This is a genomic window from Methanomassiliicoccales archaeon (assembly GCA_013415865.1).
Classification (GTDB): Archaea; Thermoplasmatota; Thermoplasmata; order Methanomassiliicoccales; family UBA472; genus MVRC01.
Window position 1 is genome coordinate 1,601,884 of sequence record CP058896.1, and the last position, 216,197, is coordinate 1,818,080.

Annotated in this window: 199 protein-coding genes, 7 tRNA genes, 1 rRNA gene, 1 pseudogene and 1 CRISPR repeat array (1 of these 209 running past the window's edge); of the genes and pseudogenes, 118 read left to right on the top strand and 90 right to left on the bottom strand. The window is 50.7% G+C overall.

Annotation, left to right across the window (positions count from 1 at the left end; all coding sequences use genetic code 11):
• From ilvD to HPY73_08175, 3 genes are all read left to right on the top strand, one after another.
• Positions 1-930, top strand: partial view of a dihydroxy-acid dehydratase gene (gene ilvD / locus HPY73_08165; GenBank protein ID QLH75737.1) — the 3' portion only. The gene continues 717 nt to the left of window position 1, outside the view; only the last 930 of its 1,647 coding nucleotides appear in the window; its start codon lies off the left edge, out of view; its stop codon occupies positions 928-930.
• 368 nt (positions 931-1,298) lie between these two features.
• Positions 1,299-1,375, top strand: a tRNA-Ala gene (locus HPY73_08170).
• Positions 1,376-1,979: 604 nt separating this feature from the next.
• Positions 1,980-3,623: a M28 family peptidase gene (locus HPY73_08175; GenBank protein ID QLH75409.1), complete on the top strand. Its 1,644-nt coding sequence runs from the start codon at positions 1,980-1,982 to the stop codon at positions 3,621-3,623.
• Positions 3,624-3,654: 31 nt separating this feature from the next.
• On the opposite strand, the gene HPY73_08180 is transcribed toward HPY73_08175, so the two are convergent.
• From HPY73_08180 to HPY73_08200, 5 genes are all read right to left on the bottom strand, one after another.
• Entirely contained in the window at positions 3,655-4,758 is a 1,104-nt protein-coding gene (locus HPY73_08180) for an SPFH/Band 7/PHB domain protein (protein QLH75410.1), read from the bottom strand.
• Positions 4,759-4,780: 22 nt separating this feature from the next.
• Positions 4,781-5,230, bottom strand: a complete 450-nt coding sequence (locus HPY73_08185) for an NfeD family protein (GenBank protein ID QLH75411.1) — start codon at positions 5,228-5,230, stop codon at positions 4,781-4,783.
• 112 nt (positions 5,231-5,342) lie between these two features.
• The gene (locus HPY73_08190) at positions 5,343-6,650 is read right to left on the bottom strand and encodes a hypothetical protein (protein QLH75412.1); all 1,308 of its coding nucleotides are present in this window, start codon (positions 6,648-6,650) and stop codon (positions 5,343-5,345) included.
• Positions 6,651-6,707: 57 nt separating this feature from the next.
• Positions 6,708-7,148 carry an Lrp/AsnC family transcriptional regulator gene (locus HPY73_08195; GenBank protein QLH75413.1) on the bottom strand — a complete coding sequence of 147 codons (441 nt, stop codon included), beginning with the start codon at positions 7,146-7,148 and terminating at the stop codon, positions 6,708-6,710.
• A gap of 4 nt (positions 7,149-7,152) precedes the next feature.
• Positions 7,153-7,761, bottom strand: coding sequence for an NUDIX hydrolase (locus HPY73_08200; GenBank protein QLH75738.1), 609 nt, complete (start codon positions 7,759-7,761; stop codon positions 7,153-7,155).
• Positions 7,762-7,950: 189 nt separating this feature from the next.
• Here HPY73_08200 and HPY73_08205 point away from each other — a divergent pair, with 189 nt between their 5' ends.
• The 3 genes from HPY73_08205 to HPY73_08215 all read left to right on the top strand — a co-directional run bounded on the left by HPY73_08205 (position 7,951) and on the right by HPY73_08215 (position 15,522).
• The gene (locus HPY73_08205; protein ID QLH75414.1) at positions 7,951-8,973 is read left to right on the top strand and encodes a 50S ribosome-binding GTPase; all 1,023 of its coding nucleotides are present in this window, start codon (positions 7,951-7,953) and stop codon (positions 8,971-8,973) included.
• A 16-nt stretch (positions 8,974-8,989) separates the two neighbouring features.
• On the top strand, positions 8,990-12,517 hold the full coding sequence (locus HPY73_08210) for a DNA polymerase II large subunit (protein QLH75415.1): 3,528 nt from the start codon (positions 8,990-8,992) through the stop codon (positions 12,515-12,517).
• A 785-nt stretch (positions 12,518-13,302) separates the two neighbouring features.
• Positions 13,303-15,522: a PAS domain S-box protein gene (locus HPY73_08215; protein QLH75416.1), complete on the top strand. Its 2,220-nt coding sequence runs from the start codon at positions 13,303-13,305 to the stop codon at positions 15,520-15,522.
• Positions 15,523-15,560: 38 nt separating this feature from the next.
• On the opposite strand, the gene HPY73_08220 is transcribed toward HPY73_08215, so the two are convergent.
• From HPY73_08220 to nifB, 7 genes and pseudogenes are all read right to left on the bottom strand, one after another.
• Positions 15,561-16,406 (bottom strand): DNA-directed RNA polymerase subunit D, encoded by an 846-nt coding sequence (locus HPY73_08220; GenBank protein ID QLH75417.1) that lies wholly within the window; start codon positions 16,404-16,406, stop codon positions 15,561-15,563.
• 10 nt (positions 16,407-16,416) lie between these two features.
• Positions 16,417-16,800: a 30S ribosomal protein S11 gene (locus tag HPY73_08225; GenBank protein QLH75418.1), complete on the bottom strand. Its 384-nt coding sequence runs from the start codon at positions 16,798-16,800 to the stop codon at positions 16,417-16,419.
• The gene (locus HPY73_08230) at positions 16,800-17,507 is read right to left on the bottom strand and encodes a 30S ribosomal protein S4 (protein ID QLH75419.1); all 708 of its coding nucleotides are present in this window, start codon (positions 17,505-17,507) and stop codon (positions 16,800-16,802) included. Before HPY73_08230 ends, HPY73_08225 begins: the two co-directional genes overlap by 1 nt.
• A gap of 10 nt (positions 17,508-17,517) precedes the next feature.
• On the bottom strand, positions 17,518-18,237 hold the full coding sequence (locus tag HPY73_08235) for a 30S ribosomal protein S13 (GenBank protein QLH75420.1): 720 nt from the start codon (positions 18,235-18,237) through the stop codon (positions 17,518-17,520).
• 417 nt (positions 18,238-18,654) lie between these two features.
• A complete protein-coding gene (locus tag HPY73_08240) occupies positions 18,655-21,333 on the bottom strand; it encodes an alanine--tRNA ligase (protein QLH75421.1) in 2,679 nt (892 codons plus the stop codon).
• 57 nt (positions 21,334-21,390) lie between these two features.
• Positions 21,391-22,989, bottom strand: a complete 1,599-nt coding sequence (locus HPY73_08245; GenBank protein ID QLH75422.1) for an acetolactate synthase large subunit — start codon at positions 22,987-22,989, stop codon at positions 21,391-21,393.
• Between the two features lie 10 nt (positions 22,990-22,999).
• Positions 23,000-24,253, bottom strand: a pseudogene (gene nifB / locus HPY73_08250) (nitrogenase cofactor biosynthesis protein NifB).
• Between the two features lie 150 nt (positions 24,254-24,403).
• On the opposite strand from nifB, the gene HPY73_08255 reads away from it, so the two are divergent.
• On the top strand, positions 24,404-24,802 hold the full coding sequence (locus HPY73_08255) for a DUF61 family protein (protein QLH75423.1): 399 nt from the start codon (positions 24,404-24,406) through the stop codon (positions 24,800-24,802).
• Between the two features lie 215 nt (positions 24,803-25,017).
• Here the strand turns inward: HPY73_08255 and HPY73_08260 are convergent.
• The 3 genes from HPY73_08260 to HPY73_08270 all read right to left on the bottom strand — a co-directional run bounded on the left by HPY73_08260 (position 25,018) and on the right by HPY73_08270 (position 30,296).
• A 23S ribosomal RNA gene (locus HPY73_08260) occupies positions 25,018-27,869 on the bottom strand.
• Positions 27,870-28,302: 433 nt separating this feature from the next.
• Complete coding sequence (locus tag HPY73_08265; GenBank protein ID QLH75424.1) at positions 28,303-29,163, bottom strand: succinate--CoA ligase subunit alpha; 861 nt, start codon at positions 29,161-29,163, stop codon at positions 28,303-28,305.
• Positions 29,163-30,296, bottom strand: coding sequence for an acetate--CoA ligase family protein (locus HPY73_08270; protein QLH75425.1), 1,134 nt, complete (start codon positions 30,294-30,296; stop codon positions 29,163-29,165). Before HPY73_08270 ends, HPY73_08265 begins: the two co-directional genes overlap by 1 nt.
• 122 nt (positions 30,297-30,418) lie before the next feature.
• On the opposite strand from HPY73_08270, the gene HPY73_08275 reads away from it, so the two are divergent.
• The 6 genes from HPY73_08275 to mvk all read left to right on the top strand — a co-directional run bounded on the left by HPY73_08275 (position 30,419) and on the right by mvk (position 34,495).
• Positions 30,419-31,060: an MBL fold metallo-hydrolase gene (locus HPY73_08275; protein ID QLH75426.1), complete on the top strand. Its 642-nt coding sequence runs from the start codon at positions 30,419-30,421 to the stop codon at positions 31,058-31,060.
• Positions 31,060-31,701, top strand: coding sequence for a threonylcarbamoyl-AMP synthase (locus HPY73_08280; GenBank protein ID QLH75427.1), 642 nt, complete (start codon positions 31,060-31,062; stop codon positions 31,699-31,701). The genes HPY73_08275 and HPY73_08280 overlap by 1 nt, the downstream gene beginning before the upstream one ends.
• Positions 31,694-32,587 carry a type II methionyl aminopeptidase gene (locus tag HPY73_08285; protein ID QLH75428.1) on the top strand — a complete coding sequence of 298 codons (894 nt, stop codon included), beginning with the start codon at positions 31,694-31,696 and terminating at the stop codon, positions 32,585-32,587. Before HPY73_08280 ends, HPY73_08285 begins: the two co-directional genes overlap by 8 nt.
• Before the next feature lie 81 nt (positions 32,588-32,668).
• Positions 32,669-32,756, top strand: a tRNA-Leu gene (locus tag HPY73_08290).
• Between the two features lie 180 nt (positions 32,757-32,936).
• Positions 32,937-33,530: a hypothetical protein gene (locus HPY73_08295; GenBank protein QLH75429.1), complete on the top strand. Its 594-nt coding sequence runs from the start codon at positions 32,937-32,939 to the stop codon at positions 33,528-33,530.
• Between the two features lie 35 nt (positions 33,531-33,565).
• Positions 33,566-34,495, top strand: coding sequence for a mevalonate kinase (gene mvk / locus HPY73_08300; GenBank protein QLH75739.1), 930 nt, complete (start codon positions 33,566-33,568; stop codon positions 34,493-34,495).
• 17 nt (positions 34,496-34,512) lie between these two features.
• On the opposite strand, the gene HPY73_08305 is transcribed toward mvk, so the two are convergent.
• Genes HPY73_08305 through HPY73_08315 form a run of 3 tightly spaced genes read right to left on the bottom strand, consistent with a single transcriptional unit; the run spans position 34,513 to position 37,439 of the window.
• The gene (locus tag HPY73_08305) at positions 34,513-35,703 is read right to left on the bottom strand and encodes an NAD(P)/FAD-dependent oxidoreductase (GenBank protein ID QLH75430.1); all 1,191 of its coding nucleotides are present in this window, start codon (positions 35,701-35,703) and stop codon (positions 34,513-34,515) included.
• Positions 35,700-35,873 carry a 4Fe-4S binding protein gene (locus tag HPY73_08310; GenBank protein QLH75431.1) on the bottom strand — a complete coding sequence of 58 codons (174 nt, stop codon included), beginning with the start codon at positions 35,871-35,873 and terminating at the stop codon, positions 35,700-35,702. Before HPY73_08310 ends, HPY73_08305 begins: the two co-directional genes overlap by 4 nt.
• 12 nt (positions 35,874-35,885) lie before the next feature.
• Positions 35,886-37,439, bottom strand: coding sequence for a radical SAM protein (locus HPY73_08315; protein ID QLH75432.1), 1,554 nt, complete (start codon positions 37,437-37,439; stop codon positions 35,886-35,888).
• 75 nt (positions 37,440-37,514) lie between these two features.
• Between HPY73_08315 and HPY73_08320 the strand changes: the two genes are divergently transcribed.
• From HPY73_08320 to HPY73_08330, 3 genes are read left to right on the top strand one after another with little or no spacing between them, the layout of a single operon-like run.
• Entirely contained in the window at positions 37,515-38,261 is a 747-nt protein-coding gene (locus HPY73_08320; GenBank protein ID QLH75433.1) for a TrmB family transcriptional regulator, read from the top strand.
• Positions 38,262-38,306: 45 nt separating this feature from the next.
• Positions 38,307-42,476, top strand: coding sequence for a lamin tail domain-containing protein (locus HPY73_08325; GenBank protein QLH75434.1), 4,170 nt, complete (start codon positions 38,307-38,309; stop codon positions 42,474-42,476).
• A 46-nt stretch (positions 42,477-42,522) separates the two neighbouring features.
• Complete coding sequence (locus HPY73_08330; protein ID QLH75435.1) at positions 42,523-43,851, top strand: mechanosensitive ion channel family protein; 1,329 nt, start codon at positions 42,523-42,525, stop codon at positions 43,849-43,851.
• On the opposite strand, the gene HPY73_08335 is transcribed toward HPY73_08330, so the two are convergent.
• Positions 43,848-44,405 carry a class I SAM-dependent methyltransferase gene (locus tag HPY73_08335; GenBank protein ID QLH75436.1) on the bottom strand — a complete coding sequence of 186 codons (558 nt, stop codon included), beginning with the start codon at positions 44,403-44,405 and terminating at the stop codon, positions 43,848-43,850. The genes HPY73_08330 and HPY73_08335 overlap by 4 nt on opposite strands.
• Positions 44,406-44,505: 100 nt before the next feature.
• Between HPY73_08335 and HPY73_08340 the strand changes: the two genes are divergently transcribed.
• Together HPY73_08340 and HPY73_08345 are read left to right on the top strand one after the other, a co-directional pair.
• On the top strand, positions 44,506-44,799 hold the full coding sequence (locus tag HPY73_08340) for a hypothetical protein (protein QLH75437.1): 294 nt from the start codon (positions 44,506-44,508) through the stop codon (positions 44,797-44,799).
• Positions 44,800-44,871: 72 nt separating this feature from the next.
• A complete protein-coding gene (locus tag HPY73_08345; protein QLH75438.1) occupies positions 44,872-45,360 on the top strand; it encodes a GNAT family N-acetyltransferase in 489 nt (162 codons plus the stop codon).
• Here HPY73_08345 and serS read toward each other — a convergent pair.
• The 3 genes from serS to HPY73_08360 are packed head-to-tail and all read right to left on the bottom strand — an operon-like array spanning position 45,350 to position 47,174.
• Positions 45,350-46,612 (bottom strand): serine--tRNA ligase, encoded by a 1,263-nt coding sequence (gene serS / locus HPY73_08350; GenBank protein QLH75439.1) that lies wholly within the window; start codon positions 46,610-46,612, stop codon positions 45,350-45,352. The genes HPY73_08345 and serS overlap by 11 nt on opposite strands.
• Before the next feature lie 26 nt (positions 46,613-46,638).
• On the bottom strand, positions 46,639-46,911 hold the full coding sequence (locus HPY73_08355) for a YhbY family RNA-binding protein (protein ID QLH75440.1): 273 nt from the start codon (positions 46,909-46,911) through the stop codon (positions 46,639-46,641).
• Positions 46,887-47,174 (bottom strand): ribonuclease P protein component 4, encoded by a 288-nt coding sequence (locus HPY73_08360; protein QLH75441.1) that lies wholly within the window; start codon positions 47,172-47,174, stop codon positions 46,887-46,889. Before HPY73_08360 ends, HPY73_08355 begins: the two co-directional genes overlap by 25 nt.
• 574 nt (positions 47,175-47,748) lie before the next feature.
• Between HPY73_08360 and HPY73_08365 the strand changes: the two genes are divergently transcribed.
• From HPY73_08365 to HPY73_08410, 10 genes are all read left to right on the top strand, one after another.
• Positions 47,749-48,267: a 50S ribosomal protein L16 gene (locus tag HPY73_08365; protein QLH75442.1), complete on the top strand. Its 519-nt coding sequence runs from the start codon at positions 47,749-47,751 to the stop codon at positions 48,265-48,267.
• Positions 48,268-48,313: 46 nt separating this feature from the next.
• Positions 48,314-49,300, top strand: coding sequence for a diphthamide biosynthesis enzyme Dph2 (gene dph2 / locus HPY73_08370; GenBank protein QLH75443.1), 987 nt, complete (start codon positions 48,314-48,316; stop codon positions 49,298-49,300).
• Between the two features lie 132 nt (positions 49,301-49,432).
• Entirely contained in the window at positions 49,433-50,206 is a 774-nt protein-coding gene (gene mtxX, locus HPY73_08375; protein QLH75444.1) for a methanogenesis marker protein Mmp4/MtxX, read from the top strand.
• A gap of 65 nt (positions 50,207-50,271) precedes the next feature.
• The gene (locus tag HPY73_08380; protein ID QLH75445.1) at positions 50,272-50,754 is read left to right on the top strand and encodes a 6-pyruvoyl tetrahydropterin synthase family protein; all 483 of its coding nucleotides are present in this window, start codon (positions 50,272-50,274) and stop codon (positions 50,752-50,754) included.
• Between the two features lie 4 nt (positions 50,755-50,758).
• Entirely contained in the window at positions 50,759-51,439 is a 681-nt protein-coding gene (gene queC / locus HPY73_08385) for a 7-cyano-7-deazaguanine synthase QueC (GenBank protein ID QLH75446.1), read from the top strand.
• The gene (locus HPY73_08390) at positions 51,436-52,065 is read left to right on the top strand and encodes a radical SAM protein (protein QLH75447.1); all 630 of its coding nucleotides are present in this window, start codon (positions 51,436-51,438) and stop codon (positions 52,063-52,065) included. Before queC ends, HPY73_08390 begins: the two co-directional genes overlap by 4 nt.
• Positions 52,066-52,304: 239 nt before the next feature.
• On the top strand, positions 52,305-53,909 hold the full coding sequence (locus tag HPY73_08395; protein ID QLH75448.1) for a 2-isopropylmalate synthase: 1,605 nt from the start codon (positions 52,305-52,307) through the stop codon (positions 53,907-53,909).
• A gap of 12 nt (positions 53,910-53,921) precedes the next feature.
• Positions 53,922-55,181: a 3-isopropylmalate dehydratase large subunit gene (locus tag HPY73_08400; GenBank protein ID QLH75449.1), complete on the top strand. Its 1,260-nt coding sequence runs from the start codon at positions 53,922-53,924 to the stop codon at positions 55,179-55,181.
• A 3-nt stretch (positions 55,182-55,184) separates the two neighbouring features.
• Positions 55,185-55,679 carry a 3-isopropylmalate dehydratase gene (locus HPY73_08405; protein ID QLH75450.1) on the top strand — a complete coding sequence of 165 codons (495 nt, stop codon included), beginning with the start codon at positions 55,185-55,187 and terminating at the stop codon, positions 55,677-55,679.
• Positions 55,667-56,779, top strand: a complete 1,113-nt coding sequence (locus HPY73_08410) for an isocitrate/isopropylmalate dehydrogenase family protein (protein QLH75451.1) — start codon at positions 55,667-55,669, stop codon at positions 56,777-56,779. Before HPY73_08405 ends, HPY73_08410 begins: the two co-directional genes overlap by 13 nt.
• An 80-nt stretch (positions 56,780-56,859) precedes the next feature.
• Here HPY73_08410 and HPY73_08415 read toward each other — a convergent pair whose 3' ends face one another.
• A complete protein-coding gene (locus HPY73_08415; GenBank protein QLH75452.1) occupies positions 56,860-58,698 on the bottom strand; it encodes a threonine--tRNA ligase in 1,839 nt (612 codons plus the stop codon).
• Positions 58,699-58,825: 127 nt separating this feature from the next.
• Here HPY73_08415 and HPY73_08420 point away from each other — a divergent pair, with 127 nt between their 5' ends.
• The gene (locus tag HPY73_08420) at positions 58,826-59,728 is read left to right on the top strand and encodes an FKBP-type peptidyl-prolyl cis-trans isomerase (protein QLH75453.1); all 903 of its coding nucleotides are present in this window, start codon (positions 58,826-58,828) and stop codon (positions 59,726-59,728) included.
• A gap of 8 nt (positions 59,729-59,736) precedes the next feature.
• Here the strand turns inward: HPY73_08420 and HPY73_08425 are convergent, their stop codons facing one another.
• The 3 genes from HPY73_08425 to thiD all read right to left on the bottom strand — a co-directional run bounded on the left by HPY73_08425 (position 59,737) and on the right by thiD (position 62,846).
• Positions 59,737-60,267 carry a hypothetical protein gene (locus HPY73_08425; protein QLH75454.1) on the bottom strand — a complete coding sequence of 177 codons (531 nt, stop codon included), beginning with the start codon at positions 60,265-60,267 and terminating at the stop codon, positions 59,737-59,739.
• Between the two features lie 94 nt (positions 60,268-60,361).
• Positions 60,362-61,513, bottom strand: a complete 1,152-nt coding sequence (locus tag HPY73_08430) for a glycosyltransferase (GenBank protein QLH75740.1) — start codon at positions 61,511-61,513, stop codon at positions 60,362-60,364.
• 22 nt (positions 61,514-61,535) lie between these two features.
• Positions 61,536-62,846 (bottom strand): bifunctional hydroxymethylpyrimidine kinase/phosphomethylpyrimidine kinase, encoded by a 1,311-nt coding sequence (gene thiD / locus HPY73_08435; protein ID QLH75455.1) that lies wholly within the window; start codon positions 62,844-62,846, stop codon positions 61,536-61,538.
• Positions 62,847-62,986: 140 nt separating this feature from the next.
• Between thiD and HPY73_08440 the strand changes: the two genes are divergently transcribed.
• Positions 62,987-63,355 carry a hypothetical protein gene (locus HPY73_08440; protein QLH75456.1) on the top strand — a complete coding sequence of 123 codons (369 nt, stop codon included), beginning with the start codon at positions 62,987-62,989 and terminating at the stop codon, positions 63,353-63,355.
• A gap of 2 nt (positions 63,356-63,357) precedes the next feature.
• Here the strand turns inward: HPY73_08440 and argH are convergent, their stop codons facing one another.
• Entirely contained in the window at positions 63,358-64,809 is a 1,452-nt protein-coding gene (gene argH, locus HPY73_08445; GenBank protein QLH75457.1) for an argininosuccinate lyase, read from the bottom strand.
• Positions 64,810-64,817: 8 nt separating this feature from the next.
• Complete coding sequence (locus HPY73_08450) at positions 64,818-66,053, bottom strand: argininosuccinate synthase (GenBank protein QLH75458.1); 1,236 nt, start codon at positions 66,051-66,053, stop codon at positions 64,818-64,820.
• A gap of 499 nt (positions 66,054-66,552) precedes the next feature.
• Between HPY73_08450 and HPY73_08455 the strand changes: the two genes are divergently transcribed.
• From HPY73_08455 to HPY73_08485, 7 genes are all read left to right on the top strand, one after another.
• Entirely contained in the window at positions 66,553-67,569 is a 1,017-nt protein-coding gene (locus HPY73_08455; GenBank protein ID QLH75459.1) for an N-acetyl-gamma-glutamyl-phosphate reductase, read from the top strand.
• A gap of 4 nt (positions 67,570-67,573) precedes the next feature.
• Entirely contained in the window at positions 67,574-68,806 is a 1,233-nt protein-coding gene (argJ, locus tag HPY73_08460) for a bifunctional ornithine acetyltransferase/N-acetylglutamate synthase (GenBank protein ID QLH75460.1), read from the top strand.
• A gap of 9 nt (positions 68,807-68,815) precedes the next feature.
• On the top strand, positions 68,816-69,682 hold the full coding sequence (gene argB / locus HPY73_08465) for an acetylglutamate kinase (protein QLH75461.1): 867 nt from the start codon (positions 68,816-68,818) through the stop codon (positions 69,680-69,682).
• An 8-nt stretch (positions 69,683-69,690) separates the two neighbouring features.
• On the top strand, positions 69,691-70,872 hold the full coding sequence (locus tag HPY73_08470; protein QLH75462.1) for an acetylornithine transaminase: 1,182 nt from the start codon (positions 69,691-69,693) through the stop codon (positions 70,870-70,872).
• A gap of 46 nt (positions 70,873-70,918) precedes the next feature.
• Positions 70,919-71,605, top strand: a complete 687-nt coding sequence (locus tag HPY73_08475; GenBank protein ID QLH75463.1) for an ACT domain-containing protein — start codon at positions 70,919-70,921, stop codon at positions 71,603-71,605.
• 103 nt (positions 71,606-71,708) lie between these two features.
• Entirely contained in the window at positions 71,709-73,049 is a 1,341-nt protein-coding gene (locus HPY73_08480; GenBank protein ID QLH75741.1) for an acetyl ornithine aminotransferase family protein, read from the top strand.
• Positions 73,046-73,393, top strand: coding sequence for a cupin domain-containing protein (locus tag HPY73_08485; GenBank protein QLH75464.1), 348 nt, complete (start codon positions 73,046-73,048; stop codon positions 73,391-73,393). The genes HPY73_08480 and HPY73_08485 overlap by 4 nt, the downstream gene beginning before the upstream one ends.
• A 20-nt stretch (positions 73,394-73,413) precedes the next feature.
• Here HPY73_08485 and HPY73_08490 read toward each other — a convergent pair.
• Positions 73,414-73,490, bottom strand: a tRNA-Thr gene (locus HPY73_08490).
• Positions 73,491-73,974: 484 nt separating this feature from the next.
• Here HPY73_08490 and HPY73_08495 point away from each other — a divergent pair.
• Together HPY73_08495 and HPY73_08500 are read left to right on the top strand one after the other, a co-directional pair.
• Positions 73,975-74,718 carry an FKBP-type peptidyl-prolyl cis-trans isomerase gene (locus HPY73_08495; protein ID QLH75465.1) on the top strand — a complete coding sequence of 248 codons (744 nt, stop codon included), beginning with the start codon at positions 73,975-73,977 and terminating at the stop codon, positions 74,716-74,718.
• A gap of 48 nt (positions 74,719-74,766) precedes the next feature.
• Positions 74,767-74,844 (top strand) — tRNA-Arg (locus HPY73_08500).
• A gap of 6 nt (positions 74,845-74,850) precedes the next feature.
• Here HPY73_08500 and HPY73_08505 read toward each other — a convergent pair.
• From HPY73_08505 to HPY73_08520, 4 genes are all read right to left on the bottom strand, one after another.
• Positions 74,851-75,582, bottom strand: coding sequence for a DNA alkylation repair protein (locus HPY73_08505; protein QLH75466.1), 732 nt, complete (start codon positions 75,580-75,582; stop codon positions 74,851-74,853).
• 68 nt (positions 75,583-75,650) lie between these two features.
• Positions 75,651-75,983 carry a P-II family nitrogen regulator gene (locus tag HPY73_08510; GenBank protein QLH75467.1) on the bottom strand — a complete coding sequence of 111 codons (333 nt, stop codon included), beginning with the start codon at positions 75,981-75,983 and terminating at the stop codon, positions 75,651-75,653.
• A 10-nt stretch (positions 75,984-75,993) separates the two neighbouring features.
• The gene (locus tag HPY73_08515; protein QLH75742.1) at positions 75,994-77,235 is read right to left on the bottom strand and encodes an ammonium transporter; all 1,242 of its coding nucleotides are present in this window, start codon (positions 77,233-77,235) and stop codon (positions 75,994-75,996) included.
• A 448-nt stretch (positions 77,236-77,683) separates the two neighbouring features.
• Positions 77,684-78,070, bottom strand: a complete 387-nt coding sequence (locus tag HPY73_08520; protein ID QLH75468.1) for a putative zinc-binding protein — start codon at positions 78,068-78,070, stop codon at positions 77,684-77,686.
• 119 nt (positions 78,071-78,189) lie between these two features.
• Here HPY73_08520 and HPY73_08525 point away from each other — a divergent pair, with 119 nt between their 5' ends.
• Entirely contained in the window at positions 78,190-79,578 is a 1,389-nt protein-coding gene (locus tag HPY73_08525) for a dihydrolipoyl dehydrogenase (protein ID QLH75743.1), read from the top strand.
• Here HPY73_08525 and HPY73_08530 read toward each other — a convergent pair.
• The 4 genes from HPY73_08530 to HPY73_08545 all read right to left on the bottom strand — a co-directional run bounded on the left by HPY73_08530 (position 79,569) and on the right by HPY73_08545 (position 83,730).
• Positions 79,569-80,531, bottom strand: a complete 963-nt coding sequence (locus HPY73_08530; protein ID QLH75469.1) for a PHP domain-containing protein — start codon at positions 80,529-80,531, stop codon at positions 79,569-79,571. The genes HPY73_08525 and HPY73_08530 overlap by 10 nt on opposite strands.
• A 51-nt stretch (positions 80,532-80,582) precedes the next feature.
• Positions 80,583-80,696, bottom strand: a complete 114-nt coding sequence (locus HPY73_08535) for a desulfoferrodoxin FeS4 iron-binding domain-containing protein (protein ID QLH75744.1) — start codon at positions 80,694-80,696, stop codon at positions 80,583-80,585.
• A 20-nt stretch (positions 80,697-80,716) separates the two neighbouring features.
• Positions 80,717-81,889, bottom strand: a complete 1,173-nt coding sequence (locus tag HPY73_08540) for an FprA family A-type flavoprotein (protein ID QLH75470.1) — start codon at positions 81,887-81,889, stop codon at positions 80,717-80,719.
• A gap of 71 nt (positions 81,890-81,960) precedes the next feature.
• Positions 81,961-83,730, bottom strand: a complete 1,770-nt coding sequence (locus HPY73_08545) for a ribosome biogenesis/translation initiation ATPase RLI (GenBank protein QLH75471.1) — start codon at positions 83,728-83,730, stop codon at positions 81,961-81,963.
• A 128-nt stretch (positions 83,731-83,858) separates the two neighbouring features.
• On the opposite strand from HPY73_08545, the gene metG reads away from it, so the two are divergent.
• Positions 83,859-86,078 (top strand): methionine--tRNA ligase, encoded by a 2,220-nt coding sequence (gene metG, locus HPY73_08550; GenBank protein ID QLH75472.1) that lies wholly within the window; start codon positions 83,859-83,861, stop codon positions 86,076-86,078.
• The gene (locus tag HPY73_08555) at positions 86,075-86,737 is read left to right on the top strand and encodes a PHP domain-containing protein (GenBank protein QLH75473.1); all 663 of its coding nucleotides are present in this window, start codon (positions 86,075-86,077) and stop codon (positions 86,735-86,737) included. The genes metG and HPY73_08555 overlap by 4 nt, the downstream gene beginning before the upstream one ends.
• On the opposite strand, the gene HPY73_08560 is transcribed toward HPY73_08555, so the two are convergent.
• Positions 86,738-87,112: a roadblock/LC7 domain-containing protein gene (locus tag HPY73_08560; protein ID QLH75474.1), complete on the bottom strand. Its 375-nt coding sequence runs from the start codon at positions 87,110-87,112 to the stop codon at positions 86,738-86,740.
• 126 nt (positions 87,113-87,238) lie between these two features.
• Between HPY73_08560 and HPY73_08565 the strand changes: the two genes are divergently transcribed.
• Positions 87,239-88,402 carry a class I tRNA ligase family protein gene (locus HPY73_08565; GenBank protein QLH75475.1) on the top strand — a complete coding sequence of 388 codons (1,164 nt, stop codon included), beginning with the start codon at positions 87,239-87,241 and terminating at the stop codon, positions 88,400-88,402.
• A gap of 257 nt (positions 88,403-88,659) precedes the next feature.
• Positions 88,660-89,850, top strand: a complete 1,191-nt coding sequence (gene ftsZ, locus HPY73_08570) for a cell division protein FtsZ (GenBank protein QLH75745.1) — start codon at positions 88,660-88,662, stop codon at positions 89,848-89,850.
• A gap of 66 nt (positions 89,851-89,916) precedes the next feature.
• Here ftsZ and HPY73_08575 read toward each other — a convergent pair whose 3' ends face one another.
• Positions 89,917-91,848, bottom strand: a complete 1,932-nt coding sequence (locus HPY73_08575; protein QLH75476.1) for a phosphoadenosine phosphosulfate reductase family protein — start codon at positions 91,846-91,848, stop codon at positions 89,917-89,919.
• A gap of 136 nt (positions 91,849-91,984) precedes the next feature.
• Between HPY73_08575 and HPY73_08580 the strand changes: the two genes are divergently transcribed.
• Positions 91,985-93,175 (top strand): aminotransferase class I/II-fold pyridoxal phosphate-dependent enzyme, encoded by a 1,191-nt coding sequence (locus HPY73_08580; protein QLH75477.1) that lies wholly within the window; start codon positions 91,985-91,987, stop codon positions 93,173-93,175.
• A 55-nt stretch (positions 93,176-93,230) separates the two neighbouring features.
• On the opposite strand, the gene HPY73_08585 is transcribed toward HPY73_08580, so the two are convergent.
• Genes HPY73_08585 through ribB form a run of 4 tightly spaced genes read right to left on the bottom strand, consistent with a single transcriptional unit; the run spans position 93,231 to position 95,265 of the window.
• The gene (locus tag HPY73_08585; GenBank protein QLH75478.1) at positions 93,231-93,644 is read right to left on the bottom strand and encodes a 6,7-dimethyl-8-ribityllumazine synthase; all 414 of its coding nucleotides are present in this window, start codon (positions 93,642-93,644) and stop codon (positions 93,231-93,233) included.
• Between the two features lie 6 nt (positions 93,645-93,650).
• The gene (locus HPY73_08590; protein ID QLH75746.1) at positions 93,651-94,121 is read right to left on the bottom strand and encodes a riboflavin synthase; all 471 of its coding nucleotides are present in this window, start codon (positions 94,119-94,121) and stop codon (positions 93,651-93,653) included.
• Complete coding sequence (locus HPY73_08595; GenBank protein ID QLH75747.1) at positions 94,118-94,561, bottom strand: FAD synthase; 444 nt, start codon at positions 94,559-94,561, stop codon at positions 94,118-94,120. The genes HPY73_08590 and HPY73_08595 overlap by 4 nt, the downstream gene beginning before the upstream one ends.
• A complete protein-coding gene (ribB, locus tag HPY73_08600) occupies positions 94,558-95,265 on the bottom strand; it encodes a 3,4-dihydroxy-2-butanone-4-phosphate synthase (GenBank protein ID QLH75479.1) in 708 nt (235 codons plus the stop codon). Before ribB ends, HPY73_08595 begins: the two co-directional genes overlap by 4 nt.
• 132 nt (positions 95,266-95,397) lie before the next feature.
• On the opposite strand from ribB, the gene HPY73_08605 reads away from it, so the two are divergent.
• Positions 95,398-96,435 carry a bifunctional phosphoglucose/phosphomannose isomerase gene (locus HPY73_08605; protein ID QLH75480.1) on the top strand — a complete coding sequence of 346 codons (1,038 nt, stop codon included), beginning with the start codon at positions 95,398-95,400 and terminating at the stop codon, positions 96,433-96,435.
• 68 nt (positions 96,436-96,503) lie between these two features.
• Entirely contained in the window at positions 96,504-97,781 is a 1,278-nt protein-coding gene (locus HPY73_08610) for a serine hydroxymethyltransferase (protein ID QLH75481.1), read from the top strand.
• A gap of 9 nt (positions 97,782-97,790) precedes the next feature.
• Here HPY73_08610 and HPY73_08615 read toward each other — a convergent pair whose 3' ends face one another.
• A complete protein-coding gene (locus HPY73_08615) occupies positions 97,791-98,714 on the bottom strand; it encodes a TIGR00269 family protein (GenBank protein QLH75482.1) in 924 nt (307 codons plus the stop codon).
• A gap of 159 nt (positions 98,715-98,873) precedes the next feature.
• Between HPY73_08615 and HPY73_08620 the strand changes: the two genes are divergently transcribed.
• The 10 genes from HPY73_08620 to HPY73_08665 all read left to right on the top strand — a co-directional run bounded on the left by HPY73_08620 (position 98,874) and on the right by HPY73_08665 (position 106,523).
• On the top strand, positions 98,874-99,827 hold the full coding sequence (locus HPY73_08620) for a replication factor C small subunit (protein QLH75483.1): 954 nt from the start codon (positions 98,874-98,876) through the stop codon (positions 99,825-99,827).
• A 77-nt stretch (positions 99,828-99,904) separates the two neighbouring features.
• Positions 99,905-100,054, top strand: a complete 150-nt coding sequence (locus tag HPY73_08625) for a 50S ribosomal protein L40e (protein QLH75484.1) — start codon at positions 99,905-99,907, stop codon at positions 100,052-100,054.
• Between the two features lie 133 nt (positions 100,055-100,187).
• Positions 100,188-101,189, top strand: coding sequence for a DUF835 domain-containing protein (locus tag HPY73_08630; GenBank protein QLH75485.1), 1,002 nt, complete (start codon positions 100,188-100,190; stop codon positions 101,187-101,189).
• Positions 101,190-101,236: 47 nt separating this feature from the next.
• The gene (eno, locus tag HPY73_08635) at positions 101,237-102,517 is read left to right on the top strand and encodes a phosphopyruvate hydratase (GenBank protein QLH75486.1); all 1,281 of its coding nucleotides are present in this window, start codon (positions 101,237-101,239) and stop codon (positions 102,515-102,517) included.
• 123 nt (positions 102,518-102,640) lie between these two features.
• Positions 102,641-103,840, top strand: a complete 1,200-nt coding sequence (locus tag HPY73_08640; protein ID QLH75748.1) for a nicotinate phosphoribosyltransferase — start codon at positions 102,641-102,643, stop codon at positions 103,838-103,840.
• Positions 103,837-104,289 (top strand): OsmC family protein, encoded by a 453-nt coding sequence (locus HPY73_08645; GenBank protein ID QLH75487.1) that lies wholly within the window; start codon positions 103,837-103,839, stop codon positions 104,287-104,289. Before HPY73_08640 ends, HPY73_08645 begins: the two co-directional genes overlap by 4 nt.
• Positions 104,286-104,735, top strand: coding sequence for an Lrp/AsnC family transcriptional regulator (locus tag HPY73_08650; GenBank protein QLH75488.1), 450 nt, complete (start codon positions 104,286-104,288; stop codon positions 104,733-104,735). The genes HPY73_08645 and HPY73_08650 overlap by 4 nt, the downstream gene beginning before the upstream one ends.
• A 433-nt stretch (positions 104,736-105,168) precedes the next feature.
• Positions 105,169-105,417 (top strand): hypothetical protein, encoded by a 249-nt coding sequence (locus HPY73_08655; GenBank protein ID QLH75489.1) that lies wholly within the window; start codon positions 105,169-105,171, stop codon positions 105,415-105,417.
• A gap of 79 nt (positions 105,418-105,496) precedes the next feature.
• Positions 105,497-106,105 carry a cobalamin biosynthesis protein P47K gene (locus HPY73_08660; GenBank protein QLH75490.1) on the top strand — a complete coding sequence of 203 codons (609 nt, stop codon included), beginning with the start codon at positions 105,497-105,499 and terminating at the stop codon, positions 106,103-106,105.
• Positions 106,092-106,523, top strand: a complete 432-nt coding sequence (locus tag HPY73_08665) for a hypothetical protein (GenBank protein ID QLH75491.1) — start codon at positions 106,092-106,094, stop codon at positions 106,521-106,523. Before HPY73_08660 ends, HPY73_08665 begins: the two co-directional genes overlap by 14 nt.
• A gap of 11 nt (positions 106,524-106,534) precedes the next feature.
• Here HPY73_08665 and HPY73_08670 read toward each other — a convergent pair whose 3' ends face one another.
• A complete protein-coding gene (locus HPY73_08670; protein QLH75492.1) occupies positions 106,535-108,982 on the bottom strand; it encodes a DNA topoisomerase I in 2,448 nt (815 codons plus the stop codon).
• Between the two features lie 43 nt (positions 108,983-109,025).
• A complete protein-coding gene (gene nikR, locus HPY73_08675; GenBank protein QLH75493.1) occupies positions 109,026-109,499 on the bottom strand; it encodes a nickel-responsive transcriptional regulator NikR in 474 nt (157 codons plus the stop codon).
• Between the two features lie 101 nt (positions 109,500-109,600).
• Between nikR and HPY73_08680 the strand changes: the two genes are divergently transcribed.
• The 3 genes from HPY73_08680 (at position 109,601) to HPY73_08690 (ending at position 112,330) form a co-directional block, all read left to right on the top strand.
• A complete protein-coding gene (locus tag HPY73_08680) occupies positions 109,601-110,386 on the top strand; it encodes an asparagine synthase (protein QLH75494.1) in 786 nt (261 codons plus the stop codon).
• Between the two features lie 4 nt (positions 110,387-110,390).
• Positions 110,391-111,680 (top strand): bifunctional folylpolyglutamate synthase/dihydrofolate synthase, encoded by a 1,290-nt coding sequence (locus tag HPY73_08685; GenBank protein QLH75495.1) that lies wholly within the window; start codon positions 110,391-110,393, stop codon positions 111,678-111,680.
• Between the two features lie 83 nt (positions 111,681-111,763).
• Positions 111,764-112,330: an endonuclease III gene (locus HPY73_08690; protein ID QLH75749.1), complete on the top strand. Its 567-nt coding sequence runs from the start codon at positions 111,764-111,766 to the stop codon at positions 112,328-112,330.
• Here the strand turns inward: HPY73_08690 and HPY73_08695 are convergent.
• Positions 112,327-112,617 carry a hypothetical protein gene (locus HPY73_08695; GenBank protein ID QLH75496.1) on the bottom strand — a complete coding sequence of 97 codons (291 nt, stop codon included), beginning with the start codon at positions 112,615-112,617 and terminating at the stop codon, positions 112,327-112,329. The two genes, HPY73_08690 and HPY73_08695, sit on opposite strands and share 4 nt — an antisense overlap.
• 123 nt (positions 112,618-112,740) lie before the next feature.
• Here HPY73_08695 and hypA point away from each other — a divergent pair, with 123 nt between their 5' ends.
• The 8 genes from hypA (at position 112,741) to HPY73_08735 (ending at position 119,747) form a co-directional block, all read left to right on the top strand.
• Positions 112,741-113,115 carry a hydrogenase maturation nickel metallochaperone HypA gene (hypA, locus tag HPY73_08700; protein QLH75497.1) on the top strand — a complete coding sequence of 125 codons (375 nt, stop codon included), beginning with the start codon at positions 112,741-112,743 and terminating at the stop codon, positions 113,113-113,115.
• Positions 113,115-114,182, top strand: coding sequence for a hydrogenase formation protein HypD (gene hypD / locus HPY73_08705; protein ID QLH75498.1), 1,068 nt, complete (start codon positions 113,115-113,117; stop codon positions 114,180-114,182). The genes hypA and hypD overlap by 1 nt, the downstream gene beginning before the upstream one ends.
• Positions 114,183-114,283: 101 nt before the next feature.
• Positions 114,284-115,420: a magnesium transporter CorA gene (locus tag HPY73_08710; GenBank protein QLH75499.1), complete on the top strand. Its 1,137-nt coding sequence runs from the start codon at positions 114,284-114,286 to the stop codon at positions 115,418-115,420.
• A gap of 15 nt (positions 115,421-115,435) precedes the next feature.
• Positions 115,436-116,563 carry a hypothetical protein gene (locus HPY73_08715; protein QLH75500.1) on the top strand — a complete coding sequence of 376 codons (1,128 nt, stop codon included), beginning with the start codon at positions 115,436-115,438 and terminating at the stop codon, positions 116,561-116,563.
• A 79-nt stretch (positions 116,564-116,642) separates the two neighbouring features.
• Positions 116,643-117,077: a ferritin-like domain-containing protein gene (locus HPY73_08720; protein ID QLH75750.1), complete on the top strand. Its 435-nt coding sequence runs from the start codon at positions 116,643-116,645 to the stop codon at positions 117,075-117,077.
• An 85-nt stretch (positions 117,078-117,162) separates the two neighbouring features.
• Entirely contained in the window at positions 117,163-117,642 is a 480-nt protein-coding gene (locus HPY73_08725; GenBank protein QLH75501.1) for a hypothetical protein, read from the top strand.
• 93 nt (positions 117,643-117,735) lie between these two features.
• Complete coding sequence (locus tag HPY73_08730) at positions 117,736-118,452, top strand: ABC transporter ATP-binding protein (protein QLH75751.1); 717 nt, start codon at positions 117,736-117,738, stop codon at positions 118,450-118,452.
• A complete protein-coding gene (locus tag HPY73_08735; GenBank protein QLH75502.1) occupies positions 118,449-119,747 on the top strand; it encodes an ABC transporter permease in 1,299 nt (432 codons plus the stop codon). Before HPY73_08730 ends, HPY73_08735 begins: the two co-directional genes overlap by 4 nt.
• 31 nt (positions 119,748-119,778) lie before the next feature.
• Here the strand turns inward: HPY73_08735 and HPY73_08740 are convergent, their stop codons facing one another.
• Positions 119,779-121,200, bottom strand: coding sequence for a DEAD/DEAH box helicase (locus HPY73_08740; GenBank protein QLH75503.1), 1,422 nt, complete (start codon positions 121,198-121,200; stop codon positions 119,779-119,781).
• 136 nt (positions 121,201-121,336) lie between these two features.
• Positions 121,337-122,770: a polyphosphate:AMP phosphotransferase gene (gene pap / locus HPY73_08745; GenBank protein QLH75504.1), complete on the bottom strand. Its 1,434-nt coding sequence runs from the start codon at positions 122,768-122,770 to the stop codon at positions 121,337-121,339.
• Positions 122,771-122,931: 161 nt separating this feature from the next.
• Here pap and HPY73_08750 point away from each other — a divergent pair, with 161 nt between their 5' ends.
• From HPY73_08750 to HPY73_08765, 4 genes are all read left to right on the top strand, one after another.
• Positions 122,932-123,894, top strand: a complete 963-nt coding sequence (locus HPY73_08750) for an elongation factor Tu (protein QLH75752.1) — start codon at positions 122,932-122,934, stop codon at positions 123,892-123,894.
• A gap of 132 nt (positions 123,895-124,026) precedes the next feature.
• Positions 124,027-124,368 carry a hypothetical protein gene (locus tag HPY73_08755; protein ID QLH75505.1) on the top strand — a complete coding sequence of 114 codons (342 nt, stop codon included), beginning with the start codon at positions 124,027-124,029 and terminating at the stop codon, positions 124,366-124,368.
• A 74-nt stretch (positions 124,369-124,442) separates the two neighbouring features.
• Entirely contained in the window at positions 124,443-125,252 is an 810-nt protein-coding gene (locus tag HPY73_08760; protein ID QLH75506.1) for an epoxyqueuosine reductase, read from the top strand.
• Between the two features lie 572 nt (positions 125,253-125,824).
• Complete coding sequence (locus HPY73_08765) at positions 125,825-126,427, top strand: hypothetical protein (protein ID QLH75507.1); 603 nt, start codon at positions 125,825-125,827, stop codon at positions 126,425-126,427.
• A gap of 49 nt (positions 126,428-126,476) precedes the next feature.
• Here the strand turns inward: HPY73_08765 and HPY73_08770 are convergent, their stop codons facing one another.
• From HPY73_08770 to HPY73_08805, 8 genes are all read right to left on the bottom strand, one after another.
• Positions 126,477-127,841 (bottom strand): PAS domain-containing protein, encoded by a 1,365-nt coding sequence (locus HPY73_08770; protein ID QLH75508.1) that lies wholly within the window; start codon positions 127,839-127,841, stop codon positions 126,477-126,479.
• Positions 127,842-127,969: 128 nt separating this feature from the next.
• Positions 127,970-128,045, bottom strand: a tRNA-Gly gene (locus HPY73_08775).
• Between the two features lie 596 nt (positions 128,046-128,641).
• Entirely contained in the window at positions 128,642-131,260 is a 2,619-nt protein-coding gene (locus HPY73_08780; GenBank protein QLH75753.1) for a valine--tRNA ligase, read from the bottom strand.
• Between the two features lie 73 nt (positions 131,261-131,333).
• A complete protein-coding gene (locus HPY73_08785; protein QLH75509.1) occupies positions 131,334-132,524 on the bottom strand; it encodes a CBS domain-containing protein in 1,191 nt (396 codons plus the stop codon).
• 132 nt (positions 132,525-132,656) lie between these two features.
• Positions 132,657-134,345, bottom strand: coding sequence for a glycine--tRNA ligase (gene glyS, locus HPY73_08790; protein QLH75754.1), 1,689 nt, complete (start codon positions 134,343-134,345; stop codon positions 132,657-132,659).
• Between the two features lie 8 nt (positions 134,346-134,353).
• Positions 134,354-135,208: a CBS domain-containing protein gene (locus HPY73_08795; protein ID QLH75510.1), complete on the bottom strand. Its 855-nt coding sequence runs from the start codon at positions 135,206-135,208 to the stop codon at positions 134,354-134,356.
• On the bottom strand, positions 135,208-135,651 hold the full coding sequence (locus HPY73_08800; GenBank protein ID QLH75511.1) for a universal stress protein: 444 nt from the start codon (positions 135,649-135,651) through the stop codon (positions 135,208-135,210). The genes HPY73_08795 and HPY73_08800 overlap by 1 nt, the downstream gene beginning before the upstream one ends.
• Positions 135,648-136,721 (bottom strand): amidohydrolase family protein, encoded by a 1,074-nt coding sequence (locus HPY73_08805; protein ID QLH75512.1) that lies wholly within the window; start codon positions 136,719-136,721, stop codon positions 135,648-135,650. Before HPY73_08805 ends, HPY73_08800 begins: the two co-directional genes overlap by 4 nt.
• A gap of 84 nt (positions 136,722-136,805) precedes the next feature.
• On the opposite strand from HPY73_08805, the gene HPY73_08810 reads away from it, so the two are divergent.
• From HPY73_08810 to thpR, 5 genes are all read left to right on the top strand, one after another.
• Complete coding sequence (locus HPY73_08810; GenBank protein QLH75513.1) at positions 136,806-137,918, top strand: cation:proton antiporter; 1,113 nt, start codon at positions 136,806-136,808, stop codon at positions 137,916-137,918.
• A gap of 4 nt (positions 137,919-137,922) precedes the next feature.
• Positions 137,923-138,363 (top strand): universal stress protein, encoded by a 441-nt coding sequence (locus HPY73_08815; GenBank protein ID QLH75514.1) that lies wholly within the window; start codon positions 137,923-137,925, stop codon positions 138,361-138,363.
• A 76-nt stretch (positions 138,364-138,439) separates the two neighbouring features.
• Entirely contained in the window at positions 138,440-138,607 is a 168-nt protein-coding gene (locus tag HPY73_08820) for a 4Fe-4S binding protein (protein QLH75515.1), read from the top strand.
• 152 nt (positions 138,608-138,759) lie between these two features.
• Entirely contained in the window at positions 138,760-139,347 is a 588-nt protein-coding gene (locus HPY73_08825) for a flavodoxin family protein (protein ID QLH75516.1), read from the top strand.
• Between the two features lie 16 nt (positions 139,348-139,363).
• Positions 139,364-139,918, top strand: coding sequence for an RNA 2',3'-cyclic phosphodiesterase (thpR, locus tag HPY73_08830; protein QLH75517.1), 555 nt, complete (start codon positions 139,364-139,366; stop codon positions 139,916-139,918).
• Here thpR and HPY73_08835 read toward each other — a convergent pair.
• Positions 139,912-141,303 (bottom strand): ATP-grasp domain-containing protein, encoded by a 1,392-nt coding sequence (locus HPY73_08835; protein QLH75518.1) that lies wholly within the window; start codon positions 141,301-141,303, stop codon positions 139,912-139,914. The two genes, thpR and HPY73_08835, sit on opposite strands and share 7 nt — an antisense overlap.
• A gap of 261 nt (positions 141,304-141,564) precedes the next feature.
• Between HPY73_08835 and HPY73_08840 the strand changes: the two genes are divergently transcribed.
• Genes HPY73_08840 through HPY73_08850 form a run of 3 tightly spaced genes read left to right on the top strand, consistent with a single transcriptional unit; the run spans position 141,565 to position 143,002 of the window.
• Positions 141,565-142,059, top strand: coding sequence for an Ig-like domain-containing protein (locus tag HPY73_08840; protein ID QLH75519.1), 495 nt, complete (start codon positions 141,565-141,567; stop codon positions 142,057-142,059).
• Positions 142,056-142,517, top strand: coding sequence for a hypothetical protein (locus tag HPY73_08845; GenBank protein QLH75520.1), 462 nt, complete (start codon positions 142,056-142,058; stop codon positions 142,515-142,517). The genes HPY73_08840 and HPY73_08845 overlap by 4 nt, the downstream gene beginning before the upstream one ends.
• Positions 142,514-143,002, top strand: coding sequence for a hypothetical protein (locus HPY73_08850; GenBank protein QLH75521.1), 489 nt, complete (start codon positions 142,514-142,516; stop codon positions 143,000-143,002). Before HPY73_08845 ends, HPY73_08850 begins: the two co-directional genes overlap by 4 nt.
• Here HPY73_08850 and HPY73_08855 read toward each other — a convergent pair.
• Positions 142,930-144,138, bottom strand: a complete 1,209-nt coding sequence (locus HPY73_08855; GenBank protein ID QLH75755.1) for a cysteine desulfurase — start codon at positions 144,136-144,138, stop codon at positions 142,930-142,932. The genes HPY73_08850 and HPY73_08855 overlap by 73 nt on opposite strands.
• A 423-nt stretch (positions 144,139-144,561) precedes the next feature.
• Here HPY73_08855 and HPY73_08860 point away from each other — a divergent pair, with 423 nt between their 5' ends.
• The 3 genes from HPY73_08860 to HPY73_08870 are packed head-to-tail and all read left to right on the top strand — an operon-like array spanning position 144,562 to position 147,442.
• Positions 144,562-145,704, top strand: a complete 1,143-nt coding sequence (locus HPY73_08860; protein ID QLH75522.1) for a cysteine desulfurase — start codon at positions 144,562-144,564, stop codon at positions 145,702-145,704.
• Between the two features lie 60 nt (positions 145,705-145,764).
• Positions 145,765-146,679, top strand: a complete 915-nt coding sequence (locus HPY73_08865) for a dihydroorotate dehydrogenase (GenBank protein QLH75523.1) — start codon at positions 145,765-145,767, stop codon at positions 146,677-146,679.
• Entirely contained in the window at positions 146,666-147,442 is a 777-nt protein-coding gene (locus HPY73_08870) for a dihydroorotate dehydrogenase electron transfer subunit (protein QLH75524.1), read from the top strand. The genes HPY73_08865 and HPY73_08870 overlap by 14 nt, the downstream gene beginning before the upstream one ends.
• Here the strand turns inward: HPY73_08870 and aksA are convergent.
• Positions 147,437-148,606 (bottom strand): homoaconitate hydratase, encoded by a 1,170-nt coding sequence (aksA, locus tag HPY73_08875; protein QLH75756.1) that lies wholly within the window; start codon positions 148,604-148,606, stop codon positions 147,437-147,439. The two genes, HPY73_08870 and aksA, sit on opposite strands and share 6 nt — an antisense overlap.
• Before the next feature lie 81 nt (positions 148,607-148,687).
• Here aksA and HPY73_08880 point away from each other — a divergent pair, with 81 nt between their 5' ends.
• Positions 148,688-149,128, top strand: coding sequence for a hypothetical protein (locus tag HPY73_08880; GenBank protein QLH75525.1), 441 nt, complete (start codon positions 148,688-148,690; stop codon positions 149,126-149,128).
• Between the two features lie 5 nt (positions 149,129-149,133).
• Here the strand turns inward: HPY73_08880 and HPY73_08885 are convergent, their stop codons facing one another.
• Positions 149,134-149,976: a hypothetical protein gene (locus HPY73_08885; protein ID QLH75526.1), complete on the bottom strand. Its 843-nt coding sequence runs from the start codon at positions 149,974-149,976 to the stop codon at positions 149,134-149,136.
• Positions 149,977-150,086: 110 nt separating this feature from the next.
• Between HPY73_08885 and HPY73_08890 the strand changes: the two genes are divergently transcribed.
• From HPY73_08890 to HPY73_08900, 3 genes are all read left to right on the top strand, one after another.
• On the top strand, positions 150,087-151,007 hold the full coding sequence (locus HPY73_08890) for a hypothetical protein (GenBank protein QLH75527.1): 921 nt from the start codon (positions 150,087-150,089) through the stop codon (positions 151,005-151,007).
• A gap of 60 nt (positions 151,008-151,067) precedes the next feature.
• Entirely contained in the window at positions 151,068-151,955 is an 888-nt protein-coding gene (locus tag HPY73_08895) for a cation transporter (GenBank protein ID QLH75528.1), read from the top strand.
• A gap of 59 nt (positions 151,956-152,014) precedes the next feature.
• Positions 152,015-152,102: transfer RNA gene (locus HPY73_08900), tRNA-Cys, on the top strand.
• A 16-nt stretch (positions 152,103-152,118) separates the two neighbouring features.
• Here the strand turns inward: HPY73_08900 and HPY73_08905 are convergent.
• Positions 152,119-153,165: a hypothetical protein gene (locus tag HPY73_08905; GenBank protein QLH75529.1), complete on the bottom strand. Its 1,047-nt coding sequence runs from the start codon at positions 153,163-153,165 to the stop codon at positions 152,119-152,121.
• A gap of 153 nt (positions 153,166-153,318) precedes the next feature.
• On the opposite strand from HPY73_08905, the gene cysK reads away from it, so the two are divergent.
• The 7 genes from cysK to HPY73_08940 all read left to right on the top strand — a co-directional run bounded on the left by cysK (position 153,319) and on the right by HPY73_08940 (position 160,789).
• The gene (gene cysK, locus HPY73_08910) at positions 153,319-154,230 is read left to right on the top strand and encodes a cysteine synthase A (protein ID QLH75530.1); all 912 of its coding nucleotides are present in this window, start codon (positions 153,319-153,321) and stop codon (positions 154,228-154,230) included.
• A gap of 5 nt (positions 154,231-154,235) precedes the next feature.
• Positions 154,236-154,883 (top strand): serine O-acetyltransferase, encoded by a 648-nt coding sequence (gene cysE, locus HPY73_08915; GenBank protein ID QLH75531.1) that lies wholly within the window; start codon positions 154,236-154,238, stop codon positions 154,881-154,883.
• Between the two features lie 30 nt (positions 154,884-154,913).
• A complete protein-coding gene (locus tag HPY73_08920; GenBank protein QLH75532.1) occupies positions 154,914-156,311 on the top strand; it encodes a cysteine--tRNA ligase in 1,398 nt (465 codons plus the stop codon).
• Positions 156,296-157,333 carry a radical SAM protein gene (locus HPY73_08925; protein QLH75533.1) on the top strand — a complete coding sequence of 346 codons (1,038 nt, stop codon included), beginning with the start codon at positions 156,296-156,298 and terminating at the stop codon, positions 157,331-157,333. The genes HPY73_08920 and HPY73_08925 overlap by 16 nt, the downstream gene beginning before the upstream one ends.
• 152 nt (positions 157,334-157,485) lie before the next feature.
• On the top strand, positions 157,486-158,172 hold the full coding sequence (locus HPY73_08930; protein QLH75534.1) for a metal-dependent transcriptional regulator: 687 nt from the start codon (positions 157,486-157,488) through the stop codon (positions 158,170-158,172).
• A 10-nt stretch (positions 158,173-158,182) separates the two neighbouring features.
• Entirely contained in the window at positions 158,183-160,105 is a 1,923-nt protein-coding gene (feoB, locus tag HPY73_08935) for a ferrous iron transport protein B (GenBank protein QLH75535.1), read from the top strand.
• A gap of 63 nt (positions 160,106-160,168) precedes the next feature.
• Positions 160,169-160,789: a LysE family transporter gene (locus HPY73_08940; protein QLH75536.1), complete on the top strand. Its 621-nt coding sequence runs from the start codon at positions 160,169-160,171 to the stop codon at positions 160,787-160,789.
• 218 nt (positions 160,790-161,007) lie between these two features.
• On the opposite strand, the gene HPY73_08945 is transcribed toward HPY73_08940, so the two are convergent.
• Positions 161,008-162,702, bottom strand: coding sequence for a glutamate--tRNA ligase (locus HPY73_08945; GenBank protein QLH75537.1), 1,695 nt, complete (start codon positions 162,700-162,702; stop codon positions 161,008-161,010).
• Between the two features lie 109 nt (positions 162,703-162,811).
• On the opposite strand from HPY73_08945, the gene HPY73_08950 reads away from it, so the two are divergent.
• Positions 162,812-164,083, top strand: a complete 1,272-nt coding sequence (locus tag HPY73_08950) for a UbiD family decarboxylase (protein QLH75538.1) — start codon at positions 162,812-162,814, stop codon at positions 164,081-164,083.
• Positions 164,084-165,028: 945 nt separating this feature from the next.
• Positions 165,029-168,919, top strand: coding sequence for a DUF11 domain-containing protein (locus tag HPY73_08955; protein QLH75539.1), 3,891 nt, complete (start codon positions 165,029-165,031; stop codon positions 168,917-168,919).
• Between the two features lie 36 nt (positions 168,920-168,955).
• On the opposite strand, the gene HPY73_08960 is transcribed toward HPY73_08955, so the two are convergent.
• The 4 genes from HPY73_08960 to HPY73_08975 form a co-directional block, all read right to left on the bottom strand.
• Positions 168,956-170,263, bottom strand: a complete 1,308-nt coding sequence (locus HPY73_08960; protein QLH75757.1) for an adenylosuccinate synthase — start codon at positions 170,261-170,263, stop codon at positions 168,956-168,958.
• A gap of 48 nt (positions 170,264-170,311) precedes the next feature.
• Positions 170,312-171,418: a N2,N2-dimethylguanosine tRNA methyltransferase gene (locus HPY73_08965; GenBank protein ID QLH75540.1), complete on the bottom strand. Its 1,107-nt coding sequence runs from the start codon at positions 171,416-171,418 to the stop codon at positions 170,312-170,314.
• A complete protein-coding gene (locus tag HPY73_08970; GenBank protein QLH75541.1) occupies positions 171,415-171,957 on the bottom strand; it encodes an NTPase in 543 nt (180 codons plus the stop codon). The genes HPY73_08965 and HPY73_08970 overlap by 4 nt, the downstream gene beginning before the upstream one ends.
• Positions 171,958-172,065: 108 nt before the next feature.
• Positions 172,066-172,455, bottom strand: a complete 390-nt coding sequence (locus HPY73_08975; GenBank protein ID QLH75542.1) for a dihydroneopterin aldolase family protein — start codon at positions 172,453-172,455, stop codon at positions 172,066-172,068.
• Positions 172,456-172,885: 430 nt separating this feature from the next.
• Here HPY73_08975 and HPY73_08980 point away from each other — a divergent pair, with 430 nt between their 5' ends.
• The 3 genes from HPY73_08980 (at position 172,886) to HPY73_08990 (ending at position 175,288) form a co-directional block, all read left to right on the top strand.
• On the top strand, positions 172,886-173,503 hold the full coding sequence (locus HPY73_08980; protein QLH75543.1) for a superoxide dismutase: 618 nt from the start codon (positions 172,886-172,888) through the stop codon (positions 173,501-173,503).
• Between the two features lie 115 nt (positions 173,504-173,618).
• The gene (locus HPY73_08985) at positions 173,619-174,254 is read left to right on the top strand and encodes a cobalamin B12-binding domain-containing protein (GenBank protein QLH75544.1); all 636 of its coding nucleotides are present in this window, start codon (positions 173,619-173,621) and stop codon (positions 174,252-174,254) included.
• The gene (locus HPY73_08990; GenBank protein ID QLH75545.1) at positions 174,251-175,288 is read left to right on the top strand and encodes a uroporphyrinogen decarboxylase family protein; all 1,038 of its coding nucleotides are present in this window, start codon (positions 174,251-174,253) and stop codon (positions 175,286-175,288) included. Before HPY73_08985 ends, HPY73_08990 begins: the two co-directional genes overlap by 4 nt.
• 20 nt (positions 175,289-175,308) lie before the next feature.
• Here HPY73_08990 and HPY73_08995 read toward each other — a convergent pair whose 3' ends face one another.
• On the bottom strand, positions 175,309-176,043 hold the full coding sequence (locus HPY73_08995) for an ArsR family transcriptional regulator (GenBank protein ID QLH75546.1): 735 nt from the start codon (positions 176,041-176,043) through the stop codon (positions 175,309-175,311).
• A gap of 103 nt (positions 176,044-176,146) precedes the next feature.
• Between HPY73_08995 and HPY73_09000 the strand changes: the two genes are divergently transcribed.
• Positions 176,147-176,548: a pyridoxamine 5'-phosphate oxidase family protein gene (locus tag HPY73_09000; GenBank protein QLH75758.1), complete on the top strand. Its 402-nt coding sequence runs from the start codon at positions 176,147-176,149 to the stop codon at positions 176,546-176,548.
• A gap of 63 nt (positions 176,549-176,611) precedes the next feature.
• Here the strand turns inward: HPY73_09000 and HPY73_09005 are convergent, their stop codons facing one another.
• Positions 176,612-177,055 carry a DNA-binding protein gene (locus tag HPY73_09005; protein QLH75547.1) on the bottom strand — a complete coding sequence of 148 codons (444 nt, stop codon included), beginning with the start codon at positions 177,053-177,055 and terminating at the stop codon, positions 176,612-176,614.
• 165 nt (positions 177,056-177,220) lie between these two features.
• On the opposite strand from HPY73_09005, the gene HPY73_09010 reads away from it, so the two are divergent.
• Both HPY73_09010 and nadA read left to right on the top strand, forming a co-directional pair.
• Complete coding sequence (locus HPY73_09010; protein QLH75548.1) at positions 177,221-177,643, top strand: DUF2299 family protein; 423 nt, start codon at positions 177,221-177,223, stop codon at positions 177,641-177,643.
• Between the two features lie 52 nt (positions 177,644-177,695).
• Complete coding sequence (gene nadA, locus HPY73_09015; protein QLH75549.1) at positions 177,696-178,604, top strand: quinolinate synthase NadA; 909 nt, start codon at positions 177,696-177,698, stop codon at positions 178,602-178,604.
• 1 nt (position 178,605) lies between these two features.
• On the opposite strand, the gene HPY73_09020 is transcribed toward nadA, so the two are convergent.
• Positions 178,606-180,216, bottom strand: coding sequence for a TCP-1/cpn60 chaperonin family protein (locus tag HPY73_09020; GenBank protein ID QLH75550.1), 1,611 nt, complete (start codon positions 180,214-180,216; stop codon positions 178,606-178,608).
• 250 nt (positions 180,217-180,466) lie between these two features.
• On the opposite strand from HPY73_09020, the gene HPY73_09025 reads away from it, so the two are divergent.
• Together HPY73_09025 and HPY73_09030 are read left to right on the top strand one after the other, a co-directional pair.
• A complete protein-coding gene (locus HPY73_09025; protein ID QLH75551.1) occupies positions 180,467-180,886 on the top strand; it encodes a hypothetical protein in 420 nt (139 codons plus the stop codon).
• A 111-nt stretch (positions 180,887-180,997) separates the two neighbouring features.
• On the top strand, positions 180,998-182,557 hold the full coding sequence (locus HPY73_09030) for a ribonuclease J (GenBank protein ID QLH75552.1): 1,560 nt from the start codon (positions 180,998-181,000) through the stop codon (positions 182,555-182,557).
• Positions 182,558-182,728: 171 nt separating this feature from the next.
• Here the strand turns inward: HPY73_09030 and HPY73_09035 are convergent, their stop codons facing one another.
• The 10 genes from HPY73_09035 to aspS all read right to left on the bottom strand — a co-directional run bounded on the left by HPY73_09035 (position 182,729) and on the right by aspS (position 188,099).
• Positions 182,729-183,112: a Rieske 2Fe-2S domain-containing protein gene (locus tag HPY73_09035; protein ID QLH75553.1), complete on the bottom strand. Its 384-nt coding sequence runs from the start codon at positions 183,110-183,112 to the stop codon at positions 182,729-182,731.
• A 1-nt stretch (position 183,113) separates the two neighbouring features.
• Positions 183,114-183,446, bottom strand: coding sequence for a ferredoxin:thioredoxin reductase (locus tag HPY73_09040; protein QLH75759.1), 333 nt, complete (start codon positions 183,444-183,446; stop codon positions 183,114-183,116).
• A 10-nt stretch (positions 183,447-183,456) separates the two neighbouring features.
• Positions 183,457-183,693 carry a glutaredoxin family protein gene (locus tag HPY73_09045; GenBank protein ID QLH75760.1) on the bottom strand — a complete coding sequence of 79 codons (237 nt, stop codon included), beginning with the start codon at positions 183,691-183,693 and terminating at the stop codon, positions 183,457-183,459.
• A gap of 19 nt (positions 183,694-183,712) precedes the next feature.
• Positions 183,713-184,033: a Rieske (2Fe-2S) protein gene (locus HPY73_09050; protein QLH75761.1), complete on the bottom strand. Its 321-nt coding sequence runs from the start codon at positions 184,031-184,033 to the stop codon at positions 183,713-183,715.
• A 63-nt stretch (positions 184,034-184,096) separates the two neighbouring features.
• Entirely contained in the window at positions 184,097-184,723 is a 627-nt protein-coding gene (locus HPY73_09055; GenBank protein ID QLH75554.1) for a LysE family transporter, read from the bottom strand.
• A gap of 56 nt (positions 184,724-184,779) precedes the next feature.
• Positions 184,780-185,442: a hypothetical protein gene (locus HPY73_09060; GenBank protein QLH75555.1), complete on the bottom strand. Its 663-nt coding sequence runs from the start codon at positions 185,440-185,442 to the stop codon at positions 184,780-184,782.
• 18 nt (positions 185,443-185,460) lie between these two features.
• Positions 185,461-185,706, bottom strand: coding sequence for an Lrp/AsnC ligand binding domain-containing protein (locus HPY73_09065; protein QLH75556.1), 246 nt, complete (start codon positions 185,704-185,706; stop codon positions 185,461-185,463).
• 70 nt (positions 185,707-185,776) lie between these two features.
• Positions 185,777-185,935: a hypothetical protein gene (locus tag HPY73_09070; protein ID QLH75557.1), complete on the bottom strand. Its 159-nt coding sequence runs from the start codon at positions 185,933-185,935 to the stop codon at positions 185,777-185,779.
• A gap of 275 nt (positions 185,936-186,210) precedes the next feature.
• Positions 186,211-186,729, bottom strand: coding sequence for a RusA family crossover junction endodeoxyribonuclease (locus HPY73_09075; protein QLH75558.1), 519 nt, complete (start codon positions 186,727-186,729; stop codon positions 186,211-186,213).
• Positions 186,730-186,782: 53 nt separating this feature from the next.
• Positions 186,783-188,099: an aspartate--tRNA(Asn) ligase gene (aspS, locus tag HPY73_09080; protein QLH75559.1), complete on the bottom strand. Its 1,317-nt coding sequence runs from the start codon at positions 188,097-188,099 to the stop codon at positions 186,783-186,785.
• Between the two features lie 136 nt (positions 188,100-188,235).
• Here aspS and HPY73_09085 point away from each other — a divergent pair, with 136 nt between their 5' ends.
• The 5 genes from HPY73_09085 to rimI all read left to right on the top strand — a co-directional run bounded on the left by HPY73_09085 (position 188,236) and on the right by rimI (position 192,966).
• Positions 188,236-188,457, top strand: coding sequence for a ferredoxin (locus HPY73_09085; GenBank protein ID QLH75560.1), 222 nt, complete (start codon positions 188,236-188,238; stop codon positions 188,455-188,457).
• 201 nt (positions 188,458-188,658) lie between these two features.
• Positions 188,659-189,801, top strand: a complete 1,143-nt coding sequence (locus HPY73_09090; protein QLH75561.1) for a fructose 1,6-bisphosphatase — start codon at positions 188,659-188,661, stop codon at positions 189,799-189,801.
• Positions 189,794-190,468, top strand: coding sequence for a triose-phosphate isomerase (gene tpiA, locus HPY73_09095; GenBank protein ID QLH75562.1), 675 nt, complete (start codon positions 189,794-189,796; stop codon positions 190,466-190,468). Before HPY73_09090 ends, tpiA begins: the two co-directional genes overlap by 8 nt.
• Before the next feature lie 78 nt (positions 190,469-190,546).
• On the top strand, positions 190,547-192,517 hold the full coding sequence (locus tag HPY73_09100; GenBank protein QLH75563.1) for a hypothetical protein: 1,971 nt from the start codon (positions 190,547-190,549) through the stop codon (positions 192,515-192,517).
• Between the two features lie 5 nt (positions 192,518-192,522).
• Positions 192,523-192,966, top strand: coding sequence for a ribosomal protein S18-alanine N-acetyltransferase (gene rimI, locus HPY73_09105; protein ID QLH75564.1), 444 nt, complete (start codon positions 192,523-192,525; stop codon positions 192,964-192,966).
• Here rimI and HPY73_09110 read toward each other — a convergent pair whose 3' ends face one another.
• Positions 192,967-194,496 carry an ATP-binding protein gene (locus HPY73_09110; protein QLH75565.1) on the bottom strand — a complete coding sequence of 510 codons (1,530 nt, stop codon included), beginning with the start codon at positions 194,494-194,496 and terminating at the stop codon, positions 192,967-192,969.
• Positions 194,497-194,498: 2 nt separating this feature from the next.
• Positions 194,499-195,944, bottom strand: coding sequence for a DNA primase (locus tag HPY73_09115; protein ID QLH75566.1), 1,446 nt, complete (start codon positions 195,942-195,944; stop codon positions 194,499-194,501).
• Positions 195,945-196,331: 387 nt separating this feature from the next.
• Here HPY73_09115 and HPY73_09120 point away from each other — a divergent pair, with 387 nt between their 5' ends.
• The gene (locus tag HPY73_09120; GenBank protein ID QLH75567.1) at positions 196,332-198,140 is read left to right on the top strand and encodes a cobyric acid synthase; all 1,809 of its coding nucleotides are present in this window, start codon (positions 196,332-196,334) and stop codon (positions 198,138-198,140) included.
• Between the two features lie 11 nt (positions 198,141-198,151).
• A complete protein-coding gene (locus tag HPY73_09125; GenBank protein QLH75762.1) occupies positions 198,152-198,985 on the top strand; it encodes a cobyric acid synthase in 834 nt (277 codons plus the stop codon).
• A 5-nt stretch (positions 198,986-198,990) separates the two neighbouring features.
• Here HPY73_09125 and HPY73_09130 read toward each other — a convergent pair whose 3' ends face one another.
• Together HPY73_09130 and HPY73_09135 are read right to left on the bottom strand one after the other, a co-directional pair.
• On the bottom strand, positions 198,991-199,185 hold the full coding sequence (locus tag HPY73_09130; protein QLH75763.1) for a hypothetical protein: 195 nt from the start codon (positions 199,183-199,185) through the stop codon (positions 198,991-198,993).
• A 112-nt stretch (positions 199,186-199,297) separates the two neighbouring features.
• The gene (locus HPY73_09135) at positions 199,298-199,681 is read right to left on the bottom strand and encodes a hypothetical protein (GenBank protein QLH75568.1); all 384 of its coding nucleotides are present in this window, start codon (positions 199,679-199,681) and stop codon (positions 199,298-199,300) included.
• Between the two features lie 119 nt (positions 199,682-199,800).
• On the opposite strand from HPY73_09135, the gene HPY73_09140 reads away from it, so the two are divergent.
• Positions 199,801-199,887, top strand: a tRNA-Ser gene (locus HPY73_09140).
• 2 nt (positions 199,888-199,889) lie between these two features.
• Here HPY73_09140 and HPY73_09145 read toward each other — a convergent pair.
• On the bottom strand, positions 199,890-200,444 hold the full coding sequence (locus HPY73_09145) for a hemerythrin domain-containing protein (protein QLH75569.1): 555 nt from the start codon (positions 200,442-200,444) through the stop codon (positions 199,890-199,892).
• 88 nt (positions 200,445-200,532) lie between these two features.
• A complete protein-coding gene (gene larE / locus HPY73_09150; protein ID QLH75570.1) occupies positions 200,533-201,327 on the bottom strand; it encodes an ATP-dependent sacrificial sulfur transferase LarE in 795 nt (264 codons plus the stop codon).
• Positions 201,328-201,426: 99 nt separating this feature from the next.
• On the opposite strand from larE, the gene larB reads away from it, so the two are divergent.
• The 4 genes from larB to HPY73_09170 all read left to right on the top strand — a co-directional run bounded on the left by larB (position 201,427) and on the right by HPY73_09170 (position 205,320).
• Positions 201,427-202,191, top strand: a complete 765-nt coding sequence (gene larB, locus HPY73_09155; protein QLH75571.1) for a nickel pincer cofactor biosynthesis protein LarB — start codon at positions 201,427-201,429, stop codon at positions 202,189-202,191.
• A 7-nt stretch (positions 202,192-202,198) separates the two neighbouring features.
• Positions 202,199-203,143: a GNAT family N-acetyltransferase gene (locus tag HPY73_09160; GenBank protein ID QLH75572.1), complete on the top strand. Its 945-nt coding sequence runs from the start codon at positions 202,199-202,201 to the stop codon at positions 203,141-203,143.
• 67 nt (positions 203,144-203,210) lie between these two features.
• Positions 203,211-204,500, top strand: coding sequence for a hypothetical protein (locus HPY73_09165; GenBank protein QLH75573.1), 1,290 nt, complete (start codon positions 203,211-203,213; stop codon positions 204,498-204,500).
• On the top strand, positions 204,487-205,320 hold the full coding sequence (locus tag HPY73_09170; protein QLH75574.1) for a radical SAM protein: 834 nt from the start codon (positions 204,487-204,489) through the stop codon (positions 205,318-205,320). The genes HPY73_09165 and HPY73_09170 overlap by 14 nt, the downstream gene beginning before the upstream one ends.
• 3 nt (positions 205,321-205,323) lie before the next feature.
• On the opposite strand, the gene cas5u6u is transcribed toward HPY73_09170, so the two are convergent.
• The 4 genes from cas5u6u to cas3 are packed head-to-tail and all read right to left on the bottom strand — an operon-like array spanning position 205,324 to position 212,751.
• Positions 205,324-206,733 carry a type I-U CRISPR-associated protein Cas5/Cas6 gene (gene cas5u6u / locus HPY73_09175; GenBank protein QLH75575.1) on the bottom strand — a complete coding sequence of 470 codons (1,410 nt, stop codon included), beginning with the start codon at positions 206,731-206,733 and terminating at the stop codon, positions 205,324-205,326.
• Positions 206,734-206,785: 52 nt separating this feature from the next.
• Positions 206,786-207,745: a type I-U CRISPR-associated protein Cas7 gene (gene cas7u, locus HPY73_09180; protein ID QLH75764.1), complete on the bottom strand. Its 960-nt coding sequence runs from the start codon at positions 207,743-207,745 to the stop codon at positions 206,786-206,788.
• A gap of 30 nt (positions 207,746-207,775) precedes the next feature.
• Entirely contained in the window at positions 207,776-210,199 is a 2,424-nt protein-coding gene (gene csx17 / locus HPY73_09185) for a type I-U CRISPR-associated protein Csx17 (GenBank protein ID QLH75576.1), read from the bottom strand.
• On the bottom strand, positions 210,199-212,751 hold the full coding sequence (gene cas3 / locus HPY73_09190; protein QLH75577.1) for a CRISPR-associated helicase Cas3': 2,553 nt from the start codon (positions 212,749-212,751) through the stop codon (positions 210,199-210,201). The genes csx17 and cas3 overlap by 1 nt, the downstream gene beginning before the upstream one ends.
• Before the next feature lie 150 nt (positions 212,752-212,901).
• Between cas3 and cas1 the strand changes: the two genes are divergently transcribed.
• Together cas1 and cas2 are read left to right on the top strand one after the other, a co-directional pair.
• Entirely contained in the window at positions 212,902-214,509 is a 1,608-nt protein-coding gene (cas1, locus tag HPY73_09195) for a CRISPR-associated endonuclease Cas1 (GenBank protein ID QLH75765.1), read from the top strand.
• 4 nt (positions 214,510-214,513) lie between these two features.
• Positions 214,514-214,810 (top strand): CRISPR-associated endonuclease Cas2, encoded by a 297-nt coding sequence (gene cas2 / locus HPY73_09200; GenBank protein QLH75766.1) that lies wholly within the window; start codon positions 214,514-214,516, stop codon positions 214,808-214,810.
• A gap of 173 nt (positions 214,811-214,983) precedes the next feature.
• Positions 214,984-216,174: a CRISPR direct-repeat array (repeat unit 36 nt; unit sequence GTAACCAGGTTTAATACGACCTGGCCCAATTGAAGC).
• Positions 216,175-216,197: the final 23 nt, after the last annotated feature.

The window sequence follows — 216,197 nt, forward strand, 5'->3', positions numbered from 1 at the left end:
AGGACCGAAAAAGGACCGAGGTCTATCGCGACAAGGCGTTCCTTCCTCAATGCGATAATGGTCGATATGGCCATCGGAGGATCGACAAACACAGCCTTGCACTTGCCTGCCATTGCCAAAGAGTTCGAGGTGGATATATCGCTCAAGGACTTTGATGAGATATCAAGGAAGATCCCCCACCTTACAAGCATCAGGCCCTCTGGACCTTATTCAATGGGAGACCTTGATAGAGCGGGAGGCATTCCTGGAATAATGCATCGTCTAAGGGACCTATTGTACGATGAGGCGACCGTGACCGGGCCGAGCGTCAAGAAAATCGCCTTTTCTGCAAGGGTCCACGATGATGAGATAATCAGGCCGATCAGTGACCCGTTCCATAAGGAAGGCGGAATTGCGGTGCTGTATGGCAATCTTGCTCCAAAAGGGTCTGTCATCAAGCAGGCCGCGGTCAGCGATAAAATGATGAGGTTCACGGGAAAGGCAAGGGTGTTCGATTCGGAGGACGATGCGACCTCAGCCATCATGAAAAAGGAGATAGAGGCGGGAGATGTGATCGTCATAAGGTACGAGGGGCCAAAAGGCGGGCCAGGAATGCCAGAGATGTTAGGTCCGACGAGCCTGACATCTGGCATGGGCCTCTCCGACTCTGTGGCGCTCATAACTGATGGGAGGTTCTCGGGGGCGACAAGAGGACCTTGCGTGGGCCATGTCTGTCCAGAGGCCTTTGACAAGGGACCTATTGCCGCGGTCAAGGATGGCGATAAAATATCAATAGACATACCAGGAAGGAGATTGGAACTTCTCATATCCGATGCAGAGCTGAAGCAGAGGCTTGATTCAATAGAACCGGTCGACAGACATCCCAGAGGCGTCCTTGGTAAGTATAGAAAGCTCGTTGGCAGTGCTGACGAAGGGGCGATTTCAAGATAATATGATACAGAGGATTTGACCAATTGCCATTCAGTATGGAAAGGCCATCAATCCCCCTCCAAAATTGACAAAACGGACCACCATAACTACGCCCAGCGCTCCTATTATTTTTTATTAATGAAATCATAAAATTATATTGAAAAGACATGTCCCAGCCTCCACATTCATCTGCGGGGGACCTTATGAGCAAATTGGCGTTGAGCATACTAAAATGACTGAATGACGAGGTCGTTTGGAAAGGCATCCGAGCTGATGAGCAGAGATTTTTCACAAGACCCATTTTAAACTACTTGGCAGAACCTATAACCCATCATCATCAGGTCAAATGGGAAATCCTTAAATCCATTATGGCATTACGAGTCTCAAACGGGCGGATAGATCAGACTGGAAGATCGTCTGATTTGCAATCAGAAGGTCTCGGGTTCAAATCCCGATCCGTCCACCATTCATCCCAATTTTGAGTTATATAAGGCGCATTTGGATCTTCCGATGGACCTTCCAATCTGAGGAATCATATTATTATATTATTATATTAAATATATTAAAATAATAAAATATGCAATGACCATCTATCTCAATATTTATCGGTTCGTCGGTGAAATCTGCCGATGAGAGAATAAGGCCATGATCATCTCTATTTGAGAGCACATCGATGAAAGTATTGAGATCCGCTCTCCTTTATGACAAACAAGGATGGATTGACGGATCACCCGATGGCGGTCGAGGACGCCTGAAGCCCGGTCCGCCAGATCCGTTCAAAAGATACGACAGCGGGCACCCCACCATCTACGAGTCCATGGCCATCGACACCTACTTTCAGAGGGTCTTTTGATCATATCGATCAAGACCGGTCTACAGGAACTGGAGTATTGTCATTGCGATGAAAATTTCACAACGTGAGATCGATCACCTTAGTGTCAGATCCATTGTCGAAGCAGATCATACGCTCGAAGAGAGCATCGATGCACCCATATCCCGACGGATGCATGTTCATATAGCGGTGAATGACTACATCAAAAGATATCATGCCGAAAAGGGCCATCGCACTAATGATGTTAGCTGTATACATGATGGCTTCGACGATAGCCCCATTGGCATCATCTCTCAAAACGCCCATTCCCGCCTCCAACGAAGGGGTAGATGTCAAGGACCTGATAAACAAAGACCATCTGAACGCGTTCGCAGAGGACATAGCGAACATATCGGAAAACTACCCAGCATACCGGGTCGCAGGCTCGATGGGAAGCAATATGACGGCCAATTACATCCTTGACCAATTCCTACAGGCTGGCCTGGATGCCTGGAAGGAGGAGTTCATCTTTACGAACTGGGACCTAAAGAACGCTCCTTCTCTGACGGTCGACATTGACGGAGATTGGACAACAGATCCCGACAAGGTGGCGGTCGGCTCCTTTTCGTGTGATAGCTATAGCTGGCCATCCGACCAGAGCAGGCCCGTGGCCGAACTGGTCTATCTGCCCATGCCCCCGGCGGTCTCATATGAAGAGCTGCTTGCCTTCCGAGATATTCCATACAAGTTCTGGGACAGCTATAATATCACCGGTCGCGTGGCGATAATCCCTCAGGAGGCACGTTGGAACGTTAACGTCGAGTCGGTCCTCATGGAAAAGCTGAAAGAGGGAAGGCCTCTGGCGGTCATCAGCGCGTATTGGTATTCATGGAACTCATTTGCTTCAGCGATGTCAATGGCGTCGACAGGAGGTAGGCCGCTCTCACCCAATGGAGATTACTTCTGGGACCTTAAGGTCCCAACGGGGACCGTCAATTATAGTGATGGCGTATTCCTGAGGGAGATCGTGGACCAGGGGGGCGGTCTGGCTGATATGAGGGTCGACTCGATCATATATCAAGGAGCTCAAGAGAACATAGTGGCTAAGATCGAAGGAACAAAGGATAGGGTCGGTCAGGTGCTGATCACTGCGCATTATGACAGCGTGATGTGCACTGGCTATATTGACAATGCTGCAGGGGTTGCTGCATTGATAGAGATGGCGCATATCATGAAACGAGCCTATGATGAGAACATTTGGAGACCCGACATCACATTGATGTTCATAGCCTTCTCTGGAGAGGAGCTCGGTTATGTCGGCTCGACAAGATATGCCACTTCGCACGAGCTTGGCAATATCAAGAGCGTGATCAACCTGGACAGTATAGGCGGGAAGGTCATGAGGCTATCAGGGGCATACCCAGATGCTAGGATGGGTATAGATAAGAAGTTCATCGAGGTCGCTGAGGAAGAAGGAGTGACATTACTCGACGGAGGGAGCATCAAATCGGACCACATGTCGTTCGCCGTGCCAGGATATACGGTAGGTCTTATTTGGGACAATTGGAGGAGGAGCTTCAGCCTCACGACCTCAAAGTCAGTTCCTAACTCGTACACCGTCTTCTCTTCACCTCTCACCATTTATGAAAATGAGGATGGACAGATCGGGCTGATACATACCATCTTTGACACACCTGATCCTAAAGATCATGATTATTGGCATTCCACGGAGAGACTTTATTCTCAAGTCAGGGTGATCACAGGAGTAACTGTCTGGTTGGCCTCTGGAGGATATAATAATAATATAACAGACCCTACATGGCAGCCTTATGTTTTCGCGTTGACGATGTTGACCGCGACCGTCCTTGTTGCATATGTTTTCAGAAAAAAGATAAAGAATTGAGAAAATGATGAGAAATGGTTTGATGGTATGTTTACCTGACAACGTCCTCAGGCACTCTCTTCTTAGATACCAGCTCGCGGACCTGCTCGGCCATTATCTGCTCCTTTTGCATGTCCGCCTCGACCGCTTTGAGGTCGCGCCTCAGCTCGTCAGGAGTGGGTATTCTGCCCAGGATATCATCGGGGGATCCCACCATCGCAGTGATCTCCTCCTTGGTGGTCACATGCTTCTCAGGCATCTTGGCAGATACGCCTAGATACTCTGACACACCTTCCAAGAGCTTTGTGACCTCAAATGGAAGTATCCACTTGGTGGACGCCCCCTGGCCCAATGCCTTCATGGTGTCGAGCGATAGAACGGTCAGAGCCCTTGAGTCTAAGGAGTACGCGCCAACTGAAAGTATCCTTAGGCGCTGAGCCTCACCTTGGCTCTGCAATATGATCGCCAGCCTCTCGCCTTCTGCCTCAAGCACCTTCGACTGCCTAATGCCCTCGGCCTGCAATATCCTGGCCCTCTTCTCACCTTCAGCATTTAAGATCGCAGCGGTCTTGGAACCATCCGCCTTCAAGATCGCCGCACGTCTGAGCCTCTCGGCCGAGGTCTGCTCCTCCATAGCCTGCTTGACCTTCGGGGCGGGGTCGACCTCCCTGATCTCGACCGCATCGACCTTCACACCCCACTTGTCGGTGGCCTCATCAAGTATATCCCTCAGGCGGAGGTTTATCTTCTCCCTGTTCGAAAGTATCTCATCCAGGTCCATGTCACCTATGATGGACTTCAGGGTAGTCTGTGCCAGATAAACCGTGGCTGCCCTATAGTCAGTGACCTCGAAGAAGGCCTTGCCCGGGTCGATGACCTTGATATAAATGATCGCGTCAACATTGACTGGTGAATTGTCTTTTGTAATGACCTCTTGCCTGGGGACATCCAGCACCTGCGTTCTCAGGTCGATCTTGACCACTTCGTTGATGAGGGGCGTGACAAAGTTGAACCCTTGGTTCAATGTCCTAACATATCTCCCCAGCCTCATGTAGACAGCCTGTTCATATGGCCTTACGATCTTGATCCCATTGACCGCTATCAGCAATGCGGCAACGATCACAAGGACCAGCAATGCGATTATCAATACGTCCATTCTTCAGACCTCCTCCTTGACCTCACTTCTTCTCCCCTACCGTCACATGGACCCCCTCGCTTTTCAAAACGACCACCTTGGTCCCCTTCGCTATGGGATGGTCCGCGGTCGCGCTCCAGGTCTCGTTCTTGATCTTCACCTTTCCTGACAAGGTATTTGGCCTTACCTCCTGGGTGACGATACCTTCCTGACCGACCAGAGATGTCGCGACGGTCGTTTCTGGGGGCGCAGGTGGTGCTAACCTTTGATATAGTTTTATCGTCACGTATGTCAAAGGCACGATCACCACAACGGTCACTATCGGGGAATAGATGGAGAACAGAAAATCAGGTGCCAGCATTCCGATGAAACCAAGCACGATCAATACCGTACCAGGCACTAGAAGGAACGCACCCGGGGATGACAGTTCCGCTATTAGCAGCAATACCCCGATGATGACGAACGCGAGCGAGATCCCGAATTCTAGTTCCATGGCCGTTCACATCAGATTGAGAGTATTTAGCACTTATTGCCTATAAAGGAAATTACTATCCTATTTAGGTCAATTCACATGCTCCATCGTACGTTCGTACATCCTCTCCAGGTCACAGACCTAGGAAAAGGACCGATATCATGAGCGTCAGGAAAGTTATCGGTACTCCAGCTCTCATGAAGTCCTTCAGACCGATCTCAACGCCCTCTGCATTTGCCTTTTCGACCACTATCACATTGGCCGCTGCACCAAGGATGGTCGCATTACCAGCTAGCGTCGAGCTGGCCGCAAGGGCAAGCCAAAGGTCCCCGCTTGAAAGGTTGGAAACGAACGGTGAGAGCAACATTACGGCCGGCACGTTACTGACAAGGTTCGACAGCAGGGCAGAAAAGATGGTAAGGCCAACAATATCGTCCAGTCCATCGCCGGTGAGGCATTGGAACAAGGACATCATCTCATCGAGAAGGCCCGACTCCGATACTCCCCTCAAGAGAACGAAGAGACCAATGAAAAATAACAGAAGGGTCCAATCGACCTTTCGTACGATCGTACCAGCCGTGACCTCGTGATTGAAAAGGGGAAGGAGGAACAACACTGCCGAGCCACCGACGATGGCGATGACCGACAGAGGAAGACCGATCTCGCTCGAGAGCACAAATCCCACTAAGACCAAGGTCAGTATGCTCAGGACCACATAGACTGTCTTGTTCATCTTTTTGCCACAAAGATCTTTCAAAGCCATTTGGCAATCGATCAATTTGCCATCCCTTAGACCGATGCCGCAACATCCCGCATTGACGAACTCCTTTCGAAAGAGAAGGAAGACGATCAAGATCGCGATGATCAATGAGACGACCGCGACAGGCGCCAGTTCAACGAAGAACGTGTTGAACGTCAATCCTGAGCGTACGGCGATAAAGGCATTCTGTGGATTGCCTACAGGGGTCGCCACGCTCCCAATGTTCGCAGCAACGGCCTCACCGATCAAATAAGGCACCGGATCGGATCTTATGGCCAAGCAGGTCTTTACCACGATGGGGGTGAACAGAAGGACGACGGTGTCATTCAATATCAGGGCGGAGAGGACGGCGGTGACCCCCATCTCGATGGCAAGAAGTCTGATCCTTGTCCGAGAACGCTTTATCATCTGAATTGCGACCTGGTCAAAGAAACCACATAGCTCGAGCCCTACCACCATGAGCATCATTCCAAGGAGCAGAGCAAGCGTATCAATATCAACCGCTTCCAGGGCGTCCATGGCCGTAACCACACCGAGCAGGACCATCATCGCCGCCCCGAATAGCACCACCGCATACCTTTCAAGGACGATGAACTTAAGATTCCTGACCGATATCAATAAGTAAGTAGGTACGAAGACCAACATCGCCAAGAGCGCGGCCGACTCCATCGGGAGGCCCATCGCCGAGGAACGATAATAATTTGACCTCAGTACAATCCTAGATTATTGAAAGCCATCTCAGATTCCTGGGTTCCTTATGACATGGTCGAGGACCCTCATTATCTCCAGGTTCTCGAAACCGAGCGGTCTTATTTTTCTATCGACCAAGGACAAGAGCTCCGAGTCGTTCTCGGCCATCACTCGGAACATGAACCTCCTTTCCCCTGTAGTATGGATGACCTCGGTCACATTCTCGATGTCCAGCAATCCGCTCATCGCGTTCATTTCTTTCTCAGGGGGCAGATCGGCTAGTATGTAAGCATCAGCCCCTATACCTACCCTGGCCTCGTCGACGACCGCTGAATAACCAATGATCGTGCGGTCCTCCTCCATCCTCTTGATCCTGTCCCGTATGGTGGACGGGGATCGACCTAGAAGCTTTCCAATCTCCTCATTGGTCAGCTTCCCATTCTTTTGCAGGATCTCAAGGATCTTTTGATCTAGGTCGTCCTGGGACATTGCCCTATAATATCTTTCCGGACTTCTTTAAGTGTTTTCCTCGAGACAGGTGGCCCCTCTGCCTCAGTGCATCCTCGATGATCTCTCTATGGTCAGCTGCCATATCTGGAAGTGATAGCGGGTCATGCAGACCTACTCCAGCTGCATCGTCTCCTGCCCTTAGGTCTCCGCCCGTCACCTCCAGATTGAACGCGATGGTGACAAAGTGTCCCCTGGGGTCCCTTTCAGGATCAGAATAGACACCACTGATGCCCAATACTCTGGTTTGCAGTCCGGTCTCCTCTCTCACCTCACGGACGACACAGTCCTCGACCCTCTCACCATATTCCACGATGCCTCCTGGAAGAGCCCAAAGCCCCTTGAAAGGCTCTTTCCCCCTTTTTATTAGGACGACCTTTTCATCTTTGAGGATGACCCCGTCCGTTGTCAGCCAAGGCTTCTTCCACAGATGTTCCACCTGTGCCCGCAGCACTTTTTCCCGAATATGGTAGACCGAGAGCAGCTCATCCCCCACCTCTGTCAAATAGACAGCATCCCCCTCGAGTCGTATAAGCTGCCCTTCCTGAGATCCATTGAGAGAGCCTATTATGCCTACCAGTTCTCCCTCGCCCATCCCCATCCTTTTTGCCATCCCAGACAAGGTGCCGATTCTTCTGACCAGATCTAAGATCTTTGCACCTCCGAGGTCCAATATCTTATTACCATTTTTGCCCAGGACAAGTTCAAAGGACACTTCATACATTGGCCAAAGGTAGCGTTTGATGGGATTTATTATTACCCCCCTGCGCTTAACCTTCTTCCCGTGTTGAACTTTAGAAAGAGGCTTCCGACAATAATGATGCCACAGGAGATACTAGACAAAGCGTTCCTCCGAGTTTCAAAGATTGATGCCACCGGTGATTCAAAGTTCGACATGATCAAGAACAAATCCACGGCAAGGGTCAATGCGGCGGGGGACATAGTGCATTCTATCCTCCTTAATTACAACAGGGCCTTTCCAAGCGTGAACAAGAGGGAGGGATTCACGGTCGAACTAATGTGCGTCCTCATCGACATGGACCAGTTGAAGAGGTCGCTGTCTAAGCTTGAATGGGGGGCGGAAAAGGTCCAGGAACTTAGGAAGGAGTATGACAGGAGGATCAAGGCCGCGAGGGACCTCGACGAGCTAGATTCTGCCAGAAAAGAATTCTATGGGCGCACTTCTTCGATAGTTTGGAGGATGGAACCCCATCTAAAGACTCTGGCCAAGGCGAGAGAGGAGCTCCGAAAGATCCCATTGGTCGACGAGGAGATCCCGACCATGGTCATCGCGGGATTCCCTAACGTCGGGAAGAGCCAGCTTGTTGAGAGGATATCTACAGCCAAGCCGAAGATAGCCCCATATCCATTCACCACCCAAGGTATATGCATCGGACACAAGACCGTTGGATGGAGGAAATTCCAGGTGATCGATACCCCTGGGCTCTTGGACCGTCCGCTCGAAGAACGGAATTCAATAGAGCTCCAAGCGATCCTTGCCTTGAAATATCTGGCCGATCTGATAGTGTTCGTTATCGACCCTACTGGGACAGCAGGATACACCTTGGAGCAGCAGGAAAGATTGCTCGCCTCCGTAAAGCAAAATTTTCCTGATGTGCACCTGTTGGTGGTAGAGAACAAAGCGGACATCCTCAGGACCGATAGCGACAGGAGAAAAATATCAGCCTTGTCGGGAGAAGGAATTCCTGAGCTGCTTGAGGAGATCATGGTATTCTTCAAGGAGAATGAAAAGGATTCCTTATTGTCCGAGCCGATCGATCGAATTTCAAATAGTCGGCCCTTATGAATGGCAGGGGAATTGAATGAGAGAGCTGGCCTGCAGCGATGATATGAGGAGGTACTTCCAGAGGTTGTTCACGGAGACCGACAGGTGCTACGAGATCGCTACAAGGGCGAGGGAGGTGGGGCACGATCCGGAGACCTTTGTGGAGATCCCAAGAGCAGAGGACCTGGCAGCCCGGGTAGAGGAACAGCTTTCACAATGGCAGGTGGATGGTGTTGCAGACATCATCCGTGAACTGAGCGCAAGGCATGAAAGCAGGGAAGAGGTCTCCTTATTGGTGGCCAAGGAGGTGGCCAAATGGCCCTCTAAGACAAGGGAGGAAGCGATCGACCGAGCGATAAGGGTCGGACTGTCAGTTTTGACCGAGGGGATATTGGTGGCCCCTATAGTCGGCATAGGCGGCGTCAAGATCGGGAAGAACGCGGACGGCTCCGAATACGTCTCACTCTTTTTCAATGGTCCCATAAGGGCGGCCGGAGGCACAGGCCAGGCCATGAGCGTCCTCATCGCCGATATCGTTCGAAGGGAGTTCGATCTGGGCGTCTACAGACCTGAGCATGGCGAGGTGGAACGGCTAAAGGAAGAGATACCTCTCTATAAAAGGTGCCAGCATCTACAGTATCTTCCGACCAATGAAGAGATCGAGCTGATATACAAGAACTGTCCCGTGTGCATCGATGGGGAGAAGACGGAGGACGTGGAGATAACTGGTTTCAGGAACCTTCCACGCATTAAGACAAATTTCGTAAGGGGAGGGGTGTGCCTGGTCATCGCGGAGGGCCTCTGCCAGAAGGCACCAAAGCTCGAGAAGCATGTCAAGAAGCTCGGCATCGATGGCTGGGAGTTCATATCTGAATACCTTAGAAAGAAAAAAGGTACTGGCGAGAAAGACCCAAAAAAGGTCGCTCCAAGTTACAAGTATCTAGAGGACATCGTGGCCGGGCGTCCAGCTTTCAGCCATCCTTCGAGACCAGGAGGATTCAGGCTCCGTTATGGCAGGGGCCGGACAACAGGGCTCGCTGCCCTGGCCATCAACCCAGCGACAATGTATGCGTTGGATTCATTCTTGGCGATCGGGACACAGATAAAGATCGAGAGGCCAGGGAAGGCCGGGGCGGTCACTCCATGCACCGAGATCGAGGGTCCAATTCTCCTGTTGGAAGATGGCTCGCTCGTCCAGACCAACTCTGTGCAGGATGTGCTCGCTGTAAAAGAAAGGATAAAGGAGATCGTGGACCTGGGGGAGGTCCTGCTCCCCTTTGGGGAGTTCGTTGAGAACAACCATGTCCTTGTCCAGGGCGCTTATGCGTTAGAATGGTATAAGCAGGAGCTTCTAGAAGCGACCAAAGGCGAGCTCCCTGTCGATTGGAGGGAGCCATCCTATGAGAGGGCGAAGGAACTGTCCCGGACATACGGCGTCCCGCTCCATCCAAGATACAACCTGTTCTGGCATGACATTCCACTTCCAGAGCTCATAACCTTGAGGGATGATATGGTCATCAACGGCTCGTTCTTGAACGGGAAGCTCTTTCTGAGGCCAGGGCAGGATGCTAAGAGGACGCTTGAGAATCTTGGTGCCCTTCATTATTGGAAAGATGGGTCGTTCGTCCTTGACCATTATGCAATGCCTCTGGTGGAGGGGCTCGGTCTTAAGGTCGTCGATGGCAGACTGGTAAGGTCTGCACCGTTGGAGGGGACCTCCTCAATAGCCGCAGTATCTGGTGCTTTGGGCCTGACGGTCCGTCCAAAGGCGGTCACCAGGATAGGGTCAAGGATGGCCCGGCCGGAGAAGGCGAAGGAAAGACGCATGAAACCTCCGCCCCACGTATTATTCCCGGTTGGTAAGAATGGAGGGCCGCAAAGGCTCCTAGATAAGGCCGTGGAGAGCAGAACGATCAAGGTCCAGATCGGTGTCAGGACGTGTCCGGAATGTGAGAACTCTAACACGATCGCCTGCCGATGCGAATGCGGGCGTCATACTCTGGTAAGGGACCAACCAGATGTGATTTCGGTCCCTATTGCCAAGATGTTCCAAGAGGCGCTCGATAATCTAGGGGAGAACACGCCCCCGTCCAAGATAAAGTGCGTCGAGGGATTGATATCAAAGAACAAGACGCCAGAACCCTTGGAGAAGGGCATATTGCGTAGGAAGTACGACATCTTTGTCAACAAGGACGGGACAATAAGGTTCGACCTCACAGACGTGCCCCTCACACATTTCAGACCTATGGAGATAGGCCTCTCGGTCGAGAAGGCACGCGAGCTTGGCTATGAGAAGGATGTTCACGACAATCCTCTTGTCAGTGGTGATCAGGTCTGTGAGCTCAAGGTTCAGGATATAGTGCCATCGACCTCCTGTGGGGACTTCCTGGTCAAAGTCTCTAGGTTCATCGACGACCTTCTTGTCAAATTTTATCATATGGAAAGGTTCTATAATGCTCGGACGAGGGAGGACCTGATAGGTCATCTGGCGATAGGTCTTGCCCCCCATACCTCTGGAGGTATCCTGTGCCGGATAATCGGGTTCACCAGCTCAAGCGTGTGTTATGGACATCCCTTCTTCCACGCGGCCAAAAGAAGGAACGCCGATGGGGACGAGGACAGCGTCATGCTCCTAATGGACGGACTGTTGAACTTTTCTAGGTCCTATCTTCCAGATTCCAGAGGAGGATTGATGGACGCCCCGTTGGTATTGGCAATAAGGCTGGACCCCAATGAGATAGACAAGGAGGCTCACAATATAGACCTCCTTTGGGAGTACCCTCTTGAATTCTACAGGGCAACGATGGAAATGAAACATCCGAAAGATATACAGAGCTCAATGGACCTGGTGGCTGACAGGGTCAGGTCGCTCCTTCAGTATGAGGGATTCGGTTTCACGCATGATACCAAGGATATCTCAGAGGGTCCTGTCGAGTCGGCCTACAAGACCCTCGGCTCGATGACCATGAAAATGCGGTCCCAGCTAAAGCTGGCCAAGATGATCAGGGCGGTAGATGAAAGGGACGTGGCAAAAAGGATCATATCAAAGCATCTTCTACCCGACCTCATCGGCAACCTCGGAAGCTTTTCAAGTCAATCGGTCCGATGTACAAAGTGTGGGGCAAAATATAGACGCGTGCCCTTGAGCGGCCATTGCTATTGTGGGAACAACCTTACGCTCACTGTGCATGAGGCCAGCGTAAAGAAGTATTTGGCCGTGGCAAAGAAAATAGGTGCAGATTTTGACATTTCAAATTACATACAGCAAAGAGTAGGTATAATTGAGGAGAGCATAAGATCGGTCTTTGGGAATGCAGAGACAAATGTGGAGATCGACCTCGATTCTCTCGGGGACGATGAGGAAACGGCAGATGTATATGAGCAGCCGTCGAAGCCGTCAGGAACAACATTGGACCTGTTCACATCAGATACTTATGAGATCTCTAATGAAGGGACCGGACCCAGCATGGAAAATGGTCCAGGACCATTTTCAAATTCATCTAAGGACCCTACGATAAAGAAGAAGAAAAATTGCAATCTCGATGACTTTATTGATACAGATTAAAATTGCACGGTCTTTATCTTCATTATTCTATGGGTCAGACCGCCCCTATCTTCCTATTGTTTGCAGATCATTGAAGGTAGCATTCTTGCCAGAGAAGGGGAATTGATCGATCAAGGGTTAGATCTAACAAGTAAATATCATAGAACTCAGAGACGCATTTTGAACACCTTTCAGATATTGCATATCCAATTATCATGTGAAAAAGTGAAGATCTGCTGGCTCGCGGTCAATAAAAAGGACTTTGTAGCCCTAAGATCAAAAACCTATGGGTGATCCCCAGATCAAGTTCCAACGCTCACCAGGGTTCTAATCATTGCATCATATCTGAATTGATAGAATTTTGCTTTGAAACGTATTACCCTCATATTCTGGAAAATAGAACAAATGATTTTTGTTGCCTTCCTTATCATCGGAAACATATCAGTTATAACATCAATCTCTTTACTATTGCGACTTACGATCAAGTTATGATAAAGATCTCGACCATACAGCGATCCATTTGGATGTTTTCAACAAGACCGCTTCCGATCTAAAATAGTTCTAATCATATTTTGGAGACAACCTCGTTATTCATTTCGCGAATGCTCCTCAAGCCTCCTCTATCAATCTCCAAAGGGGTAGGATCACCAATGATTGAAACAAGGTCCTTGATTCTCAAAAATTAAAAATGTCACAATATTCATTTAAATATAATTTTTTTATTCGTTTTTTGTTATGGGTCTGAAGATCCCACGGTCACAGATATGATGTAATAATTGACAACAAAGATTGTAAGAGTTGAATCGATGCGAGTGCTCTATGTAGATGATGAAGAAGCCCTATTAGACCTGGCGAGGGAATTTTTAAAGGAGGCAGGTGATATTGACCTCCTGACAGCAAAGAACGCTTCTGAAGGGCTATCGTTGTTGGCCTCATCGGAAATCGATGTGGTGGTCTCGGATTATTTAATGCCTCAAATGGACGGGATAGAGTTCTTAAAAACCATCAGAAATGAAGGAAACCACGTCCCATTCATCTTATTCACTGGAAAAGGAAGAGAAGAAGTGATCATACAGGCATTGAACGAAGGGGCTGATTTTTACCTTCAAAAGGGTATGGACCTTGGGCCCCAGTTCCATGAACTAGTTCACATGATACGTCGTGCGTATGAAGGGCATAGAACTATTGTCGCATTGGAACAAAAGGAAGAGAGATTGAGGAAGGCTGAGGAAAAAGCAAAGATGGGGCATTTCGAGATAAATCTACTCAGCAATACTGTGGCTTTGTCCCGAGGAGCATCGACGATCATTGGTACGCCATCATTTGAGATCCCATTAACTAATAGCGATGGCTGTCCTTGGTTGCAATATTTTGTTAATCTAACAGAGAGCGTCAAAGGACCAGATACCAAACCGACACGCGTCATATCCGACTTTAGGACCATCAGGATGAATGATAATGCCGAGATCGACGTCCATCTTGAGGCAGAGTATGACGACGATAAGAAAACGATCTTTGGCATCATCCAAGACATCTCTGAAAGGGTCAGGAGCGAGGAGAGACTTCGGTTTGCTTTGAAGATGGCCGAGAAAAATCAAAAAAAGCTCAAGCTCAGCGAACTTCGGTTCAGAGGGATCTTTGAGATGATCCCTATCGGTCTGTGGTTGGCCGATAAAGATGGACGGTTGATCTCCGGAAATCCCGCAGGAAAGGCGATCTGGGCTGCGGAACCTCATGTCGGACCAGAGAATTATGGTATCTTCAAGGCTTGGAAATTGCCATCCAGAGAACCAATAAAGGAAAAGGATTGGGCATTATATCACGCTGTCACAGAAGGAAGGGTGACAGAATTTGAGGAGATAGAGATCGAGGCATTCGACGGAAAGCACAAGATAATATTGAATTGGGCATCCCCCATAAAAGACGAACACGGAGACATAATCGGTGCGTTTGTCATCAACCAGGACATAACAGAAAGGCGGAGGATGGAACAGGCCTTACAGCAGAGCGAAGAGGCGCATCGCGCAGTCCTCGAGCATGCTGGCATGGGTGTGGAATATTATGATCCCGACGGTAAGCTGGTCATGATCAATAATAAAGCAGCGATGAACATAGGCTATGAAATAGACAAAATGATAGGCAGGTCTATAGATGAGATCTATGGGAACGAGACATCAAAACTATATCATGAAAGGTTAAGGATGACAATATCATCCCAGAGGCCCCTTGAATTCGAAGATCTTGTCGACCTCCCTCGAGGGAAGACCTGGCTCCTTTCAGTCTATTCAAAGGTATACGGCAATGACGGCCGGCTCCTTGGCGTACAGGTAATTACTCACGACATCACCAAGAGGAAATCAATTGAAGAAGAGCTGTTGAACGCCAATAAAAAGCTCAACCTCCTTGGGAGCATCAGCAGACATGATATCATGAATCATCTGACAACCCTGCAAGGGTATCTTGACATCCTTTCTCTTACAAAGCCAGATCTAAGGCAGTCTGAGGCCATAGATGCGATGAGGAGATCGATTGCATCCATAGCCAAGATATCCAACTTTATGAAAATTTACCAAGAGGTCGGTCAATTTTCACCAATTTGGCACAACATCGCAGAGACGGTTTCCAAGGCCAGCTCATCATTGGATATGACAAATGTCAAACAGACCGTCAATGTGGGGAATGTATGGGTATTAGCCGATCCGATGTTCGAAATGGTGATACACAATCTGATCAGGAATTCATTGATGCACGGAGAGAGGGTAGCTCATATCAACATCTCTTTCATCCAAGAGGATGGGCATGGAACATTGGTCTATGAGGACGATGGCGTCGGGGTCTCTAACGATGTCCGCTCACGTCTTTTCACTCCCGGGTTCGGAAAAAACTCCGGATTCGGACTTTTCTTGAGCCGAGAGATCCTTGGGATCACTGAGATGTCGATCGAGGAAAAAGGGACTTATGGGAAAGGTGCAAGATTTGAGATCATGGTCCCCGATAAGCATATAAGGTACGAAGATCCACACTAAATTTTTTTTTAAATAAAATATAAAATAAAAAAAATGGTTTACGCCTCGAGCGAAGAGACCATCTCTTTGAAGTCATCAAACTTCTTTTGAAGGATCTCCAGCCCCTTCAAAAGGGTGTCCTTTGCGCTCAATGAGCCATCGGTCTCGAACTCGAAGATGAACTTCGTTGGATCGCCAACTACCTTTATAGCGCCTGTCTTGCAGACATCTGGATTGACGCAGGCCATGCATAATATGCATGCTTTCTCATCGACCACCTTGACCTTGTCACCCTCTTTCGCAAAGACATGCTTTGGGCAAACGGGTATGCATCTTCCACCGTCATCACACTTTGAAGGGTCTATCTTCACAGTAGGGAGATATTTGTACCCAACACCACTGGTGACCTGCCATTTGGCATGCTTTTTTCCCGTGCCTAGCTCTGCAAAGGCATAGACAAGGATCGCCTGCCCCTCGCCAAGTCTGACGATCGGTATCATATCGTCCTTTACGCGCACAGAGGAGTCGCCTTCAGTCAACGGAAGCAGGTCGCCAGAATATACATCGCAAGGTCCGGTCTTGAAGAGAGAGTAACCGATCATGCAAGAGGGGCAACCCTCTCCACCACATTCGCATTTGTCCCTCTCCTTCATAGAAAGGTCCGTCGGGATCGGGACCAGTCCGAGGCGATGGGCGACTATCTCATCGAACAAAGGAGAGACCGACTCGTACTCCCTGCCCTCAGCGTCCTTTATGGGACCAAGATGGAACTCGACTACATCTATGGCCATTTTAGGTATTTCCGACAGTAACACCCTCCTCAGGGCGTTCACAACCTCTGGGCTCGAGTTCACGACCTTGAACTTCGCCGAGGTCTCCGTCATCTCTAAGATTTCGATGTCCATGGAAGGCGCCTCAGACTCTCCTTCCCCTTCTCCCGCCCTTTTTCTTGGTTCCATCGTGCGGGATCGGGGTAACGTCCTCTATCCTACCGATCTTCATCCCTGCGCGGGCGAGCCCTCGGATCGCAGCCTGGGCACCGGGTCCTGGCGAGGCGGACTTGTTCCCACCTGGTGCGCGGACCTTGATGTGTATGCTGTCGATACCCTTCTCCTTCGCGATCTCGGCGACCTTCTCGGCAGCACGCATCGCAGCATATGGAGAGGACTCGTCCTTGGCCTGCTTCACGACCATCCCACCGGTCGCTTTTGTGATCGTCTCGGCGCCGGTAATGTCGGTCAATGTGATGATTATGTTGTTATAGCTTGCGAAAATGTTCGCTATGCCCCATTTGCTCATTACTGTCCCTCCTCGGGCAGGTCGACCGGGATGTTCGCATCGGCCGGGTTCGTGTCAACGATCGCCTTTGGGACCTTCTTCACGAACTTCTTTGCGGCCTTCAGTCCACCGCGCTGGTCTTCCCTTTCTTTCCTTGCCTGATAGGCTGCTTCCTTTTTTGCCCTTGCCTCGAGGGCACCCTTCTGAGCGATCCGGATCGGATGCATCTCATCTGCCACAGGGGACAGCGGGTTCAGAGCTATGTTATCCTCCTCTCCCCTGGTCACAATGTATCCTGGGATGGTGACCTTACGTCCATTGATGGTGACATGGCCATGTACTATGAACTGTCTTGCCTGTCCCATGGAGCATGCAAAACCTTTGCGGAACACGATCGTCTGTAGGCGCCTGCCCAACATGGCCTCGGCCTGAAGACCAAGGACATCATCCAGTGTAGCGCCCTCCATAGGTAACAGACCGATCCTGGCGCAGCTCTTCAGAAGGTTCTCCTTTTCTATTTTGGCCTGTTCCTCCCCGGTCCTGATCCTGGCCTGGAGGTCCCTTGATTGCTTCCTCAGGTTCCTGACCATGGTCTTGGCCTTCCATAGCTCATGCTTGTTTTTCAGACCGTACTGCTTGACGATCTCGGCCTCTTCCTTGATACGCTCTCCCTGCCATGGATGGGAGGGGGTGTTGAACGATCTTCGTGGGAATTTTGGGTCGCCCATTCATACCACCTTATTTCTTCTCCTCGGCCGGCTTGGATGCCGCCTGGGCCGCCTTCTGTCTCATTACACCGAGCGTCAGGCCGGTCCTTCCATTGGACCTCGTCCTCTGACCACGCACCTTTTGACCGGTCTCATGGCGGACGCCCTTGTAAGAACGGATCATCTTCATACGGTTGATGTCATCCTTACGCATGACCTCCAGGTCCACCCCGACCAAATGCGCATCGGCACCGGTCTCGAAATCGTTCTGCCTGTTCACCGCCCAGGTGGGAACATACTCAGCATACGTGTTGATGAGCTTCTCCATCTCCTCGATCTTGGTGTCAGGGAGGGAGCCGATCTTTGCGGTGCGGTCCACATTGGCCTTCTTGATGACAATATCCGCGACCCTCATGCCGACCCCCTTGACGCCCTGGATGGCGATGAAAACAGGCTTGGTCCCATCCAGATCGCTGTTGACCATACGGACGATGTATTTGAAGTCCTTACCATAATCGACCTTTGCAGGGGCCTTCTGCGTGGCCTCTTTAGCCGCCTTCTCTTTCTTTTCAGCCTTCTCCTTCGGCTGCTTCTCTTCCTTGGGTTCCTTAACTTCCTTCTCCGCCAAGTGTATCACTCCGATACTATCAAACCCTGAACTTGCCCAGGATTCCCTTTTTGGAGTGCTCAGCACGCTCAAGCGCGTGTTCCGCAGTTCCCATCTCTGGATAGGGGCCAGTCCGGGAACCATTCGCCCTAAGGGTCGAACGCTCCGAGCGACCTTGGTCGCTCAGTCTTTGGTAAGGCAAATTATATTCTATATTTAAACGTTTGTCAGATCACCTGTAAAAGCCAGCATTAAGAAGGGGCATATATTGGAACCTTGCCACCTTGGCCCATGCGATACCTTTCTAAGTATTGTGCGACGGATGGTAGGGACTTGAATGAATGAACATGAAAGGTCTCAAGGTCACTTGCTGACATGCCTGCATCGACGCTCAGGAGATATTTGATCGTAGGGTCTCAGCCCTAAAATTCGACATCCATCAAGGACACCCGATGGTGACATTAACTGGATCATAGGATGACCAATGGTATGTCTTAGCGAGGTGATATCCGACCCTTTCAATCTCAGGTCCTGAGAAGGGTCCTCTCACATCCAGACATTTCAAGGTCTGCACATGGTCGCTAAGATCTCTGGTACCTTTGAGAACGCCTCTGGAATCTTTGATGGGTCTCCTCCACCTCCTTGGGCGAACTCCTTCTTGCCTCCGCCCCCTCCCCCTATGATCGACATCACTTCTTTCAATAGGAGCTTGCAATCGATGTCGACGTCATGGGACCTCGAAACAAGTACCTTGGGGCTCGTTCCAGGTATACCGATGACCGATACAACCTTTGGTTCCGTCGACAGCAACCTGGACATCTCTTCAGCATTCTCACCTTCCTCTGAAAGATGTACCACGATCCTGATGTCACCCATCTTCCTTGCGGACCCGAGAAGGGACCTAACTTTTACCTCAGCAAAAGCCTGGCTGAAAGATTCCAACCGTTTCCTTTGTTCCCTGTTCTCAAGGATGAGCCTCTCCGTTGCGTCACCGACATCTTCCAATGGGACATTCAACTTTTCAGAGAGAGTTTCGAGCATGGACTTGTCCCTTTGCATCTCCGCCACCGCTGCCATTCCCGCGGTGTATTCCACACGAACGATCCCGTCCTGGATGCGCTTGGTCCTCCGTATCCTGATAGGCCCTACATACCCAGTGTGTGGGCAATGGATGCCACCACAGGCCTCAGCGTCGAACCCCTCGATGTCAACGACCCTGATGATCTTACCCGGCACCGCACCGCCTTGATATAACCTGTAGCCGTGGATACGCTCCGCCTCATCTCTCTGCATGAATGTGATGTTCACTTTAATGTCCTCGAGGACGACCCTGTTGCACTCACGTTCAAGCCGGTCCCTTTGCTGGGGAGAGAGGTTCTCATAATGCGTGATGTCAAGTCGGGCCTCGTCGACCGCCTTGTGCGCCCCTGCCTGCCAGACATGATTTCCGAAAAGCCTTCTGGCACAACCGTTTATTATGTGCGCGGCCGTGTGGTGTCTCATGAGCTGTACCCTTCTCTCACGGTCCAGCCTTCCATGTACAATCTCACCGACCTTCGGGAGCGGTCCATCGAGGTAATGAAGAATGCAGGTCTTCACCTTGATGACCTTTGTGACCTTGCGACCAGCGAGAAGACCAAGGTCCCACTCCTGACCTCCCCCCTCCGGGTAAAAGGCTGTCTGGTCGAGTGCGACAGCGCCGTTCACCACAGCCACCACCTTGGCATCGAACTCTGAGATCTCCGGGTCCTCATAATACAACATCCTAGTCTCTGGGAGGTCATCAGGGAACTTTTCTTTGTCCTCTGCCACGACCTCAGGCCTCTCGTGTCGTTTGGCAACCTCCATGTAGAAGTGGTCAGGTACATCTACAAGATCAGGAGCGTATTCCTTGACTATCTCTGGATTTAGGCCATGAGAGTCATAAAGGTCGATCAACCGGTCCAATGAGAGCTTCTCACCCTTCTTCAGGTCCTTTGTGAGCTTGGTGACAAGCTGCTTTCCCCTTGACAACGTCTCGAAATATCTCTGCTCCTCGACGTTCACCAGGTTAAGAATATCCTCACGATTGTCCTTCAGTTCCGGGACAACGCCCAAGAAGTAGTCGATCTGCTTGTCGACGACCTCTGAGAGCCTGATATCGACGCCTAGGTTCCTGAGGGACCTTAGAGCGCGTCTCACCAGCATCCTGGCAAAATAACCCTCCCTGACATTGGACGGCACAACACCGTCGTTCAAGAGGAGCATCAATGCCCTTGAGTGGTCGCAGATGACGTAAATATCCTCAAGCGGGGCCACGATCTTCATCAGTTCCTCATAGCTTATTCCGATCCTCTCAGCGGTAAGCTCTCGGAGCTTCCTAACATCGGCCGCTGTCTTCATGTTCATCGCACCAGCGATCTTGCTGTACTCGGTGAGGACCTTTTCATCCACAGAGACCCCGCACAGGTCCTTCAGATATTGGACAACAGGACCGAACACAGCCTCATAGGCCGAGGTCTTCCCCTGCGACACCCAACAGATCCTTTCAAGACCGTAGCCTGTATCTACCACGGTCATGTCCATCATCTTTCTTCCCTCAGGCGTCTCCCTATACATCATGAAGACCAGCGTAGCGACCTCGACCCCTTCGAGGATGACCTCGACGCATGGCCCCGAGTTGCCACCGCCCTCCCACCATTCCTCGACATATCGGAGCTTTGTACCCTCTATGCCCAACTTTTCCGTAAAGAACCTGTGGCATAGCTCAACGGTCCTGTCCTTGAAATATATCTCCTTACCAGGTTTATTGAATGCGTGGTGCGCCAGCATCTCGAAGAAAGTAAAATGCCTTCCTGTCTTACCGACATTGTCTATATCGTTGAAACGCACACAGGTCTGAGAAATGGTGAGCGGGTTGGCTGGCGGGTCGATGACACCATTAAGGACCCATGGCTGAAAATCATAGATCGAAGCTTGGGTGAAGAAGACATCGTCCCTCCACCTGGCCACTATCGGATACCTTTTTACTCGACCGTGACCGTTCTGTTCGAAAAAGCTGAGATAAGCTTCTCTGGTCTCATGAAGGTCGAGCTTTTTTCTCACTGGCGAGTTACCGATGAAAGTGTACTCCTCGCACGGAGGTTCACCGCAGGTCGTCCAATCACCTAAGGTCCAATAGTACCTTTGACATTTGGGGCACTGCCTACGATGGAAACCGTTTTCCAGGAAGAACTTTAATTGGAAGTCCGACTCCGCCATGGCCCCGAGTATTAAAAGGAGCATATTAGTAACTTTTTCAAATGACCAGGAACGCACTTATGTGATCAGACGCTGATTCTCTGAATAATCTACCTGGACATCGATCACCGCCAACGCCCCCCTCTCAAGACAATCGGATAGCACTGAGTCAAGCTCGTCGCTCGTTGTGACGCGGTGACCTTCTGCCCCGAAAGATCTGGCCAGTCCGACAAAATCAGGGTTGTTCAGAGTGCAGGCGATCGACCTTCCATATGCCGCCTCCATCTTGAGCCTTATCAGACCATACCCTCCATCGTTGAAGATCAGGGTGGTGAACCCGATCTTCCGCTCTTTAGCGGTTGCAAGCTCGGCCATTGTCATCATGAACCCCCCGTCCCCGCAGACCGCTGCGACCTTTTTCTCAGGGAACTCCATCTTGGCCCCGATGGCCCCAGGCACGGCCACTCCCATCGGGATAAGGCCATTGTCCAGGATCAGGGTGTTCTCCTTGTAGACAGGATAATATTTCGCAAGCCAGATCAGGTGCGCTCCCACGTCGCTCACGACAATGTCCTGCTTCCCCATCTTTGCCCTCAGTATCTTGACCACATTCTGAGGTTTTATGTATTTAGCGTCATGAACGTCAGCCTCCATAATGCACATGGACCTTCTCCTGATCTCCTCTGCCCAAGGGTCCTTGAGCTTGGCCAACTCAGCTAATACCTTAAGGATGTGTTTCAATCCTCCGATGACCTGAACATCGGGCAAGACATGCTCGGAGAACCCCATCGGGCTTTCTCCAAGGTAGAGTATCTCTTTTTTCTCACCGATGTTCCAATACTTTGCCTGGAATTCGATCATATCAAATCCGATCAGGACGATCAGGTCAGCTTTTTCATACGCCTGCCTGGCATTATCGCTCGCCCTGACCCCGATAGTGTTCAGACTGTTCTTGTCATCATAGGGGACGCTTCCAGCCCCAAACCACGTATGTATGACCGGTATGTTCCATCTTGAGCAGAGGTCTCTCAGCTCTCTCGAGGCACCAGCTCTGATCACCCCTTGACCGGCGATGATCAAAGGTCTTGATGATTCGGCGATCATCTCCACTATCTGTGCCATTGACCTCTTATCGGGCCTGACGTGCTCGGTCTCGCTCTTTTCCATTGGCCTTCCGACCGCCTCAGCCTTCATGACATCCTCGGGCAGCTCGATGTGGACCGGTCCAGGCCTCTCTTTCTTAGCTATATCGAAAGCCCTTCTCACGGCCATCGGCACCTGGGATGGTGATCTGACCGAAAAACTCTCTTTGACAACAGGCCTCATCATCGCCTGGACATCGATAACCTGCTTTTGCGGTGGGAAACATCTTTCTGCCCCCGCTTGACCCGTTATCGCTATGAGCGGTGCATTGCTGAGATAAGCGTCCGCAACCCCTGTAACAAGGTTGGTGGCACCTGGCCCAAGCGTGGAGAGACAGACCCGAGGTTTGAACGTCATCCTTGCCTGGATGCCGGCCATGAAAGCCGCCGACTGTTCATGTCTTGTAAGGATGAATTCTATATTAGAATCGTTGAGGCTGTCCATCAGGTCTATGTTCTCCTCACCAGGAATGCCGAATATCCTTTCCACCCCTTCGGCTTCAAGGCATTTCACCACAAGGTCCGACGATCTCAACGTCTCTACCTCACTCGAACACCTTGGACCTCTCGTCATAGACCGCCTCGACGGCCGCCCTCACCGCTTTGTTCACCTCGCAATTGCTGACGACCGGTAAGATCTTCTCCTGTCTTAAGAACTCCTTTGCAGGCTCACCGAAGCTCTTGGCCACCACAGCATCGAAACCTTTCAAGGCAGATGTCATCGTCTCGAGCTTTCCCCTGTGCGGCTCTCCGAACACTGCAATGTTAGGCGCTATCGCCACCTCGATCGGGGGGAGCTCTCTCACATTTTCTCCTTCTACCTCGAAGGCCAGGAATCTTTTTGCATGACCGAAGTGGGCATCAACATTGACACCATCGCTCGAAGCAACTGCCACCCTGTGCTTGGACCCCCCCTCTATCGTTACCGTGAACGCTCCTCTCTCTGGCATCTTACCAGCCCTGCAGGTGACATTTGCGAACTCTGCAGACCGGTCCTCTCCAAGCAGTCCTATCGCATCCGCCCTGCAAAAGCGACAATGTCTCATCTGCCTTATCTCCGGTTCACAGAGGTCCTGTAGTTTCTTCCTTTCCTCGGCGGTCGGGGCACGAACATTCTCGAACTTCGCTCCTGGTACTGGGATCATAGGGATGATATTGACGATATATGCCCCCCTCTCCTTCACTGCCTTGGCAATCTCAGGTATGTGGTCCGCATTGACCCCCGGCACCATCACCACATTGGCCTTGACAAGCATCCCTGCCTTCACCGACATCTCGATGCCCTTCAGCTGGTTCTCGATCATCCTTTCCCCAGCAGCTCTACCTCTCAAGGTCTTTCCTTCATAGATGACAAAATCATAAAGTCTAGCGGCAATATCAGGATCGATCGCATTTATCGTGACCGTGATGAACTTCACCCCTAAGGATCTTAACCGCTCCACCGAAGAAGGAAGGTTCAGTCCGTTCGTGCTCAAGCACAATGTCAGCTCTGGAAACTCCTTCCTGACAAGTTCAAGTGTACGGAATGTCTCATCATTGGCCAATGGGTCACCCGGGCCAGCTATCCCTATCACTGAGAGATAGGGGATCTTTTCTTTAACGATCCTTATCTTTTCCACGGCCTCTTCTGCCGAAAGGACCTCACTTGTTACCCCTGGCCTGCTCTCATTTGTGCAATCATACTTCCGGTTACAATAATTACATTGGACATTGCATTTTGGCGCTACTGGCAGATGCATCCTGGCAAACCGTGTGTGAGCCTTCTCGTTGTAACAGGGATGGCTCTCTAACAGTTTCTCTGCATTTTCTGGGACATTTGAGACCAATCGATCACTCCAACATCCGTTGACAGATTCCAGCAGGAGGTATAATAGGATGTCCCTCCATTTTACGTTCTCTGGTTATGCCAGTGAAAAAAAATTTATAATTTTGTTGATGGTGTTTTGATAGTGTTCGATGAGAAAACCTTAGAAAAGATGTTCAAATCGATGAATGTCCACGTTCCAGCTGTCCGCCCCTCGTTAGAAGAGATGTTGAGCATGGAAGAACCATCATATTCAGATAAGAGCGGTAGGACATATAAGGTCGATAAGAAGGAACTCTTAGAATTGGCGGAGCTGGTTGATATTTGGGACAGGGGTAAGCTCAAGATACCTATCCTTTTGATGACCGACACAAATTATGAACAGAGCTGTTGGAAGGTCATAGGCAAGACCGAGACGGCGCTCATGTCCAAATTATTGTCCAGAGAGCCTGAGAAGGAGAATGAGATATTGATATTCTATCCACAGATGGTCGAAATACGACGTAGGTTCCCTACTTCTACAAATGTGATGTATATGCCATGACGTCTCAACATCTCTTCCTGATTTCAAGCGATATGACCAAGAAAATCAAAGAATCTAGAACAGACTGTTTTTGAAAATTTAATTTTCGGAAGAGTACACACGCAACCTGTTTAACGGTTAAGCCAAAGCCTACCGGCAATGGTAAGCCAAATATAGCATAGGACGGCGAGAACGGACTTTAGTAATCGCGGACTGAATACCTCGGCGAACCTCGGTACTTACATCCCGATCCTATCAAACTCGTCATTTACGAGCGTCCTAAGATGTCTCTTTTCCAGGGTAGCTTCGAGCTTAGATGCTTTCAGCTCTTATCCACTAGGGCGTGGCTGCTCAGCAATGCCTTGTCAGACAACTGATAAACTAGAGGCCCCGGACCCCCGTTCCTCTCGTACTAAAGGGTCCTTCCCGTCAGACATCAAAACACTTCCACCAAAAAGCAACAAACCTGTCTCACGACGGTCTAAACCCAGCTCACGATCCCTTTTAATGGGCGAACAACCCCACCCTTGGCAGCTGCTGCACCGCCAGGATAGGGAGAGCCGACAGCGAAGTAGCAAGCCGCCAGGTCGATATGAACTCTTGCTGGCGACGACTCAGTTATCCCCAGGGTAACTTTTCTGTCATCAATCGCCCCCAATTAGAAGGCTGATTGGTTCGCTAGGCCCTACTTTCGTATCGCCGATTCTTGTTGGCCGAACCGGCGTCAAGCTAGCTTTTACCCTTACATTCACCGGCAGATTTCTGACCTGCCTGAGCTAACCTTTGGGCGCGCTTGTTACCTTTGTGAGCGCGTGGCGCCCCACCCAAACTGCCCACCTATCGGTGTCCTTCTCACGAAGTTAGTGATACAAATTCAAAAGGGCGGTGTTTCATCGTCGGCTCGGAGTCAACCTAGCGGCTGATCCTGGGTAACGCCTCCCGCCTACCCTACACATTCAAGTTCATACCACAACAACAGGCTGCAGTAAAGCTCCATGGGGTCTTCGCTTTCAGGTGGAAGATACTGGACTGTGCGCCAGTAATGTTGGTTTCACCGGCTTCAACGCGGGGACAGTAGAGCTCTCGTTGGGCCTTCATGCAAGTCGCCAATTAAGCGACAAGGTATTACGCTACCTTAAGAGGGTCATAGTTACCCCCGCCGTTTAACGGTCCTTCGTTCGGTTGAACCCGAGTTTCAGATACCGTCACTGGGCAGGCTTCAGCCACAATACACATCCTTTCGGACTTGCTGTGACCTGTGTTTTTATTAAACAGTCGGAGCTCCCTTGTTACTGAGACCAGCCATCTTCATGGCTGGCACCCCTTCTACCGAAGGTACGGGGCTAATTTGCCGAATTCCCTCGCGTTGATTTTCGCCGACACGCCTTAGACTTCTCATCTAGGGGCACCTGTGTCAGATCTAGGTACGATCGAAGAAGCTGACTCCAAAAACTTTTTCATGGACACCAGGAATCGACCGAAGCGGGCTTACACCCGCCTACTCGTGCTTTCCCAAGGTTCTCACCATTACGGTTCTTCCCAAGGTTATACACTTGAACAGCCAGACGAGACTGCTCAGTTTATCCCGATGTGTCAGTAATTGGACAGAGACTTCTTCGGCACAGGAATATTAACCTGTTTCCCTTTCATCACTTCCGATTAAGTAGTGATTTAGGATCGGCTAACCCTCGGCTGACGAACATTGCCGAGGAACCCTGGCCCCTACGGCGGAACGGATTCTCACCGTTCTTTGCTGCTACTCCCACCATGATCCTTATAAGAACGCGGTCCACAAGATCTCACGACCTTGCTTCTACCCACGCCCTTCACCTCTTTACCAGATCACCTTTCGGTGCTCTACAATATCGGTATCCGGTTTAGCCCCGTCCATTTTCGGGGCCCGCAATCTCGACTGGTGAGCTGTTACGCTATCTTTAAAGGATGGCTGCTTCTAAGCTCACCTCCCAGTTGTCTTGGACTGCGGACGCCCTTTTAGTATTACACTTAACCGAAATTTAGGGACCTTAATTGCAGGCAGGGTTGCATTCCCTGATGGACCCCAAGTTTACCCCGGAGGCCCTCACTCCCGGCTTCTACGATGGTTACAAGTTCGGAGTTTGACAGGCGACCGACCGATTTCTCGGCCTAAGTCCCCAATCGGTGCTCTACCCCATAACCGATCTCCACCGAGGTCTAACTGCGATTAGTTTCAAGAGGAACCAGCTATTCCCAGCTTTGATTGACCTTTCATCCCTAGGCCCAGGTCATCCGAAAGATTTGCACATCATTATCGGTTCAGTCCTCCACCTTCCTTTCGAAAGGCTTCAACTTACCCAGGCTTAGATCAACTGGCTTCGGGTATCCCTCCAATGACTCCAGGCGAGCACACCTCGTCCCTCGCCCTTGCGGGTTGCGGACTTGTTGGTTTCCCTCCGGCTCCGAGTTTCAAACTCTTAGCCTCGCCATTGAACAGAACTCCATGGCTCGTTATTCGAAACGAACGACAGAACACTGGTACGTCTTACGACATCATCCCTTTCATGCCCTGTCAAAATATAGCCAACTGGTTTCAGGCTCTTTTAACCTCCCGTCAAGGGTACTTTTCAGCTTTCACTCACGCTACTACTGCGCTATCGGTCTCGAGACGTATTTAGGGTTGGAGATAATTGTTCCCCAGCTTCACGCGCGATATCCAACGCACGATACTCAGGGACACCGGAACTCATCTTTCCAGATTGTCCTTACGGGACTATCACCCTCTATGGTACTGCGTTCCAGCAGATTTCTGGTTGTCTGATGAAGATGTAACCAGGCCCTCAACACCACATCTCCACTTCATTTCTAAAGCGGATTCAGTTTGCCCTGTGCCGCGTTCGATCGCCTTTACTGACGGCATCTCGATTGATTTCTTTTCCTGCGGGTACTAGGATGTTTCGATCCCCCGCGTTCCCGACCATTACTGGTCATTCCGAAGAATGTGAAGTCACATTAGGTAATCATCGGATCATAGGCTTCTTGCACCTACCCGACGCTTATCGCAGCTTGACACGACCTTCCTCGGCGCTCGAGCCGAGCCATCCCCCAATTGGCGTAGCAATTCGCCGTTGACTATACTATATATGTCGGCTTAACACACGTCCAGGTTGCGTATGATTGGTATTCACCGAAAGATCGGGACCTCTTCCGTGCCCCGACCCCCTCTACCACTTCCCCGGAGAACCGTGTTCCCGGGTGCATTTAGCACAATCATCACAGCCACATATCCATATGGCCGCGGTGAGTCCCCCAATAATTGAGGGTATATTTATACGTTGTTCCCGCATGTTTTTCGCATGCAGACAACGCGTTTCTCGCCCATTTCCGGCGAGCGGAACGGGCTACCACCGAACCCTTATATAAGGTTTCTCCATGCTAACTGGTAGCATATATTTGAACCCTCAAATATAGGGGTTTATAATTACGATCTCCCTTGATTAATATTTTATCCTTCGTCCTTCGTCAATGGTCGTTCGCTCAGCGTCTCAATATAAAGCGTCTCTAACAACGATGGGCACTAAAGAAAGCCGGTCGCAAACAATACTACCGACATCCTTCAAAGCATTGGTCTTATCAATATATGTATCTGAAATATCCCCAATAAGAGCTCCTGCATGCCCCATCCTTTTACCCTCGGGAGCGGTCTTTCCTGCTATATATGCTATCGAAATGGAGCCGATATCTGATATGGCCTTGGCAGCCTCAACCTCTTCTCTTCCTCCAATCTCTCCGATAATGACATACCCCTTCGGGCCATATTGTTCGTTCACCAAAATGGCCAATCTTGCCATGCTCGTCCCGATGATCCGGTCTCCACCAACTCCTGCAACGAAGCACTGTCCTATACCATGCTCAGTAAGTGACATGACGACCTCATAGGTCAGGGTGCCGCTCCTAGATAATACGGCAACATCGCCATGTAAGAAAATATCGTTCGGTATTATGCCTAGCTTGATGGCCGAGGGGACCACGATGCCAGGAGAATTTGGACCGATCACTATAGAATCAGTTCTTTCAGCAATTCTTTTTATCTTCATCGTGTCGTGTACTGGAACATGTTCAGTGACGACCACTAACATTCGGATTCCAGCATCCATCGCCTCGATGGCCGCATCCATGCAATTCCTGGCTGGAACGAAGATAACAGAACACTCAGCCCCCGTCTTACTTATGGCATCGGACACAGTATTGAAGACTGGGAGCCCGCTAACCTTCTCACCGGACTTACCCGGCGTCACCCCACCCACTATGTTCGTGCCGAATCTTAACATCAGGTCCGTGTGGATGGAACCTTGGTGGCCAGTGATCCCTTGAACAAGCACTTTGGTCCTTGGTCCCAGTCTCATTAGGTCCCACCTCTTATCACAGACCTCAGGGCCAAACAGGCCTCCTCCAGGTCAAGATACGCGTCAAGGCCAGATCCCCTAAGCTTAGATCTTCCTTGGAGCTCATTGACGCCACGCAGCCTGACGATCATCGGAATGTTCGACGGCCCGTTCGGGAGCGAACTTATGATTCCATCGGCCACAACCTCACATCTTGTGATGCCGCCGAAAACGCATATCAATATACCTTTGATATTGGGAACCCATCGACCACCCCTCATCATTGAGATCGCATCCGCTATACGAGCGGGATCATCGGTCCCTCCGAGATCGATGAAGGCCGCCCCCTTAAGACCTATCCGTTCCAGCTCATCTAAGACCGCCATGGTCAGTCCTGCCCCGTTGGCTATAACCCCGATCTCTCCTGCGAGCTCGACCCCGGTAAGGTCCCTTTTTCCACACTCGATCTCAAACGGGCTCTTATCTCTCCCTTTTAGATAAGAAAGTTCAGGATGTCGAAAAAGTGAATCATCATCAATCACAACCTTTGCATCAAGGCACACAAAACCATCATGTTGAAGGACTAGGGGGTTCACCTCTACTAGTTCGCAGTCATAGTTTGAGTAGAAGGACCAAAGTTTTGAGATGAGGGCAGATAGCATTTCAAGATGGGCATTGGTCAGACCAAGATCTAACATCACCTTCTCCGTTAATCCGTCATCAGGACCTTCCAAAGGGTCTATTGGATATTGTTTAATATGCCCATGGCCAATAACTTCGACCTCCATTCCTCCTTTTTTTCCACATATAAGGTTAGGCATTCCTGCTGCACGGTCAATTGAGATGGCCAAGTACATCTCTTCATCATGCGGTGCGAATTCTTCGATGAGGACAGAGTCGACCTTAAAGCCTCTTACGTTCATTCCTTTCAAATTTGAAAGACCATCAATGGCCTGTTGCCGATCCATTATCTTGATGACAGCCCCTGCCTTGCCTCGTCCCCCTACAGGGACCTGAGCCTTCATCATCAAAGGGAACATCATATGAGATAACGCTTTTTCTAGTTCTGCCCCATCTTTCACCAGGTACCCCTTTGGCACCCGGATCCCCGAATGGGACAACATCTTTTTAGCCTCATTTTCAAGGAGGTTCATAGGACAATATCATAGCCGCACACACAGTATATGATTTATTGCGATCATGAGCCAGCAGGAATATGGACATCTTTTTTTAAGACATTAAAAGTATAAATAAGCGTAGGAACTTCGCATTTTTAATGCCAGCATTGATGATCCCAGGGGCGGGCTATGATTCAAATATAGTGGTCGTCCCAGGAAGGGACCCGTTCATAGTCGATACCGGCACAGGTATCCATTCAAAGGAGGTTATCCGTTCTATAGAGAGGATATTAGGGGGGAATTCACCTTCCAAGATCATTTTGACACATATGCACTTTGATCATGTCGGCGGTGCATCTGAGCTTTCGGAGAAATTCTCAGCCGACGTCTTCATCCATGAGGTCGACGCCGCGAGCGTGGAATCCGGGGACAGCCTCACTACGGCGGCCAAGATGTTCGGAAGGATGCTGAAGAAGGTCGGAGTGAAGAGGCTCAAAGACGGCGATATAATTTCAAATGGAAGCTCCGATTTCACAGTGATACATACTCCAGGCCACACAGCAGGAAGCATTTGCCTTTTTGAACCTGAGAGCAGGACTTTGATATCTGGAGATACAGTTTTCGTTGGCGGGGTGGGCCGTTGGGACCTTCCGACGGGCAATCGCAACGATCTCGGTAATTCCGTCAAAAACCTTTTATCTAAGAAACCTAAAGACCTCTACCCGGGCCACGGGCCGGCCGGTGAGGGGTTGGCGACTGAGGCGTTGATGGAAGCCCTAGAGATATTGGGGGACAACTGATGCAGGTATTCAAGTGCAAAGAACCGGACTGCCAAAAATGTGGATTCTCTGACGAGGACTTTGACTTCATCATCTCCGAGCTGCGCTCCGGCAGGTTGGTGGTGTACCCCACAGACACCCTTTATGGGCTAGGGGCTGATCCATTCGATGAAATGGCGGTAAAAAGGGTCTTCATAGCAAAAAAGCGACCATTTGATATGCCCCTCACAATCGCGGTCAGCAACGTCAGGATGATGGCGGAGATCGCCAATCTCGATGACAGGGCGAGAAAGCTGGCCGAAGCTTTTCTTCCAGGTCCATTGACACTATTATTGCACAAGAAGTCCATTATACCTGATATCGTCACATCCTCTTCCTCGGAGGTAGGTATAAGGATACCAGACCATCCAATTGCCCTAAGGATCATCGAAGAATTCGGCCCCATCATAGCTACCAGCGCAAATCTTCATTCACACCCGAACCCTTACGATGCCCAGATCGCCCTCAGAGACCTCGGGGACAGTGTCAGCGCCTATATTGACTGCGGGCCGACAAAGTATGGTAAACCATCGACCATCGTCCAGTTGATGGACGGGGAGGTCGAGGTCATCCGACCTGGTGCGATCCCTATCGAAAAGATAGAGGCTGTTCTGCATGGATGAGCATGCTCTCGAGTGTGTAAGGAAGGCCGGCGCTATCGCAGGGGAGGCCAGAGAGCTAGGCCTGGGCATGGTCGACCAGAATGTAAAGCTTGTTGATGTGGCGATGGAGGTCGAGGCCCTCATAGTCCGAAGGGGGGCCTTGCCCGCCTTTCCTGTTAATATAAGCATCAATGAGGTGGCCGCCCATTTCACCCCTAATTCTGATGACCAGACGGTCTTCAACGTGGGCGATGTTGTGAAGATCGATGTCGGGGCTCACGTCGATGGGTATATAGGCGACACAGCGGCGACAATTGAGGTAAGGACCAAAAACTGGCAGGGATTGATAGAGTCATCGAACCGGGCGCTTCGGATGGCGATAGAGATGGTTGGTGACGGTACCCCGGTAGGGGCGGTCGGAGCGACGATAAGGTCGAGCATAATCGAGTCGGGGTATAGGCCAGTGGCCAACCTCAATGGCCATGAGATGAAAAGGTACAATCTCCATGCGGGCCTATCGGTCCCAAACATCGACGATGGGAACCAGACAAAGATACGCAGCGATATGATCGTGGCCATAGAACCATTCTCGACAAATGGACATGGCCATGTCAGCAGCTCAAAACCGGGCAACATCTATAGGTTCATTAGGGATAGGCCATTACGTGATGAGAGGGCGGCGAGTTTTTTTGAGCGGATCAAGCAGGAGTTCAAGAGCCTCCCATTCTGCGAACGTTGGTGCGACAGGTTCGATCCAATGGCCAACCATCAGTTGAAGATCCTTCTCAGACATGGTCTTATCTCATCATATCCAACTCTGAAAGAGATCAACAGCTCGGTGGTGAGCCAGAGCGAACACACGGTGATCATTGTCAATGGACGGGCAGAGGTAACGACAAAACCTTGATCGTCCCACCCAGTCTGAACATGGAGAGCAATAAAACCGCAACAGTTAATAAGAGCACCGCATTATCGTTCTCGGCCAAATGCGAGGGTAGCCAAGCCAGGTCAAAGGCGACAGACTCAAGATCTGTTCCTGTAGAGGTTCGCCGGTTCAAATCCGGCCCTTCGCACCATATTTTAATCCACATTATTGACTAAGACCATGTGGACCAGGTCGTTAAGGAATGAAAATTAAAATATTTTATTAATATATTTAAAATTATTTTTAATCGCTCAGCAACAATCTTTATAGTATCCGTTACAATGGGTGGATGACCAAATCATCGTTATTGATCTCACGAGGGGGTCAGTGAATGGCCGCAACGAAGTCAAAGAAGAAGACTACCGACGTTCCAAGCAAGAAGAAGACCGCATCACCCAAGAAGACTGCCAACAAGCCATCAAAAAAGGAGGTCCCGGTGATGGAAGAGGTCAATGAGGAGCATGAGCACTCCTGTGGTTGCGGCTGCGAGGCCGACCCGATCGAGAAAAATCCTGCAAGGGCATATGTTCTGAGGGACATTTGGTTCGACAGCCTTAACAAGGTCATTGAGGAAGAGAACGTCCCCGAGGGAAATAAAATGGAGATGCTCTTCCTTACCTTGAGCAATGCGCTGCTAGACATGATCATCGACATATTGCCAGCGGACCTCGGAGAGCTGGTCGCAGAGAACATGGACGACTTCCTTGCCGTGACCTTGGTCAACAAAGAGTATAATGTCGACCTCCTTCAGAAATTCAAAGAAGACTTTGTCAACGAAAATGGTGATACCTTCGAGGACGAAGAGGAGCTGAATGACGCACTGAGCGCCTTTGAGGACAATTGGTGGAACTCCGCAAGGGACGATCTTGAAGGCAAGTCACCGAACGAAGCGCTCGAGGAGATGGCACAAAAGTATAATCTCTGAGAGAGATGAAATGCCCATCTTTGAAGAGGTACCCGATGGTCACGGCATCCGCGCCAGGTAAGGTGATCCTGCTCGGAGAGCATGCCGTGGTCTTTGGACAGACGGCGATCTCTGTCGCAGTGGACCTGAGGCTCAGATGCAAGGTCCAAGTCTCCGATAATTATTCGCTCAATGGGCATCTTCTGTCCCAAAGACCACACCCATACATATGTCAGGCCATCAGGTTGCATTGGAACGGAAAGCCATTGGAAATAACGACCGATTCGGATTTTCCATCAGGTTCAGGCCTCGGGTCATCGGCGGCCGTTACGACCGCATTCCTTGCCTCAATAAGGCACTTGAAAGGCATTGAACCAAATGAGGAATGGGTGGCCAGGAACGCCTTCGAGATCGAATCGTTGGCTCAAGGAAGGGCGAGCCCCATTGATACTTCCACTTCCGCGCATGGTGAGGCTATTATTATAGATTCAAAAAGAAGGGAGAACCTTCTATGGCATATCGCACGGGACACGAGGGAATGGTATATCCATCATTGTCAGGCCCCAGGATTGACGTTGGTCATCGGTTTCACAGGGATCTCAGCTCCTACAGGACCCTTGGTGGCCAAGGTGAAAAGGTATGTTGACAAGAGCACCTTTGCCAGGGAGATAATCTCAGAGATCGGCGATATCGCAAGGGAGGGGATCGACCGGCTCCGTAAGAATGATAAAGAAGGATTAGGAAGGCTAATGCTCCGAGACCACAAGCTGTTAGCGATCCTCGGTGTTTCGTGCAAAGAGCTCGACAAGCTGGTGAATGCAGTACTACCATTTTCCTATGGGGCAAAGTTGACGGGGGCCGGAGGTGGAGGGAGCATGATAGCCCTGACGGACAGTCCAGATCAGGTCGTAACAATTATAAAGGAAAAAGGAGGGACACCGTTCATCGTCAGGACAGGTGTTCCTGGTGCAAGGATAGGAGATTGAAAGGGTTTACCGGTCCGTTATAGCAGGTCCTCGAACTCCTTTACAAGCTCGGGATGCCTGTCCTTTATGGCAACCAGCAGGTTGTAGACGGTCACCTTCTCAACGCCTACCTCGGCTATTGTCTCCATCACGCTGTCCAGCGTCTTGTCGGAAAGCGTCAAGAACTTTTCTTTGGCCATCCAATTTCTGTAAAGCTTGTCTTCGAGGTCCTCTCTCCAAAGATCCTCATACTCCTGAAGGCTCTCCTCCGAGTAGTCCTTCGACTGATAACATTTGGCAAGTACATTACCGGCATGCTTGCCTGTAAGAAGACCATTGATGATCCCCCCACCAGTAATAGGGTCGATCACACGGGCAGCATCACCAACTATCACCAGCCCGTCCGCGATGGTCTTCTCCAATGGGGGTGAAACAGAAACGGCCCCTGCAATGGCCTCAAGGGGCTGACCACAACTGAACCTTGGGTCTGATTTTATCCATTTATCAAGATACATCTTGACCTCTCCAGGCTTCTTCAATTTGGAGAGAAGGACCCCTATACCGACGTTCGCAGTGTCATCTCCTTTCGGGAACACCCAAATATACCCTCCAGGGGCCGCAGAACCTATGACGAACTCACAGAACTCCCTCTCATGCTTTATGTTCGTGAGACGGTATTGGAAACATGTCGTGATGTCCGAGGTCTTCAGCGCCGTATCGATCCCTGCCCATCTTGCCACCTGGGACTCATAACCGTCTGCGGCGACAACACAACCGGCTTTGATCGTGATGGGTTCACCATAGGATATGGCCTTTACTCCTTTCACGATGCCATCCTCCTTGATGACGTCGACCGCCGACGTCTTCAACATTATCTCAGCCCCGGCCCGGGCAGCGTCTGCAGCGACCGCCTTATCAAAAAGATGGCGTTCAAGGACCATTCCGACCTCATTTCCTGCGTTCTTCTCATCGATTTTTAGGACCTTCCCACCTGGTGATACGATCTTTGCTCCAGACACATCAGTGGATACCCATCTTTTGTCTGGCTTTATTCCCACCTTTTCCAGACCCGCGTTAGAGACCCCTTCTGCGCAACGAAGCGATGCCCCGATCTCCTGCCTCTTCTCGATGAGCAGTACTCTCGCGCCGCCCTTCGCGGCGTTCCTGGCCGTCATGCTCCCGGCTGGACCGGCACCAACGACCACTATGTCGTATTCGAGCGTCCTCATTTCCTAGCCTCCAGGGTCAACGCTCCGACAGGACAGGCCTTCACACACCGACCACATCTATTACACTTTTCATTGAAGACAAGCATCACATCCGTCAGATAGATGGCATTCTGTGGGCAAGTACCCACGCACGCCCCGCAATGCATGCACTTTTCGACTGAAACTATCATATTTGGCCCCTCTCAAGTGTACTGCTCCCCGTGTTTCTTTCTCCATTCGTTTATGGGCACTGAATACTTTTTCTCGACCTCGGTCCTGTAGGTAGGTCCTCCATTATAAGCACAGAACGGAATGATCCTACCGTCTGGAACTGCATAGTGGATGCAGCATCTTTTGACCCTCTCGATGTCGTAGTTATAGGAGTCTTGGAAGTGCATCCCACCGATGAACATCATGTTCCAAGAGAACTTTGCTAAGGATTTTTTCGAGGAATCGCCGAGCACAGATTGCAAAAGCTGAAGGAACATCTTTAGGTCAAGACCATCAGGCATCTTGTCCTCATCAATGTGCTTCTTCAGTGCATTGTATGCCTTCAATTTCGATGGGAACTTGACCTTTGCCTTCTCTGCCTTAACAGAGATGTCATAGAGGTCCCTGAACAATCCCTCAGCATCAACGAAATGCGTTAGAGGGACAATCTCACCTTTCTCGCTTACGAACAGATATGTCGCAAGACCACAATGCGGATGCGCTGTGAAGGTCACCTTGCTCTCTCCCAGAAGGGCAGATGCCAAGGTAGAGACAGGGACAACGGATGGCACAGGATACCAGTCAGATCTCTTTATCTGACCCTTGGTCTGCATCTCAAGCTCAGAGACGAGGTCCGGAAGGGTGAACCTTTGAGCTGCCCTCTCTTCTTGATTTATCCTACCAGTAAAGGCCACAGGTTGGAAATTGATCCCCCTCACAACATCACGATTGTCCAAGGCGAACCGGAATATATCCCCGATATACTGGCTGTTTATCCCCCTGACAATGGTCGGAACAAGGACTATTGAAGGCCTTGGGCTCAGACTTCTGACGTTCTCGATGACCTTTTGTTTTACAGCCAATAGCTTCTTTCCACGTGACATTAGATAGATATCATCATTCAGTCCGTCGAACTGAAGATATATGGTGTTCAGACCCGACTCCGTCGCCTGTTTAAGAAACTCCTTCTCCTCTGCGAACCTTATCCCATTGGTGGCGACCTGGATCTGGGAGATGCCTATCTCTTTGGCCTTTTTCAGAACATCCAGGAACTGGGGGTATATTGTTGGCTCTCCGCCAGAGAACTGGACGGCGGGGCATGGGACGGGTCTTTCTGCCCTCAGCGTCTCCAACATCTTGACCACCTCATCGAAGGACGGCTCATACACGTATCCAGCCTGGTTGGCATTAGCGAAGCAGATCGGGCATTTCAGGTTACATCTGTTGGTGAGATCGATGTTTGCCAAAGAGGTATGGCTCAAGTGTATCTGACATAGACCACACTCGTTCGGGCAGACCTTAGCATTAGGTATCTTCGGGTTCTCGACCCCTACTCCATCATATGCAAACTTTTCAGCCTTCAGATATAGCTCGACATCGGACCAATAGACATCTAGGGTCTCACCATGTTCAGGGCAATTTTTTTTGATCATGACCTTCCCATCTTGTTCGAAGATGGTCGCCGGAATTATTTTTTTACATTCCGGGCATAGAGAATCGGTCTTCTTTGGAAGACCTTTTGGGAGCGCACTGTCCTTTGCAATCATGAATATCACTTTGATGCGCGTAGTTTCGATGGAGAATTTAATACTATTGTAGTTCTTTCAGCTACAAATGTTATCATGAACATCCTTGAGGTATTGAATCTGGACCTTGGTGAGATAGAACGTGAGTATCGTAAGATTGCATCGGTCCTTAGGAACATCGGTATGACAGAATATGAAGCAAGATTGTTAGTCGCAACGGTCGCAAAGACACACGGCTCGGCCGATGAGCTCGCGGAACTTTCCATGGTCCCCAGAACATCCGCATATAAGGCATTGCAGGCCTTAGAAAAAAAAGGTCTGGTCTTCTCCACCAAAGGAAGGCCCACGATATATCACGCTGTCGACATCGAGGAGATGAGAAGGAAATATCTATCGGAGCTGAACGAGACATTTAACAAGCTCAACTCAATTAAAGGTCTATTATCGGAGAAGGGGACACCAGAACTGGTATATACTATTGCAGGCAAGGCCAGGGTTATGACCAAAATAGGGGAGATGATTGATACAGCGATGAAGAGGATCGTTATCTCCTCCCCAATGATGAAAGAGATCAGGATCGAGCATGGGAAAAGATTTTCTGAAGCGATAAAAAGGGGCGTTGAGATCATAATCATATCAGAGCCCATGGTCAAATTGCCAGAGGCCACAAGGGTTTATCGAAAGAACGACCTACTGGCAACGGACATAATCATCGACGTCAGCATGGCCATCATCGCATCACCAGGCCTAGACCTCTGTGGTTTTTCAGACAATCCTTTCATTGCAAAGCATCTGGAGACCTTTATTCTCAATTCCTTACCAAAAAATGGTCCTGAAGTTTGAATGTAGCGTTCACGGATATTAATAACTCAGACGGTACTTGGTCGGATGACCAAGAGGAAACCATCAACATCTTGCAATATAGAACGTAAGAGGGGACTGAAAGAGCGCAGGGACGGACAGATGGCCTTCTCTATGGTGGCCATCATATTACTTCTTATTTCGTCCGTGGCAGTCGCAACTATATCATCTCATACCAATGGACCATCTAATAGAGGCGATTCGATCTCAGAAAGTGTCGAGGTTGAGATAAATGAGATCCAGGAACTGGTCAATTCTCTTGCCTTCTCTTCTGCTATGAATGCGTTGAACATATCGGCCAATGATGATACAAAACTCCAGGCCAATTTCCAAAGGACGATTGATGAACAACTTGGACGTACTTTCCCTCTTATCGATGGTAATTATGAGGTCACTCTCAGGTCAGAGAACATAATGATCACGGAAATGCCAGGGGCAAAGGTCGGCATTGGTAATGGAGATGTCGGGTCGAACATGCTGGCATTTTTCAGAGTTGTCGGAAAAGCAGAGATCTGCATACTGTCCTCATCTGTAATATCAGTACGGAACATCACGGTCGATGCCCCGATCTATTGTCCTCTTCCCATGCTCAGAGAGGCATGGAAATGCTTTGAGATTTTGATCTCCAACAGCGACTCGATGTTATGGCAGATCGTGAGATACGAGATCACAGCTCTAGTACAGCTCAGGACCTATCAATGGTCGTTCTCTTCCCTTGGATCAATGATCATTGATCAGTTATTGTCCGAAGAGGACATATGGAATGCTATAGTACTTGCCACCATCCTCTTGCAACGGTCGACGTTCAGTCAGTATGACCATGGACTCCTTGGGTCTTTCAAGAAGGCTCCAGGGTCCAGCTTCGACAAAAGCGTGCTGCCCGATCTCATCACCGGCGAAGGCCCTGTCGACCCTGCTGATATATTCCTTCGGCTCTATGGCAACAACGAGATAGATGCAAGGATCCTGATCGCCCAATCCTTTTTTGCCTCCACGGACCTCTTGGCCCTTAGAATTTTAGAATATCTCGATGTGGTCGACATAATCGGGACGATCGACCGGACGATAGAATCAGGAGAGTTCTTTCTGAAAGATGTGGTCTCATTTGTCCTCGGAAAGGACATGGAGGCTCAGAATGTGAAGAACTGGGTCAAACACAAGTTCGAATATGCCGGGATTGAAGAAACAGCTTATAGATATCTTTGGACCGAGGAGGACGACTGGTATGTACGATTGAATTCTTCAACAATCGCCCTGCTCAACTCATCATATTGCTATCAATTGGTAACACTGCCAGATGGTGTCGGCGTCGATTTAGGTGTGAGGGACATCCTTGCATCGGACGAGTGGAAGGAGTTGATGAGGAATTATATTCTTTCAACTAACGAGCTCATAGACAGCATCACGGCACTGGTCAAGGAGATCTCAACCATCATTGCCTCTACCTCGTCGATATCTTCAATAAGATTACAGCTCGATCCGTACGATGAAAAAGGATTCTTCGAGGAGGTAGAACAAGCGGTCATAACGACCTTAGATTCGTCGGATGGTTATTTCTCAAACTCCGCCGAAAAACTCGTGATAAAGGACGACCGCGACCCCATGGGGCTATCGATGATCAGTTCGATCAAGGATAACAAGGGAGTATTCTTCCAACGCGAGAGGACGTTGCAAGAAGCGATAGACTCTCTGTCTGAGGCAATCTATAACGATGTTCTATCACGAGAAGCATCTTTTGCCAACGCACCTCATGATTATAATGTAGGGACCATTCGTGGGTATATCGAGCAAAGTAAAATACAGAATATCATCCCACAGATAGAGGCGTTCTTTGAGAAGGATGTGGATGAAAGGATCTCGGTCTTAGAGGTAGGACTTATTAGACCATCGCCCGAGGCCCCCTCATTTTGGGGGAATGTAGTCCAAGTCTTGTTAGAGGGCGGATCGGTGGACAAGCTGGGAATGGAGAAATGGGTAGAAGATAACGTGATCGAGATGATCGAGGACATGGTAGCATCGAATGACCTGAAGGGTGGAAAAATTATCATCAACCTCCCACCAGAGTATTCGATGAGCGCATCAAACCTTGAAGGAAAGTACTTAACGATCAATTTGAGGATCGAGACCGACCTGGACAATGGCCTTTTCATCGACGTCAAAGACCCAAAAGAGAACATGGACGGTAGGATCAATCCGAACAGTCACATCACGGACCTGAAAGAAGGAAGCATGTCCCCCTTCATCAACTGCTGGAGCTTTAGCGTAGAGGGCCTTTTCAAGATGCGGTTATCTTTGGTCCAAGGGACCTCGTTCATAGCTCAAAGTTATGAAGGGTTCACTTTTTTTGGGGCGAACAGCGACATCATCGTTTCCTCCGGGTGGCCCCTACCGGAGGTCGATTATCAACCAACAAATACGCTTACTGGTGACATGCTCGACCTCTTCGATCAGATCTATAAAGCATTCAAGGACAGACTACGGACAATAGGGGGAGCCATCTATGATGTTTATCAACTGGTACAATCAATGAGGTCAAGGTCACTTGAGCTGATCTCCAGTTCGTTGCAGGTCGCATCAGATGCGGTCAAGTACACACTCGAGACACTACAGAGCAGCCTAAGAAACATGATCTCAGAGGGCATATGCTCGATCATTGAATCTTTGACGTATGGAAGAAGACTAGACCCGATTGAAATCATGGTACTCGGGGTCACTCTTTCTGTGGAGCTGAATCCCAAAGATAATTGCCTCGCAGGATCAAGAACGATTGTGAAGGTGACATTTGGGTATTTCGCTGGCGATTCAAAGATCAGCGCATCAAGCCGATTATTCAAGGACCCCTCTGGGAATTATAACTTCTTATTGAATGCTTCTATTATATCAGAGAATGTCCGGTTATCTATGGTCATAGATCCGTTCCTTGCATCTTTTCCTCACATCTTAGAGGTCAGAGGATGGGTACAAGGGCTTTATGTCGATCTTTGCATGCCAGAGATCGTTAGATGCAAGCAAATAGGGTTCAGCCTTGCAGATATACCAGGAATCGGTGAGATGCTTTCAAACATCCCCCTCCCGATACCAGGGGCGAAGGGACAGGTCAATGCAGGAATCTCGATCAAATTGGCGACCGCATCTCAATCAGGTCCTGTGATAAACGAGTTTGAATTAAACCCAAAGGGAAAGGACGGAGGGAAAGAATGGGTCGAGATATTCAACCCTTCAAAACAGGTGGTCAGCCTCAGTGGGTGGACGATAGAGACCATGCACGGTAAAAAAATCGTGGACGAACTCGGTGATGTATTGCTTCTTCCATATTCAAGGATGGTATATGAGTTCCAGGCCCAGGCACTAGACAATGGTGGTACTGGCCTCCTTCCTGATGGGGATAGTCTCGTTCTCCGGGACGCTTCTGGAAAGCGTGTGGACACTGCTCCGTTCGTTCCAGACACAAAAAATGATGGAAGAACTTGGCAGCGAGATCATGACGGGTCTGAAAATTGGGTCTTCAGAGAGGGTACGAAAGGATCTCCCAATTCTGAGTCTGTCAGTAGATGGCTCGATCCTGGTGATGCCATGCTCACCCTTGAAGGCATAGTCAGGGAATCTTTGGACATACTAGAGGCATCTGGAGGTTCATTATTTTCCTTGGGGAAGGCAATGGAGATCTCAATGAGGAATGCTTTGACCACCATCATTGAGGATCTTTCAGGCGCCATTATCGAGGTAGGTCTGTTCCTCGAGCTATCATTAGTGGATGAGACCGGGTCGGTCGGATTTACGACACGTTACTCGGTATGCGTTGACAGCTCAATATTGGAAGAGGCCTGGTCTATCGTGTGTAGGACGATGAGGGACATGACAACAGAACCATCATCCTCCATGAGGTCATTGAGCACTTTCGCCTCAGAGGACTTGCTTGCGGAGAATATTTGGTTCGGGCTTTCTGCAGGAGTGAAGATGAAATCTTTAAAATTGCAGGGGAGCAAACAAGCTCTCGCTTGTAAGGCGACCACCGTGGTAAAGGTCAACCTAGCAGCCACCGGGGTGTTCCTTGGAGAGGAGATAGGTGCTCCTAAAATGATCTTCGGAATACTTGTATCAGGCGTTCTGTCTGACAACGTTCCCCTGTTGGGAATGCAGGTAAGTGAGGCCTTGGATCTTTGGCTTATAAAAGGCAGCCTCGTTGCTCCTGAATGAAGCTGGGTTACCGAAATTTATTATCCCTGGAAGTGATTTCCCAAGCATGGTCGGCCTGCCATCGATGATCTTTTTAGATATCGGGGATGAACAATGGATGGGCGAAGTAGGTTGGCCCCTATTGTTCGTCGTTTTCCTGCTCGTGGCCAATCTGTATGCATGGTCGTACATATCCAGGAACATCGAGAAGATCCGTTCGGCCGAGGGCAGGTTCATGGACCGTGAGCTTGTAAATTATCTTGAAAAAATGATAAAAACATTGATTTTGATATTCTCGGTCTTTCTCATCATTTATTCCATCTCGCTTGTGTGGGAGGATTTCCGTGAAAATGTTTGGGAACCCTCTCTTCAGTACTTCGTGGATATTGCCATCATCATTATGGTCTTCATGGTGGCGGTCTTATTGGTCCAGATACTTCGACGTGCTGCCCTATCGAGAGGAAGACAAACAGACCCCGAGGGCGCTTCTGTGAGAGGGACCGCACAGGTCATCCTTCTCATAATCGGATATTTGATCTATGTTGGAGCGGCGATGATATCACTTGTCATCATCGTATCAGCACTTTATCCCGACATGGACCTTTTTAAGGAAATTGGCACCTTTTTGAGCGATCATGGTAATGTGCTGGTCTCTGTCATAGCGATTTTCATAGCGATACACTTTGCGACCAAATTGATCGATGAGATCCTCGAGGATTATAAGTTCAAGACTAAAAAATTCAACCCTCAAGTCATCGATCTTTTCAAAAGGTCGGCCAAGTACGTTCTGTGGGCCATCGCATTGATGACCGTTATGTACAGTATCTTCGCAATGTTCAACCTTCAGGACATTGGCTTCCTGTTGATCGGATTGTTCATAGTATTGTTGTTGGTCGCCTCATTCATCTCATATCATGCTCTACGCAACATCTCTTGTGGAATGGCTTTAATGGGACCCAGCATCTATGATCTGAATGAGAGGATAGTCATCGATGGCACGCTGGAAGGAGATGTTGTACAAAAAAATCTGATGTTCACTGAGCTGAAATTATTGGACGGTACATTTGTCAATGTACCGAACACAAAGATGATAGATTCAGAGATATTCAACGTATCCAGATCCGGAGGGAAGGACATATGTGTATCCATAGCCATGTCCTTTTCCACTCCACACTCAGAGGTGGAAGGCCTTATTGAAAAGGCTCTTGAGAAGGTAGGAGGGCTTTCCAAGGACATCCCCCCTTTGATAATGGTGACGGACATTGACGGAGACAAGATGGTGTATAAGGTCAAGGTACATACAGATGACATCTCCATCGCTGACAAGGTAAGGTCAGATCTTTTAATCTGTATACAGGAGGCATTCCATCAGGCGGGATTTGAAGACCTTTATTAAGGTCCCTTTCTAAATACATACTGATAAAACTCATCAAAAGAGTAATGTCTCACCAATTGAAAACCCATAAAGATAGATGGGACATCACTCTCTTCGATTCTCTCATTTAATGGTGGGCCTTTTTTTGTGAACTTCTTCTGAAAGTCGACCACCGTGGCCCCCCCACCATTTCTAAGGACCCGATGGACCTCTTTGACCATCGATACCTTTTCGTCTATCTCATGCAACATGTTGACAATGAAAATGTGGTCTGCACTCTCATCTCTCAATGGTATCGCCGGAAGCTCTGCCAACACCGGTCTGATATTAAAGGCACGGTCAGCAGATCTCTTGAGCAGATTTTCGAGCATTTCTTTCTGGGCATCCAATGCGATGACCTTCTCAACGACATGTGACAAAGGTATTGTAAGAAATCCGTTACCACAGCCAAGGTCTGCCACGATACCTCCGTCAATCATCGATCTGTCTATGATGTCCTCTGGAGGTTGGGACCTTTTTCTATCCTCGCTCACAAGGTCATCTTTGTTGCTATGCTCGAATCTATGTGGCTTCACGTGGTTACAATCGCAACCAGAAGGATATAATCGTTCTCAAAGGCGCGTTCAGGCCAATTGCTTATAATACTTGTACCATATTCAGAATCGGTGAGTTTTAATGGTGACCCTAGGCGAACTGTTCGACGAGCTCGATTATGAATTAGAGGATATGCTGGATGCCCTTTCTCAGGCAATCGATCTCATAGAGGACGGCAAGGTTAAGGAAGGAGTCGAGGTCTTAAAAGCGCTCGAGGAGGACATGTTCGACTTCTTGGATTACGTTGACGTTGAGGAAGAGGAATGTGATGAGATAGAGGTGGAGGAAGAGGAGGCTCCGAAAAAGAAAACAGCCCCGCCAAAACCTGCCACCAAACCAACCACCAAACCCTCGTCGAAAAAAGGGAAGAAGTAAAGATGTGTAAATTCTTTAAAACCCTTTTTCATAATTTTAATACGTGAGAAGATGCTGGGCCCTGATAAATTGATGCTAGAGAAGGTCAACAATGATAATTTTGATGACTTTTTCAATCTGATCGTCGAACTTGCCAGGTTCGAACATCTTGATCCCCCGGATAATGCTGGCAAGGCGAGGCTCCGAGAGCACGCTCTTTCTAATACACCATTTTATGAGGCGTATATCGGCAGGCTGGGCGGAAGGCCGATCGCATATCTCATCTATTTCTTCACATACTCGTCATTTTTGGCCAAACCGACCTTATATCTTGAAGATATATTCATCCTCGAGGAACAAAGGGGAAAAGGGTTTGGGAAGGAACTTTTCCTCTTCTGCGTCCAAAGGGCAAAAGATATGGGCTGTGGAAGGGTGGAGTGGAGCGCTCTGAACTGGAATGAAAGGGCCATAAGGTTCTATAGATCGATGGGAGCTGAACCTCTTTCTGAATGGACGTATTTTCGATTGACCGAAGGTGCGATCGAATCTCTCCTTGAGAGGAATGGCCGGCTCACTCGATAAGCTCTTGTCCCTGCATGTACGGACGAAGGACCTTTGGAACGACGATCTTACCATCCTTGGTCTGATAGTTCTCCATCACGGAGACCATTGTTCTGGGGAGAGCGACCCCCGACCCGTTGAGAGTATGCACGAACTCAGACTTAAGGTGCGCCTCTGGCCTGAACTTGATACGGGCCCTCCTTGCTTGGAAATCGGTAAAGCAACTACATGAAGAACATTCGAGCCATTTATCCGTTCCTGGGGCAAAAGCCTCGATGTCATAGGTTTTTGCCGAAGCGAAACCCATATCCCCCGTGCATAACAAGAGCACCCTGTATGGGAGCTCTAAACCTTTGAAGACATCCTCGGCGTCGTTCCTCAGCCTTTCCAGCTCTTCCCACGACGTGTCTGGATGAACAAATTTCACGAGCTCGACCTTATTGAACTCATGAACGCGGATTATCCCTTTCATCTCTGCGTGACGACCAGCTTCTCTTCTGAATGACGGTAGATATGCTGTAAGATATATGGGCAGATGCTTCTTATCCAGGATCTCATCTTGGAACATATTGGTGACCGGCACCTCAGCAGTAGGATTCAACCAGAGGTCGTCCCTTTCACACCAATACATATCGTCCTTCATCTTGGGGTACTGCCCAGTGCCGATGACGGCATTCCTGTTGATCACTACTGGGGGGAAAACCTCCTTGTAACCTTGTACTCTATGAAGGTCTAGCATATAGTTTATCATAGCCCTTTCAAGCCTGGCCCCATCGCCTTTCAAGATATAGAACCCGCTCCCAGCGATCTTGGCCCCTCTCGTGAAATCGATGATGTCCAGGGACTCCCCCAATTCGATATGGTCCTTCGGTCTGAAGTCGAATTTTCTCAAGTTATATGCTTGCACGGTACAGACATTGTTGTCATAGCAGGAACCAACCGGTACGGTCTCATGCGGTATGTTCGGGAACTGTAACAAAAGCTCATCCCTGATGGTCTCTATCTCAGATACCCTTTTTTCGATATCAGATATCCTGGCCGCCACGGTCTTCATTTCAGCAAGTACCCTCTGCTTATCCTCTCCTTTCAATTTAGGGACCTCGACAGATGCTTCGTTCCTTCTTTTCCTAAGCTGATTGCCCTCTTCTATGAGCTGCCTCCATTCGGAATCCAAAGAAAGGAACTGGTCCAATATTTCCACACCATAGTTACGGTTGAGGAGCATGTTCCTTATCTTCCCGGGGTCCCTCCTGATGACATTGATGTCCAACATTGTATCCGTCTCAGCGGTCACGGATGTCAATGACCGGCAAAATACTTTCTCTCGCACAACGTGACAACAGAACCCCTGGCGTCTACCAAGAGCGCTCCGGCCTCTGAAGCGAGCTGTTCGGCGATCGATCTCTTATCCTCCCCAGCCGAAGGAAGCAATCTGACCTTGACCACTTTATTAGACTTCAATTGCAACTTTATCTCGCTCACCAGGCCCTCTGTTATACCATCCTTGCCCACATGGACCGTTGGCCTGAGATCGTTCGTATCTCGCATTATGTCCTTTTTTGTCCTTGGCATCGCGATTTCCTCCTCTTTTCCTTTAGGTAAGGGATCCGCCTGTAAGAACCGCACTGAGTACATTGTACTATCACTCTCTGGGGACCAATCCTTACCCGACATGTCCTTCCCGGCACCAATGATACATGACATTCCTTACACACATCCAGATTATATGGCATACTGATCTGGCATCTCATAGCTATGCGACGTGCTAGATCGTTATACCTCCGAGACCTTTCAAGGGCACCATCGTAGGCCTCGGTCCAAGCCAGTGACTTCAAGATAGATATCCTTTGGGAGGCAATAGTCTTGATGTCTAATTCACTAATCCTTTTCTTACTCACGGTGCTGACCGAACAACTCTAACATAAAGTAAGACAAATAGGTTTCTTCATGAGGAAGATAGGCCGGTCAGGGAGATCTGTAATTGTAATAGCATTTTGCTATTGTCGAAAGGAACATAAGGAAGCGACCTCGATGTTATTTAACGATCTATCGGTACACTCCACCTACCGAAGGCAAAGCCCTATCGTGCAGTTGTCCTCAGACCACGCATCAGATCGATCCCTACAACATCTTCACGATCTGATATTGGTAATGTTCTGAAGAACACGATATCTGGATCCAATGATGTGTACTATTTCCTTATCCATCTATATCATTATCATCAAGATCCTACCTATCAGTTCGGTAATATCATTTTAAAAGACCACGGCCCTTTTATATAGACCAGGTCACATTATAGGATCGCTCAGATGATGTGGATTGAGAACTTGGTCCAATCCATCAGACTTATATAGGAAAATATTAATGTAGCCACCCCATCAGCTTAGATGTAATGTTTGGTGATCGATTATGGCAAGGAAGCCAGGAAGGATGTACCGTCAAATCAGGGGACAGGCATACTGCCGCAGGGAGTACATGGGTGGAGTGCCCGCCTCTCGTATCAGCACTTTTGATCTTGGAGTCCCGAATGGAGACTTCGCCGTCACCCTCTCGCTCAAAGTAAAGGAGCCGTGTCAGATAAGGCATACTGCACTGGAGGCAGCCCGTATCGCCTGCAACCGGATACTCACGAACAAGGCAGGCGGTGCGAACTACCACATGAAGATCAGGGTCTATCCTCACCATGTTCTACGCGAGAACAAGCTCGCCACGGGGGCCGGAGCCGACCGTGTATCGAGCGGAATGAGGGCGGCGTTCGGAAAGGCCGTCGGTACGGCCGCCAGGGTCGAGCCTGGACAGACCGTGATCACTGTACGTGTCCCGGTCCAGTATGTGCCAGCGGCAAAGGAGGCCCTCTGGAGCGCTTCTTTGAAATTGCCCACTCCATGCTTTACCGAGATAGAGAAAGGTGCAGAGCTGGTCCATTAAACTTTATTAACCTGGCGTCGTCTCACATCTTTAGAGGTCGGCGCCATTGTACGATTTCCACATCGATTCCATCGTTTCATTCATAGAACGCAGGAATGCAAGGACGGTCGCGCTCCAACTTCCAGAAGGACTGAAGACGTATGCCCTCAACCTAGCGGACCAGATAGGGTCGCGCACTGGTGCGAGATGTCTCATCCTCGGTGACCCTTGTTATGGAGCATGTGATATCAACAGGGATTTCAGAAGATACGCCGAAGCACTGGTCCATATCGGGCATGCTGAGATACCATCCATGCAGAACGATGCCGATGTGGTCCACATCGAAGTGCAGATCGATTTCGACCCAGAGGCCTTATTGGAAAAGGCATTGCCCTTGCTCCGTGGAACGGTGGGGGTCGTCACCACCGTGCAGCATACAGAGTTTATTGATAAGGCGCTGACATTCCTAAGGTCGAAAGGGGTGAAATGCGTCGTCGGAAGAGGCGACCAAAGAATCAAACATCCAGGTCAATTGCTCGGGTGCAACATATCCGCAGCAACATCCGTGGACGCTGAGGTCGATTCTTATCTCTTCATAGGGAGCGGCAATTTCCATCCTCTTTCGGTAGCTATCGAGACCTCTAAAGAGGTCATTGTCATGGACCCGGTGATGAACGAGGTACGAGAGATAGGCGAGCTGAAAGAGAGGATCATGAGGCAGAGACATGCGGCCATCGCAAGGTCTGCCGATGTAGAGGACTTCGGGATAATCGTTTCATCCAAGACCGGCCAGGACAGATTCCCTCTGGCGATGGACCTTCTTGAAAGGATCGAGCGCAAAGGGAAGAAGGCAACGGTCATCATCTTGGAAGAGATCAGCCCAGAAAGATTGCTTCCATTTCAATGCGGGGCGTTCGTTTCAACTGCATGCCCACGTCTGGCGATCGATGACCAGTTGAGGTATCCAAAACCCATGCTCACCCCGATCGAGCTCGAGATAGTTCTAGGTGACAGAGAATGGGCCGACTATCATTTGGACATGATAATGGGCTGATGTCTTTTCCTGAGGTCGCTGGTATATCGGACCGACGGTCGGACCTGCCCTCACCCATCTTATTTATATTGTTCAGGCATTCATAATTATCTGAGTATCTGATGCTGGTCACATCGATGGAGGTATTATGATATGTTGACGCCTGAGCACATTTTCAAGATGGCAAAATCCAAGGAGAGAAGGATCGGGATAGGGTCCCTCCCTGAATCTGAAAAGGTCCTGACGAGCGTCAAGCTAGCGGATGCAGTGGGATATGGTAAGACCGAAGTCTACTATGACAGTCTGGAGCTCGTCATGGCGCTCAAAGAAGGTCGTATCGACGCTGCGGTGAGAGGGGACCTCGACTCCAACATATCGATGCGCTCCATCAAAGACGTCTTTGGTCTTGACAGGATACTTAGGATCGCAATGGTCCAGCCTCGTGGTGGAAATATTTTCTTTTTAGCGCCAGTGGGGATCGATGAGGGTACGAACTCAATTGAAAAGATCGAGATGGTCGAGCTCGCGATGCCTTTGCTGAGCAAGCTCGGCATAGAGCCGAAGATAGGTATAATGTCTGGCGGCAGGAACTCGGACCTTGGAAGGAGCGCCCAGGTAGATAAGACGATCGAAGAGGCAGAAGAAATAGTTGCGGCATTAAAGGCCAAAGGGTACGATGCGGAAGATGTACAAATCCTCATCGAGAACGCTGTGCAAAGTAAGAACCTCATCATCGCCCCTGATGGGATCTCTGGTAACCTCATTTTCAGATGTTTGCATCTGGTTGATGGTGGGAGGTCCATGGGGGCGCCCGTTCTAAACCTGAAGAAGGTCTTCATAGACACTTCAAGGGCGAAACCCAGCTATGTCGACTCGATCGCATTGGCATCAGCTTTGGTAGGGAAAAATCATTCATTAATAAAATGATGATCCGTGAGCGTCTTCTCGCTAACATTAAGTCACATGTGCACATATTGCGGGATCAGAGAGATATGTTGAGATTAGAGGTAGACGGTGAGCATGCGAACATCAAATTCTCAGCATGCCATTTCATTGCTGGTCACGATAAATGTGGTAGATTGCATGGTCATAGCTACATAATCAGCCTCAAGCTATACGGAGAAACCACGGAGGGCGGGATGATCATGGATTTTGTTGCAGTGAAGAAGGCCCTTAGGGACATCGCGGATGAACTTGACCATCGCGTGCTGATACCATCCAACTCGAACAAGATAACCGTGTCGGTCAGCGATGAGGTCGTTGTGTTGTCCGGATGTAAGAAATACATCTTTCCGGTAGATGATGTGGTCCTGCTCGATACCAAGGAGTCCAGCGCAGAGGAGCTCGCTAGCTGCCTTCTTGGAAGGTTTATTCAAATGGTCAAACTTCCGCCCAATATCATAAGGGTCGAGCTTGGCATCCATGAGGAGCTCGGTCAGAGCGCATGGGCCGGAATGGACCTTGCTCCGAGGTGATCAAATGAGGGCCGTCGCACTTTTGTCAGGAGGATTGGACTCGACCGTCTCCCTTGCATATGCCATCTCTAGAGGATATGAGGTGATCCCGTTGAGCTTCAATTACGGTCAGAGGCATGCCAGGGAGCTGGATAGTGCAAAGGCCGTGGTCAGACATTATGGCCTGAGAAAACACATCGTCATCGACATCGACCTGAGCTCTTATCGGACGAGCGCTCTGACCTCAGAAGAGGTCGCAGTACCGCAGGAGAGAGAGGATGAGATCGGCAAGGACATACCCGTCACCTATGTGCCGGCCAGGAACATCATCTTTCTATCTGTCGCTGCCGGTCTCTGTGAGAGCGAGTCAGCGTCCGTCGTTTTCATAGGGGCCAACGCTATAGATTACTCCGGTTATCCTGACTGCAGGCCAGAGTTCTTCCGCGCTTTTGAGGAGGTGCTACGGGTAGGCACGAAGGCCGGTGTGGAAGGTCGGGCGGTCAAGATAGAGGCCCCCTTGCTAAAGCTGACAAAGGCCGAGATAGTCCGTCTAGGAAAAAGATTGGGGGCACCTATGCACCTCACCTGGTCCTGCTACAGCGGCGGGCGAAAGGCATGTGGGCGATGCGACTCATGCGTTCTCCGATTGAAAGGGTTCAGGGAAGCTGGATATGAGGACGATATAGACTATGAGGTGATCGATTGAAGATCTGCGAGATATTCCGGTCGCTTCAGGGCGAAGGCGTTATGATCGGGACCCCCACCACCTTCGTACGTCTCACAGGTTGCAATCTCGATTGCACCTGGTGCGATACCAGATATGCCCGTAAAGAGGGAAATGAGATGACCATAGAGGAGGTCATCGAGAAGGTCAAGGAGCTCGATACGAAGTTCGTATGCATCACCGGGGGAGAGCCTTTGATGCAGAGGTCGACCATCAAGCTCATCGAGAGATTGCTGGACCTTGGTTACCACATCACGTTGGAGACGAACGGCTCGTACTCCCTGGAGGAACTTCCCTGCTCGATGAACATGATCGTCAGCATGGATATCAAATGCCCCTCATCCGGTATGGAGGAGAAGATGGACCTCTCGAACCTCGAGCTTCTGTCGCCTGTAGATCAACTGAAGTTCGTGGTCGCTGACCGTGGTGACATGGTCTATGCATCCCGGTTGCTGAAAGAGCATCCTGTAGAATGCAACGTGATCTTCACACCCGTGGGTGGCATCGATCTAGAAGAGGTGGCCGAATTCATTCTTAAGAAAAAGATCAATGCCAGGGTCCTTCCCCAGCTCCATAAGATCATATGGGGCGATGAGAGATGCCGTTGACCGTACCTTTCTGGCCCTGCAGAGATAAGAGTTGCTCATGATCATATGAGATCTCTGACATGATGCTGGTCAGGACAGATCGACATGGGCAGTTTGTTCAGCAACCGTTATATATGGTCATCATCATTTTCGCATCTGACACCGAGGGCAGCAAATGAGGCACAACAAGATGATTTGCCTATTGCTTTTGCTTCACTGATAATGCTCATTGCTAGAACTCGGTGAATTTGGGTGGTTCCATGAACGGCCTGGAAAATTCAGATAGAGCGGGCTCGAAGGCCCTGGAAAAGGCGTGTGTACAGGACAAGATATTTACCAGCAAGTACAACCGCTTGGTGCTCAGGCCGACGACCTCTGAAAGGATCATGATATTTGATACGACCCTCAGGGACGGAGAGCAGACCCCAGGCATCGCCCTTTCGGTCGACGACAAAGTGAGGATCGCCACCGCACTGTCGGAGCTTGGAGTGGATGTGATCGAGGCAGGGTTTCCCATTTCCTCCGCCGGTGAGAGGGAATCGATAAGGAAGATAAAGGAAGCAGGCCTGGAGGCAAAGATATGTGGTCTGGCCAGATCGAGCAAATCAGACATCGATGCGGCACTTGAATGCGGCCTTGACTACGTCCATACGTTCATCGCCACATCCGATCTGCACCTGAAGCATAAGCTGAACATGACAAGAGAGCAGGTAAAGGCGAGGGCGGTCGGAGCGATCGAGTATGCTAAGGCACACGGGATGACGGTCGAGTTCAGCTGCGAGGATGCGACGAGGACCGACCTAGATTTTCTCAAGGAGATGCATATCGCTGTTCAAGAGGCCAAGGTCGATAAGATCAACCTCCCAGATACAGTAGGGACGATGTCCCCTCCGGCCATGGAATATCTTGTCTCCGAGCTGATGGAGGTCACAACCGTCCCTTTGAGCGTCCATTGTCATAACGACTTCGGGCTGGCGGTCGCAAACTCATTGGCAGCTGTCAGGTGCGGTGCGAGACAGGTCCATGTCTGCATGAACGGTCTTGGTGAGAGGTGCGGGAACGCAGCCCTTGAGGAGACGGTGATGGGGATCACGGCCTTCTTTGGATCCTCCACCAACATCAGGACCGAGAGGATAGGTTACACATCAAAACTTGTCTCTAGGCTGACAGGGGTCCCCATCCCCGATAACAAACCTATCGTAGGTAACAATGCCTTTGCCCACGAGTCTGGCATCCATGTCCACGGTGTACTAAAGAATCCCGCCACATATGAGGCATTCTGTCCTGAGCTGGTGGGCATGACGCGCAATATCGTTGTGGGAAAGCATACCGGTGCGCACTCGGTCAAAGAGAAGCTCGGCCAGTATGGCGTCAGTCTTACGGATGAGCAGGTGGCCGAGGTCGTGGACAAGGTAAAAAAATTGGCGGCGAGCGGCAAGGAGGTCGATGACGCCGAGCTCGTGGCCCTGGCTTCGCATGTCTTCGGCAAAGGCATACGCGAGCAAAAGAAGATACGTCTGAAGGAGTTCACCGTCTTCACCGGTCTGAACATAACCCCAACGTCGACCGTGGCAATCGAGATCGACGGAGAGGTCCATAGGAGCTCGAACATCGGTATCGGGCCAGTGGATGCTGCTTTGAATGCCATCAGGGCGGCCGTCAGCGACAAGATATCGCTCGTCGAGTATAGGCTCAACGCCATAACTGGGGGAAGTGACGCATTGTGCGAGGTCTCTGTCAAGCTGAAGATGAACGGAACTGACATAATGTCTGTGGGAAAGAGCATCGGTTCGGACATCGTGCTGACGAGCGTCGACGCGACGGTGGAGGCGGTCGACAGACTTTATACAAGGAAGAACGCTTGAAGAGGTTGGTCAATGAGAGCAAAGGACCCGAAAACGATCTCAGAAAAGATCTTGAGCGTGAAGTCCGGCATAGATGCCCACGCTGGAGACATAGTCGATGCGAACGTCGATTATGTCATGGTGAACGACGTCACGGGACCGTTGGCGTTCGAGGAGTTCGAGGCCATAGGATGTGAACCGGTCAGGGAAAAGATAGTACTGGTCCCTGATCACTATGTCCCCAACAAGGACATCGCATCCGCCCAACAGGCCAAGGAGATGAGGGATTTTGCGAGGAAGTGGAAGATCGAGAATTATTTTGAGGTCGGAAGGGGAGGGGTGTGCCATCAGGTAATGGTCGACGAAGGGTTTGCGGCCCCAGGACGTCTTATCGTCGGGGCTGACAGCCATACCTGCACCTATGGCGGGGTGAACGCCTTCAGCACGGGGGTCGGATCGAGCGAGGCCGCGGCGGTGTTCGCGACAGGAAGGCTCTGGTTCAAGGTTCCAGAGTCTATCAGGGTCCTTTTGAAGGGCAGATTGAAAAGATACGTCTCTGGGAAGGACCTGATCCTTAAGATCATCACGGATATAGGTGTCGACGGGGCCAACTATAAGGCATTGGAGTTCGCTGGTACCGGTATATCGGGCCTCAGCGTCTCAGAAAGGCTGACGATCGCGAACATGGCCATCGAAGCGGGAGGAAAGGCAGGTATATTCCCATGCGATGCGGCCACGGTGGCCCACATGAAGACGGTGAATGCGGGAAGCTGGTCGGCCGTGACCGCCGACGAGGGCGCAAGTTACTGCAGGACGCTCGAATACGACCTTGGAAAGCTGGAGAGCATGGTGTCAATGCCTCACCTTCCTTCGAACGGAAGACCGGTCAGCGAGGTCGATGTCGAGATAGACCAGGCCTTCCTAGGCTCTTGCACCAATGGCAGGATCGAGGACCTCAGGATAGCGGCGGACATAATCCGAGGTAAAAAGGTGCATCCCAATGTGAGGATGATCGTGGTGCCCGCCAGCACGAAGGTCTATTCTCAGGCATTATCGGAAGGTCTGATCGCGGAGTTCATCAAGGCTGGCGCATTTGTCTCGGGGCCTACCTGCGCCGCGTGCCTCGGGGGGCACATGGGAGTGCTGGCAAATGGTGAAAGATGTGTGAGCACGACCAATCGGAACTTCATAGGCAGGATGGGGCATAAGGGATCAGAGGTCTACCTCGCATCCCCGGCCGTCGTCGCAGCGAGCGCCATAGCGGGAAAGATCACCGCCCCGAAGGAGGATTGAAATATGAACGACCTGAGGGGAAAGGCATGGAGGTTCGGCGACCACGTCGATACCGACCAGATAATTCCAGCTGAGAGATTGACCAGTGACAACAATCACAGGCTAGGGACCTTCATCTTTGAAAAGGTAAGGCCGGACATGGCCCAGCACGTCAGCAAGGGAGACATCATCATTGCAGGAAGAAATTTCGGTTGCGGGTCGAGCAGGGAGCACGCACCGAGGGCGTTGCTCCAGGCAGGTATCACCTGCGTGGTCGCGGAGAGCTTTGCCAGGATATTTTACAGGAACTCGATCAATGTCGGTCTGCTGCCGATAGAATGTAGGATTGAGGCAGAGGAAGGGGACATCATATACATAGACCTGCAGAACGGCAGGATCACGAATGAGACCACCAAAAGAGAATGGAAATTCGTACCGTTCCCTTCGTTCGTCAAGGACCTGATGGAAAAGGGAGGCCTATTGGCCAAGATCAAGGAGGAGAAGAGATGCACAAAGTAGCTGTATTGCCGGGCGACGGGATAGGACCAGAGGTCGTTAACGAGGCCATGAAGGTGCTTCATGCGCTGGAGGAGAACTACAGCGTGAGGTTCTCGTTCACCGAGATGGACATCAACTCAGAGAGGTACCTTAGGACCGGCAAGCTCCTCACCCAGGAGGACATTGATGAGCTCAGGAAGTTCGATGCAATATTCCTGGGGGCCATCGGGGACGACCGCGTTGCACCGGGCGTTCTTGAAAAAGGCATCCTATTGGCAGCAAGGTTCGCCTTCGACCAGTACATCAACCACAGACCAGCGCAGCTCTGGCGACCATTCGGTCGATTGAAGCGGGACGTCGACTTCAAGATAGACGTCTTCAGAGAGAACACCGAGGATTTCTACATCGGGATCGGTGGAAGGTTCAACGGGGGCAAAGGTAGCTTGGAGATGGACCTGAAAAGGCAGCTCTATGACCTGCACTTGGACGTCAAAGGGACATCAACGGTAGTTGACGACTTCGCGATCGAGATCGGTGTGATGTCCAGGAAGAACATCGAAAGGTTCGCTGATTATGTAATATCCCAGGCGAAGCTCATAGGCACCAAGGAAATAACGGTCGTCGACAAGGCGAACGTGCTGAGCAACATATACCATCTCTGGAGGGATGTATGGAACGAGAAGTGCAGACAGGCAGGGATGAATGTCGGTTACATGTATGTCGATGCCATGTCAATGGCCCTTGTCAAGAACCCTGACAAGTTCCGAGTCATCGCCACTCCGAACATGTTCGGGGACATTCTGACGGACCTGTTGGCAGAGGTCACGGGAGGACTTGGGCTCGCACCTGGCGGGAACATCAATCCGAAGGGCATAAGCATGTACGAACCTGTCCACGGCTCTGCCCCTAAGTACAAGGGCATGAACACAATAAATCCAGTGGCGACGATCCTTGCGGCAAAACTGATGCTCGACAACCTGGGGCATAGGGACCTCGGCTCCAAGGTCGAGACCGCCGTCAGGAACGCTTTCGACAAGGGGATCTGCACAAGGGACCTGGGCGGAAACGCCTCAACATCTCAGATGGGGGACGCGGTCGTCGCTGAGCTAAGAGATCTCTGATCCAGGTAATGGAACAGATAAAACATTTTAAAATTTATATATTATATTAAAATATATTATTTTAAATTGTTTGACCCCGGTCAGCTGAAGTCGACCTGCCTGGACATCTCTCGAGGGAGGTACATCGGCCTGTTCGGCATTCCGGCGGTCTCTGCACGTATCTTGTCCGCCAGCTGCTCCAATGTCATTTCCACGTTCTTGTTGAGCGCCCTGTCATACACGCTCAATTTATCTGAGGTCATCTCCTTATCCCCGACGACCACCACATATGCCACCCAGTCCTGCTTGGCCTCGCGGACCTTCTTGCCCACTGTCTCGCCGCGGTCATCGAGCCCGACACGGACACCCTTTGCTTGTAGCGCATCAGCCATCTCTCTGGCCTTTCCGAGATGGGACTCGCCTACGGTCAACAACCTGACCTGTTCTGGGTTTACCCATACCGGCAAAGTTCCAAGCTTCCCCTGGGATTCCATCATGACCGCCGTGTCGAAGAGGGTGTAAAGATAACGTTCGATGGTGCCGATGACAGCCGTGTGAAGGATGACAGGATATTGTTTCTTGCCGTTCTCGTCCGTATAGGTTATACCAAAACGTTTTGCATTTCCCACATCGATCTGTACTGTGCCTATCTCCCTTGCCCGCTTCATATCGTCCAGTATATGATATTCGATGTTGACCGTCCAATAGTAATTGATCCCCTCAGGGTAGAAATGCAACAATGCTGGTCTGTTGTGTTTTCTGAGTATCTTCATCAGCATGTCCTTGTGCTGAGCATAGGCCTCTTTTGAGGAGAAATTGACCAGCATCTCATAGTCCCTGCCAAGCTTCTCAGCTTCCTTGTATATCCGCTCGTCGAGCTTCAGGAACCATTCCTCTGACTCCGGGATGTCCCTGCAAACTACGTGGAGGTCAGGCATGTTAAGGCGCCTTGTCCTGAAGCAGAGCATGGTCTCTCCGGACTGCTCGAGCCTATAGGAATCGGCAACCTCGAACGCTCCATATGGGAGCGCCTTATAGCTGATGTTCCAGTTCTTCATCATTGCGAATTGCTGATGACAGGCTGCATACCTCATGACGAAACGGCGCTTCTCCGTCTCGACGGTGTAAAGCCGGTCGCCAAAGAGCTTTGCGTGCTCGGCTACTGGACCCTCGTCCAAAGAGAACATGTTGGTGCCCTTCACCGTATAGACCGGAAGACCCATCGAGTTCACGATCTGATTAGAATAGTCCGCACACAGGTCGAACATGAGCGCCCCCTTTGGGGTGAAGCACATGTGGCCGACGTCGCTCATCGACTCCCATTGGATACCGAACTTCTTGCAGAGGCGCAGATACTTCACCTCCCCAGAAAGTGGCCACTCCTTTTTGAGGGCCTCCTTCTGCATCATGATCATGAAGCATTCACTGCCGCCCTTGTACTCATTTGGTGAAAGCTCTGTACCGTCAGGCAGGAGCACAAGGAAGCTCTCCTCACCCTTTCTCTCCTTCTCTTCCACCGCTCCCTCGAAGTCCCTTGAGAGCTCAGATAATGGGTGTCCCTTGCAACTTATCTTGAAAGATTTATACCATCCAAAGGGGGCCCTCATCACCTCGATCTCCATCTCCTTAAGGGCTTGTTCAAGCTTCGCAAGAACATCCTTACCGGTCTTTGGGTCGGAAAGGTCAGGGCTCAGATGGGCATAGGGATAAAGCATGACCCTTAGGGCGCCTACCTTCTCGACCACCTCTCTAAGGTCAAGCGCCGCCTCTCGCACAACGGCATCGACCTTGCCCTCGTCCTTCTTTTCCACTGTGATAAAGGCCACGAGCACCTCCTCCGCTCTGCCGCTGGTGCGACCATCGACAATCTCCTCAGCGACCGGAGTTGGCTTTTTGGTCTCGTACTCCATGAAATCAGCGTGAATGTAAAGGGTCTTCATCTGAACACCATAACTGAATGATGGCATTGTAACATGAGCCGCGTATAAAAAGGATATCCGGACCAGGGCATCTAGTGGAGCAAGCAAACTTTAAATGGTGCCATACGGTTGCCTGCTCAGTATCACTATGAGGCTCAAGGACCTGAAAAATGACACGATGGCAATTTCCAAGACGATATTGGCGCTCTTGATCATCGTGCTCCTATTGGCATCGACCTCCACGGCATACGTGATAGTTTTTGATAACGATAGTTCGACCGTCGGCAATGGGGATTCGATCACTGTTAACTATTATGGCACAGTAAATATCCAAGGGGTCGAAAAGGTCTTTGACACATCCATGTGGGAAGTGGCCTTGGACAATGAGACCTATCCTAAGACAGCATGGTTCACCATGAGGTCCCAGTCCGCTTACTCAGGATTCACCTTCACGGTGGGAAGAGGACAGACCATAACTGGCTTTGACCTAGGAGTGAGAGGCATGAAGGAAGGTCAGACGAAGGTAATAGTGATCCCTCCTGAGCAAGGATATGGTCTGATGGACCTTAGCAAGGTGAAGTCCTTTGACCTTCATCAGACGGCCCCGGTATTCGTAGAGACGACGATATCAGGTTTCAACAGCACCTTTGGGTCGATCCCGGTGACCGGCCTCACGCTGACACATCCCACCTATAAATGGCCTGTCACAGTGCTCAATGTTGATTCGGGAAATGACCGGGTATTATACCAGAATGCTGCGGTGCAAGGATCTGAATATAAAGTGTACGCAAATAATAACCCTGCCATATCGTCAGGCTGGAACATCAGGATCGACTCGGTCGACTCGACCGTCAACAACGGCGAGGGGCTGATTGAATTCACCCACCTTGTTACTGAAGAGGACTCATGGAACATAAGAGGTTATACTGGGAACAACATGTTCGTCCTCATTGACGTCGATCTTGAGACCGGCAAGGCGGCGATGAACTATAACAGTCCATTGATGGGCCTTACATTGACCTTCCATGTGACCGTGGAAAAGATTAAATGAAGAGGATCTTAACCAGGGCGGGATGTCTTGGGCACATCCTTCTTTTTGATATAGGACAGGACCAGGCTGACCGCTATCACCCCGATCACAAGGGCCATCGTCACCAATGTCGCAGCCCCGCTGGAAAGATATGCGTAGAACAACGCACTGAGAGCGAGGACCGTCCCGTATTTCGTCATGCCTCCGATAATTGTATATGCGACCGATCTTCGCAGGTCCCAACCGCACATCGCGACAAAGGCTCCCATGAATGGAAGGACTGGTGCGATCCTGTTTAGCAAAATGATCTTCTCGTTCTTGACCACCAGCATACCAGAATACCTTTTTACCGCCTCGGATATCTTCTTTGGGACCTTCAATCTCTTGACGATGATATAGAGCGTGAGGAGGCCAAGGACCTCAGCGATAGCTATTGTGATCAGGACCTCCGCTGCGAATCCTATCGTCGGGTCGACCGAGAAGATGATGATCGTGAAGAGCTCTGGAAGGGTCGGAAAGACTATGGCATCGATGTAGAACAGAAGAAAAACGCACAACAAGAGTCCCAGCGTGCCCATAGGACTTAATAATTCATAGAATAACTGCCCTATGTCCGCCATATGGATATAATCATGAACCATATATTAATATGAATCAGCGCGAGACCCTTGTCCTCTTCGAGACAATAGAACTCTCGTATATCTTGACGAGGCTCTCCACACCTTTCTTGATGCTGAACTGCTCCGCCGTCCTTCTCGCATTTCTTCTGACCTCGTCAGATGCGTACAGGGCTGCCTTGGTGGCCCGGGCCCAATCTTCAGGGTCGTCCTTGAACTTGAAACCGTTCTTACCATCAACAATGAGCTCGCCCACCGCCCGATAGTCAATTCCCGATATCGGCTTCGCGGTCGCCATGGCCTCTAGCAAGACCAGTCCTTGCGTCTCGAACTTCGACGCGATGGTGAAGGCGTCGCAGGCCGCGTACAGCTTAGGAAGGTCCTTATCATCGACAAATCCTGGAAATCTTGTGTGGTCAGAGATACCAAGTTCTTTGGCAAGTTGAACACAATGACCCATGGCCGGACCATTCCCGGCCACGACCAGCTTAGTATGCGGTTCATCTTTGTGCAGGCAAGCAAACCCTTTCAGGACAAGATCCAAGTTCTTTTCCCAGGCCACCCTTCCCAATGCCAGGACCATCTTCTCATTGTCCTTCACACCCATACGTTCCCTCATGGACCGCCCGTCCTGATGACAATTGAACCTTTCAGTATCGATGCCTGTGGGCACTACCTCTATCCTTCTCATCCTCGGTGCATATCCTCTGAGCTCGGCCTCGATGGCGTGCGTAGGCGCGACGACGCACTCCGCTCTTGTGAGGAGCGTGCGAAGATATATCCACATCATCTTGTCGACGAACCATTCTGGCAACATGGTGAAATTGTAGTATTTCACCGCATCGGTCACCATAGTGTGCCATGTCAGGACCACTGGAAGTCTAAGCTCCTTTCCCGCAAGCATGCTCCTGAGGCCCTGGAAGAAGAGACCGTGGGTGTGTATCACATCAACACCAAGGCCCCTTAAGATGCTGCATTTCTCCGTGGGGAACATTGCCACTGTATAACCATCATAGCTCCGGAAGGCCTTGGCCTTAAAATAGAAAACATCGGGGTCCCTGCTGACCCGGTCATAAGGCTCCGGTGCGAAGATGAAGACCTCATGGCCTTGGGCCTCCAATTCCCTTTTCGTGTTCAGGATCGATGTGACCACCCCATCCCTTGTAGGCAGGTAGGTATCCGTGAACATCGCGATCTTCAATTCATCACCTTCAATGGAGCACAGGGCCAATCTTCCTTAGAACATCCGATGGTGACCTTCCATTGACCAATATCATAGGTTCCGTGCCCATCCCGTCCCTTTCAAATATGATATCAGGTACAAAACCTGTTTGTTCGATCCCCCGACCGACGGTCTCGGCTATGGCACTACAGTCCCTTGACCTTATCTGGAGATCATAATCGGCCCACATCATTCCAGATCTCTTCATGACCTTGATGTTCCTCTCGCTTCCTCTCAATGCCAGGACGGTCGTTCTTGCCAGATCATGGATCGACAGTCCGATCGCCACGGATGCCAGCTCTCTTGATGCATCGAACCGTACATCCCCAATTCTTCTGGGCCGCCCTCCTTTGATGACGAGACCTCCTTCGATTCCACAGACCTCTGAGAAACCCTGAGGCGCCGGCAGGGAGTATACCACATCACCGCCTGAGGTGGGAACCCATGATGCTGGGAGCCCCTCTTCTAGCCTTTCCACCATCCATCGGAGAGATTCGATCCTTTCACCCCTCATCGCCTCCTTCTGTTTGCTGGCCATCGGATTGATGGCGTTCATCCCCTCCCCTATGGGATAGCTCAGCGCTATGGCATCCGTGACCCTCCTTTTGGCATCCATCACGGCGGAACGTACCTCCATCCCCCTGGAAATATTACCAGCTATGTAGGAGGCCAGTGTGCAACCTGCGCCATGGACCTTTACGGGCCATCTTGGAGCTTTCAGCTCTATCATCTTGCCATCAACGTAAAGAAGGTCGATAACACCATTGCCTTCCAGATGTCCTCCCTTGATGAGCACTGCCCTTGGTCCCATTTCTTTGATCGCGACAGCTGCGGCCACGGCATCATCTAGTGAGCATATCCTTTTCCCTGAGAGAGACTCCGCCTCCTCCTTGTTAGGGGTCACAACAGTCGCCAAAGGGAGCATTGACCGTCTCAACGAGGTCAATAGCCCATCCGAACACAGCCTATCACCTACTCCGGCGATCATGACGGGGTCCACAACTATCGGGATATCCAGCCCCTTTAGCCTATTGCTCACCGCCTCCGCGATCTCGGCAGAAAATAGCATGCCGGTCTTGATCGCCGAAACATCTGAATCGTCCATGACGGCATCTATCTGGGCGATGACATCGCTAACATCGAGCGGTAAGATCCTCTCTACCCTTTTGGTGTTCTGTGCGGTCACTGCGGTCAGGGCGGAAGCTCCATGCAGGTCCAGGGAGGCGATGGCCTTGAGGTCCGCTTGCACTCCAGCCCCACCTATTGAATCGGAGCCGGCTATTGTCAGGACCGTTCTCATGTCCAAGCTAAATGCCTGAGGGGTTAATATTGATTGAGTGCCGAGCACTTCCCTTGAGCGATCGAATCTATGTCGATCTTACGAGGGAGACCCTCCAACTTCGGGAAATTATTAATATGCCGGTCCATATCAAAAAAACAATGAAAGCGAGCAGTGGCCACTTCGTCCTGAAGGACGGTTTTGAATATAAGGACATGGCAAAGGTCTTCCCCGAAGTGCTCACGACGTTCCTTGAAGAGACTGAACAGGTCCCTGAGGACGAGGACATCATGCAGATGTTCATCTACCTGAACATGTGCGAGCTGCAAAAGAACAGCAAGCCTGAGGGTTACAATCGCAAGGGAAGGATGCGTATGGTGTTCCCCCTGGGCAAAAAAGAGTTCTATATTAGGGGCTCTGCAAAGAGCGGAGAGGTCGTCAGGGTCGCCGAGAAATTGAGCAAGATACTCAATAAAGGAGGCATCAAGCACGACCTGGAGTGGAACACCCTCTCGATGCTTGAAGAGTGAGGTCATAGACCGTACATGAGCCCATTCCAGACCTGGACAGAGCGCTCTCTTTCTTTTTTTATGAAGAAGAGATGGTCCTCTTTCTTGCTGGTGACAGTCTTTATCTGATTCTCGACCTGGACCGGGGAAGTTCCTCCGAAGGACGTCCTCCTCTTCACACATTCCTCGATATCGAGCACCTTCTGGACATCTGGACCGATCAGGTCAGAGAACGTCCTCATCTCATTCAGGTCCAGATCCTCTAACGACCTCGACGTCTTTACACAATGGCGCACCATCTTCCCAACGACCTCATGCGCTTGACGGAAAGGCATGCCCTTCTTAACAAGGTAATCGGCCAGGTCCGTGGCGTTCAGGAGACCGTTCTTAGCGGCCTCCCGCATCCTTGCGCCATTGAATTTTGCTTCCGCAAGCATACCGGCCATCATCCTGAGGCAAGCGATATAGTTGTCCGCGGTCCTGAACACCGCCTCCTTGTCCTCTTGGAGGTCCCTGTTGTATGACATCGGGAGACCCTTGATAAGTGTGAGCATCGACATCAATGAACCGGTCCCCCGTGCGGTCCTTCCCCGTACAAGTTCTGCCACGTCCGGGTTCTTCTTCTGAGGCATGATGGAGCTCCCAGTGCTGAAAGAATCGCTGATCTCCACGAATCCAAACTCCGGACTGCTCCAGATGACCATCTCTTCGGCAAGCGAACTTAAATGGCACATGCCTAAAGATGATATGAAGCAATACTCCACTGCAAAATCGCGATCGCTGACCGAGTCCATTCCGTTGTCGGTGGGGCGGTCGAATCCCAACAGATGGCTTGTCATATGGCGGTCTATCGGGTATGTGGTCCCTGCCAGTGCAGCGGACCCAAGGGGACAGACGTTCAACCTCTTGTAAGAGTCGATGAGGCGGTCAGCATCCCTCTGGACCTTGAACGCATGGGCCATCAGATGATAGCCCAAGGTCACAGGTTGGGCGTGTTGTAGGTGTGTGAAACCCGGCATGACGGTGTCGATGTGCCTTTTGGCCTGTTCCAGCAAGGATTCTTGAAGGGCCACGGTCGCCTCTATCGTCATCAGGGTGACGTCCCTCATATACATGCGGAAATCCGTGATCACCTGGTCGTTCCTGCTACGGGCCGTATGTAATCTGGCCCCAGCTTCACCTATTCTTTTTGTCAGAAGACCTTCAACGCCCGAATGGACATCCTCGCTGGACATGTCAAGCTCGATATGACCGCTCTCGATCTCCCTGAGCATCTGTTTAAGCCCGGTGATTATTTTGTCGCCGTCCTCCTCTGTGATGATCTTCTGCTTCGCTAGCATTTTAGCGTGAGCGATCGAACCAACGACATCGTACCATGCCAACCTGATATCCACAGGTAGTGAGGTGGTGAACGCGATCATCTCGCTCGTCGGGGCCTTGTCGAACCTACCTGACCAAAGGACCTTCTCAGACATATTGCAGATCACTTCTTTTGCTTCTTCGCAACACTGCGCAATGGCAATCCCCAGACGTAGATGAACCCTTTGGCGCTGGTGTGGTCGAACTGATCACCTTCGGCGTAGGTCGCAAGGCCAGTGTCGTAAAGCGAGTATGGGGACCTGCGGCCGACGACGCTGCACGAACCTTTGAACAGCTTCAGCCTGACCTCTCCGGTGACGAACTCCTGGGTCTTGTCCATGAAAGCATCCAGCGCTTCCTTCAGCGGGCTGAACCAAAGACCATCGTAACAAAGCTCGGCGTAGCGCTGTTCCACGAGCCTCTTGTAGTTCGCGACGTCCTTGGTCAGGACCATCTTCTCTAGGTCCCTGTGCGCGGTTATCAGTGTTATTGCCGCTGGGGCCTCATAAATCTCACGGGACTTGATGCCTACTAGGCGGTCTTCTATCTGATCGATGCGGCCAACGCCATGTTTTCCCGCGATCTCGTTCATCTTCTTGATGAGCGCCACAGCCGACAACTTCTTGCCATCTATGGCCACCGGTACCCCCTTTTCGAACTTTACGGTGACATATTGAGGGGTGTCTGGGGCCTTATCAGGGCTGACCGTCCATTCGAAAGCATCTTCAGGAGGTTCTGCCCAAGCATCTTCCAATATGCCACATTCGCAGCTCCTTCCCCAAAGATTCTCATCTGTGCTGTAAGGACATGCCTTCTTCACATTGATCGGGATGTTATGCTCTTTTGCATATTCGATCTCGTCCTCTCTGGTCATGACCCACTCCCTCATCGGGGCGATGATCTTCAGTGAGGGGTCGAGTGCATTGATCGACACGTCGAAGCGGACCTGGTCGTTGCCCTTCGCGGTGCAACCATGGGCGATGTACTTGGCACCCTCTTTCTTGGCGATGTCGACGAGGAGCTTTGCGATCAAAGGCCTCGCGACCGATGTTGCCATCGGGTAGGTCTGCATGTACATGGCATTCGCCTTCAGGCACGGCCAGACATAGTCCTCGGCGAACTCCTTCTGGGCGTCGATGGCATAGGCGTTGGTAGCGCCGATTATCTTAGCCCTCTCGATGTTCTTGTTCATATCTCCAGGCTGTCCTACATCTACAGAGACCGCGATGACTTCCAGGTCGTATTTCTCCTGGAGCCAGCGGATGGCGACCGACGTGTCGAGACCGCCTGAATAAGCGAGGACGACCTTGTCCTTCTTTGATGACCTTGCAGTGGATGCCTTCTTGCCCTTTGCAACCATGTGAATCGAGTTCGGCGATGAAATGAGAGTATATAAGACTCACACGCCAACGAATGGACATTTAGTACAAACGCAGTCCTCTATTGGACATCACTTAACAAACAATAATCACGGTCTTTCATGCCTGATGTGGATGAATTTTATCATTCATGCGATATTTCGTGGAACGGAACCATTCAATGACAGTCATCATGGTTGGGCCTATCGTCCTCATGAGCAAGCTGAACCATGTGGTCTCGCATTTCTAAGAAGGCATCTTCACCAGGCTCGCAAACGGTCTACTATTTGACAGGACCATACCTGGAACCGTGCCCGTGGTCCTGACCCCGATCTCCTCAATTGTCTTAGAATCAGGTACTCGAGGGATTAGGTTTTTTGCATTAGTATAATTGGAGAGAGCCCCCTAATTACATCTTAAATACCGATTGTCCTATTTCGGTCATCATTCTTAATAATCAAACCGAGGAATTCGCCAGAATCTGAAAAGAGGATTACCGGAATGATCAAAGCTGCGGTTGTTGGTGGTTCAGGTTACACGGGCGGGGAGTTGGCGCGTCTCCTATGCCGTCATCCCAGGATAGAACTTGTCGCGATGACCTCACGTCAGCTGGCGGGGACCAGGGTCGATAAGGCCCATTCCTTCCTAAAGGGATTCGTTGACATTTTTTTCACTGACAAGCTTGATGGCATCGATTGTGACGTTGTCTTCACCGCCACCCCACATGGGGCATCGATGGACATCGTGCCTGATTTGTTAAGTTCAGGTGTCAAGGTCATTGATCTCAGCGGGGATTACCGTCTCAAAGATGTCAGCGTCTACAAACAGTGGTATGGGACAGAACATCGGGATATTACGAATCTGGGCAAGGCAGTTTATGGTATTCCTGAGCTTTTCGCTGATGAGATAAAGAAGGCGGATTTTATATCGAATCCAGGCTGCTACCCGACTTGCTCGATCCTTGCGCTAGCCCCTCTCTTTGCAGAGGATGTGATAGAAGAAAGGGTCATAATCGATGCGAAGAGCAGCACCTCAGGGGCCGGAGCAGAACCGACAAAGGCCACCCACCATCCGACCTGCGGGGCAAGCATAACCCCATACAAGGTCGGCTCACACCGTCATTCCCCTGAGATCCAGATGGCCCTTGAAAAGGTCGCAGGGCACGATGTGGAGGTCATCTTCACACCACACCTTCTACCGGTCGTCAGAGGAATGCTCTGCACATGTTACGCTCGCTTAAAAGAGGATTTGGAAAAAGAAGAGCTACAAAATATTTACCAAGGCTTCTACTCAGGCAAAAAGTTCATAAGGATGACCACAGTGCCCTCGATGGCGTCCGTCAATGGTTCAAACTTCTGTGAGCTGGGCGTTGAAAAGGCTGGTAAGAGGAACGCAGTTGTTATGAGCGCGATAGACAATCTTGTAAAGGGAGCATCAGGGCAGGCCATCCAGAACTGCAACCTGATGTTCGGCATCGAAGAGGCCGCGGGCCTTGACTTCCCCGGTCTGGGGGTATAAGCGAATGGCATACACTGTCATCGATGGCGGCATTACAAGCCCTAAAGGGTACAGGGCCACAGGCATACACTGCGGCATAAAAAAGCAGAACCTGGACCTTGCAATAATCGCATCTGACGTTCCGGCAAAGTGTGCGATTGCGTACACACAGAACAGGATGAGGGCGGCACCGATAGAGGTCATGATGGAGAAGGACCCGAAAATGCTGCAGGCCATAGTCATCAACAGTGGCAATGCAAATGCGATCACCGGGGCCAAAGGCATCTACGATGCCAGAGACATGTGCGCGATCGCCGCGGAGGCACTTCATATCAATGAGAGCCTTGTCGGTGTGGCGTCAACAGGGGTGATCGCACGGTTCCTACCCATGCCAAAGGTTGCAGCAGGGATACCCAAGGCGGTGGCTCAATTATCCAGGGGCAGAGAGGCCGATCTTTTGGCCGCGAGAGCGATCATGACGACAGATACAAAACATAAGGAAGCGGCCTGCCAGGTCACCCTAAAGGACGGGACTGTGGTCACGATCGGGGGGATAACCAAAGGGTCTGGGATGATAGCACCTTCCATGAAGGTGGCGCACGCAACGACCTTAAGCTTCATCACCACGGACGCGGTCCTTAACAAGAACGCTAACGGAAAATGGCAGGACATAATGGACAACAGTTTCAATGTCATATCTGTTGACGGTGACCAGAGCACCAACGACGTCTCGATGTTCTTGGCGAATGGAATGGCAGGCGGCGCTCCAGCCGATAATGACCTATCATTCTGGGAGGGGGTCAAGTATGTCGCCCAGTCATTGGCGAAACAGGTTGTCATTGATGGCGAGGGGGCGACCAAGCTCATAGAGGTCCGGGTGTTGGATGCTAAGACCAGCAAGGAGGCAAGAAGCGCGGCCAGAGCTATCATCTCCTCCAATCTTGTCAAGACCGCTATATTCGGGGCAGACCCCAACTTCGGCCGTATCTTGGCGGCGCTTGGTAACTCAGGCGCAGCTTTCCAGCTCGACCAGGTCAAGCTCGACATCAGCGATGACAGTACCACGGTGACCCTTTTTGAAAAAGGCTCTCCAACCATGGTACCAGGTTCTCAATCTGAACTTGATGCCAGAAAAATATTGTCCGGGAAAAAGATCATCATCGACCTTTACTTAGGCGTGGGGCACTCGTTTGGAGAGGCATGGGGATGCGATCTCACATATGATTATATCAAGATCAATGCGGACTATACCACTTGAGGGAAAGGAATGGAGAGCTCAACGATCGAGGGATTTCCCCGCGCGCCTTCGCTCCGTGGAAAGTTCGTCGTCATAAAATTTGGTGGCAGTTCTATCGACAGTGCAGGATTGGAACGCTTTGGCAATGACATCAGGTTGTTGGTCGGTCTAGGCATATCGCCAGTTATCGTTCATGGAGGCGGTCCAGAGATAACCGACGAAATGAAGAGGCGCAACCTGCCCGTTAAGAAGGTCATGGGCCTGAGGATAACCGATGACAGCACCCTCGAGGTGGCCAAGGGTGTGCTATCAAGGATAAACGGTGAAATAGTACGGTCCATGCAGGCCAAAGGAATCAGCTCGATGGGCATGGCCGGGTCTGAATGCAACACCATCATATGTAGGAAAATGCCCCCTGTCAAGATAAAGGACGAAAACGGCCAAGAGATGCTGGCGGACCTGGGCTGGGTCGGAGAGGTCGACCATGTGGACCCAAAGGCGATCTTGGTCCTGGCGAAGAGGTCCACGGTCCCAGTGATCTATCCAATATGTGCCGATATGGATGGCCACTTCATGAACGTCAACGCCGATACGGCCGCGGCCCACATTGCGATCGCCCTTAAGGCCGAAGAACTTGTACTGGTCACTGATGTTCCAGGTCTGATGCGCGTCTTTGGCGACCCAAGCTCAGTGATAGGAAATGTAAGGGAGTCCGAGTTCGAAGACCTTGTCAAGGATGGAGTTGTCAAGGAAGGGATGATCCCAAAGCTGGAGGCCTGTGTGATGGCTATAAGGTCGGGAGTTAGCGCGGCGAACATGATAGACGGCAAAGACCCTGAAGCGTTGATCGGTCAGCTGCTCATTGGAAGGAACCATGGCACAAGGATAACGAAGTAGGTGTGAAGATGGAACTCAATGACATCAAGACCCTTTACAGCGCTTATCTATTTCAGAACTATGGCCGTGAGGATATTTGCATAACCCATGGAAAAAAGGAATTCGTCTACGATATCGACGGAAAAGAGTACATAGACTTCGTCGCGGGGATTGCGGTGAACTGCCTGGGCCATGGCCATCCCGAACTTGTTAAGGCCATATGTGAACAGGCATCGAAGATGATCCACATCTCGAACCTATACTATTCCAAAGAACAGGCCGACCTCGGCGAGGCCATCGCCTCCATCGTACCATTTCCTCTGGAGGTCTCCATGTTCTGCAACAGTGGGACCGAGGCCAACGAGGCCGCGCTGAAGCTCGCATCGAAGCATACCAGGCGCGTCAAGTTCATCGCGTGTGCCAATTCTTTTCATGGCAGGACATCTGCAGCACTGTCTGCTACTGGACAGCCAAAGTACAAAGAAGGTTATGGGCCTTTGCTATCCAACGCGTTCCATCATATACCGTTCAATGATGTGGAAGCATTGAAATCGGTGGTCGACACATCGACGGCCGGGGTCTTGCTGGAAGTGGTCCAGGGGGAGGGAGGGGTCATCCCGGCCACGATGGAGTTCATAAAGACCGCGAGGGATCTCTGCGATGAGACGGGCGCGTTGATGATCGTCGACGAGGTCCAGACAGGGATGGGGCGTACCGGCAGATGGTTCGGTTTCGAGCACTATGGTGTCGTCCCTGACATAATATCCTTGGCCAAAGGTCTTGGCGGAGGGGTACCGATCGGCGCCATCGTGGCCAGAAGGGACATCGCTATGACGTTTACCCCTGGAAGCCATGGTACGACGTTCGGAGGGAACCCATTGGCCTGTGCCGCAGGTTGCGCGGTCATAAACACGATCAAGAAAGAAGATCTCGTAAGAAGGGCCGGGCTGGTCGGGGAAGTCTGGCGCTCTGAGCTCAAGAAGATGACCAAGGATTCTTCGCTCATCAAGGAAATAAGGGGGATCGGCCTCATGACAGGCCTGGAGATGGGGGACGGGGCAAAGGAGTTCCAAAGATACGGCCTCGCTAAAGGTATACTGTTGAACGTGACAGCTGGGAAGACAATAAGGCTGGTCCCGCCGCTCATCATTAGCGATTCAAGCATAACAAAATTCAATGTTTGCTTGAAGGAATTCTTGTCTAGACATTGATGTCTAAAATAAAACATTCAAATACTCTGTTTCTATTTGATTTTTTATGAAAGAGGCGCCACAGAAAGAGAGCATTGCTGAGAAGACAAGGGTTTACATCGATTCACATCCTAGCATCAAAGATTGCATATCTAAGGATTTGATCAATTACTCATCATTGGCCAGGCAGATAATGAAGGACCTTGACATTAAGAACGAGGAGGCTGTGATGATCGCTTGTCGGCGTTATGCTCAGAAATTATCCAAGAAGGATCATGAAAAGGATATATTGAAGATACTGGGCAACAGCAGGTTGGAGGTCAAGACAAAAATATGCTCGGTCACAGTGAAGAATGACTGGACCGTCCTTCACAAACTAGAGCTCGTGTTCGTGAAGCTGATCAATGAGAAGGCGATAATGCAGATCATCCAAGGGGCGCAAGCGATCACTGTGATCGCGGACGAGAAGCTGAAGAACGAAATAATCAGTACCGTCGGGAAGGAGAACGTTCTCAGGGTACGCTCAGACCTCGTTGAGATAACGGTGAAATCCCCTGAGAAGATCACGGACACCTCTGGCGTCTTTGCATATCTAGCTGACAATCTTGCCGAGAACAACGTAAATGTGGCAGAGACGGTATCATGTTACACAGATACGATCTTCATAGTTGATGATAAGGACATGATCCATGCCTATTCCATCCTGACAAGAGTGATAGAGAGCGCAGAGTCTTCTATAGGAGAAGCGCTCTGAGCAAGAGAGTTCTCAGAGGTCAAATAAAAGAAAACCTCATCGTTCCGTCCAGCAAACCTATAATATTTTCCAGTACGTAGTGAAAGGATGGATGGCGATCAATATGGTCAAGGTCCCTGACATAAAGGTCGAGCCTCCGGGCCCGAAGGCAAGGGAGATAATCGAGGTCGACAAGGAATATCTCGCGACTTCAACCAAGACATCCCCGATAGCAGTAGAAAAGGCTAAAGGGGCTATAGTCCAGGATGTCGATGGAAACATACTTATCGATTTCTCATCGGGCGTTTCCGTTCTTAACATAGGTCACTGCCATCCTAAGGTCGTTAAGGCTGTCCAATCGCAGGCCGAAAAGGTAATGCATTTCGCTGGGACAGATTACTATTATAAGGTCCAAAGCGACCTGGTCAAGAGGCTGTCCCATCTCGCACCTGGGGACCGGTCCAAAAAGGTGTTCCTTAGCAACTCCGGTGCAGAGACCATCGAATGCGCGATGAAATTGGCCCGTTGGCACTTTAAGGACCGTAAGCAGTTCATCGCATTTACTGGCGCCTTCCATGGAAGAACAATGGGCGCGCTATCGCTGACGGCGAGCAAGAAAGTGCAAAGGGAGAGATATTTTCCGTTGGTCCCAGGAACGACACACATCCCATACCCCTATTGCTACAGATGTCCCTATAGGATGGAATACCCTTCTTGCGACCTCTGGTGCGCTAAGATACTTAAGGAACATTATTTCGAGACGGTGCTCCCACCGCAAGAAGTGGCGGCGTTGTTCATGGAGCCTGTCCAAGGAGAAGGTGGTTACATCGTGCCCCCTAAAGATTGGGCCTCGACCATGATAAAGATCGTGAGAGACCATGGCATATTGGTCGTGGACGATGAGGTCCAGGCCGGGATGGGCAGGACAGGAAGGATGTGGGCCATCGAGCATTTCGACGTCATTCCGGATATCTTATGCGCAGCGAAATCCCTCGGGTCAGGTATTCCCATAGGAGCAACCATTTTCCCTAAAGAGCTGGATTTTGGTGTGCAGGGGGCTCATTCCAACACGTTCGGAGGGAACTGCCTGGCATGTGTCTCGGCGTTGGCGACCCTTGATGTCATGGAGGAGGAAGGGTTGATCGGACAGGCGGAAAGAAAGGGCAAGATCATGTCAAAACGCCTCATGGAGATGTATGAAAGCAACGAATATATCGGGGACGTCAGAGGATTGGGGATGATGCAGGCCATCGAGTTCGTGATGGACAGAAAGACAAAGGAGCCTGCTAAGCATCTGAGGGACGACATCGTCTCGTTGGCCTCAAAAAGAGGAGTGATAACATTGGGGTGTGGTCGGTCTTCATTGAGATTGATACCTCCATTGGTCATAGAGGATGAACATTTGAACGCCGGTCTTGACATCATAGAAAGTTGCATAAGGGATGCGGCAAGGGCTTGCAGATGAGAATATTTCGTTACGCTGACGCAAAAAAGGTCCAAGGAAGGGGCTACAGTAAAAAGGTGTTGGTCCCTGAAGAAGAACTGGGCATTCGAGGAAGCTTCATCCAAGAGGTCTCATTTAAAAAAGGGGACACAGTACAATTGCATCATCATAAGGTTCAAACTGAAGTGTTCATTGCCCTTTCGGAAGGAACTTTCATGATCAACGGGGAATTAATTAAACTCGGTCCTGGCGATGCGCTTCTATGCGAACCGATGGATGTACATGGAAACCCGGTGATAGAGAAGGACTTCAAGATATTGGTCCTTAAGATAAACCATGTAGAGGATGATATAGAGTGGGACTAGGATAGAAGAGATCTAAAGGGTGGAGCCACCAGAGGGATTTGAACCCTCGACCTGCTGATTACAAGTCAGCTGCTCTACCGGTCTAGGCTATGGTGGCGCCGGCCTCGTAATGGACATCTACCATATAATTCTAATCTTCAAGAAAGAATCCAAATGAGGTAACTTGTAAGATCAAAGCTCATTCATTGGTTGGATCGAAAGGCAAGGACCATCTGCAATCATACATTCATGATTCAGCGATGATCAAGAAGTATAGTTCGATCATTGATGGCGACAAATCGGAGTATTTCACTTTTTCCTTTATAATAGGGGAAATTTTGATTGTGTCAGTGAATGAACATCCATTAAAAAAATTTTTTAGAAAAGCCCCAAACAAGAAGATCCGACATTGGTAAAAGGGAGTGCTCGAGAGCTGATATAATTTATCGCCTTGCGCATGACCGAGGACAGGATGACCCTCCTATCAAAAGCTGATGCCCAAAGGATGAATGCCAGCAGGCATCAGGGAGAGAGGGTCGTCTATGCACAAAGTTTAAGAACGGTCAATATATCCACTGCTTCGCACATTTAAGGGCAAATCGGTGAAGTTCATGTCAACTGGCAAGAAGGTTTCCAAGGGAGACATAATCAAGTTCGACTTTGATGGGTACATTGCTGAATCCGGCGAGATGTTCGATACAACAAATCCTGAGAACGCCAAGGCGAATGGCATATTCAATGAGAAATATAAGTATGCGCCAATGCCCCTTCTGGTCGGTGGAGGTCGTGTTTTTGAGGGTCTTGAAGAGGCCCTCACCGGTGCGACCGTCGGAGAAGAGATCGAGGTCATAATACCTCCAGAAAAAGCTGCCGGAGCAAGGGACCCAAAGCTTATCCAGACGCACTCTGTCCGTGAGTTCTTAAAGCAGGACATCGAGCCAAGGCCAGGGATGGAGGTCAACATGAACAACAAGGTGGGCGTCATCACCTCCGTCACTGCTGGTCGTGTCAGGGTCGATTTCAATCGCCGTTTCGCGGGCGTAGCTCTAAAGTATAAGTTCAAGGTCCTTGAGATCATCGATGCTGATGAGGACAAGGTCAAGGCCATAATCGAGATGGACTATGGCACAAGCGAGGGTTTCAAGGTCAAGGTTGATGGCAAGAAGGTCACGATCACCCTCCCGGACGTATGCAAATACGATCAGAAATGGATGCTCTCGAAGTACAAGGTCGTGGCCGACCTTCGGGAGGCCATGCAGGCCAACCCGATCGAGTATGTCGAGGAGTACGTCAAGCACGAGGAAAAGGCCCCGGAGGAGCTCGGTTCTGAAGAGGACAAGAGCTAAACCATTTTTCTTCTTAATATCATTGGATAGAATAAGAGCGACAACAACGGACGAGTGGCCTAGCATGGATATGGCAGCAGCCTCCTAAGCTGCAGGTCAGGGGTTCGAATCCCCTCTCGTCCGCCATAATTCTCACTCCGTCATCATTTTCCTCTTCCTGAGCAATTTTTCACGGATGTCAGGGGACATCAGATCCCTTAGGGCATCCTTCCCGACCCATCTCGCAGATGGGTCCTTGCTTGATGCCAATTTTTTCGCAACGAGGATGGCCATCTCGAGGCCCTTGATATCACGTTTCCCTATCTGCCTCAAGGCCCAGCTGACCGCTTTTTTAACATTGTTGCGTTCATCCATTGAGCCTTGAATGACAAGGTCGAGGTATGGGGCAAAGCTTGACGATGGTGAACTTTTCTCTCTCACTGCGAGCACTGCTATCATCACGAACCCTGCCCTTCTAACGAACTCCCTGTCTGAGGAGCACCAGGGCTCCACAAACTCCCTGGCATATGGCGTTCTCGAAAATAGGTTGCTGCAACATTGGTCGCAAAGGTCCCAAGAATCGAAATCATCGCACCATTTGAACGCCATTTCCTTTTCGAAGGTCTTTGGGACCGCAACGATAGTTGCCATTATCATCGCCTCATGAATCCTTGTTGACCAAAGCTCAATGGCAAGGCGATTGTCCCTGGGCAAAGACCTTGCTCTGGCCCTTAACCATCTCACCGGGATCCCAAGGGCGTTCTCGACCTTGATTCCATACCGGGCCATTCCGATAAGATTTTCCTCATTCCTTAAGTTCTTCATCTCCTTCAGGATCATATCTGAGGTGAAATGAGGGTCGGTCTTACCATCTACGTCCTTCACATTTTTTATTAGGGAATAAAAAAAGAAAAATGTTTTTTAAGATGTTTTGCAGAGGAGAGAATGATCTTTCAATTCTTTATCGTCTCGCCAGTACGGATGCGTATGACCCTTTCGACCGTTGTTACAAAGATCTTGCCATCACCTATCTCACCGGTCTTGGCCGACTCAATGATCTTATTGATTACAACATCTGCCTTGCCATCTTCAACGATGATCTCGATCTTTTTCTTCGATAAGAGGTCCACACGGTATTTTCCTGCTCTGTGGGTGAACTCTAGACCCTTTTGTTCACCGCGTCCTTTCACATCATAGACGGTCATCCCCATGATGCCGATCTCCTCTAATGCAGACTTTATGCTGTTCAGCTTCTCAGGTCTCACTATGGCTTCAATCTTCTTCATAGGTCCCACCTCATAGTTCATACGCATTCTCACCGTGCTGGATTATATCAGCACCAACACGCTCTTCTTCCTTTGTCATCCTGATGGTCATGACCTTCTTCATGATGGTCATCAGTACATACGTGATGGTGAAGGCGAAAGCAGCGACCGCGGCAACTGCTATCAGTTGCTTTAGAAGCAGATCGGTCCCTCCGCCATAGAACAGGCCATCTGCACCGACAGGATTTACGCTGGATGTCGCAAAAAGCCCAGTTGCTATGGCACCGAACATACCGCCCACACCGTGAACGCCGAACACATCGAGCGCATCATCGTATTTGAATCTCTTCCGCAATTGGATGCCACCATAACATATGACCCCGGCAGCGAGACCAATTATCAACGCCCCAGTGGTGTCAACGAAACCGGCAGCAGGGGTGATCGCGACAAGTCCGGCCACAGCACCTGAGGCAAGACCAAGGACGCCAGGACGACCTAATTGCAACCAGCTCATCAATCCCCACGTGATGGCGGCCATTGCTCCTGCTATTTCCGTGTTCACGACAGCCTGTACAGCAAGGCCGTTCGAACCAAGGGCGCTACCACCGTTAAATCCGAACCAACCGATGAACAACAGGGCTGTACCGAGCACGACCATGGGAATGTTATGTGGGTGTTCTCCATCTCCATTTTGAGCGCTCAGCCTTTTGCCAAGCACAAGGACCGCGGCCAAGGTGGTGACGCCAGCTGATATATGAACTACCGTACCCCCGGCGAAATCAAGCGCCCCAAGCTCAAATATCCATCCACCGCCCCACACCCAGTGCGCCACAGGTATGTACACTATAAAGGTCCAGACGGCCAGGAAAAGCACCAAGGCCTTGAGCTTCATCCTTTCAGCGATACCACCTATGATCAGGCTGACCGTTATTATGGCAAAGGTCATCTGGAAGAACATATAGAGAAGGTGTGGTACGGTCTGTGGCATGTACGCTAAGCTTGCAGGTCCCGGGTCTTGTCCTACATCACTCATCATCAGGAAATCAAAGTTACCGATGATGCCATCCCCGCTGGCGTCAGGACCAAAGGCCAAGGTGTAACCGAACGTTACCCAGATCAAGGTCACGAATCCGATGATTATGATCGTCTGACCAAGGACAGAGAGGAAGCTCTCCTTTCTCAACATCCCTCCATAGAAGAACCCCACAGCAGGGGTCATAAGGAACACAAGTGCGGCCGAGATTAATATCCAGGCCGTGTCCCCCGAATCTATGCTCGATCCGTCAGCTGCTGAGGCGTTCATCGCCAACGCTGGGAATAGGATCATCATCATCCCAAAGATGAGTCCGAATCTTATTGCTCTCGACATTCTAGACATCTCTCCTTTTTTAAGGACCGGGAGACCCCCGATCTTCGAGGGCATTGACCATCGGACTCGTCATCCGATGGTTAAAGCGATAACCTATCGCTTTTTCATACCCTACAGAACGCACGATAGACAAATTGATATTAAAAATCTTTTATCATATACATATGTAGATGATTATGAGATAATATTAGATATATGTATAGCAAGAATCAAAAAATAATCATTTTTAATATTTATTTATCTAAAAATAAAAAATGTTATTTTCAAAATGCCATTCCAGCATAAATTTTAATAATAATATATTATATAAATATATTTATTATTATGATTCCTAAAGGAATCGACTAAGCATTTACTTTACGGAACGAAGTTTTTCGAGGGTATATTCGAACATCTTGTCCATCTCTTCCTTGGAATACGACAATGTATCTGTTTTTTTCATGCCGATGTCGGTCACGATGACTTGAAGAGTTGGAGCTATTCCATTCCTTTCAAGTATCTTTCTTGCGCATCCAACAGGGCATCCATCGACCACAAGGATGACCTTTGCCCCTTTTGCTGCATTGATTGCCATCATACCCCCTCCGCCAACTGCAGCAATACAGGCCATCTTACCTATCCCTCTGTTCGTCATTTCTTTTGTAAGATCATTGGCCAACTGCCCCACATTACATGCTCCTGCACATGGGAACAGCATCAGCTCGCCCGGATTACAATTGCACTCTTCATCAATGTACATGTTAGCCCTAAAATAAGAACGGTCCCTTGATTATGTAATCATATCGCGGCTTCAAAATCAGAGGACCGGTAAAGTTATTATCCATCGGGCTCAGATAGCATTCCCAGATGGGTGTGGAGATGAAGGAATACGATCTCATCGTTGTCGGCTCAGGTGCAGGGTTGTCCCTCGCGAGCCGCGCCAGGCAGAAAGATATGAAGGTCGCATTGGTCGAGAACGGTCCCCTTGGTGGGACCTGTCTTAACAGAGGTTGCATCCCGAGCAAGATCTTGACATACCCAGCAGAGATTGTCAGGACCATTCAGAATGCTTGGAGCATAGGTGTCAATGCGAGGGTCGAAAGTACTGACTTTAATCTTGTCAAGAAAAGGATGTGGGACCTCATACTTCCGGATAGGAAAGGGATCGAAGAAGGCATCAAGAGAGATCATGGGATTGCCCTTTACCACACCACAGGGACCTTCGTAGGCCCATTCACTATGAAGGTGGATGATGAGACCATAAAGGCCCCTAGGATCGTGATCGCTTGTGGCGTCAGGAGCCAAATACCCGAGATTCCAGGTCTTAAGGAAAACGGATTCCTCCTCTCTGAGACTATATTTGATATTGTCAAGCTCCCAAAAAGCATGGTGATCCTTGGAGGGGGATACAAAGCCTGTGAGTTTGGGCATTTCCTTTCGGCGTTCGGCGTCGATGTGACCATAATCGGTCATAATCCTTTCCTGCTCCCCAGGGAGGAACCTGAGGTAAGCGAAATGATGTTGGCCAAGGCCATGGGATATATGAAGGTCCATGTGAACAAAGAGGTGACCGAGGTAAGGAAGGGCCCGAACGGCAAGATGGTCATATTCCGTGATCGTTCGACAAAGGAGTTTGGGGAGGCGACAGCAGAAGAGATACTGGTGACGACAGGCGTTGTCAGCAATGCAGATACCTTGAACCTGCCATCTACAGGTGTTCAGCTAGACACCAAAGGATATGTTGTCGTTGACCAGTATCTTGAGACAACACAGCCAGGCATATGGGCCATGGGGGACGTAATAGGAAGGACAATGTTCAGACATACCGCCAACTACCATGTGGATGTTGTCTGGAGGAACATGTTCTCGAAGAACAAGACGCCCGTCGATGAGCACGCCGTTCCGCACGCGGTGTTCGCTTATCCAGAGGTAGCCTCGGTTGGCATGACCTTGGAAGATGCAAGAAGAAAAGGCATCAAGGTGCTGGTTGGAAGGGCAGACTATTTTGACACGGCCAAAGGTTATGCGATGAACGAAAAGGACGGGTTTGTCAAGGTCATCGTCGAGGCCAATACCTATAAGATTCTGGGGGCCAGCATAATCGGCCCTCATGCATCGATATTGCTCCAATCATTGGTATATCTGATGAACGCAGGAGACCAGACCTTCATCCCGATAGCTAAAAGTCAGACGATCCATCCCGCATTGTCCGAGGTCGTGGTCAACGCATTTGGAAATCTTGAAGATCCAGATCACGTTCATGGATGAGGGCCGGTCTTCCCCTTTATCCTGCGCTGCTGCATCTTCTCAAGCTTGTGCTTCCTCTCTTCCTTCTTTCTCATGACCGCTTTACTGGCGACCGCTGCCAAGAATGGCACGGGGGGAGTGAAAAATATCAAGGAACCAAAAAGAGCGACGACCTTTTCGTCAACGGTCATCTTATTGACCTTCGATGCTATGGGATCATCCTCTGAACCGCTGAGGACCCCGAATAACGATTCCAGCATCAACTTGTCAGAGGCCAGTACGATCCCTATGCTCCATGAGACACCCAACCTCAGAGGGAAGGGCTGACCTCGTACCTCCGTTCTTTTGGCGATGATGGATTTTCTGAAATCCTCAGGACCTTCCCCTTCGAACAAGGTGTATGCGCATCCTATCTGCTGGAGAGAGTGAGCGTCGGAGCCAGCTACCTTCGCCCACTTTCCGCATTTTGAACGCTCCATGGCCCTCACGTTCGATGGACCATCGATATGCCCTCCGTTGATGACCTCGATGCCGTCAACGCATAGTTCGTCGATCATCCTCCCGATAGCTGGTACATGATAGCTGAAAGGATGGGGAGCGATGACGAGCCCGTCCTGGGCCTTGATCCTGTCGACGGTCTCCTCTGCGGTCAGACCAAGCGGTATTTCCTCATTGAGGAATAGGCCTATGACCTCTCCTTGTAGGGTACTGATCTCTTCCCCGATGACCACATGGACGTCATCATAACGTCTGGCGAACTTACTTGCCCTGAGGGCCCCTTGTATGCTGTTGTGATCCGTGATGCAGACAACATCTATGCCTCCTTGACGGGCTATCTTCACCACATCTTCAGGGTTCGAGATGGACTCTGGGAACCTAAGGACCCCATACTCCCCGATCCCCGAATATTTCGTGTGGACGTGAACATCTGCTCTGCTCAATGTTCTTTTCACGTCCTTCCCATCCCTGCCCATAGCACCACCGAGTTTCTTGAGACCTTAAGAGGAGGTTCTTAACTGATAAGTTCAGACCCTCCTCATTGGCTGGCCACAGCATACAAGCGTGCCAAGACCTGACCTTTTTACCTCGACCGTGTTACCACATATATCGCATACATAGGTCTCTCCAACCTTGGTCATGGACAACCCCGAGGCACTTCTCACGACATAACCTTTTTCGCTACGTCCTTGCCGAATTCATAACATCTTTTTCTTCCATCGTCCAATGGGTTGAATCGTATGTCGATGTCCTCGAAAACGAATTCGAGACCGCTGCCGGCCAACGCATCTTTCACAGCTTTTGTTCCTGCTGGGACCCACCCGTATGATCCAAATACGCCCGCATATCTGTTCCTCGGTCGAAGCCCTTTGAGATAGGTGATGATATCGGCCACCGACGGGAACATCCCCATGTTCAAGGTCGGGGTACCGAACAATACAGCTTTCGAATCTAGGACCTCTCGGACGATCTGGCTTCTTTCCATTGCGCTGATCTTGCACAATTGCACCTCAACACATTCTGAAGCTATCCCTTCGGCTATCGAGTGGGCCATGACCTCTGTCGATCCCCACATCGTGTCATATATGATCGAGACCTTCTTCTTCGTCTCATGCCTTGACCAAGAGCCATACTTCTCAAGTATCTTGGATATGTTGGACCTCCAGATCACTCCATGGGCCGTGGCCAACATCTTGACGTCCAGGTCCTTGACCTTCTCAAGGGCCGACTGGTATTGCTGTCCAAAGGGCATCAAGATGTTCGCATAGTACTTGGCCGCCTCCTCAAAAAGCGTCGTGGCATCGACCTCATCATCGAACCTTTTGCTCGAAGCATAATGTTGTCCGAAACCGTCCATGGAGAACAATATTGACGCCTCTTTGCAATAGGTCATCATCGAATCAGGCCAATGGAGCATTGGTGTCTCGATGAACCTCAACGTCCTTTCTCCTATGGACATTTCCTCTCCGTCAGACACTTTTACGACGTTCAAAGGTCCGAAGTTGAGTGAAAGGTTCTCCTTCCCCTTTCGAGATGCATATATCGGCGCTCCTGTCAGCTGTTGGAGCAGTGGGAGGCCGCTGGAATGATCGTTCTCACTGTGATTAGAGATTATAATATCGATATCTTTCGGGTCGATGATGGACCTGACCCTATCGAGCATCTGACTAAAAAATGGGGCCTTGACAGCGTCGATGATCGTGATCTTCTTGTCCAATATCAAATAAGAATTGTAGGACGTACCGCGGGGCGTCGCATAGCCATGGAAATTACGCGTGTTCCAATCGATCGCCCCGACCCAGTATATGCCATCGGAGACCTTCACGGCATTCAATCATCATCACCCGCTGTCATAATGCCAGCAGGTAATATCTATCATTTGTGTAAATGGCCAGTCTAAACGATTCATTGTGAATAATAGAACTCTCCCTTGCCTTTCTGCTCCCTATCCAGCCTAGAGCCCGGTTTGTTTATCCTTGGTCTGTTGGTGTCATTATCACGTCTGAACGTGATATCGACCCGTTGCAGGAACATGTTCATTCCTTGACGCATATCGAAAGGACCTTTCCCGCGCCCTTCGAAGCCAGGCCTTCCATCGAAGACCATTATTGAGTCTGATACCATATCCAGGAAATAGATGTCATGGTCAACGACCATCGCGCTGCGTCCACGCTTCTCCATCGTCCTCCTTATTGTCTTTGCCCCCTCCATCCTCTGGTTGGAATCTAGATAGGCCGATGGTTCATCAAGGAGGTAGATGTCTGCATCCCTGGAAAGACACAATGCTATCGCGACCCTCTGCAGCTCACCCCCTGACAAGGTCTTGACATTCTTCTCCAATAACGGTTTGAGGTTCAGAGGATGTGCTATCTCGGTCTGGAAGAATCCTGACTCGAAGAAATCCTTAACATATGAGTTGAAAAGATCTATAACAGTACCATCAAAATCAGCCGATATATACTGAGGCTTATAGCTGACCTTGACCACCCGATCCAGCTTTCCCCTTGTAGGCACTAAAACCCCTGCGAGCATCTTGACGAAGGTCGTCTTTCCTATGGCGTTTGGTCCCACGACCCCGACCGTCTCTCCTATCTTGATCGAACCTGGTTCAACTGTTAGCTTGAAGGCTGGAAAATCACACCCCAGTTCTCCATATTCTAAAAGGTCTATCTGCTGCCAGTTGTCTCTTGGTGGATGGCTCTCGAACCTTATCGGGTAATCCCGGAATCTTATGTTCTCCTCCTTTGCATAGCCGTCGAGATATACGTTGATCGCCGTTCTCACCTGCCTCGGCTGAGAGAAGACACCATAGGCCCCCTCTGACCCGAAGACCAGATAGACATTCTCGGCCAAGAAGTCCAGGATCGCCAGGTCATGCTCGATGACCACCACGTTCTTTTCCTTTGCCATAGATTCGATCATCTTAGCGACCTTTATCCTCTGGTAAATATCCAGATAGGAGGATGGTTCGTCAAAGAAATATATGTCAGCATCTTTCATTATGGTGGCTGCCATGGCCACCCTCTGCAGCTCCCCTCCAGACAGGTCTGTCATATTGCGTCTAACAGCCTCTTCCAGATCTAAAAGTGAGACCGCCTCCTCCAGCGACATTCTCTCCTCGACCTTTTTCAAAAGGTCAGAGACAGGCCCCTTGAAGACCATGGGCAGCCTATCGACGTACTGGGGCTTCAAGGACGTCCGATATCTTTTTTCATAGACCGCCTTAAGGTAATCATGGACCTCTGACCCTGAGAAATGGTCAAGCACCTCATCCTTCGTCGGAGGGGAATCGAATCTTCCTAGATTCGGGACCAATTCTCCGGACAACATCTTGAACGACGTCGATTTTCCTATACCATTGGGGCCCAAGATACCTGTGACCACCCCTTTTTTCGGAACAGGTAACCGATAAAGCCTGAAAGAGTTCTCACCATATTGGTGGACCAAATCATCTAGCAGCTCATCTGGGAGACCAATGATCTTGATGGCCTCGAACGGGCACTTATGTGTGCAGATGCCGCACCCTGCACAGAGCTCTTCCGAGATCTGGGGCTTGCCGTTCTCGCCCATAAGGACCGCCTCTACACCAGTCCTCACCTTTGGGCAATATCTCTGGCATTCCGCATTGCATTTCTTCGGTTGACAGCGGTCCTTTAGCAGGACGGCGATTCGCATGGGGGAGCAATAAGCAACTCCGATAAAAAACTGCTTGTCCCCTCATTCCGTAATATTTCATCCACACGAACCTGCTGGCATTTGTTGTTACCTTTAAATGCTTAATGCTCGATTCGGAACTGATCCAAATGGCAAAGATATTGGTATGTGTGGCTTGGCCCTATTCAAACAGTGCGATCCACCTCGGGCATGTGGCTGGTTCTCTCCTGCCCCCCGACATTTTTTCAAAATATCATCGATTGAGAGGTGACGACGTGCTGATGGTATCTGGGTCCGACCAGCATGGAACCCCTGTCACCGTCACGGCCGAGATGGAGGGCACCACCCCTGAGGTCGTGGCCGAAAGATATCATGAGATCAACAAAAAGGCGATCGAGGACCTAAGGATCGGCTTCAGCTTGTTCACCAAGACCCACACTCAGAACCATTTCGAGGTCGTGCATGATGTTTTCTTACGTCTTCTGGAGAAGGGCTATCTTTACAAAAAGGCAACAATGCAGTACTATTGTCCCAAGTGCGCGAAGTTCCTTCCGGACAGATATGTCGAGGGCACATGTAAGAAATGCAGAAATGAAAGATCAAGAGGAGATCAATGTGAGAGCTGTGGCACGACCTTTGAACCAGGGGAGCTCAGCAACGCAAAGTGCACGAACTGTGGGACCGAGCCTGAGCTCAGGGAATCTGAGCACTTCTTCCTGAGGCTCAGTGAATTCCAACAGCCACTTTTAGAGTATGTCAAGGACAAGGACCATTGGAGGGCGAACACCCAGCTCTTCACGCATAATTGGTTGGAAGCAGGCCTTAAGGACAGAGCGATCACAAGGGACATGTCTTGGGGGGTCAGCGTCCCGGTCCAAGGATATGAGGGCAAGGTCATCTACGTCTGGTTCGAGGCGGTGATAGGGTATTTGAGCGCCTCAAAGGAGTGGGCCCAAAAAATTGGGGACCCAGATGCCTGGAAGGCGTATTGGACCGACCCTGATGTCAGAAGTTATTATTTCCTTGGTAAGGACAACATTCCTTTCCATACGATAATTTGGCCAGCTATCTTAATGGGATATGACGGCCTGAACCTCCCTTACGATGTTCCAGCGAACGAATATCTGACATTCAAAGGAGAAAAGTTCTCGAAGAGCAGGGGGGTAGGCATAGATGTCCCGAGCATCCTCAAGAAGTTCGATGCCGACCTTGTCAGGTATTATCTCGCTGCCAATATGCCTGAGGGCAAGGACACCGATTTCTCTTGGGATGATTTCGACACAAAGATCAATAATGAGCTCGTGGCCACATTGGGAAATTACTACCATCGGGTGCTCAGTTTCACACACAAGAATTTTGGAAAGGTCCCCCCGATGACCGCAGAAGTAAAGGTCAAAGAAGCGATGGAGGTGAGGGCGACGATTGACCAATGTAAGAACGACGTCGAAAGCCTCCTTTCCACCTGCCAGTTCAAGAAAGCCCTAAAGGCCATAATGGACCTTGCCCAATTTGGTAATAGATTCTTTGATTCCGTTGCCCCTTGGGGCCTGATAAAGACCGATAGGGAAAAATGCGGGGCGCTCCTGAACTTGAACCTGGTCATTGTCAAGGCATTGACCATCATGAGCTATCCGTTCCTTCCACGCTCCGCAGATGAGGCCTGGTCTATGTTAGGGGAAAAGGGTCAGATTGGAAAGGGGTCTTGGAATGAGATAGGGTCTGAGATGAAAGAGGGTCAGAGCCTTGAATTACCACACCCCCTATTCACCAAGATCGTCGTGGAGAAAGAATCGAACATATTCCAGGAGTTTTCGAGATTGAACCTGCGCGTGGCAGAGATAAAGCAGGTTTCCGACCATCCGAACGCCGAGAAGCTATACGTATTAAAGCTGGATGCTGGGAAAGAGGTACAGCTCGTTGCTGGAATAAAGGCCTACTATAGGCCAGAGGAGCTCATAGGGAAAAAGATAGTCTACGTCTCGAACCTGCAACCGGCCAAGCTGCGAGGGATCGAATCCCAAGGGATGATTCTTGCCGCCGAGGCGGGAGATAAAGTATATGTGCTGACACCTTCCGGCGATGCTGCGCCTGGGGACCCAGTGAACAGTGGTATGGTCCAGTCAGAGAAACTTCTCAGCTTCTCGGATTTCCAGAAATTGATATTGAGGACCGGACACGTCACATCGGATGGGGATGTCGATATAGGAAGGTCGCTGAGGGTCAAGTTCCCTGACCAAGGGAAGATCCCACCACAGGTTGCGGTGTTCTTACCCAGCGAGGGCTCGAACGAGGGTCTTCCGTTGTATACGGATAAAGGGGTATTGATAACCGTGGATGGTGAGCTTCAAAACGGGGCAAAGGTAAGATGAGGTTCGATTTGCACGTCCATACCGACCACTCCTCTGACAGCGAGAACTCGGTCAGGGACATAGTCAGGATACTCAAGGCCAAGGGTTTCTCGGGTGCGGTGTTCCTAGACCACAATAGCTCCGAGGGCGGAAAGGAGGCGCTATCAATAGGGGACAAAGAATTCGTCGTTATACCAGGCATAGAGGTGAGCTCATCAGAGGGACATATACTGGCTTTGAACATCATCGAACCTGTCCCAAGAGACATGGGGGTCGCTGAGACAATCGATAAGATCCATGAGCTGGGTGGTATCGCGGTTGCACCTCATCCATATCGGTATTGGTCTGGTCTGGGTGAGGAGAACGTCCTTCGAAATGATTTTGATGCGATCGAAGGGATCAATGCAAGGTCGAGCCCTGGATCAAACAAAAAAGCAATGAGACTTGCGAAAAAAATGAATTTACCTGCCGTGGCAGGCTCTGATTCACATAACAATGAATCATTGGGAGATGCTTACACGGTTTTCCCAGAAGGGACCGACTCTGCCGAAAAGGCCATCGAGGCGATAGTCGCTGGGAGCATCGAGGTCTATGGCAACAGCAGGACAAAGAGACGCACAGTGGCATATGTCAGTAAATCTGTGACCGAATGGCTTGGTCGCGGGATGAAGAAGATGTGATCATTGCCCGTTCGCGATCATCTCTTTCACCTTCATCAGGACAGCTCTAACATCCTGCCCCTGCTGAACCTCGAGGCCGATGATATGCTTTGGTCCCGCTCCTATGATCAGCATATTGGACTTCTTGAGCTCTAGGAGAACATGATCGAGGTCATCCCCCATCTCTCTCCCCAACTGCTCAGCCGCCCCAAGCATCATTGAAGCAATGGCTGAGAACATCGCTCGATCGGTCATGTTGGGGGTAGATCCTGTAGTGAAGACGCCCGCCCTCGAAGCAGCAAAGACCGATTCGACCTTGTCCAGCCTCGAGATCTGCGTCACAATTTCGTTGAGCTTTGCGACCTCCGACGTCTTGCTCCCCCCGTTATATTCCAAACAAATGAGGAGCGTCATAAAAATAACTATCGACGGCATTTAATGTCCAAAGAATGCTGGAACGAGACCTTCGTTCCCGTTTCTTATATGAAAAGAATTTTATGTCCAGCCCCTCATAATACCTTGATGGCCCCTCTGTCGCTGAAGTTGGGATGGCCCCATCAAAGGTCGGAGACCGCCAAGATAGAGTTGATATTGGTGGATTCTTTAGGTTCGCCCTTGGCTTTGGAACGAAGAAGGATGGAGAACAAGGTCATCAATCTGGCCAAAAAGGAGAACCTTGCCGTCGTGCAGATGCTGTTAAGGCACTATGACTCCGATATCGAGCGTGTTAGGGAGAGCATCAACACCTGCCTCATCGAGATAGCGAAACGTTTCGAAGGCAAGGAATCCATCATAGAATCGTTATCAGACCCAGATAAAAATGTGAGGAAGGGGGCAAAATTGATAATTCCTGATATCTGGGGCCCACCGTCCACCCCTTATCCGACCCTGTTCGAACAGACCTATCAGTTGATGTTGATGGCGAAGGAGAAGGAGATGCCCGTCGAAGACATCGAGATGCTGATGGACCTGTCCAAGCAGACGTTCCTCGATGGGGAGATAATGAAAGCGATCAATGACATCGGGACCTGTCTGGAGTTTGTGAAGAGGAGATATAAGAACACGGAGTCGCTCAAGGAGTATATCTCGGACATGTTGAAGCTTGCTCCTGAACTTCAAAAGAGAGGGGTCTCGATGGTGAACTTTGAGGAATCTCTAAAGACAGCGATGAGGGTCAGCAAGTCCCGGTCGTTCGACTATACTCAAGAGATCATCGACCAACGTATTATGGAGATGGAGGTCAAGGACCAACTTAGAAGCTTAGGTCAGCTGATCAAAGAATCCATTAAGTCCAGGCCGGTCATCGAAATGTCAGCCCTCAGTGTAAAGGATGAGAAGATGATCGTCAAGATGGCACAGGTCATAGAGACTGTAAATACAAAGAACTTGGCCGGTAATCCTGTCAAATCCATAGAATGTATGCATGAATTTCTTTTCAAGGACTTCGAGTGGTACTATGACGAGGACGTCATCAGAAGATTGACAGATGGGGACAGGTCCGCTCTTCTGACCATCTATATGATCGGCATCTCGTTCTTGAAGGTCGCATCATCCATTCTGCCAACGGTCTCAGAGGAGATCTATCAGAAGTATTATAAGGAATTGGAAGGTTCGACAAGCATATATACGGTCATGTGGCCAGAGCTTGCAATGGAGCTGGCGAAAGGTATAATCACTTCAAAATAATTTCATTTTTTTACCTGCTCGTCAGACATCATATTGTTCGTGTTCCTTAGCTATTCCAGATTTCATTTTTATTCGTAAATTTTATATTTGATTATATCAATACACCGAAATGGGATGCACTCATGCCGAGCTCTTTAGTTAAGAATGCTTTAGCTGGTAGCAAATACCAGAATCAGAGCAATGCCGCGGCCCCTGCACAACAGGCCCAGCCGCAACCGACCTACGCCGCTCCGGAACCACAGCCGGTACAGCCGCCAATGCCACAGTATGCGCAACCTGCACCGAACTTCGGTGCCCCCCAGACGCCTTCCACAACAGATGAAGAGCTTCTGAGGATCGCCGCTCAGCTGGATGTCTGTATAAAGATAATAGGGTGTGGAGGCGGTGGTTGCAACACGATCAATCGATGTGTCGATGCCGGTATCCAAGGGGCCCAACTTTGCGCCATCAACACTGACGCGAAGCACCTTCTCACAGTCCGAGCCCCCCGCAAGATCCTCATTGGCAAGTCCAGGACCCGTGGTCTTGGGGCAGGTGCGAAGCCTGAGGTAGGAGAGGAGTCGGCCCGTGAGAACGATATGGAGATTCGTGACTTCTTGACCAATGCAAACATCGTCTTTGTGACGGCTGGTATGGGCGGGGGCACAGGTACTGGGTCCGCTCACTATGTTGCCAACATCGCCAAGACGCAGATCCGTGCACTGACGATAGGGGTTGTGACCATGCCCTTCAAGGCAGAGGGAACAGTTCGAATGGAGAATGCCTTGGCCGGGCTGAACAAGCTCCGTCAGGTGTGTGATACCACCATAGTCATTCCGAACGACAAGCTTCTAGAACTCGTTCCAAAGCTTCCAGTGGATGCCGCGTTCAAGGTCGCCGATGAGGTGCTCATGCAGACAATAAAGGGGCTCACCGAAATCATAACGAAGCCTGGTCTCGTGAACCTGGATTATGCGGATATCATGACCGTGATGAACGAAGGTGGAGTGGCCTTTGTTGGAATCGGCGAGGCCAACACAGAAGCGGACGACCGGGTGAAAGCGGCCGTTCATGAGGCGTTAACATCTCCGATGCTAGGAGAGGTTGACCTTAAAGAGGCCAGAGGTGCGCTCATCCGCGTGGTCGGCGGTCCAGACATGACCGTGGGCGAGGCTCAAAAGGCGGCCGAGATAGTCACCAACAGCGTCTCTCCGCGAGCCAGGATAATATGGGGATGCAGCATCGAGCCAGAGCTGGAGGGCACGATAAAGATACTGCTCATAGTCACAGGCGCCAAGTCACAATACATAATGTCATCGCGCGGACCGACGATACAACCCGCTCAGGCCCAGAAACAGCAATACGCCGCCCAACCTCAATATCAGCAGACACCAGGTCGACAACAATATCAGCAACCAAGGCCACAGCCTCAACAGAGAGACGATGACGACATAGACTTCGTGCGCTGAAGCGCGGGGGCAAACGAGCTGCGTCGGCAGCTTCTAACCTTTCTATTTATGCTGACTATGAAAGGCTCAGAAGTCAAAGGTGGTGTCGCCGAAGCTGATCGCAGGACACGGCTCTATGCATCTTCTACAATGGATGCATCTAGCCTCGTCTATCGAGATCCTGTCCTGGACCAGAACGAGTGCACCCTCTTTACATCTGGCGACGCACACCCCGCATCCGACGCATTCCTCGGCCTTGACCACGACTCTGCGCACGGTCTCAACCTTTTCCTTGATGGTTTCCTGCTCTTTTCCCCGGGCTATGATGGCGCCCTCTTGAAAGACCGTTATATTGCAGACGGTGCACCAACCCTCTGAAATGTTCTTCTCGACCTTTCCCACCATATTCAATATATTCGCTGCCCTTTCAATATCCAACTCCCTGTTAAAGGCGCCTTCGATGCTGAAACCTAACATGCAGGGAGAGAATCCTTCTTCCATCCTGAGCCTCAATTTTTTAACCGAGTCTCCGGCCGGAAGAACTTTCCTCTGCCTAAGGTCATCTGGTGAAAAACCGATCTTGACCAGCTCATCCAATATCGATGGCGGCACCCGCCTCCATCTCCAGAGTCCGAGGTCCACCCAACCTTCTGAAATACCATGACTTTTCGCATATTCTCTGAGCTTAGAATCCCAATCTCGCAATGGACCTTCATTTGCGAGCACCATCTCGATCTCGGCCAGATTGGACGCTGGGCACAGATAACATCCGATCCTGTCTAGCCCTCTCTCATACCAAGGATTGTAAGGTGCCCTTTTCATGAATATGTAAAGCCAGACATGTAGGGATGTCCAATTCTGTATCGGTGAAGCGCCTATCTGTCCGGGCGTCCATGGATTTTTCCATACCCTTGGCTTGTCGGCCCTCTGTTCTGATTCATAACGTCTTTGCCCTATGAACGATAGTACCCCGTCAGGGAAATGCTCCATGATGGCCCTTACCGTAGGCCCGAGCTTGTTCGTCTTGCAGCACCATCGGAAATCCCTGCCGGGCGGCCCGAAGTAATCAAAATTCCCGAAGAAAGCATTCTTTGGCGCCTTCTCTTCTATGAGATCGAGGTCATATTTTTCTTTCATCATATGGACATATTCGACCGTCTCAGGAAATTCTAGTCCAGTGTTAAGGAAGAGCACCGGCAATCTCAGACCTGCATCGATGGCGAGGAGGAGACAGGCGAGGCTGTCCTTTCCACCTGAGAAAGAGACTATCGCAGGCACCTTGTTCTTGGCAATGGTCTCTTTCATGAACCTGATGGCCTCTGAGATATGTTCTTCCATCGTAGTGGCATTGGCCTTGATCACATCATTCCAGGTCTGTCCAGTTGGTGATGGAAAGTCGATCTTCTGTTCGGATGCCCATCTTGTCTTGACTGCCACGCCCTTTCCTCGAAGGAGCATCTCCTCAGTTGTCATCCTTGCCGTACCAGTGCTTATGGCCATCAGATCTTTGTCGACAACAATGACCTCATCACCTTTTCTAATGCCTTCATAAGCATCCACGACACCTGGGGCCATCAGATTGTTATTGTTCAAAAGTGGTGCGATGGCACCATCATCGGCCACCACCATGCCCTTCCTCATCACCCGCTGCAATTTTCTCGCAGCGGACATTCTGCAAACAAAAGTCCATCCCTTCCCCAGATCGTATCTGAGGGAGCCGATGACCTCACCATCGATTATGACCTCGTCCATGCGGTCCAGCCCAGGGACCTTGCTGAGCACAACGATCTTGCCTTCGGGCACGACAACCTTTCCAGAACCTTCTCCGAACTGTGAGTCGATGACCCTCCTTATCAGTTCCATGTCATGTTGGAAAGCTGGCCTGGCATCCCCGGGTGGCGTCATGTCAACCTGAACGGTGGATGTCCCGCAATTACCACACTTCTCCGACGCTAGGATGGGGACGTTACACCTTTTGCACCACCGAAGATGCATCTTGCCTAGCCTGACGATGCCCATGTCCGAGCGACTAAATGAGGATGTATTAAACCATTGTCATACTTACCAAACTTAGGACCTTCCCCGGACGTTTGGGCACGTAACACAAAAAGTGCATGACTAATATACCAGAATATTCATTCAAGGCCGGATTTATATGAAAGCCACGAAGCGTACGATGGGCATCAGTTACGCCATACGCGATGTGCTTCTGCCAGCGAGAGAGCTGGAGAAGAAGGGCGTTGACGTAATAAAACTGCACATCGGGGACCCGAACAAATATGACTTCAAGACCCCGAAACATGTCCGTGACGCCCTCTGCAAGGCCGTTGAGAAATGCGACAATGGCTATGAAGAGTCAGAGGGCAATTTTGAGCTTCGTGCAGCAATCGTTCAGAAAGAGAAGCAGAAGAACAGGATAGACATCGAATTAGAGGACGTCATCGTGACCAATGGGGTAACAGAATCTATCCAGATGATAACAGCTGCGACAATTGAACCGGGTGATGAAATCCTTGCCCCAGGACCATCCTATCCTTCATATATGGAGTATACCAGGTTCTTCGGCGGGGTACCTGTCACATATCGTACGATCGAGGAAGAGAATTGGCAACCAGATATTGACGACCTAAGGAAGAAGATAAACCCACGGACAAAGTACATGGTCATCATCAATCCGAACAACCCGACTGGAGCGGTCTATAGCGACAAGGTTCTCAAACAGATGACGGACCTTGCTGCCGAGTATAATCTTTTCATCATATCTGATGAGATCTACGACCTAATGACGTTCGAGGGGGAACATCATTCACCATCGACCTTGGCAAAGGATGTTCCAATGATATTGACGAACGGTTTCTCAAAGATAGACCTGCTGCCGGGGTGGAGGCTTGGGTACTCTGTATTCAGAGACCCTACGGGCCAGCTCGATGAGATCAAGGAGGGCGTGCAGAGGCAGCTCAGGCTGAGACTGTCTGCCAACGCACCATGTCAGATGGCGGTCATAGAGGCGATGAGACACCCAAAGGACCATCTAAGGCAGATGTTGGTCAAGCTAAAGGACCGAAGGGATTTCGCTTGCAAAAGAATAAACGAGATACCAGGTCTCAGCGTTCAGAAGCCTCAGGCGGCATTCTATATGTTCCCGAAGTGGGAGGGAAGACGATGGAAGACTGACAAAGAATTCGTCATAGACATGCTTCAGAAGGCACATGTGCTGACGGTCCCAGGGGACGGTTTCTGTCCGATCTATGGTAAGAGACACTTCAGGGCTGTGTACCTGCCAGATAAGGAGACGCTCGGACGCGCTTTTGACCAGATCGAGTCGTTCATGAGACAAAGCTCATGATTTTTTAATAAGGATGTTTGTTGAGGGGAGGCAACGACCCTCCCCCAGCGTATTTTCATCGGTCTAGCTTCTTCAACATCTTGACGACGCTCTCGACCGCATCGCGACCCTTCTCGATCCTGTCCTCGGCCTGCAACCTTGTCATCCCAGGTCCTGTGATACCTAGCGACACAGGTTTATCATATTCGACAGCTAGGTCTGCTATCTTCCTTGCGGCATTGGTTATCACTATGTCATCGTGCTCGGTCTCGCCCTCGATGACACATCCTAGCGTGACCACGCCATCGATGCTCTTATCCTCGCACATCTTCTTCACGGCAAGGGGCATGTCGAACACACCTGGTACATGAATTACCTTGCTTATGTTCACCTCTAGGAATGCCGCATGGGCCTTTGCCCTCTCGAGCATCATCGATGTTATGTCAAAATTGAATTCCGAAACCACAATTCCGATATTGTACTTTTTCATCTCTCATCACTTCTCCTTTATCGTACCGACGTCCTCGTATCCCTGTCTAAGTCCTTTGCCCGCCTTCTTAACCAGCTCCTCTGGCCGGAACAGCAGATTATAGGCGTTAATGGCATGCTCCCTTGATCTACGTTCCATCAGCCAGGCAAGTTCTTTCTCATCCTGTGCCTCATCCTCATGGACGAACACCTCGATGATATGACGGTTCGTCATCAACTGTGCCTTGATGAGACCCGTAGAGGCCTCATGTGCGCAGGTCTTATCTACGGCCTTGGACCCAGGCATTCCAAGGGCTATTACAATGTCACAACCTTCCTCTTCGATCAGCTTCTTTGATGCGACAGGCAGGTCCTTTATCCCAGGGACGGTCCTCCTTATAATCTTGAACCCCGTACCAGTCTTTTTCAGCTCATCGATCGCGGCCGCTCCCATATCTATTCGGGCGAACGTCGTGTCTACGACCCCTATCGTCCTCACATCGAACCCCCCCGGACCTGTTTGCTGTGCCATTCAATTATCTTTGTTATTATCTTCCTTGTCCCGTTTAGGTCATCCTCGAACTTCGGTAGGCGGACCACCTCGGTCTTCAATCCTCTCATCTCGAGCTCTTTCTTGATGCGGTCTTCGTCGAAATTCTGGTCATAACCTATTGCGATTATGTCCGGTCTTATTTCAAGGACGATATCTAACATATCCCCCTCCTTTCCAAGCACAGCCTTGTCGACCGGTTTAAGACCTCTGACGAGGTCCAACCTCATCTTTTCAGGCATGATCGGTTCATGCTTCCTCTTCCGGACCGTCGCATCTGTGGCCACCACAACAACGAGCTCGTCCCCCAGGGCCTTGGCCTCTTCAAGATAATGCAGATGTCCCGAATGCAATATGTCGAAGACCCCCGAGGCCATCACGCGCTTCATCTTTCCCTTCCCCATCTTGCCCAAGCCTCGATCACCTGCTTACCTTCTAGGAAGCAGAGGCCTTTCTCTTTGGCATAATCCTTTGCCTTATCTTTGGACAAGGCCCTACCATCATCACCCATCATCTCGCATATCGTGGCAGATGGAACTACACCTGCCATGACCATAAGGGCTGTCGTCAGCTCGGTATGACCGAACCTCTTTGTGAGCAGGTTCTTGGAAGCGTTCAAAAGATGCACATGGCCAGGCGCCCTGAAGTGATGCCCGAACTCCTCTCTGAGGTCTTCAGGTCTTTTATGATCTACATTTTTCACGAACTTAGCGAACTCACTGATGGTCATCGCCCGGTCGATGTCAGTGATGCCTGTGAAGGTCTTCCTATGGTTTATCGTTACGCCGAATGCCGACTTGGTATCATAAGGAAGATCGTTCGGAGTTAGTCCGTTTAAGACAGGATGGTCTTTTGAGGCACAGTTGAAGATATCAGCGAGGAATGGAAGGTCCAGGGCTTCGACTATATCATTGTGGGCGGTGGTACATATCAGACCCCCCGCATTCTTCCTCATCTCCCTTATGACCTCAGGTGTGACGAATTCGGACGCGATCGTCATATCCGTCTCTCTTTCCCTCTCATCAAAATCATAGACAAAGACCATCTTGCCTTCTCTTATATCATTGATGGCCTCCTCCACGCTCTGCTTCATCGATCCACCTGAACGTCCGAATAATCTACGGATAATATCTTTTAGGTAGTAACAAATATATTAGTAGAATAGACATTCTGGATTGAGCATTCTGATTGAAAAACATATTTATGCGTACCAGGATTTGGATTCATGCCATCGGACCTTGATGACATAGAGCAGATGCGGCTCATCGACGCCTCAGGCTCAGCAGAGCAGATCGCAGGTTTCATATCAAACCTTGTTGAGGCGAGCGGTTATGATATTCCTAGGTTGAGAGGCGCATCTTCGGTCTGTATGAGCGGTATTGGAGGGTCTGCGATGGCGGCGGAAGTGCTCCATGACTATCTCATCTCAAGGTCCAAAATTCCAGTGTTCATAAATAGGAACGTAGACCTCCCAAAATGGGCAGGAGTTGACACATTATCATTGATCACAAGCTATTCAGGCAACACCCAAGAGGCCTTAGATGTCTTGGGTAGGAGCATCGAAGCAGGATGCATCGTTTGTTGCATCACCTCAGGGGGCAAGCTCCTCGAAAGAGCCATATCTGCAGGGGTCCCACATGTCAAGGTCCCGGAAGGAGTTCAGCCCAGGGCGGCGTTGGGCTATTTGCTCGGCTCAGCATCGTCCATTCTCGAATCGGTAGGTGCCGATTCCCCTGTAAAGGATATCAGACAGGCCGCTGAGAACACCCGCTCCTCCGTGGAACGCATGTCCCCTACCTCTCCCACCGAGAAAAATTTGGCAAAAAAATTGGCAAAGAGAATATTTGGATCGGTCCCAGTCATATATGCACCCAAGAACATAAGGTCCGTTGCTATCAGATGGCAGAACCAGATCAATGAGAACTCAAAGATGGTGGCGTTCAGCGGGGAGATCCCTGAGATGAACCATAATCAGATGGTAGGGTGGCTTCAAGGCTCAAAATGTATGACATGTAAGCCCATATTCATCTTGCCAAGCAAGATGGACCCAACGATAGAGAAGATGACGATGGTGACGATACAGATGTTCACAGAGTCGGGTCTAGACCCGTTGGTGATACCTCTCCATGGCATGACGCATGCAGAAAATCTGATAGCGGGGATAGTCTTAGGGGACCATGTAAGTTATTACCTGGCCATTCTGAACGGTGTGGACCCTGGACCGGTACCTGTCATACAGGAGTTCAAGGCCCGTATCGCCTGAAGGTTCTTCGGAAATAGTGGGCCAATAGGATTTAAATGGAGGATCCATATGTCCCATTGGCTGATTCAATGATGGAAGACGCCCTCTGGATTAAGGAACAGGTAAAGGAGCACAACAAATGGTTCGAAGAGTCGATACCTCTGATCGCCTCAGAGAACCTCATGAGCCCCCTGGCAAAGGAAATGATGATCTCGGACTTCCACGACCGCTACGCTGAGGGACTTCCCGGAAAGCGCTACTACCGAGGTAATATCTACGTTGACAAGGTAGAATTGAAGTGCATTGAACTGGCACAAAGGATCTTCAGATGCAGGTTTGCAGACGTCAGACCCATATCTGGAACCGTGGCGAACATGGCCGCACTGTTCGCCCTTACCCAGCCGGGAGAGACCATCACCTGCACCTCATTGGACCATGGGGCCCACATATCGACAGCAAAGTTCGGGGCCGTCGGTTTCCGCGGGGTCAATACTGTGACGTACCCTTTCAACACAAAGGACATGGTCATCGACGTGGACGGGGCCAGAAAACTGCTACTTGAGCAGAGGCCAAAGGTCGCCCAGTTCGGGCTCTCAGTATTCCTTTTCCCTGCCCCGCTCAAGGAGCTTCAGGACACATTCCAGGAGATTGGTTGCACCGTCTGGTATGATGGGGCCCATGTCCTCGGTCTTATTGCTGGCGGTCAATTCCAGGACCCTCTGCACGAAGGGGCGAATATCCTAACGGCCTCCACCCATAAGACCTTCCCAGGACCGAACCATGGCATTGTTCTCGGCCACAATATGTCCGAAGAGCTGGAAAAGAAAATGAGCTCTGCCGTTTTCCCAGGGGTAACGTCAAGTCATCACCTCCACGCCATGGCCGCCCTCGCCATAACCCTCGCAGAGTGGGAGATCTATGGAAATGACTATGCAAGACAGGTGTGCAAGAATGCAAAGGCGCTCGGCCAAGCATTGTACGAGCTGGGCATGGATGTGCTATGCGAGCACAAAGGATTCACAGAGTCGCACACGATAGCGGTCAATGTCGCTGCCCACGGTGGAGGGAATCAGGCATCGATCGACCTTGAGAGCGCCAACATAATCACGAACAAGAACATGTTGCCTGGCGACACCAGCGCCATTAAACCAAGCGGGATAAGGTTGGGCGTCCAGGAGCTCACCCGTGTCGGGATGAGGGAGAGCGAGATGAAAGAGGTCGCCAATCTGATATACCGTGTCGTCGTCAAGAAGGAAAAGCCCGAGCATGTCAAGAACGACGTCAAGGCCTTGAAGAAGAACTTCACGAAGGTCCAATATTGTATAGGAGCTGGAGCAGAGGCCTATAAGTTCCACGAGCTGCTCTGAACCTTTTTTTTACAAACCCCTTCCTTTGTTCAATTTATCGAGCATCTCACACGCCATGCACTTCACGTTGCATGTCGGCTCACCACACGAGCACATACGGAGCGACGGCTGTGGATATTTTTCTGTCAGGCACGTCCTGACCGAGTCATAGCTTGCAACAATGCTGTGCCTTGTGCCAGGGTGCCTGCTCTCCATCGAATCTATGATCTCCCTGAACTCGTTCCTGAGCGCAGATCCTGCGTATGGGCACACATCATCAGCATGCTCTAGATCGTTGATCATGGCAAATAGCATCGTCTCGCCTTCAGGCACCGACCTCAGAGGCTCTAGGCGCGGTATCAGTCCGGGCTGCACTTTGATGTGGGGCCCCATCCTTGCCAACCTCTCGACATCTCCCCTCATGAAGTTCATCAATATGGACTGTGCCGTATCGTCAAGGTTGTGACCAGTAGCGAGGAACGAGGCCCCGATCTCCCTGGCCTTTATGTTCAAACATCTTCTTCTGAAAACACCGCAATAAGAACAGGCCATCCTCTTCTCTCCCATCCCGACAATTTCATCAAGGTCAGCACCGACCACCTCCCTAAAGGTAACTATATGGTGTGGCACATTCAACCTGGAGGTCTGAGCCTTGGCCATCAGGATGGTCCTTGGCCTATACCCTGCAATCCCCTCGTCAACGGTGATTGCCTCAATTTTTACATCCCTTCTCTCGCCCAATATTTTAAAAATTAGCTCAAGGGCCACAGCGCTGTCCTTTCCGCCAGAGATGCCTACGGCGATCTTGACTGGTCCAGATATCGTCAGCTGGGACCGTATTTCCTTCTTTACCCGCCCCACGACATATTCATTAAAATGTTTATGGCAAAGGTGGGTGCCATTATATCTGATGTACGTGACCGCCTCGGAGAGGCACTTGTTGCACTTGACCACGACAGAGGATGGCAGCTCATTTTAATAATATTCTCGTGCTCTCGGCAAGGGGGACCGGATTAAGATGAAGAAGGTGTAAGGGAGTATGACATTCATAACATCATAGAATGAGAAAAGTATATTGCGGTAACATCCATTAATCAGCCCGGGTTGGAGCTAATGCAGGAGATTTGGATAGAGAAATACAGGCCGAAGAAGCTGGAAGACATCATCGGACAGCCCGAGATAGTCAATAGGCTCAAATCATATGCGCGGTCTGGGAATCTTCCGCATCTCATGTTCGCTGGACCCGCTGGCACGGGAAAAACGACATCCGCGCTCGCCCTGGCACGTGAACTCTATAAAGAAGCTTGGAGAGATAACTTCGTGGAGCTGAACGCCTCGGACGAAAGGGGCATAGATGTGGTAAGGGGGAAGATCAAAGAGTTCGCAAGGACGTCACCGTTAGGAGGAGCATCCTTTAAAATAATATTCCTGGATGAAGCTGATGCCCTGACCCCCGATGCCCAAGCGGCGCTCAGAAGGACGATGGAGAGATATAGTACCAACTGCCGCTTCATTCTATCATGCAATTACTCCTCAAAGATAATTGAGCCCATACAATCCAGGTGTGCGGTATTCAGGTTCAGGCCCGTCAAGGCGGACGATGTAAAGATGTATCTCAGGAAGATCGCGGAGAGCGAGGGGATCAAAGTTAGCGATGATGCCCTTGACGCTCTTGTTCATGTCGGTGAGGGGGATATGAGGAAGGCGGTAAACTCTTTGCAGGTCGCCGCGGCCTCAGAGAGGGAGATAACGCTCGACGTGGTGTACCAGACAAGCGGTAACGCTAGACCGGAAGAGATCATCAAGATGCTTGAGACCGCATTACAAGGTAACTTCGTCGAGGCGAGGGCCCTTTTGGACGATATCCTCCTGAACTATGGTCTGAGCGGATCAGATATCATCAAGCAGATCCACAAGGGTTTCTTTGACCTGAGCATCCCAGATGAAGAGAAGGTAAAATTGATCGATAAGACCGGAGAGGTGGAGTTCCGCATAGTGGAAGGCAGTAATGAAAGGATACAGCTCGAATCGCTATTAGCATATCTGGTATTGGTCGGGAGTAAGTAAGGGATAGGCCCTCAGATCACGGTCATGATGGAGAATGATTAAATACTGCTTCCTAGTTTCCAACCGAGAGGTATCACATGGCACGCTTCAAGGAGGCCGATGCAAGGCTTCTTAACAAAATGATCTGCATGAACTGCTACGCACGCAACGCGGCAAAGGCAACCCGCTGCAGGAAATGCGGATACGATCACCTTCGCCAGAAGTCGAAGGAAAGCAGGAAGGCATGAGCCTTCTCTCAAATCGATTTTAATTTTTTCAGCATCATCAAGTGGGAGACCCAGAATATTTTCTCTGATATCATCTTAGATACCTTTTTAAGGACACCAGGGGTTTACTTTTGAAACGACCATAGATGGCGTGGTGAACAAGCTGAAGAAGGTCCTTATCGTTGACGATAACCAGGCGATCATAGAGATCGTCTCAGAGATAATAACGGCCGCAGGTTTCGTTCCGCTTTCAGCGTCAGGAGGTATAGAGGCCTTGGCAAGGATCGAGAGCGATGAGCCCGACCTAATTCTCCTCGATGTGAACATGCCCGATCTGGATGGTTATACAGTCCTGCGCCGACTGAAGGAAAAAGGATTGACGGAGAAGATCAAGATCATAATGCTCACCTCTGCGATAGAGGTCGACACAGATATCTTTGGGCTCCAGGACGTCATCGACGGGTACATCAGGAAGCCCTTTAACAATGCAGAGCTCGAGGCAAGGCTCAAAGAGGCCCTCTCGACACCGGGAGAGGGGCAGACATCCCTTCCGCCAGAACAGGCACCTAAGAAGATAGGCGGACTTTCGAAATTCTTCAAGAGAGGGCCGAGACCAGAGGAGATCCACACGTTCGGATCGAAGGAAATGATCAGACGTTCGAAGAAGATCTACGAGCTGAAGAGGGGATATGCCTATCTTGTCAAGGAGGTCAAACCTAAGAAATCTTTTGAGATCTTCGTGGACCAGGTCACCCATGATATCCAAGGTCTATGTGTCACAAGGCAGCACCCATCTGTGATAAGGAAAGATTGGGGGCTTGAGAAGACACCTATAATCTGGCTGACGAACCAGTTAGGGAAGGTCTACATCAACCCTACGAACATCGGTATCCTCGGTGAGACCATAACGCGGTTCATTGAGAAGTCAGGCGATTCTGTTGTGCTTTTGGATGGCATCGAGTTCTTGATAGTAAACAACGATTTCGAAAGGGTACTTAGGATGCTCCACAACATCACGGATGCGGCCATGGAGAACCGCTCTCGATTGATAATATCCATTGATCCCAGGACGCTCCATACAAAAGAGATGGCGCTCTTAGAGAGGAACATGGAGATAATTGACGACCTGGCACCGGGGTCTTCTTTGAACAAATGATATTTCTATTGATTCGTCTTTTGGTTCCTAATAGGATAGTGCACTAGATGACCGGTAGCAAGATCACCAAGGTTTGGGCAAGGGAGGTCCTAGATTCACGAGGAAATCCGACGGTCGAGGCGGAAATCTGGACATCAGGATTGAAGGTCACGGCGATAGCCCCATCTGGGGCCTCCACAGGCATCCACGAGGCGATGGAAGTCAGGGACGGCGGAAGGAGATACGGAGGGAAAGGCGTCACTCAGGCGGTGGAGAACGTCCGGACGAAGATAGCGCCCAAGCTCATCGGGATGGATGTGAGAAAACTTGCTCTAATAGATCAGGCGATGATCGATCTGGACGGCACTGAGAACAAATCGAGGCTCGGCGGTAATGCGATGACGGCGGTCTCGTTCGCCGCCGCAAAGGCAGGAGCTCTGGTTGAAGGAGTAGAGCTTCATGAGTTCTTGTGTATGAACTCCAATGTACTTCCTGTACCGTGCATGAACGTCATCAACGGAGGAAAGCATGCCGGGTCCGATCTCAAATTCCAGGAATTCATGATAGTCCCTTGCGGTATGAGGTCTTTCTCCGAGGCGCTCAGGACGGGGGTGGAGGTATACCACTCCCTTAAAAACGTCCTAAGGAGGTCGTATGGCCCAATGGCCATCAACGTAGGGGATGAGGGGGGGTTCGCCCCGCCTTTGAGAACATCCCGTGAGGCGATGGACATGCTCCTGAAAGCAATTGAGGAAGCTGGTTACAAACCGGGAAAGGATGTTTATCTCGCCTTGGACCCAGCTGCGTCCGAGTTTTATGATAAAGGTTTGTACGAGGTAGATGGCAAGAAAAGGTCTCCTGAAGAGATGATCGATTATTATCAGGGGCTAATCAGCGATTATCCATTGATCAGCTTGGAGGACCCCTTCGAGGAGGAGGCGTTCGATACCATGTCCGAGCTCACCAAGAGGGTAGGAAAGAAGGTCCAGATCGTCGGCGATGACATTTTCGTGACCAATCCGAAGAGGATCAGGATGGCGATCGATGCAAAAGCTGGAAATGCGACATTGTTAAAGGTCAACCAGATAGGTACGGTGACCGAGGCCGTTCATGCAGCCGAGCTCTCATTCGAGTCTGGATACAATGTTATGGTGAGCCATCGGTCTGGAGAGAGCGAGGACAGCACCATCGCGGACATAGCGGTCGCCCTTGAGTGCGGACAGCTCAAGACCGGTGCCCCGGCAAGGGGGGAAAGGACATCTAAGTACAACAGGCTTCTACGCATAGAGGAGAACCTTGGAAGCAGTGCCAGGTTCCTAGGAAAGGATGCCTTCAAGGGTAATAATTAAGGCCATGTCTCCAACTGGAAATGGATGCTGCGATGATAGGCGCCATCGCCATATCATTTCATCCTTGTTAAACGAACATTTGATTATCATCCAAGATGTTCTGCGAAAAAAGGGGGAGATGCTCTGGTGAAGTTCTTCGCGGCAACCGACAGGGAGGTGGCGGAAGGCCGCACCACTGACATTTATTTCGAGCACACATTGAAAGTGCTTGAGAAGAAGGGTCTCCTCGGGGTCGATACGGTCTCCGAGTTCACTGTCGGCGGATTGCCTGATGGATGGGAATGGGGGGTGCTGTGCGGGACTGAGGAGGTCATACGCCTCCTCGAGGGAAAGGACATCGACCTTTGGGGCATTCCAGAAGGGAGCGTGTTCAAGGCCAGGACCCAAGAGGGCATCAGGACACCGATCTTAAGGATCGAAGGTTCATATGGCGAATATTGCCCCTTTGAAACTCCAGCATTAGGTTTCATATGTTATAGCTCAGGGGTCGCAACTATGTCTGCAAGATGCAAGCTGGCCTCAGGTTTCAGGACGGTCATGTCCTTTGGGGTACGAAGGATGCATCCCGCGCTGGCCCCGGTCATAGATCGATCTTCATATATAGGTGGATGTGACAGCGTGTCCTCCATCATCGGTGGGGAAACGATCAGGAAGGACCCGACAGGGACAATGCCACATGCGCTGGTCTTAATGATGGGGGACCAGAGAAAAGCTTTCGAGGCATTTGACGAGCTCATCGATGGTAAAGTGAGAAGGGTGGCCCTCATCGACACATTCTCAGATGAAAAGGCCGAGGCTATGATCGCCTGTGAGTCTGTCAAGGACCTCTATGCAGTAAGACTTGACACACCTGGTTCTAGGAGAGGTGACCTGGCCGATATAATCAGGGAGGTGAGGTGGGAGATGGACCTAAGAGGGTATGGTCATGTGAGGATCTTCGTGTCGGGTGGCCTATCGGACACCGACCTCCCAAGATTGGTAAAGGCAGGTGCCGATGGTTTCGGGATAGGCACGAGCATATCGAACGCACCGACCATCGATTTCTCGATGGACATAGTAGAGAAGGCAGGCCATCCCCTCTCAAAACGCGGCAAGTGCTCAGGAAGTAAGAGAACGTTCCGTTGTAACAAATGTCTAGAATACAGCGCCAGAACGGAAGGGATGGAAGCCCCTATATGTCATCGCTGCGGGACTAAGATGGAGCTCTTCGAGGTGAAACTGCTTGAGAGAGGTCGAAGGGTCGTATCTGAAGAATCTGCCTCAGATATCAGAGACAGGGTAATTCAACAATTGAGAACATTGCAAGGGCTGGCGGGAGGATGACAATGGAAGAGGGGGAGTTCCTGACGGGAATTGAGCTTGTGAAAGATTACAAATTCAGGGTAAACTTCCATAATGTCAAGGAAGGAGAGATCATGATGGATGAGCCAGAGCCGCTCGGCGGAGGTGACCATCCCAATGCAGGTAAGCTCCTCGCCGCGGCGGTCGGCAACTGCCTATGCGCCAGTCTGACATATTGTGTGAGAAGGCACAGGGCAGAGATGCTCTCATTGTCCGCTGAGGTCTCCACGACGCTCGCCCGTAATGAGAGAGGTAGGTTGAGGATAACCAACATCTCTGTCGAGATGCATCCCAAGGTATCAGACCCATCTAAATTGGAAAAGTGCAAGGAGATGTTCGAGGACTTTTGCATAGTCACTCAAAGCGTCAAGGCAGGTATCCAGGTGGATGTCAGGATCGACGGGCCTGATGGTCATGAGGGGGAAAGATGACGACAGCGCTAGATGAAAAAGACATGGCCATCCTGGCAGAGCTGATGAAAGATGCCAGAAGGAGCACAAAGGCCATAGCCAAGGACCTGAACATTCCGAGGGCCACGGTCCATGAAAGGATAAAAAGGATGCTCGACAGGGGCATCATAAAGGGATTCACGGTATTGCCAGATTATATAAAGCTTGGCGAACCGGTCACAGCCTTCATCCTCGTCTCCTTCCTTCCGAACAGCTCAGTGTCGCAAAGGGAGGTAGCGCAAAGGATAGCCATGCTCGAGGGCGTTCAAGAGGTCCACCTTATTTCTGGGGAGCACGATATAATCATAAAGGTGAGGGGAAGGTCCATGGAGAGCATCGGTTCATTGGTCATTGATAAGTTGAGGGCCATTCCAGGAGTGGGCAAGACCTTGACGATGGCATCCTTCACGACGATAAAGGATATCTGAGCCGTCCTGACCACAGGACCTGACGACCGTTCTCTTCTATCTTGGTATTTGTCTATATAATTATCAATAAAAATTCAAGATGGCCATGGAATTCGGGTTTTTAAATTAAAAATATCTAGGTGTCCTTTTTTATTTCCCTATAGGGCGTTGAGTCTAAGCAGAATTTTTCATATAAAAAATGGTACAAATTTGGGCATCTGGATAAACAGTGAACACTAGACATAATGTTAAATATTCAGCACGGAATAGTGTTTTTTTGCTGAGAAAGAAAGCATCAGTTAAGGCAGTAGCTTGGGGGTTGTTGCCGGCGAGCTTTTCTTTTTAGGCGGGGAGGGATCTATTGGTTCACAATCAATCAGCGCAAGCTATGCTCTGCGAATCGATCATTCGGGAGCTTGAACCGTGCCTTGAGCTGAAATTGAAAGAAGATGACATGGGATCAGATCAGAGGTCCCTGATGCGTTCCAAAGTGATAGACGAACTGATGGTCTTCGGAATTACCAGGCCTGCCAAGGTGCTCTGCCGATGCGGGGCCATCGCCGAGATCGACAGGTCGGTTCTTCGGACCAAGAAAGACCTGGGAAAGGTCATTGAATGCCGTCGGTGCCGTAGCATGAGAATCGCAAGAGAAAAGGAAGAACTGGACAATGATTACTACGGGATGCAGGAAAGCTTGGAATGAGGTGGATCCCGTCACCGTAACTCCTTAATTATTTATACGCGCCGTTGAATAGCAACGTCCAACTCTGACTGGTGAACCAATGGACATGATCGTGATATCTGGATTCTTAGGTTCAGGCAAGACAACGATGATACTCTCGACGATCGGAAAGGTCATCGAGACGACGAAAAAGAAGGTCGTCATAATCGTCAATGATTTTGGTAACATCGGAATAGACGGCAAGGTGATGGAAAAATACGGGCTTTCGGTCACCGAGATGCCGAGCGGGTGCATATGTTGCACCCTGGGATCCGATTTTCTTGAAACCGTGAGGACGGTAGCTGATAAGTTCTCACCAGACCTTGTCATCGTCGAGCCTACTGGGATCGCCGACCCATCGAACATTGTGGACACAATGAAATTATACAGGGGTCCTTTGGGCCGATTGAAGATATTCGTAGTGGTGGACGCGGTGAGGTTCCCAATGATAATGAAGGCATTGGCCAACCCCCTGAAGAACCAATTAAGGTCCGCAGATGTGATCTTGATCAACAAGATCGATGAAGCCTCCGCGTCAGCCGTTGAGGAGGTGCGGAAGAACCTTGAAATGTTAGGATATAAGAAGGCAGTGATCCTGGCGTCCGCTACTGCAGGGACCAATCTGGAAGAAGTGGTTGAGGCGATGGTGATGCAAGATGATGGCCGATGATTTCTCTGCTCACGCAGCCGAGGTCACCGTCGATTTTAGGAAAGAAGTCTTGCCAGATGAGATCAAGAGCCTTATTGAAAGATTGCTCAGCAAGATCGCAGATGACTGTGTAAAAGAAGGGACAAGGCTCATTGGTCACATCAAATGCGTCGCTGAGACCGGACCAGATACCTTCCTTGCGTGCAGCGTCGTCTCGCCTGATGCAAAACCAAGGTGCTCGGGCGGATTGGATAAGCCATCAAAGGACCTCAGGTTGATAATAAATATACTCCAATATGGGCTTCCGAAGGAGGCCTTGGTCAAGATCGTCGAGAAGGAAGCCCCTAGGGCCTTTGGTCCTGATTCGAAGGTCGAGATATTGGACCTTTCCAAAAAGGGAGAAAGGTGTGAAAAGCCAAAGTTGATATCCATCGATTGAGGTGCGGCGTCTCATTCGGTCCTTTTCACCGTCTTTTTCTTAACTGTCTTAATTCCAGAGCCTTTCTTTTTGGATGCCACCTCATCTTTTTCCTTTCCTTTTACGATGGCCTTCTTCTTTGATGCCGCTTTCTTTAGGGACACGTCCTTCTTCGCCCCCCCATCATCTTCCTCTATATTGACCAACTTCGTGTCCAAGGTCTTCGGTCTCTTGTTCTCCTTGCAGTCCATATTTGGGCAGAACTTCCATCCTCCTTTCCCCTTCATGCTGAACAGAGGGGCATTGCAGATGGGGCATGTCTCCCCTGTGGGAATTATTGAGCCATATTGTGGCAGTGGATAGGTACGCTTACAATCAGGATATCCCGAGCACCCCAGGAACCTCTTCCCCGCCCTCGAATGCAACAATTTCAGGTCTTTTCCGCACTCAGGACACTTTCCAACTATGTCCATATCCTTGTTCGATTCGCATTCCGGGTCTATGCACACGACCTTCATAGGACTTCCACGTCGGATGACCTTGATCATCGGAAGTTTACATTTCTCGCATAGCTGTTGGGTAGGCTGGACCAGGGCCCCTGACGGTTTCCTGAACGTCCTTTCGCATGTTGGATAGTTCATACAACCTATGAACTCGGAGCCCTTTTTCGTCCTTATGACCCTCAGGTCGCCACCACAGTCCGGGCATTTACCAAGATTGTGCTGCTCGGCCAAGGCGGACCTTATATCATCACCGATCTCTTTCTTATGCCTCTCCATTATGTCGAGCACGTCCGAGAGCATATCCTGTGATTCTTCCACGACCTCTCCGACCGTCGTTTTACCATTTGCTATGTCATCCATGTCCTGCTCAAGATGCGCGGTCATCTTGCTCTCTGTTATGACCTTCGCATGTTTTTCCAAGGCTTCGATGACCGCGATCCCGCTTTGGGTCGGGACCAGGTCATTCCCGGTCGCATACTTCCTGTCATACAGCTTTTGGATTATCTCATGCCTGGTGCTCTTTGTGCCCAGGCCCAACCGTTCCATCTCTTGGAGCAGGGTTCCTTGGGTATACCTTGTAGGAGGACGGGTCTCCTTCTGCTCTATGTTACAATTACAGACCTCCACAGCGTCCCCGATCATCATGTCCGGTACGAGCGCCTCGCCTATCCTGATGTATGGATAGTATTTTCGCCAGCCGGGGTCGATCACACGATACCCTTTGACATTGAATGGTTCCTTCTCCACCTCGATGACGACATCCTTTGTTTCAGACCTCGCGGGGGGAGCGACCGTGGCCAGGAACCTTCTTGCTATAAGCTCATAGACCACCCATTTGTCCCCTTTGAGCTGTTTCTTGGTCGCAGGCTCGGTGGGGTAGATAGGCGGATGGTCGGTGGTCTCTATCTTGCCCCTTGATGCCCTGATCTGGGACTGTTTGAGGAGCTCTTCCGCCTCTTCTCTCAGGTCTGATTCTTTAAGCTTTTCAAGGATGAACTTGAGCGAAAGGGAACGAGGATAGACGGTATTGTCTGTCCTTGGGTAGGATATGAACCCAGAGGTATAGAGGTCTTCAGCTATCTTCATGGCAAGGCTTGCACCGATGCCTAGCTTGTTCGCCTCGGCCAAGAACATCGTCGTGTTGAACGGTGGTATGGGGTATTCTTCCTTGGTCTCAAGCTTATAACTTGTGACCGTCCCCTGCCTGGCGTCGTTGACCTTTCCAAAAACCTCCGTCGCCTCGTCCTCTTTCCAGAACGGATTCCCTGCGTGACCTCCCAAAAACTCTCCGTCCTTCCTGAAAGTGGCGGTCACGTTCCAATATGGTGTCGGGACAAAGTTCCTGATCTCCCGGTCCCTGTCCACGATAAGGCTCAACGTAGGGCTTTGCACCCTGCCGACGGACAGAAAATTATTGCCCATCTGTCCCGATGCGAGGGAAATGAACCTCGTCAGCGCGGCCCCCCAGGCAAGGTCCACGACCTGCCTGCACTCCGCTGATTCGGCAAGGCGATGGTCAGGTAATGTAAGCTCCTTGAATGCCTTCTCGATCTCTGCCTTTGTGAAGGCTGAGAACCTTGCCCGTTTGACATCCGACATGTCAAAATCCAAGAGCTTGACCGCCTCTAATCCGATCAGCTCCCCCTCCCTGTCAAAATCGGTCGCGATGATGATCTGGTCTACATCACCGGCGAGCTCCTTCATTGCATTTACGATGTTGCTGGCCGTGACACGTTTCTCAGGTTCGACATAGACGAGGGTCTTTGGGTCCACCTTGCTCCAATCGTTGAACTCTTCAGAATAATCGAGCTCTATCACATGCCCCCTCAAGCCCAGAACATAATACTGATCACCGTCCCGTTCAAACTCGAAGACCTGGACCCCATGCAGCTTCTTTCGCTTCATGGTGCCCCCTGATAAAATGAAAGCGATCCTGGCGGCAGCATCGGATTTCTCCGATATGATAAGCCTCTTCATCGGTCTCGCTTCAAGAGTTTTCGTTTATTTAACGGATTGGGATTCAATCATCGTGATGTGTATGGATGCCCTCGTGATCATGGACGTCCTCGAAATGGCGATGCTCCGTGATCTCCCCAGAAAGCATCACAGGTATTCCATTTTGGACACCCCTTACGCTTCCCAACGTGTCGGCCAATCGCTTAATGTCCCTGACCTTCCCAGAGACTATCAAGACCTCTAGGCACCGCTCCAGGTCCAGATGAATATGGATTGATGACGAAATGAGGTTGTGGTTTTGATGCTGGATGTCTGTCAATTTTTCTTTTACATCTCCCTTGTGATGATTATATATAAGGGTGATGGTCCCACAGACATTCGCATCTTCATCCTGGACCACCCTGTCGGTCAACGCATCCCTGATGAGGTCCCTGATCGCCTCGGACCTGGTACCATAACCTTTCTTCTCGATCATCTCATCGAACAAGCTTAGTAGATCCGGCTCGATCGAAACGCCTATCCGGGTTACGTTGTCCATCAGATGCGAATCCACATCTCAATGAGATAACACTTTCTAGCCCGTCAAAGTATGATTGTGGTTTGAACATCCTTATTAGCGGGTCACACCAATTACTGGCCGTGAATCATATAGAAAAGATTCTGGTCGCCCTGGACGAATCTGTGCGGAAGATGCTGGGAGGAAGGGATGTCGGCGTCTTGTTCTCTGGAGGGATCGACAGTTGCGTCATAGCCGTCCTTGCCAACAGATGCTCTAAAGCATCGCTTTACACGGTCGGGATGGAAGGGTCTTATGACCTCAAGGTCGCTGAATCGACGGCCAATCGCCTGGACATGGAATGGAAGGGCATAGTGCTATGTGAAGATGATGTGGTCAAGGCCATCAAGCTCTTAAAAGGGATGGTCAAGGACATCGGTCCTTTGACCATCTCATTTGAGGTCCCGTTGCTCATGGTGGCCACGACGGCCAAGGAAGGCATTTTGACCAGCGGTCAGGGGGCCGACGAACTTTTTGGGGGATACGACCGATATGTGAGGATGGACCGTGGTCTGCTCCGCGAAGAGATGCGCAGGGACATAGCTGCGCTCATCGAGCACGGGTCGCCAATGGAAAAGGCGATCGCCTCTAAGTTTGGAAAGGACCTGCGCCATCCCTTCCTCGACCCATCCGTCGTCGAGGCCTCCTCAGATCTGCCAATGGACCTTGTTATCCATGGTGGTGAAAGGAAGGTCGCGCTCAGGCATGTTGCAAGGTCGCTGGGCTTGATCGAAGAGGCCGATAGGAAGAAGAAGGCGGCCCAATACGGTTCGGGTGTGATGAAGGTCATGAGGTCCATGGCAAAGAGACAAGGGATGGACCTAAGGACATGGGTCGAAAGGACCGACCCTGATGCGTTGAGAGGATGACAGGATGAGCTATGAAGAAACGATCGAATGGCTTTTTTCATTGGAGAACATGGGAATAAAGCTCGGGCTCGAAAGGATGAGAGAGGTCCTCACAGCGCTGGGCAACCCTGAGAGGTCTTTCAGATGTGTACATATAGCTGGCACGAATGGGAAAGGTTCTGTCTGCGCCATGTTGGACTCGATATTCAGGGAGACGGGTCTGATAACCGGTCTTTACACGTCCCCTCATCTCGTGGACTTTTGTGAAAGGATCAAAGTGCAAGGTGAGATGATAAAAAGGGAAGAGGTCGCTGAGCTGGTCAAGGTGGTGAGGGAGACCATCGAAAGACCGGATTTCCCAAAAGGAAGGAGACTCACATTCTTCGAGGTCACTACGGCGGTCGCCTTTCTATATTTCAGAAAAAAAGGGGTCCAGATGGCGGTCCTAGAGGTCGGGATGGGGGGAAGATTGGATGCGACCAATGTGGTCAATCCTGATTGTACCGTGATCACTCGGATAAGCTTGGAGCACACCCATTTCCTTGGGGACACGTTGGCCAAGATTGCCTATGAGAAGGCCGGTATAATTAAAGAAGGGGTAACGGTCATCACGGCAGAGGAGGACGAAACAGCCCTCAGGGTGATCGATGCGATAGCGAGGGACCGCTCCGCCCCCCTGCTCGTCGCTGGAAGGGACATCGATTTCAAATTGATCGGCAAAGGATGGGAAGGTATAGAGGTGAAGCTTGGCTCCTTAGATAAGACCGTAAAGGTCCCGTTGATCGGAGGTTTCCAAGCGAGCAATGTCGCGATGGCCTGTGAGTGCGCCATTGAGGCCCTGTCAAAGGTCGGCCGGATAGATGAGATAGCGATAGTAAAAGGATTGTCAAAGGTACAATGGCCGGGCAGGATCGAGGTCGCCTCATGGTCCCCGAGGGTGATATTCGACGTGAGCCATACCCCGGACGGGGCGAAGGTCGTAGCCGATGAGCTTAAGGAGCTCCATAAAGGAGGATGGGTGTTGGTCATCGGTGTCCTGAACGACAAGGACCTTGAAGGGATCTGCAAGACCTTTGGAAGCTTGGCCACGAAGGCGGTGGCCACATCTCCGAGGACAAAAAGGGCTTATCCGGCCGATACGGTCGCAAGGGAACTGTTGAACTATTGCGACGAGGTGACCATCGAGAGCGATGTGGGGGCAGCAATAGAGAGGGCATTGATGATCCGAGAGCCAGAACAGGCGGTGCTCGTCACAGGTTCGCTATATGTGGTCGGGGAGGCTAAGGAGTGGTTGGAGAAACAGCGGCAAAAATAAGGTCGGACCTCAAATTGATCGAGAAGGACATCGAAGGCGGGGCATTTCCTGGTACCGACGGGATCCATGACCCTGAATGGCCAATGGACCCTTTCCATGTGCTGATAGCGACCGTCCTCTCACATCGGACGAAGGACATCAATACCTATCGGGCCGCGAAGCAGCTTTTCTCAAGGTTCGATGGGCCGAAGGAAATAGCTGAGGCGGATATCAGCACAATCGAGGAGCTTGTGCGCCCCTCAGGGTTCTATAAGGTCAAGGCAAGAGGGATCAAGAGCATATGCATCGAGCTTGTCAAGAGGTTCGACGGTCAGGTACCGAGCAGTATGGAGGACCTTTTGACATTACCTATGGTCGGAAGAAAGACGGCCAATTGTGTATTATCTTACGGGTTCGGTCAGGACGGGCTATGTGTGGATATTCACGTTCATCGCATTTCGAACAGGTTAGGATGGGTAAGGACAGAACATCCTGATGAGACCGAGATGGAGCTTAAGCGCATCGTCCCTAGGCCGCTCTGGTGTGATATCAACAGCGCTCTTGTCCGGTTTGGCCAAAAAACATGTCTTCCACGGAACCCCAAATGTTCAGGATGTATGCTGGTCAGGGGTTGTGAACACGGCCGCAAAGTGATGGGCCTGAACGATTAAACGCCAAGCGTCTCGTCGACCTTCTTGCTCATCTCTTTTCCTATCTGGATCTCCGCCTCCCAATGTGGCAATGTGTCCAATACCTCCTTTAGCTCCCTGAGGCAATCGATACAGAACCATTTGTTCCCTATCGGCTTCATCGGTTTTTTCACATATCCGATGGTCCCGCACAGAGCACAGACATGCATTTTTTTTGTGCAATGCTCTGCATAGGCGTCCAACTTTTTACCTTCCAAGATGGACTCTAGCGTCCTCTCGCTACGGTCCTTACCTTCATCTGCGTTCATGCAAGGTCATCACGTTATGTTCACCTGGATATTTGTTCCTTATCAAAGAGATCAAAGAATTTCACCGGTCTCTTCGGCCTTTCTGCGATAGATAATATATATGGACCTGTGATTGCTCTTCGAATGCACGAAGTTTCGGTCATGGCCAGCATTCTCGAGGGCGTAAGGAAGGAGCTTGAATCTCATGAATACGACAAGGTCGAAGAGCTGGTCCTTGTCGTAGGGGAGCTAACATATCTTGGGAGGGAACAGTTGGAGTTCGCCTATGAGGTACTTACCCGAGGCACGGACCTGGAGGGGTCCCTGCTCGTTATAAATGATGAGCCGGTCGAGGTCAAATGCGGATCCTGCGGTTATTCAGGTCCAGTAGAACATCTTTCCGACGATTCATTTCATGTGAGCGTCCCCAAGCTTTCCTGTCCTAGATGTGGCTCCAATGTGGAGGTTCTGAAAGGGAAGAGCTGCAGGGTGACCTCGGTCAAGGTGGTGAGCGACTGATGTTCAGGTTCAGGGAAGAGGCGACGGCTCAAAAGATCATCGAGGCCATAAGGGCGATGAAGGTCGATCTCAGCATCATGCATGTATGTGGCACGCACCAGGACACTCTGGTGAAGTTCGGTCTCGAGGAGATGCTCAAGGAGGTCGGGATCACGATAAGGCAGGGACCTGGTTGTCCTGTGTGCGTCACCACCACGAAAGAGATCGTCGAGGCGATCACTCTGGCAAGGAGCGGAGTGACGATAACCGTCTTCGGTGACATGCTCACCGTGCCCACCCCGATAGGGTCGTTGGCAGATGCCAAGGCCGAAGGTGCCGACGTCAGGGTCGTTTACTCTTCGAGCGACGCGGTGAAGGTGGCCGAAGAGGTTGAAAAGGTCGTTTTCATGGCCATCGGTTTTGAGACGACCAGCCCCACCACCGCGGCGGTCCTTCTGGACAGCCCTCCTGAGAACTTCAGCGTGCTGAGCTGTCATCGCATACTGCCACCGGCCCTTGATGCCTTGTTCACTATGGGCGAGGTCCGTATAGACGGGCTCATCCAGCCCGGCCACGTGGCCACGATCATCGGCATCGGGCCCTTCAAGAGGTTCTCAAGGGAGCTGAAAGTGCCCCAGGTCATAGGGGGGTTCGAACCTTTGGACCTCATGGTGACGGTCTACATGATCGCCAAGCAGCATGTGGAAGGTAGGGCCGAGGTGGAGAATGAGTATACGAGGGTCGTTAGACCTGAAGGAAATCCAACAGCGATCAAGATGCTGGACGAGGTCTTTTATCCCGTTGACCGAAATTGGAGAGGGTTCCCAGTCATACCGAAGAGCGCTCTAGAGCTGAGACCTGAGTTCGCATCTCACGACGCAAGAAAGGTATACGAGGATGTATTGGCCAAGGCCCCTGTGGTAAAGGAAGATATGGGCGGCTGCCGTTGCGGCGAGGTCCTCAGAGGGCTCATCATGTCAAAGGAATGCCCGGCGTTCGGTAGAGGCTGCTCGCCAAAGCGGCCGATGGGGCCCTGCATGGTCAGCAGGGAAGGCAGCTGTAACATATCCTATAGATATAGACAATGATGCATCTACAGAACTGCAAGATATTACACTAGCGCGTCTATCAGGTTAATATTTATCACCGGGAGGCTTTACTCCTCCGGACCATTTCTGAAGGTGGAAGATTGGCCGGGGAGATGAACGGAGGGCAAGATGCCGGTGAAAGAACGACCAGCACTAACGGTGCGGCCGGGAATGAGCTCGAACTATATCAGGCTGGGAAACGAGTCATCTGTGTCTCCCTGCCCCATCTCAGCGCCAAGCCCATAAAGGCCATGGGCACGGACCCTGAGGAGTTCCTAGGACAGGTGCAGAAGGCCACACTGTCCTGGGTAGACTATGCGGCCTTGGACCTTGAAAGAGATGGAACAAAGCTGGCAGTTCTCTACGGTTTCAGCGAGACCCTCGTGCCGAACCTTTTAAAGGGATATTATGCCAGCTTCGAGGACAGAGAGGTAGAGCTAGGCATCATGGTACCTGCAGTGAGGGTCAAAGGTGCAGACCTGAAGGTATATCCGTTGCTGGTCCTGGTCAAGAAGAATTTGATACTGACGGTGCATAGCACTGAGGTGGTCCGTCTTGTCCAGTTCTCGAGGTACGCCGACACCTATCTGAAAAAATTGCCTGACATCATGCCTCAGGAGGATAAGCTGACGATGATGCTCGTCCGAATATTGGACGAGAACAACACAAGGAACTTCGAGCAGCTCAGAGAGATCGAGGAACTTGCGGACAGCATGTCAGGGACGCTCATCGACCCATCCGCGCAGAGGACAGCGGTCGGAAAGCAGATCTATGAGATGAAACACTCCCTGATAACATATCTGAACACGCTCTGGAGGACGCTGGACGTGGTCAACTCGCTACGTTACGGTGATGCTGATGTGATCACAGACAATCAGAAGGTATTGGCCAAAGTGGGCATGCTCGCAGATGAGCTGAACAGACAGATAGAGCTCAGCGAGCACATGTCAGAGGTATTGGCCTCAGGTCTTGAGGTTCTGCAATCCTTATATAACAATCAGCTCCAGATCTTGAACAACAGGATGTCGCTCACCATGACCTGGCTCACGATCCTCGGCACGGCCGTCCTGGTACCAAACACCCTTGCGACGATATTTGGGTTCGTGTTCGGGATCGAGACCAACCTTATCATTTGGACCATGGCGGTCATAACAATGTCCACGGTGGTCTCCACCGCGTTGGCGTGGTGGTGGGTGAAGAGAAGAGTGAAGCTACCGAAGCGTCCAGATGAGCTTTGAGGTCAGGGGGTTACAATGGCTAACGGTCCTGAGTTCAATAACGACTTCCAAAACACCGGTGAGAGCTCAGAGGACCGCCCCAAGTTCGTATGCGTGACCATCCCCCCTCCTCCCTTTAAGGTGGCGAGTGTAACATCCAGGGACCCTGAGGACCTGAGAGGAATAGCTACTGAGGGCGTCCTAACGTGGATCGATTATATTGCGGACGATATTGTGAAGGAGACAATGGTCGTCGCCAAGAAGTTCGGGTTCTCTGAGAAGATCGTTGACCAACTGGTCAAAGGCTCTTACGAGGCATATGAGGATCATGAGAACGAGCTTGGGATGGTCATGCCCGCCATACAGGTCAAGGGGGTCAGGGTGGAGGTCCACCCCATAATCATCCTCGTAAGCAGGAACCTCATCATCACAGTGCATGACCGTAACATCCGGAGGCTCGAATATTTTGCCAGATATGGCAGTTCATGGATGTCAAGACTTCCGTCGATGATGCCGACCATAGATAAACTGACCTTGTTGCTCACAAGGTTGATAGGAGTGAACAACGAGAGGAACTTTGAGCAGTTAAGGGAGATCGAGGACAAGGCAGACGACATCAGCGAGGCTCTCCTTGATCCTACAATACACATAATGGAGACCGGTCGATATATCTATGATGTCAAGCATGGGCTCATCCAGTACCTGAATGCGCTATGGAGGAGCTTGGACCTTTTGAACAAGCTGAGGTACGGGGACGCCGAGCTCATCACGGACAATCCAAAGATCCTCAATAAGCTCTCAGAGCAGGCTTCTCAGCTCACCAAGCATATCAGCCTGACCGAACATACTTCTCAGGTGCTGATATCCGGTACGACGGTCCTTCAGACGCTTCACAACAACCAGCTGTTGATCATCAATAACAGGATGTTGATGGTGATGACGTGGATGACCATAATAGGCACGGCAGTGCTTGTTCCGAACACGATCGCCACGATATTCGGCTTCCTTTTCGCCGTTCCGAACGAGCATCTGGTCTGGTCATCGGCCGTGATAATCATTACCACTGTCGTCTGTACCCTCTATGCCTATCACTGGCTAAGGTCAGGAATGGAGCTGGTCGAGATCCCGGAACGATCTAAAGGTGCTTTGGTCAGGAAAGGATGAGAGGATCCTACGAAGGTTTATAATCGACGTGACCCAATTGAAATCAATGACCGTCGTCGACGGTCTAGGAGGGGCAGAAGTGGCATCTGAGAAGCTGAAGGAGCTATTGAACAAGGCGATCGCCAGTGAGATACAGGTCTCCATCCAATATATGTGGCAGCACGTCCAATGGGCGGGGGTCGACCACTATGCGGTCGCCGATGAGTTCAAGAACATAGCCATCCAGGAGATGAAGCACGCTGAAAAGATCGCTGAGAGGTTATGGTATTTTGACGGGGTCCCGACGACAAAGCCTTCGACAATAACCGTCGGAGGAGGACTGGAAGAGATGATAGATCTCGATATCAAGGCCGAATCAGAGGCGATCGAGCTCTATAAGAAGATCCAAAAAGTGGCCGATGAAGAGAACGATCCCACCACGAGGTTCATCTTTGAGGGGATATTGGAGGAGGAAGAGGAGCATCACGATTTCTTCACATCGGTCAAAGCAGGTTGGCCTAAGAAAAAGAGATGATCTCTAAACGAGTCTAGGTCGCAGCCCCCTCTTTTTTTTTCGAATGATATATATTGGAATTCAGACAGTCCTCTTTCTGATAAACTTGGTACAATTCCGCTCAAAGGCCGAACTGGCAGGGATACTTAGAAAGGCATTGGAGATCGAGAAGGGGTTTGAGAATCTTGCGCAATGGGAGGCATATGTCCAAGCAAAGAACGAAGGCTTTAGGAACATGATCTTCACGATGATATCGGAATCTGAGCACCATGCCACGTTGGTAGAAGAGATGTTAAAAAGGATAGGTTCAGGAAGGACGGACCAGTACGAGCTAAGAAAGCAGGTCTTCGATTTTACCTCCAGGGAGGAGAAGGAGATAATCGGAGAATTGGCGAGGACCGAGAAGCTAGCATTGGACACATATATCAACATCAAGCAAGGACTGCTCCTCTCTGATGTTTCGTCCTGGATCCCAGAGTCTGACAGAAGATTCTTGATCGAAACGTTGGACATTCTGATCGAAGAAGAGATGAAGCACGTGGAGATGACCTCGAAGAACATAGGGAAGGTCGAACGGATCCGTTGATTTTTATATGAAGAATGGGCGAGGTCTCAAAAATCATAAGAACCAGTATTACCTCCCCCTCATCTCGTCATATTCACGGGAGGAGGGGTCGTTCTGGTCGCGATCAAGGTTGAAGATCTTCGTAAAAGCTACGGTCATTTTCAGGCGGTCAAGGGGATATCTTTCGACGTAAAGGAGGGCGAGGTCTTTGGGCTCATCGGACCAAACGGGGCCGGCAAGACCACCACCCTGAGGATACTGGCGACCTTGCTTGAGATAACTGGTGGCAGGGTGGAGGTCTTTGGCCTCGACCTGAAAAAGAACGCCCCAGAGGTCCGAAAGATAATCAGCTATCTTCCAGAGGATGCCGGTGCCTACAAGAACATGACGGGGAGGCAGTATCTCGAGTTCATATCGGGCTTCTTCTCCCCTGAGAAAGACCCAGAGGTGATGCTCAAAAAAGGTCTGGAGATCGTCGGTCTGAAGGAACGTATAGACGATAAGGTGGAAACATATAGCAAAGGGATGGCCCGAAGGTTGTTGGTGGGCAGGGCTTTGATGGTAGAACCGAAACTGGCCATCCTGGATGAGCTGACATCAGGTCTTGATGTCGTGAACGCACAGGAGATACGCAGGATAGTGCGGGAGAAGACAAAGGAAGGGACGACCGTCCTGCTCTCATCTCACAACATGTTAGAGGTCGAGCTCATGTGCGATAGGATCGCGCTAATCAATGACGGCCGCATAGTTGAGACTGGGGCACCAAAGGAGCTCAAGGAGAAATATTCCGCTAATAACATCGAAGAGGTTTTCGTAGAGGTGGTCAGATGAGCGGTCTGGGGCGTATCATGGGCAAGGAGATAAGGGAGCTGCTCACCCCCGCCACCTTGGTGCCGATAATCATCATGGCCATCATATTCGGCTCGCTCGGTAATGCGTTCAGCAGCGTAGCGGAGGAGGCTGACGAGAAACCCGAGTTCGGTCTCGTGGTCGAGGACAATGGCGATATGGGCATGGTGGCAAAATATTCTCTTGTCACCCACGGGGTCATTCTTTATAATGGGACGGACCTGAACGACGGCATCAATAAGCTTAAGGACGGAGGTTCAGGAGGGGCGATGCTCTATGTCCCTGGTAATTTCACAGAGAACATCGAGAACGGGACCCCGGGATGGGTCGGCATATATTATCTCAAGACAGGCACGGGCATCTCCGAGATGATCAGGTCTGGCCTCGTCCAGAGCGCCGTGATGATGATGGAGGATGACATCAGTGCCTATATGATCATGACGAACAGGACACAGAACGCATCACTGGTCCTGTCCCCCGTCAACGTCTTCAGCACGACCTATCTGAATGATAATGCCATGGTGGGGGTGACCCCTGAGGAGATAGACTCCGTATTTCAGTCATCTGGATTTGTTGTGCCATTGATCGTGATGTTGGTCATCATTATGGCCGGAAGCATGGTCATAAGCTCCATGGGCAATGAGAAGGAGAACAAGACACTGGAGACCCTTCTCACCCTTCCAGTTAAGAGGACATGGATAGTCTTTGGGAAATTGGCAGGTGCGACCGTCGTCGGTCTTATAGTCTCGTTTATCTACATGCTGGGGCTTGGATATTATTACAGCTCTTTGATGGTCTCCGCCCCCATAGACCTTGAAACTTATGGTCTTACATTGGGGATCTTGGATTATATACTGATCGGCATATCGTTGTTCCTCGCATTGTTATGCGGGCTTGCGTTATGCATGATATTGGGCATCTTCACCAAGAACTACAAGGCCGCGCAGACCATGACTCTCCCGGTCACAATGCTTGCCCTCATACCGATGATGATAAGCTTTTTCAGTGACTTCGAAGGATTGCCGTCCTGGCTCCAGGCCATTGTATTCGCGATCCCGTTCTCACATCCCATGTTCGCGGTCAACAATCTGTTGCTGGACAATTATCTGGTTGTCCTGGCAGGGATAGTCTATATGGCCTTCTTCGCCATGGTCACGATGGCCTTGGCAGTCTCCTTGTTCAAGAAGGACATATTGCTAACTGGGCGTGTCAGGAGCGCTGAGGGACCGCTGAGAAAAGGAGTCTTATTTAAGGCGCTGCTGACAAAAAGGAGATAAAGGTCAGGGGTTTTCTAGGCCACCTTCATTTTCAATATTCTCCCTTTTTGACCGGTATAATCTGGACATTCGGTCTTTTATCCTTTATCTTCATCTTGTTAAGACCATTGATGACCTTGGCCGCGGCCTCTTTCTGGATCTCGAAGGTGGTCTCATCGCTCTCAATTAGAACGCTCCCTATGTCCATGTCCTTGATACGTATCTTGTTGGAGAGTATATCATAAAGCTCGACCTTCCTCAGCCCGTCCTTTTCCCCGATATCGATACGCATCTTCACCATTCCGAATATGTCGGCGACATCGGTGAAGTCCGTCACCCTTTTTACAAGGTCCTGTTTGCCGGTCTCGGGGACTTCCTCCTGCTCCACATCCACAACACCAAATTCCTTGATCTTCTTGAGAAGATACATTTCCGCCGCCGTGATGAATGTGATCGCGACGCCTTCCTTCCCTGCCCTTCCTGTCCTTCCTATACGATGCACATAGACCTCCGGGTCCTCTGGTATATCATAGTTGATGACATGCGTCACACCCTCGATGTCCAGCCCTCTGGCGGCAACATCGGTGGCTACAAGCACCATAACCTTTCCAGTGCGGAAATCCCTCAGGACCTTCTCTCTCTTGGCCTGGGTGATGTCCCCGTGCAAAGCAGCGACCGGGTACCCATATGACTGTAATCTCTTGGTTATGATGTCGACCATCATCTTGGTCTGCGCAAAAACGATCGCTTTGGGCTGATACTTGTCAAGCACTCGGCACAATGCCCATATCTTGTTTTTTCTCTCGATGTTAAAATATATCTGCTTGGTCGTAGGTAATACAAGCTCCTGTTCGCTTATATTCACCTTGACATGATCCCGCATATGTTTCGCGGCGATGTCCCTGACACCCTCCGGGATGGTAGCGGAGAACAACATGGTCTGTCGCTTTTTTGGGACCTTTGATATGATCAGCTCGATGTCCTCTATGAACCCCATGTCCAACATCCGGTCCGCTTCGTCAAGTACCAGGTACTCGATCTCACTCAGGTCCAAGGTCTTTCTTTGAAGGTGGTCTATAATTCTTCCTGGCGTTCCCACTACGATATCAACGCCTTTCTTGAGCTGTTGGATCTGTTCATCGATCGACCGACCCCCATAGATGGGGAGGACACGTACATCATCCATGTAATGAGCGAGCTTTTTGATCTCCTCAGATACTTGAATGCCAAGCTCCCTGGTCGGGACCAATACAAGTGCATACGGTTTTCTACCTCTCGTTATATTCTGTAGGAGGGGAAGTCCGAAGGCCGCGGTCTTTCCTGTCCCGGTCTGGGCCTGTGCCATGACATCTTTCCCCTCAAGAAGCAGAGGTATGGTCTGAGATTGAACCGGGGTAGGTTCTTTGAACCCCATCCTTTCGACAGCCTTCAGCAATAAAGGATCGAGTCCGAGCGAGTCAAAACCACCTGACATTTTCATCCCTTGTCAACTTGTGATATCCCTAACCGACTTAAATCTTTATATCCAAGGTCCTGCACCAGTTCTGATCATTGAAGGGTTCAGCAATAGAAGGCCGAAAGATTAGATTATTTGTGAAAAGCGAAGATCATCAGTCCAAACGGTCCTCGAACCGTTCTATAATGTCCTCGAGAACAGCGATCCTTGAGTACCTCTTATCATTGGACGGTATGACCGTCCACGGGGCCCTTTTAGTGCTTGTCGATGAGATCATGTCGTCTACCGCCTGCTTATATGCATCCCATTTGGACCTGTTCCTCCAATCCTCTTCGGTGATCTTCCATCTCTTGTATGGGTCCTCCTCCCTTTCCTTGAACCTCCTGAGCTGCTCAGACGGGTCTATGTGAAGCCAGAACTTAATTACAATTGTCCCATGAGAGGTCAACATTCGTTCCATATCATTGATCTCAAGGTAAGCTCTTTCGACCTGCTCGGCGGTCGCATAACCCTCGACCCTTTCGACCAGGACTCTACCATACCAGCTCCTGTCGAATATGGTCATCATCCCGTCCTTTGGGAACATTTTATAGAACCTCCAAAGGTAATGATGTGACAGTTCCTCGTCATTGGGCACCGTGACAGGGGCAACCCTATATCCTCTCGGGTTCAACGAGGCCGTCAGCCTCAATATGTTGCCCCCTTTGCCAGCAGCGTCCCACCCCTCGAATACGATTATGCTCGGGACCTTCTTCAGATATAACTTACATTGAAGTTCGGCAAGTTTTTGTTGCATCTTTTCGAGCCGAGCTTTGTATTTTTCTTCCGATATCATTTTACTAAGGTCAACTTCATCCAATGCACTGGACTTGACGACCTTTACGGTCTCGTACCTGCGCATAGAGGTCTCATTTTGCTTTTTAGAACGAGCTTTCAGAACATGTTGAAGTATCGCTTCGATTATGATAATCGCAGTCTCATCCTCATCTCCATCTTTGATGACCACCCATGGGGCATGTTCATAATTCGTGGTATCCAAGATCTCCTTCCATTCCTCCATTGCATTCTTGATATCGTCGATGAACTCTTCTCCAGAGAGGTGAAACTTCCCTTTACAATGGACCTTCTCATCATCATTTCTCTTCCTTTCCTTGTCAGGAACAAGGAAGAACTTTATGACCAACGTCCCCTCATCATGGTGCTGTCTCTCTAACATCCTTATATCATGCAATCTGTGGTTTAACCTGGTCTTATCCTTGGATTTGTAATGTTCATATATTGCCCAGAAGTACCAGCTCCGGTCAAAGACAGCTATCCTTCCTTTAGATGGCATCCTTAAAAAATATCTCCAAATGAACGGTCTTTCCTTCTCATCGGCCAGAGGTCTTAGCATGTCGTGGAAATCAAACCCTCTTGGGTCCAACCATCTGATGAGCTCGTTGATGTCATTGGCCATCCCCCAATAATCAAGCCCTTCAAATATTATTGCCAGAGGCACTTTTTCTTCTCTCAATTGTCTTTGCATCTGGCCAAGCTCTTGCCTCAAACGGTCCAATTTTTCTTTATTATTGCTTGCCCCGTTCTTCAATAACTCCCATCCAATAATAATATTTACTATCTTTTATATATTATTATCCATGAACATTTTTCATTTCTTTAATTTATAGGGAATCTCAATGCCAATGACCGCGGCGGAGATCCAATCTTCAAATCGAAAGGAATATGAGCAACAAATGGTTGCGAGAGACCATGGGAAACCTGAATGTCGCGATCCTCTCACCTGTCGACTATGCCAAGAGCATCGGCAAGAAGGGCACTTCATCAGATATCACGCTATATGACATTAAAAAGGGCCAAGATACCGTTAGTCTGATCGAGCCAACGAAATACCCAGAAAGGTTGGCACCTCTGTTCTTTGCATGTTCGATGTCGAACTCCGCAATCATGGTGGTAGATGAAATAAATGCCAACTTTGGCGAATGCGTGATAATGCTGGATTGTTTGGGGATCTCAAAAGGATGGATCGTCCTTAGGAATTATCTGACCCCTGACAGGGTCTCCTCATTCATAAAGGGCACATCGGTGGAATCCTTTATTTTCATCGACGATGACCCAGTGTCGATAAGAGAGATGTTGCTCTTGGAGGCAGCGAAAATTCCAGAGGCTAAAGGCGGATCTCCTAATGGGGCAGTCCCTATCGATCACCATTTCAATGTAAGAGGGGTAGGGACCGTCGTACTTGGTTATGTGGCAAGGGGCAGTATAAGAAGACATGACATATTGACCGCATTACCAATAAAGAAACAGGTTCAGGTAAGGTCCATCCAAAAACACGATGATGATTACGAAGTTTCAGATTGTGGCGACAGGGTAGGTCTCGCTCTGAAGAACATCGAATCTGAGGAGCTGGACAGAGGGTATGTTCTCACAAACGACCCGACGATCAGAAGCGAGAGGTCTATATCGGGTAAGGTGCAGCTCATCAAGTATTGGCCTTCACCCTTAAAACCTGGTATGGTCCTCCACATCGGGCATTGGATGCAATTTCAGCCTGCCAGGGTGGATGCGGTGGACAACGGGTCAAATTGGAGAGAGCCGATCATAGAACTCTCGATGGAAAAGGACCTCATATTCCCACCATGCAGCAAGTCGGTCCTGACCCATCTTGAGGGAGGAAAATTGAGGATAGTGGGGACTATGGTTTTGCCCTGAGCCGTCCAAACGAAGAGTGATGCCTTTCACAATGCCTGATGATGATTCATCATATTGTGACCAAGGTTCAATTTAAGAAATTCGATAAATTATTATAATAAATAGATTCCTATATTAACAAAGGGGGATATAATGGAACTACTACCGATATTGAACATAATTGGTGGGCTGGTGCTTGCAGTGGGAATAATAGGTACTTTGCCAGGAATTGGTAAGTTCCTAGAAAAGGCTGGCAAGTTCCTTGGGGGATTTCAAATCATCATAGGTATATTGATGTTCGTATTTGGTCTACTGGACATCACATCTCTTCAAGGATTTGTCGCCTTCTTGGTAGGTGTCGTGCTGTTGACAGGTGTGTTCTATGTCATACCTGGTCTCGGTAAATATCTAGAAAAGTTTGGAAAGTGGTTAGGGGGATTCCAGACTATAATCGGGATAGTGGCGATAGTGGTCGGTCTTCTCGGATTATTCTGATCCGAGAGGTACCAAATTTTTTCATTTTTCTCTAATCAACAATATTATGATGGTCTCACCACCTATTATTTCGCATGAGTGAAAAACTTCGCGAAAAGATCTTTGAAAAGGCGGCATCCATGGATGTGCATTTGATCGGCGTCGCCGATCCTGAAGCTTGGAGGTCCCCACCATTTGATGTTTGGATGCCTGAGGAGTTCTATCCTTCCAATATCTGGCCTGATTGTAGGTCAGTAATTGTCATAGGGTTCCCCATCAGTCTTCCGGTTTTAGAGAGCACCCCCTCTATACACTACCATGAGTTGTACAAGACCGTGAACTCTCTTCTTGACCAGGTAGCCTATAGGTTAAGTGTTTTCTTGAGCGAAATGGGTCATGGGTCATTTTTCATCCCCAGGGACGGCTACGGGAGCCTAAGTGTGCTCAAGGACAGACCTATGGCATTCTTTTCTCACAAGCATGCAGCATATTTTGCTGGCCTGGGTACCTTTGGAATGAACAACACCCTTCTCACCAAGAACTATGGTCCGAGGGTCAGGTTCACATCTGTCTTCACATCTGCGAAGCTTCCTTACGATCTCCCATTGGAGAGTCAATTATGCACAAGATGTTTCAGGTGCATCAAGAAATGCCCAGTCCAAGCATTGCCGGGTAAGGACTATCCCGAGGCTTTGATGGACAAAGAGAGATGCAGGGCATATCACGAGAAGCTGTATGCCCGTCACATATCTCCCTGTGGCATATGCATCAAGGTCTGCCCGGTTGGTGAGGATAGAGAGCTGTTCGCCAGGACGGACATGTTGGTCTATGAACATGATGGGCCGCGGAGGGAGCTCAGAAATGGGTGGAAACACGTTCAGGAATATGGGGGGAAGAAAGAGTAGTTGAGAGGGTGTTACTAAACTAGGTCCCACTTGCCTCACTGATCCTATGATCATGATAAGACAACACATGAGCGGCCCATAGACGTGTTTTTCAAGTGAAAAACATCTTGAATTTGTTAATTATCTAGGTTGAAAGGAAGGGACCACAGTATCCTAGACGGTTCTATTCATAATACTTATTGAGGGCTCAGTGTATCATCCGTTTGAAACGCTCATTTTCTTGAATAAAGATGTCAGAGAGGTGAGCAAATGGGCCATCAATCTGGTCTTAACGGCTCTTACAACCGGCTTGATGTCATAACCATCATTTTTCAATTCAAATGCTATAGTGGGCATTTAAAAAACGTAATGACCGTAATTAAATGAAACCGGCGAACAGATAGTAATCACCTTTCTAATTGTGTTAGAATATATTTTAAAAAAGAAATTGAAGATGCATAAATCATCACCAAGTTATCGTATTTTTGGGAGAGCCTTTCCGTTGACCATCTGAGGGGCAAATGAATAAGTATTAGCATGTCATGACATGACATGTCACGCGCAGGCGTGTTAAATAAAGAGGAGGTTAAGAGATGGCCGAAGTTAAAGCGCACAAACAACAAATGGGCATGGTCGTGCACAAAGACATTTTGGCATCTGAAGCAGATGCTATTTTGGGAAAGGGTGCGCCCATCTATTATTCGCTGATGACGGCCATCTCAGAGGAGATAAGGTCGTTCATGAAACCAGGGGCCAGAGTGGTCGATCTATATTCCCATGGAGGGATCTGGATCGAACATCTTAAGAATGAAGCATCAATAAATTGCAGGTTCTTGTCGATAAATTCGACAGAGGAGGAAAAGGAAAGGTGCAAAAATACCTTACGGATGAACATACATCTGGGCGAGGTAGAAGAACACAAAATGGACCTATCATCAGAATTTCCCGACAGTCCTGCAGACCTGGTGTTGGCCATTTTAGGGATGTCAAGGATCGAGAGGGAAAGAGCTTTGGAGATATTCAGATCAGCTTGGATGCACATGTCCAAGAACAGCGCAATGATATTAACGGATGTAATAAAAAATGAAAATGGAAAGATCCTCAACTGGCCCCAAATGGCAATGGAAGCAGGTTTCAAGGAAGTCAGAATGATCTGGCATTCGAAAGAGATCGCAACATGGATGATGATGAAATGAGGAATTTTATCTGATATGATGATTGAAATCAACCATCTCGCACACCCATTTAATTACTTTTTTTATATCTCACTTTGTAAGAAGGAATGAAGATCTCAAACCTTGCACCTTTTCCATAATCACCATTCTCAACGACCGTCATATCACATTCCTTTAACGCCTCTTTTACAAAGAAAAGTCCTAAACCGGTGTTCTTACCAACTCCTTTCTTGAAGATCTCCTCCTTATCTTCAAAGACCACACCAGGACCATCATCTTCACATATCAGCACTATGCCATTTTCCTTCAACGCTACAGAGAACCTGATGAATGAAGCATTTTTGGCATGCCTAAGCGAGTTATCAACAAGGTTGAACAATATCCTTTCAAGTGAAGGGTCGCAGAACACAAACAATTCATCGACCCTGTTATCAAAAAGTCTACCGGTCTCTTCGACCTTCGGTCTAAACTTTTCAAGGATCTTTCTCACTTCTATCCATTCAGGTTCCCTGATACCAATATCCTGAAAATCTTTAGCCTCATCTATCAGGTCCTGCAGGTTCTTTAAGTTCAAGATCGCCTTCTCAAGATAAAGCCGTCTTTTCTCCTCCTTTTCTGCCCTTAAACCTAGATCTAGGTATCCTGATATTGAGGTAATCATATTCTTGAGATCATGTCTTGATATCGATGTGATCAAGCTCAATTTCTTATTTGCCATTCGAAGTTTGTCCTCGATCTTCATCCTCTCGGTGATGTCTTGCACTATTCCCATCATCTTCAACGGTCTGCCGTCCTTGTCCAGTACGACCTCTCCTCTTTGATGGACCACCTTCATTGCACCTTGTTTCAACAAAATCTTATGATCTATCTCAAGGACACTACCATTTTTCAATGATCTGGTGATCGCGCTCCTTATTCGTTCTCTCTCCTCCTCAGGTACCATCAAGAAATAATTATCATATGTTGGAACGAAATCAGATTGTTCGACCCCAAAAATACGATAGACCTCTTCTGACCATTTCAAGCTGTTGTCTTTAATGTTCCATTCCCAATTTCCAATCTGCCCAATCCTCTGGGCCTCTTTCAAAGTTTGCTCGTTCTCTTCAAGTCTGCGGATATGTTCCTTGTCCCTTTCACTTACTCTCGACATGACAAATCCTACAAGGAGCATAATAGAGGACCTCGCTACATCCTCGATAAAGGCCTCGAAGTCAAAAGAGATGAGATTCGAGATCATCAATGCGATGATCAATAGGATCGGGACGATCATCCCTCTTCTCCCATACCAATAAGTCGAAAGCAGGATCGGAACATAGAAAAAATGGGTAAAGACCAGTGTTACCCCCAGTATCAGATGAAAATGAATGATGGAACCGAGAGCCAAGATCGTTGTCAGACCAGTGATCAACAATCTCTTGTCCTTCCATTTGACCATGAAACTGGGATTTAATAAATAGTATTACTTATTTTTCATACCTAAGTTCAAGGTCAAAATTTTTATTATTAATGCATAATATTTATCAATCAACTTTTAATTGTTGCTCACCAGAAGGAACCGAGAAATGGTGCGGGCGTCGGGATTCGAACCCGAGTTTTAAGCTTGGCAAGCTTAAGTGATAACCAGCTACACTACGCCCGCAGGCTTTCCTCGGTAACATCTCAATGAATTTAAATCTTATGAGTCGTCCAATTATGAAATGTGTCTCCAGTAGACAAGCATGGTGATTGATCATGATTCCCGACAACTTCAGAGATCTGATCCAATCGAATCATTTTCTTGCATACTAGGTCTCGTCCATGTCCATTTGATCATATCATAGAATCACATGGACACGATTAAAACGGAACACAATTAGGTCTTTTATATAAAATAATAAATTTTTAAATCGACATCGTTTAATTTGTCACCATATCTCAACATAGAATAAGGTGGGGGATAAATTGTAATGGATCACATACATATTTTTAGTCCATTATTATGAAAATAATTCAATTTATTTTTCACGTCTAATTTCATGTTTAACATTATAACTGGTCGATACTGATCCATAAAAAAGGAAAAGCGTCGGACGGAGGGGACCGGCAATATGGGGAAATGGGGGGAACGGAGGAATAAGGGGGTGCCGGTATTCCTCTCGACGTTCGACAAAGATATTACACGACATCGTGATTATCTCCCTTTGCCGTAGATGTAACGTAACGATCCTATAAATGATGAGGAATCGGCGTCCAGATCTAAACCTGAAGAACGACCAAGATCTCACCTACTTGCAGAGTCTCAACAAATTGGCCGTCAAGGGACATGGATTTCTCGACCTCAGCAATATCTGGACCGATCCTCACCAGAGTGCCATCCTTGAGCTTCAGTTCTGCCGTCCCCTCCAATACCTTTCTTCCGAAAGTTCCCGGGTCCGCTGCCTTTATCAGGTCTGTTATCTCCTTCCCCGCTCCCTTGAACAAAGGTCCGATCTTCGATGGTATTGGCCTGACCGCTATAATTCTCTCCTCTAGCTCAGCCTTATCTTCTATGACAAGCGAACGGGCCTTGACCGTCTCAGCGACATCTTTTTCCAGTCCTTGCAACGATCTTGCCCCATTTCCAATAAGTTTGACCATCGCGATCTCGGCATTCAATGCCATCTTTCTCTCCGCCTTCCAGGCCCTGATGGCGGCGATCACATCTTTGACCAGCTCTCCTTTCTGCTCAGCGGCATCATCGAACATGACCGGTTCTGGCCAAGGGCTCACATGGATGCTTTTATGGCCATCCATCTCTGCGAAGGCCTGGTAGGCGTCCTCGGTCACATGGGGCAGCATAGGTGCCAGCATCTTTATGATGCCCAGATAGACTGTATAAAGGGTATATCTGACGCCCTCATCATCAGGGTCCTTCACACGGTGCTTCACCATCTCGACGTAATGGTCTGCGAACTCCTTCCAGGCGAACGACTCGACCTCTTTCATCGCCTTGTCGAACTGGTAGGCCTCCATATGGTCCGTGACCTCTTCGACAACTTTTGAGAACCTGCTGAGTATCCATTCATCTGTGACGTGCAGACGATGCATGGGGGGCTTTGACCTCACGGTCTTTTCCACAAGCTTTCCCAGATTCCATATCTTTGTGCAGAGCTTCTTACCGTGTACAACGTCTCTCTCCCTGAACGCATTGTCTTCACCTAGGGCGCAGGTGCAAGCATAATATCTCAAGGCATCCGCCCCGTACTCTTCCAATAAGGGCATAGGATCGATGACGTTACCGGCCGATGTATGCATGGGGGTTCCATCTGGGGCCATGATGAAACCATGAATCATGATGTTCTCCCAGGGCTTTTTACCTGTGACGAGGTACTCCCTGAGCATGGTGTAGAACGCCCATGTTCTGATGATGTCATGGGACTGGGGCCTCACCGTCATAGGATAGAGTCTCTTGAACTTCTCCTCATCGCGCTGCCAGAATGTACAATAGAGCGGTGAGATCGAAGAATCCATCCAAGTATCGAATACATCTTCGCACGGTGACAGCTTCCCACCACATTCCGGGCAGACAGGGACCGGTGGGTCGGACATTGTAGGGTCGATATAACAGTCCTCCTCCCTTGCTGGCACGACATGTCCGCAGGCATCGCATTCCCATACAGGGATCGGAGTGGCAAAGTACCTTTGTCGTGAGACCACCCAGTCCCACTGGAGGGAATTTACCCAATCCTGGAGCCGGACCTTCATGAACTCTGGGAACCAATTGATATCATCTGCAAGTCGGAGTATCTCCTTCTTAAAGTCCATCGTCTTGATGAACCACTGCTCCACCTGTAGGAACTCTATCGGTGCGTGGCATCGCCAGCATATGCCAACGTTCTGTTGCAGGTCCTCTTGCTTGTACAATAGTCCCATATTTTTTAGGTCTTCGATGACCTGCCTGCGCGCTTCCTTGATGGGCATTCCTTCGTATTTTCCTGCCAGATCGGTCATCCTGCCCTGCTCGTCAATTCCCTTCTCAAGGGGAAGATGATATTTCATGACCCATTCGAGGTCCGTCTTGTCACCTATGGTGCATATCATGACGATGCCGGTTCCGAACGACGGGTCCACCTTATCGTCAGCCATGATCTTCACTTCCTTCCCAAAGATCGGCACGATGGCCGTCTTCCCCACCAGACCGGCATGTTTTTCATCCCCTGGGTGGACCGCTATCAATTGGCAGGTGCAAAGAAGCTCAGGCCTCGTCGTCGCAATCTCTATCTTTTCAGCACCGCCCTTCAGCCCAAAATATATGTAGTTCAGCTTAGTCTCGTTGCTCTCATACTCTACCTCAGCATCCGCTAGGGCGGTTATGCAGCTGGGGCACCAATTCACAGGATACGTCCCTTTATAGGCCAGACCTGCTTTGAGCAGCTGAAGGAATGAAATCTGTGTGATCCTTCTGTAATACGGGGCATTTGTCTGATAATAGACCGTCGGGTCCATGGACTCGCCGAGGATCTCGAACTGTCTCGTCATCTCACTGATGAATGAGTTGGCGAACTCCTCGCACTTCTTGATGTAATCCTGACGCGGCGTGTTCAGTTTTGATATTCCATATTTCTTCTCCACCTTCACCTCGACCGGCGTTCCGTTGACATCAAAGCACAATGGGAACATGACATTGAATCCTCGCATCCTGTGATATCTAGCAGCAAAATCGATAAGAGAATATCCCGTGGCGTGGCCCAAGTGCAGGGCCCCCGATGTGTACCTAGGCGGGTTGTCTATCGAATAGACAGGCTTGTCAGACCCAAAGTCGAAATGATAGATGCCCATCTCCTTCCATATCTTTTGCCATTTCCTCTCGGTCGGTACGGCCTCGTATTGCGACATAATCGGCGTGGTGAAGGATTGAACGATAAAAAAGGTTATGGAAAAATGATGGAAGACGTTTATCAGGTCATGCTCACCTAGGACCTTTACGCTTCTTCTCCAGGCGTTCCTCTTTTGTCTCTGTGACAAGCCTCTCGAACTTTGCCATCATGTCGATGGTCGCCTTCATGAGGTTCCAATCGACCGAGCTGACGTTGTAGGTCGAGTATTCAGTATGCAATCGTCCGTTCAAAGAGTATTTGGCCCTGTTTCCAGAGTTGTTGTATTTCGTTACATGCATGGTGAAGAGCATCGGTCTCGTTATCTTGCCGATCTTCTGTAACCCCATTTGGATCTCTCTCTCCATCACGTCGAGCGACAGACGGTCCTCCTCTTCTAGACCGGAGATCTGCATGTACACCATGTCGCGCTTTCGGACTGAAGCGATCATCTCCAGCATGTCGTATTTCGTGACGATACCTCTTAGGACGTCCTTCTCGACCACTGGCAAAGTGGAGATCTTTTTCGAGCTCATCAGCTTGACCGCTTCTCCGAGCGTCGCATCTGGGGTCACTGTCAATGGCCCGTCGTGCATCAGTGACTTGACCGTGATATCGACGGGATTCGACTCGGCCTTGTACTCGCCCTTCCTTATCCCTTTGATGCCTGGACCAGACCAAGAGTAGTTGATGATGTCCCTTATCCCTATGATGCCGGTCAATTTGAACCCTCCATCAACGACCGGGACGGTCCTGATATCCAGTTTCCTCATCACTTCCAATGCATCCTTCAGCTTGTCGTTCTCGTTCACGGCCTGGACATTCGTCGTCATCACGCTCTTGACCGGAAGGGACCTGATCTCCTTGATGTCTTTGATCAGTTTCACTATGTCCCCCCTGGAGACCACCCCTATGACCTGACCTCCCTTGACCACCGGCAGGTTCCTGAACCCTGTCGATATGAATGTCTCCGCCACCTCTGTCACCGGGGTCGAGGACTTGATGGACGGAGGTATCTCCATGACATTCTTGGCCTTCTGCCCTATCACGGCGGTCTTCTTCCTGATGATGCTCCCGAAGCTTACCACACCGAGCAGCTTCTTTCCATTCACTACCGGGATCTCATGCAGGTTCTTTGCCCTCATCTTAGCAACGACATCCGACAACGGTGTATCAGGTCCCACGGTCTCGAAGTCGGTGCTCATGAGGTCGGCGATGCTGTTCGCATCGATCTCTGACCTCAACATCTCCCTTCTCTTTATTGCCTCGATGTTGTCTCCTACCATTCCATCACCTCGCCCATAACAATGTGCTCAAAGCACGGAACATTGTGATCTGACCAAAGTATCCTGAGCTCTATCCCCTCTGCCAAATGATAACATGGCATTAGATGATACCTAAATCTTTCCGCTATTTTATCATGAGGCCTTGTTCACGAGCATCTTTGAGATCGTCTCAACAATCTCTTTCATCGCGACCCTCACCTGCTCGCTGGTGTCCCTGTCCCTAACTGTGACGGTGTCGTTCTCAAAAACCTCATAATCGACAGTGACGCACAACGGAGTCCCAATCTCGTCCATCCGGGCATAACGGCGACCGATGGTCCCTGAATCATCGTAGTATGTCATGATGCCATGCCCCCTTAACAGTCTGTCGATCTCTATGGCCTTTGCGTCGAGGCCGTCCTTTGCCATTAGCGGGAACACGCCCACCTTGATCGGAGCGGCTGTAGAAGAGAGCCTCAGGCGAACATAGCCATCATCATCGCACGTGTAGGCATGCTCAAGGCAGGTGAAGAGTATACGGTCCAGTCCATGCGATGGCTCAATTACATGCGGTATGACCTTCTCACCGTTCACCTTCTCTTTGACCAGCACAATATCAAAATATTTCTCGGGGACCGAGACCTTCTCCCCGTCCACCTCGACCTCGACCTTGCCATCTTTTAGCATTGAAAAATCCACCGTCTCTAGGGCCTTACCGACCTTGGCGGACCTTGCCTTGAACTCTGGACCAAGAAGTCCATATTTGGGCTTGAACACCTTTCTTTCGACCTCTATCGGCCTCTCGAACCTCTTGAAAGCGGTCAGATCCGCCTGGGAATATTGGATATGCCTAGAGAGGTCCCAACAACCCCTATCAGCAATACCCACGATCTCCGTCCAGCCATAGGAAAGAAGCGCCTCAGCATCCCAACAATCGGCCGCGTAATGTGCCATCTCTGTCTTTAGATGCTGCCTGAACCTGAGCCTCTTGGGGTCGACACCTGCCTTTACGAGGAAACGTTGGGTGACATATAGGAAGTAAGCTATGGTCTCGTGTGCGATTATCCGTTTATCCACAGCCTCCCCAATGGTCATCTCGACCTCCTGCTCGTCCGTGTTGGGGACCAACCTTATCTTGAAGTCCCTGACCTCCTTGAACCTAGGCCAGGACTTATCTGCAGGGTCTATGAAAAGCTCAGCCTCCATCTGGTTGAACTCCCTAAGCCTGATAACGCCCTGTCTTGGGGATATCTCATTCCTGTAGGCCCTTCCGATCTGGACGACCCCGAAAGGAAGACGCTCCCTCATGTATCTATAAAGATTAGGATAGTTCACAAAGATACCCTGGGCCGTCTCTGGGCGAAGATAGCCGGTCCTTCCACTCCCTGGGCCTATCTTCGTTTTGAACATAAGGTTGAACTCCTCGACATCAGAGAGCGCTCCTTTGCAAGAAGGGCAGCATATGCCCTTCTCTCTCAGAAGCTCCTGCAACTCTCTCTTGGACAAAGCCCCTGGGTTCGAATGGACCTCTTTTGCCAGATGGTCCGCTCTGTACGCCTCCCCACATGAACTGCAGGAGACCATCAGGTCTTGGAAATTCTCTGCGTGACCTGACGCCTTGAAAACGATCTCTGGTCCAACGATGTCAGAATCGATCTCCACGAACCCCTCCTCCAGCACATAGATCGAACGCCAAAGGTCTATCAGGTTCGTCTTCATCTGCGTTCCCAATGGGCCATAATCGTAGAGCCCTGCTATTCCGCCATAGATCTCGTAGGCAGGGTAGATGAACCCCCTCCTTTTACATAAAGAGAGGACATCTCCGGCATTGAACTCCTTCATAAGAATGTTCACTCCTCTTCTTGGCACAGTATGGAGATGACGTCATGGTCATAGATCATGGCCAGAAGATTGTCCTTAGCATCTCTGACCGGAAGCTGGCCGAAATCATTCTTCCTCATTATCCTCGCAGCCTCTGAGATGGAGGTCTTCTTGAACACGGTTACGGGATTTGGGACCATGATCTCCTTCACGAGCATGCCTGGAAGTTCGACCTTGGATACCTGGTACCACAGGTTCATGACATTCTTCAGCCCATCCCAGGACCACTCCTCATGTTCCTTTCCCAGTTGAAGTTCGGTCACGGCAACGGACCCATCAATATAAGACCTGTTGAAAATGTCACGGTCGGTCAATATGCCGACCAGATGACCTCTGTCATCTAGAACAGGTAATGCGGAGGACTTGCTCACGTTCAATGTGACCGATGCGACCGCCAACGTGGCCTCTTGATATATCGGTACACATGGGGACATGATCACCTTTTCCACGGGGCCTTCCACGGCCTTCTTTTCTACCACGGCGAGCAGGTCGGTAGGGGTTAAAATGCCCACCAATTTTTTGTTGTCCACGACAGGCAAATGTCTTATCCTGCTTTCGCTGAATATCTTGGCCGCCTTTTCTACGGGGTCTTTCGAACTTATTGTCGGCGGGTCCCTGTTCATGATCATTGCCGCCTGGTCCTCTCCCGGTTTCGAAAAAATATCCTGCCTGGTGATTATCCCGGCCAATGTCCCATCATTTCTTCTTACCACGGGAAGTCCGGTCAGATTGTGCTTCACCATGGTCCTGAGAACCTCGTTACGACTTCCCGGAACCTGAGCGACTATGGGATTGGCCGTCATCACTTCGCCAACAAGGGTCATCAGTTACCCTCCATTTCCGCCTTGATGACCATAACAGGGCATTGGGCCAACCTGATGACCTTCTCTGCAACGCTGCCCAGCAACAGCTTTGATACACCGGTCCTTCCAAGCGTCCCCATGACTATCAGGTCATAATTCTTTGAGGCCTCGACTATCTTCCTGGCGGGCGAACCTTCCTCCACGACCGTGCTGACCTTGACGCCGAGCTTCTCGCCCTCTTTGACAACAAAGTCCACGGCTTCCTTGCCCTCCTTCTCCAATAACGTATAGACCGAGACGATGGTGGAATCCATTGGGAAATTGATGAACGAGGTCTGATCGACAATATACATAGCGGTGACCTCGGCCCCCATCTGTTTGGCCAGCATGAGCCCTTTGGCTATCGCGGCCTTAGTATACTCGCTTCCGTCGGTCGGGATCAATATCTTCTTGAAAGAGCTCATCTCCATCCTCTCCAGCAGCGTTTGCCGATGCAGACCATCCTGACATCCCTTTCGCCAGAGCGAAGAAGGATGTCTGTGAAGGGGTCTCCACCACGTGACCTGATCACCATGAAATCGCATGGTGTTCCAGGTTCTATGCTTATACCATCCCTTTCATTTAAAATTAATCTTCCTCCAGCAATCGCCATTTTCAGGACAGGGGAGACATCCTTTACACCCTGACTTCTCAAAATCCTCGCCGCGAACTCGATCTCGGATAGCATGTCAGGCATCGAGATCATGGCGTTGTCCGTTCCAAGGGCAAGCTCTGCTCCGCTTTTTATCATATCTGCCAGAGGGGGGGTGTTACCGAAGAACATATTGGATCTTGGGCAAACAACGATGGGGACGTCGGCATCCCTGCAGGCTTCCATATCCCCGATGGTCGCCTTTGTCATATGCACGATGAAGGAAGGTCTCAGGTCCAACACTTTTTCTATATCTTCCCTGACCCTCTCCGAGACATGAAGGGCGAACATCTTTCCCTTTTTGACCACATGTTCGGCCAAAGCCACAAGCTCTCCCTCGTCCCAATCCAACATTGAGGACACCCCTACACCGTCCACATGTACCAACAGTTCTTCGACCTCTTCCCTGTCATAACGCAACGATATGGGTCTTCCCATCACGATAGGTCGGGAGCCGTGAGGACCAACAGATCTGAGCAATTTCGCCCCCTCAGCCCCACCTTCCCTGAAGTCGATGAATCTTGATATGCCATTCCTTGCCATTCTTCGTGAGAGCATCTTGAAAGTGCGCGCGATCTCCGAGGGCCGTGCATTCCGAAGGTAAAGATGTTTAAGGCCATGTGGAGGAGCAACTACCTCCTCGAGGGGCATCCTCATATCTAATGGCGCACGAAGGTCAGCAAGGTGGGTATGGGCGTCGATAAAGGTCGGTAGGACATACCCTCTCATCACCGGGTCATTGACCTCGCCTTCAGCGACCTCCTTGACCATGCCATCTTCGTATCCGACGGATGCGTTGATGAATCCTTCAGAGGTAAGGACCATGCCACATACATACCGCATGGATGGAAATCTTCTGTGTGATATTTCAAGCTCTCCCGCCCACATTGAGAGCATATTAATATGTCATCGACATGACCCGCCCTCGTGAACGATCAAGAAATGTTCGCGCTCCTGATGGTATTGGCCGTCACATCGCAGTTCATCGCTGTCAGGTTCGGGACAACAGCGGCAATCATCGAAATGGTCCTAGGCACGGTCGTTGCAAATATTATGGAAGTAAAAGTAACATCATTTGAATGGCTTCTGTTCCTGACATCCTTGGCGGGGGTGTTCATGACCTTCCTTGCTGGAAGTGAGGTGGACAAGACCTCACTTATAAAAAATTTAAAGGGAAGCATCCTGATCGGAGGAGCATCCTTCTTGGCACCCTTCCTAGGCGTGTTCATGGTCACGAAGGACGTATTAGGATGGGATATCAACGCCTCGTTATTGGCCGCTGTGGCCTTGTCTGAGACATCGATCGCGATAGTCTATGTCGTTCTTGTTGAGGGTGGTAAGAGCGGCACCCCTTTGGGTTCGATGCTATTATCGGCCTGCTTCTTTACCAACCTATTCTCATCCATAGCCCTGACATTGCTGTTCTCTGAGCCTTCTCTTGGTTTGGCCATACTTGCATCGGTGTTGATAGCAATTTGGTTGTTTTCCTCAAAGGGAATGATCAAGGTCTCTAAGATCTTCAAGGAGAGGTCCAGCGATGCCGTCATAAAGACGGTCATCATGCTTTTGGCAATAATGATGGCCATATCGGTATTCGCTGGTGTCGCTGCGGTCCTCGGCGCATATGTCACAGGCGTTGCCATGGCAAATTTCATGCGGCATCAATATGACGATGCACGTAAGATGAAGGTCCTCACGACATCATTCCTATCTTCCTTTTTCTTCATCTCAGCTGGGATGAGCGTTGACGCGTCTGTCCTTCTGAGCGCTATGTTCGTCATCCTTTTCTTGATGGGCGTAAGATTGGCCGTGAAGACACTGGCCGTCGGGGTCGTTATGAGAATTACAAGGTCCGAGAGCGTATTGTATTCTGCTCTATTGATGTCTACAAGCCTCACATTTGGGATGGTCTTCTGTCAGTTCGGGCTGGCGAACGGGATCATCGGTCAGAGCGAGTTCTCGGTCCTTGTCATGGTATTGATTTTATGTGCGATAGTGCCTACCATCATAGCACAGAGGTACTACAATCCATGGAGATGATCGATTGACCCTCGACGACTTAAAGCCGTTGAAATTATTGGTGGCGGTGGACGGTTCCATGGGGAGCGTGAAGGCGGTCCAGAAAGCAGCTGAGCTTGCGAAGGATGCCGTGGCTCACGAGGTGGTCATCATTCATGTGATGGAGATGAGAGAGTTCCCAAGCCTCATATCCGATGCATATGATGAGTCGAAGGAAGCAAGGGCGAAGGCGGTTCTTGACGATATGACCGAGGTGGCGAACTCAGCTGGTATCGAGGTCAAGGCGGTCCTGCTCAAAGGACATCCTGTCCAATCGGTCCTTGATTATGCTGACATTTTTAAACCGAATATGATATTGGTAGGTAGCAGAGGGATGAACCCTGCGAAGAACGTCATCCTGGGGAGCGTGTCCTCAGCGATCAGCAAGAAGGCGAAGTGTCCAGTTCTGATCGTGAGGTCAGATTAATTTCGGGCTGTCTATATGACAGGTCCGATATGATTTTATACCATCTCTCTTGTTCATCCCCCCCAAGGTGTAACAAATGGTCGTCAAGGTCAAGAAAGAAGACTGTGTTGGATGTGGAGCATGTGAGGACGCCTGCCCTAATGGCGCCATCAAGGTCGATGAGATCGCGGTCGTCAGTGAGAAGGACTGCGTCGACTGTGGTGCATGCGTTGACGAGTGCCCGAACAAAGCTCTTGAACTTTAAGCGAAAGAGTATTCATCCAGCCGGTCGGAAGACCGGTCTGTCAAACCGTTTTTGTTATGAAAACAATGGGGATCATTGACTATTTTATACGGCCGCACTTGATAGCCTGCAGGGGCACAATAGTTATCTATCGATGAGCCCATCATCGCATCTTGATCGACGAGGTCTTCAAGATGAAGGTATTGACCATCAACGGCAGCCCGAGGAAAGAGGGCAACACCTCGAGGCTTTTGAGACTGTTCACGGAAGAACATGCTGGGTTGGACCTGAGATGGTATGACCTGGTGGACATGAAGATAAAGGATTGTGTTGCCTGTCTGCATTGCAAGACCCACGACTCGTGCTCGATAAAGGACGACATGACGAAGCTATACAAGGACCTGAAGGAATGCGATGCGCTCGTCATCGGGTCCCCCATCTATATGGGTGCCGAGACTGGGATCATGAAATGCATGATAGACCGTATGTATGCACTTTTAGCCCCGGTAGAAGGACCTAAAAGATATGCTCCTAGGTTACCTCAAAGAAAAAAGGCGTTAGTATTATTGACATGCGGTAATCCTCAGCCCGAGGCAACGCTCGGACATCAAAGGGACAGGTTCTATTCAGTCATGGCGATGCAGGGCTTCTCAGAGGTCAAGGTCATACTTGTAGGAGGGGCGATGATGAATGCTGACATCAGGGAAAAAGCTGAGATACCTGCTCTGGTCAACGAGGCAAGGTCGTTCCTTCGCGATTAGATGATTGGTGATCAATGTGAGGTTCAGGGCCTTCATAGCGGTCGAGGTCGCCCCTACTGAAAGGCTACTATCATTGCTCAATGACCTTGGTAAGATAGGCCCAGGACTGAAACCAGTCGAGAAAGAGAACGTCCATGTCACATTGAAGTTCTTAGGGGACATCGAGGAAAGGCTTGTCACAGATGTTGAGAGATGTATGAGGGACTCGGTTGCAGGTGTGGCCCCTTTTACGATATTTCTGAAGGGCACCGGTTATTTTCCGCCGAAGGGCCCAGCAAAGACACTCTGGGTAGGCATAGAGGGGGCTGAGCCGATGGTCCATATCGCGAATAGGTTGGAAAAAGATCTAAGGGACCTAGGTTTTGAGCCTGAAGAACGCCCTTTTAAACCACACCTCACTGTAGGAAGGGTGAAGGACAACAAGGCCGCCTTTGCTTCAGAGATGGCCGTTCATAGGTACAAAGATGAGGTATTCGGTCCTCAGGTAGTGAGTTCTATAAAATTAAAAAGGTCCATACTTGGGCGCTTCGGTCCGACATACAGTGATATCATCGAGGTGCAACTTCACTGAGCGTATGATTCGAACATCGAGAACTCCGTATGTTTCAACAGGTCCTGTGGTGAGTGCTCTTTGACGAAATCAATGTTATAATTCCCGGCAATGAAGTCTGAATTACGTAAGACCAATCTATGATACGGTATCGTTGTCTTTATGCCAGCGACCGTGTACCTGTCAAGGGCATCTCGTGACCTGGCAATGACCTCGCTTCTTGTCTGACCATAGACAATGAGCTTGCCAAGCAGGTTATCGAACTCGGTCGGGACAACATATCCTTCGTATGCTGCTGAGTCCACCCGGATATTCTCCCCCGACGGCTCCACATATTTCTCTATCCGACCAGGGGAAGGCAGGAAATTGTTGAACGGGTTCTCAGCATTGATACGGAACTCCATTGCATGTCCTTTAGGTCTGACATTGCTCAATAAAGCAGATACATCTTTGTCAGATGCTATATTTAGCTGGATCTCAACAAGGTCAAGTCCCGTGACCGCCTCGGTGATCGGATGCTCGACCTGAATACGGGTGTTCGCCTCTAGGAAATTAAGGTCTCCTTTCTCGCTCATCAAGAACTCGAAGGTGCCAAGGCTCGTATATCCTGACCTTTTGACCGCTTCTATGCAGAGATCGCTTATCTCTTTCCTCAGCTCAGGGCTCACGGCGCAGGATGGCGTTTCTTCGATGATCTTCTGATGCCTGCGCTGAACTGAACATTCCCTCTCACCGAGACAATAAGCGTTACCCCTTGAATCGCCTATGACCTGGAACTCTATGTGCCTCGCTTTGAAGAATGCTTTCTCCATGTATATGGTGGAGTTCTTGAACGCCTTTTCAGCCTCATTCTTGGCATTAGTGAACGCATCTTCCATCTCATCATCCGAATTGACGATGCGCATCCCTCTACCACCACCCCCGCCCGATGCTTTGAGCATTACAGGGTATGTTATCTCTCTCGCCGCCGCCTTCGCCTCCTCAGCATCCTTCAGAGGTTCTAGCGTTCCTGGCATGACCGGGAGACCCACCTTTTTCATGAACGCTCTTGCTGAAAGCTTACCCCCAAGGTTCTTCATTGCCCTTGGGCTAGGACCGATGAAAACGATACCTTCCTCCTCGCATCGTTGAGAGAATTCCATCTTCTCAGAGAGAAAACCATATCCCGGATGTATGGCCTCGACCTTCATCCTTTGGGCAACATCGAATATCGCATCCATGTCAAGATATCCGATCCCAGACCCCCTCGGCGCGAGCTCAACGCTCTTATCTGCAAAGGATACATGTTTACAATGTTTGTCGGAGGGGGTATAGATGCCAACGGTAGGGATGCCTAGGCGCTTGCACGTCCTCATCACGCGAATAGCGATCTCTCCTCTGTTGGCGACCAAGACCTTTTTGAACACTTCGACCCCTCTTCATTCCACACTATAGCATGCGACTCTCTCGCAGGGAATATCCATGCTTTTTAAATAGTTTTCCCCCAAAAAAACGTATGTTTTTTGAGGTTATTAGCATTTATTTTTCGAATTTTGAAATATTTTTTTGAATTAAATCAATTTTTTTCTTCAGCCAGCATGCAAATCGAGATCCGTATCGAAGGTACACTCACTGTAGCGGTTCGATTATTGACATGTGCCGTCTCTGTCTTCCTACAGGTGCAAAGCATGTATCCAAAGACCAGGGACAGATGGGGTAATGAACTAGTTAGAGATAAGGATGGCGGGATAGAAGGGCTCCCTCTGCAGCTGATGATATTGGTCCTTATAGCAGGCGTCGGGTCAGCTGTCATGATGGGCTGGATGGCGAACCTTGACACACCGACGACAATTTCAGAGGTCTGCACTGAACCAGGCCAGATAATTTTAAAGGATCTCAACGGCGACGGTATCTATACAAATGACAGCATAGACCTAATGGTTCATGTCGTTGACAACAACGGCAACGATGTGAGCGGGGCCGTGGTGATATTGAACGGATGTAATGTCGCGACATCGTCCGGGACCACAGCATATGGTACTACGGATTCTACAGGCCATGTGTTATTCAAAGGTCTGAGAGCATCGCACGTGGGCTCATCTCTTGGTTTCATCACGGTGACGATCACCAAGGGCGGATCGGGATCGGAGAGCACATACAGCATACCCGTAGTGTGTGGGTGATGGATCTGGCCCTGAAGGACAAGAGCGCACTGGAGGGAACCCCTCTAAAACTTATGATCGTTGTAGCAATGATCGCTCTTTCTGCTCCTCCTTTATATGGAGCGCTGGGTAACTTCCAGGAGACCGCATCAATAAATTCCATCAGAGCTCAGGTCGAGGAACTTGTAATGATGATAAAGGAGCTGATAAAAATGGGGCCTGGGAGTAAAAGGACCGTGGAGATCAGGATACCATCCGACGGTTCATATTTGATCATCGGAGGTGCATCCATCTCAGAGTCAATGTCAATAGGTTATGGGCTCAAAGGAGACAGACCTACACGATATTATCTGACCGACCCTAATGTGACCTTCTCAACACCATCTGAGGAAGGGCTCCGTATCGATGGGCCAGGTTGCGAGATCTGCCTGAGATGCATCGAAAAGAACGGATCGATCCTTGTCCAGGTGATGATTTGATAGAGTTCTTTCTCTCCAAATTCTGGGCGGTTGTTTGCGGGATGATCATTCTCGGAGCAGCAACAACCTCGATAAGCAATCTAGAGACGGCATCTGACGAGCGCTTTGATAATGTCACATTCTCTTCTTTGGTCGAAGAGATTAACTCCTTCGTGGAGCTGGAGGGAAGCGCCAAGATTGTTATTCAATTGGGCCGCCTGCTCGAAGGACCAAACACCATCATCAAGATAATGAAAGGCGGGATCGTACTATATGATGAAGGCAGGTCAAAAGGAGCGATAATACCATCATCCATCATAATTTTGGATGGGGAAGGCAATGAGATTCCCAACGGTTCATCATTAATCGTACAAAAGGGACAATGCATTGTCATTCAGAAGGATGAGCATAGCCAAGTGGTCACATTAAGAGTTCAGGATGCGAACGTCTCGACGACCTTCTTCACGGAATCTACGAATATATCGCAGTCTTTCTCATCATTATAGAGATACAGGGAGGCTCTGGCACATCCATCGATCCCCCTTGATGCAAAGTAGGGGTGAGCACAATGATTTCCAGATCTGATCAATATCCTCGACATTTCATCGAGCAGCATGGCCACATCATGGGATCTCAATCCTTTGATATTGAATGAAAAAATACATCCTCTCTTCTCTGCCTGATAGGGCCTGAGGATCTCAACCTCCGGTATGTCCTTCAATCCAGATGTGATCCTTTCATTCAATTTTCTTGAATGGGATGCAACCTCATCCATCCCAACCTCCCTAAGGTACTTTATAGCTGCACCAGATCCGATTATCCCAGCGTAGTTCAGGAGTCCGGCCTCGAATTTCTCTGGTGGCGGCAAGGATGTCTCGCTATCATATGTGGTCTCAAGTACACTTCCTCCTCCCGACATCAAAGGACGAAGGTCCCTAAGAACCTCCTCGTTTCCATATAAGATGCCCATGCCAGAAGGACCAAGCATCTTGTGCATCGACATACAGAACACATCGATGTCCATCGCCTCCATATCGACCTTCATATGTGGTGCGGACTGAGCTCCGTCAACCACCATCAGGGCACCATTGTCATGTGCTATCTCAGCGATCTCTTTGATAGGGACGGTCACACCGTTGACATTGTTGGTATGGACCATGCTGACGACCTTGACCGACCTGTCCATAACGGATTTGAAGGATTCGATATCAAACGTCCCATCATCTTTTGACCTGGAAAATCTTCTTTTTATGCCAATCATCCTCTGGAGGTCTAACCAAGGGACATGGTTGCTGTTGTGCTCGATATCGCTCGTCACAACGATATCACCTTTTTTCAGCCGCAGGCCCTTCGCGACCGTGTTCAGCGACTCCGTGCAGCTCTTGGTGAAGACGATCTCTGAAGGCGAGGCCGCCCCGATGAAATCCGCTATGCTTTCTCGCGCCTCATCTATCTTGAACGAGACCTGCGTCGCGAGCCTATGGACGCTCCTTCCTGAGCACGCTGGATAATCGTAATAATATTCGTCCATAGCCTCCACGACCTGTCTTGGTCTCAAGCTCTGGCACGCTGAGTCAAGATATACGATCCTCGGCTCTGACTGGAGGACCTTGAAATCCTTTCGGATCTTTGCAACGTCCATGTTAGCCATCCTTGAAGCATGCGCCATTGTATTTCATATTTACTTGTCTACATGTTCAAGGTGGTTTAGATAGTTTGAAACGGCCGTATCACGACAAAAGCAGCGATGGCGTTCAAAGTAGGAATTAATGGTATCCTATGTGATCCATGACCTACAATAAGGAAAGGTAAGCGTCCAAATGGAAAAATGGATGCATTCTCCGGGAGAACAGGTCCTGTGCGGTCTGCAGTTGTGCCTATAAAAAAAGAGAGGTTCTGTTTCACATGCCACGAGTTTCCGTGTAAGACCATCGAGGAGAGGCCGGTACTGCTCGGGTATTGCGATTTCATATCTGGAAGATCTGAGCGAGGATTTTGACCGTGAGAGCATCTTCAAATTATTTAGATATAGACCTGTCTACGTTATCCATTAGAAGGCGCTCGCTTGACATCTGTGTATTTCGACAACAGCGCAACGACCATGGTCGATGAAAGGGTAATAAAGGTCATGGACCGCTTCCACTTGGTTTCTTATGGGAACGCCAGTAGTATGCACAAGATGGGATTGGAGGCCGGTGAGGCCCTGGACCAAGCAAGGAGGTCGGTTGCACGTGCGATCGGTGGGACAGCACGCGAGATTGTTTTCACATCCGGGGGAACAGAGGCCGACAACCTCGCGTTGATGGGTTACTCTTTAGCCAATAAAGAAAGAGGGAAGCACATCATCACTTCCTGCATAGAGCATCACGCTGTCCTGAGGACATGTGAGCATCTTCAGACCCTCGGTTTCGAAGTAACCTACCTGCCCGTGACGCCAGAAGGTCAGGTCAGACCAGAGGATCTCGAGAGGGCGATCCGTCAAGACACCATAATTGTCTCTATCATGTCGGCGAACAACGAGATAGGGACGATCCAAAATATCAGGGAGATCGGAGCCATAACAAGGTCCAGGGCCATAGCTTTCCATACTGATGCGGTCCAATCCATCTGTAAGCAGAATTTGCATGTTGTCAAGGACAATATTGATATGCTGTCCATCAGTGCACACAAGTTCCATGGGCCCAAGGGAGTTGGGGCGTTGTTCGTCCGGAAAGGATTAAGGATATCTCCCATAATCTTCGGCGGAGGGCAGGAAAGAGGGTTGAGGTCTTCGACCGAGAACGTGCCTGGGATAGTCGGGATGGCCAAGGCGATAGATGTCGGAATGGAAGAGATGGAGGATTCGGTAAAAAGAATGAGGGAGATGAGGGACCTCATCATAGAGGGCTGTCTTTCCTATGTCAAAGGCGCTATGCTTAACGGTCATCAGACGGAGCGCCTTTGCAACAACGCCCATTTCTGCTTCAAAGACCTCGAGGGGGAGTCTTTGGTCCTTATGCTGTCATCAGAGGGGTTCATGACCTCGACAGGTTCTGCATGCTCATCGAGGTCCCTTGAGCCTTCTCATGTATTGAAGGCATTGGGGCTGAGGAACGATCAGGCCAGAGGGTCCCTGAGGGTGTCCCTCTCAAAATTCAACACCATGGACCAGGCGAAAGAGTTTGTCGACATCCTTCCGGAAATTGTAGAGAGGGTCAGAAAGCTTTGAGATGAAACATTAGTTTGAACGCGACATAATTATTATCAGCAAACCCATCACCAATGTCCGATGAAAGGATTGAGGACTGTCTTGGCGGGAGTGACGTTGGGCAACCCTACAATGCTCGCCTCTGGAATGATGGGAGAGACCGGTGCATCCCTGGCCAAGGCTGCGATGTCGGGAGCAGGGGCCGTGGTCACGAAGTCAGTGGGGCTTGAGCCGAGAGAAGGTTACAAGAACCCTACGCTCTACGAGGCGGATGGATATTACATAAATGCGATGGGACTTCCCAACCCAGGCATCAGGCTTTTCAAGGAAGAGATGAGAGAGGCGGTATCATCTGGGGTACCTGTCTTCGGAAGTGTTTTCGCCTCAAGCATTAAGGATTTCGTTACTGTGGCATCTAACATGGAAGAGATCGGAGCGAGCGCCATCGAGCTTAATCTGAGCTGCCCTCACGCGAAGGGGTACGGCATGGAGATGGGCATAGATCCTGAGATGGTCCACGATATCGTCAGAGAGGTCAAGGGGTCTCTGAAGGTACCGGTCTTTGCAAAATTGACGCCGAACACCCACAGTCTGATCGAGGTGGGTCAGGCCGTCGAAAGGGCGGGGGGAGATGGTGTCGTCGCCATCAACACCGTCAAGGCCATTGCGATCAGTGTTGAGTTCAGAAGACCAGTGCTCTCGAATATTTATGGTGGCCTGAGCGGACCTGCCGTCAAACCTATCGGGCTGAGGAGCGTGTATGACCTTTATGATAACATCGACATACCGATCATTGGTGTAGGGGGAATAGATGATTGGCGGGACGCGATGGAGTACATAATGGCAGGCGCGAAGGCCGTCCAGATCGGCTCCGCGATAGGCAAAAAGGGCATGACGGTATTTTCCGAGATAACCTCTGGCATGCTACGCTATATGGAACATAATGACGTTAGGGAGATCTCGGACCTGGTGGGGGTGGCCCATGAACGGAAATGAGGTCGTAAGGGTCATTGACAAGGTGAGCGAGGGGAGGGGGATCACAACGCTCAGGTTCGAGCTAGACAGGACCGTGCGTCCAGGCCAGTTCTTCATGGTATGGGTCCCTGGGGTCGACGAGGTGCCCATGTCCGCCTCTTATATCGGCAAGCTCAAAGGGATTACCGTCAGAGAGGTCGGCGAGGCGACCAAGGCCCTCAGCTCGGTCAAGGTCGGGGAAATGATCGGGATACGGGGACCATATGGCAGGGGCTTCATGCAGCCGGCGGGACGATACCTCGTGGTGGGGGGAGGGACGGGCATAGCAGCCGTCCTTCCGGCCATCGAGATGTCCAAGGACAGGAGCATCGTTGATGTCGCTCTGGGGGCGAGGACCTCTTCAGAGCTGATCTTCGAGGAGAGGGCAAGGAAGGCCTCCGACCATGTGATGGTATCAACGGACGATGGGAGCAAAGGACACCATGGAACGGTCGTGTCGTTGGTGGACGAGATGTTGTCAAAGAGGTCATACTCTCAGCTGATCGCCTGTGGGCCTGAGAAGATGCTGTTCTATCTTCTTGAGGTATGCAAAAAACATGGCGTGGAGAGCCAAATGTCTCTTGAAAGGTTCATGAAATGTGGTTCAGGCCTCTGCGGCTCCTGCGTCATCGATGGCAGAAGGGTATGCGCCGACGGCCCTGTCTTCCTGGGAAGAGAGATAGACGAGATGAAGGAGTTCGGCAGGAGCAAGAGGGACGAGGCAGGCCGTTCGGTCCCACTATGACCTTGTCTTGTCAAGGACCATGATGACGATCTGCTTGAACTCGTCATCGCTCACCCTCCCCTTCTTTTCTCCCAGATTCTTGACCTCGTTGAGGATGCGTGATAGCTGGTTGTCAGAGGCCTTCAGCCCAAGGTCCTCGACGCGTTTCTTCACATAGGTGAGGCCAGTGTGCTTGCCCATGAGGATATGTCTCCTGTTACCGACGGCCTCGGGAGGTATGCTCTCATAAGTCAATGGACACTCCAATATCGCAGCTACATGTATTCCCGATTCATGCGCGAAAACGTTCGGGCCTACCAAAGGTTGGTTCCTTGGCCTTGGTAGCCGGGAGTACTCCGCGACCAGATCGCAGAGCTGGGTCAGCTTTGAACAATCGATGCCAAGGTCGCATCCGTACACGAATTTCATCACTGGCGCGAACTGCTCCAATGGAAGGTTGCCGGCCCTTTCCCCTATACCATTGACGGTGGTGGTCAAAGCGGTGGCACCGGCCTTGACCCCCGCGATGGCGTTTGCCAGCACAAGTCCATAATCATTATGCAGGTGCAGACCGATGGGGACCTTCACTGCCTTCCTCACCTCCGAGACGATGTGAAAGATCGCCTCAGGGGACGCGCATCCAACTGTATCTGTCACACCTATCCTTGCCGCACCCGCCTCTTCCGCTTTTTTATATATCTGGATGAGAAAGTCAAGGTCAGTCCTTGTGCTGTCCTCTGCACTTAGAGAGGCCTTCACACCTCTTTCATGACAATAGTCGAGACCTTCTTGGACCTTCTCCAATAAGAACTCCCTTGGTTTCTTGAACTTGTACTTCAAATGGATGTCGGATGTGGCTATGAACAGTAGGACCATATCCACGCCAGCATCGACGCAGCAATCGATATCCCCCTTTGTGATCCTTGAGAGGGTCAATATGTCCGCATCTAATCCCAGTGAGCATATCTCCTTGACCGTCCTTTGCTCGCTCTCGCATACAGCTGGAAACCCTGCCTCTATCTGATGGACCCCGATATCGTCAAGCTTTTCCGCGATCTCGATCTTCTGGTCCTGTGAGAAGGCCATGCCCGGCGTCTGTTCACCGTCCCTCAGGGTAGAATCATAGATGATGACGTCCTTGGCCTCGATCTTCGGGTTGTAAGGGCTCAACGCTATCTGTTGCATCGCACCGTCTAACCTGTACAGGGATAGATAAGCCTTGCCGAGGGAAAAGAAATTATCGCCGAAGAACATCTGGCGGATGATATGTCATCCCGCTCCACGTTCTTCAAGGTACAGCACGGGAAGATGGAAGTGAATGTGCCTTTCAAACTTTTTGAACCCGGTACCACGACCATCAGACCGACCGAGGCCGAGAAATTGAGGAAGCTCTTGAGGTCCCAGTATCCTTGGCTCTCAGACAATGCAGTGGATGTGATCCTTGTCAACGCCAAGGAAGAGATGGCAAGGATACTTGATTCAGGTAAGACTGCGGCCGACCGGGCCAGGGATATGATACAAAAGGGCGAGCTGGAGAAGGCCTTGGGATTCCTTGAGGCACATCTCTTTATCAACGAGGACGACATCGACGCATGGTACCTCTGCGCTGAGGCCCTCATGAGGCTTGGCAAGAAGGATGAAGGGTTCGAGGCCATGCGCCATGCACGATCACTGGCTGAGAAGAAGGGGAAGATCGTACGAAGATGACGGTCTCATCTTTCAAAGAGCGCCCTGACCCCTCCCGCAACATCCTGGACCGTCGCCCCCCAAGGAACCGATGCGATGTTGCCTGAGATCTCATGGCCCTCCTTCACCTTGCAGCACTTGATCATGGTCGGGGTACCATCGTCCACAACGAGGTTCTTAGGGCAGATGTCTATGCAGGGGGCATCTCGGCCATAGACCGACCTGAAGATCCTCCTTGACAGGTCGCATCCTATGAGCGTGACATCTCCTTCAACAGCAGGGGTCTCATCCAGGTAATAGATCCTCTTTGAAGAGAAAAGGCCCGATGCTCTGCACGGGAACATGACAGCATCCGTCTTTACAAGCCCCTCTTTCTGATTGAGGTCGATGTCAACCTGTTCGATGATGATGGGCAGTTCGACAAGCCCTGAGGACATGGCCTTTCGGACCAGGACCGAGAGCTTCGATGGGGTCGGTGGCACGACGTCGACCACCCTTAGGGTGAGCAGCTCATCCGCATGAAGGAATGAAACATGATTGAACATCCCTGAGACCACGACAGTAAGACCTCCATTTTCTTTGACCAGCTCGGCGAGCTCGGAAACATTGAGGACGTCGACACGTTCATCTTTTATGTATACAGTGTCCTTGGGGAGCGATATGACCTCGATGGAGGTTATTGGTCGGAATAGTTCCTTGCCTGGCCTCTTCAAGACCCTGACCACGGCGACATTGTTCCCGTTCTTCAGCACCATGAACTCCGTCCTGGTGTAGGCGCTCTTCCCCTCCGCCATGGCCGTTATGTTCTCCATGGTAAGTTCGAACTCCACCTCTCTGAAGGAGACATCTTTGCAGTGGTCGGGCATCATCAGGACCAGAACCGGTCCCCGATAATAAATATCATTCATCGTGGATTGTAGGAAAGACGGGACAAGTGTGATAATCTAGCACGACCATTCTGACCAGGCCGGGATGGGATATGTCAGAGGATCTTCAGGTCAGCGTCAGTACGATCAGGGAACGGTTGTTCACAGAAAGGCTCAGGGCTTTGCATCCTGAGGGCCTGAGCGCTTTTGAGGCTATGAAGCCCAGGTCCAGGTCAAAGTACATAGAGGACAATTGGGCCAGAATGTTCCCTCCTGTCGACCTCGCTCTCAGGAAGGTGGTCACGGGCCCGATCAAGCGTCTTGTAACGAAGGCGATGGGACCGGATGCCGATGAGGTGATGCGCTCTCATTGGGAACCTCAGATCAAGGCCAAGATGCACAACACATTCGAGTTCTACATCATAATGCTCAGGTTCCATTCGTTCGCCAGGGCCAGCCTGGAAGAGCAGAGCAGGCTCCTTCTGAACTACTACCTGCTGCTGGTGGAAGGCGTCTATGCTGCACAGGTGAACCTCATATGCTATCTTTTGTCAAGAACAGGGATCCCATATCGCTCTTCGAAGGCGATGTCGGAGCATAGCGCACCTGCCGGTTCTATGGGGGCCATCGAGGAGGACAGCCTTTGGAACAAGCTAAGATTCATGGAGGATAATGGCCTCTCTTTTATGGTGGATGCATGCGACAGGCAGCTTCGTAACAGTGTGGCGCATCTGGATTTTATCGTATTCACGAACGGATGTGTCGGCTATGGTGCGGGTCAACGAGGACCCAAGGTCATCAAGTATGAGGAGCTCGTGCATAAGGTGGAGGTCATGAAATCGATATCCGATGCCGTCAACGAGGTCCTGGTCGAGGAGGTGACGGCCTGGCGCAAGGCCTCGAAGACCGTCCAGCAGAAGGCCGCGAAAAGACCGTCAAAGACAAAAAAAGAGATCAAGGACCCAGCCTCGGTCCTGAGGGCGGCAGCATTACAAAAGCCAAAGAAAAAGGATGAGGGAGAGGTCAGACTATAAAGCCCGAGAACCTTGTCCTTGGTCGGATAACTTGATATCTTACAATATGATTTAACGATAATGAACAAGGGCCAAGTGGCCATCTTGGCCATGACGGGGGGCATAGTGGTCTTCATCATCAAGCTTGTCGCCTTCCTCGTCTCGGATTCCATAGCCCTTCTGTCCGATGCATTGGAGTCCATAATAAATATCGTCGCCTCGGGGATGTTGTTCGCTTCGATAAGGATTGCAGAAAGACCTGCTGATAAGGAGCACCAGTTCGGACACCGTAAGGCAGAGAACATCTCATGTCTGATCGAAGGGATCTTGGTCCTGATGGCAGCGGTGTTCATCATCTATGCCAGCATCGGTAGATTGTTCAATCCGGTCACACTGAGAGATCTGGACCTGGCACTGCTCGTCTCTTTGTTCGCCACTGCTATCAATGGCACCCTCTCATATGTTCTTGCCAGAGAATCACGAAGGACAGGATCGATCGCCCTCGAGGGGGATTCCAAGCATCTGTTGTCCGATGTCCTTTCCTCGTTGGGGGTGATTGTTGGATTGGCCATCGCTTCGTTCACCGGCCTCTTCTTCCTCGATTCCGTCCTTGCCTTCCTGGTCGGGGCCTTGATAATAAAGATGGGCTATGAGCTCATCAACAGGTCCTGCGGGGACCTCCTTGATATGCACTGCCCCTCTGTAGAGGAAAAGATAAGGGAGATCCTAGATAGGACCGATGGTCACATCGAGTTCCATGAACTGAAGACAAGAAAGAGCGGGGACATGGTGTTCGTCACATTCCACCTTTGCGTCAATGGGGGGATGTCCGTCTACGAGTCGCATGAGATAACGGAAAGGATCGAGAGCGAGCTGAAAAAGAGCTTCCCGGACCTCGAACTGACGATACATGTTGAGACCGAACACCAATCATGCCTTCATAAGAAAGGTCTGGACCCGGTCGAATGATCTTAGTTCTCATCTTGGAATAAAGGTTTAATATCTGGGATAGAATCAGCTACAACCAAGCCGGGATGACAGAGCGGCCATGTGGCAGACTGCAGCCCTAATGGCGGATATCTGCAGACCCGTGTTCAAATCGCGGTCCCGGCTCCAATTTTTCATCCAGGTCCTATCTCGTCCTATCGCTCTCCCTTTTTCTGATCGCGTCCATGGCCCATCGCGCATGCTCTGCGAGATCCTCATCGACGCCCAGTACAAAAGGTTCTAGGGCGGCGATCGTGGAACAATCGCCCGTATTTCCCAAGGCGATGATGGCATTTCTTTTTAACGTCCTTAGGGAAGGGCCATGCCAACGTAGAGAGGAGCATCGCCGCAAGTACTCCCTCTCGTCCATCTTGAGCAGTTCCAGCAACTTAGGAGCCATCCCCCATGGATGTGACCTTTGAGGACCCTCAACCTTCATCTTTACAAGCCCCTCATTCCGAGGACATACCTCCTGGCAGACATCGCAGCCGTCTATCCTGTCCTCTACCGCCTCCCTGAGCTCGATGGGTATTGGCCTTTCGGATGACAATACATAACTTAGGCATTTGGAAGGGTCGAGGACAAAGGGCTCCGGGATGGCCTTGGTGGGACACAATCTGATGCATCTTTGGCATGAACCACATCTTGGACCGATCTCTTCATCCGGCTCCAATTCCGCATCTGTCAGGACCACAGAATAGATGACCCAGGACCCCAGGTCCTCGTTCTGTATCAGGGTGTTCTTTCCAAACACACCCACCCCAGAACGGCACACGGCGGGCTTTACGGGCACTCTAGGGTCCCAAAAAGCGTCGTGCCCCTCAGAACGGATCATCTCGATCATCTTGTCTCGCTTATATTCTAGGTCAGCGTAGGTATCATCCCAATGATGCCTGGCGACCTTGCCCCGCGGGTCCCAAGGCTCTTTGGTCATCTCAGTACCCTCGTGATGGTACCTTAGGCCCAGGGCGATGATCGATCTTGCTTTAGGCATGATGCTCCTCGGGTCACATGATATCGACGTGTCGTTCAATGTGGGTTCTGCACGCCTCATGTCCGATGGTACCTTACCTGCAAGGATCTCTTCGTCAGCGATCTTCTTGAACCTATCGAACCTTTCTACACCAGTTATGCCTACAAGGTCCAAACCCAGTTCGATGCCGGCCTTCTTTACTTTAAAGGAATCTAACATCTGATCGCAGAGAACATTCCTACGGTCCCGTTAATATCATTTTCAATTTATCTTCGTCAAATGAGTTAATTCGCCTTTTGTCAAATCCTTTATCATTGTTAACTGTCTTTATGCTACCAAAGCCCCTGACCAGATGATGTGGGAGGCACCAAGATGAGATTCAATAGCATACTTGATACCATAGGCAGGACCCCTATCGTGAGGCTCAACAGAACAGTTACTGAAGGCTATGCTGAGGTCTATGTCAAGATGGAGTCATTCAATCCCATGCACTCTGTCAAGGACAGGGTCGCTCTGGCTTTGATCGAGGATGCTGAAAAAAGAGGCGTCCTCCGGCCAGGGATGTGCGTGGTCGAGCCGACATCTGGCAATACAGGCATCGGTCTGGCAATGGTGTGCGCGGCAAAGGGCTACAGGCTCATATTGACGATGCCTGAGAACATGAGCTCGGAGAGGCGCAAGCTCTTGAGCGCGATGGGGGCGGGGGTCATCCTGACGCCGGCATCGGAAGGGATGTCCGGCGCCGTCATGAAAGCGAAAGAGATATGCTCATCCTCACCTGACCATTTCATCCCCCAGCAGTTCGAGAACCAAGCAAATGTCGAGATACATTATAGGACCACGGCGGAAGAGATCCTGGCGGATATGCCAGATATCGACCTATTCGTTGCTGGTATAGGTACTGGAGGAACGATAACGGGAGTGGGGAAGGCTCTGAAGGAGAAAAAGCCTGGGACATGGGTCGTCGGCATCGAACCTGCAGGCTCCCCCGTGCTGGGAGGAGGTAGACCAGGCCCTCATAAGATACAAGGTATCGGTGCTGGTTTTAAGCCAAAGATCTTCGACCGAAAGTATGTAGATTGGATATTGACGGTCAAAGACGAGGACGCATATAGGTGGGCCAGGAAGATCGCGAGAGAGGAGGGCATCTTGGTGGGGATCTCAGGAGGGGCGGCGCTCTCTGCAGCGATGGAGATGGCCAAGGACCTGCCTGGAAAAAAGATCTTGGCCCTGATTCCCGACTCTGGAGAAAGATATTTAAGCACCGATCTGTTCAACGAGTAGGTCCTATGAGCTGGAGGGAGGCAGTACAGACCGTCCTCGAAAGGGACCCGGCCGCGAAGTCCTATATGGAGGCCCTGCTTTTCAGTCCAGGCCTGCATGCCATCCTCATCCACAAGATATCGCACAAACAATATCTGAAAGGTCACATACGTCTTGCGAGGGCGATCAATTATCTCGGCCGTTTCCTGACGGGTGCGGACATCCATCCAGGGGCCACGATAGGCAAAGGGTTCTTCATCGACCACGCGGTCGGTGTCGTGATCGGAGAGACGGCGGTCATCGGTGAGAACGTATCGTTGTTCCAGGGCGTGACCCTGGGCGGTGTGAGCACCAGCAAGGGCAAACGCCATCCGACCATTGGCAATAATGTGACGATCGGGGCAGGAGCGATCGTTCTGGGCAATATCACTGTCGGCGACAATGTCAAGATCGGTGCGGGGTCGGTCGTCGTCAAGGACGTACCACCGAACTCCACCGTGGTGGGAGTGCCAGGCAAGGTGATCAAAAGGGAGGGTGCGGTGGTAAAGACAGACCTCCGCCATGATGAGCTACCGGACCCCCTCCGTGATGCCATCATGGACCTGACCAATCAAATATCAGAACTGGACCATCGGATAGCCATGTTGGAAGAGCGCCTCAAAAAGGAAAAATAAGTTGAACATCATCACATGCCGGGCGCGACCATGACATTGGAGATATACAATACCCTGACCAAAAGGACAGAGGAGTTCATCCCGATCGATGACAAGAAGGTCAGGATGTACGTGTGCGGCGTCACCGTCTATAATGACATCCATATGGGCCATGCGCGCTCGATCATCGTGTTCGACATGGTCGCCAGGTACCTGAGGTACAAAGGTTATGAGGTGAAGCATGTCACGAACTTCACCGACGTTGACGATAAGATCATCAACAAGGCCAACGAGATGGGCATGGACCCCCTGGCGCTCTCGAAGATGTATATAGAACATTACTTTGAGGACCTTCAGAAGCTCGGTGTCAAAAGCGCTGACATCTACCCTAAGGCCTCTGAGAGCATAGATGACATAATAAGGATGGTCCAGAAGATAATCGATGCCGGATATGGGTATGTGGCAGAGGACGGCAGCATCTACTTCAGCGTTGAAAGGTTCAAGGACTATGGTAAGCTCTCCGGGAACAAGCTTGAAGATATGTTGGCCGGGGCCAGGATCGAGGTGGACGAGACGAAGAGGAGCCCGGTCGACTTCTGCCTTTGGAAGGCCGCAAAGCCAGGGGAGGTATCCTGGGACAGCCCCTGGGGGAAGGGAAGGCCGGGCTGGCATATCGAGTGCTCTGCCATGGTCTATCGTCACCTCGGGGAGACGTTGGACATACATGGAGGAGGCAACGACCTGATATTCCCTCATCATGAGAACGAGATCCTCCAGTCGGAGGCGGTCACAGGAAAGCCGTTGGCAAAATATTGGATGCATAACGGCATGCTCCAGGTGGAGGGGGAGAAGATGTCAAAGTCCCTGAAGAACTTCTTCACGGTCAGGGACGTCATGCAGCATTATTCTACACAGGAGGTCAGGTTCTACTTCCTGAACACGCATTATAGAGGTCCTTTGACCTATAGCGAGGACGCTTTGAACGAGGCTGCCGCCGCCCTGCGGAGACTGCAGCACACCTATATGGAGCTCAGGGACCACCTAGAGTCGGCATCAGGTAACTATGACGCCGACGACCTGGTAAAAAGGACGAGAGCGGAGTTCATCGAGCACATGGACGATGACCTCAATACAAGAGGGGCGATATCGGTGCTGTTCGAGCTTGCTAGGGAGAGCAACAAGCTCATGCATCATGACCTGTTGAGCAAGAAGGGCACCAGATGCATCATGGCATTGTTCGAGGAGTTCGACACGATACTAGGGATATTACCTACTCTGGAGAAGGACGCCGACCAGCTCGATGATGTGATGGAGGTCATAATAGCCGTAAGGCAGGAGCTCCGAAAGAGGAAGCTCTATGACCTGGCCGACAAGATCAGGGATGACCTCAAGCAGAAGGGGATAATGCTCGAGGACACGGTGGACGGGGTCAAATGGAGAGCGGAATGAGCCCGGCGGAGAAAAAGGCGATATTGATAGCAGGGGGGACGGTCCGCTTACCGAGGGACCTTCACCTACCATTCAAGCCAAGCCGGTCGACCGCTGGGCCCGGTGCAGGCTCCGTCTCGGTCGTCATCAGCTTTGAGGGAGTGAGGGTCAAGAAGGCAATATCAAGAGAGAAGGGCGAGTTCCAGCTCGTCGAAGGGCCGGATGGTCTGAGGATGTTGTGGCAAGGGAGGCCTTTCATCGAGCATGTCGACCTGCAACCGACGATCTACCATAGCCCCGAGCAGGCGTTCATCAATCTCCACCAGGAATGCATCTATGATTGCAAGTTCTGCACATCTCCTAGGTTGCCAAGGGATGTGACCAAAGGTCTTGACAAAAAGAAGGTCATGCGCATGGTCGAGCAGGTCGTCGGAAGAGATGACCTGAAGTGCGTTTCCATCACCTCCGCGGTCGTCGGGAGCCCAGAGAGGACCGTCGACGAGTTGGTGGAGGTCGTGAGGATGATAAGGGGCCTTATAGGACCCGATATGCCGATAGGTGTAGAGCCTTATGTGTCGAGGTTGGATGACATCGACAGACTTAAAGAGGCCGGGGCGACGGAGATCAAGATAAACATCGAGACCTGGGACCGAGAGATATTCAGGAAGGTCTGCGGTGATATGGATATCGATTGGATACTCCAGGCACTGAGGCACGCGGTGAAGGTGTTTGGAAGATGGAAGGTGACCACAAATATCATCTTTGGCCTAGGGGAGACGGATGAGAACGTGCTCGAGGCGGTAGAGGAGCTCGTCGAGATGGGGGTGGTACCATCGTTGAGGCCGCTGAGGGTCAACGATATCAACAGGGGACCGCTCATCGAGGCTTTAGGGGCCATTGCCCCAGTGACACCAGAGAGGATCTTACGGCTCAGCATCGCTGCGAAGGAGATCTATCGGAAACATGGGACCGGTCCAATGCAATACTCCACCATGTGCCATGCCTGTAAATGTTGCGACATCGTCCCCTTTGCCGATATCTGACCTCATGAAAAAGATTTAGGTCATCTCCTTTTCCTTCGGACCAGGATGTAGTCCAGAGCCTTAGGGTCACCCTTTCAAGATTTTAGGTCCCCTACATATTTAGTTTTAGGCAGACCAAAATTTATATAGCTCCCGTCTCTCTCGAATAATTGATGGTCAGCGAGAACGTCGAAGAATACCTCGAATGCCTTTGGGAGCTTTCGCAGGATGGGCGTCCTGTAAAGACCAAGAATATTGCAAAGAAAATGAACGTCTCCCCGGCCAGCGTCACAGAGATGATGCAGAGGCTTTCTGAAGCGGGCTATGTGAAATATGAGAAATACAAAGGGACGACACTTACTGACGAGGGCCATAGGATCGGGGCAAGGATAAAGAGGAAGCACCGGCTCCTCGAAAGGTTTCTGGTCGATGTCCTCGGTCTTGATAAAGGGGAAGGTCATGAGGAGGCGTGCCGTCTTGAGCACACATTATCGGACGAGAGCGAGAAGCGGATCTGCCAGATGATGAACAATCCCAAGACCTGCCCGGACGGTGACCCTATACCTGAATGCAATGAGGACTGTACGCTCTGCGCTTCTGAACCTTCAATACCTTTGACCGAGGTCGAGAGGGGCGAAAAGGTGAAGATCACACACCTGGTCTGTGACGATGCGATCAAAATGCGAAGGATAATCTCCATGGGGATAGTCCCTGGGAGGACCCTTTGCGTCGAGGACAGGCTCCCGATGGGCGGCCCGATACTTCTTTCCATACAGGACTCGAAGATCGCTCTGGCGAGGGACTATGCCTCGATGGTCCACGTGACCTTGGCCGGAGAGTGCGAAAAGCGTTGGGCCTAGAAGGGGCACGATGATGACCAAAGAAAGGACCGTTGCGCTGCTAGGCCATCCCAATGTCGGTAAGTCTGTCGTCTTCAGCAGGCTCACCGGCATCAGTGCGGTCTCTTCGAACTATCCAGGCACCACGGTGGAGTATCAGGAGGGCAGGGTGGTCCACAACGGAATAAACCTGACCATATATGATCTGCCCGGGACCTATGGGCTAACGGGCGTGACCGAGGACGAGAAGGTCGCGACCAGACTGCTTGCAGAGAAGAACCCCGACTGCGTGGTCGTCATCGCGGACGCATCAAGATTGGAACCGAGCTTGGTGCTCGCCTTTCAGGTCATAGAGCTCGGTCTTCCGACGGTCCTGCTATTGAACCAGATGGACATCGCTAGGAAACGTTACACCATCGACGTGAAGAAGCTCGAGAGCATCCTCAAGATACCTGTAGTGCCGAGCGTGGCCCTCACCGGAGAAGGATTGGACGAGCTGGTAAAGCTCATCGCTCATGATGGTGGGAAGACCTCTGATTTTCGCGTCGCCTATGACTCCCACATTGAGGACATCATTAAGGGCCTAGAGGACAAGGTGACCACCTGGCCCTCAGCGAATTCCAGGCGCGGGCCGGTCCTCAAGCTGTTGGAGGGCAACGAGCAATTCTATCACCTCTTTGATGAAAGTGTTAAGATCAAGGCAGAGGCCGAGAAAAGGCGATTTGAGGAGCATCACAAGGAACCGATAGAGGTCCACATGAACAGGGACCGGTATGGGGAGGCGGGGAGGATCATCTCCGATGTCGTCAGCCCCATCCCAAGGAAGATGACAAGGAGGGAAAGGGCTTCGGAGCTCACCATGAGGCCATGGCCTGGGATACCTGTCCTTCTCATCGTACTGCTGTCAGTCTTTTTGATAATGGTCGTCGCTGGTGCAACTATCGAGACGGTCCTGGTCGCTGTTTATAAAGATGCGACCTCTGGTCTATTCGAAGACCTTGCCGCCCTGATCGGTGGGGAACTTGGGAGGTCTTTGGCAAACGGTCTGAACCTGACCTTGATGTCAATAGTGGCCATAGTGATCCCTTACATCCTGCTCTTCTACTTTCTACTAGCGATACTCGAGGACACGGGATATCTCCCCAGGGTCGTCATACTTTTGGACGGGATCATGCAGAAGATCGGCCTCAGCGGAAGGTCGGTCATTCCAATGATCATCGGGACAGGATGCAACGTCCCTGCGGTCCTCGCCACGAGGGTCATGGCCTCCCGGCGCGAGCGCCTCATCCTCTCAACAGTTATTATCCTCGCGGTGCCCTGCGGTGCCCAGACCGTCGTGATATTGGGAACGGTGGGCACATATGGGACCATCTACCATGTTGCCGCGATATATCTCATCCTTCTCGCCCTGATCATATTTGCGAGCCTTATGATCCACCGGATGATGAGGTTCGAGCCGATAGGCCTGCTGATAGAGGTGCCAGAACTCACGATGCCTGTTCTACAAAATGTCATATCGAAGACCTATCTGCGCACGAAGGACTTCTTCTTCATCGCCTTCCCGATCCTGCTGGTCACAAGCCTTGTTCTCGAACTCCTGCTCAACTTCGAACTGCTCGACGCCCTGGTAGAGCCGTTCTCTCCCCTTACCACCGGGCTCCTGGGACTGCCGGCCGTCATGGTGATAGCCCTTCTCTTCGGGATCCTGAGGAAGGAGATGTCGTTGCAGCTCCTTGTGATCCTGTTCGGCACTGCTGACCTGGCGTCTGTGCTCACAATAGACCAGATGTTCGTATTCGCATTGGTGATGGCCACATATATTCCCTGCGTGGCCGCGTTCAGCGTGATGCTGAAGGAATTCGGGCCGAAAGATTCCATAAAGGTGCTTTTAGGTTCAATAGTGACATCTTTCGCCCTGGGGGGAGCGGCAAATCTGGTCCTTGGCGTGATATGACCCTCAGAGAGTGCCAGTGATTGTGCCATTGATTAAATATCTAAAAACGTTCACGGCCTCTCTATGTTCGAGATCCTCTTCATCTCGGCCTTGGGATTAAGTCTATTGATGTGCGCCACCCCGGGGGCCGTGAACACCGAGGCCCTGAGGAGGGGTGTAGCTGGTGGGTTCCGCAGGGCGTTCATGTTGGAGATCGGGTCCTGCATCGGAGACCTGTTCTGGGCCTCCTTGGCACTTGTAGGGCTTGCCTTCCTGACCGAGAACAGCACATTGAGGATCGCATTGGGCATTGGAGGGAGCGCCCTTCTTCTGTATCTTGCGTATAAAGGGATCATGGACGCGAGGAGGTGTGAAATGCCCGAGGTCCCAGAAAACCTTGGCAAGGACGATCTCACCACAGGAGCCCTGATATCTCTCGGTAACCCTTTCCAGCTGGCCTTCTGGGTCGGAATAGGCGGGACGGCGATCGCGGTCATCGTCCCTGACCCCGAAACAATACATTACATGGTATTTTTCTTAGGTTACACATCAGGTCTCTTGGTCTTTTCAATTCTCTACTCATCCCTGGTGGCCTATGGCCGACGATACATCACGCCAAAGCTCTTTCAGATCATCAATATCCTGTGCGCCCTTGTACTTGTCTACTTTGCCCTCAGCCTTATCTATGCAACGTTCATTGAATGATATGTTGGGGTCAATTATCGCTAGAGGGCCTCTCAATAAAAATCCCGACAGTTCGATCCCGATAAGATCCAACGTATACTGTCCATCTCTTATCTGGAACTGCTGCAAGCCATGCCTCGCCCCCCAGGCAATTGTATGTCGCTCTCAATGTATCGAGATGATGGGGGCTGGTCTCCATTCAGGACAGTATAAAATTGCTCTACACTGCGCATTTCAGCTTAATCGTGCGTGAAGTACGCCTCGACCTTTGGTGAGACCCTTCCTATCCTGGCAAAACCAAAGCGCTCGAACTGGACGACCTTTCCGACCTCTTCATCAGGGACCCTCTCGGCCCTTCCTTGCTTCCTTGTCCCATCTGGCATGAGGACAGTGCATTCCACAGAGCTGTCCGGCACCCAATGGACGATCTTGACCTTCTCTTTCAGGATGGAGAGGTCGTTTCCGATATACCTGCCCTTCCCGTTCACGATCTCGATGTTCCCCAGGTCCTTGAGGCGGACCTTGCCACGCTCCACCGCCTGCGCAAGATCCTCCTCAGTGACAAAGACCATGATCGGTCTCCCACTGAGCCGATGCTCCCTATATCCTCGCTCTGGATGGTCCGGATGCTTGGGTACCTTTGCATGAAGCTCATCAACGCCGCATATGTCGAGCGGCTGCGGGTCCCATACGAAGAAATACCTATTTGCGGCCTTGTCGACCCTGTCCCTGTTATAAGAGTAGAGCGTATCCCATGAGAATTCGATATCCACTTCTTTTATGCCGCAATCGATCCAAAAGGCCCGTATGGAATCTGCCTGGATGCCTCTCTTCTCCATTGCTCTGACGGTCCCGAGCCGGACATCATCCCAGCCCGTGTACTCGCCGGTCTTTATCCCTTTTCCTACAGTGGAAGTCTTGAGTATGGCGTCTGGGATCGAGACGAGACCATAATGGTGGTACCACGGCATCTTCCAACCGAAGTATCTGAAGATGTACTCCTGCCTCAGGGTGTTGTTGAGATGGTCCTTTCCACGTATGACATGCGTTAGACCGAGATAATGATCGTCCACGGCCACGCAGAAGTTCATCATGGGATACACGCAATAGCGGTCCCCCGTCCTTGGATGGGGCACGGATTTGACTATCCTGAAACCCACAAAGTCGCGTATCGCAGGATTTGGGTGGTCCAGGTCGGTCTTGACGACCAACACCGCCTTTTCCTCTTCATAGTGGCCGGCCAGCATCTTGTCCCATTTCTCCAACTGCTCCTCCACAGGAAGGTCCCTGTGCGGACAAGGCCTTGATGCTTCCTTCGCATTACGCCAATCCTCGACCGGGCACGTACAGATGTAGGCCTTCCCCATCTCGATGAGCTGCCTCGCGATCTCATAATAAAAGGGGAACCTTTCGCTCTGGATAACGGTCTCGTCGACCTTCACCCCTAGCCATTCGAGGTCCTCAGGTATCATCTTATAGGCGTCAGGGTCGATCTTCTCCGGGTTGGTGTCCTCCATCCTATTGATGAACTTCCCGTTGTAACGTTTGCAATACTCATCATTGAGTATCGCCACCCTGGTGTGGCCCAGATGCAGAGGTCCGGAAGGGCCCGGGGCGAAGCGCATCACCACCTGTCCGTTCACAGCTCCAGGCAGGTCGACCAGCCTATGCACCTTCTCGACCTTCTCCTTCTTGACTGTCAGCGACGGGTCTATGGACTCCAATAGCGATTTCTGCTCCTCTAGGCTCATGGCGTTCACTCTCGCCAGAACCGATTCGATCAATGGGATGATCTCTTTGATATGAGGGCGAAGGGCCGGCTGCTCGGCCATGACCTTGCCCTGGACGGCCTTGGCGTTCGCCTTGCCGCCATAAAGGAACGCGTTCTGAAGTGCGTACTTGAGTATGACGTTCTCTGCGCTAGGATCGACCATCGGCCGTCCGATTGGATATTACCATCAAATATCTTTGCTATCCGCAGAATATCCGTTAGAAGATCGTACCAGGCGAACTGTTATTAGAACCCATGCGAATGACCAAAGCATGTCCATGCGCTCGTTGATGAGCTCCTTCAAAGACCTCAGGAGGATAAAGAAGCACGTTCCGAACGAACTGGAGCCTACCAAGATATTATTGGAGGACCAACGAAGGCCGGTCCTTTTCGAGGACCTTAACGGGATGAAGGCCATCGGCAATGTCTGGTCCGATAGGGAGAGGGTGGCGAATGCCCTTGGTCTTAGGAAAGAGACATTGACAGAGAGCTTGGTGGAGGCCCTGTCCAGTCCAAGAAAGCCTCGAGTAGTAAAGGATGCAGAGTTCTATGACCATGTGCACGATGACTTTGACCTGATGAGGCTCCCGATACCCAAATATTATCCGAAGGACGGGGGGAGGTACATCACATCAGGGGTGGCGGTCGCCGAGTTCGAGGGGAAGAGGAACATCTCGTTCCATCGCCTCATGCTATTGGACAGCCACAGGTTTGCGATAAGATTGGTCCCAAGGCATCTGTATACCATGCACCAGATGAGCCTCAAGAAGGGGAAGGAGCTCAAGGTCGCATTCTGTGTCGGGGTGTGTCCATCGATATTGTTGGCCGGGGCGACATCTACAGATTACGCAGCCGATGAGATGGAGATAGCCAGCGCGATCAGGTATCATGGCCTCAAGGAAGATGTCGAGGTCGCTGCTACCGAGGAAGGGCTGATGGTCCCTGCCAGATCGGAGTTCGTGATCGAGGGCAGGCTGACAGCGGCATTGGTGGACGAGGGGCCGTTCGTAGACATCACGGGCACCTATGACCCGGTCAGGAAGCAGCCCCTGTTCGAGGTGGACAGGGTCTACCACAGGACCGACCCGATCTTCCATCTGGTCCTGCCAGGAGGGCTGGAGCATTACCTGTTGATGGGGATGCCCAGGGAGCCGGTCATATACAAGACGGTGAGGCAGGTCGTGCCGAGGGTGCATGGAGTCAGACTTACCGAGGGTGGCTGCTGCTGGTTGCACGGCGTCGTCTCGATAACCAAGAACAAGGAAGGAGATGCGATGAACGCCGCCATGGCCGCGTTCACTGGCCATCCATCGATGAAGAAGGTCACCATCGTTGATGAGGACATAGACATTTATGATGACCAGAAGGTGGAATGGGCAGAGGCGACGAGATTCCAGGCCAGCAGGTCCCTTTTGGTCGTGAACAATGCTGCCGGGTCATCGTTGGACCCAAGCACTGAATCGACAACATCAAAGGTCGCCATCGATGCGACCAAGCCGATCGGTGCAGAAGGGTTCGACAAGGCCATGTTGGACAGATGTTGATGAGATATGAGCAGAGCTGGGTTCAATAATTCTTCTCAATCAACATCGCCCGCAAAATAATAGATGTCGATCCAGGTTTCGGCTTACAGTCGGTAGTTTGGTTTCATGGTGTTATTGTAATCTGGCACTTTTAACATTTCCAAATCTGAGATATTTCCTAGCATGCAGAGGGAGGATCCAATCATAGGTCGTTCATAATAATTTTCAAGTCAACTGTTATTAAAAATCGGGTCTTAATATTATAAAAAATGAGGTGGACTTTAATTTCGCTCCAACCCCCCTTCTACAAATTTTATTTACCATGCGCGCATTTTAAGATACGGCAATCTATTAACATCCATCGGTTAAAAGGGTGATTAATGTAAGGATAATCAATGAAGAATCCAAGGCCAGTCATGATTAAGCAAGGTTTGAATTTTTTCACGACCGGTCTTTCTTACTATGGCCCTTTCTTAAAATTATTTAATTGTTATGATAAATAATATTAAATCAATAAGGTAGGTCAACGCAATTTTCATTTCGAAGATTTCGGACCTCCTCTAATTATTGAACTTTATTCTATTTAATTTAATATATTATTATCGATTGATTATCATTTTTGCACACGAAAGTAAGGTTCGAACAATGTCCTATTCAATTGATGAAATTACTTAAATATCCAGATATTGATTTTATGAATTATATTATTATAAATATTTTTAATTATTTTCATTATCTTATTATCAATTTTGATAATTAATTATTTATATACTGCAACTACAAACATATATCAAAAGCAAAATTGTCTTTGGGCATATTGAGGACTAAAATATAGGGGAGAAAGGTTAGAACAGCCCTCGAATTGACCAGATGCGATTTTGCGCTCAAGGAAAAGACGAACAAATCTCGCGAGCAATCGATGAAAAAAGGTTGACGCGCAGATCTGCCGCTCGAAAATGGAGGAGGATGAACTCTATGGATAAAAGGAAATCAGCGATGGCGGTCTTTATTGCATTAATTATGGTTGCATCCACTTTTTTTGTCGCAGTACCTTTGGCACAGGCTGCGAACGATAAGTGGACTTCCGAATTATATGCGTGGGACCCTGTCCAGAATGCATGGGTGAACGGTAACCTTGCCGGTTATCGGGAAGGAGATCTCGTTGGATTCAAATATGTTCTGACACACGACTCGGGGACTAATAATTTATCACCTGAGATAGACTCAGTATATGACCATTATAATATTGCGAAACATGCTTTCGGTATAGATGCGGAGATCCTTTGGGCATATAACAGAGTGGGATGGAGCACCCAATTCCCAGTACATAGCGATGACGCGGACCTTAACACCCCCGATTTGGTTAGGAACATCGATCCGGATGTATCCAATGCCTTTTTCGGAATTAGCGGTGGGGTAGTACAGAAATACTACAAGTTCAACGCGGGAAGATTCGAAGTACCGACCGGTACGTCAATATACATTTATTTCCAAGCTCATTTAGCTGAGACCGCTTACTACAGCACAGTGACAACTCCGGAACCAATCACTGGCACGCCGGCCCCTCACTATGGGGCTGCGTATTTCCCGGGGGCTTCGTTGCAAGCAGCGCTCTCTCTGGTATATACAGGAACGACTGCCCAGACCCAGAGCATTCCGGTCACTTATGCAGCTGGTAGCATCTCAGGCATGAAGTTCCATGATGCCAACTCAAATGGGATCAGGGACCCTGGGGAGGGAGGATTGTCGAACTGGACGATAATATTGGAAGGAGTATCCGCTGGAGGTTTCCCCATAGTCATGCAAACAACAACTGCGACCGATGGGACATACTCCTTCAACCAACTTCCGTGGGGCACATATTCCGTGAGAGAGGTGCTCAAACCAGGATGGACCCAGACATATCCAACTTCAAATGGTGGCGTCCACGTTGGGATAGTGATAGATGGAACAGACCTAACTGAGCAAAATGTGAATTTCGGTAACTCGGCCCCTGGGAAGATAAGGGCAGCAAAGGTCATCGACAGAGATGGCGATGAATCAACCGAAGAGGACCAAATGCCCGGCGAAGGTTGGACATTTGAATTGTTCTATTATGACGCGGGAACATGGAGGTCTTTGGGCAGCAAGGTGACGGGGGCGGACGGCTATACGGCATGGTGGAGCCTGCTCCCACTTGGGAACTATAAAATGGTCGAGACCGGTAAAGCTGGGTACGCAGGGGTCCAGGAAAAATTCATATCCATAACCACAGCCCACCAAGAGATAACCATGACCTTCTACAACAGGCCATTGGGCTCGATCACGGTCACCAAGGTGATCGACCAGGACGGGGATCCAGAGACCATGGAGGACCAGTCCAACGGTGGGGCAGGTTGGGAGTTCGAGCTATTATATTATAATGGCCAGACGTGGGTCAGCCAGGGAAAGAAGACCACTGACGGAACCGGTACAGTGACATGGAACGACCTGCCATTGGGCAGATATAAGGTCGTGGAGACACCGAGGGATTATTGGCATAACGCTGACCCTGTCGAAATTACGTTAACGGAGGCGGGTGTGAACGTTCCTGTGACAATGATCAATACCCCCCCGACACCTGCTATCAAAATAGTGAAGACCGGTCCTGTTGAAGCAGAGGTCGGAGAGATCATAACATACACGTATACAGTGACAAATGTAGGAGAGGCCCCGCTGAGCAATGTATATGTGATGGACTCGGTCTCAGGAGCGACCACATATATCTCAGGCGATGTAAATCTCAATGGAATGCTGGATCTCACTGAGGTCTGGATCTTTGAGGACACGTGGACTGTAGCCGCCTCACCTGACCCATTGATAAACATTGCGACCGCCTATGGTACTTGGGAAGGCGTACAAGTTATGGACCAAGATGAATGGTCCTTGGACGTGGCCAAGCCGGCGATACACATCGAGAAGTACGGACCGACCGAGGCCGAGGTGGGCGACTTAATCAAGTTCACCTTTGTGGTCACCAATGTTGGCGACGTCCCGTTGGCGAATGTTACGGTTGTTGATTCAATAGCTGGAGCAGCAATCTATGTCTCTGGTGATGTGAACAATAACCATATGCTCGATCTGACCGAAATGTGGACCTTTGAGCTATATTGGACTGTGCAATCTGCTCCGGATCCATTGTATAATGTCGGTACTGCTACTGGGTACTATGAAGATACACCAGTGACCGATGAAGACGATCATACGACGGTCGTAATTCAACCGGGTATGATCATAGTATATAAGTATGATGACCTAAATGGAAATGGAGTCCATGATATTGGCGAGCCTGGTGTGCAAGGCGTCACAATCGAGCTATGGTTGAATGGAGAATTAAAAGAGACTAAGACCACAAATGCGACCGGGGAAGCCGTATTCGATAAACTTAGAATGGGCACCTATGTCGTAAAAGAAATAATGCCAGCAGGGTGGTACTCCGATGCTCCATTAACTCAGGAAGTGGTCATCGATCGGTCCGGCGAACAGGTGGACGTCACCTTCCTGAACATCCGCTACGGACAGATCTGCGTCTACAAGTACGACGACCTGAACGGCAACGGAATAAGGGACGCGGGCGAGCCTGCGGTACCTGGCGTCACCATCGAACTCTGGTTCGGTGAACAGCTCGTAGGAAGTGGGACGACCGATTCGAACGGAATGGTATGCTTCAGCAACCTCAAGCTCGGAACCTACCATGTCAAGGAGATCCTCCCGACGGGCTGGTACTCCGATGCTCCATTAACTCAGGAAGTGGTCATCGATGAGTCCGGCGAACGGGTGGACGTCACCTTCCTGAACATCAGGTATGTGACACTGTGCATCTACAAGTTCGCGGACATGGATGGAGACCTTGAGACCACTACCGATAGAGAGCCTGTGAATGTATGGGTGAAGGTAATCGGTCCTGGAGATGCGATCATCTTTGAAGGATACATAGGAGATGACGGTTACCTGTGCATTGAGAATCTCAAGGTTGGTGAATACACCGTGACGGAGACTCTTGAATGCTACTGGATACCGTTGACCGAGACCACGATAACGCAGAACGGACAATCTGGGGACAGATTGGTGTTCACGTTCATAAATATGGAAATGGTCCCGTATCCTGGAGGACATACCATAGGCTTCTGGAAGAACAACATCCTGAAGAACATGCAAGGAAGGACAAAAGGAATACAGGTTCCATATGCCGATATTGCGAGATATCTCTCAGAAATTGATGAGATGTACGGCGATGAATATGAATTCCTTAATGACCTGAGCTTCCAGGAGGCCTACAACATCCTAAGCATACCGAACCCAAGTGACCCGCAGGACAAGGCAGAGGCTCAGATCCTCTCGATGATATTGACATCTAGGCTATGGGCTCCGGAATGGGGCGACTCGTTCGTGCATCTGCCAGATGTAGGTCAGGGATCTACCTACACTGGATCTGGCAGCGGAGCGATTGACTACATCCTGGGCCTGTATTCAGATGGAGCTTACAGCAAGGCACAGTATCTCGCGGATGGAATGAACAATGCTCCCGAGGGTGTCGACTGGTACGACTGGTGGTATGTAGGTCTCGATGTGTATGTCTTCAAGGACTACCTGTACGGATCACCGGTGGAAGGAGTTACGCTGACACTGACCGGACCTGATGGTACCATGATCAGCCAGACGGACGAGTTGGGTTATGCCAGGTTCGAATGGCTCATACCGGGGACATACTTCCTTGAGATCACAGTGCCAGTGGGAATGGACCCGGTCGGAGCGACCACATTCACCTTCACGGTGAACCAGGCATGGGGCCTAGGGGACGACATCGTCAAGAGCTTTGTCGTCACCGATGAGCCATAAGAAAAGAACTTAAGGGGGCCAAAAGCCCCCTCAACCTTACCATTTTTTAACACGCATGTCAATGGTCTTGTCACGTTCTTTTCCGAGGCTTATAATGCTGACCTTGGTGCGGCCCTCTTTTTCAATGAATGACACGTATTCGCGGAGGTTCTTTGGCAATGAGCTATATCCCGCTTTCATCATCCGAGCGAGCTCATCGGGCGTCCAATCATCCCAACCGTCGAACTCCGAATACAAGGGTTTCGCCTTTTCCAGGTCCCTGATCGAGGCTGGGAAGTGCCTGACGACCTTACCATCAATCTCATAGGCCGTTGCGACCTTGACCTTCTTCATGCCATTCAGGACATCTAGCTTCGTGAGGGCTATCTGGGTCAGGCCGTTCAACCTGACCGCATAGTTCACGATGACCATATCAAGCCATCCGCATCTCCTCGGGCGGCCGGTGGTGGCGCCGAACTCCCCTCCTTTGTTCATGAGGTGCTCGCCTGTCGCATCCTTGAGCTCCGTGGGGAAAGGACCGGCCCCTACCCTGGTCGTATATGCCTTCACGACCCCGATTATCTCATTGACCTTGTTGGGCCCGACCCCCACACCAGTGCATATTCCGCCTGAGATGCAGTTGGACGATGTCACATACGGATAGGTCCCGTGGTCCACATCGAGCATGGTCCCTTGCGCTCCTTCGAAGAGCACCTTCTTACCATTTTCAATCGCCTCATTGACCAGGACCGACGCGTCGACGACATATTTGGCAAGGACCTTCCCTTTCTCCAAAAGGTCCTTGAACATCATTTCCATGCTTTCGATCTCTGGGCCGTCCAACGATTCCAGATTTCGCTTTTTTATCGGGTAGACGAGCTCCAGCCTCTCCTTCAGAGAAGCCTCGTCCAAAAGGTCCCCGACCCTGATACCGTAGCGAGCCATCTTGTCCGAATAGCATGGGCCGATACCCCTGCCCGTTGTGCCGACGCCTTTCGCCCCGCGCTTCCTTTCCTCCGCCCCGTCGAGCGCCCGGTGATACTTCATGATGATATTGGCCCTGTCAGAGATACGGAGGCCGTCCATCGAGTGCCCCTTCGCCTTCACCGCATCCATCTCCCTCAGGAGCTCATCGGGGTCGATGACGACGCCGTTCCCGATGACATTGATCACACCGTCCCTCAATATGCCAGAGGGCAGGAGGTGCAATGCGAAGGTCTCATCGCCGACCTTGATGGTGTGTCCGGCATTGTTACCGCCCTGGTAGCGGACGACCATGTCGGCGTCCTCTGCGATATAATCAGTGATCTTGCCCTTACCTTCGTCGCCCCACTGGGTCCCGATGATGGCAATGGTAGACGTCAGCCTCACCCAGGCCCGCCTAAACCTTGCATAAGATAAATAACTTAGCGCTCATCCGAACAGTTCCCTGTATCGCTCAATTACCGCACGATAAGGGCGGTCGCATTTGAACCCTGTAGGCGAGAAGTGCGTCCTAGACACATTCCCGATCGCGCTCAGGCCCTCTAACAGTCTATCAAGTCTCGGCGAAGAGATATGAAGGTCCGAAGAGATCTCGTTGTTCTCGTAAAAGAACGGAACATCGAGCTCCTCCTTCCAAAGCTGCAGGTACTTGGCGCATCTCTCTTTTTCATGGAGGGTGTCTGGCAAAGGCATGCTTTTCAAAAAATCTTTGTTTGTCAGGTTCCCTGACCATAAAGGTCCCGACGCACCCTCTTCAAATTGCGTTAGCACTTTTCGCTCATGTGTCCCTCGGTCGAACACCAGATAGCCAAGTTTTTCCAAAGAGGCATCAGCGGCATCCGCGCTTTCTGGCATCCTGAGGTACAGCCTCATGTAATGGTCCGCGTAGAAGCAGAGCAATGGTTCGACCCCCCTGTCGAACATCGCCGCCTGCCTGACGACATACCCTATGAGTATACGAAGGCCCACCTCATGGCCGAACACACATCTGCACGGCCTCGCCTGATATCGTCTGATGCATTTTTTTGCATGGGTGCCTGCCAGGGGAGCGGTGTCCGTGGCCGTCAAGGCCAGTATGCCGTTCTTCCTGATGCCTTGTATCGCTGAATGAAGAAAAGGGACAGGGGTACCGAAAGGGTCCAGGTCGATATAGTCGAACTTTTCCTTCGCTAAGAGACATCTAAGGTCCTCGTTCCTTACGATGCATCTCTCCAGGGCATTGACCTCGACGTTCTTCCTTATGACGTCCACTGATTCCTTTTCCCAATCATTGATATGAAACTCTGTGCTGGGACGGGCCTCGTTCATGATTCTGATGGACCTGGCCCCGGTGGCCGACATGGCATCCAAGGACCTCCTTGGTTGTACCTCAGGATGCGAAAAGAACATGACAGAGACGTCTCGGTTGAACGCCATCTGACTGTTGTAGAAGACCCTCCCCATCTTCTTACCAGGACCGCTCTCCGTGCGTTCCTTGGGGACAAAGAGCCTCGTCGCGCCCTCGATGATCTGCTCCAGCTCTCGGTCCATGTTCAAAGAAGCTCGCCCTTCATGAGCTTCATGATCTTGTAGGGCAGAAGGTTCCTGTTGATCGGCGTGACCTCAAGGATGCGCACGTCATCTCTCCTTCTTATGTCCTGAAGAAGGGGGTTCCTCGATTTCTTATGCAATGTCAAAAGGATCGGTTTCTCAACATCCAGAGCGGCCTTGACCGCATTGACGAACTTCTCCGACTCCACCTCGATCTTTCCTACCTCATCGATGACGATGACATCGGACTCCTCGCAGGCCTTGTTCAGCGCATTGACGCCTATCTCCTCTAGGACCTCGAGGTCTATGCCGAACTTCCCGACCATGAACTTGCTCTTGATCTCGGTCGATGCCAGGATGCCCTTCTCCTTGGTGCGCCAGTCGATGACATAGAAACCGCTCCGCCTCTTATCGTCGAGGATAGGCTCAGTGATCATACCCCCGACCTTCAGGCCTTCAGACTCCAGCATCTCGATCACCTTCATCAAGGTCTGCGTCTTTCCTGCCTGAGGCAGTCCCGTGATCCCTATCTTGATATTGTTCATTTACTTCACCGTCATCGGCGAGCGAAAGGTTCGCCTATGGGATGAGGACCGTATCGCATTGTTGAATAAATAATAATGGCTTGGTTTTATAAAAAAGACGATTGTTCGTCATTCACCGCCTGAGACGGACTCAACGAACATCAGTGGATATCTCAGCTCATCTATGTATCTCATTCCCGAGACGACCTCCACATCTTCTATCCTGATCACCAGTTTGACGTCCAGCATAGGCCCTGTGAGCGTCTGGTAATCGAACTCGTCCTTTTTCTTTCTCAGGGGTCCGCGGTCGATCCTCACCTTGACGTCCTTAACAAATGGCTGGACCTTGACACCTTCCTCTATCGCCTTCTCAAGAGTTTCGACATTTGTCGATGAAAGCGGGGTACCAACGAACTGATGGTAGATGGTCCCTAATTTGATCCCAGACTCGAAGACCGCCCTCTCTCTCAGGCTGCATTTGAAATATTTGGAGGCCAGCTCTTCCCTTTTACTAGGCATGTCGCTCTTCGCTCCCTTTGATACTCCATCCCCCTGCCCTGATAAAAATAGTTCGTAGGGACCGATAGACCACCTTTCGATCTGCAGCTAGGTGCATATTCTGGGGCCGTGATTGCCCAGATCAACGTTACCCACGCGCTGAAGTTCATTTTGAGAGATGGTGTTATCAAGCTCTTTATTGGTGGTCTTAGTGGGGGGTAAGAATATAGAACATTGATCTCTAACAGTATCAATGGACAGAGCGGTTAATCATGGCCCTGAAACACACGATCCGGTGAGATCCTCCCGCATTCATTGAACGAAGTCGCTGGCCGGTCGATAAGAGCTCTAAGGGCGTTATCGTTCAAAATCATACAAAGGGCACCTAGTGAAAAGTATGAAATAACACCGACTCGGCTAATGCCATCATCAGTACAAGGAGGATGAACGGATGGAGGTACAAAAGAAGGTATACCAGTTACCCGCGCTGAAGTTCGGCTACGGTGACCTGGCCCCGTTCCTGTCGGAAGAGCAATTGATGATACACCACACCAAGCACCATGCGGCATATGTCAACGGTGCCAATGCGGCCTTGGAGAAACTGGAGAAGGCCAGGAGGGAAGGTGTGGATGCAGACCAGAAGGCCATCGCCAAGGAGATGGCCTTTAATGTTGGAGGCTATATACTCCATAAAAAATTCTGGGAGAACCTTGCACCGACCGGTAAAGGCGGGGGAACACCAGGCGGGAGGCTCGGCGATGAACTGGTCAAAGAGTTCGGCTCTTTTGAAAGGTTCAAGAAGGAGTTCAGCCAGGTGGCAACGAGCGTCGAGGGATCTGGATGGGCAGCCCTCACATATTGCCTGGGCGTCGAGAGACCTATGATAATGCAGATAGAGAAGCACGCGGTCAACGTCAACCCCGGTCATAAGATATTGATGGTCTTGGACGTCTGGGAACATGCTTACTATCTCGACTACAAGAACCTTAGGCCCAAGTATGTCGAGGCGTTCTGGAACAATGTAGATTGGGACGACGTCCAAAAGAAGTTTGACGATCTAAGGCGTTGAGGCCCAAACCATTTTTCTAATCCTTTCCCATCTTGAAAAATTTATTATTGCTCAGAGTGGCATCCTCCTTTTGACCTGAATATGAGGTTTTAAATGGCCATGGAGGACTAAGGCGATGGTAGAGGTGGCCAGATCAAAGAAGGAGCTGAGGTCGGCGCTCCTGTCCAACGATGGCGAAAAAGCGCATGCCATAATATTCGATGACATATCTGGCCTATCAGCGATGGAGAGGGTGGAAAAGGTCATCCGTCCGGTATTGGACGAGATAGGCATCATGTGGTGGAAGGGGGAATCCTCTCTCTCACAGGTTTATTTCTCGGCGAAGCTCTGCGAGGAAGCGGTCCTGAGGCTCACGTCCGAGCAGAAATTGAGCATTTCGGAAGGGCCCAAGGTCGCCGTGGCCGCGCTCGAGGACCACCATCTCCTAGGGTCCAAGGTGGTAAGGATGATGGTCCAATCGGCCGGTCAGAGGGTCATAGACTATGGAAGGATGGATGTCGATTCTCTCGTGAATAAGGTATGCGAGGATGACATAGAGTATCTGCTCGTCTCAACTCTGATGCTGCGCTCAGCTTTGAGGGTGAAGGACCTCAAAAAAGAGCTCGAGGAAAGAGGCCGCAGGACAAAGGTCATCGTCGGTGGAGCACCGTTCAGGTTCGATTGGGGCCTGTGGAGAAAGGTCGATGCCGACTTCACCGCATCATCCCCATTGATGGCCTTGGAGTTCATCAGGAGGGAGGAGGAGCTATGAGCAGAGGCATATCCTCCATGGACAGGACGATGGCCGCCATACGTCACGAGCAACCTGACAGGGTACCAGCATTCCTTAACCTCACTATGCATGGGGCCAAGGCCCTAGGGGTACCACTGAAGAGATACTTCTCGGACCCAGAGCTCGTCTGCAAGGGGCAGTTATTGATGCTCGAACGCTTCGGGGCGGATTCCTGCACGGCCTTCACATACTCTTCCGCGGAGCACGAGGCGTTCGGGGGTCATACGTACTTCTATGAGGACGGGCCTCCGAACTCAGGGAGGCCTATCATCGAGAATATTGAGGACATAGACCATCTTAAGGAGCCTGACATAGACTCCACCAGGTCGCTCATGGTCACGATCGAGGCGACGAGGCTGCTGAAGGACAGGTTGGGGGAAGAGGTCCCGATATTGGGACTTATAATATCGCCATTCTCTCTCCCGGTCATGCAGATGGGCTTCGACCGTTACTTTGAGCTTATGTACAAGGACCGGTCAAGGTTCGATGCGCTTATGAGGTTGAACACTGACTTCGAGGTAGAGCTGGCAAATCGTCAACTGGAGGCCGGGGCCACCGCGATAGTGTATTTTGACCCTGTCTCGTCCACCACCATCATTCCCAGGGAGAAGTTCTTGGAGACGGGCTTCAAGGTGGCGGAGAGGTGCATTTCAAGGATAAAGGGGCCCACGGCCATCCACTTCGCATCAGGCAGATTCCTTGGCATAGCGGACAAGGTGGCCGAGCTCAACGTCATTGGGGTAGGGGTCGGTGTGGAGGAGGACCTCGCCGAGATAAAGAGAAAGATCGGGGACAGGTTGACCATCATCGGGAACCTGAACGGCGTCGAGATGCCTTCATGGTCTGAGGAGGATGTGGACATCAACGTCAAGGAGGCCATCGAAAAGGCTGCCCCGGGAGGAGGTTTCATCCTTTCGGACAATCATGGGGAGATCCCCTATCAGGTACCTGACAAGGTCCTTCATGACATAATGTCCGCTGTGGAACGGTATGGCCGTTACAGCGGTACATAGATCTGATGAGAGGGAGGGTCTCATTCCTGTCCTATGTCTGCAACAAGCTTCTTGGCACCGTCGAGCGCCTTCCTTCCGCGCACCGTTATTGCATACCTGCCCCTTCCCCGTGCCTTGCTGACATAACCCGCGTCACATAATGGCCTGAGGTGATGTTGCAGATGTCCTGTCCTGAGCCCAAGGGATGAGCTAAGGTCCGAGAACGAAGACTCTCCTGCATCGAGCTTCAGGAGGATCCTGACCCTGACCGGATAAGAGAGCGGGTCTAAAGCCCTCGCGATGCCTTCTGGGTCATCAGCCACATCTCTTTGAACAGAAGGGCCGATGTTGGCCTTTATCTTCTCAGAGATCTCCATCGTCAACTTGGTGTCCCGGAGAAGGTTCTGGGCTATTGATGAGCATGCTGAATCCTTGCAGGGCGAGCTATTTGAGCACAGTATTCCTTCCAGTTCTTTGATCGAGAGCATCGCCCCTTCAAAGTCATCATTCTTATATCTGGAGACGGACAAGGCAAGAGCATCCCTTATCTTTTCAAGACACGCTTTTCGATTGGGGCATTCTGACGAGGCGACGAGCGCATCAAGGTTAGACCTCATCCTTTCCATGTTCGTCTCGGACATCAGCTCCACCATCTTGGACTGGATGATGTTCCGGAACCCATCCCCCTTTGCCTCGGATATCATACAATTGAGTTCCTTGATGTCCTTGTGCAGGGCCTCTAGCCTCTCGACGATCTCGTTCTGGTCCGTCGACATTTAAAGATAGTTATGGAAGCAAGAATATTAATAGAATTGTATTAAAACATAATATTTATCTATTTTACAAAAGCATGACATGCCCGGTGAACTCATGGTCGAGATGCCAAAGGAAGTAGTGGAGATGTTCAACAATCCTCAAGCGGTCAAGGTCCTTACGACCATTTCCGCTGATGGCACATTGCATTCTGTCAGGGTAGGGAGCCTGATCGCCCCTGCGCCGAACCTGATCGCCGTCGGAGCGATATTGATGAAGACCTCCTCCAAGAACATGGAGCATATGAAGCAGAAGAACCAGCAGGTCGCTCTCCTTGTCGGAGCTGAGATGAAGTCATATCTTGTCCAGGCGAAGATCAAGGAAGTGCACAAATCGGGCCCTCTGTTCGACAAGATGAATGAGAACCTTAAGGCCATAGGACTTCAGGCAAGCGCGGTCTGGACCTTCGAGCCGACCGGCGTGTGGAACCAGAGCGCCAACTACGAGGCTGGTAAGAAGATCGCGTAAGCTAAATCCATTTTCATTTTTTACCTATAATTTTGATCCACCTTATTGGAGCATCCCATCGGTTCAAGGTTCCAGTAGCTCGAATCCAGATCCTTTATCAAATCTCCTCACCGCCTCATTCTCGACGATCTCGGTGACCACCGCCTCGATGACCTTCCAGGTCCTGACCCCCGCACGTACGCATCCGGTCACGGTCGTGTCTCCTCTACCAGAGGCTATATGCATATGTAGCACTGGTCGCCCATTCTCGTCTGGGAATATGGTGCCAACGCCAGCTATCTCCCTCGGCTCATTTAGCGAGATCCTCATGGGAACGACGGGCGAGGCATCTCCATCAACAGGCCCCACCACCAAGGCGCTGCCCTCATCGAGAGCTCCAAGGGCAAGGACGCTCGCCCTCATGATGTTATTGTCTTTCGCGAACCTTTCCAACATCTCATGAAGCACCTCGCCATGTTCAAGCCTGACGACAAAGACCCGTCCCGACCTCGCCTCTGAACTTTTCATAACATCACGCCTTTATAATTCAGTGAAATATGAAACGCTCGCTCAATAACCAATTTATCGTACCTGGACACATAACCCCCCAAGACCGGGGGATAAGGACTGCAGAGCACCATCGAGGAAAGGCTCGTCGCCTATGCGACCGAGAACGGATTGTTCAAGGGAAGGTTGGAGGATGAGAAATCTCTGTTCCATCTCTACGTGGAGTACCCTGAAGGGTCTGGAAATATAATGGACATAGTTGGCCCTAAGGGCCGGCCCGATACGGCGCTCATTATCGCCAGGGTCTCGATCGATCAAGTGCATCGGACCTCCTACGCCTCGCTCACGTCGACGAAGAGGTCAGAACTGGTATCAGAGATGATGAGGACCTTGATCTTTCAGCCCGTGGGTTTCATGGTATTACCTAACCTAGAGGCCCCAGAGAGCTTTCAGTTCGTTAGGGATATCTATGAGGACGGTCTGACCAAGACATCGTTCATGGAAGCACTTGGGCAGGTACACAGATGCGTCACCTATGTGGTCTGGAAATTCAACAATGCATTCTCTGAGGGAAGGCCCTCTGAACCTCCTGGAACCATGTATGGATGAACCTTGGATAGCTTGCCAAATCTTTTATATGGACTGAATAATCGCAGCAGAGATGCAGGCCAAAGAGACCATCCAGCGGCTCAAGGCAGAGAAGAGGGCGATCATACTTGCCCACAATTATCAACCACCAGAGATTCAGGACATCGCTGATTTCGTCGGGGACTCTCTTGGACTTTCAATGAAGGCGGCGTCGACCGATGCAGAAGTGATCGTCTTCTGCGGTGTGGACTTCATGGCTGAGAGCGCCAAGGTGCTCAACCCCTCGAAGGTGGTGTTACTTCCAGAACCCGAGGCGAGATGTCCGATGGCCGCAATGTGCGATGCAGAGACCCTTCGCATGGTCAAGGAGAAGTACCCTGCAGCGGCCGTGGTCGCCTATGTCAACACATCGGCCGCCGTGAAGACGGAGGCCGACATCTGCTGCACCTCGTCCAACGCTGTAAAGGTCGTCGGTTCGTTGGCGAACAAGGAGGTGATCTTCGTTCCCGATTGCAATCTCGGGAAGTATGTCCAGAGGTTCTTCCCCGAAAAGGACATATTGATATGGCCAGGTTTCTGTGCCACCCATGACGGGATCGCCGCCCAAGACATCTTGGAAATGAGGAAAAGGCATCCTGATGCGGTGGTATTGGTACATCCTGAGTGCAGACCTGAGGTCATAGATATCGCCGACAAGATCGCCTCTACCGAAGGGATGCTCAGGTTCGCAAAAGCATCGTCCGAGCATGAGTTCATCATAGTCACGGAGAGGGATATGACGTACCGGCTCTCAAAGGAAAATCCAGAGAAGCGCTTCTATTCCATTCCAACGGCCATATGCCCAACCATGAAGATGATCACACTTGAGAAGGTAATAAGGAGCCTCGAGACCCTAGAGCCTAGGATGGAGCTTTCTGAGGACGTGATGGCAAAGGCAAGGCGCCCTCTTGAAAAAATGATGGAGATAGGGCGTGGGGACTGACTCAGTCCTCGCCCTTTGAAGGCGGCGACGGCTCCGCGCCCTTTGACGCTATTACATCATCGATCCTGATTATCATCGTCGCTGCATCGGCCGCGGAGCTTATGACCTGCCTTCCTACCCTTATCGGCTCCAGGACATACTTCTTCCGCATGTCCTCGACCTTTCCATCGAAGACGTTCACGCCCGCATCCACCATCCCGTTTGCATGCGCTTGCCTCAACTGGATCAATATGTCGACCTTATCGAGCCCCGCATTCTCTGCCAATGTCGCTGGTATCGATTCCAAGGATGCGGCGAAGGCATTGATAACCAGCTGCTCCCTCCCACTGACCTTTGAGGCGTACTCTTTCAGCCTCATCGATATCTCCATGGCGGCCGCACCGGCACCGGTGATCATCTTTCCGTCCTCTGTAGCCACCCTCACGACGTTCAGGGCATCGTCAAGGGAACGCTCGGTCTCCGACACCACATGCTCGGTCCCGCCCCTGATCAATATGGTCACAGACCTGGGGTTCCTACATCCAGTGATGAATGTCATCTCATCCCCTTCGAGCTTCTTGGCCTCGACGAGAGAAGCATGCCCTAGGTCAGCAGGCTCGATGTGCCGTGGATCACCTACAAGATTGGCCCCGCATGCCCTAGATAACTTCTCCATGTCGGATTCCTTGACCTTCTGAAGAGCGAAGACCCCTGCCTTTGACAATACATGTTTTGCCTCATCGCCGATCCCCTTCTGGCAGATGACCACGTTCGCCCCGGCCTTCAATATTGCATTTACAAGCTCTCTCTGCTCCCTTTCCTCCTCCTCTAAGAAAGCGTGCATCTGGGATGGGTCGGTGATCTCGATCTTCGCCTCGACCTCCGTCTTTTTAACCTCTAGGGCGGTCGTTATCAGGGCGATTGAGGCATTCTCGACCCTCTTGGGCATGATCACATGCTCTGGGCCTTTGTCCACCACCATGCCTTTTATGAGCATGGTGTCCTCGACGGACCCGCCCTGTTTCTTCACGATATTTATATTATCAAGGTCCACCACGGTCCTTCCATCCCTTCTTTCGGTCACTGCTTTGACCGCATCCACAGCGATCGTGGCCAGATGGTCCCGGACTCCGACGATGGCCTTGCTCATCATTGATGTCCTAGCGATGTCCAGCAGCTCCTTCCTATCATCTGGGTCGATGGGTCTGGCGATATCTTCAAGGACCTCTAGGGCCTTGGAGGACGCCATCGAGAAACCTCTGGCGATGACAGTTGGATGGACATCTGCATCTATCAGTTCTTGTGCCTTCTTCAGCAGCTCCCCTGTCAACAGCACTGCGGTCGTTGTACCATCACCACATTCTTGATCGAGCGTCTTAGCGACCTCGACGAGCATCTTGGCGACCGGGTGCTGGACCTCGATGTCCTTCAATATCGTCACACCATCGTTCGTTATCGTAACATCCCCTATGGGTGTGACAAGCATCTTGTCCATCCCTCTTGGTCCCAGGGTCGTCTTCAAAGTATCTGCGATGGTCCTGGCGACCATTATGTTGTTGTACTGCGCATCCTTACCCTTCTCTCTTCTTGTCCCCTCTTTGAGGATCAAAATAGGTCCGGTGTTGGTGCCCATTTTCTCGCCTCCTCATCTATTGAAGCTATCTTGGTTCACATCGATTGAAAATAGACCGGATGAGATACAAAAAATTTAGGGCTCAACGATGGGCATAACTTTCGATGCTAGGATCATCATTTGACGGTCTAAATGATCTCTTAATGATTGATAATAGGGTCCCTGCCATAATGGTATTATTTTTTATCATATTGTATCAAGAAATATACAAGCCCTATTCTGACCTTATTGGTATCGAGATGATATAGACATGGGCAAAAAGGTCAAAAGGTCCGAGATAAGGGCCATAATCGACGCATCATTCGATAAGGACCTGGAAGCGGTTGAAATGATCAGGTCGCGCTTTATCGATCTGATCGATATGTGTATAGAAAAAGACGTCGAGCCAGAGACACTGTTGCATGAATTGACCGTCATAAGACATTTCTCAGAAACGTTATTGATGAACAAGATAGCAGGAACTGATGATCTCAGTAAGCTAGGAAAGAAAAAAAGGAAGGAATTCGTAAAGACATGCGAAGTGATAGACCAAAAGGGTGCTGAGACCTTTTTGTCCTTGAATGCAGAGGGTCTGAGTAGATCGAATCACAAGAAGGCAAGCGATCAGGCCGTACCTAACGAATCACAGCCATATAACCCACGGAATGAGAGGCCGTGGTACATCCAATGAAAGGTAGATGAGGCCCCTGAGCATTAAAGACCTTATGTCTGTTGTCGATCAGAAGGCGGTAGATCATCTGTGACGGGGGCCACATTGTAGGCTCATGTGGGGGGATCAACGGTGTTCGAGATCAATGTGCTGAAAGGGTCAAGCTCCATCGGTGGGAACAAGATCCTGCTCAGTTTTGAAGGGCGCAACGTCCTTTTTGACTTCGGCTATGATTATTCGGTCGACAAACAGTATTTCGATACCTTCACGAAGGCCAGACAGAACAGGGGGATACATGACCATTTGGCCTTGGATATGTTGCCAAGGTTGTCTATCTACCGGTCGGACATAATCACGAAAGACTGCTCTGAAACATGCGCATCTTTTCCAAAGGTCGATCTGGACGCGCTCTTCGTTTCACACGCTCACATGGACCATATGGGCATGGCCGGCTACTTGGATGCGAAAGTCCCTTTCATCGGGACACCTATGACGCTGGTGCTGATGAAAGCTATCGAGGACACGTCCGAAATGATCGGGACGGAGGTCGCCTACTATGGGGAGCGTAGCCATGATGGTGATTTCTTGCTCAAAAGCAAGGGCAGTAACATTGATTACATCGGAAGGCCCCTGATATCGACCTCAAGCTCTGATGGCCTGGATGATTTTCTAGACCTTTCTCCAACGAAAAGGAAGATAAGAAGGGATAAATGTGGAAACCTGGATGATCTGGATTTCGGGGCCAAATGCTTCATGGTGGACCATTCCATCTACGGTGCGGCGGCCTTCGGTGTCGATACCGGCGATGGCTGGGTCGTATATACTGGGGACCTCCGGGACCACGGTATGAACGGAGAGAGGACCACACAGTTCGCCAAGGAAGCTTCGAAGATACATCCTAAAGTGCTGATCATCGAGGGTACCAGGACCTCAAGGGACGAGGAACTGGAGGATGTGACGGAAAATGACGTCGAAAGAAGATGTCTGGAGGAATGCACGGACGTCGATGGCCTGATAGTCGCCGACTTCGGGCCCAGGAACTTCGAGAGGCTTGAGACGTTCAAACGTATCGCAGAAAAGGTCGGGAGGGAGCTTGTAATAACACCAAAGGACGCATATTTCCTCGATGCTATGAGGTCGGCGGACGGGACTGAGAGGCTCGATGACCTTCGTGTACTGGTACCTAACAAGGACCTGCAGCACAGCACCGAATTAAGGATGCTAGGAAATATCGACGCTTCGAAGATATCACCCCTTGACATCAAGAGGGATCCTGATGGGCACATCCTTTGTTTTTCATTCTATGACCTTCCACATCTTTTGGACATCAGGCCTGACAGAGGATTATATATTTATTCGGGAAGCGGGTCTTTCGATGAGGAACAGGACCACGACTTTGAAAGGTTGGATAACTGGATAAGATTATTGGGGATGCGAAAGGTCGGCTTTGAGATGGGAGAGAGGGAAGGGAGGAGAGGCAAGAGGGTCAAAGAGCCGTTATTCACACCGGGATTCCACGCATCTGGTCATGCCTCGAAGGCGGCCCTCAAGAAGATGATCGATACAATAAGACCTGAATATCTGCTTCCTGTGCATACAGAAAATGGTTCTTTCTTCAGGGAGGAGATCTCATCCGTTCCAAGAGAGAACATCATATTACCGAAGGATGGGCATCCGATCGTGTTCAGCTGAGGAATGAAGGAAAGACATGAGGACACCCCCATCCCATTTATTCCGACCTTTATTCCTTTAGAACATTTCAAGGATATAGGTAAGGGCCACGCCTTTCCAATGTTGACCCCATTACCATGCACTATTGTAAGGTCTTCTTCCTCGTATATACGAACATGTAACGGCATCGGGTCATCGGACGTTTTCCTGCGATCCTAGACCTTTCTCGATATCGACCATGACCCTTCCATTCTCCACTTTGACCTTGAATGTGGGAATGTCATGTGTCTCAAGGCTCCTGCCCCTGTCAGGCGGCCCTCTTCCATAGTTCCTGTCGGCCGGGCCTAGGAGAGCCTCCCCTGTAACGATGTCAAATTGGGCGAAATGGAGGGGGCATGTCACTATCCTTCCATTGACGGTGCCACGGTCCAGCCTGGCCCCCTCATGTCCGCATCCCCGTCCGAACGCGTACAATTTACCAGCGTACCGAGCGACAACAACATCATCACCCCCCACCTTGAAGGAGACCATGCCTCCCTCGGCGATCTCGTCCTCAGATCCAACGTCTACGAACATCCTATCGCTCCATCTCGTTCTCTGGTATCTGTGGCAATGAGTCTGGGTCATGGACATCGATGTGCACAAAGAGACCGCACCAACATCGTTTCATCCGATCGAAATGCTTCTTATGCCAGGGTATGCAGGGGCACACCTTTTTCATGTCCTCATCCCTCACCCCTGTCAATCCCTTGCAGGGGCAGAACGGTATCCCGTGCCGCTCATAAAGGACAAGCTCCTGTTCGAGGCAGAAATCGACGAGCTCCTCATCTGGTGTGAATTTGAAACCGAGGGCGCTCACCAAGGGCCCGAACTGCTCGCGAAGGGCCTCCTTCTCTTTATCGATCTTCATGTTCTTCAACTTACTTGACACCCAGGAGGGAGCTGTACTTCCCTGGGTTGTAACCTTGTACGCAGGCATCGTCGATATACACAATGGGGAACGAAAGGTCCAACCTCTCCTTCTCCAGCCTTTCCCGGATCCTTTTTTTATCCTCATCGCTGGCCAGGTCATAATCGACGAAATCGAACGGTATGTTACGCTCATTGAACCATTGCTTTGTCTTCCTGCACCATGGACAAGTACTAAGGGTGTACATCAATACCTTTTTCAAATCATCAATCCTCCAATCTGACCGATATCTTCCCTTCAGAGACCCTCGTGGGATATCTTTTCAAGGCGACCTCGGGGGCCATCATCAGACCTCCCGTCCTTATGTCGAAGCTCCAGTCATGGCAGGGGCATGTGATGATATGCCCGCTCAAGGTCCCAGATGACAAAGGACAGCCCAGATGCGGACATCTGTTCGACAGGGCGAACACATCCCCCTGATGCTCCACAAGCAGGACTGAAACTCCCTTGGGGTGGACGACCTTCATGCGCTTTTTCTCGAGGTCCGTAATCACGGCCACTTCCACCCATCCACCGGTCCCTGCCATCCTTTTTTGCTCCGTGACCATCACAATGGCTACTGGCCGCTCATAAAACTATTGGTCCAATGCTCAGAGCAATATCTCTATGGAAGATATCAGGAAATAAAGGCCGAAAATGACCATTATACCGCCGGAGGCCACTATGAGAAGGTGATGCCATTTGACGTTCCAGAGACCCTTGGAACGGTTCACGGTCCTGCTCACGAGGATGTTCCAACCTGCGTCACATGAGATATGTACGATCACGAAAGCTGGCAGCATCCATATGCCGAACTCAGTGGCCGTGGCCACAAGTGCGGCTCCGACGGTGGCCCACCAAAGGAGCCAATAAGGGTTGGACGCGGTCGAAAGGACACCATCAAAAGAGGCCCTCCTCTTTAACGCGCCTTCCTGCGTGATTATGACATCCCTCGCCCTCAGCATGCCGACCCCCATCCACAGTATGATCGCCCCTCCCACTATCCCGATCGTCGCTATTATAGAATCGTCGGATAGGATGGTCGCGAAGCCAAGGAAGATAAGGGCTATCAAGGGAACCTCTATCAGGGCATGTCCTAATGTAATGCCCAGACCTGCCCTGCCATCGCGATAACCCTGGGCAACAGTGGCAGCAAAGGTCGGACCTGGCATCATCACACCGGATAGCGAGATGAAGGCCACGGTGGCAAGGAAGAATATCGGCCCCTCCAGCGACATCAAAGCTACCAAAGTTGCAAACTGTATATAGAGATATTCCCAGCCCGGTCAGGGGGTCAGAGATACCACATCTCGGTCATTGAGATATAGTGTTCTGGGTCGAACTCCCGCAACGATGCGGTCTCCACATCCACCACCTGTATCCCATGTATCCTGGAGTTCATGATCTCCTCCAGGCTCACTGGCGGGCTGGTGTAGTACATATCGCAATAGCGCTTGATGATGCTAAGGTCCTCTACCTCTCGCTGCCTTGGCGACATGGTAAAGAAGAGAGGTATCGGCATGATGTAGTGGGGCGGCGCTGCCAGCAAAAATTTGTGGCAATGATTGCTGTAGCGCGCGATCTTCGACGCTATCCTTGCCTTGATATAGTCCAAGGGGTCCAGGGCGTGGGCAGGGGGCACATATCCTGTCTCCACCTCTATGATGACCACACCGTCGCCCTTTCTTCCTCGGACATCGCAGTTCAGGCCAGCATCGATCGTGTGCTCAAGGTCGACCTCATATCCATCTTTCACAAGGTACTTGGCCACTATCAGCTCCATAACGGAGTGGTTGATCTTCAAAAGGTTTTTTTCCCTGAGCTCTATCAGCCTCCTCTCCAAGGCCTGCATCTTAGAAAGCTCCTCAGGTGTACAGTCGATGACCAGCTTTGTCATCAGGGTGTCAAGGTCTTCGACGAACTTATCCAACAGCTCAACCTCATTTTCATACTTCAACGCGTTCTGAGCTAATAATCATCTCTTTTGATGCTCCTTGCTTATTATCAGCGTCAGGGTGGACCTTATGCCTGCCACTTTCCTTAATCTTTCAGATATTGCCCTTTCCAAGGACTCCATGTCCGGCGCGCTTATCTTTGCCACGATATCATAGACGCCATACACGACACACGCCATCTCGATCTCTTCGATGGCCTCAAGGCTTTGTAGGACGACCGATTCCATCCCGATGTCCGTGTTTATGATGACAAAGGCGCTAGGCATGCAGACCATATAATGATTGACCGTCCGAGGTTAAAATGACTGCGGGCGTGTTTTCGTATCTAGGTCTTTGTCAATCTTCTACACCAGGCTCGAAAACGTCCAGGATCACGCCCTTCTCGCAGGAGACAATGAACCCATAACCGCAGGATTCTATCTGGTGTGCCACCTTGAGCGAGTATGGCATCCCAATAAAGCTCTTCTTCACCATCTCCAGCGACATCTTCTTCATCTCTTCACCTCTCACACTCATAGCGGGAGCCCGCCCTGGTGATGAAATATGTTTATCCCCCATGCCAAGATAATCATGTTGTCCGATTATTTTCACATCTTACATCCCGGAGTCGGAATCCTTACACTCCCGGCAAAGAGGGTTTTTATCATGGATCTGCGTTGGTCCATTGCGGACCTGAGGAGACATCCTTATCCCTGGATGATGAGAAGAGGGTCAGCTGATCCAATGTCGAGATGATGAGCCCTATGAGTGCTGACACGGGGCAGGTCCGCTCATTCATGCAATTTTCTCAAGGTGATCTTCAGCCCTGGCGGGACGTTCTCAGGACAATAGCACTTGTTGGCGGATATCCCTATGACCTGAGAATCATCTGGTATCAATATCCCTGTTATGCCATCGAGAGCAGCTCTGATAAGCTTGTCGAGGTCAGGCCTTTTGGTGTTGAGGTGCACCTTCTTCGGCGTGCTCTTCGGGCGGGTCATATAGAATTCCAAGGATATCAGATAGCCACACCTTTTATCATCGGTATAAAAGCTGGTCTCTCTGAAGCTGTTAACATGTTGGGCCTCGGTCGCGATGCGCTGCCTCCAGCCCTCGGTGTTCTTGTTCATATGGGTCGTGACCACCCTGTCGAGCTTCTTGATATAGAACGAGCGAGTGCTTCCCTGGGGCACAGGCTCTCCCCCGACGAAGAACTCTATCACATCAGGGTCTATATCCATCCCATATTCCTCGACCGGGCTGGCCTCATGTACCCCACTGCCCAGATCATCATCCTCGACCAAGTGCATCCCAGGACATTAATATGCTTCACCATATTAATTTTCTTGGTATGCACCAGGGCCTAAGGGACCAACCTGTTCCTGTCCCGTGGGAACAGGATGGCCTCCCTTATGTTCGGTAGCCCGAGCATCTTGACTATCAACCTTTCGATCCCCAGACCAAAGCCCCCATGGGGAGGCATGCCATAGGCAAAGGAACTGAGATAGAACTCAAAATCCTTTGGTACCAGGCCCTTCTTTTCCATCCTCGCGACGAGCTTGTCATACCTATGCTCCCTCTGGCCTCCCGAGGCCATCTCCTGCCCTTTATAATCAAGGTCGAACGAGAATGAGCTCTGGGTACCTTCCTTCTCCATTATATAGAACGGCTTTGATTCTTCAGGATACTCCACGATCCAGTACATATCGTTGCCCTTCTCGGCCATGATGTCCCCTAGGATCTTCTCCCCCTCGGTCCCAAGGTCATCACCATATCTCAGGCCCATGCCGGTAGAATTGACGATGTCCAAAGCCTCCGAGTATGTGATGACAGGATATGGTAACCTTGGGGCCACCACTGTCGCACCTATCTTCTCGAGGTGCTCTTTTCCTTTCTCAGCGACTCCCTTGAAGATATGGTGTGTGACCCCTTCCAGGACGTCCATGACATCCCTCTGCGATTCGATGAATGCAAGTTCCGCATCGAACGAGATGAACTCGGAGACATGCCTCACCGTATCAGAAAGTTCCGCCCTGAAGGCAGGGCCGATCTCATAGACACGGTCCAGGCCAGTGGCCATCATCATCTGTTTGTACAGCTGAGGTGACTGCGCAAGATAGGCCTTTTTATCAAAGTACTTGACCTCGAAAAGGGAGGCCCCGCCCTCCGCACCTGAAGCTACGATCTTCGGGGTGAACATCTCGACGAAGCCGTGGGACAGCATGTACTCATCGAGGAGCCTAAGTGTCAGGGACTTGATCTCGAATATCGCCCTGTTCTCCGGCTTCCTGAGGTCCATGAACCTGTTGTTGAACCTCGTGTCCATCTCAACGCTCACCTTGTCGACTACCCCCATGGGTAATGGGGACATGGCGGCGCTTAAGATATCCATGGAGAGGGGGATGATCTCAAAGCCGGCCTTGGCCTGGGCGCTCTGTTTCACAACTCCCCTTATCGATACGACCGATTCCCTCGCGACGCCCGATAATAAAGACATGAGGTCAGGTGCTGTCTTCTTTTTCGGTGCAGTCACCTGGATGGTACCGAACCTGTCCCGTAGGATGAGGAAAGATATCCCCCCGAGGTTCCTCACCTCCTGTACCCAACCTTTGACGACGACCTCTTTGTCAAAATCCTCGCTAGTGATGCTCTTAGAGCTCCTGAATGGAATGTCGTTCATCAGCTCGACCTGGCCCCTAAAGGCCGATGACCGTATATAATTTGGTCGCTTCGTTCAGAGCTCAGACGGTCGCTGTTCGTTCTGTCGAATTCATTATCCGAAACTATTATGTTCGGTCACTGCTCATTCCAACTGCATGGCAAAAATAACCATTGATGAGAACGAGTGCACAGGTTGTGGATTGTGCTACAACGATGAATGCCCCGACGTGTTTAAGGAGGGGGAGGGAGGCACCTCATCATTGCAGGAAAAATTCCGCAAGGGCTCGCCGGCCGTGGGCGAGGTCCCTGATTCGATGAAGGGATGTGCTGAGAAGGCGGCGGATGCGTGCCCAGTCTCTGCGATAAAGATCGAGTAATACCATCGACCATAAAAGGATCGTGGGCACAAGCGATCGAAGCATTGATCGGGATGCATATCATCGGTCCTTAAATTCTCACAAGGACCGGGCCTCAATGGACCAATATATTTGATAGTTGACAATCCAGACACATATCCATGAGCATCAAGGATTATATAGGGAAAGCCCATTCAGTTTCAACTTAGGCACGGAATTGTTATGAGCGACAGGGTCACTGTTTCGGTCATCAAAGCTGATGTGGGGTCGGTCTGTGGGCATTCAAGGCCGCACCCGAAGATGATGGTCCGCGCTGAGGAGGTCCTGAAGGAAGGCCTGCGCGCGAACACGATCAACGATTTCTACGTCACCAGGGTCGGCGACGACATCAACCTGTTCATGACGCACAACCGGGGGGAGAACAACAAGGATGTACACTGCCTCGCCTGGGAGGCATTCCAGGCCGCTGCAAAGGTCGCCAAGGAGATGAAGATGTACGCTGCCGGGCAGGACATTCTGAAAGATGCCTTCAGCGGAAATGTCAGGGGAATGGGACCGGGCGCCGCTGAGATGGAGTTCAAGGAGCGTGGCGCAGAGCCTATCATCTTCTTCATGGCCGACAAGACGGAGCCCTCCGCTTATTCAATGCCATTGTCGCGTATTTTCATGGACCCCTTCACCACGACCGGCCTCGTGATAGACCCGAGGGCCCATGTCGGGTTCAAGTTCGAGATAGTGGACGTGCTGGACTCGAAAAAGATCGTCATGTCCGCCCCGGAGGAGTCATATGATATCCTCAGCCTCCTCGGCGATACCACCAGGTATGCGATAAAGAGGATATGGTCCAAGCATGAGGACATCGGCATCGGGGCGGTCGTGAGCACCGAGAAACTGAACCTTTGCACAGGAAAGTATGTCGGGAAGGACGACCCCGTCGCCATCGTGAGATGCCAGAGCGGGCTCCCCGCCGTGGGAGAGGTCCTTCAACCCTTCATGTTCCCACAGCTCGTGGCCGGTTGGATGCGGGGGTCGCATTATGGGGCATGGTATCCTTGCGCCGTTGACCATTCAGACCCGACCTATTTCGACGGGCCTCCGCGCATCTGCAGCCTTGGCTTCATGATAAGCCATGGGAAGTTCCAAGGATGTGAGGACCCAGGTTCCCCGCCCGGTGTGCACAGACCTGTTGACTTCTTTGCCGGTGCGGAGTGGGATGAGGCCCGCAGGAAGGCCATAAAGGCGAGCATCTACATGCGCCAGCACGGACCGTTCATGCCAGGCATACTCGGTCCCGAGGAGATGGAGTACACCACGAGGCCGGCGGTCCTATCCAAATTAAAGGACAGGATGGAGAACATTGACTAAGATGTACCCGATGATAGTCGTGAACTTCAAGACCTATGCCGAGGTCGAAGGACCGAAGGCCATGGAAGTTGCAAGGGCCTGTCAGGAGGTGTCAGATGAAACGGGCGCTCACATCATCATCTGCCCCCCTACTGTAGAGCTGTCTAAGGTCGCCTCCGAGGTCAAGATCCCGGTCTTCTGTCAGCATGTGGACCAAAAGGGCCGGGGGGCAAATACAGGATGGGTCACGCCATATGGTGTCAAGGCAGCGGGAGCTAAGGGCACATTGCTGAACCACTCCGAGCACAGGCTGATGATGTATGACCTGATGGGCACTATAAAGGAATGTAAGGAGGCGGGCCTCACTACCATAGCCTGTGCAGATGGTCCAGAGTCCGCGATGGTCATCGCGACATACGACCCAGATCTCATCGCCATCGAGCCTCCGGAGCTCATAGGAGGCAACATCTCGGTGACCGAGGCACGGCCAGAGGTCATAGAGAAAGGCATTGCGGCGGTAAGGCGGGTGTCCCAGGACATTCCCGTGCTCTGCGGTGCCGGGATCAAGACCGGAGCGGACGTCCGTAAGGCCGTTGAGCTCGGGACCAAAGGTGTTTTGCTCGCCTCCGGTGTGGTCAAGTCCAAGGACATCAGGGCCACGCTTCGTGACCTCGTCAGCAAGATCTGATGTTCCCCAAATGACCTAGATCGTAGATTTATTGCAATATGTCAGGTTATTATCGTCCTTGAACTTCTACGATACTTGATGAGGGCGTCGGTCGTTCTCCTGGTCCTTATAGTGCTCACGGCCCCGAACCTGAACGACCGCCCCTCTTCCAACCTGGTCTCGGCCGAAGATACCGGCCTTTTGGAACCCGGTCTGATGTTATATGAGGTATCGCCGGCCAAACCTCTTGAGTTCATTTCCTTCATGAACGTAGGCGACAGCGCGCTTGATGCCGGTGAATATTCGGTCTCGGATGGGGAAGGCACATTGACCCTGCCAAAGGTGGCCCTCCCGCCTGGGGGCATCCTGACCATGATCAGAAGCCCCACAGATCTGCCATCTATCGCCTCGAGAGACCAGGTCTTCCTATATGAGGACCCGGCCGTCCTAAGGAAAGGGACCTTCGCCCTGGCGGACCAAGGGGACCAAGTACTTCTGTTGCTTGGTGATCGGCCTATCGATGCGTTCTGTTATGGTGAGGCCAATGCACCCTTTGGATGGGAGGGTCCTCCATTCCATTTCATCGATAAGGCGCACATGGCACAGCGCATCGCTACAAGCACCGGCATGAGAAGCAATGATGCCTGGATATCAAGCGTCGTAGGTAGAAGTATGTACAACCCCTTCGAATGTGACGGGCTCGTGACCCCCGTCGTGCATCCTGATGATGGGAGCGAAAAGATCATCGATCTCATTCATTCCTCCAGCTCCATCGATGTCTGCATCTATACCCTTGAAAGCATGGAGATCACCGCCGCGCTCACATCGTCAGCGGAAAGAGGGGCGAAGGTGCGCATACTCCTTGAAGGCCAACCGGTCGGTGGGATGAGCACTTATGAGAAGCGGGCCATTGCGGAGATGGTTGCTGTGGGCGTGGGGGTATTGACCGTCAGGTCCAACGACTCGTACAGACGCTATGAGTACATCCATTCAAAATTCGCGGTGTTCGATTCCCGCTACGTTTCGATATCTTCTGAGAATTGGGGATATGGGCTGAATAACAACCGAGGGTGGGGGGCGATCATCGACTCGACAGCTCTGGCATCCTATATGACAGACATATTCGAGGACCTATCTGATGACCGATTTGGCGATGTCAGGAACGAACAAGGCCTAGATGCACGTCCTATTTCTCAGTTAAGACCGAGAGCACCCTTACCTAAATCAATGCCAGCATACCATGCGAACATTACGGTCATCACATCTCCCAGATCAGCCCTCGGCCCGATCACCGGCCTGCTCGATGATGCTCAAAGGATGATATTCATCGAGGCCATGAGCCTGGACCTCGAATGGTTCGAGAGGTCTGGCCTTTTGGAGGCCGTAAGGTCCTCTGCCAAGAGAGGGGTCGAGGTCAAGATCCTGTTGGGACCGATGGACCAGACCGATGACCGTACAAATTCGGTCTCAGAGATATCAAGGACAATGGCCGGACTCCCAGTAGAATGCAAGATCATAAGCCCTTATCACAATTTTACATCCGTACATAACAAGGGGATCATAGTAGATGATGCGGTGGTCGTATCGAGCATTAATCTCGTACCGTACGCTTTCGAGGAGAACTTCGAGGTCGGGGCGATCATCACGTCAGCTGAGCTGTCATCCATGTTCGCAAATTTCTTCCTAGAAGATTGGCAGGATGATCCAGAAGCGCCCGTGATCGTCCTCTCAGGGCAAGGGGCCGAATGGAAGGAAGGGAGACCGATAATGATAGATGCCAGCTCTTCCCACGACAACTCAGGTAGGGTCAACATCAGTTGGGACGTTGATGGTGATGGTGATTACGAGATCAAAGGGCCGATACTGTCGATAAGTCTTGGCCCTGGAGAGCACAGGGTACAGGTCAGGGCCGTCGACGGTCAAGGAAATGCGGCCTTCGTAAATTTTACATTGGTCGTGAAGAGGTCGGGTTCTGTACCTTTGTCCAAGGTCGTCCTGTCGGCCCCCACCATATGTATCTTCTCAATGCTGGCATATCGAAGCTTCCAGAAAAGGATTAAGAAGAGATAGAGTGATTGCTGGCCGTGCAGGTCAGATATTTCCAGAGCAAGGACCTCGCCGAGGTCTATGACATCGCATGCAGGTCGCTCAGGGAGAATTATAATCCTAGCATATTCCTCGACCTCTCGCCCTTTTGGAAAGAGGGGTTCATCGTGCTCGAGGAGTTTGGACAGATAGTCGGTTTCATATTCGGGATATTGGTATCAAATGTCGAGGCCAGGGTCCTCATGCTGGCCGTGAGGAGCGAGGTAAGGGGGAAGGGCCTTGGCTCTTTCCTATGCACGCAGTTCGTTCAGGAATGCGTCAAGAAGGGCATAAGGGTCATATCCTTGGAGGTCAGGCAGAGCAACCTTTCAGCCAAGAAGTTCTATGAAAAGCTGGGGTTCACGACGGTCGGTGTGATAAAAGGTTATTACTCCGATGGAGAGGATGGCATCGCGATGCAGCTGTATCTTTGATCAATGGAACATATCGTCACGGTCCGCGCTCTCATTGGCAAAATAGTATTGCGACCGCTCTTTTTGTGCTTGGGATATATCGGTGGAGAGGCCCTTGACATAGGATCCATAACGCTCCTTGATCTGCTCCTCCGCCGTCATGCTGCGTTTCACGGCCTTCTCCACATCTCCCTCGTCGATCAATCCTTTGCCCTCGAGGGCTGCAATATCCCCAGCCGCTCGGATCAACCCGCCCAGCTCTCTCAACCTCAAAGAGAGCGCACCCTCGATGCCATCGGTCCTCTTGGCCCTCTTACGGGCCTCCCTGATGACCGCCTCGATGGCACCTCGAGAGGCATGCGGGATGCGACCGTCCATGACGATCTCCTGCGCAAGGAACTGTGCCAGCTTCGCCCTGTTCAGGTCATTGTCCTTCATGGCGACGTTGACGAGCACCTCATAGCCGTTCCCATTGATCCTTGATCGTAAAGGTGAAAGCACATGTTCAAGGTCCTGGATGTTGCAGGCCCCTACGAAAATGAAATCACATGGGACAGCGTCGACCTTCACGCTCGCTCCGGAGCTCTGAGGGTTATGACCGGTGATAGGGAACGCCTTTTCCTGCATGGCCGTCAATATGAACCTTTGGAGGTTCCCGAGGTGAGGGAGTTCATCGATGAAAAGCACACCTTCATGTGCCTCATGGACGGCCCCGGCGACGACCCTCTCGAACGGTGGCGTCCCTAGGTTCGAGTGACCACCATAGGGGTCGTGCCTCACGTCCCCTAAGAGCTCGGCCTCAGAGGCCCCAGTGGCAAGCACGAAAGGGTTCCTGTTCAAGGGGACCAGGACCTTCCTGGGTGATAATCTCTCCAGCTCCCTTCTTTTCTCAAGGGCCTTTTGGTCGAGCATCCTTATCTTATCCCCGGCCCTCTCGAAGACCACGACCTCTTCCTTGCCAAAGATGGTCCTGGTGGTGGTGACCTTGGTCTTCCCGACCATCCCCTGGAACACGGGGGCCGATCCCATGGACTCCATAAGGCCGGACATGATGTCACCGAACGGGTTGGATTGACCTTCGGTCGCCTTGTTGCGCTCGCACTTCGGGCAGATCCTCTCCCTCGGGCTGGAATAGGTACCGCAATTGCGGCATCGGTATCCCAGCTTCTCGGCGACATTCTGGGGGGCCGCCTGAGGTTCGATCAGCTCCCCCTCGGCCGACTCCTTCGACTCCCTCTCCTGTTCGACCTCGCTGGCCTTCTTTATCTCTATCGAAGGCCTTTCCGGGTTCTCAGGATTGTGAACGACCCTGATCTCCTCTTTGGGCTTTGGAAGGTGGAGCGCAAGGGCCTGGGCTATCATCGACTTCCCTGTGCCCGGCGGACCGACCAACAGAAGGTTCCTCCGTTGACGTGCGGCGATGCGGGCAAGGGCCACGGCCTCGTCCTGGCCTATGACCCTGGCCAACGGGTCCTTCGGTATCTCAATGTCCGCCGTGGACTCTATCGACCGGAGGTCGACCTCCCGTTGTATGTTCACCTTACCTGTCATGGTCAGTTCAGGTCGTCCTTTGTCCAGACCTCGATGCCCGTCGGCTGCTTGGTGATGTTGCCCATCTTGGTACCGACGATGGTGGCGATCTCCTTCTCCGCAGCGATATCTAGTATCCTCTGGGTGATGATGCCGTCGAACACGACGGAGGAGATCTTGGCGGTCTCGGCCTTAAGGGTGTTTACGAGCTCTTTCACCGCCACCTCTTTGACCTCGCCAGCATCATCGATGATCTTCGCCTTAGATGTGGTGAGGAGCTCATTGATCATGTTCTTGAACTTCTCCTGGTTCTCAGACAATTTCTTCGATGGGCGGCGCGGCTCGGGCGTCTCTATTGCACGCTCAGCACGGTCCTGCTTCTCCGCACGCTCTTCCCTGGGCTGGCGCTCAGCACGGTCCTGGCGTTCCTGTCTCTCCTTGCGCTCTGGCCGCTGCTCCATGCGCTCGGCCCTCTCCTCGCGCTGCTCTTTGGGCTGGCGCTCGGCCCGCTCCGGTCTTTCCTGTGCCTTCTCTTCCAGCTCGGCAGCGGCCCTCTCGGCCTTCTCCTGGCGCTCAAAGCGCTCCAGCCGGTCGGCCTTCTCGCTGCGCTCAGACTTTCCGTTCTGACCGTCCGTCTCGATGCCGAACATCTCGATGAACTGTTCACCAGGGATCTTGTTCCTGAGGCACTTCATTATCTGCTTCTGGGTCAGCTCTTCGACCTCATGGGCCCTTGGCGCCCTTGCGACGAAGTCCACCTCTGCCACCTGGAACAGCTCGCGCAGTATCAGCTCCCCGCCCCTGTCACCATCGACGAAGGCTGTGACGACACGCTCCTTCGAAAGGTCGCTGATGGTCTTGGGGATGTTTGTACCTTCGACCGCAATAGCGTTCTTTATCCCAGACTTCAAAAGGTTGAGGACATCGCTCCTTCCCTCGACCACTATGATCGCATCAGAGTCCACGACATTCGGTCCTGCCGGAAGGCGGTCCTTGCCATAATAGATGATCTCCTCCACCTGAACTGATTGCCTGACGCTCTCGGTAAGGTCCACCCCCGTGGTCTTCGAGACCTTGATGAGCTCGGTCAAGAGCTCCTTCGCGCGGTCGATTATCTTAGCACGTTTCGTCACCCTCACGTCCTCTATCGACTCGATCGCGATCTTTGCCTTGCAAGGCCCTACGCGGTCTATCGTCTCAAGTGCGGACGCGAGTATGACGGTCTCGACCTGGTCGAGACTTGAAGGTATCAATATCTCTCCTTCGGACTTGCCTTGCTTCGAGTGGACGTCGACCTCGATCCTCCCTATCCTGCCGCTCTTCTGCAGGTCCCTGAGGTCGAGCTCGTCACCCAGAAGTCCTTCGGTCTGTCCGAAGATAGCACCGACGACATCAGGCTTCTCCACGATACCGTCTGCGTTGAGCCTGGCCTTAATAAGGTACTTCGTGGTGCTTGGGTCTATGTTCATGTATACACCTCATTTCGCATATGGAAAAACGTCCTAAGTCCAATTACGCACAACAGTCCTGCATCCCGCAAGAGTTATGTTCAGTTCCCTCTGGCGGAAATCCTTTCTACGGTGCATCTCAAGTCCTTAGCTGAGATTCGTGATGGATGATAGTGAATGTGTGATATCGGAAAGCTTAGCCGCTTTTCCGGACCCTAATGGTGATAATCCTAGTTATTAATGTTTCGGTCGATACGACCGACGGAGGGGATCTGAACTAGATGGTACGAACCTTCGTTCTGTGAAAAATCGGACCTGCGACCCCTCACCCCAGAAGTTCCAAACCATATCAATATTTATTTGTTCGAGCATTTGGATTATTCATCCAACATAATGAGAGGTCGTTCATTGTACGATCGCATGGAGAAGGTCCGCGAGCAACTTAGGAAGGGCGACATAGGTGAGAACAGGTCCTGCGAATATTATCCCTGCCATTACGACGGGCAGAACTGTTCATTGTGCTATTGCCCCTTCTACCCATGCAACGATGAGACCCTTGGGAAGTTCGTCAGCTCAAAGAAAGGCGGTGTGGTTTGGAGCTGCGAGGACTGTTTTTTCGTGCATAGGGGGGAGGTGGTCAAGGATCTGTTCAGAATGATTGACGCCAGGAACGGTCATGACCTATCCCATGATGAATTGATGGATCTCAAAAAGGAGCTCGAGGAGCTCCATTTCAAGAAGGCCAAGTGCGTGATGGTGATGGGCGCGACGTCGGGGGCAGGAAAATCCTTGATGGCGACGGCGCTCTGCCGACATTTCTCGGACCTGGGCTACTCGGTCTCGCCGTTCAAAGGGCAGAACATGTCCCTGAACTCGACCGTGACCAAGAGAGGGGAAGAGATCGCCCGGGCGCAGGACCTCCAGGCGAGGGCCGCAAGGACAGAGCCGCGCGCGAGGATGAACCCGATACTCCTGAAACCGGTCAAGGATGATATCTCTCAGGTCATCGTCGAGGGGAGACCTCTTAGGGACATGAACGTTGCGCAATATTATGATGGATTTGCCTTGACCGAGGGCATGAACATCATCAAAAGGAACCTGGACATCCTTTCGAGGATCTCGGACATCATCGTCATCGAAGGTGCTGGCAGTCCCGCCGAGATCAACATGTCGGACAAGGACATCACGAACATGCGCACGGCCGAGGTCGCGGGAGCGACATGTATCCTGATCGTTAACATAGAGTGGGGCGGGGCCTTCGCGTACGCATATGGAACCCTGATGCTGCTTCCAGAGCATGAACGGCGGATGTTCAAGGGCATCATCATCACGAACCTCCATGGAAGCAAGGCGTCCCTGCGCTCTGGAGAAGAACTTTTGGAGAGAGAGACAGGGGTTCCGGTCCTGGGCGTGGTGCCTCACATCGACCTCGACCTTCCGGACGAGGATTCGATGTTCATAGGGATGAGAAGGACGAATGGCGATATCAAGGTCGGGATCATCCGCCTCCCTAGGATATCCAACTTCACAGATTTCGATTCCCTTGGCTTGTCAGGGGCCAGATTGATCTACATCACCTCACCCTCTGAGGTAGAGGAGGTCGATGCCCTCATCATACCCGGAACCAAGAACACGGTCGCCGACCTTGAATGGTTGATGGAAAGCGGCATAGGGGATGCCCTGCTGGAGCAGGTCGGACGGAAACCTTTGCTCGGGGTCTGTGGGGGTTACCAGATGATGGGGACGGTTATCGACGATCCCTATGGCATCGAGGGAGGGAGACCTGGAACATATAAAGGCCTAGGGCTGCTGCCTCTCAGGACCGTGTTCGACCGCCGGGATAAGAGGACCGTGCAGGTGACAGGCTCACTTCTTCCGGAAAAGGTCGGTCGGGTCAGGGGATATGAGATACACATGGGGATATCGGAGCGCGGCGATTGTCAGGCATTGTTCGAGCTCGATTCACCTGATGGAGGCGTCCCTGAAGGTTGCGTCGCATATGACGGGATGGTCATGGGCACCTACCTGCATGGCCTTTTCGACCTTCCCGCCTTCAGGGAGCGGTTTCTTTCCCTGGCAAAGAAGGGAGAGAAGACCGATATGCTGGAAGAGGACCATGAAGCAACGGTCGAGAGGAGCCTGGACCTCCTAGCGCGGACGCTGGAAGAAAATGTGGACCTTGACCTTCTTCACAAGGAGATGGGGGTGACAAGGTGAAGGGCAACATCATGTTCCAGGCGACATCTTCAAGCGCTGGCAAGAGCACTCTCACCGCCGGTCTCTGCAGATTGCTGGCCCGTAAAGGCGTATCTGTGGCGCCCTTCAAGGCACAGAACCTTTCTCTGAACTCCTTCGTGACCGTCGATGGAGGTGAGATAGGTATATCCCAGGCACATCAGGCATGGGCATGCGGGACCGAGCCGCATGTGGACATGAACCCGGTCCTGTTGAAGCCAAAGGGCAGGTCGGGCATGCAGGTCATCGTCAATGGGAGACCATATAAAGAGATAGGCCCCGACGGTGAGAAGGTCGAGACGGACGAGCTTATAAAGGCCGTCAAGGAGGCCTATTCCCGCCTCATTTCAAGGTACGATGTGATCGTGATCGAGGGCTCGGGATCGCCGGCAGAGGTCAACCTAAGGGGGAGGGACATCGCGAACATGACCACGGCCAGGATCACCTCTGCTCCGGTGATATTGGTCGGCGACATCGACAAGGGCGGCGTGTTCGCCGGCCTTTTCGGCACCTACAGCCTGCTCTCTGAGGATGAGAAGCGAATGGTGAAAGGATTTATCATCAACAGGTTCAGGGGAGACGCGTCGATCCTCAAGAAAGGCGTCGATGAGCTGGAACGAAGGCTTTCCTGTCCTTGCCTCGGCATCATGCCCTACCTGAGGCTCAACGTTCCCGCCGAGGACAGCATGGAGCTCGGGAAGAGCGGTCCCATGTCCTCTGAGGGGGATGTCCGGGATTCCTGGTCAAGGTCCCTTGACCTGCTCGCTGATGAGATGGCCCGTTCATTGGACATCGGTAAGATAGAGAACTTGATCGCAAAAGGATAAGGCCTTCAACCACCAGATGCGACCTTGATGACCCTCAGTTCCTCTGAGTCGACCAATCTCTCCGTTATAGGGACCGGCACCTTGCCCCTCAGGACGATGTGGGCATCTGGATAAAGTCCCATCTTCCTCAAGAGGTCCTCCACTGTCGAACCATCGGCCAGCTCGTACGTCGTGACCGTCCTGTTGAAATTGACGCTCACTTTCAATTCTCAAGCCTCAGACCACCTTGAGCGATACCATCGGATTAATACTTTGCACGGTCGAAATCTTTTTCATAGAAAATATTCAAAGGGTTTGGTCCAGCCACATTCGTCAAAGCTTCCCGAACCAGTTCTTGACCTTGAAGCTGTTCAGGTACAGCAGTATTACGAGCGCGATGCCGATCGATACCAGCGTCGACAACATCTCCGCGTCCGAGAAATCATCCAGGTACCAGCTGTAGACCGAGAATGCCATGCTGATTATCAGGATGACCACGCCGAACGTCCATACCCACCCCCATCCCTTGAGGCAACCTAGCCCGAATAGCAGGAACGCCAGGCCCAGGACCGTGGAGACCGCGGCAGCGACCATTGCATCTGTATCGTCGATGCCATCGATGAACAATATCGCTCCTGCGAAAAGCCAGACAAGACCTGCAAGGAATGCCAGGACCCCGACCACCGCGACACCGATTGGGATACCTTTCTGTGCCATGGGCGACCAGATTGGCATGCTGAGTATATCCTCTTTCCCTGGATCTTTCCTATCAGAGGATAGGTCCAGGCCGGCCGCATATCAAAATAAATATATGGGAATGCGAATCGGTGCGTCGGGCCGAGGTAACCAAGCCCGGTATGGTGGTAGTCTCGAAAACTACTGGGAACCCTCCCTCGGGAGTTCAAATCTCCCCCTCGGCGCCATCTCATCTCAGGTACTCGAAATAACCGGGCCCTAGGACCCTGTCCTGGACCCAGTTCGCAAAGCTCTCCGTCCTGGGATACAGGTCAGCAGGGAAATTGGCGGTCATGAAATCCTCGAACATTGAGTTAAGGTATCCGTCCTGTTCGGGGCTAAGGCGGTCCTCTATCCTGGGGAAGACTATATCTTCCTCCTTTCGGACATGGGCCTGCATATGGTCGGCCATCCTTCTGCCTTCCAGGCATAATTTGTCATAATTTCTTGACGAGAAGGCCTCTCTCAGGGATGCGATCATCGTTCGTGCCTCCTCATGCTCTGCGACAAGTTCTTCAAGATCCTCTTTTTTCAGGGATCCGTTCTCCACGGCCACGGGGAACACGAACCTTTCCTCTTTCATGTGATGGAAACCGTCCATGAACCTATCGAGGAAGCCAACGATCTCCTCCATCTCCTCGACATGCTTGTTCACGGTCCTCTGTTTAGAGGCCTCTCCCAGGACATCGACTACCTGTCTTATGAGTCCATGATCGTATTGGAGCAAGGTGATGGAGATGCGCATGGTTGATTTTTTACGCATCTTACAGGTCTTATTTTTTTCCTAGGTCCTATGACGTATGGGCCTCCCTGTCTAAGTCACGGACCTTCGTTCAATCGACCTCGAGGCTGCCTGACCGAAAACCATCGATGTCAAGGCATACGTATCGAAAACCCTGGTCCTTCATGCCTTTAGATATCTCCTCTCTAAATGTCAATATCTTTCCAAGGTCCTCCAGAGGGACCTCGATCCTTGCAACATCGCCATGTGCCCTCACCCTCACCTGGTCCAGACCTAGGGAGTGGAGAACATTTTCAGAGCGCTCGACCCTCTCCAGCAGTTCTCTCGTGATCCTCGTCCCATAGGGGATTCGGGATGCAAGGCAGGCCGAGCTTGGCCTGTTCCAATTCGTGAGACCGAGCGATCTCGCCGCGGCACGGACCTCTGATTTTGTCATCCCCGCTTCGGCCAAGGGGCTCCTGACACCTAGCTCGGTCAAGGCCAAGGACCCGCGCCTGGTCATATGCATGTCATCGACATTGCTGCCGTCTATCACGACCTGGACGCCCCTCATCCTGGCGTGGGAAATGATCTCGGTAAGGATGATCTTTTTACAGTGATAGCATCTCATGGGGCCGTTCGAGACATACTCTTCCATCGACAATTCAGATGTTTCGAGCTCTTCAAGCTTAGCACCGATCTGCGAGGCGATGGACCTCGCCGCCTCAAGCTCCCTGGTTGAAAGAGATGGGGACCTGGCGAGATAGCCTATGGCCGAGCTTCCCAGCTCATCGAATGCCACCTTCAGGAGAAGGCTGCTGTCGGTACCACCTGAGAATGCGACGGCGACCTTGCCCATCTCTCTGATGTGCGCGCGTAGGTCGACGAGCTTATCTTCATATCCCATATGCATCGGATGAACGACCTCGGCATAGATAACGGTAGCCCTGTTGTCATATGACAGGCTCAGCAACTCAAAAATATCCCCGACCCCAATGGCGTCCGCATGAACGCCCGTGACGTCCTGGAAAGGTTACAAAGAGGCGAGATCGACATCGACAGAGCGGAGAGATTGCTGAGGCTGGACTTCCTTGAGTCAATAGGAGGGCACACCGTCTTCGACCATGCAAGGGAGATGCGCAGGGGGATACCAGAGATCATCTTCGGCGAGACGAAGTCACCAGAGGTCGTTGGCGAGATCGTGATGAGGGCCATCGGCGATAGGGATGTGATCCTCATATCCAGGGCGAGGAGGGAGCATTTCGAGGAGGTCGTCAGGCGTCTTGGTGAGGAGCATGTACGATATGATGAGAGGGCAAGGACGGTCATCATCAACAAACGGGCCGTGCAAAGACCGAGAGGGGTGATAGGAATCATGACGGCCGGCTCTTCTGATATTGCTGTGGCAGAAGAGGCGAAGACCGTCGCGGAGGCGATGGGCTGCAGGGTCATCACGGCGTACGATGTCGGGGTGGCCGCCCTCCATAGGCTGTTGGATCCTTTGAAAATGATGATCGACGAAGGTGTGGACTGCATCATCGTGGTGGCAGGAATGGAGGGGGCGCTCGCGACGGTGGTCTCAGGTCTGGTGGACGTCCCTGTCATAGGCGTGCCCACATCGGTGGGCTACGGACATGGCGGAAGGGGCGAGGCTGCGCTGATGGGAATGTTGCAGACATGCTCCCCAGGTCTTGTCGTGGTCAATATAGACAACGGCGTGGCCGCAGGGGCGACCGCCGCCCTCATAAGCATCAGGAGCAGAAGGGGATGAGCCGTCCGTGAGCTCCTTTTCCATCAGGACGATGAGGCCGACCGATATAGAGATGGCGAGGGAGCTGGCCAGGTCGGTATGGGGGGACCAGCTGTACAGGGACACCGGTGTCGCCCTCGATTATCCGGCCAGGGACAGAAGGGTGTACGAAGCATACCTGGACCTCGAACCTGAAGGGAATTTCGTGGCCGAGTCCGAGGGAAAGGTGGTCGCCGCGGCATATGCGCATTCATGGGGGTCGGTGGGCTGGGTGGGACCTCTGGAGGTGATGCCCTCACATCAGGGCAAAGGGATAGGAAGGGCATTGATGGAGCGGGCTTCATTTTACCTCGAGTCGTCCGGTTGCACGACGATGGGCGTCGAGACCATGGGGGACAGCGACAGGAACATCAGGTTCTACACGTCCCTTGGATATAGGTTGCATTCGCCGACCTTCGTATATGAGAAGCAATTGGGCGAGAGGGACATCTTTCCGCATGGCGTCGAGGTCAAAACGTCGTTGTCAGAGATCGAAAGGGAAGGGCTAAGGGAGCTGTCCGATGCGGTCTTCCCTGAGATGGACCTGTCAAAGGAGTTCAGGATAGCGACCGAGATGTCGATCGGCCGGGTCCTTCTGATAAAGGACAGCGACCATCGTGAGCGGATATTGGGGGCCGCGATCGTCCATGGGAGGACGGTCGAGGGGCTGACAAGCCATCTGCTCAGGGCCCTTATGGTGGACCCTTATCATGAGGAAAGAAGCTCGCTGTTCTCAAGGTTGATCATGAGCAGTGAGGTCGTTGCCAAGGGGATGGGGGCCAAGAAGCTTTTTTTCACATCCTCTGTTACATCAGCATCGATCTCTGTTCTGGCCAGCGAAGGATATAGGACCATCGCCAACAACGTTCGCATGCTCAAGAAAGGACCTTATTATGAGAGGGGGGACCTTCAGCTCCTGAGCTGGGCCGGCTAGGCGGCCATTACGATGACCCCTGGACAAACGGTAAATATTGAATGCTCGTAGGATAGGTCCGATAAGAATGAGCTACAGGGTCGCCGACCAGGCTTTCAAGGACCTATTCGGTCCGTTAGAAGCAGGGGAGCTCACGGCCACGAACCCCTGCGTGCTCTGTAAAGGCTCCAAGAACCTCTGTGGAAAAGAAAGATGCTCCCTCATGGTCAAGTACTATGCCCATCAGAGGACGAGGCCGCTGATAGACTCCTTAGAGCTGTCAGGGAGCAGTCCACCTGGTGTCTTCGTCGGCAGATATGGTTATCCCAAGGTGGACGTCGGGCCGCTCGTCCCTCCCGACCTTGGCGACACGGGGTTCATGGACACGCCGGAGGAATGGGTCGGCCGCCCGATCGAGGACATAGTGGAATTCCGATTCCGCCTGGTGAGGGGCAAGTTCAAGGTCTCGGTCAAGGACTTTCAGAACGCCGGGAGGATGATGGACCTCACAAGGGACCTTGCATTGTCCATCAATTCCGTCGACGTGGAGGCGAACTTCAGCAAGAGGCCCTCTGGAAAGATAGTATTGGACGATGAGATCCAGCCTTTCGGACCGAGCGCGGCCCTCAAGGACTTCGAGATATCCAACCCTAAGTATGACCATAAGGTTGAGAAAGCGTATTATGACACGGACCTCAGCGCGGTCGAGGCGGTGACATCGCTCTACAAGCAAGGCGTATTGATCTCAAAGCTGCAAAAGGCCTTCAGCGTAGGGGCCTTCGGCATAGAGAGGAACAGGAGGCTGGTCCCGACCCGTTGGAGCATCACCGCCGTCGACGACACGTTGGGTAAAGATCTATTGAAGACCACCAAGACCTTCCCGCAGATCTCGGAATGGAGGGTCTATGACTGGGACCAGCTCGACAACAGATGGTCGGTCCTATTGATGCCGACCTCGTGGAGGTATGAGCTCATCGAGGCGTGGTACCCCAACACGGCATGGAACCCGCTCGGCAGACAGATAGAGGTCATCTCGTCGCACGAGTTCTATGATGGCAGGAGGGAGTATGCAGAGATCGGGGGCTGCTACTACGCGGCCAGGCTTGCGGTCAATGAACTTCTGATGAGGGAGAGGAGGACCGCGGGGGCAGTGATCTTCAGGGAGGCGCATCCCGGTTACATCATGCCCGTAGGGGTCTGGAACGTCAGAGAGAATGTGAGGAGGGCATTGATGCAGAGGCCATCGAACTATAATAGCCTGAACGAGGCGATGTTGCATATAGGCCGGCGCATGGACATACCGGTCAGAAGATGGCTCTCGGCCAGCGAGGTGCTAAAGGACTACCTGCGACAAAGGAGGATCGATGACTATTCTTGACCTCGACCTTTTCTTTGACGATGGCGAGAGGAAAGGGCCGCCGTCCGTCAAGGTCTATGAGGCGAAGGCATCGACCGCCCTGTCGAAGAGCAGCCTGCCAGGACTGGATTTTTGTCTGAACCCCTATATCGGATGCGAGCACGGGTGCATATACTGCTTCGCACCGGACGTCGTAAGGAGGCAAAGGGAGACATGGTCGAGCGAGGTGGGATACCGGTCGAACATCCCTGTGCTGTTGAACAGGGAGCTCAGGACAAAGAGGGGCACGATAGGCATAGGAACGGTAACCGACCCCTACCAGCCTCTTGAGAGGCTGTTGCTTCTGACAAGGAAGTGCCTGCTGGAGATAGCGAGGCACGACAACCCCATCTCCATCCTGACGAAGTCGGACCTTGTGCTGAGGGATATCGAACTTATCAGGTCCACCGCGAGGCCGGAGGTCGGGGTGACCATAACGACCATGGACGCGGACCTGGCATCGAGGATCGAACCGAAGGCGTCACCGCCTGTCGCCAGGGTTGAGACTTTGAGGAGATTGGCCGATTCCGGGATCGAATGCTATGCGATGGTCGGCCCTGTGCTCCCTTTCCTTGAGCAACAGGAGATAAGAGAACTTCTCGGAGCGATCGCGGCCACCGGGTGCAAGAGGGTCATGGCGGACAGGTTGAGGATGAGGCCGGGGCTTGAGATGGCCTTCCTGACGGCGAACATTGTCAGGAGCAAGGGCGTATTGAGCGACCCCTACAGGGCGGAGATGTCGGTCAGGCTTGTAAGGGACGAATGCACCAGAATGGGGATGAGGTTCGAGACAGCGTTCTAGGTCTCACTCTGGAACGAACATTCCCAGGCCGAAATGCGATGCGTAACCTATGGCGAAGGGCCCCTGCACCTCTTTTTCGAACTCGATCCTGAACCCCATTCCATATCTTTCTTGTTCTCCCCTTCGGGACCTCTTGAACTCATACCATTTGACCTGTCGCGACCCTTTTCGAAGGAACGGAATCGGTTGTATCCTGACAGGCGCAGGGAGACCGGCATTCTCACATTCTCGTTTCAGCTGTTCCGCTATCCATTCATCGAATGGTCCACGCCCCTTCCGGTAATAATGTGATGGAACAAAAGGGGTCGCACTCTGAAATGTTTTACAACTTTTAGAGACAGAGGTCCTGTTATGTGCCCCCCATTCTATCGGGACCAAGCTGATGTCCCCCCGACCTCCAGGCTGATATAGGGCTGTCAATCTGTCGAGGATGTTCATCTCGTCCTCAGTGAAAGGTTCTCTCGACATTATTAAAAGATGGTCCAGCAATAGGTCATCATCCATGTCCAATGGCAGTATGTAAACATGCCTGTGACCTGTTATAGGAGATCCATCGCTCTTTTTTCCACTGAATTTGTAAGAGATGGAATCTTCCCCGAACATGGCCTTATTAATGCCCATCAACCTCACATGGACCTGATTGGTGATTTCCAGGCTTTTTGTCATATTAGGTCTAAGGTCCGATTGAAGCTTATAGAGGACAGCATTGGCCCTTTCATATCTTTTTATTCCATGATTCGCAAGTCCATCCTCAGGGTCTGGGACTAAATAATTAATAAATGTTAACAAAGGAGGGCGAGCATCACCCCTTTTTATCATCAGGTCCGTACCATATGTGAGGTTTGTCAACCATCCGCTCGTTCCATCATATGGTTTAACACATGCGACCCTGGAATATCTAAAATTAGGATCAAGGGTTCCCATACAATCCACAGGTGCTGAGTTCCAGGTCATAACCTTATTTTCAACGAGGCTGGCCTCCACCCAGGATTCTGACCTGCCAAGATAGTTGAGGTTTTCAAGGAGCTCTGAAAGAACCTCACGTTGCGTCGAGTCTAATTCCGCTCTTTCCCAAATCATCACGCAAGCTTCACTGGGCTCGACCACAACAAACGAGTCGAAGATCAATTGTTTTTTCAGAGGATTGAAATCATTCTCTGAAAGATAGCTCCTGATGTGGGCCGAACAATATTGTGGCAATCGGTATTTCGGGGCCTCGGATGCCAATGATGAAAGAACTTTGGTCACCTCACCCTCGTTGAGCTGCGGGCATTTTCTTTTCCACACATCAAAAAGCCCCCTAATAAGCCTATAAGGACTAGGTGGCCACTCGATTGCCCCCTCGTTTACATTTCTTCCCCATGGTGTTGCATGATACATGCCAGTGCGAAATTTGATTTCTATAGCGAACATAGTATATCCCCTACCGGGACGATCATTGATCGGTCGAGGTTTCCTTCTGTCTTTATACCGTTACCTCTATTACCCGTTCGTTAGGGGGGCAGAACAGACCTTTGTTATTGCATTCGTCAATCAAGACCCGTATCTTTTGCAATAATGCACCCTCCGTCGGTATGATGAATCCTGATGGCGATGTGACCACTAGCTCTCCGACCTGTTTGAGGTCACAGGACGTTCTAAGTCTGAGCCCTCCACTTAGGAATCTTCTGATTTTATATAAGGACAACACAATCAGAAGTTCCTCAGCGGATTTATCCAGCTTATAACCACGGATAAGGGAGAGATCAAGATTGAAATATGCCTTTATTTTAGCTGCGGTATATTCCATCCTATGATATGGAACGTTTCCATAGACATTGTCTTTATTAAATCCTTTCACACGTAGTTTCCCTGTAGGATCGATTAAATCGTTCTTAACACCGCCCGAGGCCGCTTCCAAGACCTCTTCGGCCTCAATAAATCCGGTAAGTGCTCTGGGTGTCCGGACACGTCCAATCCCCAGGTTCGCCATGAAGACACCATGGATAAGAGAATTAGGATCAAAATAAAAAATTGTCTTGGCTACGGCCCCCCAATCCAAAGGCTGATCATCTCTATATTTTGACATTTGCATAAATTTGTTCTTGAACTGTTCATTGCCGATTATATACGGTGAATTGATTCTATGGGCTTCGATTAAAGAACTAGTCTCAGCATGGGAGTCACCATTTATCTTAACAAAAATGTATGGTAATCCTTCCAATTCCTTTGAAATATGCGGACCATCCCCTTCGATGCAAACTTTCTCTAAGCGATTCGCCATCGACTGGGCGCTTTCGAGAAGGTTCATCCGTTTTCCATCTGGCCTCGTATAAATCGCCGCTCCCAGGTCAGCAAATCCAGTTGGTTGGAATCTGTCACCTTGTACAGGTCTCAACTCGACTTCCGCCAGCATTCTAGACGCATTCGCAAGCTTTTCCATAATGTTTATCTCCTCCATCATTTCCTCACCTCATTAACTCCACAGAATTGTTTTTATCCTTCTATCTTTATAAAATTTACTTTCCACCGGGATTAATAGAGACGCGGCCAATGATAGCTCAGTCCCTTTAATTGGTGCCACATTCACTTTGTTGAATCCTGCCAGATACAGTTGTCTTGAGACGGTTTTTATGGCCTCCTCGCCTCTTCCAGCGAGCAACAGTGGTACCACCTTTGCATCGGCTTTCAGCTCTATCTCCTCTCCCGAATCTGCCACAATAGGGTCCGACAAGAACGTCATTTTCAATATTGCCCAGGTTCGATCGATACGCATTGGACCTACTTTATTATTAAAATCGGATTGAACTTCTTGAAGAAGCCCCCTATCGATATCCCCCCATCTTAGTAGACACATTCCATGTAATAATCGCTCAATCTTTTCCTTGTCAACATTGCCCTTTATAAAGACGTCAATGTCGTTCGGCGTTACTCTGAGTTTACTTTGGAACGGGTTCAAAGAAATACCCGCCTTCTCAGCATCCATCACCCTTCTGATTACGGTGTTAGCCATTTTCGAGTAAAGGTCCCTACCGTTCCAAGAGAGCTGTTCATTCGACCATTTTTTATTTTTCCAATCGAAATAAAGTCCGAGATTGCCACTGATGGGATAAACCGATTCCGTTGGACCAATCGATGCTAAGGCACTGGCAATCCTGAATTCTATGCTTCCATCATTGGCATAGATTAACCACTCTCCACCAAGCGCCTTATCTATGAAAGGCCGATCATCTGACTTTCTTTTAGTCATCTCCATCTCTAACTGCCCTAATGACATCAAAAGTCCTATTGTCTTCACAGGCCCACCGAAATTCAAAGCCTCCATCATCGACTGCTCCACCCTTCGTATCGATGATTTCAATTCTTTCGGAGAATCATCAAAATCCGACAACCATCGTCCTACTCTTTCTAGAATTGGGTTGACCTGCATTATTATTTCAGCTTCCTTTCTAAGACCGAAGGCATATCGGCCTAATGGCACCGAGGCATAGCTCTTACCACGCCTCAACATTATCCCATATCTGCAATATCCCACAACCCCACGATCGGTTCCAAGGGTGCCAACGGCCTCTGCGAACTCAATTGCGGTCGATGCCCTTTTGTTTCCTACGTCTGCTCTTCCTTCAGACATGAAGAAGCGGAATTCTGGCAATCCCACATCCTTCGTCCAAATCGGAGCCCAGATTTCAGATTTAGCATTTCTCTCATCCGCCTCAGATGCAGAAGTATAACCGACTGCAACATTTTTCACAGTGAACGGTGAAGAAGCTGAAGATATGGAGTTCTCTCCTCTTCTTACAATATTCCCTGCCCACAATGTACACCCTTCCATGGCGAGAATAAAGTCCCAAGGATTGGTCGGGAAGTCCTTGCTCTCGATACCTTGTCCCTGATTATAACCACCTGCCCTTCCGGGGTCTATATATCCCACTGGCGACTTCGGAAGATTGCTCACCTCCTCATTGAATAAAGCCCCCCTCAACCATTTTTTAGAAGTTTCCATATCATCAAGCAATGCACAAATCACATTTCCCATGAAAACTCTCCCGTAGTCCATGTTTCCTTCATTCCCTCCGGTCAATAAGATAGGGAATGGTCTGAACTCATCATTATCATCTATCCTGGTAGCTGCGTCAATCCAATCCAACGCTCTGTCAGGGACGACCGACCTGACCATTTTCACGATCTCAGATTTGTTCTCATCACGAAATTTTCTGTTCTCCTTTTTTGTCCTTTTTTTCATTTCCTTTACTAGCTCTTTAAGCCGTTTTTTCTTATCCCTGTCTTTTTTATCTAATCGATCAATGTACGAAATCGTCTCTTCGAGAGTGAGTCCTTTCATATCGGACAGAAATCCATCCTTCTGCAGACCATCCCAGATATTTACTAATACCATCGCATCTTCCAAACGCTTTGCCAAATCCGTCTTTATTCCCAACTCTTTCAATTTGGCTGAGATGACATCATTGGTGGCCAACTCAGGAGGGCAGCCGACCTCTCGACTGAAAAGATCCCGCTCTTCTTTCACAACCTCTTCGTTTGCCGGTTTATCGCCCCTGCTCATCACTTTTTCAATCGCTTGTATGGTCAATCTGTAATCTTGCAATCTGGAATCATTTGATGCGGTTATTATTTCTAAAAACGATCGATTATCCCCCGGATAGAATCCGCTCCCACCGCTCCATGGGTTGGCGATTGGAGATGGAGAATATATGTTCATGAAGAAATCAACGATGTCATCAGCTTCGCCCTTGCATTTTAAACAGAATAACCCATCCGGGGTCCATCGACTTCTTGTATTGGGGTCATACTGCTCTGCTATGATTTTGAACATCCCCAAAGCTTTGAGATAAGACCCAAATGGTTCTATAGTAACCCCCTTGAAAACAATATCGGTCATCAGAACCCCCCACTTGCCCTTTCGTCAGCTGCCTTCAGAATTGCCTCGAGGAATGCCAATCTGAACGGCCCCAATTCAGCCCCGTCCCTCAATCTAAGAACTCGCTCGGTCCAGCTGGGTCGGCCATCATTTCCCCCTCCCAACTCCATTAATGTAAGGTCGATCTCCATTTCTTCGGAAACATGGCCTCCTCCAAGTTCCAACCTTGGGAGCCTGTCCCCATCCCAAACCCCTCTAGCAAATCGCTTGTTGAGGTCATCCGGCTTTTTCTCACCAGGAATCGACTTGATAGACAATCTTACTTTCCCATGATGGGATGCCACCAGATAAGACACCAATGGACCTTTGCCCGCTGCATCCGCCATTAACGCAGAGACCAGTTCATGTCGGAAGTATGTTCTAGGACCTTTGCTCCCAATTTTTCCTTTTGCCCAGATCTTCCTTCCTTCCTTGTCCTGATTTAATTGTATATCAAATTTTTCCTGAAATGCGAAATGAGCCTTTCCAGAGTCGTGCCAATAGGAAGCAGTTATCAATGCATCTCTCAAGTAATCATCCAAAGCAAGGTCATCGAGTATGGCCTGCATACAATTCGCTACATCCTTGTTATGATCCTCAATCGATATCCAATCAGATTCAGAATAGACATCGCTCCCCATCCAAGAATCGTCTTGGATGGTCCATTCGTCATAGAGCGATGGAACTTTTTTTTCCGATTTATGATCCCATCCCAAATCCATGCTATAACCGCCATCAATGCTATCGAGCATAATCAACGACGAAGGCCTGATGCGGTCTGGATTTATTTTTGACCATTCTCCATTCAATTGGTCGTATTGATAACCTTTTATTTCGTTCTGAAGAAATTTTTTTAGCTCATTTATCGGGACATTGCATATCTCATCCCTCGATGGCCACCCCATATCTTCTGGGGGGTCGTTATGGTTAAGGTCCCTCCAGAATACACGTGCATACCTGTCATCTACATCGCGTATATAGCGAGAGACATCCACATCTCCTCCAGTAAGGTCGGAGGTGGTATCGAATAGGTCCATCAGATCCTTTTTCCTGACGATATCATAGACTTTTGTGTCCATCTCAGCATTGGGAAGTTCGGACGGAGAGGCATTTTTTCCTTCAAGCGTCAACAAGACCTCTCGGCTCTTGTCGACCGCATCCTTCTCATAAGGAACATGATAATCCTTGCCGCCAGTCAAATCTAGCCATATTATCTTCCCACTTTCATGCTCGCCGTAGCGGTTGCACCGTCCGAACCTCTGTACCATAGAAGACCAGGGCGCCATGTCAGTTATCAACACTTTGGCTGATACATCAATCCCAGCCTCTACGACCTGGGTTGCAATACAGATAATCCCTTTCCCTTGAGGGCGGTCTAGCAATTTTTTAAGGTTTTCAATACGTTCCCTCTCTCGAAATTGTGAATGAAGGAGAACATGGTCCATTTTTTTCTTGTTGAGCCTGCGGGATAGTTCTTTCGCTCTCTTCACGGTGTTGACGATTACGAGCGTAATCTCGCCTTCAGCCATCTCCTCCATCACAATTTTTTCCAGTTTCTCTATATCGTCAACACCCGACTCCACCATTTTTATTGATTTATTGGCTTGAAGTCTTTTGGCCATATGGGGCATTCTCATCTCTTCATCCATCAATCGTAGACTGTTTTCTGGTCGGGCAAATCTTTCATAATCCACCGACCTTATCCAATCATAGTTCACCGTCGCGCTCATCCATATTGAATGGCATGGCCTGCTCGTCCCGAACATCTGTCTAAATGCCTGAAGCTGCGTCGTAGTGGGCAAACCCGCCCCCATGAGCTGGACCTCGTCCATGATCCAGAGACAATCATTGTTCAAAAGACCAAATTGCATAGGCCATCTATACTTGCTCATACCATATCCACGGTTCAGGGCCCTTGATAGAAGCATATCTTGAGTTCCTATTATGATGGCATCCTTTTCGGGATAGTCATCCCATCGTGGTTCATCGACACCCCCCATGATCTTTACCACAATGATATCTTCGCTGCTTTTCTGTCTGTCAAAGGAATCATCAATTTGTCCTGAATCTCCCGAATGAATTGATTGAGTTCTAGGGGAATTCCCATAACCCCCGCGGGATGTAACATCCATTATGGATTCTCCTAATCTATTCAACCATTCAATTGTCGATTCATAGGTCTGGTCTACTAATGTACGCATCGGGAGACAATAGACCAGGCGGCGAGGGGTCGCTTTCCTCACATCCGGATTTGCATGTCTGCGCCTCCACAGCCAACCAATAATAATTGCAGCCGTTTTCCCCATCCCTGTCGGCACAACGACTGTCTCAGGGAGGTCGACAGACGTTGCGAACCGCACTTGATATGGGTAAGGTTCTACGCCTAATGCCTTTTTAAAAAATACTTCGTAACTTGAATATTGATGCTGCACTGACCAACTCCCCCCTATCATATGCATTTTCCAATGAAATTTTATCGAGATATATTTGATAGAATCGCAATCATTTTTATATTGATATTGCTTGACAGTCAAATTTTTATTGATACCATCTTAAAATAAGCTTATTATCCCAATTATTTTTCTTTCAATGTGGAAAGGATGAACACCGTCCAATCTAAACATGATTTGTAAGAATCTACAAAGGGTGATTATCTGAGAGAAGACCTCTTGATTCCAGCCAGGATGGTGAACGAATACGTCTATTGTCCTAGGCTCTGCTATATTGAGTGGGTACAAGGTGAGTTCAAGGACTCAGCTGACACGGTCGAAGGGAGGCTCGGTCATAAGAGAGTGGATAGGCCTGGCACATCCGTACAAGAGGACGCAATGGACGGTACAGTCATACATTCCAGGTCCGTCACGATCGGAAGTACGAACCTGGGAGCGATAGCGAAGATAGACCTCCTAGAGATCGAAGGTGAGGTCGCCACTCCTGTTGATTATAAAAAAGGGAAGATGCCAGATAATGAATTCAATGCCTATCTACCTGAAATGGTCCAATTGTGCGTCCAGGGACTATTACTGATCGAAAATGGTTTTAAAACAACAGGAGGGGTCATCTATTACATTGCATCAAAGAAACGGGTCACCATATCTTTCACCAAAGAGCTTATAGATAAAACAAAGGAGGCCTTGGCCTCTATGAAAAACATGATTGATGAGGACCGTCCACCCCCTCCCCTGGTCGACAGCCCAAGATGCTATGGATGTTCACTTGCGTCAATATGTCTCCCGGACGAAACGAATGCCATGAAAGGAGTAGGTGAAGAGATCCGGCGTCTGTACCCTTCAAGGGACGATCAGACCCCTATTTATGTTATCGGGGAGGGGCACTCGATAAGGAAGAGCGAAGGAAGGATCGAGATATGGAAAGAGGGGGAGATGGTGGCAGACAGGCCCTTGAACGACATATCCCAGCTGTCGGTCTATGGTAGTGCCAACATCACCATTCCCGCAATGGTTGAACTTATGGGCAGGGGGGTCCCTATCGGTTTCTTCTCTCATTCAGGATGGTTCAATGGATATGCGATCGGCACTTTCAATAAGAACATCGGTCTAAGGATGGCACAATTCAAAACAGGATTTGATGGAACGTTATCAAACAACATTGCAAAGATGATGATATATGGGAAGATCAAAAATTGCAGGACCCTTCTTAGAAGGAATGACAAGGAATGCCCGAGCGAGAGTCTTGAGACATTGGACCTATTGGCAGAACGATGTCTTGAAAGTAAGGACAACAATTCTTTATTGGGCATAGAGGGGGCGGCAGCCCAGATATATTTTTCAAGATTCAATAATATGCTGAAATCTAACTGCCCCTTTGATTTCAATGAGAGAAACAAGAGACCGGCCGGGGACCCCGTCAATGCGGCCTTATCTTATTCATATGGCATGTTGGTAAAAGATGTATTTAATTGTCTTCTCCTGGTCGGTTTTGACCCCTATTTTGGGGTATACCACCGGCCCAAGCATGGAAAGCCCGCGTTGGCATTGGACCTGATGGAAGAGTTCCGGCCCATCATCGCAGATTCAATCGTGATGACCGCTTTCAACAATGGCGAGCTCAAGGAGAGTGATTTCATTATAACAAAGATTGGGACATCCTTCAGTCAGAATGGTAAGAAAAAATTGATAGCGGCTTATGAAAGAAGGATCAACACTGAGGTCACACACCCAGTTTTTGGCTATACTGTTAGCTATAGGAGGATAATCGAGGTTCAGGCTAGACTTCTTGGAAGGGCCATGACAAGGGAGATAGACTCATATCAACCATTCTTGACGAGGTGATGCCATCGGCGGATTGACGTTCTATCTAGTGAGCTACGATATAAAGGATGAGAAAAGGTTGCGTAACGTCCATAGGATCATGAGGGAGTTCGGGGTCCGTTTGCACTACTCAGTGTTCCGATGTGATCTTACAAAACAAGGAAAAATGATATTGATCTCAAAGTTGGAAGAGGTCATCAATCATGATGCGGACAGGATCATGATCGTTGACCTGGGGCCTTCTCGACAATATGACGAGATGAAGATCGAGTTCATCGGTCAAAAGCCCGAAGAGAATTACGTCAACTCGATAATTGTATGATTTCGAGAGGTAGTGTGATGAAAAATGGGCCGACCCCTCTCGAAAGTTAACCCAGTATCAATTAAATCCCGGATAAGTTCTTAATCGATAAAAGTAAAAACACGTAGATCAGATAACCTCTCGAAATTCGGTTAAATCCTATCGAGCCCAGTATCGGAGCGTTTTGGACCGCCGTAACCAGGTTTAATACGACCTGGCCCAATTGAAGCGTGGTAGTATCCGCTCGACCCAAAGAGGTCTTGCTGTAACCAGGTTTAATACGACCTGGCCCAATTGAAGCCCTGGCAAGCTTCAGGCCCGTTACCTCGACAGAATACGTAACCAGGTTTAATACGACCTGGCCCAATTGAAGCCAAATTTAGAGGTGGTTGATTGAGGCGCAGGATAGGTAACCAGGTTTAATACGACCTGGCCCAATTGAAGCAGCGTCTGGTTAACAGCTTTGTCCTTACTTTCATCTGTAACCAGGTTTAATACGACCTGGCCCAATTGAAGCCTTTTGCAGCTGACGGTGCCGTCCATCGCGATACTTGTAACCAGGTTTAATACGACCTGGCCCAATTGAAGCGAGCGGAAAACCGCCCGGAAAAAGAGCTATGAGAGATGTAACCAGGTTTAATACGACCTGGCCCAATTGAAGCTTATCGAAGGAGTAGCCGACGGCGTGGATTTTGAGGGTAACCAGGTTTAATACGACCTGGCCCAATTGAAGCTGTAATCACGGCCGCTCACGGTCGGGACCGCCTTGTTCGCGTAACCAGGTTTAATACGACCTGGCCCAATTGAAGCTTTCTTCTTCTTAGACTTTGTAGGGGTCTTAGGGGGTAACCAGGTTTAATACGACCTGGCCCAATTGAAGCGGTGGCAGCATTCTACGGGACGCTTGATCCGATAAGTAACCAGGTTTAATACGACCTGGCCCAATTGAAGCTTGTTCCTCATCCACATTGTCTGTAGGCCTTGCCTGTAACCAGGTTTAATACGACCTGGCCCAATTGAAGCAGGCAGCTGATATTCGAGGCGATGCAGACGCCGCTGTCGTAACCAGGTTTAATACGACCTGGCCCAATTGAAGCTATGTCAATGCCGACCGATGCAACAGACTCATCCGTGTAACCAGGTTTAATACGACCTGGCCCAATTGAAGCGCCTTCGAGAAGCTGCAGCATATCCATGAGGCGACGATGTAACCAGGTTTAATACGACCTGGCCCAGTTGAAGCTGCCGCTGCCCGATCACCTTCGCGTTGTGCTCGTCGTAACCAGGTTTAATACGACCTGGCCCAATTGAAGCTCTTTCTTCTGACAATCTCCGTGGTACAGTACGTAGTAACCAGGTTTAATACGACCTGGCCCAATTGAAGCTAGCCGGTCGCTCTCTCATTGGC

Coding starts and splice junctions, on each gene's coding strand:
- HPY73_08175 (QLH75409.1), top strand. CDS start 1,980: ATGATGTTAGCTGTATACATGATGGCTTCGACGATAGCCCCATTGGCA.
- HPY73_08180 (QLH75410.1), bottom strand. CDS start 4,758: ATGGACGTATTGATAATCGCATTGCTGGTCCTTGTGATCGTTGCCGCA.
- HPY73_08185 (QLH75411.1), bottom strand. CDS start 5,230: ATGGAACTAGAATTCGGGATCTCGCTCGCGTTCGTCATCATCGGGGTA.
- HPY73_08190 (QLH75412.1), bottom strand. CDS start 6,650: ATGGGCCTCCCGATGGAGTCGGCCGCGCTCTTGGCGATGTTGGTCTTC.
- HPY73_08195 (QLH75413.1), bottom strand. CDS start 7,148: ATGTCCCAGGACGACCTAGATCAAAAGATCCTTGAGATCCTGCAAAAG.
- HPY73_08200 (QLH75738.1), bottom strand. CDS start 7,761: ATGGGCGAGGGAGAACTGGTAGGCATAATAGGCTCTCTCAATGGATCT.
- HPY73_08210 (QLH75415.1), top strand. CDS start 8,990: ATGAGAGAGCTGGCCTGCAGCGATGATATGAGGAGGTACTTCCAGAGG.
- HPY73_08215 (QLH75416.1), top strand. CDS start 13,303: ATGCGAGTGCTCTATGTAGATGATGAAGAAGCCCTATTAGACCTGGCG.
- HPY73_08220 (QLH75417.1), bottom strand. CDS start 16,406: ATGGACATCGAAATCTTAGAGATGACGGAGACCTCGGCGAAGTTCAAG.
- HPY73_08225 (QLH75418.1), bottom strand. CDS start 16,800: ATGAGCAAATGGGGCATAGCGAACATTTTCGCAAGCTATAACAACATA.
- HPY73_08230 (QLH75419.1), bottom strand. CDS start 17,507: ATGGGCGACCCAAAATTCCCACGAAGATCGTTCAACACCCCCTCCCAT.
- HPY73_08235 (QLH75420.1), bottom strand. CDS start 18,237: ATGGTTCCCGGACTGGCCCCTATCCAGAGATGGGAACTGCGGAACACG.
- HPY73_08240 (QLH75421.1), bottom strand. CDS start 21,333: ATGGCGGAGTCGGACTTCCAATTAAAGTTCTTCCTGGAAAACGGTTTC.
- HPY73_08265 (QLH75424.1), bottom strand. CDS start 29,163: ATGAGACTGGGACCAAGGACCAAAGTGCTTGTTCAAGGGATCACTGGC.
- HPY73_08270 (QLH75425.1), bottom strand. CDS start 30,296: ATGAACCTCCTTGAAAATGAGGCTAAAAAGATGTTGTCCCATTCGGGG.
- HPY73_08275 (QLH75426.1), top strand. CDS start 30,419: ATGCCAGCATTGATGATCCCAGGGGCGGGCTATGATTCAAATATAGTG.
- HPY73_08280 (QLH75427.1), top strand. CDS start 31,060: ATGCAGGTATTCAAGTGCAAAGAACCGGACTGCCAAAAATGTGGATTC.
- HPY73_08285 (QLH75428.1), top strand. CDS start 31,694: ATGGATGAGCATGCTCTCGAGTGTGTAAGGAAGGCCGGCGCTATCGCA.
- HPY73_08295 (QLH75429.1), top strand. CDS start 32,937: ATGGCCGCAACGAAGTCAAAGAAGAAGACTACCGACGTTCCAAGCAAG.
- mvk (QLH75739.1), top strand. CDS start 33,566: ATGGTCACGGCATCCGCGCCAGGTAAGGTGATCCTGCTCGGAGAGCAT.
- HPY73_08305 (QLH75430.1), bottom strand. CDS start 35,703: ATGAGGACGCTCGAATACGACATAGTGGTCGTTGGTGCCGGTCCAGCC.
- HPY73_08310 (QLH75431.1), bottom strand. CDS start 35,873: ATGATAGTTTCAGTCGAAAAGTGCATGCATTGCGGGGCGTGCGTGGGT.
- HPY73_08315 (QLH75432.1), bottom strand. CDS start 37,439: ATGATTGCAAAGGACAGTGCGCTCCCAAAAGGTCTTCCAAAGAAGACC.
- HPY73_08320 (QLH75433.1), top strand. CDS start 37,515: ATGAACATCCTTGAGGTATTGAATCTGGACCTTGGTGAGATAGAACGT.
- HPY73_08325 (QLH75434.1), top strand. CDS start 38,307: ATGACCAAGAGGAAACCATCAACATCTTGCAATATAGAACGTAAGAGG.
- HPY73_08330 (QLH75435.1), top strand. CDS start 42,523: ATGGTCGGCCTGCCATCGATGATCTTTTTAGATATCGGGGATGAACAA.
- HPY73_08340 (QLH75437.1), top strand. CDS start 44,506: ATGGTGACCCTAGGCGAACTGTTCGACGAGCTCGATTATGAATTAGAG.
- HPY73_08345 (QLH75438.1), top strand. CDS start 44,872: ATGCTAGAGAAGGTCAACAATGATAATTTTGATGACTTTTTCAATCTG.
- serS (QLH75439.1), bottom strand. CDS start 46,612: ATGTTGGACATCAATGTCATCAGGAGGGACCCCGGGAAGATAAGGAAC.
- HPY73_08355 (QLH75440.1), bottom strand. CDS start 46,911: ATGCCAAGGACAAAAAAGGACATAATGCGAGATACGAACGATCTCAGG.
- HPY73_08365 (QLH75442.1), top strand. CDS start 47,749: ATGGCAAGGAAGCCAGGAAGGATGTACCGTCAAATCAGGGGACAGGCA.
- mtxX (QLH75444.1), top strand. CDS start 49,433: ATGTTGACGCCTGAGCACATTTTCAAGATGGCAAAATCCAAGGAGAGA.
- HPY73_08380 (QLH75445.1), top strand. CDS start 50,272: ATGTTGAGATTAGAGGTAGACGGTGAGCATGCGAACATCAAATTCTCA.
- queC (QLH75446.1), top strand. CDS start 50,759: ATGAGGGCCGTCGCACTTTTGTCAGGAGGATTGGACTCGACCGTCTCC.
- HPY73_08395 (QLH75448.1), top strand. CDS start 52,305: ATGAACGGCCTGGAAAATTCAGATAGAGCGGGCTCGAAGGCCCTGGAA.
- HPY73_08400 (QLH75449.1), top strand. CDS start 53,922: ATGAGAGCAAAGGACCCGAAAACGATCTCAGAAAAGATCTTGAGCGTG.
- HPY73_08405 (QLH75450.1), top strand. CDS start 55,185: ATGAACGACCTGAGGGGAAAGGCATGGAGGTTCGGCGACCACGTCGAT.
- HPY73_08410 (QLH75451.1), top strand. CDS start 55,667: ATGCACAAAGTAGCTGTATTGCCGGGCGACGGGATAGGACCAGAGGTC.
- HPY73_08415 (QLH75452.1), bottom strand. CDS start 58,698: ATGAAGACCCTTTACATTCACGCTGATTTCATGGAGTACGAGACCAAA.
- HPY73_08420 (QLH75453.1), top strand. CDS start 58,826: ATGAGGCTCAAGGACCTGAAAAATGACACGATGGCAATTTCCAAGACG.
- HPY73_08430 (QLH75740.1), bottom strand. CDS start 61,513: ATGTTCACGGATACCTACCTGCCTACAAGGGATGGGGTGGTCACATCG.
- thiD (QLH75455.1), bottom strand. CDS start 62,846: ATGAGAACGGTCCTGACAATAGCCGGCTCCGATTCAATAGGTGGGGCT.
- HPY73_08440 (QLH75456.1), top strand. CDS start 62,987: ATGAAAGCGAGCAGTGGCCACTTCGTCCTGAAGGACGGTTTTGAATAT.
- argH (QLH75457.1), bottom strand. CDS start 64,809: ATGTCTGAGAAGGTCCTTTGGTCAGGTAGGTTCGACAAGGCCCCGACG.
- HPY73_08450 (QLH75458.1), bottom strand. CDS start 66,053: ATGGTTGCAAAGGGCAAGAAGGCATCCACTGCAAGGTCATCAAAGAAG.
- HPY73_08455 (QLH75459.1), top strand. CDS start 66,553: ATGATCAAAGCTGCGGTTGTTGGTGGTTCAGGTTACACGGGCGGGGAG.
- argJ (QLH75460.1), top strand. CDS start 67,574: ATGGCATACACTGTCATCGATGGCGGCATTACAAGCCCTAAAGGGTAC.
- argB (QLH75461.1), top strand. CDS start 68,816: ATGGAGAGCTCAACGATCGAGGGATTTCCCCGCGCGCCTTCGCTCCGT.
- HPY73_08470 (QLH75462.1), top strand. CDS start 69,691: ATGGAACTCAATGACATCAAGACCCTTTACAGCGCTTATCTATTTCAG.
- HPY73_08475 (QLH75463.1), top strand. CDS start 70,919: ATGAAAGAGGCGCCACAGAAAGAGAGCATTGCTGAGAAGACAAGGGTT.
- HPY73_08480 (QLH75741.1), top strand. CDS start 71,709: ATGGTCAAGGTCCCTGACATAAAGGTCGAGCCTCCGGGCCCGAAGGCA.
- HPY73_08485 (QLH75464.1), top strand. CDS start 73,046: ATGAGAATATTTCGTTACGCTGACGCAAAAAAGGTCCAAGGAAGGGGC.
- HPY73_08510 (QLH75467.1), bottom strand. CDS start 75,983: ATGAAGAAGATTGAAGCCATAGTGAGACCTGAGAAGCTGAACAGCATA.
- HPY73_08520 (QLH75468.1), bottom strand. CDS start 78,070: ATGTACATTGATGAAGAGTGCAATTGTAATCCGGGCGAGCTGATGCTG.
- HPY73_08525 (QLH75743.1), top strand. CDS start 78,190: ATGAAGGAATACGATCTCATCGTTGTCGGCTCAGGTGCAGGGTTGTCC.
- HPY73_08530 (QLH75469.1), bottom strand. CDS start 80,531: ATGGGCAGGGATGGGAAGGACGTGAAAAGAACATTGAGCAGAGCAGAT.
- HPY73_08535 (QLH75744.1), bottom strand. CDS start 80,696: ATGACCAAGGTTGGAGAGACCTATGTATGCGATATATGTGGTAACACG.
- HPY73_08545 (QLH75471.1), bottom strand. CDS start 83,730: ATGCGAATCGCCGTCCTGCTAAAGGACCGCTGTCAACCGAAGAAATGC.
- metG (QLH75472.1), top strand. CDS start 83,859: ATGGCAAAGATATTGGTATGTGTGGCTTGGCCCTATTCAAACAGTGCG.
- HPY73_08555 (QLH75473.1), top strand. CDS start 86,075: ATGAGGTTCGATTTGCACGTCCATACCGACCACTCCTCTGACAGCGAG.
- HPY73_08565 (QLH75475.1), top strand. CDS start 87,239: ATGGCCCCTCTGTCGCTGAAGTTGGGATGGCCCCATCAAAGGTCGGAG.
- ftsZ (QLH75745.1), top strand. CDS start 88,660: ATGCCACAGTATGCGCAACCTGCACCGAACTTCGGTGCCCCCCAGACG.
- HPY73_08575 (QLH75476.1), bottom strand. CDS start 91,848: ATGGGCATCGTCAGGCTAGGCAAGATGCATCTTCGGTGGTGCAAAAGG.
- HPY73_08580 (QLH75477.1), top strand. CDS start 91,985: ATGAAAGCCACGAAGCGTACGATGGGCATCAGTTACGCCATACGCGAT.
- HPY73_08585 (QLH75478.1), bottom strand. CDS start 93,644: ATGAAAAAGTACAATATCGGAATTGTGGTTTCGGAATTCAATTTTGAC.
- HPY73_08595 (QLH75747.1), bottom strand. CDS start 94,561: ATGAAGCGCGTGATGGCCTCGGGGGTCTTCGACATATTGCATTCGGGA.
- ribB (QLH75479.1), bottom strand. CDS start 95,265: ATGAAGCAGAGCGTGGAGGAGGCCATCAATGATATAAGAGAAGGCAAG.
- HPY73_08605 (QLH75480.1), top strand. CDS start 95,398: ATGCCATCGGACCTTGATGACATAGAGCAGATGCGGCTCATCGACGCC.
- HPY73_08610 (QLH75481.1), top strand. CDS start 96,504: ATGATGGAAGACGCCCTCTGGATTAAGGAACAGGTAAAGGAGCACAAC.
- HPY73_08620 (QLH75483.1), top strand. CDS start 98,874: ATGCAGGAGATTTGGATAGAGAAATACAGGCCGAAGAAGCTGGAAGAC.
- HPY73_08625 (QLH75484.1), top strand. CDS start 99,905: ATGGCACGCTTCAAGGAGGCCGATGCAAGGCTTCTTAACAAAATGATC.
- eno (QLH75486.1), top strand. CDS start 101,237: ATGACCGGTAGCAAGATCACCAAGGTTTGGGCAAGGGAGGTCCTAGAT.
- HPY73_08645 (QLH75487.1), top strand. CDS start 103,837: ATGACAATGGAAGAGGGGGAGTTCCTGACGGGAATTGAGCTTGTGAAA.
- HPY73_08650 (QLH75488.1), top strand. CDS start 104,286: ATGACGACAGCGCTAGATGAAAAAGACATGGCCATCCTGGCAGAGCTG.
- HPY73_08655 (QLH75489.1), top strand. CDS start 105,169: ATGGGATCAGATCAGAGGTCCCTGATGCGTTCCAAAGTGATAGACGAA.
- HPY73_08660 (QLH75490.1), top strand. CDS start 105,497: ATGGACATGATCGTGATATCTGGATTCTTAGGTTCAGGCAAGACAACG.
- HPY73_08665 (QLH75491.1), top strand. CDS start 106,092: ATGATGGCCGATGATTTCTCTGCTCACGCAGCCGAGGTCACCGTCGAT.
- HPY73_08670 (QLH75492.1), bottom strand. CDS start 108,982: ATGAAGAGGCTTATCATATCGGAGAAATCCGATGCTGCCGCCAGGATC.
- nikR (QLH75493.1), bottom strand. CDS start 109,499: ATGGACAACGTAACCCGGATAGGCGTTTCGATCGAGCCGGATCTACTA.
- HPY73_08685 (QLH75495.1), top strand. CDS start 110,391: ATGAGCTATGAAGAAACGATCGAATGGCTTTTTTCATTGGAGAACATG.
- HPY73_08690 (QLH75749.1), top strand. CDS start 111,764: ATGGACCCTTTCCATGTGCTGATAGCGACCGTCCTCTCACATCGGACG.
- HPY73_08695 (QLH75496.1), bottom strand. CDS start 112,617: ATGAACGCAGATGAAGGTAAGGACCGTAGCGAGAGGACGCTAGAGTCC.
- hypA (QLH75497.1), top strand. CDS start 112,741: ATGCACGAAGTTTCGGTCATGGCCAGCATTCTCGAGGGCGTAAGGAAG.
- hypD (QLH75498.1), top strand. CDS start 113,115: ATGTTCAGGTTCAGGGAAGAGGCGACGGCTCAAAAGATCATCGAGGCC.
- HPY73_08715 (QLH75500.1), top strand. CDS start 115,436: ATGGCTAACGGTCCTGAGTTCAATAACGACTTCCAAAACACCGGTGAG.
- HPY73_08735 (QLH75502.1), top strand. CDS start 118,449: ATGAGCGGTCTGGGGCGTATCATGGGCAAGGAGATAAGGGAGCTGCTC.
- HPY73_08740 (QLH75503.1), bottom strand. CDS start 121,200: ATGTCAGGTGGTTTTGACTCGCTCGGACTCGATCCTTTATTGCTGAAG.
- HPY73_08750 (QLH75752.1), top strand. CDS start 122,932: ATGGGAAACCTGAATGTCGCGATCCTCTCACCTGTCGACTATGCCAAG.
- HPY73_08755 (QLH75505.1), top strand. CDS start 124,027: ATGGAACTACTACCGATATTGAACATAATTGGTGGGCTGGTGCTTGCA.
- HPY73_08760 (QLH75506.1), top strand. CDS start 124,443: ATGAGTGAAAAACTTCGCGAAAAGATCTTTGAAAAGGCGGCATCCATG.
- HPY73_08765 (QLH75507.1), top strand. CDS start 125,825: ATGGCCGAAGTTAAAGCGCACAAACAACAAATGGGCATGGTCGTGCAC.
- HPY73_08770 (QLH75508.1), bottom strand. CDS start 127,841: ATGGTCAAATGGAAGGACAAGAGATTGTTGATCACTGGTCTGACAACG.
- HPY73_08780 (QLH75753.1), bottom strand. CDS start 131,260: ATGTCGCAATACGAGGCCGTACCGACCGAGAGGAAATGGCAAAAGATA.
- HPY73_08785 (QLH75509.1), bottom strand. CDS start 132,524: ATGGTAGGAGACAACATCGAGGCAATAAAGAGAAGGGAGATGTTGAGG.
- glyS (QLH75754.1), bottom strand. CDS start 134,345: ATGAAGGAGTTCAATGCCGGAGATGTCCTCTCTTTATGTAAAAGGAGG.
- HPY73_08795 (QLH75510.1), bottom strand. CDS start 135,208: ATGACCCTTGTTGGCGAAGTGATGACGGCCAATCCCATAGTCGCTCAG.
- HPY73_08800 (QLH75511.1), bottom strand. CDS start 135,651: ATGAGCTCTTTCAAGAAGATATTGATCCCGACCGACGGAAGCGAGTAT.
- HPY73_08805 (QLH75512.1), bottom strand. CDS start 136,721: ATGCGGTATGTATGTGGCATGGTCCTTACCTCTGAAGGATTCATCAAC.
- HPY73_08820 (QLH75515.1), top strand. CDS start 138,440: ATGGTCGTCAAGGTCAAGAAAGAAGACTGTGTTGGATGTGGAGCATGT.
- HPY73_08840 (QLH75519.1), top strand. CDS start 141,565: ATGTATCCAAAGACCAGGGACAGATGGGGTAATGAACTAGTTAGAGAT.
- HPY73_08855 (QLH75755.1), bottom strand. CDS start 144,138: ATGGACGTTGCAAAGATCCGAAAGGATTTCAAGGTCCTCCAGTCAGAG.
- HPY73_08865 (QLH75523.1), top strand. CDS start 145,765: ATGAAAGGATTGAGGACTGTCTTGGCGGGAGTGACGTTGGGCAACCCT.
- HPY73_08870 (QLH75524.1), top strand. CDS start 146,666: ATGAACGGAAATGAGGTCGTAAGGGTCATTGACAAGGTGAGCGAGGGG.
- aksA (QLH75756.1), bottom strand. CDS start 148,606: ATGCAACAGATAGCGTTGAGCCCTTACAACCCGAAGATCGAGGCCAAG.
- HPY73_08880 (QLH75525.1), top strand. CDS start 148,688: ATGTCATCCCGCTCCACGTTCTTCAAGGTACAGCACGGGAAGATGGAA.
- HPY73_08885 (QLH75526.1), bottom strand. CDS start 149,976: ATGATGCCCGACCACTGCAAAGATGTCTCCTTCAGAGAGGTGGAGTTC.
- HPY73_08890 (QLH75527.1), top strand. CDS start 150,087: ATGTCAGAGGATCTTCAGGTCAGCGTCAGTACGATCAGGGAACGGTTG.
- HPY73_08895 (QLH75528.1), top strand. CDS start 151,068: ATGAACAAGGGCCAAGTGGCCATCTTGGCCATGACGGGGGGCATAGTG.
- HPY73_08905 (QLH75529.1), bottom strand. CDS start 153,165: ATGTTAGATTCCTTTAAAGTAAAGAAGGCCGGCATCGAACTGGGTTTG.
- cysK (QLH75530.1), top strand. CDS start 153,319: ATGAGATTCAATAGCATACTTGATACCATAGGCAGGACCCCTATCGTG.
- cysE (QLH75531.1), top strand. CDS start 154,236: ATGAGCTGGAGGGAGGCAGTACAGACCGTCCTCGAAAGGGACCCGGCC.
- HPY73_08920 (QLH75532.1), top strand. CDS start 154,914: ATGACATTGGAGATATACAATACCCTGACCAAAAGGACAGAGGAGTTC.
- HPY73_08925 (QLH75533.1), top strand. CDS start 156,296: ATGGAGAGCGGAATGAGCCCGGCGGAGAAAAAGGCGATATTGATAGCA.
- HPY73_08930 (QLH75534.1), top strand. CDS start 157,486: ATGGTCAGCGAGAACGTCGAAGAATACCTCGAATGCCTTTGGGAGCTT.
- feoB (QLH75535.1), top strand. CDS start 158,183: ATGATGACCAAAGAAAGGACCGTTGCGCTGCTAGGCCATCCCAATGTC.
- HPY73_08940 (QLH75536.1), top strand. CDS start 160,169: ATGTTCGAGATCCTCTTCATCTCGGCCTTGGGATTAAGTCTATTGATG.
- HPY73_08945 (QLH75537.1), bottom strand. CDS start 162,702: ATGGTCGATCCTAGCGCAGAGAACGTCATACTCAAGTACGCACTTCAG.
- HPY73_08950 (QLH75538.1), top strand. CDS start 162,812: ATGTCCATGCGCTCGTTGATGAGCTCCTTCAAAGACCTCAGGAGGATA.
- HPY73_08955 (QLH75539.1), top strand. CDS start 165,029: ATGAACTCTATGGATAAAAGGAAATCAGCGATGGCGGTCTTTATTGCA.
- HPY73_08970 (QLH75541.1), bottom strand. CDS start 171,957: ATGAACAATATCAAGATAGGGATCACGGGACTGCCTCAGGCAGGAAAG.
- HPY73_08975 (QLH75542.1), bottom strand. CDS start 172,455: ATGCCTAGTAAAAGGGAAGAGCTGGCCTCCAAATATTTCAAATGCAGC.
- HPY73_08980 (QLH75543.1), top strand. CDS start 172,886: ATGGAGGTACAAAAGAAGGTATACCAGTTACCCGCGCTGAAGTTCGGC.
- HPY73_08985 (QLH75544.1), top strand. CDS start 173,619: ATGGTAGAGGTGGCCAGATCAAAGAAGGAGCTGAGGTCGGCGCTCCTG.
- HPY73_08990 (QLH75545.1), top strand. CDS start 174,251: ATGAGCAGAGGCATATCCTCCATGGACAGGACGATGGCCGCCATACGT.
- HPY73_08995 (QLH75546.1), bottom strand. CDS start 176,043: ATGTCGACGGACCAGAACGAGATCGTCGAGAGGCTAGAGGCCCTGCAC.
- HPY73_09000 (QLH75758.1), top strand. CDS start 176,147: ATGCCAAAGGAAGTAGTGGAGATGTTCAACAATCCTCAAGCGGTCAAG.
- HPY73_09005 (QLH75547.1), bottom strand. CDS start 177,055: ATGAAAAGTTCAGAGGCGAGGTCGGGACGGGTCTTTGTCGTCAGGCTT.
- nadA (QLH75549.1), top strand. CDS start 177,696: ATGCAGGCCAAAGAGACCATCCAGCGGCTCAAGGCAGAGAAGAGGGCG.
- HPY73_09020 (QLH75550.1), bottom strand. CDS start 180,216: ATGGGCACCAACACCGGACCTATTTTGATCCTCAAAGAGGGGACAAGA.
- HPY73_09025 (QLH75551.1), top strand. CDS start 180,467: ATGGGCAAAAAGGTCAAAAGGTCCGAGATAAGGGCCATAATCGACGCA.
- HPY73_09035 (QLH75553.1), bottom strand. CDS start 183,112: ATGTTCGTAGACGTTGGATCTGAGGACGAGATCGCCGAGGGAGGCATG.
- HPY73_09040 (QLH75759.1), bottom strand. CDS start 183,446: ATGAAGATCGATAAAGAGAAGGAGGCCCTTCGCGAGCAGTTCGGGCCC.
- HPY73_09045 (QLH75760.1), bottom strand. CDS start 183,693: ATGTACACCCTTAGTACTTGTCCATGGTGCAGGAAGACAAAGCAATGG.
- HPY73_09050 (QLH75761.1), bottom strand. CDS start 184,033: ATGGCAGGGACCGGTGGATGGGTGGAAGTGGCCGTGATTACGGACCTC.
- HPY73_09055 (QLH75554.1), bottom strand. CDS start 184,723: ATGTCGCTGGAGGGGCCGATATTCTTCCTTGCCACCGTGGCCTTCATC.
- HPY73_09065 (QLH75556.1), bottom strand. CDS start 185,706: ATGCCTAGCGCCTTTGTCATCATAAACACGGACATCGGGATGGAATCG.
- HPY73_09070 (QLH75557.1), bottom strand. CDS start 185,935: ATGAAGAAGATGTCGCTGGAGATGGTGAAGAAGAGCTTTATTGGGATG.
- HPY73_09075 (QLH75558.1), bottom strand. CDS start 186,729: ATGCACTTGGTCGAGGATGATGATCTGGGCAGTGGGGTACATGAGGCC.
- aspS (QLH75559.1), bottom strand. CDS start 188,099: ATGAACGACATTCCATTCAGGAGCTCTAAGAGCATCACTAGCGAGGAT.
- HPY73_09085 (QLH75560.1), top strand. CDS start 188,236: ATGGCAAAAATAACCATTGATGAGAACGAGTGCACAGGTTGTGGATTG.
- HPY73_09090 (QLH75561.1), top strand. CDS start 188,659: ATGAGCGACAGGGTCACTGTTTCGGTCATCAAAGCTGATGTGGGGTCG.
- HPY73_09100 (QLH75563.1), top strand. CDS start 190,547: ATGAGGGCGTCGGTCGTTCTCCTGGTCCTTATAGTGCTCACGGCCCCG.
- HPY73_09110 (QLH75565.1), bottom strand. CDS start 194,496: ATGACAGGTAAGGTGAACATACAACGGGAGGTCGACCTCCGGTCGATA.
- HPY73_09115 (QLH75566.1), bottom strand. CDS start 195,944: ATGAACATAGACCCAAGCACCACGAAGTACCTTATTAAGGCCAGGCTC.
- HPY73_09125 (QLH75762.1), top strand. CDS start 198,152: ATGTTCCAGGCGACATCTTCAAGCGCTGGCAAGAGCACTCTCACCGCC.
- HPY73_09135 (QLH75568.1), bottom strand. CDS start 199,681: ATGGCACAGAAAGGTATCCCAATCGGTGTCGCGGTGGTCGGGGTCCTG.
- HPY73_09145 (QLH75569.1), bottom strand. CDS start 200,444: ATGCGCATCTCCATCACCTTGCTCCAATACGATCATGGACTCATAAGA.
- larE (QLH75570.1), bottom strand. CDS start 201,327: ATGGGATATGAAGATAAGCTCGTCGACCTACGCGCGCACATCAGAGAG.
- larB (QLH75571.1), top strand. CDS start 201,427: ATGAACGCCCGTGACGTCCTGGAAAGGTTACAAAGAGGCGAGATCGAC.
- HPY73_09165 (QLH75573.1), top strand. CDS start 203,211: ATGAGCTACAGGGTCGCCGACCAGGCTTTCAAGGACCTATTCGGTCCG.
- HPY73_09170 (QLH75574.1), top strand. CDS start 204,487: ATGACTATTCTTGACCTCGACCTTTTCTTTGACGATGGCGAGAGGAAA.
- cas5u6u (QLH75575.1), bottom strand. CDS start 206,733: ATGTTCGCTATAGAAATCAAATTTCGCACTGGCATGTATCATGCAACA.
- csx17 (QLH75576.1), bottom strand. CDS start 210,199: ATGACCGATATTGTTTTCAAGGGGGTTACTATAGAACCATTTGGGTCT.
- cas1 (QLH75765.1), top strand. CDS start 212,902: ATGGTGAACGAATACGTCTATTGTCCTAGGCTCTGCTATATTGAGTGG.